At 48.9% G+C, this 230,686-nt stretch carries 213 protein-coding genes and 1 tRNA gene (1 of these 214 only partly in view); 140 read left to right on the plus strand and 74 right to left on the minus strand.

Annotation, left to right across the window (positions count from 1 at the left end):
• Nucleotides 1–52: 52 nt before the first annotated feature.
• The gene (locus B160_RS0119750) at nucleotides 53–655 is read left to right on the plus strand and encodes a superoxide dismutase (RefSeq protein WP_018629661.1); all 603 of its coding nucleotides are present in this window, start codon (nucleotides 53–55) and stop codon (nucleotides 653–655) included.
• 301 nt (nucleotides 656–956) lie between these two features.
• On the opposite strand, the gene B160_RS0119760 is transcribed toward B160_RS0119750, so the two are convergent.
• Nucleotides 957–2,267, minus strand: a complete 1,311-nt coding sequence (locus B160_RS0119760) for a Gfo/Idh/MocA family protein (protein ID WP_018629663.1) — start codon at nucleotides 2,265–2,267, stop codon at nucleotides 957–959.
• A 24-nt stretch (nucleotides 2,268–2,291) separates the two neighbouring features.
• Nucleotides 2,292–3,239, minus strand: a complete 948-nt coding sequence (locus tag B160_RS0119765) for a formylglycine-generating enzyme family protein (protein ID WP_018629664.1) — start codon at nucleotides 3,237–3,239, stop codon at nucleotides 2,292–2,294.
• Nucleotides 3,240–3,371: 132 nt separating this feature from the next.
• On the opposite strand from B160_RS0119765, the gene B160_RS0119770 reads away from it, so the two are divergent.
• Complete coding sequence (locus tag B160_RS0119770; RefSeq protein WP_018629665.1) at nucleotides 3,372–4,286, plus strand: hydroxypyruvate isomerase family protein; 915 nt, start codon at nucleotides 3,372–3,374, stop codon at nucleotides 4,284–4,286.
• A 51-nt stretch (nucleotides 4,287–4,337) separates the two neighbouring features.
• The gene (locus tag B160_RS0119775; protein WP_018629666.1) at nucleotides 4,338–5,165 is read left to right on the plus strand and encodes an alpha/beta hydrolase; all 828 of its coding nucleotides are present in this window, start codon (nucleotides 4,338–4,340) and stop codon (nucleotides 5,163–5,165) included.
• 6 nt (nucleotides 5,166–5,171) lie between these two features.
• Here B160_RS0119775 and B160_RS0119780 read toward each other — a convergent pair whose 3' ends face one another.
• The 4 genes from B160_RS0119780 to B160_RS0119795 all read right to left on the minus strand — a co-directional run bounded on the left by B160_RS0119780 (nucleotide 5,172) and on the right by B160_RS0119795 (nucleotide 11,692).
• Nucleotides 5,172–5,795 carry a GyrI-like domain-containing protein gene (locus B160_RS0119780; RefSeq protein WP_018629667.1) on the minus strand — a complete coding sequence of 208 codons (624 nt, stop codon included), beginning with the start codon at nucleotides 5,793–5,795 and terminating at the stop codon, nucleotides 5,172–5,174.
• Between the two features lie 270 nt (nucleotides 5,796–6,065).
• Nucleotides 6,066–8,111: an OPT family oligopeptide transporter gene (locus tag B160_RS0119785; protein ID WP_018629668.1), complete on the minus strand. Its 2,046-nt coding sequence runs from the start codon at nucleotides 8,109–8,111 to the stop codon at nucleotides 6,066–6,068.
• Nucleotides 8,112–8,220: 109 nt separating this feature from the next.
• The gene (locus B160_RS0119790; protein WP_018629669.1) at nucleotides 8,221–9,864 is read right to left on the minus strand and encodes a peptide MFS transporter; all 1,644 of its coding nucleotides are present in this window, start codon (nucleotides 9,862–9,864) and stop codon (nucleotides 8,221–8,223) included.
• Between the two features lie 106 nt (nucleotides 9,865–9,970).
• The gene (locus B160_RS0119795; protein ID WP_018629670.1) at nucleotides 9,971–11,692 is read right to left on the minus strand and encodes a peptide MFS transporter; all 1,722 of its coding nucleotides are present in this window, start codon (nucleotides 11,690–11,692) and stop codon (nucleotides 9,971–9,973) included.
• A 109-nt stretch (nucleotides 11,693–11,801) separates the two neighbouring features.
• Here B160_RS0119795 and purD point away from each other — a divergent pair, with 109 nt between their 5' ends.
• On the plus strand, nucleotides 11,802–13,076 hold the full coding sequence (gene purD / locus B160_RS0119800; RefSeq protein WP_026309886.1) for a phosphoribosylamine--glycine ligase: 1,275 nt from the start codon (nucleotides 11,802–11,804) through the stop codon (nucleotides 13,074–13,076).
• A 162-nt stretch (nucleotides 13,077–13,238) separates the two neighbouring features.
• Here purD and B160_RS0119805 read toward each other — a convergent pair whose 3' ends face one another.
• The 8 genes from B160_RS0119805 to dusB all read right to left on the minus strand — a co-directional run bounded on the left by B160_RS0119805 (nucleotide 13,239) and on the right by dusB (nucleotide 22,065).
• Nucleotides 13,239–14,021: a GLPGLI family protein gene (locus tag B160_RS0119805; protein WP_026309887.1), complete on the minus strand. Its 783-nt coding sequence runs from the start codon at nucleotides 14,019–14,021 to the stop codon at nucleotides 13,239–13,241.
• A 6-nt stretch (nucleotides 14,022–14,027) separates the two neighbouring features.
• A complete protein-coding gene (locus tag B160_RS0119810; RefSeq protein WP_018629673.1) occupies nucleotides 14,028–16,763 on the minus strand; it encodes a TonB-dependent receptor in 2,736 nt (911 codons plus the stop codon).
• An 86-nt stretch (nucleotides 16,764–16,849) separates the two neighbouring features.
• Nucleotides 16,850–17,062: a helix-turn-helix domain-containing protein gene (locus tag B160_RS0119815; protein WP_026309888.1), complete on the minus strand. Its 213-nt coding sequence runs from the start codon at nucleotides 17,060–17,062 to the stop codon at nucleotides 16,850–16,852.
• 2 nt (nucleotides 17,063–17,064) lie between these two features.
• Nucleotides 17,065–17,607, minus strand: coding sequence for a hypothetical protein (locus tag B160_RS0119820; RefSeq protein WP_018629675.1), 543 nt, complete (start codon nucleotides 17,605–17,607; stop codon nucleotides 17,065–17,067).
• A gap of 28 nt (nucleotides 17,608–17,635) precedes the next feature.
• On the minus strand, nucleotides 17,636–18,250 hold the full coding sequence (locus B160_RS0119825; protein ID WP_018629676.1) for a DUF2975 domain-containing protein: 615 nt from the start codon (nucleotides 18,248–18,250) through the stop codon (nucleotides 17,636–17,638).
• 26 nt (nucleotides 18,251–18,276) lie between these two features.
• On the minus strand, nucleotides 18,277–18,840 hold the full coding sequence (locus tag B160_RS0119830; protein WP_026309889.1) for a hypothetical protein: 564 nt from the start codon (nucleotides 18,838–18,840) through the stop codon (nucleotides 18,277–18,279).
• Between the two features lie 320 nt (nucleotides 18,841–19,160).
• Nucleotides 19,161–20,948 carry a MutS-related protein gene (locus tag B160_RS0119840; protein WP_018629679.1) on the minus strand — a complete coding sequence of 596 codons (1,788 nt, stop codon included), beginning with the start codon at nucleotides 20,946–20,948 and terminating at the stop codon, nucleotides 19,161–19,163.
• Nucleotides 20,949–21,024: 76 nt separating this feature from the next.
• Entirely contained in the window at nucleotides 21,025–22,065 is a 1,041-nt protein-coding gene (gene dusB, locus B160_RS0119845) for a tRNA dihydrouridine synthase DusB (RefSeq protein WP_018629680.1), read from the minus strand.
• A 114-nt stretch (nucleotides 22,066–22,179) separates the two neighbouring features.
• Here dusB and B160_RS0119850 point away from each other — a divergent pair, with 114 nt between their 5' ends.
• Nucleotides 22,180–23,094, plus strand: a complete 915-nt coding sequence (locus tag B160_RS0119850) for a CPBP family intramembrane glutamic endopeptidase (RefSeq protein WP_157558146.1) — start codon at nucleotides 22,180–22,182, stop codon at nucleotides 23,092–23,094.
• Complete coding sequence (locus tag B160_RS0119855; protein ID WP_018629682.1) at nucleotides 23,084–23,947, plus strand: phosphatidate cytidylyltransferase; 864 nt, start codon at nucleotides 23,084–23,086, stop codon at nucleotides 23,945–23,947. Before B160_RS0119850 ends, B160_RS0119855 begins: the two co-directional genes overlap by 11 nt.
• A gap of 28 nt (nucleotides 23,948–23,975) precedes the next feature.
• Here B160_RS0119855 and B160_RS0119860 read toward each other — a convergent pair whose 3' ends face one another.
• From B160_RS0119860 to B160_RS0119880, 5 genes are read right to left on the minus strand one after another with little or no spacing between them, the layout of a single operon-like run.
• Entirely contained in the window at nucleotides 23,976–25,298 is a 1,323-nt protein-coding gene (locus tag B160_RS0119860; protein WP_018629683.1) for a DUF58 domain-containing protein, read from the minus strand.
• A 59-nt stretch (nucleotides 25,299–25,357) separates the two neighbouring features.
• Nucleotides 25,358–26,335, minus strand: coding sequence for an AAA family ATPase (locus tag B160_RS0119865; protein WP_018629684.1), 978 nt, complete (start codon nucleotides 26,333–26,335; stop codon nucleotides 25,358–25,360).
• Between the two features lie 11 nt (nucleotides 26,336–26,346).
• A complete protein-coding gene (locus B160_RS0119870) occupies nucleotides 26,347–27,570 on the minus strand; it encodes a DUF4350 domain-containing protein (protein ID WP_018629685.1) in 1,224 nt (407 codons plus the stop codon).
• Between the two features lie 14 nt (nucleotides 27,571–27,584).
• Nucleotides 27,585–28,346: a hypothetical protein gene (locus B160_RS30805; RefSeq protein WP_018629686.1), complete on the minus strand. Its 762-nt coding sequence runs from the start codon at nucleotides 28,344–28,346 to the stop codon at nucleotides 27,585–27,587.
• Nucleotides 28,339–29,316 carry a stage II sporulation protein M gene (locus B160_RS0119880; protein WP_018629687.1) on the minus strand — a complete coding sequence of 326 codons (978 nt, stop codon included), beginning with the start codon at nucleotides 29,314–29,316 and terminating at the stop codon, nucleotides 28,339–28,341. The genes B160_RS30805 and B160_RS0119880 overlap by 8 nt, the downstream gene beginning before the upstream one ends.
• A 218-nt stretch (nucleotides 29,317–29,534) precedes the next feature.
• On the opposite strand from B160_RS0119880, the gene B160_RS0119885 reads away from it, so the two are divergent.
• Complete coding sequence (locus B160_RS0119885; RefSeq protein ID WP_018629688.1) at nucleotides 29,535–30,359, plus strand: RDD family protein; 825 nt, start codon at nucleotides 29,535–29,537, stop codon at nucleotides 30,357–30,359.
• A 55-nt stretch (nucleotides 30,360–30,414) separates the two neighbouring features.
• Here B160_RS0119885 and B160_RS0119890 read toward each other — a convergent pair whose 3' ends face one another.
• From B160_RS0119890 to B160_RS0119915, 6 genes are all read right to left on the minus strand, one after another.
• On the minus strand, nucleotides 30,415–31,839 hold the full coding sequence (locus B160_RS0119890; RefSeq protein WP_018629689.1) for an efflux transporter outer membrane subunit: 1,425 nt from the start codon (nucleotides 31,837–31,839) through the stop codon (nucleotides 30,415–30,417).
• A gap of 16 nt (nucleotides 31,840–31,855) precedes the next feature.
• The gene (locus B160_RS0119895; RefSeq protein ID WP_018629690.1) at nucleotides 31,856–35,005 is read right to left on the minus strand and encodes an efflux RND transporter permease subunit; all 3,150 of its coding nucleotides are present in this window, start codon (nucleotides 35,003–35,005) and stop codon (nucleotides 31,856–31,858) included.
• A gap of 3 nt (nucleotides 35,006–35,008) precedes the next feature.
• Nucleotides 35,009–36,205, minus strand: coding sequence for an efflux RND transporter periplasmic adaptor subunit (locus B160_RS0119900; protein WP_018629691.1), 1,197 nt, complete (start codon nucleotides 36,203–36,205; stop codon nucleotides 35,009–35,011).
• A gap of 18 nt (nucleotides 36,206–36,223) precedes the next feature.
• Nucleotides 36,224–36,685, minus strand: a complete 462-nt coding sequence (locus B160_RS29750; RefSeq protein WP_018629692.1) for a GbsR/MarR family transcriptional regulator — start codon at nucleotides 36,683–36,685, stop codon at nucleotides 36,224–36,226.
• A 137-nt stretch (nucleotides 36,686–36,822) separates the two neighbouring features.
• Nucleotides 36,823–37,746 carry a tRNA (adenosine(37)-N6)-dimethylallyltransferase MiaA gene (miaA, locus tag B160_RS0119910; RefSeq protein WP_018629693.1) on the minus strand — a complete coding sequence of 308 codons (924 nt, stop codon included), beginning with the start codon at nucleotides 37,744–37,746 and terminating at the stop codon, nucleotides 36,823–36,825.
• Nucleotides 37,747–37,830: 84 nt separating this feature from the next.
• A complete protein-coding gene (locus B160_RS0119915) occupies nucleotides 37,831–38,400 on the minus strand; it encodes an IS1096 element passenger TnpR family protein (RefSeq protein WP_018629694.1) in 570 nt (189 codons plus the stop codon).
• A gap of 755 nt (nucleotides 38,401–39,155) precedes the next feature.
• Here B160_RS0119915 and B160_RS0119925 point away from each other — a divergent pair.
• The gene (locus B160_RS0119925; protein ID WP_018629695.1) at nucleotides 39,156–40,001 is read left to right on the plus strand and encodes a sugar phosphate isomerase/epimerase family protein; all 846 of its coding nucleotides are present in this window, start codon (nucleotides 39,156–39,158) and stop codon (nucleotides 39,999–40,001) included.
• Nucleotides 40,002–40,164: 163 nt separating this feature from the next.
• Here the strand turns inward: B160_RS0119925 and B160_RS0119930 are convergent, their stop codons facing one another.
• Entirely contained in the window at nucleotides 40,165–40,605 is a 441-nt protein-coding gene (locus B160_RS0119930) for a hypothetical protein (RefSeq protein WP_018629696.1), read from the minus strand.
• A gap of 392 nt (nucleotides 40,606–40,997) precedes the next feature.
• Here B160_RS0119930 and B160_RS0119940 point away from each other — a divergent pair, with 392 nt between their 5' ends.
• From B160_RS0119940 to trmD, 3 genes are all read left to right on the plus strand, one after another.
• Entirely contained in the window at nucleotides 40,998–42,362 is a 1,365-nt protein-coding gene (locus B160_RS0119940) for a dipeptidase (RefSeq protein WP_018629698.1), read from the plus strand.
• Between the two features lie 238 nt (nucleotides 42,363–42,600).
• Nucleotides 42,601–42,990, plus strand: a complete 390-nt coding sequence (locus tag B160_RS0119945; RefSeq protein ID WP_018629699.1) for an RNA-binding S4 domain-containing protein — start codon at nucleotides 42,601–42,603, stop codon at nucleotides 42,988–42,990.
• A 78-nt stretch (nucleotides 42,991–43,068) separates the two neighbouring features.
• Entirely contained in the window at nucleotides 43,069–43,746 is a 678-nt protein-coding gene (trmD, locus tag B160_RS0119950) for a tRNA (guanosine(37)-N1)-methyltransferase TrmD (protein WP_018629700.1), read from the plus strand.
• A gap of 42 nt (nucleotides 43,747–43,788) precedes the next feature.
• Here trmD and B160_RS0119955 read toward each other — a convergent pair whose 3' ends face one another.
• Both B160_RS0119955 and B160_RS0119960 read right to left on the minus strand, forming a co-directional pair.
• A complete protein-coding gene (locus B160_RS0119955) occupies nucleotides 43,789–44,061 on the minus strand; it encodes a DUF4242 domain-containing protein (protein ID WP_018629701.1) in 273 nt (90 codons plus the stop codon).
• A 115-nt stretch (nucleotides 44,062–44,176) separates the two neighbouring features.
• Entirely contained in the window at nucleotides 44,177–44,587 is a 411-nt protein-coding gene (locus B160_RS0119960; RefSeq protein ID WP_018629702.1) for a hypothetical protein, read from the minus strand.
• 64 nt (nucleotides 44,588–44,651) lie between these two features.
• Between B160_RS0119960 and B160_RS0119965 the strand changes: the two genes are divergently transcribed.
• The 8 genes from B160_RS0119965 to B160_RS0120010 all read left to right on the plus strand — a co-directional run bounded on the left by B160_RS0119965 (nucleotide 44,652) and on the right by B160_RS0120010 (nucleotide 53,271).
• Nucleotides 44,652–45,317: a hypothetical protein gene (locus B160_RS0119965; RefSeq protein WP_018629703.1), complete on the plus strand. Its 666-nt coding sequence runs from the start codon at nucleotides 44,652–44,654 to the stop codon at nucleotides 45,315–45,317.
• A gap of 105 nt (nucleotides 45,318–45,422) precedes the next feature.
• Nucleotides 45,423–46,424 (plus strand): HEPN domain-containing protein, encoded by a 1,002-nt coding sequence (locus B160_RS0119970; protein WP_018629704.1) that lies wholly within the window; start codon nucleotides 45,423–45,425, stop codon nucleotides 46,422–46,424.
• A 191-nt stretch (nucleotides 46,425–46,615) separates the two neighbouring features.
• On the plus strand, nucleotides 46,616–48,271 hold the full coding sequence (gene ade / locus B160_RS0119980) for an adenine deaminase (RefSeq protein ID WP_018629706.1): 1,656 nt from the start codon (nucleotides 46,616–46,618) through the stop codon (nucleotides 48,269–48,271).
• Nucleotides 48,272–48,418: 147 nt separating this feature from the next.
• Complete coding sequence (locus B160_RS0119985) at nucleotides 48,419–49,240, plus strand: LiaF transmembrane domain-containing protein (RefSeq protein WP_018629707.1); 822 nt, start codon at nucleotides 48,419–48,421, stop codon at nucleotides 49,238–49,240.
• A 189-nt stretch (nucleotides 49,241–49,429) separates the two neighbouring features.
• Nucleotides 49,430–50,473: a sensor histidine kinase gene (locus B160_RS0119995; protein WP_018629709.1), complete on the plus strand. Its 1,044-nt coding sequence runs from the start codon at nucleotides 49,430–49,432 to the stop codon at nucleotides 50,471–50,473.
• Nucleotides 50,470–51,204: a LytR/AlgR family response regulator transcription factor gene (locus B160_RS0120000; RefSeq protein WP_018629710.1), complete on the plus strand. Its 735-nt coding sequence runs from the start codon at nucleotides 50,470–50,472 to the stop codon at nucleotides 51,202–51,204. The genes B160_RS0119995 and B160_RS0120000 overlap by 4 nt, the downstream gene beginning before the upstream one ends.
• A gap of 67 nt (nucleotides 51,205–51,271) precedes the next feature.
• A complete protein-coding gene (locus tag B160_RS0120005; RefSeq protein WP_157558147.1) occupies nucleotides 51,272–52,801 on the plus strand; it encodes an ArnT family glycosyltransferase in 1,530 nt (509 codons plus the stop codon).
• Between the two features lie 137 nt (nucleotides 52,802–52,938).
• Nucleotides 52,939–53,271, plus strand: a complete 333-nt coding sequence (locus B160_RS0120010; protein WP_018629712.1) for a YegP family protein — start codon at nucleotides 52,939–52,941, stop codon at nucleotides 53,269–53,271.
• Nucleotides 53,272–53,298: 27 nt separating this feature from the next.
• Here the strand turns inward: B160_RS0120010 and B160_RS0120015 are convergent, their stop codons facing one another.
• Both B160_RS0120015 and B160_RS0120020 read right to left on the minus strand, forming a co-directional pair.
• Nucleotides 53,299–54,672, minus strand: a complete 1,374-nt coding sequence (locus B160_RS0120015; protein WP_018629713.1) for an aldehyde dehydrogenase family protein — start codon at nucleotides 54,670–54,672, stop codon at nucleotides 53,299–53,301.
• Between the two features lie 277 nt (nucleotides 54,673–54,949).
• Entirely contained in the window at nucleotides 54,950–55,666 is a 717-nt protein-coding gene (locus tag B160_RS0120020; RefSeq protein WP_018629714.1) for a class I SAM-dependent methyltransferase, read from the minus strand.
• Between the two features lie 87 nt (nucleotides 55,667–55,753).
• On the opposite strand from B160_RS0120020, the gene B160_RS0120025 reads away from it, so the two are divergent.
• From B160_RS0120025 to B160_RS0120055, 5 genes are all read left to right on the plus strand, one after another.
• A complete protein-coding gene (locus B160_RS0120025; RefSeq protein WP_018629715.1) occupies nucleotides 55,754–56,656 on the plus strand; it encodes a LysR family transcriptional regulator in 903 nt (300 codons plus the stop codon).
• 490 nt (nucleotides 56,657–57,146) lie between these two features.
• Nucleotides 57,147–57,995 carry an AraC family transcriptional regulator gene (locus B160_RS0120035; RefSeq protein WP_018629717.1) on the plus strand — a complete coding sequence of 283 codons (849 nt, stop codon included), beginning with the start codon at nucleotides 57,147–57,149 and terminating at the stop codon, nucleotides 57,993–57,995.
• A gap of 74 nt (nucleotides 57,996–58,069) precedes the next feature.
• Complete coding sequence (locus tag B160_RS0120040; RefSeq protein WP_018629718.1) at nucleotides 58,070–59,398, plus strand: amidohydrolase; 1,329 nt, start codon at nucleotides 58,070–58,072, stop codon at nucleotides 59,396–59,398.
• An 18-nt stretch (nucleotides 59,399–59,416) separates the two neighbouring features.
• Nucleotides 59,417–60,100 (plus strand): ankyrin repeat domain-containing protein, encoded by a 684-nt coding sequence (locus B160_RS0120045; RefSeq protein WP_026309891.1) that lies wholly within the window; start codon nucleotides 59,417–59,419, stop codon nucleotides 60,098–60,100.
• A 155-nt stretch (nucleotides 60,101–60,255) separates the two neighbouring features.
• Nucleotides 60,256–61,521, plus strand: a complete 1,266-nt coding sequence (locus B160_RS0120055; RefSeq protein WP_018629721.1) for an MFS transporter — start codon at nucleotides 60,256–60,258, stop codon at nucleotides 61,519–61,521.
• Between the two features lie 21 nt (nucleotides 61,522–61,542).
• Here the strand turns inward: B160_RS0120055 and B160_RS0120060 are convergent, their stop codons facing one another.
• Nucleotides 61,543–62,955 (minus strand): aminotransferase-like domain-containing protein, encoded by a 1,413-nt coding sequence (locus B160_RS0120060; RefSeq protein ID WP_018629722.1) that lies wholly within the window; start codon nucleotides 62,953–62,955, stop codon nucleotides 61,543–61,545.
• A gap of 91 nt (nucleotides 62,956–63,046) precedes the next feature.
• Here B160_RS0120060 and B160_RS29755 point away from each other — a divergent pair, with 91 nt between their 5' ends.
• On the plus strand, nucleotides 63,047–63,523 hold the full coding sequence (locus B160_RS29755) for a GNAT family N-acetyltransferase (protein ID WP_018629723.1): 477 nt from the start codon (nucleotides 63,047–63,049) through the stop codon (nucleotides 63,521–63,523).
• Nucleotides 63,524–63,601: 78 nt separating this feature from the next.
• Nucleotides 63,602–64,699, plus strand: coding sequence for a DNA-processing protein DprA (dprA, locus tag B160_RS0120070; protein WP_018629724.1), 1,098 nt, complete (start codon nucleotides 63,602–63,604; stop codon nucleotides 64,697–64,699).
• Nucleotides 64,700–64,703: 4 nt separating this feature from the next.
• Here the strand turns inward: dprA and B160_RS31800 are convergent, their stop codons facing one another.
• The 3 genes from B160_RS31800 to zwf all read right to left on the minus strand — a co-directional run bounded on the left by B160_RS31800 (nucleotide 64,704) and on the right by zwf (nucleotide 69,170).
• A complete protein-coding gene (locus B160_RS31800) occupies nucleotides 64,704–64,844 on the minus strand; it encodes a hypothetical protein (protein WP_157558148.1) in 141 nt (46 codons plus the stop codon).
• 128 nt (nucleotides 64,845–64,972) lie between these two features.
• The gene (locus tag B160_RS0120080; protein ID WP_018629726.1) at nucleotides 64,973–67,465 is read right to left on the minus strand and encodes a DUF5686 and carboxypeptidase regulatory-like domain-containing protein; all 2,493 of its coding nucleotides are present in this window, start codon (nucleotides 67,463–67,465) and stop codon (nucleotides 64,973–64,975) included.
• Nucleotides 67,466–67,637: 172 nt separating this feature from the next.
• A complete protein-coding gene (gene zwf / locus B160_RS0120085; RefSeq protein WP_018629727.1) occupies nucleotides 67,638–69,170 on the minus strand; it encodes a glucose-6-phosphate dehydrogenase in 1,533 nt (510 codons plus the stop codon).
• Between the two features lie 307 nt (nucleotides 69,171–69,477).
• Here zwf and guaB point away from each other — a divergent pair, with 307 nt between their 5' ends.
• The 3 genes from guaB (at nucleotide 69,478) to def (ending at nucleotide 72,478) form a co-directional block, all read left to right on the plus strand.
• Complete coding sequence (gene guaB, locus B160_RS0120095; protein ID WP_026309892.1) at nucleotides 69,478–70,974, plus strand: IMP dehydrogenase; 1,497 nt, start codon at nucleotides 69,478–69,480, stop codon at nucleotides 70,972–70,974.
• Between the two features lie 294 nt (nucleotides 70,975–71,268).
• Nucleotides 71,269–71,835 carry a Crp/Fnr family transcriptional regulator gene (locus B160_RS0120100; RefSeq protein WP_018629731.1) on the plus strand — a complete coding sequence of 189 codons (567 nt, stop codon included), beginning with the start codon at nucleotides 71,269–71,271 and terminating at the stop codon, nucleotides 71,833–71,835.
• 58 nt (nucleotides 71,836–71,893) lie between these two features.
• A complete protein-coding gene (def, locus tag B160_RS0120105; protein WP_018629732.1) occupies nucleotides 71,894–72,478 on the plus strand; it encodes a peptide deformylase in 585 nt (194 codons plus the stop codon).
• Between the two features lie 178 nt (nucleotides 72,479–72,656).
• On the opposite strand, the gene B160_RS0120110 is transcribed toward def, so the two are convergent.
• A complete protein-coding gene (locus B160_RS0120110; protein WP_018629733.1) occupies nucleotides 72,657–73,379 on the minus strand; it encodes a head GIN domain-containing protein in 723 nt (240 codons plus the stop codon).
• A gap of 183 nt (nucleotides 73,380–73,562) precedes the next feature.
• On the opposite strand from B160_RS0120110, the gene guaA reads away from it, so the two are divergent.
• A complete protein-coding gene (gene guaA / locus B160_RS0120120; protein WP_018629735.1) occupies nucleotides 73,563–75,098 on the plus strand; it encodes a glutamine-hydrolyzing GMP synthase in 1,536 nt (511 codons plus the stop codon).
• An 85-nt stretch (nucleotides 75,099–75,183) separates the two neighbouring features.
• On the plus strand, nucleotides 75,184–76,347 hold the full coding sequence (locus tag B160_RS0120125) for an ABC transporter substrate-binding protein (protein WP_018629736.1): 1,164 nt from the start codon (nucleotides 75,184–75,186) through the stop codon (nucleotides 76,345–76,347).
• Between the two features lie 5 nt (nucleotides 76,348–76,352).
• On the opposite strand, the gene B160_RS0120130 is transcribed toward B160_RS0120125, so the two are convergent.
• Nucleotides 76,353–76,958: a hypothetical protein gene (locus B160_RS0120130; protein WP_018629737.1), complete on the minus strand. Its 606-nt coding sequence runs from the start codon at nucleotides 76,956–76,958 to the stop codon at nucleotides 76,353–76,355.
• Nucleotides 76,959–77,084: 126 nt separating this feature from the next.
• Here B160_RS0120130 and B160_RS0120135 point away from each other — a divergent pair, with 126 nt between their 5' ends.
• The 4 genes from B160_RS0120135 to B160_RS0120160 all read left to right on the plus strand — a co-directional run bounded on the left by B160_RS0120135 (nucleotide 77,085) and on the right by B160_RS0120160 (nucleotide 83,601).
• On the plus strand, nucleotides 77,085–78,593 hold the full coding sequence (locus B160_RS0120135; RefSeq protein ID WP_026309893.1) for a lipopolysaccharide biosynthesis protein: 1,509 nt from the start codon (nucleotides 77,085–77,087) through the stop codon (nucleotides 78,591–78,593).
• Nucleotides 78,594–79,149: 556 nt separating this feature from the next.
• Nucleotides 79,150–81,240, plus strand: a complete 2,091-nt coding sequence (recG, locus tag B160_RS0120150) for an ATP-dependent DNA helicase RecG (protein ID WP_018629741.1) — start codon at nucleotides 79,150–79,152, stop codon at nucleotides 81,238–81,240.
• Between the two features lie 256 nt (nucleotides 81,241–81,496).
• Nucleotides 81,497–82,918, plus strand: a complete 1,422-nt coding sequence (locus B160_RS0120155) for an FAD-binding oxidoreductase (RefSeq protein ID WP_018629742.1) — start codon at nucleotides 81,497–81,499, stop codon at nucleotides 82,916–82,918.
• Nucleotides 82,919–82,929: 11 nt separating this feature from the next.
• Complete coding sequence (locus tag B160_RS0120160; protein ID WP_018629743.1) at nucleotides 82,930–83,601, plus strand: hypothetical protein; 672 nt, start codon at nucleotides 82,930–82,932, stop codon at nucleotides 83,599–83,601.
• A gap of 211 nt (nucleotides 83,602–83,812) precedes the next feature.
• Here B160_RS0120160 and B160_RS0120165 read toward each other — a convergent pair whose 3' ends face one another.
• The 3 genes from B160_RS0120165 to dtd are packed head-to-tail and all read right to left on the minus strand — an operon-like array spanning nucleotide 83,813 to nucleotide 85,633.
• Complete coding sequence (locus tag B160_RS0120165; protein ID WP_018629744.1) at nucleotides 83,813–84,835, minus strand: YihY/virulence factor BrkB family protein; 1,023 nt, start codon at nucleotides 84,833–84,835, stop codon at nucleotides 83,813–83,815.
• 3 nt (nucleotides 84,836–84,838) lie between these two features.
• Nucleotides 84,839–85,174, minus strand: a complete 336-nt coding sequence (locus B160_RS0120170; RefSeq protein ID WP_018629746.1) for a nucleotide pyrophosphohydrolase — start codon at nucleotides 85,172–85,174, stop codon at nucleotides 84,839–84,841.
• A 6-nt stretch (nucleotides 85,175–85,180) separates the two neighbouring features.
• Nucleotides 85,181–85,633 carry a D-aminoacyl-tRNA deacylase gene (gene dtd / locus B160_RS0120175; RefSeq protein WP_026309894.1) on the minus strand — a complete coding sequence of 151 codons (453 nt, stop codon included), beginning with the start codon at nucleotides 85,631–85,633 and terminating at the stop codon, nucleotides 85,181–85,183.
• Between the two features lie 162 nt (nucleotides 85,634–85,795).
• On the opposite strand from dtd, the gene arfB reads away from it, so the two are divergent.
• The gene (arfB, locus tag B160_RS0120185) at nucleotides 85,796–86,209 is read left to right on the plus strand and encodes an alternative ribosome rescue aminoacyl-tRNA hydrolase ArfB (protein WP_040680179.1); all 414 of its coding nucleotides are present in this window, start codon (nucleotides 85,796–85,798) and stop codon (nucleotides 86,207–86,209) included.
• Between the two features lie 142 nt (nucleotides 86,210–86,351).
• Here the strand turns inward: arfB and B160_RS0120190 are convergent, their stop codons facing one another.
• The gene (locus B160_RS0120190; protein ID WP_018629750.1) at nucleotides 86,352–87,101 is read right to left on the minus strand and encodes an XRE family transcriptional regulator; all 750 of its coding nucleotides are present in this window, start codon (nucleotides 87,099–87,101) and stop codon (nucleotides 86,352–86,354) included.
• A 594-nt stretch (nucleotides 87,102–87,695) separates the two neighbouring features.
• Here B160_RS0120190 and B160_RS0120195 point away from each other — a divergent pair.
• From B160_RS0120195 to tssO, 8 genes are all read left to right on the plus strand, one after another.
• Nucleotides 87,696–88,103, plus strand: a complete 408-nt coding sequence (locus B160_RS0120195; protein ID WP_018629751.1) for a hypothetical protein — start codon at nucleotides 87,696–87,698, stop codon at nucleotides 88,101–88,103.
• A gap of 1 nt (nucleotide 88,104) precedes the next feature.
• On the plus strand, nucleotides 88,105–88,947 hold the full coding sequence (locus tag B160_RS30810) for a J domain-containing protein (RefSeq protein WP_026309895.1): 843 nt from the start codon (nucleotides 88,105–88,107) through the stop codon (nucleotides 88,945–88,947).
• Between the two features lie 214 nt (nucleotides 88,948–89,161).
• The gene (locus B160_RS0120205; RefSeq protein WP_245562250.1) at nucleotides 89,162–89,596 is read left to right on the plus strand and encodes a GPW/gp25 family protein; all 435 of its coding nucleotides are present in this window, start codon (nucleotides 89,162–89,164) and stop codon (nucleotides 89,594–89,596) included.
• Between the two features lie 9 nt (nucleotides 89,597–89,605).
• The gene (locus B160_RS0120210; protein ID WP_018629753.1) at nucleotides 89,606–91,483 is read left to right on the plus strand and encodes a type VI secretion system baseplate subunit TssF; all 1,878 of its coding nucleotides are present in this window, start codon (nucleotides 89,606–89,608) and stop codon (nucleotides 91,481–91,483) included.
• Between the two features lie 3 nt (nucleotides 91,484–91,486).
• Complete coding sequence (locus tag B160_RS0120215; protein ID WP_018629754.1) at nucleotides 91,487–92,446, plus strand: type VI secretion system baseplate subunit TssG; 960 nt, start codon at nucleotides 91,487–91,489, stop codon at nucleotides 92,444–92,446.
• A gap of 36 nt (nucleotides 92,447–92,482) precedes the next feature.
• Complete coding sequence (locus B160_RS0120220; RefSeq protein WP_018629755.1) at nucleotides 92,483–93,352, plus strand: TssN family type VI secretion system protein; 870 nt, start codon at nucleotides 92,483–92,485, stop codon at nucleotides 93,350–93,352.
• Nucleotides 93,353–93,365: 13 nt separating this feature from the next.
• Nucleotides 93,366–94,541, plus strand: a complete 1,176-nt coding sequence (locus B160_RS0120225) for a hypothetical protein (protein ID WP_018629756.1) — start codon at nucleotides 93,366–93,368, stop codon at nucleotides 94,539–94,541.
• 37 nt (nucleotides 94,542–94,578) lie between these two features.
• Nucleotides 94,579–95,091 (plus strand): type VI secretion system TssO, encoded by a 513-nt coding sequence (gene tssO / locus B160_RS0120230; protein WP_018629757.1) that lies wholly within the window; start codon nucleotides 94,579–94,581, stop codon nucleotides 95,089–95,091.
• Nucleotides 95,092–95,112: 21 nt separating this feature from the next.
• On the opposite strand, the gene B160_RS29765 is transcribed toward tssO, so the two are convergent.
• Nucleotides 95,113–95,772 (minus strand): C40 family peptidase, encoded by a 660-nt coding sequence (locus tag B160_RS29765; RefSeq protein ID WP_018629758.1) that lies wholly within the window; start codon nucleotides 95,770–95,772, stop codon nucleotides 95,113–95,115.
• Between the two features lie 66 nt (nucleotides 95,773–95,838).
• Between B160_RS29765 and B160_RS0120240 the strand changes: the two genes are divergently transcribed.
• The 6 genes from B160_RS0120240 (at nucleotide 95,839) to tssD (B160_RS0120270) (ending at nucleotide 102,573) form a co-directional block, all read left to right on the plus strand.
• Nucleotides 95,839–96,912 carry a PKD domain-containing protein gene (locus B160_RS0120240; protein ID WP_018629759.1) on the plus strand — a complete coding sequence of 358 codons (1,074 nt, stop codon included), beginning with the start codon at nucleotides 95,839–95,841 and terminating at the stop codon, nucleotides 96,910–96,912.
• 27 nt (nucleotides 96,913–96,939) lie between these two features.
• Entirely contained in the window at nucleotides 96,940–99,417 is a 2,478-nt protein-coding gene (locus tag B160_RS0120245; RefSeq protein WP_018629760.1) for an ATP-dependent Clp protease ATP-binding subunit, read from the plus strand.
• 245 nt (nucleotides 99,418–99,662) lie between these two features.
• On the plus strand, nucleotides 99,663–100,115 hold the full coding sequence (locus B160_RS0120255; protein ID WP_018629762.1) for a type VI secretion system contractile sheath small subunit: 453 nt from the start codon (nucleotides 99,663–99,665) through the stop codon (nucleotides 100,113–100,115).
• A gap of 30 nt (nucleotides 100,116–100,145) precedes the next feature.
• A complete protein-coding gene (locus B160_RS0120260) occupies nucleotides 100,146–101,540 on the plus strand; it encodes a DUF5458 family protein (protein ID WP_026309896.1) in 1,395 nt (464 codons plus the stop codon).
• A 154-nt stretch (nucleotides 101,541–101,694) separates the two neighbouring features.
• Nucleotides 101,695–102,084 (plus strand): type VI secretion system tube protein TssD, encoded by a 390-nt coding sequence (tssD, locus tag B160_RS0120265; protein WP_018629764.1) that lies wholly within the window; start codon nucleotides 101,695–101,697, stop codon nucleotides 102,082–102,084.
• 93 nt (nucleotides 102,085–102,177) lie between these two features.
• On the plus strand, nucleotides 102,178–102,573 hold the full coding sequence (gene tssD / locus B160_RS0120270; RefSeq protein ID WP_018629765.1) for a type VI secretion system tube protein TssD: 396 nt from the start codon (nucleotides 102,178–102,180) through the stop codon (nucleotides 102,571–102,573).
• Between the two features lie 252 nt (nucleotides 102,574–102,825).
• On the opposite strand, the gene B160_RS0120280 is transcribed toward tssD (B160_RS0120270), so the two are convergent.
• From B160_RS0120280 to B160_RS0120295, 4 genes are all read right to left on the minus strand, one after another.
• Nucleotides 102,826–103,614: a sulfite exporter TauE/SafE family protein gene (locus B160_RS0120280; RefSeq protein ID WP_018629767.1), complete on the minus strand. Its 789-nt coding sequence runs from the start codon at nucleotides 103,612–103,614 to the stop codon at nucleotides 102,826–102,828.
• A 204-nt stretch (nucleotides 103,615–103,818) separates the two neighbouring features.
• Nucleotides 103,819–103,905, minus strand: a tRNA-Ser gene (locus tag B160_RS0120285).
• Nucleotides 103,906–103,953: 48 nt separating this feature from the next.
• Nucleotides 103,954–104,718, minus strand: coding sequence for a TatD family hydrolase (locus B160_RS0120290; protein WP_157558150.1), 765 nt, complete (start codon nucleotides 104,716–104,718; stop codon nucleotides 103,954–103,956).
• A gap of 123 nt (nucleotides 104,719–104,841) precedes the next feature.
• Nucleotides 104,842–105,498, minus strand: coding sequence for a polysaccharide deacetylase family protein (locus B160_RS0120295; RefSeq protein WP_018629769.1), 657 nt, complete (start codon nucleotides 105,496–105,498; stop codon nucleotides 104,842–104,844).
• 144 nt (nucleotides 105,499–105,642) lie between these two features.
• Here B160_RS0120295 and B160_RS0120300 point away from each other — a divergent pair, with 144 nt between their 5' ends.
• From B160_RS0120300 to B160_RS0120440, 26 genes are all read left to right on the plus strand, one after another.
• Nucleotides 105,643–105,897, plus strand: coding sequence for a hypothetical protein (locus B160_RS0120300; protein ID WP_245562251.1), 255 nt, complete (start codon nucleotides 105,643–105,645; stop codon nucleotides 105,895–105,897).
• Nucleotides 105,898–105,901: 4 nt separating this feature from the next.
• Entirely contained in the window at nucleotides 105,902–106,822 is a 921-nt protein-coding gene (locus B160_RS0120305) for a PstS family phosphate ABC transporter substrate-binding protein (RefSeq protein WP_018629771.1), read from the plus strand.
• 59 nt (nucleotides 106,823–106,881) lie between these two features.
• A complete protein-coding gene (locus B160_RS0120310) occupies nucleotides 106,882–108,654 on the plus strand; it encodes a tetratricopeptide repeat protein (RefSeq protein ID WP_018629772.1) in 1,773 nt (590 codons plus the stop codon).
• A 118-nt stretch (nucleotides 108,655–108,772) separates the two neighbouring features.
• A complete protein-coding gene (locus tag B160_RS0120315; protein ID WP_040680217.1) occupies nucleotides 108,773–109,165 on the plus strand; it encodes an NADH-quinone oxidoreductase subunit A in 393 nt (130 codons plus the stop codon).
• A gap of 57 nt (nucleotides 109,166–109,222) precedes the next feature.
• Nucleotides 109,223–109,804, plus strand: a complete 582-nt coding sequence (locus tag B160_RS0120320) for an NADH-quinone oxidoreductase subunit B (protein ID WP_018629774.1) — start codon at nucleotides 109,223–109,225, stop codon at nucleotides 109,802–109,804.
• Between the two features lie 98 nt (nucleotides 109,805–109,902).
• Nucleotides 109,903–110,406: an NADH-quinone oxidoreductase subunit C gene (locus B160_RS0120325; RefSeq protein WP_018629775.1), complete on the plus strand. Its 504-nt coding sequence runs from the start codon at nucleotides 109,903–109,905 to the stop codon at nucleotides 110,404–110,406.
• Nucleotides 110,407–110,485: 79 nt separating this feature from the next.
• Nucleotides 110,486–111,706, plus strand: coding sequence for an NADH-quinone oxidoreductase subunit D (locus B160_RS0120330; protein WP_026309899.1), 1,221 nt, complete (start codon nucleotides 110,486–110,488; stop codon nucleotides 111,704–111,706).
• Nucleotides 111,707–111,734: 28 nt separating this feature from the next.
• The gene (locus tag B160_RS0120335; RefSeq protein ID WP_026309900.1) at nucleotides 111,735–112,232 is read left to right on the plus strand and encodes an NADH-quinone oxidoreductase subunit NuoE family protein; all 498 of its coding nucleotides are present in this window, start codon (nucleotides 111,735–111,737) and stop codon (nucleotides 112,230–112,232) included.
• Nucleotides 112,233–112,244: 12 nt separating this feature from the next.
• Nucleotides 112,245–112,667, plus strand: a complete 423-nt coding sequence (locus tag B160_RS0120340) for a VOC family protein (RefSeq protein ID WP_018629778.1) — start codon at nucleotides 112,245–112,247, stop codon at nucleotides 112,665–112,667.
• 37 nt (nucleotides 112,668–112,704) lie between these two features.
• Nucleotides 112,705–114,069 carry an NADH-quinone oxidoreductase subunit NuoF gene (nuoF, locus tag B160_RS0120345; protein ID WP_018629779.1) on the plus strand — a complete coding sequence of 455 codons (1,365 nt, stop codon included), beginning with the start codon at nucleotides 112,705–112,707 and terminating at the stop codon, nucleotides 114,067–114,069.
• 46 nt (nucleotides 114,070–114,115) lie between these two features.
• Nucleotides 114,116–114,493, plus strand: a complete 378-nt coding sequence (locus B160_RS0120350) for a GxxExxY protein (RefSeq protein ID WP_018629780.1) — start codon at nucleotides 114,116–114,118, stop codon at nucleotides 114,491–114,493.
• Between the two features lie 47 nt (nucleotides 114,494–114,540).
• A complete protein-coding gene (locus B160_RS29770; RefSeq protein WP_018629781.1) occupies nucleotides 114,541–115,686 on the plus strand; it encodes an NADH-quinone oxidoreductase subunit G in 1,146 nt (381 codons plus the stop codon).
• Between the two features lie 21 nt (nucleotides 115,687–115,707).
• On the plus strand, nucleotides 115,708–116,763 hold the full coding sequence (gene nuoH / locus B160_RS0120360) for an NADH-quinone oxidoreductase subunit NuoH (protein WP_018629782.1): 1,056 nt from the start codon (nucleotides 115,708–115,710) through the stop codon (nucleotides 116,761–116,763).
• 136 nt (nucleotides 116,764–116,899) lie between these two features.
• A complete protein-coding gene (gene nuoI, locus B160_RS0120370; protein ID WP_026309901.1) occupies nucleotides 116,900–117,457 on the plus strand; it encodes an NADH-quinone oxidoreductase subunit NuoI in 558 nt (185 codons plus the stop codon).
• A 19-nt stretch (nucleotides 117,458–117,476) separates the two neighbouring features.
• Entirely contained in the window at nucleotides 117,477–117,977 is a 501-nt protein-coding gene (locus B160_RS0120375; RefSeq protein ID WP_018629785.1) for an NADH-quinone oxidoreductase subunit J family protein, read from the plus strand.
• A 31-nt stretch (nucleotides 117,978–118,008) separates the two neighbouring features.
• On the plus strand, nucleotides 118,009–118,335 hold the full coding sequence (gene nuoK / locus B160_RS0120380; RefSeq protein WP_040680180.1) for an NADH-quinone oxidoreductase subunit NuoK: 327 nt from the start codon (nucleotides 118,009–118,011) through the stop codon (nucleotides 118,333–118,335).
• A gap of 22 nt (nucleotides 118,336–118,357) precedes the next feature.
• Nucleotides 118,358–120,265: an NADH-quinone oxidoreductase subunit L gene (nuoL, locus tag B160_RS0120385; protein WP_018629787.1), complete on the plus strand. Its 1,908-nt coding sequence runs from the start codon at nucleotides 118,358–118,360 to the stop codon at nucleotides 120,263–120,265.
• A 72-nt stretch (nucleotides 120,266–120,337) separates the two neighbouring features.
• Nucleotides 120,338–121,822, plus strand: a complete 1,485-nt coding sequence (locus tag B160_RS0120390; protein WP_018629788.1) for a complex I subunit 4 family protein — start codon at nucleotides 120,338–120,340, stop codon at nucleotides 121,820–121,822.
• Between the two features lie 10 nt (nucleotides 121,823–121,832).
• Complete coding sequence (locus B160_RS0120395; RefSeq protein ID WP_026309904.1) at nucleotides 121,833–123,206, plus strand: NADH-quinone oxidoreductase subunit N; 1,374 nt, start codon at nucleotides 121,833–121,835, stop codon at nucleotides 123,204–123,206.
• 232 nt (nucleotides 123,207–123,438) lie between these two features.
• Entirely contained in the window at nucleotides 123,439–124,716 is a 1,278-nt protein-coding gene (locus B160_RS0120400; protein WP_018629790.1) for an ABC transporter permease, read from the plus strand.
• A 228-nt stretch (nucleotides 124,717–124,944) separates the two neighbouring features.
• Complete coding sequence (locus B160_RS0120410; RefSeq protein ID WP_018629792.1) at nucleotides 124,945–125,799, plus strand: MotA/TolQ/ExbB proton channel family protein; 855 nt, start codon at nucleotides 124,945–124,947, stop codon at nucleotides 125,797–125,799.
• A gap of 65 nt (nucleotides 125,800–125,864) precedes the next feature.
• Entirely contained in the window at nucleotides 125,865–126,518 is a 654-nt protein-coding gene (locus tag B160_RS0120415; protein WP_018629793.1) for an ExbD/TolR family protein, read from the plus strand.
• A gap of 39 nt (nucleotides 126,519–126,557) precedes the next feature.
• Entirely contained in the window at nucleotides 126,558–127,190 is a 633-nt protein-coding gene (locus tag B160_RS0120420) for an ExbD/TolR family protein (protein WP_018629794.1), read from the plus strand.
• A gap of 56 nt (nucleotides 127,191–127,246) precedes the next feature.
• A complete protein-coding gene (locus B160_RS0120425) occupies nucleotides 127,247–128,077 on the plus strand; it encodes an energy transducer TonB (protein WP_018629795.1) in 831 nt (276 codons plus the stop codon).
• A 132-nt stretch (nucleotides 128,078–128,209) separates the two neighbouring features.
• Nucleotides 128,210–129,034, plus strand: a complete 825-nt coding sequence (locus tag B160_RS31805) for a hypothetical protein (protein ID WP_018629797.1) — start codon at nucleotides 128,210–128,212, stop codon at nucleotides 129,032–129,034.
• A gap of 345 nt (nucleotides 129,035–129,379) precedes the next feature.
• Nucleotides 129,380–130,306 carry a TIGR01777 family oxidoreductase gene (locus B160_RS0120440; protein ID WP_018629798.1) on the plus strand — a complete coding sequence of 309 codons (927 nt, stop codon included), beginning with the start codon at nucleotides 129,380–129,382 and terminating at the stop codon, nucleotides 130,304–130,306.
• Here the strand turns inward: B160_RS0120440 and B160_RS0120445 are convergent, their stop codons facing one another.
• Together B160_RS0120445 and B160_RS0120450 are read right to left on the minus strand one after the other, a co-directional pair.
• The gene (locus B160_RS0120445; protein ID WP_018629799.1) at nucleotides 130,307–131,125 is read right to left on the minus strand and encodes an ABC transporter permease; all 819 of its coding nucleotides are present in this window, start codon (nucleotides 131,123–131,125) and stop codon (nucleotides 130,307–130,309) included.
• Between the two features lie 51 nt (nucleotides 131,126–131,176).
• The gene (locus B160_RS0120450) at nucleotides 131,177–132,091 is read right to left on the minus strand and encodes an ABC transporter ATP-binding protein (RefSeq protein ID WP_026309905.1); all 915 of its coding nucleotides are present in this window, start codon (nucleotides 132,089–132,091) and stop codon (nucleotides 131,177–131,179) included.
• Nucleotides 132,092–132,461: 370 nt separating this feature from the next.
• Between B160_RS0120450 and B160_RS0120460 the strand changes: the two genes are divergently transcribed.
• The 17 genes from B160_RS0120460 to B160_RS0120545 all read left to right on the plus strand — a co-directional run bounded on the left by B160_RS0120460 (nucleotide 132,462) and on the right by B160_RS0120545 (nucleotide 153,338).
• On the plus strand, nucleotides 132,462–134,819 hold the full coding sequence (locus B160_RS0120460) for a 3-hydroxyacyl-CoA dehydrogenase/enoyl-CoA hydratase family protein (RefSeq protein ID WP_026309906.1): 2,358 nt from the start codon (nucleotides 132,462–132,464) through the stop codon (nucleotides 134,817–134,819).
• Between the two features lie 193 nt (nucleotides 134,820–135,012).
• Nucleotides 135,013–135,438, plus strand: coding sequence for a hypothetical protein (locus B160_RS29780; RefSeq protein ID WP_026309907.1), 426 nt, complete (start codon nucleotides 135,013–135,015; stop codon nucleotides 135,436–135,438).
• Between the two features lie 89 nt (nucleotides 135,439–135,527).
• The gene (locus tag B160_RS29785; RefSeq protein WP_018629804.1) at nucleotides 135,528–136,625 is read left to right on the plus strand and encodes an adenylate/guanylate cyclase domain-containing protein; all 1,098 of its coding nucleotides are present in this window, start codon (nucleotides 135,528–135,530) and stop codon (nucleotides 136,623–136,625) included.
• A gap of 34 nt (nucleotides 136,626–136,659) precedes the next feature.
• Nucleotides 136,660–137,409: an MBL fold metallo-hydrolase gene (locus B160_RS0120475; RefSeq protein WP_018629805.1), complete on the plus strand. Its 750-nt coding sequence runs from the start codon at nucleotides 136,660–136,662 to the stop codon at nucleotides 137,407–137,409.
• Between the two features lie 132 nt (nucleotides 137,410–137,541).
• On the plus strand, nucleotides 137,542–138,393 hold the full coding sequence (locus tag B160_RS0120480) for a phosphatase PAP2 family protein (RefSeq protein ID WP_245562253.1): 852 nt from the start codon (nucleotides 137,542–137,544) through the stop codon (nucleotides 138,391–138,393).
• 339 nt (nucleotides 138,394–138,732) lie between these two features.
• A complete protein-coding gene (locus B160_RS0120485; protein ID WP_040680223.1) occupies nucleotides 138,733–141,063 on the plus strand; it encodes an NADP-dependent malic enzyme in 2,331 nt (776 codons plus the stop codon).
• Between the two features lie 21 nt (nucleotides 141,064–141,084).
• Nucleotides 141,085–141,822, plus strand: coding sequence for an MlaE family ABC transporter permease (locus B160_RS0120490; RefSeq protein WP_026309908.1), 738 nt, complete (start codon nucleotides 141,085–141,087; stop codon nucleotides 141,820–141,822).
• 18 nt (nucleotides 141,823–141,840) lie between these two features.
• A complete protein-coding gene (locus tag B160_RS0120495) occupies nucleotides 141,841–142,734 on the plus strand; it encodes an ABC transporter ATP-binding protein (RefSeq protein WP_018629809.1) in 894 nt (297 codons plus the stop codon).
• A gap of 63 nt (nucleotides 142,735–142,797) precedes the next feature.
• Nucleotides 142,798–143,673, plus strand: a complete 876-nt coding sequence (sucD, locus tag B160_RS0120500; RefSeq protein ID WP_018629810.1) for a succinate--CoA ligase subunit alpha — start codon at nucleotides 142,798–142,800, stop codon at nucleotides 143,671–143,673.
• Nucleotides 143,674–143,905: 232 nt separating this feature from the next.
• Nucleotides 143,906–144,292 carry a response regulator gene (locus B160_RS0120505; RefSeq protein ID WP_018629811.1) on the plus strand — a complete coding sequence of 129 codons (387 nt, stop codon included), beginning with the start codon at nucleotides 143,906–143,908 and terminating at the stop codon, nucleotides 144,290–144,292.
• Nucleotides 144,293–144,443: 151 nt separating this feature from the next.
• Complete coding sequence (locus B160_RS0120510) at nucleotides 144,444–147,359, plus strand: FAD-binding and (Fe-S)-binding domain-containing protein (protein WP_018629812.1); 2,916 nt, start codon at nucleotides 144,444–144,446, stop codon at nucleotides 147,357–147,359.
• 176 nt (nucleotides 147,360–147,535) lie between these two features.
• Nucleotides 147,536–148,324 (plus strand): prolipoprotein diacylglyceryl transferase, encoded by a 789-nt coding sequence (locus B160_RS0120515; RefSeq protein ID WP_040680227.1) that lies wholly within the window; start codon nucleotides 147,536–147,538, stop codon nucleotides 148,322–148,324.
• Nucleotides 148,296–149,699, plus strand: a complete 1,404-nt coding sequence (locus B160_RS0120520) for a radical SAM protein (protein WP_018629814.1) — start codon at nucleotides 148,296–148,298, stop codon at nucleotides 149,697–149,699. The genes B160_RS0120515 and B160_RS0120520 overlap by 29 nt, the downstream gene beginning before the upstream one ends.
• 88 nt (nucleotides 149,700–149,787) lie before the next feature.
• Nucleotides 149,788–149,976 (plus strand): hypothetical protein, encoded by a 189-nt coding sequence (locus tag B160_RS0120525; protein WP_018629815.1) that lies wholly within the window; start codon nucleotides 149,788–149,790, stop codon nucleotides 149,974–149,976.
• Nucleotides 149,977–150,003: 27 nt separating this feature from the next.
• Nucleotides 150,004–150,204 (plus strand): hypothetical protein, encoded by a 201-nt coding sequence (locus B160_RS0120530; protein WP_157558152.1) that lies wholly within the window; start codon nucleotides 150,004–150,006, stop codon nucleotides 150,202–150,204.
• A gap of 154 nt (nucleotides 150,205–150,358) precedes the next feature.
• Nucleotides 150,359–151,717: a sulfatase-like hydrolase/transferase gene (locus B160_RS29790; RefSeq protein ID WP_157558153.1), complete on the plus strand. Its 1,359-nt coding sequence runs from the start codon at nucleotides 150,359–150,361 to the stop codon at nucleotides 151,715–151,717.
• Between the two features lie 13 nt (nucleotides 151,718–151,730).
• Nucleotides 151,731–153,338, plus strand: coding sequence for a sulfatase family protein (locus B160_RS0120545; protein WP_018629819.1), 1,608 nt, complete (start codon nucleotides 151,731–151,733; stop codon nucleotides 153,336–153,338).
• Nucleotides 153,339–153,377: 39 nt separating this feature from the next.
• Here B160_RS0120545 and B160_RS0120550 read toward each other — a convergent pair whose 3' ends face one another.
• Both B160_RS0120550 and B160_RS0120555 read right to left on the minus strand, forming a co-directional pair.
• Nucleotides 153,378–154,283: a ribonuclease Z gene (locus tag B160_RS0120550; RefSeq protein ID WP_018629820.1), complete on the minus strand. Its 906-nt coding sequence runs from the start codon at nucleotides 154,281–154,283 to the stop codon at nucleotides 153,378–153,380.
• 29 nt (nucleotides 154,284–154,312) lie between these two features.
• Nucleotides 154,313–154,717 (minus strand): STAS domain-containing protein, encoded by a 405-nt coding sequence (locus tag B160_RS0120555; RefSeq protein WP_018629821.1) that lies wholly within the window; start codon nucleotides 154,715–154,717, stop codon nucleotides 154,313–154,315.
• Between the two features lie 93 nt (nucleotides 154,718–154,810).
• Here B160_RS0120555 and B160_RS0120560 point away from each other — a divergent pair, with 93 nt between their 5' ends.
• Together B160_RS0120560 and B160_RS32015 are read left to right on the plus strand one after the other, a co-directional pair.
• Nucleotides 154,811–157,339, plus strand: coding sequence for an ATP-dependent Clp protease ATP-binding subunit (locus B160_RS0120560; RefSeq protein WP_018629822.1), 2,529 nt, complete (start codon nucleotides 154,811–154,813; stop codon nucleotides 157,337–157,339).
• A gap of 18 nt (nucleotides 157,340–157,357) precedes the next feature.
• Nucleotides 157,358–157,513, plus strand: coding sequence for a hypothetical protein (locus B160_RS32015; RefSeq protein WP_018629823.1), 156 nt, complete (start codon nucleotides 157,358–157,360; stop codon nucleotides 157,511–157,513).
• 299 nt (nucleotides 157,514–157,812) lie between these two features.
• Here the strand turns inward: B160_RS32015 and B160_RS0120570 are convergent, their stop codons facing one another.
• On the minus strand, nucleotides 157,813–158,577 hold the full coding sequence (locus B160_RS0120570; RefSeq protein WP_018629824.1) for an oxygenase MpaB family protein: 765 nt from the start codon (nucleotides 158,575–158,577) through the stop codon (nucleotides 157,813–157,815).
• Nucleotides 158,578–158,664: 87 nt separating this feature from the next.
• Nucleotides 158,665–158,982 carry a DUF3817 domain-containing protein gene (locus B160_RS0120575; protein ID WP_018629825.1) on the minus strand — a complete coding sequence of 106 codons (318 nt, stop codon included), beginning with the start codon at nucleotides 158,980–158,982 and terminating at the stop codon, nucleotides 158,665–158,667.
• A gap of 103 nt (nucleotides 158,983–159,085) precedes the next feature.
• Here B160_RS0120575 and B160_RS0120580 point away from each other — a divergent pair, with 103 nt between their 5' ends.
• From B160_RS0120580 to B160_RS0120595, 4 genes are all read left to right on the plus strand, one after another.
• Nucleotides 159,086–159,382, plus strand: coding sequence for a chorismate mutase (locus B160_RS0120580; protein WP_026309909.1), 297 nt, complete (start codon nucleotides 159,086–159,088; stop codon nucleotides 159,380–159,382).
• A 26-nt stretch (nucleotides 159,383–159,408) separates the two neighbouring features.
• Nucleotides 159,409–159,909, plus strand: a complete 501-nt coding sequence (locus B160_RS30820; protein ID WP_245562252.1) for a GNAT family N-acetyltransferase — start codon at nucleotides 159,409–159,411, stop codon at nucleotides 159,907–159,909.
• A 194-nt stretch (nucleotides 159,910–160,103) separates the two neighbouring features.
• Nucleotides 160,104–160,478, plus strand: coding sequence for a VOC family protein (locus tag B160_RS0120590; protein ID WP_018629828.1), 375 nt, complete (start codon nucleotides 160,104–160,106; stop codon nucleotides 160,476–160,478).
• Nucleotides 160,479–160,488: 10 nt separating this feature from the next.
• Nucleotides 160,489–160,962 carry an OsmC family protein gene (locus tag B160_RS0120595; RefSeq protein ID WP_018629829.1) on the plus strand — a complete coding sequence of 158 codons (474 nt, stop codon included), beginning with the start codon at nucleotides 160,489–160,491 and terminating at the stop codon, nucleotides 160,960–160,962.
• Nucleotides 160,963–161,405: 443 nt separating this feature from the next.
• Here B160_RS0120595 and B160_RS0120605 read toward each other — a convergent pair whose 3' ends face one another.
• The 4 genes from B160_RS0120605 to B160_RS30830 form a co-directional block, all read right to left on the minus strand.
• On the minus strand, nucleotides 161,406–162,779 hold the full coding sequence (locus tag B160_RS0120605) for a DUF4153 domain-containing protein (RefSeq protein WP_018629830.1): 1,374 nt from the start codon (nucleotides 162,777–162,779) through the stop codon (nucleotides 161,406–161,408).
• A gap of 49 nt (nucleotides 162,780–162,828) precedes the next feature.
• The gene (locus tag B160_RS0120610; RefSeq protein ID WP_018629831.1) at nucleotides 162,829–163,116 is read right to left on the minus strand and encodes a winged helix-turn-helix domain-containing protein; all 288 of its coding nucleotides are present in this window, start codon (nucleotides 163,114–163,116) and stop codon (nucleotides 162,829–162,831) included.
• Nucleotides 163,117–163,139: 23 nt separating this feature from the next.
• Nucleotides 163,140–163,751 (minus strand): hypothetical protein, encoded by a 612-nt coding sequence (locus B160_RS0120615; RefSeq protein WP_018629832.1) that lies wholly within the window; start codon nucleotides 163,749–163,751, stop codon nucleotides 163,140–163,142.
• Nucleotides 163,752–164,249: 498 nt separating this feature from the next.
• Complete coding sequence (locus B160_RS30830; protein ID WP_026309910.1) at nucleotides 164,250–164,549, minus strand: hypothetical protein; 300 nt, start codon at nucleotides 164,547–164,549, stop codon at nucleotides 164,250–164,252.
• A 348-nt stretch (nucleotides 164,550–164,897) separates the two neighbouring features.
• Between B160_RS30830 and surE the strand changes: the two genes are divergently transcribed.
• Together surE and lpxB are read left to right on the plus strand one after the other, a co-directional pair.
• Nucleotides 164,898–165,698 carry a 5'/3'-nucleotidase SurE gene (gene surE, locus B160_RS0120630; protein WP_040680181.1) on the plus strand — a complete coding sequence of 267 codons (801 nt, stop codon included), beginning with the start codon at nucleotides 164,898–164,900 and terminating at the stop codon, nucleotides 165,696–165,698.
• Nucleotides 165,695–166,849 carry a lipid-A-disaccharide synthase gene (lpxB, locus tag B160_RS0120635; RefSeq protein WP_018629835.1) on the plus strand — a complete coding sequence of 385 codons (1,155 nt, stop codon included), beginning with the start codon at nucleotides 165,695–165,697 and terminating at the stop codon, nucleotides 166,847–166,849. Before surE ends, lpxB begins: the two co-directional genes overlap by 4 nt.
• Here the strand turns inward: lpxB and B160_RS32020 are convergent.
• Complete coding sequence (locus tag B160_RS32020) at nucleotides 166,827–166,991, minus strand: DUF6728 family protein (RefSeq protein ID WP_018629836.1); 165 nt, start codon at nucleotides 166,989–166,991, stop codon at nucleotides 166,827–166,829. The genes lpxB and B160_RS32020 overlap by 23 nt on opposite strands.
• Before the next feature lie 244 nt (nucleotides 166,992–167,235).
• Here B160_RS32020 and B160_RS0120645 point away from each other — a divergent pair, with 244 nt between their 5' ends.
• Nucleotides 167,236–168,705 carry a glycine--tRNA ligase gene (locus tag B160_RS0120645; protein ID WP_018629837.1) on the plus strand — a complete coding sequence of 490 codons (1,470 nt, stop codon included), beginning with the start codon at nucleotides 167,236–167,238 and terminating at the stop codon, nucleotides 168,703–168,705.
• A gap of 250 nt (nucleotides 168,706–168,955) precedes the next feature.
• Entirely contained in the window at nucleotides 168,956–169,717 is a 762-nt protein-coding gene (locus B160_RS0120655; RefSeq protein WP_018629839.1) for a HEAT repeat domain-containing protein, read from the plus strand.
• Nucleotides 169,718–169,734: 17 nt separating this feature from the next.
• Here the strand turns inward: B160_RS0120655 and cobA are convergent, their stop codons facing one another.
• Nucleotides 169,735–170,508 carry a uroporphyrinogen-III C-methyltransferase gene (cobA, locus tag B160_RS0120660; RefSeq protein ID WP_018629840.1) on the minus strand — a complete coding sequence of 258 codons (774 nt, stop codon included), beginning with the start codon at nucleotides 170,506–170,508 and terminating at the stop codon, nucleotides 169,735–169,737.
• A gap of 196 nt (nucleotides 170,509–170,704) precedes the next feature.
• On the opposite strand from cobA, the gene nirB reads away from it, so the two are divergent.
• From nirB to B160_RS0120680, 4 genes are read left to right on the plus strand one after another with little or no spacing between them, the layout of a single operon-like run.
• A complete protein-coding gene (gene nirB / locus B160_RS0120665; protein WP_018629841.1) occupies nucleotides 170,705–173,194 on the plus strand; it encodes a nitrite reductase large subunit NirB in 2,490 nt (829 codons plus the stop codon).
• Nucleotides 173,195–173,216: 22 nt separating this feature from the next.
• Nucleotides 173,217–173,600: a nitrite reductase small subunit NirD gene (gene nirD, locus B160_RS0120670; protein ID WP_018629842.1), complete on the plus strand. Its 384-nt coding sequence runs from the start codon at nucleotides 173,217–173,219 to the stop codon at nucleotides 173,598–173,600.
• Nucleotides 173,590–173,997, plus strand: a complete 408-nt coding sequence (locus tag B160_RS0120675) for a hypothetical protein (protein ID WP_018629843.1) — start codon at nucleotides 173,590–173,592, stop codon at nucleotides 173,995–173,997. Before nirD ends, B160_RS0120675 begins: the two co-directional genes overlap by 11 nt.
• Before the next feature lie 50 nt (nucleotides 173,998–174,047).
• The gene (locus tag B160_RS0120680) at nucleotides 174,048–174,908 is read left to right on the plus strand and encodes a formate/nitrite transporter family protein (RefSeq protein ID WP_018629844.1); all 861 of its coding nucleotides are present in this window, start codon (nucleotides 174,048–174,050) and stop codon (nucleotides 174,906–174,908) included.
• Between the two features lie 247 nt (nucleotides 174,909–175,155).
• On the opposite strand, the gene B160_RS0120685 is transcribed toward B160_RS0120680, so the two are convergent.
• From B160_RS0120685 to B160_RS0120710, 6 genes are all read right to left on the minus strand, one after another.
• Nucleotides 175,156–175,674 carry a PH domain-containing protein gene (locus tag B160_RS0120685; protein WP_018629845.1) on the minus strand — a complete coding sequence of 173 codons (519 nt, stop codon included), beginning with the start codon at nucleotides 175,672–175,674 and terminating at the stop codon, nucleotides 175,156–175,158.
• A 24-nt stretch (nucleotides 175,675–175,698) separates the two neighbouring features.
• On the minus strand, nucleotides 175,699–177,639 hold the full coding sequence (locus B160_RS0120690; RefSeq protein WP_018629846.1) for an alpha/beta hydrolase family protein: 1,941 nt from the start codon (nucleotides 177,637–177,639) through the stop codon (nucleotides 175,699–175,701).
• Nucleotides 177,636–177,911 carry a DUF2089 family protein gene (locus B160_RS0120695; RefSeq protein WP_018629847.1) on the minus strand — a complete coding sequence of 92 codons (276 nt, stop codon included), beginning with the start codon at nucleotides 177,909–177,911 and terminating at the stop codon, nucleotides 177,636–177,638. Before B160_RS0120695 ends, B160_RS0120690 begins: the two co-directional genes overlap by 4 nt.
• Before the next feature lie 163 nt (nucleotides 177,912–178,074).
• The gene (locus B160_RS0120700; protein ID WP_018629848.1) at nucleotides 178,075–178,854 is read right to left on the minus strand and encodes an MBL fold metallo-hydrolase; all 780 of its coding nucleotides are present in this window, start codon (nucleotides 178,852–178,854) and stop codon (nucleotides 178,075–178,077) included.
• 75 nt (nucleotides 178,855–178,929) lie between these two features.
• Nucleotides 178,930–179,247, minus strand: a complete 318-nt coding sequence (locus tag B160_RS0120705; RefSeq protein WP_018629849.1) for a four helix bundle protein — start codon at nucleotides 179,245–179,247, stop codon at nucleotides 178,930–178,932.
• 88 nt (nucleotides 179,248–179,335) lie between these two features.
• The gene (locus B160_RS0120710) at nucleotides 179,336–179,617 is read right to left on the minus strand and encodes a hypothetical protein (protein WP_018629850.1); all 282 of its coding nucleotides are present in this window, start codon (nucleotides 179,615–179,617) and stop codon (nucleotides 179,336–179,338) included.
• A gap of 108 nt (nucleotides 179,618–179,725) precedes the next feature.
• Here B160_RS0120710 and B160_RS0120715 point away from each other — a divergent pair, with 108 nt between their 5' ends.
• The 8 genes from B160_RS0120715 to gyrB all read left to right on the plus strand — a co-directional run bounded on the left by B160_RS0120715 (nucleotide 179,726) and on the right by gyrB (nucleotide 187,715).
• Entirely contained in the window at nucleotides 179,726–180,949 is a 1,224-nt protein-coding gene (locus B160_RS0120715) for an HD domain-containing protein (RefSeq protein ID WP_026309914.1), read from the plus strand.
• 18 nt (nucleotides 180,950–180,967) lie between these two features.
• Nucleotides 180,968–182,008 carry a UDP-3-O-(3-hydroxymyristoyl)glucosamine N-acyltransferase gene (lpxD, locus tag B160_RS0120720; RefSeq protein ID WP_018629852.1) on the plus strand — a complete coding sequence of 347 codons (1,041 nt, stop codon included), beginning with the start codon at nucleotides 180,968–180,970 and terminating at the stop codon, nucleotides 182,006–182,008.
• A gap of 92 nt (nucleotides 182,009–182,100) precedes the next feature.
• Complete coding sequence (locus B160_RS0120725; protein ID WP_018629853.1) at nucleotides 182,101–183,504, plus strand: bifunctional UDP-3-O-[3-hydroxymyristoyl] N-acetylglucosamine deacetylase/3-hydroxyacyl-ACP dehydratase; 1,404 nt, start codon at nucleotides 182,101–182,103, stop codon at nucleotides 183,502–183,504.
• Nucleotides 183,505–183,687: 183 nt separating this feature from the next.
• Nucleotides 183,688–183,903, plus strand: coding sequence for a hypothetical protein (locus B160_RS0120730; protein ID WP_018629854.1), 216 nt, complete (start codon nucleotides 183,688–183,690; stop codon nucleotides 183,901–183,903).
• A complete protein-coding gene (locus B160_RS0120735) occupies nucleotides 183,884–184,261 on the plus strand; it encodes a hypothetical protein (RefSeq protein WP_018629855.1) in 378 nt (125 codons plus the stop codon). The genes B160_RS0120730 and B160_RS0120735 overlap by 20 nt, the downstream gene beginning before the upstream one ends.
• Before the next feature lie 161 nt (nucleotides 184,262–184,422).
• The gene (locus B160_RS0120740) at nucleotides 184,423–184,833 is read left to right on the plus strand and encodes a DoxX family protein (protein ID WP_018629856.1); all 411 of its coding nucleotides are present in this window, start codon (nucleotides 184,423–184,425) and stop codon (nucleotides 184,831–184,833) included.
• Between the two features lie 56 nt (nucleotides 184,834–184,889).
• Nucleotides 184,890–185,306 carry an SRPBCC family protein gene (locus B160_RS0120745; protein ID WP_018629857.1) on the plus strand — a complete coding sequence of 139 codons (417 nt, stop codon included), beginning with the start codon at nucleotides 184,890–184,892 and terminating at the stop codon, nucleotides 185,304–185,306.
• A 429-nt stretch (nucleotides 185,307–185,735) separates the two neighbouring features.
• Nucleotides 185,736–187,715, plus strand: a complete 1,980-nt coding sequence (gyrB, locus tag B160_RS0120760) for a DNA topoisomerase (ATP-hydrolyzing) subunit B (RefSeq protein ID WP_018629860.1) — start codon at nucleotides 185,736–185,738, stop codon at nucleotides 187,713–187,715.
• 176 nt (nucleotides 187,716–187,891) lie between these two features.
• On the opposite strand, the gene B160_RS0120770 is transcribed toward gyrB, so the two are convergent.
• From B160_RS0120770 to B160_RS0120800, 6 genes are all read right to left on the minus strand, one after another.
• Nucleotides 187,892–188,155, minus strand: a complete 264-nt coding sequence (locus tag B160_RS0120770; protein WP_018629862.1) for a hypothetical protein — start codon at nucleotides 188,153–188,155, stop codon at nucleotides 187,892–187,894.
• The gene (locus B160_RS31810) at nucleotides 188,155–188,295 is read right to left on the minus strand and encodes a hypothetical protein (RefSeq protein WP_018629863.1); all 141 of its coding nucleotides are present in this window, start codon (nucleotides 188,293–188,295) and stop codon (nucleotides 188,155–188,157) included. The genes B160_RS0120770 and B160_RS31810 overlap by 1 nt, the downstream gene beginning before the upstream one ends.
• Nucleotides 188,296–188,342: 47 nt before the next feature.
• Nucleotides 188,343–190,955 (minus strand): carboxypeptidase-like regulatory domain-containing protein, encoded by a 2,613-nt coding sequence (locus tag B160_RS0120780; protein WP_018629864.1) that lies wholly within the window; start codon nucleotides 190,953–190,955, stop codon nucleotides 188,343–188,345.
• An 18-nt stretch (nucleotides 190,956–190,973) separates the two neighbouring features.
• On the minus strand, nucleotides 190,974–191,912 hold the full coding sequence (locus B160_RS0120785) for a GLPGLI family protein (RefSeq protein ID WP_018629865.1): 939 nt from the start codon (nucleotides 191,910–191,912) through the stop codon (nucleotides 190,974–190,976).
• Between the two features lie 318 nt (nucleotides 191,913–192,230).
• Complete coding sequence (locus tag B160_RS0120795) at nucleotides 192,231–192,719, minus strand: LIC11966 family surface protein (RefSeq protein WP_018629867.1); 489 nt, start codon at nucleotides 192,717–192,719, stop codon at nucleotides 192,231–192,233.
• 41 nt (nucleotides 192,720–192,760) lie between these two features.
• Entirely contained in the window at nucleotides 192,761–193,915 is a 1,155-nt protein-coding gene (locus tag B160_RS0120800) for a tetratricopeptide repeat protein (RefSeq protein ID WP_018629868.1), read from the minus strand.
• A gap of 139 nt (nucleotides 193,916–194,054) precedes the next feature.
• Here B160_RS0120800 and B160_RS0120805 point away from each other — a divergent pair, with 139 nt between their 5' ends.
• From B160_RS0120805 to B160_RS0120915, 22 genes are all read left to right on the plus strand, one after another.
• A complete protein-coding gene (locus B160_RS0120805; RefSeq protein ID WP_018629869.1) occupies nucleotides 194,055–194,258 on the plus strand; it encodes a hypothetical protein in 204 nt (67 codons plus the stop codon).
• A gap of 502 nt (nucleotides 194,259–194,760) precedes the next feature.
• Nucleotides 194,761–198,000, plus strand: a complete 3,240-nt coding sequence (locus B160_RS0120815; protein ID WP_018629871.1) for a SusC/RagA family TonB-linked outer membrane protein — start codon at nucleotides 194,761–194,763, stop codon at nucleotides 197,998–198,000.
• A gap of 34 nt (nucleotides 198,001–198,034) precedes the next feature.
• Nucleotides 198,035–199,861: a RagB/SusD family nutrient uptake outer membrane protein gene (locus B160_RS0120820; protein WP_018629872.1), complete on the plus strand. Its 1,827-nt coding sequence runs from the start codon at nucleotides 198,035–198,037 to the stop codon at nucleotides 199,859–199,861.
• A 59-nt stretch (nucleotides 199,862–199,920) separates the two neighbouring features.
• Complete coding sequence (locus tag B160_RS0120825; protein ID WP_018629873.1) at nucleotides 199,921–201,591, plus strand: DUF4957 domain-containing protein; 1,671 nt, start codon at nucleotides 199,921–199,923, stop codon at nucleotides 201,589–201,591.
• Nucleotides 201,592–201,717: 126 nt separating this feature from the next.
• Nucleotides 201,718–203,490: a fibronectin type III domain-containing protein gene (locus B160_RS29805; protein WP_157558154.1), complete on the plus strand. Its 1,773-nt coding sequence runs from the start codon at nucleotides 201,718–201,720 to the stop codon at nucleotides 203,488–203,490.
• 29 nt (nucleotides 203,491–203,519) lie between these two features.
• Nucleotides 203,520–203,666: a hypothetical protein gene (locus tag B160_RS31815; protein WP_018629875.1), complete on the plus strand. Its 147-nt coding sequence runs from the start codon at nucleotides 203,520–203,522 to the stop codon at nucleotides 203,664–203,666.
• A 49-nt stretch (nucleotides 203,667–203,715) separates the two neighbouring features.
• Entirely contained in the window at nucleotides 203,716–205,182 is a 1,467-nt protein-coding gene (locus B160_RS0120840) for a pectate lyase family protein (protein WP_018629876.1), read from the plus strand.
• A 146-nt stretch (nucleotides 205,183–205,328) separates the two neighbouring features.
• On the plus strand, nucleotides 205,329–206,414 hold the full coding sequence (locus B160_RS0120845; protein ID WP_051107223.1) for a pectinesterase family protein: 1,086 nt from the start codon (nucleotides 205,329–205,331) through the stop codon (nucleotides 206,412–206,414).
• Between the two features lie 28 nt (nucleotides 206,415–206,442).
• The gene (locus B160_RS0120850; protein WP_018629878.1) at nucleotides 206,443–207,405 is read left to right on the plus strand and encodes a pectinesterase family protein; all 963 of its coding nucleotides are present in this window, start codon (nucleotides 206,443–206,445) and stop codon (nucleotides 207,403–207,405) included.
• A gap of 42 nt (nucleotides 207,406–207,447) precedes the next feature.
• Complete coding sequence (locus B160_RS0120855; RefSeq protein WP_018629879.1) at nucleotides 207,448–209,076, plus strand: glycoside hydrolase family 43 protein; 1,629 nt, start codon at nucleotides 207,448–207,450, stop codon at nucleotides 209,074–209,076.
• A 114-nt stretch (nucleotides 209,077–209,190) separates the two neighbouring features.
• Nucleotides 209,191–210,831 carry a glycoside hydrolase family 28 protein gene (locus B160_RS0120860; RefSeq protein ID WP_018629880.1) on the plus strand — a complete coding sequence of 547 codons (1,641 nt, stop codon included), beginning with the start codon at nucleotides 209,191–209,193 and terminating at the stop codon, nucleotides 210,829–210,831.
• A 25-nt stretch (nucleotides 210,832–210,856) separates the two neighbouring features.
• Entirely contained in the window at nucleotides 210,857–212,770 is a 1,914-nt protein-coding gene (locus B160_RS0120865; protein ID WP_157558156.1) for a glycoside hydrolase family 88 protein, read from the plus strand.
• 9 nt (nucleotides 212,771–212,779) lie between these two features.
• On the plus strand, nucleotides 212,780–214,297 hold the full coding sequence (locus B160_RS0120870) for a tagaturonate reductase (RefSeq protein WP_018629882.1): 1,518 nt from the start codon (nucleotides 212,780–212,782) through the stop codon (nucleotides 214,295–214,297).
• Between the two features lie 3 nt (nucleotides 214,298–214,300).
• Nucleotides 214,301–215,947 (plus strand): UxaA family hydrolase, encoded by a 1,647-nt coding sequence (locus B160_RS0120875; protein WP_018629883.1) that lies wholly within the window; start codon nucleotides 214,301–214,303, stop codon nucleotides 215,945–215,947.
• Between the two features lie 71 nt (nucleotides 215,948–216,018).
• Nucleotides 216,019–217,428 (plus strand): glucuronate isomerase, encoded by a 1,410-nt coding sequence (gene uxaC, locus B160_RS0120880; RefSeq protein WP_018629884.1) that lies wholly within the window; start codon nucleotides 216,019–216,021, stop codon nucleotides 217,426–217,428.
• Between the two features lie 94 nt (nucleotides 217,429–217,522).
• Complete coding sequence (locus tag B160_RS0120885) at nucleotides 217,523–218,275, plus strand: SDR family oxidoreductase (RefSeq protein WP_018629885.1); 753 nt, start codon at nucleotides 217,523–217,525, stop codon at nucleotides 218,273–218,275.
• A gap of 37 nt (nucleotides 218,276–218,312) precedes the next feature.
• On the plus strand, nucleotides 218,313–219,143 hold the full coding sequence (gene kduI / locus B160_RS0120890; RefSeq protein ID WP_018629886.1) for a 5-dehydro-4-deoxy-D-glucuronate isomerase: 831 nt from the start codon (nucleotides 218,313–218,315) through the stop codon (nucleotides 219,141–219,143).
• A 108-nt stretch (nucleotides 219,144–219,251) separates the two neighbouring features.
• Nucleotides 219,252–220,277 carry a sugar kinase gene (locus B160_RS0120895; protein ID WP_018629887.1) on the plus strand — a complete coding sequence of 342 codons (1,026 nt, stop codon included), beginning with the start codon at nucleotides 219,252–219,254 and terminating at the stop codon, nucleotides 220,275–220,277.
• Nucleotides 220,278–220,301: 24 nt separating this feature from the next.
• A complete protein-coding gene (locus B160_RS29810) occupies nucleotides 220,302–221,468 on the plus strand; it encodes a Gfo/Idh/MocA family protein (RefSeq protein WP_211218095.1) in 1,167 nt (388 codons plus the stop codon).
• Nucleotides 221,458–221,910 (plus strand): NanQ anomerase/TabA/YiaL family protein, encoded by a 453-nt coding sequence (locus B160_RS0120905; protein WP_018629889.1) that lies wholly within the window; start codon nucleotides 221,458–221,460, stop codon nucleotides 221,908–221,910. Before B160_RS29810 ends, B160_RS0120905 begins: the two co-directional genes overlap by 11 nt.
• 2 nt (nucleotides 221,911–221,912) lie before the next feature.
• Nucleotides 221,913–222,575 carry a bifunctional 4-hydroxy-2-oxoglutarate aldolase/2-dehydro-3-deoxy-phosphogluconate aldolase gene (locus B160_RS0120910; protein WP_018629890.1) on the plus strand — a complete coding sequence of 221 codons (663 nt, stop codon included), beginning with the start codon at nucleotides 221,913–221,915 and terminating at the stop codon, nucleotides 222,573–222,575.
• Nucleotides 222,575–223,945 (plus strand): MFS transporter, encoded by a 1,371-nt coding sequence (locus B160_RS0120915; RefSeq protein ID WP_018629891.1) that lies wholly within the window; start codon nucleotides 222,575–222,577, stop codon nucleotides 223,943–223,945. The genes B160_RS0120910 and B160_RS0120915 overlap by 1 nt, the downstream gene beginning before the upstream one ends.
• A 172-nt stretch (nucleotides 223,946–224,117) precedes the next feature.
• On the opposite strand, the gene B160_RS0120925 is transcribed toward B160_RS0120915, so the two are convergent.
• The 4 genes from B160_RS0120925 to B160_RS0120940 form a co-directional block, all read right to left on the minus strand.
• A complete protein-coding gene (locus B160_RS0120925) occupies nucleotides 224,118–225,902 on the minus strand; it encodes an AMP-dependent synthetase/ligase (protein WP_018629893.1) in 1,785 nt (594 codons plus the stop codon).
• A 99-nt stretch (nucleotides 225,903–226,001) separates the two neighbouring features.
• Complete coding sequence (locus tag B160_RS0120930; protein ID WP_018629894.1) at nucleotides 226,002–227,018, minus strand: tetratricopeptide repeat protein; 1,017 nt, start codon at nucleotides 227,016–227,018, stop codon at nucleotides 226,002–226,004.
• 351 nt (nucleotides 227,019–227,369) lie between these two features.
• A complete protein-coding gene (locus tag B160_RS0120935; RefSeq protein WP_018629895.1) occupies nucleotides 227,370–228,590 on the minus strand; it encodes a DUF1015 domain-containing protein in 1,221 nt (406 codons plus the stop codon).
• 43 nt (nucleotides 228,591–228,633) lie between these two features.
• Nucleotides 228,634–229,260, minus strand: a complete 627-nt coding sequence (locus tag B160_RS0120940; RefSeq protein WP_018629896.1) for a DUF502 domain-containing protein — start codon at nucleotides 229,258–229,260, stop codon at nucleotides 228,634–228,636.
• 80 nt (nucleotides 229,261–229,340) lie between these two features.
• On the opposite strand from B160_RS0120940, the gene B160_RS0120945 reads away from it, so the two are divergent.
• Entirely contained in the window at nucleotides 229,341–229,601 is a 261-nt protein-coding gene (locus tag B160_RS0120945) for a hypothetical protein (RefSeq protein WP_157558157.1), read from the plus strand.
• A gap of 27 nt (nucleotides 229,602–229,628) precedes the next feature.
• Here the strand turns inward: B160_RS0120945 and B160_RS0120950 are convergent, their stop codons facing one another.
• A complete protein-coding gene (locus B160_RS0120950; protein WP_157558158.1) occupies nucleotides 229,629–229,859 on the minus strand; it encodes a hypothetical protein in 231 nt (76 codons plus the stop codon).
• A gap of 72 nt (nucleotides 229,860–229,931) precedes the next feature.
• Between B160_RS0120950 and B160_RS0120955 the strand changes: the two genes are divergently transcribed.
• Entirely contained in the window at nucleotides 229,932–230,636 is a 705-nt protein-coding gene (locus tag B160_RS0120955) for a TetR/AcrR family transcriptional regulator (RefSeq protein WP_018629899.1), read from the plus strand.
• A protein-coding gene (locus B160_RS0120960; RefSeq protein WP_018629900.1) for a TolC family protein crosses the window boundary here: on the plus strand, nucleotides 230,623–230,686 show its beginning. Its footprint extends 1,277 nt past the window's final position; the window shows 64 of its 1,341 coding nt (coding positions 1–64); it begins with the start codon at nucleotides 230,623–230,625; its stop codon lies off the right edge, out of view. The genes B160_RS0120955 and B160_RS0120960 overlap by 14 nt, the downstream gene beginning before the upstream one ends.

Consider the following 230,686-nt stretch of genomic DNA (forward strand, 5'->3'; position numbering starts at 1 on the left):
GCCATTACCATTATCTGGTATTATTATTTACTAATTAAAAAAATAAAGAATCATGGCATTTACACTACCGGCCCTTCCTTATGCGCCCGATGCACTGGAACCGAACATTGACAAGCAAACAATGGAAATTCATCACGGAAAGCATCACCAGGCTTACGTGGACAATTTAAATAAAGCTATTGACGGAACAGAACACGCGAACAAGTCGCTTGAAGAATTGGTAAAAAATGCCGGTACCATTTCACCGGCAGTGCGCAACAATGGCGGCGGCCATTGGAACCATTCCTTTTTTTGGGAGATCCTGGGCCCGGATGGCGGAGCTCCATCCGGAAAACTGGCAGATGCGATCAATGAAACTTTCGGCTCGCTGGACGGACTGAAGGAAAAGCTGAATACAGCCGGTGCCACACGTTTTGGAAGCGGATGGGCATGGCTGATCGTAAAAGACGGTAAACTGGAAGTGACTTCTACTCCCAACCAGGATAATCCGCTGATGGATGTAGCAGAAGTAAAAGGCACACCGGTCCTGGGTGTGGATGTTTGGGAACACGCTTACTACCTGAAATACCAGAACAAGCGGCCCGACTATTTAAAAGCTTTCTGGAATGCGATCAACTGGAAGAAAGTAGAGGAGCATTATAATGCTGCAGTATAGCAGCTGCCGATAAGAAGATTAAGGCCGCTTCCCCCGGGAAGCGGTTTTTTTTGTTCTGAAACAATAACAAAAGACAGCAACAACATACCCGGGTCAACGTTGTTCCTTCCATAGCTGCCGGAGGCGGATGGAGGCCGCGCTAAGGGCTGGTCGCAATCTGCGGTCATCCGGAAGCGGATCCCGGATCTTTTGCTGCTCAGAGTTCTCTAAATGCCGAACCGCCTGCCAGCCGGCGGGCGGTTCGTATGACGGTAAAGAATGTTACAATAACATTGTTTATCCCATTGCTTTTAAGCAAGGATTAAAAGTATTTGGTTTTTCCCGGTGTGGCAATCGGATAAAATCCGTCTGCGTCCGGAACCACAGGAGGTGTGGCGTCAAAGCTGTACTCTTTGGGCATGATATCAATACCGGAATTTAAGGCCTTATCCCACTCAATCACCTGGCCGCTATAGGTTGCCAAACGCCCGATGATGGCCGTAAGCGTGCTTTTAGCTCCGTATTCCGCGTTGTTAAATTTATGCTGCCCGCTGGCGATAGCAGCAAAAAGCTCGTCGTGCTCCGTCTGGTATGGGTTCCGTTCGTTCTTCTTATCAAAAGCGTACAGCACTTTACCCGCACGGTCTTTGATCACCGCCTGGTCGCAGTAAATGGAGCCCTTGGTGCCTACCAGCAGTTCGTCTACCTTACTCATGGTTCCGGGAATATGGCGGCACTGGCTATTCAGGATAGAACCATCTGCATAGTGGAACTCTACATAGTGGTGATCGTAGATCTCTCCGTATTGCTTGCCGGTGCGGACCTGGCGGCCGCCCATACCCTGCGCTTTAACCGGGTAAGCGTTCTTGAACCAGTTCATTACATCGATATTGTGGATATGCTGCTCATTGATATGATCTCCACAGAGCCAGTTGAAATAATACCAATTGCGCATCTGGTATTCCATTTCTGTTTGCTGGGGCTGCCTTTGTTTTACCCAAACCCCCGCATTGTTCCACCAAACCTGTCCGGAAATGATCTCACCGATCAGGTCCTTCCGCTCAAACAGGGCACGGTAAGAATCCTGATAGCGGCGCTGCAATCCAACGACGACGTTCAGTTTTTTTTGTTTGGCGATCTCCGCAGCATCCAGTACTTTTTTAATGCCGGCCGGGTCGGTTGCCATAGGTTTTTCAGTAAAAATATGTTTGTTCTGTTTTACCGCTTCTTCAAAATGGATGGGGCGGAATCCCGGAGGGGTGGTCAGGATCACTACATCTGCAAGGGCCATGGCCTTTTTATAGGCATCAAAGCCGGTGAACTTATTGCTTTCGGGCACATCAATTTTGCCTTTCAGTGCGGCCATCTCTTCGGAAGTAATGGTTTTATAGCATCCATCCAGGCGATCCTTAAAGGCGTCTGCCATGGCAACCAGCTTTACATTCTGTTTTGTAGACAAGGCTTGTGTTACGGCGCCGGTTCCCCGGCCTCCGCATCCGATCAGGGCTATTTTGATCTCTCCTTTAGCACCGGAGAAAAAGTTTACATTGCCTATTGCGGGAGCTGCAAGCAGCCCTCCGGCAATGAGAGAACCGTTTTTTACAAAATCTCTTCTTGTTGTTTTGTGATTCATGATATGGTATTTAATCGCCAGAAATTATAAGATATATGTTGAAAAAAATTTTTCAATTTCTTCAGGGCTGGGCTGCTTGGCCGGACGTACGATCCGGAATCCCACAAAGGGTGCATCGGCATTCCACCACTTGCTTTTGGGGATCTGCGGGTCGCGCCGGTTCCAAACCAGGTCGGATTCGGTCCGGTTAGAACTACGCAGGGATGCGGCATCATCTTTATAATTGCCACCTCTTACAATGCGCGGGTTCCGCGATTTAGGCAGGCGTACCGGATTGGCGGCCTGTTTTCCCAAGGTTTTATAGTAATCGGCCTGGTACTGGTCCAGCACCCACTCAGCCACGTTCCCGTAGATATCGTAAAGGCCCCAGGGATTTGGTTTTTTCAGCCCTACCTTTTGATACCGGTCTTCGCTGTTTTTTGCATACCAGGCATACTGGTCCAATTGCTTTGCATCGGAGCCAAAGAAGTAAGGACCGGCTGAGCCGGCGCGGGCGGCATATTCCCATTCGGCTTCTGTAGGCAAACGGTAAAATACCCCGGTTTTTGTATAAAGCCATTTACAATACATAACAGCGGCGCGCTGCTGCATGCTGTTGGCGGGGAACCCGCCTTCTTTTCCCATTCCCAATGTAAGATCAATATAAGGAGGTGTGGGTCTCGTAACGGCATCGGCGTCTACATTTTGCCCAAGACTTTCATCATTTTGAAAAAGCGCATATTCGTCAAATGTTACCTCGTGTGTACCCATATAAAAGGCATCGAGTTTGACCGTAACCTGGGGTTTTTCATCGGCGTCTCCGGAACTGCTTCCCATTTTAAAGGATCCGGCGGGAATGGGGACCATCGTGAATTTTACAGATGATCCGGGAATGTCTTGTTCATATTTTTGAAAATCGTTGTCTTTTTTTTCCTGGGCTCCGAGAATGCCAACCGGAGAGCAAAGCAATACTGCTGCGATCAATTTTTTCATCGTTCCGAAGTTAAGTAAATTTTCAGTTTAATAATGAATCGGGGTCAAAATATCATAAATTGAAAATAATTTCCAAATCTTTTTTATAACTACTAAAGTTTCCTATTTTTAGTTCGAAAAAAAATTGCCACAATGAATCGAAGAAATTTCGTAAAAAACAACCTGTTAACGGTGAGCGCACTGGGTTTGGGAACGGGTTTATGGGCCCGGCCCAACAAGGCTGTAAAGGCCGACAAGACCTTTAATATGGACTATGCGCCTCATGATGGTATGTTCAGCAACAGCGCCGGTAAGGATTTTATCGACCAGATAAAGTATATGTATGACAAGGGGTTCCGTTCCATTGAAGACAATGGTATGGCAGGAAGAACGCCTGAAATGCAGTCGAAGATCGGGGAAACGCTGGCCAAATTAAACATGCGGATGGGGGTTTTTGTGGTGCCGAAGGGTGGAAATGGCGCCAATACACTGGCCGCAAATAAAAAGGAGCACCTGGATATCTTTCTGGACGGTTGTAAAAAATCAGTGGAAGTGGCAAAGCGTTGCAATGCCAAATGGGTAACGGTGGTGCCAGGCGATTTTCAGCGCAACCTGCCCGTTGAGGTACAGACCGCCAACGTGATCGATGCCTTGCGAAAAGGGGCGGAGATCTTTGAACCGAATGGGATTGTGATGGTGCTGGAGCCGTTAAGCGACACACCGGACCTGTTCCTGCGCACTTCTGCCCAAACCTACGAGATATGCCGGGGGGTGAACAGTCCCTCCTGTAAGATCCTGTACGACATCTACCACATGCAGAAAAATGAGGGCAATCTTATCAAAAATATGGACCTTACCTGGAGCGAGATCGCCTATATCCAGATAGGGGACAATCCCGGCAGAAAGGAACCGACAACCGGGGAGATCAATTATAAGAATGTATTTAAGTGGCTTCATGAGAAAGGGTATAAGGGTGTTCTAGGAATGGAGCACGGCATTTCACAACCCGGCAAAGCAGGTGAAGACCGGCTGATTGCGGCATACCGGGAGAGCGATGCTTTTATGTAGCGGTGGAACATCCCGGATTGCGACGGAAGTGGCCACTCTAAAATGAATAAAATGCGCAAACCTGTTTTCCTGCTATTGCTTTTTTTGAATGTTGCCTGCCTGAACGCCGCTACTGTTGATACGGTGAGTATTTACAGTAAGGCAATGAAAAAAAGCTCAGATTGTGTGGTCATCCTGCCACGGAACTATTCAAAGGGAGAACGTTTTCCGGTGGTGTACCTGTTGCATGGTTATGATGGCTGGTATGCTAACTGGATCATCCGTGTGCCGGAACTGAAAGCACATGCTGATCGCTACAAGCTGTTGATTGTATGTCCGGATGGCAGTAAGGATAGCTGGTACTTTAATAGCAGGCTGAACCCGGCCGTGCAGTACGAAACCTATATTGGCACAGAAGTACCTGCTTATATCGACATGCATTATAAAACACGCAAAAGCCGCTTTGGAAGGGCCATAACCGGCCTGAGCATGGGTGGCCATGGAGGTATGTTCCTGGGGCTGCGCCATGCAGAAACTTTTGGTGCCTGCGGCAGTATGAGCGGTGGGGTGGATATAAAGCCGTTCGCGAAAAAATGGGGTATTAAAACATGGATCGGTGACCCGGATGCCACCGGATTTGACTGGAAAGAGATTACCGTGGCGGATGCCATTGAAAAATATCCGCGTGATTCGGTAGCCATCATTTTTGATTGCGGAGCGGATGATTTTTTTTACGAAACAAACAGCGCGCTTCATGAAAAAATGGTGCGATTGAAAATCCCGCACACCTATATAGCGCGTCCGGGTGGACATGACTGGAGCTATTGGAAGAATGCCATCAAATACCAGCTGCTGTTCTTCAGCGATTTTTTCAATAAAATGAATGTGCCCGGCAATTGAGAGCGGCTATTTTACGGGCTCTCTTAAGATCGTTTTCAGTTTCTCCGGAGCTGTTTTATTAAAGTCTGATAAATAGATCTCGTGGTGCTTTCCATTCCGTATAAGGCTCCGATCGTTCATGAATACACTGATCTTTTCCAATGACTCCGGTTCTGTGGCAAAGGGCCCCTGGTGCAGCAATTGCACACAAAGACCTTCTTTCATTTTGAACAATTCGAGGTACTGAACTTCGATGATCCGCTTTTTCAGGAGGATTGTTTCCTGGGCCGACTGTACTTTCGTCTTTGTGATAAAATCGGGCATCCGTATCAGGAGGCGGTATTCCCATTCGCTCCGGGGAATCTTCTGTGGTGCTTCGGCAGCGGAATCCGCAAGGAACCGGCTTTCATCAAACCACCACAATCCCTCCAGCTTCGATACCACAAAGTCGTTGCCATTGTTTTTTGATGCAAACTTGAGTGTATATGCTGTGCTATACAGGGCCTCAATATTTTTTTTGAAGGATTCGCCTGAAGGATCGCCCTTGCCGGTGATGGACAGGAAATGGGCGGCTTCGATGGTTACCAGCGCCGGTTCCGGCTTTGCCGTGAAATAGTGCCGGTATTTCTTTGTAAGATCCAGTTTTTCCATAATTCCATGTTTTAATGCTACAAAGAAAATGCGGGGTAGTGACAGCTATATGTCAGCGGGCGCATAATATTTTTATTTTTCGTACCCAATACGCGGGTAGGCACAGATCTGTTTTCTGATCCCTGGGTTTTTTTTCTGTGTCGTTCAATGGCCTTTGTAAAAAGGACGGTCTTAAAAGTATGATCCATCCTGTCAGCGGGAAATGCCGGACATAAAAAAGGTCGCCCACATTTTAAAACGGGGTGACCTTTTGAAATGTACAGATCTGTTTTATTCTTTGTTTTTGGAAAGGCCCACCCGGTAAAGGACAAAGGCCATTGTTGCGAAAGCCAGCGTTCCCAATATGTAATAGCCGCCTTCACCCAATGCAGTGGTTAACCCGTGTTCGGCGTTGACTGTTTTTAATGCTGCTGCCGGCCCGTCGAATCCGGACAAAATAGCGATGATGACACCGGCAACCGCACCGCCGGCAACCAGACCTGTGGCAAAGAGGTTGCCACGGCCCAATTCCTCTTCTTCGGGATTTGCGGCTTTGCCCGCTTTTTTATCAACGGCTCCGCGGATCAGCCCTCCAATAAAAATGGGAAGCGTGGTGGAGAGCGGCAGATAAGCGCCCACCGCAAAACTTAATGATTTCACCCCGCAAAGCTCCAGTACAATGGCAATAAACACACCTACCAGTACAAACTGCCAGTCGAGGTTGAAGGATAGGATCCCCCTTGCCAGTGTTGCCATGAGGGTGCCCTGGGGCGCCGGATAGAATTCTGATCCGATCGCATGCTGGGTAACGCCTTTAGCTACCATATCTGCTGTGGGCTTGTCGAGGAAATTCACCGTAAGGCCGATCACAATAGAAGAAACGATTACCCCTACAAATAACGCCAGCTGCTGGTATTTGGGGGTAGCGCCTACAATATAGCCGGTTTTCAGATCCTGGGAAGTGGCCCCGGCATTGGCGGCCGCAATACAGATCAACCCGCCTACTACCAGCGCCATGGGCTCATACGCTTTTCCGCTCCAGCCCACCGCAATGAAAATCAGACAGGTGCCCATTAATGTGGCGATGGTCATCCCGCTGATGGGGTTGTTAGAGGAGCCGATAAGCCCAACGATACGGGAAGATACCGTTACAAAGAAGGCGCCGAAGATCACCACCAGGATGCCGATCAGCAATTTTTGTAAAACGGTTTGCCCCGGGATCTGCGGCAACAGGGCGATCAACACTACCAGTCCCAGGCTGCCCAGCGCCACCACTTTCATGCTCAGGTCGCGCTCGGTTCTTTTTACCGAAGATGGATCGGTCTTGGCACCGCCTTTTATGGAGCCCAAACTTCCCTTAAAAGAAGCGATGATCGTTGGTATGGTCTTGACCAGCGTAATAAAGCCGCCTGCGGCCACTGCACCCGCGCCGATCTGCCGGATGTACGCATAGTACACGGCCGAAGAAAAGTCTTCAAAGGTCTTAGCAACCGGATCCCAGCCCCCTTTGCCACCGGCTGTCCCGAGATCTGCCAGGTAACCCAATTTCACCAACTGGGCGGCGATGAGCTCGGGCGCTACTACCGAGGACAGGAGCGGGATCAATACCAGCCAGGCCAGTACACCCCCTGCTACCAGCACGCCCGCAATCCTGGGCCCGATGATATAACCGACGCCCAGGTATTCGGGGGTGATCTCTCCGCTTACTTTTGCAGAAGGGAAAAACTTATTGGTTTGTTTGGTAACAAATGTGGGCGTTTCCGCAATCACATGAATGATCTTTTGCAATACGGCATAAACAAAAGCAAAGCCCAGGCCCCAGAAAGCGGTCTTGGCAAAGTTCCCCCCTTTTTCCCCGGCTTTCAATACATCGGCACAGGCCGTACCTTCCGGATATGGTAAGGTTTTGTGCTCGTTTACGATCAACGATTTCCGGAGCGGGATCATCATCAGGGTACCGAGGATGCCCCCAATGATCGCCAGAGTAAGGATGGTCATATAATTAAAAAAGTGCTCCCCGCTGCCGTCGCTCAAAAACAAGAATCCCGGCAGGGTAAACACGACACCTGCTGCGATACTTTCCCCCGCGGAACCGGTGGTTTGTATGATGTTATTTTCAAGGATCGTGGTCTTTAAAAATTTCCGGCCCAGGGTAATGGCGATTACGGCAATTGGTATAGAGGCCGATACGGTAAGCCCTGCCTTTAATGCCAGGTACACGGTGGCGGCACCAAAAATGATCCCGAAGGCTGCGCCGGTAAGTACTGATTTTAACGTGAACTCGGCCATGCGTGCCTCGTCCGGAACGAAAGGTTTTAATGAAGTTTTTTCAGACATACGAAATTTTATAATTTATTATTTATTGTTCCCGGTAGGTTATAGATCCGGATTTTGGCGGATGGTACTTGTTGCGCCGCGCCTGTAAAACCGGTTTTCTGATTATTTTTTATGCCACTCCTTTTTCTTTCATCACCCGGTTCAGCCATTTCAGAATCGCAAAAAAGAACAGCGCCGCACCAAAAAGGAGCACAAAATTCAGCCAAAAGTAGTTCGCTTTATTGGTGTATGCATCCCATTTACTGGAAAGGATGCCACTGAGTTTATTTCCTATGGAGATGGCCAGGAACCAGCCGCCCATCATTAAGGACGTGATGCGCAACGGGCTTAACTTGGACACCAGCGATAACCCCATCGGGCTTAAAAAAAGCTCGCCAATGGTAATGATCCCGTAGCTGGCTACGAGCCACCAGATGCTTACTTTATCCGAACCGTTGCTGCCGGCTTTTACAGCAAAGACCATTACCAGCACCGATAACGCCGATATGAGCAGACCCATAGCGATCTTGGTGGGTGTGGAGGGCTCCTTTCTCCTTTTGCGAAGCCATGTAAAAAGAGCCAGCAGCAGGGGAGTGAGGACAATGACCCAGAAGGGATTGATGGATTGGGACAGGGAAGGCACCCAGGCCTGCACCTGGTCACCTTCGTTCAGCGGCGTTTCCCGGAGGTTCATGTTTTTAAAATAAGAGGGATAATCCAGCCCCTTTACTTCGGCGCCGTTTTCTTTTATCTTCCGGAACTGGTTGTCGAGCAAGGTAACGGAATCTTTTTGGTACGAAATGCTTTCGGTGAGCTTCAATGAGCTCAGGATCTTTCCCTGCGTGCCCGTTACATGGCGCTCGGTGTACCGGCTGGCCCAGGTGTTAAGGGCGGAGCCGTTTTGTTTAAAAATAGCCCAGAACAGGATAACCACGGCAAAAATGGATAGTAATGCTGCCATTGGGCGGCGTTCGTCTTTTGGGCTTCTGAGCAGAAGGGCCACAAAAAATACGCCTACGGGAAAGCAGGCGAAAATAAAAGCATCGGTACTGCTGCTGTCAAAAAGCGCGCCGTCTACTCCTTTTATAAAGTAGCCAATGCCTCCAAAAACAATGGCAGGCAGCACCACCATGCTGAGTATCTTTGCCATCGACATATCGCCCTCTTTCAGCGGCTTGCGGGTATCAAAAGACCGGAAGTGCCGGCGGCCAATAATAAAGATGAGCACCCCAAGGAACATGCCTACGCCAGCGGCTATAAAGGCGGCGCCCCAGCCGATGGTGGTGAACAGAACTGCTCCGAAAAAATTACAAATGAAGGCCCCCAGGTTGATGCCCATGTAAAATATATTGTAGCCCTCATCTTTTTTGTCCACGTGCTCCGGGGTGGAATATACATTGCCCAGCAGTGTGGAGATATTGGGTTTAAAAAGTCCGTTCCCCACAATGACCAGGGCCATGGCCAGGTACAGCATGGGGATGGAGCGCACGCTCATGAGGCAGTAGCCCACGCCCATCAGCAGCCCGCCTGCAATAATGGAATTGTAATACCCCGTTTTGCGGTCGGCCAGCAGCCCCCCGAGGAACGGGGTAAAGTAGATCAGCGCAATGAAGGTTCCGTACAGGGAGGCCGATTCTTTTTCGTCCATACCAAATCCCCCTGCCGTGTCTTTAAGATAAAAAGTAAAAATACCCAGCAGCAGATAGAAGCCAAACCGCTCCCACATCTCACTAAAAAATAAAAAAGGCAGGGCCCGGGGATGTCTTTTCCACATGACAGATTTGTTTCAGGGGCGAAAGATAACAAATGATCGTTTATGAAAAGAAAAAATCACGCAACAAAATCCGATGCGTGATTTTTTAATATGGGTTGCTTAAAAATTATGCAGAGCCGGTCCGGTCCTTTACAATGGCATTCAGTGATTTTATCCGGGCAAAGATCCAGATGCCGCCGATAAATCCGGCAATGGCGATGATCAGGAAGAAGATCTTCTTGTCGGTAAAGTGATCCCACTGGCTGGCCATTACCCCGGCCACTTTACCACCCAGTGAGGTGGAGAGGAACCAGCCTCCCATCATCAATGCCGTAAGCCGCGGCGGAGAAAGCTTGGATACGAACGACAAGCCGATGGGGCTTAACAATATTTCGCTGATCGTAAAGACAAAATAGGTGATGAACAGCCAATAACCCGCAGTTTTATTGGTATAAACGGAAGGCACGGACATCACAGCGAATACCATGGCCAGGGCAGAGAGACCGGAGATGAACAGGGCCAGCCCGAATTTTGCAGAAGTGGTGGGTTCCCGTCGTCGCTTGCGCAGCCATATCAGCAGCCCCACCAGTATGGGTGTCAGCACTACAATAAAGAAAGGATTGATGGACTGGAACAGCTCGGTGTTGGCCAGCCGTTCTGTTTTCCCGTTGGGCCACTCGGAACGGGGCACATTATTATAATAAGGATCGGGTCCCTGTACCTGCACCACTCTTGTTGCCGAATCGACCAGATTGCCGTTTGCCAGCAACCAGTCTTTTCCTTTTACTGCATGGATGGCGGTGCTGGTATCGGTTACCGAAACCAGGCGGGCGTCTACCTTATCTGTTTGCCGCAGCGAGTCGGTCACTTTTTCGAGAAAACCCAGTTTGCCGGCGATCTGCTCTGTGGTGCCGCTTACCTTACGGTCCGTGTACGTTTGGGCCCAAATGGTGAGCCCGGTAGAGTTTTGATTATAAATCGTCCAGAAAATGATCGATATCGCAAAGATGAACAGGAGGGCGCCGATCGAACGCTTGTCGGAGCCCGTTGCCTTACGCCAGATATTTACATAGAAGACCACTACCGGTACGCAGGCGAACATGAAGGCGTCGTTAGAGTCTGAACCAAACAGGTTACCGGGGATCACCCACCCGATCACTGCCGCAATAACAGCCGGGAGAAATACATAGAGCAGGATTTTGGACATCGGCATGTCTTCTTTTTCCAGGGGCTTTTTGATATCACCTTCTTTTACGTGCTTTAGCTGGGTTGCCAGCCAGATCAGGCCCAGGATCAGCCCTACACCTGCTGCAGCAAAAGCATAGCCCCATCCGTAGGTATTACGCAGATAGGCTGCGGCAAAATTGCAGAACAGCGCTCCGATGTTCACGCCCATGTAAAAAATATTGTAGGCATTGTCCTTTAATGGCTTCAGCTCTTCGCGGTTATATATATTGCCCAGGATGGTCGAGATATTGGGTTTAAAAAAGCCATTTCCCACACAGATCAGGCCCAGTGAAACAAACATGGCGGTATCACCGGGAATGGCCAGCCCGATGTACCCGGCCGCCAGCAGAATGCCTCCTATAAAGATTGATTTGATATAGCCCAGGTACCGGTCGGCCAGCAGGCCTCCGATGAAGGGAGTCAGGTAAACCAGGGCGATGAAGGTACCCACAATATCGGCGCCTGTTTTGTTGTCAAACCCCTTCCCGCCGGTCTTATTGTCCGTAAGATAAAGAAAAAGGATCCCAACCATTAAATAGTATCCGAAACGTTCCCACATTTCGGTAATGAATAACACAAACAGTGAGCGATGATGTTTCGCTTTCGCGGGTATCTGATCCATAGTTTCTATTTAAAAATTACCGGGTCAAAGTACAGAAAAAATGCGAATTGCATTATTTTTTCATTTTATAGCTATCTTTCCGCCCTTAATATTGATCAAAAGCAAAAAAATGAAAATACTGGTCTTAGGAAGCGGCGGACGGGAGCATGCTTTGGCCTGGAACATGCAGCAGCGCGGACATCATGAACTGTTTATAGCACCGGGAAATCCGGGAACGGCAGGCCTGGGAACCAATGTGCCCATTGGGGTCAATGATTTTGAAGCGATTGGTGGTTTTTGCCGGGAAAAGCAGATCGAAATGGTGGTGGTGGGGCCTGAAGAGCCGCTGGTTAAAGGGATCTGGGACTTTTTTCAGGCGGAGCCCGCTTTGAAAGAGATCCTGTTTATCGGACCTTCCCGGTTTGGCGCCCAGCTGGAAGGCAGCAAGGCATTTGCCAAAGCATTTATGGAGCGCCAAAGCATTCCAACAGCCGGCTACCGTGAGTTTACCGAGGCTAATTTTACGGAAGGGATCCGGTACCTGGAAAGCCATCCGCTGCCGGTTGTATTAAAAGCCGATGGACTGGCTGCCGGAAAGGGGGTGGTGATCTGTCAGACGAACGAACAGGCGGTGGCCGAGTTTGAGGCCATGATCCAGGAGGCTAAATTTGGTGAAGCCAGCCGGAAGGTGGTGGTTGAGGAGTTTTTGTCGGGGATCGAAATGAGCGTGTTCCTGGTAACAGATGGAAAAGAATATGTAGTGTTGCCCCAGGCAAAGGATTATAAACGCATCGGAGAGAAGGATTCCGGTCTCAATACCGGCGGAATGGGAGCGGTAAGCCCTGTGCCATTTGCAGATGCGGCTTTTATGCAAAAAGTGACCGACCGGATCATCAGGCCTACGGTTGACGGATTTTATAAAGAAAAGATCCACTATACGGGGTTTGTTTTTATTGGATTGATCAAAGTGGACGACGATCCATATGTGATCGAATACAATTGCCGTATGGGCGATCCCGAAACCGAAGTGGTAATGCCCCGGCTGAAAAATGATATTGCAGCTATTTGCAGGGCCGCTGCCGAGCACCGGCTTTCTGAAATCCGCGTGGAGGAAGATCCGCGCACTGCCGTAACAGTGATGGCAGTGAGCGGCGGATACCCGGGCGATTATGAGAAGGGATTTAAGATAATGGGGCTCGACCAGCCGCTGGACGATGCGATCCTTTTTCAGGCCGGTACCAAAGTGAGCGATGGCCACATCGTTACCAGCGGCGGGCGGGTACTTTGTGCAACAGCCTACGGCAATACGGTTTCAGAAGCAGTGAGCCGGTCAAAAGCGATCCTGGAGCAGGTACATTTTGATGATATGTACTACCGGAGAGATATCGGGTATGAGTTTTCCTGAAAGCGCTGAAATAAAAGAGGGAATGAATGTATAAGATTTGTGATAATTGTGTAACCATAAAATTTTAAAATTTGATTTTAAGATTTCATGGTTAGGATATCAGGGGTCATTATCGTCAGCGGGAGCATTTGGCGATACCGACCTGTGTGGCTCGTATAAATGCTATAGATCCATAAAGAACTGCACCCAGGCAGAAGTAAGCCCAAACTGTTTCAGCAACTTGGCTGTGGTAGCATTGAATTCTTTGTTATTCACCAGGGTACTTTTTCCCTGCTCCGGTAGTTTCCATTGGGCAGGCGCCGTATCCATTCCCGTAACCGTTTTGGCAAAGATGGTAATATGCTGGTGTGGAATGGCAATACCCAGGATCATACCGGGTAAACCGTTAAAGGACTCGGGTCCGCCTTTGGTCAGGATCTCATCGGTGTAAAAAGCCACTACGTAGATCGAATCAAAGAACAGCGCGTTGGCCCGGTGGCACTGATAACCGGCGATCTCGCGGGTTTCATCGGTGAGCTTCCACCGGATATTTTTAATAGAGTCTTTAATGAAGAAGGATTTTTCAAATGCCTGCTTTACGGTTTGTACCTCTTTTGTTTCAAAGTTGCTAAATACCTTGTTTTTGTAAGCAACGGGGATGGCAAATGTTTTTGAAAATTCTATATCAGGGTTCCCTGGCTGATACAAACTATGGGTCTTATCGAAATACAACTCGAAGCTGTCTGTCCAGAACTGTGGGGCCGTGCTGCGGTACCGCTGTATGGCGGTGGCCAACTGGTCTTCCGGTACCTGTTTGGTCTCTTTCAGAAAGATCTGCATGGCCGCAAAGGTATTTACCTTTCGTTCAAAAGTGATCTTGCCGCTATTAACGAATGCAGCGTACTGTGCCTGTACCGCTCCTGACACCATTATCGTCCATACTAAAACTAAATAGATCCGTTTCATGAAGGGTTATTGCTTAAGGTTATTAAATTTTGTAAAGCTCCAGGTGGCACCCAGCATAAAAAAGCGCCGGATGGTCGTGTAACGGTTTTCTGAAAAAAGAGTGTTGCTGGCGGTACGCGTATAACCGTTGTTCTCATTCAGGATATCGTTACAGGATATTTTGATGGTCAGTTGATCATTTTTTAGGAAGTGGCGGCCGATCCAGGCATTCCAGATAGCCCTGTTGAAGTTATCACTGAAGGCCCTGGTTTTTTGCTGCCAGAAATAATTGAGATCGGTATGCAGCTGAAACTTTTTAAGGAAGTAGATGTCCGCAGCAGGGTTAAGGGTGTAGAAGAAATAGTTGTTGGTTTGCTCCGGCTGCAGGGAAGAGGTATTGCGGGTATAACCACCGGTCGCATTGAGATAGAACGAATGTTTCTCGGGCTTTTCTTTTCCTGCCCCGAGGCTCAGCGTATAAGTGTTGTAATTGAGCTCGTTGATTGTTTGATCGATCTGGCTGAATGATTTCCCGCCGTTGATCCCTCCATATAGCCCGGCCCGCACCTCCCATTTTTTTATCATCCGGCCATAGTACATATAGCCGTTATAATTGAGGTTGTTATAACCGGCCATATTATCATAGCGGTAGGTATAGGCGCCGGTTGTTTTGTCCACAGCGGAAGAAATGGTAATGGGGTCGGAGGTGATGTTAAAGCTGCCATTGGCGCCCCAGTATACCATTGCCAATCCTTTTGAAGCATAGTAGTTGCCGGAGAATTTGTTGCTGAAACTGTTTTTAAGATCCGGATTGGAGAGCCAGGTAACCAGCTGGCTGTTATTATAATTGTAGGGCATAAGCTGGGTACGTTCCGGATTGTCGCTGTTACCGGTATAGCTGATGCGCAGGCTTTTAAACTGGGTTATATTGTACTGAAGGCTGGCATTGGGGTTCCAGTTTAAATAGTTTTTTGTTAATTCCCGCTGCGTAAACAGATCGTTAATATTGAAGTTTACTTTTTTTAACTTGTTCCCGATATTAAGCGTTATTTTTTTGAAATGATAATTGAGCGCCGCACCACCTTCGTTTGTCCAGATGCTGGTGTTGATTACGGAGCTGAATGCTGTATCCGCTGTTCTGGCTTCCGGGTTTTTAGCAAGGTTATAAGACCGCTTATCATCCGTTACCTCATTGTTGTATAAAGTATAGTTAAGGATTAATGACCATTTCTTTGAAAGCGGCTCCGTGTAAATGCTCCGGAAATTCGAACTGCGGCTTTTATCATTCATTTCCCGTTTGAGGTGCAGCAGGGCGCTGCTGTCCGGTGTTTGCGCATCGCTGTAAAACCTGCTTTCGGAACTGTTCTCGCCGGTGGAGGCATCATCAAAAATATTGTTGTCTAAATAAAAGGAAATCGTTCTGCCGTATTTTTTTAGCTTTTTCTCCCAGGATAAATTAAGGTTATAACTGTTATAATCGTATTTGCCGGATGAGGAGGAGCGGTTATCATTTAATAGACTGCCGTCTCCTTTGCTGCTTTTTGAAGTGCTTTGGCGGTTATTTTCACTGTTGTAAAGAGTGCCATCTGAATAGATGGTCACTGTGGAGGTCGTGTCAAATTTATGAATGTATTTTGCATTAGCCTTATGATTACTGCTGCTGTTTTCAAAGTGATTGTCCGCATTGCTCAGGATCAAACCGGTAGGCAGGTTGTTCTGGGAGACGGTGTTCTCGTTTCCCGCTACATTGGTGATATTAAAGGTATAATTGCCGTTGATACTATTTTTGTCCTCCTGCCATTTTTTATCGTAGTGTGCTCCTCCGGAGGTTACTTTGGGCAGGCCTTTTCCGGAATAAGTACCGTTACCCTCCTCATCACTGCCGATCTTTTGCTTGTCTGCTGAACCCAGTCCTGTCCGGCCGATATTGCTGGTGGTACCATAGACCGCCATTTTCCTTTTGCCTTTAAAGGCGTTCAGCATTCCCTGCGCGTTATAGTGCTGGTCCGTACCCGCACCGGCTTCCGCCTTGCCAAAAACACCATGGTTTTTATCTTCCTTGATTTTCAGGTTGATCGTTTTATCTTTTATCCCGTCCTCGATACCGGTAAATGCCGCGGCATCGGATTTTTTATCATATACCTGTACTTTATCGATCATATCGGCCCTCAGGTTCCGGGTAACCAACGTGGGGTCATCACCAAAAAACTCTTCACCGTCCACCAGCACCTTTTTTACTTTTTGCCCCTGAGCGGTAATGTTGCCGTATTGGTCTACCTGGAGCCCCGGAAGTTGTCTGAGTAATTCTTCTACAGTAGCATTGGGCTGCACCCGGAAGCTGTCTGCCGTATATTCGGTCGTATCTCCTTTTATTTTTATAGCGCCTACCTGGGATTTAACAAGCACTTCTTCTAAAAGCTTTTCTTTAAGGATCATCGATACCCTGTTCATGTTGAACAGGTGGTCCTTTGCCTCCTGCATGGAAACCCGGTGGGCATAATCGGCGTATTTCGGATAGCTGAAAAACAGGATATAGGAAGCCGTATCGCTGATGTTTTGAAAACGGAACCGGCCTTCTTTGTCAGCCCGGGTATCGGCCACAATAAAGGAGTCCCTGGCCTGAAGCAGTACCACGGAAGCGTTGGCCAGCCGGGTATCGGCACTGCTGTCGATGACAATACCGGTAACGGTGGTCTTTTGGCCATAGGTTTGGATGTAAAGGAAAAGGGAAAGCAGCACAAATCCCAGGTATCTTTTTATCATTGAAGGTCAATTTTATTTAAGCTCATGTGTTAGTCGTCTGTAGCCGGAAAAAGTTACAAATATTTTTAAAGAAAGGATCATTTTTTTTAATCCTGCTCTCTTTGATACTCCAGGATATCGCCAGGCTGGCAGTCCAGCGCGTTGCAGATGGCTTCCAGCGTTTCAATGCGAATGGCCCTGGCTTTTCCGTTTTTTAAGATGGAAAGGTTGGAGAGGGTGATGCCTACTTTTTCACTCAATTCATTGAGCGACATTTTGCGTCGTGCCATCATGACATCTAAATTGATAATTATGGGCATTCTTATACGGTTAATTCGTTTTCGGTTTGGATGTCAATTCCTTTTTTTACGATCTGCGCAATTACAAAAAGGATTACGCTCATAAAAAGCCATACATCGGCACCGCCCAGGTGTAAGGCCTGTATATCGGGCATTTTGATGCCTTTTTGCGTCAGCCATTGACTGTATTCGCCGCCGGAGCTGGAAAAGAGGCCGATCAGCAGGGCGATGCATGCGCTGCTCAGGATAAAACGCCGCACAACATTATCAAAAGGCCTGGACAGGGTCAGCTTTTTATTGTGCAGCACTTTTATGATCCCATAAAATAACCATGCTTTCAATACAGATACAATGCCCATGATCAGGCTGATGACAAAAAAGTCCCTGTGGTTATTCGTTACAAAAAGTTCCCGCAGATCGACCTGCTGCCAAAGATACGGTACAACCCCCGGCTTGAACAGTACAAAGAAGGAATTGACGATGAAACCGCCGGCTTCAATACACAGCCCTACAAATATGATCCATGAAATAATGATCAGGATCCACAATACGATATTCTTTTTCATTTTTAAGAAGTTTTATAATAAATCGCTATTAAATGGTCAATTGCTGTTCATTCTGTAACTGCACTCCCCGTGCATATACAAAGGTGATCACGAAAATGATCAGACCGGTAATGAGGTCATTGCCGAAATTTATTTCAAGCCGGAAATGCATCGTAGGAAATGCCTGATCCAGGATAGCGCGCGTTACAAAGTAATCGAGGATGCCCACCAGTTCATTGGCAATAAATACCAATGCCAGGAGCCGGAGATACCGGATGATCTTTGTATGAAAAGGGCTGGCCTTACCGATCGTTTTCAGGATGCGCAGCAACAATCCTAGTATGGCCAGGCTTATAAACAGGTACATGCCCCGGATGAAAATGAGATAGTAACCGGCCGGCGTATTGGGATAGGGCTTAAAAAGATAACTGTTGATCTGTCGATAAAAGCCGGTATGCTTTTCATTGATGATGGTTGTGTTTGTAGTTTTATCGCTGAAAGAACGCACAGACATGGCATTTACAGGATTGATATCTTTATCAATCTTAAAGCCGGATAACTCCATGGCAGATAGTACAAAGAACAAAACAATGAGCAGCAGCAGCAGATAAAAGCCAATGCGGACAATGATTCTTAGAATCTTAACGGTTGTCTGTATTTTCATCTTTTTGAAATTTTAGTTGTTGATAATTACTGTGACCCGCTAACGAGGATCAGTATCTGTTTGTATGTCGGGTCATATTTGAAGAATACCTCTTTGCTTTTTCGGGTTCCCGGTTTATGCTGCGTGTAATCAAAAGCATTGATATAGGCTTGTTTATTTTTGACATAATACTTTACAATACCATGCTTGTCATCCGTGCCGGCCAGGTCCCAATATGGCAACGCAAAAAAATAATCCGGATTTTTGCCATTATTTTCATATCCCCTGGAGCTGCTGATCTCTGCGTCGGTGTAAAGAAATCCACGGACTGCCTGACCAAAAGGACCACCCATATCTCTCCGGAACTTGCCGTTTCTTAATGCATGCGCTCTGTCAAGACTGTCTTGTTGCTTCCGGCAAATGTCACAGCTTGTTTTTTCCGCCTGAACGGGGGTCATATTAGGAATTCGGGATACCGTATCTGACATTACAATTTTGTCAACAGTATGACTTCTGGTCAACCCAAGGGGAATGAACATATACAGGGCCATGAAACTGATGATGGCCATCATCAGAATATTGACTATAGTATCCGCTTTTAATTTTTTCATCAGCAAAAGTTTTTGCAATACTAAATTGTATTTATCATATTACAAAATAAATTTATTGTAAATCGATAAATTTATTTTGTAAATCGAGTTGTTTCAACGCCGGTGTAAGACCGGCTGCGCTTTTGAAGGCAGCTATCAATAACGGTTCGGGAGTGGGAACGGCAGTCTGATCCGGGGCCACGATATATTTTGAGCCCGTCCCGTAATCATATAACGGTGGAATGTCATCCGCCGGAGATCGGGTGGCAATGCGCATCACAGGGTCTGCGATGAACAAAGGGGCTTGTAAAGAAAATGTTGGGAGGGGAGCGAACCTTCTATTACTGATCGATCACCCCCAGTTTTTTCATGAGGTAAGACGCACTGAGCTTGGTGCAGACCCCGTCTTTCAATTTGTAATCGAAGAGCAGCTCATCATTGACGATCTCCGATTCAAAGGCTTTATTGGAAATATAACCGGGGTAATCCCGTATCAGGTCGGCCACTACTACATCGTGCGTGGCAATGATGCCGAAGGTGTCAAAACCCGCCATTTTCCGGATCAGGCCGATGGTACCGTTCCGCTTATCGTTGCTATTGGTGCCGCGCAGGATCTCGTCCAGGATCACAAATGTGTTGTTCCCCTTTTCGAGATGCTGTACAATGGTTTGCAGCCGTTTTAATTCGGCATAGAAGAAGGATTCGCTTTCCTGCAGCGAATCGGTGATACGCATACTCACGTATACGTCAAAAGGGTAGAACAAAAAATGGGAGGCAGTTACGGCGGCCCCGCTCCGGGCCAGCACCAGGTTCATTCCTACAGTGCGTAAAAAGGTGCTTTTGCCACTCATATTGGAACCGGTAAGGATGATGAATTTTTGCTGATGAAACGATACGTTATTGCAGACCCTTTTTTCAGCGCGGATCAGCGGGTGTCCCAGTGCTGTTGCCTGGAGATCGGGTGTGGCGCTGATCTCCGGAAAACAGTTCTCCGGGTTGTTGAATGAAAAATTTCCCAGGCTGCTCAGCGCTTCAAACCGGCCGATGACCTCGAGCCAGCTGGCAATATGATCACCATGCTTTTTTTTCCATATGCCCAACCGGTACAGGATGTGAACGTGGAACAGCAGGAGCCCGTTCAGCAGAATGCTGACCACCAGGTTCACGATCGATTCAAGGTATTCAAAAAGGGAGGCAAGCTGATGCAGTTGCCGGGATGCAGCCGGCGCATCCTGCTTTAATTGCTGCTGGTAAGTCTGCAGCAGCGGTGTGTGGAATTGCTGCTCTTCGATCCGCCGCAGCTGATCCTTGTAAGCCGCCAGTATTTTATTTACAGAGGTAGAAACCGTTAGCTGGGCCGCAATTTTTTTTCCGAATGAAAAGGCGATGAACAGATTCACTACAAAACTGATATAAATGATCCGGAACACTTCATTGCTGTCGGATACAAACAGGTAATATAATAAACTGCAGATAGTGACCAGTGGAAACAGCATCAGTAAGACATACAGTGGCTTGCTGATGGCGGTTTTGGCAGAACCTACCCAGTCCATCAGCTGCTTCAGTTCCTTCTCCCTGTTTTCCTGCAGGCTGCCACTGGCGTATAGTTGCTGACGGAAATCGTTCATCGCGACCAGCTCCTTTATTGCTTCCTGCCGTTGAAGAATGGTTGCCGTATCCGGATCCAGCAGCAGGCGTGCCAGCTCCTCCCTTCCAAAGGAAGTGCTGCAGCGGTTCAGGTGCGCATAGAGGCCGCCTTCGCCGAACAGGTCCAGGTCATAAGAATAAGGATGATGGGGGTCCTCATATGCTTTGCCGTTGGGGTAGGGCGACCGGTTTGTTTCCAGGAAGGCGATCTCTTCTGCATTGTATTTGGCCAATGCCTTGTAGTAGGCTGTTTTTTGCTGCAGGCGGTCATACCATTTTACTACTACCAGGAAGGCAATAAAAAAAACAACGGCGGTTACAATGGTCAGGGCGCTTCCCGTTTGAGTGGAACGGTAAGCGAGGTAAATAAAGAATACAAATAATGCCAGGCGTGCCAGGCTCAGGGAGTTGGACTGCCCGGATAGGCGGGCGGCTTTAGCAGTATATTGAGCAAGTAGTTGTTTGTAGAGCTGTTGTTGCATTTTTGTTCATAGTTAATGGCCCATTGTTTATGGTTCATGGATGGCTATGAACCATGTCCCATTTACCATGAACGCTTTAATTTACCGGGCATTTTTCATGATAATTGACCAGCTCGATGGGGGTGGCTTCCATTTCAAGGCCGGAATATTTTTCAATGATCTCGTCCAGTACTTCACGAACGGCGGACTCTTCAACAAGCCGCACCAGTTTACTCCGGTATTCTTTTATATTGGGTAATCCTTTCAGGTAGTTGGCGTAGTGGCGGCGCATTTCATTGATGCCAACAATGGGGCCCTTCCATTCCACGCTTTTTTGCAGGTGTTTGCGCACTACGTTTACCCGCTCTTCCACTGTAGGGGGGGGCAGCAAAGCACCGGTCTGAACAAAATGCTTTATTTCCCGGAAGATCCAGGGGTAGCCGATGGCGGCCCGGCCGATCATGATCCCGTCCACGCCATAGCGGTTCTTATATTCCAGCGCTTTTTGCGGGCTGTCGATATCGCCGTTACCAAAAATGGGAATATGGATGCGGGGGTTGTTCTTTACTTTACCGATCAGCGTCCAGTCGGCCTCGCCCTTGTACATCTGGCAGCGGGTACGGCCGTGGATGGCCAGCGCTTTGATCCCTACGTCCTGCAGGCGTTCGGCTACCTCTTCTATGTTCAGCATGCTGTCATCCCAGCCTAACCTGGTTTTTACGGTTACCGGCAGGGAAGTGGATTTTACCACCGCGTCGGTGAGGCGCACCATCAGGTCAATATCTTTCAGCACACCTGCCCCTGCCCCTTTCAGCGCTACTTTTTTTACCGGGCATCCAAAGTTAATGTCCAGCAGGTCGGGTTGGGTCACTTCCACGATCTTTGCTGCAAGGGCAAGGCTGTCTTCATCGCCGCCAAAGATCTGGATACCGACGGGGCGTTCATAATCAAAAATATCCAGTTTCCTGCGGCTTTTGATCGCATCACGGATCAATCCCTCGCTACTGATGAACTCTGTGTACATGAGGTCGGCCCCGTTGTCCTTGCATACGGCACGGAAGGGCGGATCGCTTACATCCTCCATGGGAGCAAGCAAAAGCGGAAAATCCGGCAGTGATATATTTCCTATGTTTACCATTTTTTGAGTTATCAGCATTCAGCTGTCAGCGAATAGCTAAGAGCTGAATGCGTTCAGCTTGCGGAAATCAACTATTTTTGAGCCCGCAAAGGTACGATTTATTTTTTTGATGTTATGATGACCGATCCTTATAAGAAAGATATATCCTATACAGCCGGTTTTTTTATGCTGATCGCTTTTGGAGTGGGAGGGATGTTCCTGGTGGCCGCCATCGGGGGGGTGGCCTGGAAACTGATGACGGGACAAGACCTGGCAGAACTGGCCAATGCTGTTGGAAACCCCGCTTATCTAAAGGAAATGCAGCTGCTGCAAACTGTGCAGGCGTTATTTGGTTTTTTGGTGCCTACGATCGTAACAGCCTCGTTTTTAAGCCAGAAACCGTTTCGACTGGTCGGTTTTAGTCAAAAACCGCCAGGCAGACAGGTAGTGCTTAGTATTGCGATCATTCTTTGCGGTTTGGGGGTAAGCGCCGGGCTGGGCTATCTCAGCTACCAGTTGCCGCTGCCACAGACACTGAAGGCGATCTTTGATAAATGGGAAAAAGTATATGCGGCACAGGCTGCAGGCCTGGTCAGTTTTAAAAGCATACCGGACCTGCTGCTTTCCATTATGGTGCTGGCGCTGGTGCCGGCAGTTTGTGAGGAAGCGTTTTTCCGGGGTGGGCTGCAGAATTTTATGTACCGGAGCAACGGGAAATTATGGTTGTCAGTAGGGGTAGTAAGCCTGATCTTCAGCCTGGTGCATATGTCGGGATACGGTTTTCTTTCCCGGTTTGCCCTTGGCGTGATCCTGGGGCTGATCTACCAGTTGTCGGGGAATCTCTGGCTGAGCATCGGGGCGCATTTTATCAATAATGCCCTGGCCGTGGTGGTCATGTACACCCAGGTGCAGGCCGGAAAAACGATTACAGAAGCAATGAATGACAAGAGTGGCAGTTATATCGGTCTTATTGCTGTTCCGGTGGTAGCAGTGCTTTTTGTATTAATGAACAAGCGGATACAACAAACAAAACCGGCTGATGGCGTTTAACTGGAAAACATTCTGGACAAGGGCTTTTACCGCGCTGATCTTCGTGGCGGTAATGATGGCCGGATTGCTGTATAATGAATGGAGCTTTTTGATCTTGATCAGCCTGATCCATTTTGGCTGCTGGCGGGAGTATCTGAAGCTGATCGAAAAGATTTTCGGGGCCTCCTTCCACCCCTATACGAAACTCGGTTTCTGTCTGACCGGTTATCATTTGCTGTTGCTTTGTTGCGGATCCCTGCAATGGTCGGGTTACACGCTTGCATCCAGTTTTTCGTTGCCGTTCCTGCTGGCAGGGCTCGTATTGCTGGTCATTGGCATATTTCAGCAACGGATCCATTTAAAGGCGCTGGGAGCGGGGGCACTGGGCCTTGTGTATATTTCACTAAGCTGGGCCCTGTTGTTATTGCTGCGGTATTCAACCGGGATCGATATTATGAAGGAGGCCACCCGAAGCGCATTGTCCGGGTTCTTTATTCCTGTTTTGCTGATCGTGGCCATATGGATCAATGATACCTGTGCCTATCTTGTAGGGTCCATGATCGGGATAACACCTTTTTCGAAGATTTCTCCCAAAAAAACAATTGAGGGCACCATCGGTGGGGCGCTGCTTTGTATAGCGGCCATTACGCTTGTGCTGCAATACTGGTTCCAATGGCCGGTATTGTTGGGTATTTCCCTGATTGCTGCTGTTGCCGGTACGGCCGGTGACCTGCTGGAGTCAAAGCTGAAGCGGGTGGCGGGCGTAAAAGACAGCGGCAGCATTATGCCGGGGCATGGCGGTTTTATGGATCGTTTTGATTCCCTGCTGGTGGCCATTCCGTTCGCCTGGCTGTTTTTGATATTTTTTAAATAAGTAAGACCGGCGGTAACAAAGCCGTGACTTAGATCCGCGCGCGGTTCTTGAGCTCCAGGTATTTGTTAATGGTGTTAACCGTCAGTTGCTGAGGTGTGGTAAGGATACCCAGGATCCCGTTCTGCTGCAGCTCTTTGACCATCTGCCGCTTTTCGAATGCAAATTTTTCGGCAATGGTCTTGACATACACTTCTTCCAGATTGGTTGCCCGGGATTCGATCAATCCTTTTATAGCGGTGTTCTCAAAGATCACGACCAGCAATAAATGGTAGTGGGCCATCTTTTTCAATGCAGGCATCTCGCGCTGCAGGCTTTCCATCGATTCAAAATTGGTGAACAAGACCAGCAGGCTGCGGCCATTGATCTTATTGCGGGTTACGGTGTACAGCTTTTCATAATCGGCCTCCAGGAACCGTGTTTCCTGCTTATACAGTGTTTCCAGGATCAGGTTCATCTGGCCGGGACGTTTGTCTGCCGGAATAAAACTGTCCTGGTTTTCGGCAAAGGTGATCAGGCCGGCTTTATCCTGCTTTACCAGGGAAATATTGGAGAGCACCAACGAGGTATTAATGGCGTAATCCAGCAGGGTCATGCCTTCAAAGGGCATTTTCATCACGCGTCCTTTATTGACGATGCAGAATACCTGTTGGCTTCTTTCATCCGTATAGTTATTGACCATGATACTGCCTTTGCGACCGGTGGCCTTCCAGTTGATCGTACGGTAGTCGTCGCCACGTACATATTCTTTTATGTGCTCAAATTCCATACTGTGCCCCAACCGGGGTGAACGCTTTACTCCCGCTTCCCGTAACCGGTTGCTGATGGCCAGTAACTGAAAACGGCGCATCTGTACATAGGAGGGATACACTTTGGTGGTTTTTTGCGCAGCAATGCTAAACTTCCGGGTTACCAGCCGCAAGGGAGCTGTAACGAATACATGGATGTTGTGAAAAACATATTCTCCGCGGGTGAGGGGTTTTACAGAATAATAAAGGTCTGTGCCCTGGTTGCCGGCGAGCGCTGCTTTCCGGACCCAGTTCCGCTCCTGGAACTGGACCGGCAGTTCATCAATAACGGAAAGGTTGACGGGGTAGGAGTAATTGTTGAACAGGTGCAGGGTGATCCTGTTTTCATCGCCGATGCTCAGGCGATCCGGGGTAGTGCGCGTGGCGATGATCCCCTTGCTCTTCCCATAGACGAGTAAGGCATCGGCGAGCACTGCAATGGATAGCAGCGCCAGAAGCAGGGCCGCTATGGTATAGAGCGCCGGATGAAAATAACTGGCAATGAACAGCAGGGCGATGGCGCCGCCGGTGTAATAAACGATCTTATTGAGGTAAAAGGATTGCAAGGATCAGTGTTAAGATCTGGGAATTGGAATTTGAGATTTAGAATTTAAGATTTAGCATGTTACCTCGGTATTTCCAGCCCGTTGATCATTTGTTTAATGACCTCGTTCTCTGTAACGCCCTCCATTTCTTTTTCGGGCGAGAGGATGATCCGGTGCCTCAGAACCGGAGCAGCTACGGTGATCACGTCATCCGGCGTTACAAAATCCCTGCCGCAGATGGCCGCCATTGCTTTGGCAGCGTTCATGATCGAAAGCGATGCCCGGGGCGATGCGCCCAGGTACACAGCTTTGTTATTCCGGGTTTGGTGCGTGAGCTTTGCAATAAACCCCAAAAGTTTTTCTTCGATGATGATGGCTTTTACCTGCTGCCGCAGCTGATTGATCTGTGCGCCGGTCAATGCCTGCCGGACATGATCCAGTACATGCTGGTTTCCGAGCTGATGGAACCGGCGGAGGATCAGGAACTCTTCTTCTTCAGTGGGGTAGGGTACCTCAATTTTAAAAAGAAAACGGTCCAGCTGTGCCTCGGGCAAACGGTATGTGCCTTCCTGCTCAATAGGGTTTTGCGTAGCAATGACCATGAATGGCGTATCCATGACATGGGTTTTCCCGTCAACAGAAACCTGCCGCTCTTCCATTACTTCCAGCAGCGCTGCCTGCGTTTTGGCGGGGGCGCGGTTGATCTCATCCACCAGGATGATATTGCCGAACACCGGTCCTTTCTTAAATTCAAAACGTGCATCGGCCGGGTTGAAGACCGGGGTGCCAATAACATCGGATGGCATAAGGTCCGGAGTGAACTGGATGCGTGAAAAAACAGCATTTACCGAACGTGCCACCAGCTTTGCCGTAAGCGTTTTGGCTACACCGGGCACGCCCTGTATGAGCACATGACCATCTGCCAGCAACGCTGCAATAATGAGCCGGACCATTTCATCCTGGCCGATGATGATCTTTTTGATCTCGTTGGTGATCTCTGTTACGGCCTGGTTCAGGTCATTGAGATTGACGCGGTTCTCAAAAATTGGTTCTTCCATGTATCTTGTTTTTAGATGCTGTTATAAAATTTTTCGATATTCGTTTGTAAAATGATAAGATCCGCATCGGAGATGGCCCTCTCGGTGCTAACCTGTTTTATCTGGTAAACGATGGCTGTGACAAGGGGAATGTTTACCCCGCTTTTATGGCTTACCTCCCGTATAAAGTCTTCATTCAGTTCCTTTGAAAAGATATGATATTTATTCCGCAGATGCTCCAAAAAATAAGCGCTCATTTTCTGGGCCAGGTTTCCGTTGTCTCTTTTTTCATAATAGAGCAGCCCCATTGTTTTTACAAAATCCAACGTATCATTTTTAGGGCGCTCCATTTGCGGGATGAAACGCTGCCGCCGCCGCATTTCGAGCAAGGCAAAGATCAGCAACAACAGCAAGGCCAGCAAAATACCGCTGCGGAAGGCTTTTTGCTTCATAATGGAAGCGAACCAGCTCTTGCCGCCGCTATCGTCATATTTTCTTTTGCGGTAGTATTCATCCCAGATGATGGTTTGGGTTTCGCCGGGGATCATGGAGAAGACCTGGCTGAAGTATTGGATGTTGTTTTGATACAGCAGGAAATAGTTGCTGAAGGCCATAGGAGAGAGATGGAGGAAAAGGGACCCTTTTCCTTTTTTTAATTGAATAAAATTAGCCCGGCCGTCATGGCCCCGCCCCAGGATCCGGGTGGTATTCCTGTCGGTTCTTACAAAATACCCTTCCAGCGCCACGCCAGGGTAGCTTGTGGCATAGGCTTTCTGCAACGGGATGGAATCCAGTTCCAGGTGCAGGGTGTCGGGCCCGTAATCGGCAAACGGGTAGGAATACAGTACCCCGGTGCTGACACGGGCATCGATCTGTTGTTCCAGCTCATCGCCGGGCTGGAAACAGCTGATGAATACATTGTTGCCTTCTTCAATAAAGTTCATCAGTTCATCCAGCTCATAAGACGAAAGCGCCATCCGGGGGCCAATGCTTACAAAAAGCCGTCCGGTTCTGCCATGGCTAAAGAGGGTGTCGTTCAGGATGTTCTTTGTATTTTCAATAATGCCTGCCCGGGGAAAGAACCGTTTCAGGCTATGGTAGGCAACATAAGTGCCATAGGGGTTTTTGTCTTCCTTTTTGAAGGAGACAAATGTGCTGGGCTTTTTCTCCGAGTTTTTTTGCGCTCCCTTTGCAAACAGGAAGAGCAGCACAATGATCAGCAAAAGCCCCAGGAGGTATGGAAGGTATTTTTTCAAATGACCGGTGATTGTTACAGTTTTTGTTTGAGGTGCTGGAAGGTGTTGTTTATTTTCTGATACATGATTTCGGAGATGTCAAACAGCCCATACCAGCTGTACTCGTAGTTACGCGTTGCCGTAAAAAAATCATCGTAGTAACCACTGGAACGCATCTGCGTGAGGTACTCAAAATTTGTTTTGTCCGGCAAAAAATGGATCAGTTCCCTATCGGAAAGTTTTTTTAACAGCTCGAGGTATTGCAGGCGGATGGCGAGCCGGTAGTCCTTTTGTTGCAGCGCCATGCGGATGGAGGTTGCGTAGTCTATAGAGAAAATATCCTGGTGGTCTTCCTGAATGGCTGCCACTGCCAGCGTGGTGCTTTTTTTTCTGAATAGGATAAAATTATTGGCTGTAAGGTACCATACCAGCAATAGCACAAAGATGGCGATATAAGGAAGCACCGTAAAAAATGCCGGTGTGCCCCGCGGGCTTGTTTGCGATGATTTCGTTTTGGGTTGCTTTAAACCGGTCTTCACATAGCCAAAGGCGGCATCTTTCTGAAGGCGGTTGATAAAGCTGTCAGGAACGGTCCGGGCGGAAGTCCGTTCGTTCTCAAAATCTTCAACAGGGATGAATTCCGTGGACGTTGCATCAGTAACAAGCTCTTCGGTATAAACGCCCGATGTCTCCTGGAGCGCTGTTTCCCCGGCTTCCTGCGCAAGTGCGGTGCCCTCCGTCAACAGCAGGCAGCAACAGCAGAACAGCTGAAGTATTTTTTTCAGATGCTTAGGCATACCCTCTTGCGCCCTCCCCGGCAATGGTTCTGCGCCCGCGGGCCAACTGTATGGGATAGATGATAAAATACCAGATGACAAACAACACGGATGCGGTGGTCAGGAATGTTGTCAGCCAGGATAGGTTGTTGTACAATCTTGTAAAAAGTCCTTCAAAGAAAGCTGCTATAATGAAGGCAGGCATGATACCGACCATGATCTTTACACCGTCCCTGGCCCCTTCCCGGAATGCTTCGATGCGTCTTTTTGTTCCGGGAAACAGGAAGCTTTTGCCCAATACAAAGCCGGATGCTCCTGCCAGGATAATGGCCGTGATCTCAAGGGTGCCGTGCACAAATACCACCAGCCAGAACTGGATGCCCAGGCCCTTTGCGGCAAACAACTGATCAAAGATGCCGATCATGGCGCCAGTTTCCGCCAGCTTGTACATTGTAGGGACGCCACAGAAGATCCCGGAGACAAACATCAGGAATGCCACCCGGATATTGTTGATCATAATGCCCAGCCAGCTGAGCACGGGGTTGCCGGTTTCGTAAATGCCGAAAGGGTTACCGTCGGCGATATTGTCCAGCGTCTTCTGCACGTAGTTGTCTCCGAAAAAGTTATTGGCGATCTCCGGATCCCGGGCTGCCACGAAGAAAGCAAGGAGAAAAAAGGTAGTGAACAGTACAAATGCAAATAAGATGGTGTTGCGGTGTTTGTAAATGACCAGCGGCAATTCATATTTCCAGAAATATCCGAGGCGGCTCGACGCTTCCTTGCGGTTCTGATAAATGCTCAGGTACATATCAGAGGCCTGTTTATTCAGGTACCGGGTCGTTTTACCACTGGGGTAAAAAGTTTTGGCATAGGCCAGGTCGTCCACTAATTGCGTAAATGATTGGGCCAGCTCATCCGGAGATTCTGGTGGTTCCTGTTGGTTTTTCAGCCAGCGGTCTTTGTTTTTTTTAATAAACAGTGCTTCTCTCAAGCAAATTGATTTTTGGCCAAAATACAATTTTTATTTAAGAACGTCAATTCTGCCGGTCAAATAACCCGGTAGGTGTATTAACGGTACGGGGATGCGCTGATCGTTGCTCGGGTATCTAAAAACAGGCATCAATCAATCGTTATATGTACGGTCCTGTTAAACGATGATGCTTCATATTGCGATTTTAAACGTATTTTGCCGGGCAAAACACGTTGCCGATGCCGGTAATCAGTATCCCTACATCATTTAATATTGATGTGGCTTTTGAAGTACCCAGCTTTGGAAGACGCATTGCTTCCCTGCTGATCGATATGGCGGTGGAGATCTGTTATCTTATTACGGCTTTCTGGCTATTGGGTAAGCTGGTCGAAAATATGGATCCCTGGGATGAGGACGGCCGTCATAATTTATGGGCCATCCAGTTGTTGGCAATAGCCCCCGTTTTTTTATATCACATTATTATGGAGATCACCACCAATGGCCAGAGTGTGGGCAAAAAGATCATGCATCTCCGTGTAGTAAACAACAATGGAGGTAAGGCCAGTGTCAGCCAGTTCCTGATCCGGTGGCTACTACGGGTTTCGGATCTTTGGATCGTGATCATATTGATCCTGCTGCTGAGCCTGGGAGGCGGGGGCAATATGCAAACGTTTTTTATTTTTATCCTGGGGTTTGGCTTCCTGGTTACCGATATTGTACTGGTTGCATCTTCAAAGCGGGCGCAGCGGATCGGCGACCTGCTGGCACATACGATCCTGATCCGGACCAATAAGCATGAAGACCTGTCGAACACCATTTTCCGCGAAGTGAGAGAGGATTATATACCTGTTTTTCCGCAAGTGATGCATATATCCGACCGGGATCTGAATATTATTAAGAACCTGCTGGACAATGCACATAAGACGCACCGCTATGATCAGCTAAGAACGGCAGCAGACCGTGTAAAGACCTATCTGAAAATAGAAACGGATATGGAGCCTTACCAGTTTCTGGACAAACTGCTTGAGGACTATAATTATCTTTCTACCAGCCAGCATCGTTAAAATAAAAACGGGCAGCCTTGATGCCACCCGTTTTATTATATGGTTGTTTGCCGGTTTATTTCCAGCCGCCGCCCAATGCCTTGTACAACTGAATGATGGCGTTTAGCTTGCCATACTTGGCATCTACATAATTCAACTCCGCCTGTAATTTATTGGTCATGGCCGTGATCACGTCGAGGTAATTTCCCATGCCGTTATTGACCAGTTCCTGGGAGTACCGGGTTGCAGAATCGTATTCCTGGTATTCCTGCTTTTTGAAGTTGATCAGCTTCAGCTGGGCGTCGTAGCTGAACAGCGCGTCGGAAACCTCCTTAGCCGCATTCAGAATGGTTTTTTTATAGCTGTTGTAAGCGATCTGTTGGTTGGCCTGCGATGCTTCGTACTGCGTACGGATCTGGCGTTTGTTCAATATTGGTTGCAATAAGGAACCAGTTGCGGTTGCGAAAAGGGAACTGACGCTGAACAAACGGTCAAAGTCCACGCTTTGCAGCCCGCCGCTGGCACTGAGCGTTAATGATGGATAGAATGCTGCCTTAGCCGCATTGGTCAGGTGGTAAGCATTCATGTACCCGAATTCGGCTGCATGTACATCCGGCCGGTTGGTTAAGAGCTGAACCGGTACTCCGATTGCCAGGGGCGTATTGATCTGTTGCTGATCCAGCGTGTTCCGTTCAATGGGTTGCGGAGGAATGCTCAGCAGCATACAAAAGTAATTTTCCATCAGCTTGATGCTGTTTTCCAGATTTACCAGAATTCCTCTGGAGTTGAGCAACAAAGCTTCGCTTTGTTTTACGGCTACCTGCGTTAACGTACCGGAATTTTTGAGCGCCTTTGTGGTCTCCAGGTTCTCCGCGCGGTAGCGGATGGTTTCTTCGGTGATCTTCTTTTGCTCATCCAGGGACATCAGCTGATAATAGGTATCTGCAATGGCGGCGATCAGATCCGATTTTACCGCCTGGTGCGCAGCCTGCGATTTCAAAAAGTTCGCAACGGCAGCTTCTTTATTGCTTTTTATTTTGCCCCAGATGTCGGCCTCCCAGGACATATTGCCACTAATGCCATACTGTACAAGGTGGAGACGGTTCCCACCGGAAAGCTGCCCCAGTTGTGTATTCAAGGAGTTGGTCTGGTACATAGCGGAAGGACCCGCTGAAAGGGTAGGGAAGAAATTGGCCCTGCCCTGTTTCATGTATGCTTCTGCCGCAGCAATTTGCTGGATGGCGGTACGTATGTCCAGGTTCTCTTCAAGTGCCTTATTGATATATCCCACCAGCTTTTCATCTGTGAACAGCTCCTTCCAGGAGATATCTGCCATCGTGGTGGTATCTTCCGGAAGCTGATCGGTACGGTAGGAGCGGTTGTCCACCAGGTTTTTGGGGCGCTGGTAAGGTTTTGCCACAAAACATCCCGTTAACAGGATCATTGCCAGCAATGACCCCGGTAAGATGGTATATATTGTTTTATTGATTCTTGATTTCATATCTGTTTTTAGACGGTTATTCGGATAGTTTTTCGGCTTTATTGATCTTTATAGGACGTATTTTTTCCTGTAACCACTGGAAGATCACAAACAATACGGGGATCACCAGCAATCCCAAAATCGTACCGATCAACAGCCCGGAGGCCGCACCGGTAGCAATGGAGCGGTTACCAATGGCCCCGATGCCGGTTGCATATACCAGGGGCATCATGCCCGCGATGAAGGCAAAGGAGGTCATCAGGATCGGCCGCAGGCGGGCCTTGGCCGCATTGATGGCCGCCATCGGGATGCTTTCTCCTTTGTGGCGCCGTTGTACTCCAAATTCCACGATCAGGATCGCATTTTTGGCGAGGAGGCCCACCAGCATGATCAGGGCGATCTGGAAATAGATATTGTTTTCCAGTCCAAACAGCCATTGGCCCAGGTAGGCACCCATCACACCCATGGGAAGTGAGATGATCACGGAAAGGGGAATGATATAGCTTTCATACTGGGCGCTGAGAATAAAATAGACAAATACAAGGCTCAGTGCGAAGATGATCAATGTTTGCGAACCGGCATTGATCTCTTCCCTTGTTAAGCCGGAGTAGTCGATGCCGTAGCTGGTGGATAGTGTTGTTTGTGCTACTTCTTGTACCGCTTTGATGGCATCTCCCGTACTGTACCCAGGGTTGGTAGCCCCGGTGAGATCCGCAGAAGAGAACAGGTTAAACCGGGTAACGGATTGCGGACCGTAAACACGTTCCAGGGTCACAAACTGGGAAACCGGCGCCATCTCGCCGCTGCCGGTCTTTATGAAAAAGGAATTCAGACTGTTGGCATCCGTTCTTGATTCGGGCAGGGCCTGTACCATTACGCGGTACTGTTTGCCGTATTTGGTAAAATCAGCGGCATAAATTCCGCCGATATATCCCTGCATGGTGGACAACAGGCTGCTTACCGATACCCCCGCTTCGCTGGCCTTGGGCACATTGATCACCATTTCATACTGGGGGTATTTGGTATTGAAAGAAGTTTGTGCAAACTGGATCTCGGGACGTTTCATCAGTTCTCCAATGAAGCGTTGGGCTGTTCCGTCGAGCTCGCTGATCGACTGCCCTCCTTTGTTGAGCAGGGAAAGCTGGAAGCCGGCGCTGTTCCCGAATCCGGGCACGCTGGGCGGGCTAAAGAAGATCATTCTTGAATCCGGTATCGTGGCGCCCACACCAAACAACTTTTTGGTAATGTCGTCCACACTCTGTCCATCGGTGGAGTTCCGGTCCTTAAACGGTGCCAGTTTAACAAAAGCCAGGCCATAGTTACTACCGGCTCCGGAGATCAGGCTCCGGCCCGTACTAAAGGTAACCCCCTGTATGCCGGGGATCTTCGATGCCTTTGCCGTGAGCTCTTTCATTGCCTGATATGTACGGTCCATGGTGGCACTGGGAGGCAGTTCCACATTGGCAAAGATGATCCCCCGGTCTTCCGCGGGTACGAAGCCGGTGGGTGTATTTTTGCTGATGAAAAAGATGAGCCCGATGGATGCTGCCAGGATGATCAGGGTTACCCATTTATGCCGGATCAGGAAAATGAAGGCTTTCCCATAACGGTTGGTCAGTGTGTTAAAAGCCACGTTAAATCCTGCAAAAAAGCGCTGGAGAAAGTTTTGTTTCCGGTGCTCATGGTCTCCGGTATGCGGACGCAGGATGAGGGCGCAGAGCGCCGGGCTGAGTGAGAGTGCGTTTACTGCGGAGATCAGGATCGCTACGATCAAGGTAATACCGAACTGCTTATAGAACACACCCGTGGGACCACTGATAAAGGTTACCGGAACAAATACCGCCGCCATTACCAGCGTGATGGAGACGATGGCACCGGTAATTTCATGCATGGCGTCCATCGTGGCCTTTTTGGGGTCTTTTTCTCCGTGATCCATTTTGGCGTGGACCGCCTCAACGACGACAATGGCGTCATCTACCACGATCCCGATGGCCAGCACAAGGGCAAAAAGGGTGAGCAGGTTGAGCGAGAAGCCCATCAGGTTGAGGAAGAAGAAGGTTCCTATAATGGATACCGGAACCGCGATCGCCGGAATCAGCGTGGAACGGAAATCCTGCAGGAAGATGTAGACGACGATGAATACCAGGATGAATGCTTCTATCAGTGTATGGATCACTTTTTGGATCGATGCTTCCAGGAATTCATTGGTGTCGTAGTTAATAACATAATGGATGCCCTGTGGTAATGTTTTTTCTGTTTGCGTCAGGTATTTCTTAATGTCTACGATGATCTGCTGGGCATTGGATCCGGGCGTCTGGAAGATCCCCATACTGATACCGGGATGGCCGGAGCTTTCACCCACACCGGCATATGATAAGGCGTCCAGCTGTACAGTGGCCACATCTTTCAGGCGCAGGAAGGCGCCCTGTCCTAATGATTTAATGATGATGTCGTCGTATTGTTCCTTTTCATTGAATTTGCCTTTGTATTTGATCACATATTCGAAGGCGCTTCCGCTGTTCTGGCCTACAGATCCGGCAGCAGCTTCCATACTCTGGCTATTGATGGCGGCCGTTACATCATTGGGCTGTATTCCGTAGGCAGCCAGTTTTTGGGGATCCAGCCAGATGCGCATGGAATAAGATTTTCCGCCAAAAACCGTGGCATCACCTACCCCGTAGATCCGCTTGATGCCCGGAATTACGTTAATGTCCAGGTAGTTCTGAAGAAATACGTCGTTGAGCTCTTTATTGGTGGTATAAAAGGTAACGAACATCAGTGCGCTCGTCTGCTGCTTTTGCGTCACCACCCCGGCGCGGGTCACTTCGGCTGGGAGCAGGGGAGTGGCCCGTGCTACGCGGTTCTGCACGTTTACAGCAGCGATGTCCGGGTCAATGCCTTGTTTGAAAAAGACGTTGATGGTGGCGCTTCCGTCGTTTCCGGCCGTGGAGGTGATGTAATCCATCCCTTCCACACCATTTACCTGTTCTTCAATGGGAATAATCACGCTTTTTTGAACGGTTTCGGCGTTGGCGCCGGTATAGGTTGCCCGTATGTTCACCGTGGGAGGGGCAATATCAGGATACTGTGTTACGGGCAGGGAGATGACCCCCAGGATTCCGAGTAATACAAGTATTACGGAAATAACCGTGGACAGGATCGGTCGGTTGATGAATGTTTTAATCATGTGTTAAAAAACAGGTTTAATGGCTTTAGTAATGCTGTCAAAGTCTGCAGGGCGCGGAATTACCGCTGCTCCATTCCGTAGTCCGCCCACGCCGGCGGCAATAATCGTATCGCCTTTGTTAATGCCGCCCCCCAGCAGGGCCATATTATCGATGCGGTCCAGAACACCCACTACAACGGAGTTTACGGTGTCCCTGCCCACTTTATAAACATAAGTGATGCCCTGCTGCTCAAACGTGGCCGCTTCGGGTACTGCCAGTACATCGGTATAGGTCTTTGGGATTTTTATGGTTCCGCTGTTCCCATTGGCCAGTAATCTTCCCTGGTTGGGAAATGAGACGCGGAACAGGATCGTGCCCGTACCGGGGTCAATCTGTCCGGTAACGGCTTTTACTTTTCCTTTTTGTCCGTAAAGGGATCCGTTTGCCAGCTCCAGGGAAACGGGCGGAATGTTATTGAGTTTTGCGGCCACCGTGAGGCCGGGCGTTTGTTCCAGGAAGTTCAGGTATTCTTTTTCATTCATTGAAAAATAAGCATAGATCTCGCTTACATCCGATACCGTGGTGAGCGGAGTAGGGTCGGTAGGGCCTACGAGGCTACCCACGCGCAAGGGAAGTTTACCAACAACGCCATCGATCGGGCTGCGGATAACGGAATATTCCACGTTGGCTGCTGCGCTGCGGTAGTTGGCCTGCGCCTGGCTGCGGCTGGCTTTTGCCTGCGACAGCTGACTCTGGGCGGAGCGCAGATTGGCTTTTGCCGTTTCCAGCTGCACATTGCTGATGATGTTCTTTTCCACCAGCGGCGTTAATTTATTTACTTCTACCTGGGCCGCATTTACATTAGCTTCGGCGGCGCTGATGCCCGCCTCGGCTGCACCCACGCCGCTTTTGGCGGCGTCCGCGGTTTGCGAAAGGGTATTGGTTTCCAAACGGAACAGTATCTGTCCTTTCCGAACGATCTGCCCTTCGTCTACCAGTACCTGTTTTACGTATCCTGATATTTTTGCACGCACATCATTGTTATTGCGCCCCTGGATGCTTGCCGGGTACGAACTGTAGCCGGTAAGGGTCTTTACCGGAACGGCGATCACGGGATAAGGTCGCGCAGCATTTGGGTTAGGGGCCTGTTTTTTTCCTCCGCAGGCAGCCAAAAGTATGAGGATGATGCTGCTGGTTACAATACTGATCTTTGTATTCATATATGTCCTGATTTCGGGTTATTGGTGTAAACTTTTTACGGTGCTTTCCACTGTTTTTATATGCTTGTCTAAAATGCCGATGTATTGATGGATCCCTTTTATAACCTGCTCATTGGGCGTTTTTGCTTCGCTATTGCACTGGATCATGCGCTGCATTAGTTCTTTTTCCCGTACGAGCTTGTCGAGTATGTTCCCAAAGCGGATCCCCATGAACTTGGGATTGATGCGGTAGTAGCGTTTGCGTGAATCTATGGGAGTAATGTATTCCACGTATTTGTTCTGTATCAGCATCTGCAGGCTGTTGGACAATGAACTCTTGCTGACATTGAACTTTTCCAGCAGTTCATCAAACGTATATCCGTCCGTCTTCGGATCGATCATCATATAAACGTAGATCTTGGCGTTCAACGGTGGAAGCCCGTAAAGATTGCCATAGAAGGCCACCATGTCCTGGTATAATTCTTTTTTTGTTGCTACCATAATTTTGAAAACGAACTGCAAACTTACGGTTAGTTCGGTAAAATACGAACTAACAGGGATTAAAAAATCTTTAAATTCCCTTTTCCCGTAGAAGGGGTACTAACAATAAGCCCTCCTAAAAGTTTGAAAATGAGATGCTATTTTTCTTTTTCCTCCAGCCGGGATTTTATAAGCGGTAAAATAGTCGGGTAAGCGGCGGGTTGTATCCAATGGAACCCCGGCTGTTTTTTAAACCAGGTAAGCTGTCTTTTGGCATAATGCCGTGTGTGTTGCCGGATGAGGGCTACCGCATCCTCTTTCGTAAGGGTCCCGTCAAAATACGAGAATAATTCCTGGTAGCCTACCGTTTGTAAGGCATTGTGATGACGCAGGGGCAGCAGGCTTCTTACTTCCGCTTCCAGCCCGGCGGTCATCATGGCCTCCACCCGTTGGTTGATGCGCTCATAAAGCAGGGGCCTGGGCAGCTCCAGCCCGATGCAAATGGTACCGAAAAGCCGTTGAGCTTTTTTTTGTGATTGAAACCGGAGAATGGACGTTCCGGTAGCTTTTGCTACTTCCAGGGCACGCATCATCCGCTGCGGGTTCTTCATTTCTCCTTTGGCGGCAAAAAGAGGGTCTGCTTTTTCAAGGGTTTCCCGCAGCCAGTCAAGACCTTTTGCCTGATAAGCGGCAATGATCTCTTCCCGGATCTTTTCCGGCACTTGCGGTACCGGATCCAGTCCTTCCAGAAGCGCTTTTATATAGAGGCCTGTGCCACCGGTGAGAATAACAACCGGATGTTGCCGGAACAGCTCTTCCAGTAACTGCAATGCATATGTTTCATAGATCGCCGCATTCATCTCTTCCTGAATGCTATGAGAAGCAATAAAATAATGGGGAACGGTGGTCAACTCTGCTCCCGTGGGCCGGGCCACACCAATTGACAGTTCTTTAAAACACTGGCGGCTGTCTGCCGACAGGATCACAGTATCCAGCTGCCGGGCAACTTCGATGGCTACTGCGGTTTTGCCGACCGCGGTGGGGCCAGCAATGACAATGAGTGTGTTTTTTTGAAAGGACATTGTATGAACAGCAAGAGTCGGGAATGAATGACCGGAGAGGGGCCGGAGACATGCATCCGGATCCGGCGGGCAGCGCTGCAACGGTTAATCGTCCAGCCCGTCGTTATAATCTTCAACGTTTTCGTCTACACCAACATCCTCCCCATCTGCTCCTTTTTCCCCAAAGCCTTCTGCAGACCGGGTGAGGTCATATTTTTCCTCGATGTCAGCAAATTTTTCACCCAGCAGCCCTTTAGTGCCATATTGTTTTGGGCTGATCCCTTCTGTGCGGGTTATTTTAGGATAATCCGCCGGCGTGCTCCCTTCTTTTGAAACATTGATCAGCTCGATTAAAAAATCCCAGTGTTTTTGAAAATCGTAGCTGTATGTAAAGCGTTGGTTTGTATTTTTTATTTCTGAACCGATGGTAGTGGTGCGCATCAGCAGGGGTGCTACTTTATAATTCCTGTCCGGATACTGATCAAGGGTGATCTCCCTTCCTTTCTGCCATTGGTCATTGCTTCTGAAAAAAGTAGCCTGATGTTTATTATCAAATTCAAACGCTTTCAGGATCGTTTCATGCAGGTCAAAAAAGTACTGGGTATGCAGCACTGCAATATCTCTGTAGATACTGTCATCTTCTTCAAAATATACCCTGAATTTTAAAATAGCCATGGTTCGAAGGTACAAAGAATCTGGCAATAGTAGTCAGAACTTATCCTGAGGACGAACCCGGGAAAGCCGGAACCTGTGCGGTGATAGCATTGGTTTGCATGCGCTGTATGGCGGATCCTCCAGGCTGGTTAAAAGCAGGCCAGATGTATTACAACACCTGCCCTAAACCCAGATGACCGGGAATCGGGAATATCATAAAAATGTTAAAGAGAAGAAGGGGTGCTTCCATTTAAAAAGGACCCGGATCAGTGGGTCTGCTTAAGAAGGGGTGTTTTGCTGAAAACCACTTGATTTATTTCTTAAATCTGATCGCAGCAAATACGCCAATGCTGTACAGGAACAAAAAAGCTCCGAATATGGTTAACAAATTGATCATAGTTTATAGTTTGTAATAGTACATTTTCAAGAACCGGGCCAAACCCCTTTTACCTGACTTGATCAGGATCATGCTTCGCTAAAGCCTGGAAATAATCCCTTAAAAGGCCGGAAACTGCAGACCGGCAGCCCGTTCACATTATGGAAATTACAGTGGGAAAGCTTGCTGCCTACGGGAGACCTGCTTTGTGAGGCAGGGCCCATTCGGTTTTTTATTTTTTAAGAAAAAATAGAAGCTGCCAGACGTGATTTCTGCCGTTTGAAGCCGGGCGACGAAAACGTTGTCTTAAAAAAGACGCCAGATCCCGATCCAAAGCGGTAAACATTTAATATTTTTAGGGCATCGTGTACAGATCATTAATATAAACTGAATCAGAAATATGAAACGGATTTGCTTGCTTTTATTATTAGCAATTGACTTAAGTGTGGGCGCACTGGCCCAAGGAACTGCCGGAAAGCGCCCGGATCCCCGGCCACCCGCAGATACCCGCGAGCAATTTAAACTGGGCATGGCCGGTTATACATTTGCAAAGTTTGGGCTGGATACTGCTTTGCAGACCCTGCAGCGTGCCGATGTGCACTATTTATGTATCAAAGATTTTCATCTTCCGTTGAATAGTACCGACGAACAAATTGCAGCATTTCATCAGAAGCTGAAAGAGAAAGGCGTTACCGGGTATGGCGTGGGACCTATTTATATGAAAACAGAGGCAGAGATAGACCGCGCTTTTGCATATGCCCGGAGGGTTGGCGTGAAATTGATCGTGGGTGTTCCCAATTATGAATTGCTCCCTTACGTGGATAAAAAAGTAAAAGAATACGACATGAAATATGCCATCCACCTGCACGGACCGGATATGCCCCTGTATCCGGATGCAGATGATATATGGAAGCATATTAAAGATCTGGATCCCCGGATCGGGATGTGCCTGGATATTGGCCATGATACCCGTGCCGGAAAGGATCCGGTTGCGGATCTTAAAAAGTACCATACCCGGGTGTTCGATATTCACCTGAAAGATGTTACCGGCCCTTCCAAACAGGGTTACTCTGTAGAAGTAGGCAGGGGGATTATTGATTTCCCTGCGTTTGTAAAGATGCTGCGGAAGGTGAAATACACCGGTGTGGTGAGCCTTGAGCACGAGCGCAACATGAACAATCCGTTCATGGGTATTGCCGAATCGGTTGGCTATTTCCGGGCAATAATCGTTGCTACGAAGAAATAACCGGTTAACTTCTAGCAATCAGCGCTGAGCATTTGACTGATGCTATGCGTAACCTGCTGCGCAGATCCTGCAAAGGAGCAGCCGATCCCTGCATTTATAATGGATATGCCAATATTCGGACAGTAGATCCGGTACATCTTGTGGAGTGCATGCACAATGCTCGCTATTGTACAGAAAGGATCAGGTAATCAGCTTCACCCAAATGAATTTCATCGCCCTTTTTCTTGCCTTCCAGGTTGGCATAGGCAGGAGCATCCAGGGGAATACCGATCACCTTTTTATCATTGATGTCCAGCGGCGGAAGCACCACACCCACAAGGAAAAAATGTTCGGTGGTTTCTATCAGCGCGCCGGGGCCGATGTCATTCCTGGATATATTCTGGTATTTTTTTACAATGGCCACTGTATTTTCCGCTGTTTCCTTTGATTGCCGGAGCAGGTTGTATATATCCGTGGCCTGATCCCGCTGGGAAAGCGCATCCAGGTCGGCGGTGGCTTCTGTATCAATGTCGGCATTGCTTTCCTGGGTGTCGATCTCCTGCATAATGCCGGTTGTATCTTTTTCGAGCGCCTTAAGAATGGCGTCCATAATTTCTTTTTTCATTGTTCGCCCGTTTCTTTAAAGTTAAGCATATTTATGCCTCTTTTGGGAGTTGGTAAAAATGGGTGGAAATCGGGCAGGGGTGCCCCGGGGTGGGCCGGTGGTCTTAATTTTAGATCATTGCCAGGCGCTTCCAAGCCTCAATTGCGCATTAACGGCCTCAGTATAAGCGTTTATACATTTCAGCAGACGGGTACCGGTATGCGGGAGATCTCATAAGAATGACGGCAGATATGTTTGATTTTTATCCTCCGCATCTAAATCATTGCAGGCATGTGTTTGCGCTGTTCATCTGTGTATAAGCGGCAGCCAGCATCCGTAAGGCATCTCAGATATGTTCATATTTTCCGGCCAATCACTCAATTCCTTACCTTCGCAAGACAAAAAATTATACTATGTCTGAAGTATGGAAAAAATACCAGGAGGAGCATAAAGAGCGCTTTCTCAATGAGATGATGGATCTCTTACGCATTCCCTCCATCAGTGCCAAGAGCGAGAACAAAGCAGATATGAAGCAATGCGCGGAGGCCGTAAAGGCAGCATTGCTGGCATCCGGCTGTGATAAAGCGGAAGTAATGGAAACCGGTGGCCATCCGGCTGTGTATGGTGAAAAGATCGTTGACCCATCCAAACCGACGGTATTAGTGTATGGCCACTACGATGTACAGCCTGTAGAACCGCTGGAACTGTGGAATACGCCTCCCTTTGAACCAACCATTAAAGATGATAAGGTATTTGCACGTGGCAGTGCTGATGACAAAGGACAATTCTACATGCATGTGAAGGCGCTGGAAACAATGGTGAAAACGGATACCATGGCGACGAATATCAAATTCATCATTGAGGGCGAAGAAGAAGTAGGCTCTCCCAACCTGGCGGCATTTGTGGCCGCCAACAAAGAGTTGCTGAAAGCCGATGTGATCCTGATCAGCGACAGCTCGCTGCTGAGCATGGAAAACCCATCGCTGGATACCGGTGTGCGCGGGCTCAGCTATATAGAAATAGAATTAACAGCCGCCGCCAGGGACCTGCACAGTGGTACCTACGGTGGTGCGGTGGCCAACCCCATTGTGATCCTGTCGAAGATGATCGCCAGTTGTCATGATGAGAACAACCATATTACGATCCCCGGTTTTTACGATGATGTGCTGGAGATCCCGGCTGAAGAGCGGGCGCTGATCAATAAAGCTCCGTTTAATGAACAGGAATATAAAAGTGAGATCGGCATTAAGGAACTGTACGGAGAGAGGGGATTCACTACCTACGAACGTACCGGTATCCGGCCAACCCTGGAGCTGAACGGGATCTGGGGCGGTTATACCGGGGAAGGCGCTAAAACGGTACTGCCGGCGAAGGCCACTGCCAAGATCTCGGCAAGGCTGGTACCCAACCAGTCCAGCGAAAAGATTACCAAATTGCTGTTGGAGCATTTCCGTAAGATCGCTCCTTCCTGTGTGGGTGTGCATGCTTTTGAGCATCATGGAGGCGAGCCTTATGGCACACCTATTGATGGTAAGGGGTATCAGGCGGCTTCCAAAGCGCTGGAGACCACATTTGGGAAAACACCCATCCCGGTAAAGGGAGGCGGCAGTATTCCTATTTGTTCCGTGCTGGAGAACGAACTGGGCATCAAGATCATCTTCATGGGCTTTGGCCTGGATAATGACGGCCTGCACAGCCCGAATGAAAAATACAATATCGAAAACTATTATAAGGGTATTGAAACGATCCCTTATTTTCATAAGTTTTTCGGGGAATAAGATCATTTGGGATTTTGATATTTCCTGTTTGTGGCTAAACGTTGCCGGTCTTGTATTTTTTCCGGGGATAAACCGGGTTACAATAAGGCTTTTATGGACCTGGCTGTAGTACTACTATGAAGCCAGGTTGCGTCGCACACCTCTGTTGCAGTAATGCTGTTCATCAGTAATCTTACCCGGGGAAGCAGTGTTGTGAAAAATCTGGTGAGCGCATAATCAGCTATTTCAAATCGTTTTCATGGAAAAAGAAAAATTACGTTTAGACAAATACCTCTGGTCCATCCGGCTTTTTAAAACAAGACGGCTGGCTACGGATGCCTGTAACAGCGGGAAGGTGAAGTACCAGGAGGAATCTGCAAAACCAGGAAAGAACGTGCATTTGGGCGATGTATATGATGTGCGGACAGAAGGCCGTAAATGGGTGATCCGGGTTACAGGATTGCTGCATACCCGTGTTAAATACGAGGAAGCCGTAAAGCACTACACCGACCTGACGCCGCCTGAAGAACTGGAAAAAGCAAAGGTACAGGCAACTTCCTTTTTTAGTGGCAAGCGATTGAGCAAGATCGGGCGTCCTACCAAAAAGGAACGCAGAGAGCTGGATGATTTTATGGACGGTGAGGATTGAGACGAAAAATCAAAAATCTAAATCCCAAATCCCAGATTTCAATTCTCGAATCTGAATTTTCAAATCTTAAATAGTATCATGCATATTGATATCATTTCCGTTCTGCCTGAATTATTAACGAGCCCTTTTGAACACAGCATCATGAAACGTGCCCAGGATAAAGGCCTGCTAACGGTGGCAGTGCACCCATTGCGGAAATGGGCGGTGAATGAATATGGCCAGGTGGATGACTATCAATATGGCGGGGGCGCCGGTATGGTAATGATGTGTGAGCCGCTGGTCAACGCCATTACTGAGCTTTCGGCGATCCGGAAATTTGATGAAATCATCTATGTAACACCTGATGGAAAAACACTGAACCAGCGCATGGCCAATACGCTTTCTTTGAGAGAAAACCTGCTGATCATTTGCGGCCATTATAAAGGCATCGATGAACGTATCCGGGAAAAATATGTGACCCTCGAAATTTCCATTGGCGATTATGTGCTCAGCGGAGGGGAACTGGCTGCGGCCGTTCTGGTAGATTCGATCGGCCGGTTGCTGCCGGGGGTACTGAATGACGAAACGTCGGCCCTCACCGACTCCTTTCAGGACAACCTGCTGGCACCTCCCGTATATACCCGCCCGGTTGTGTTTGAAGGCATGGAAGTTCCGGATGTACTCATGAGCGGAAACCACGCTAAAATTGAAGAATGGCGCTATGAACAGGCCGTACAGCGCACAAAAGACCGCCGCCCGGACCTGCTGGAAGATTGAGGTGCCAGATTGCCGAAGGTGTTGTTTTCGGAGATCACCGCTTTATTCCGCGGTGGTGGGATCGATGATGGCGGAGATCTCATTAACAGCATTGGCGGGAAACCCACCCCGCTTTGCGTGTTCCCTGATTTGTTCCTCGTTTGGAGCAATATACACGCAATAGATCTTGTCGCCGGTTACATAGCTCTGTACCCACTGGATTTCAGATCCCAGTTCGCGCAACACATTGCAGGAGGTTTGGGAAACATTTTTTAGCTGATCGGAAGTAAGACTTCCTGCGCCGGGAATTTCCCGCTCGATTACATATTTAGGCATATAATAAAAATTTTAAGCCGGTATTTGCCAACGTATAAATTTAGAAAATATGACGGGGTAAGGCAATCGCCAAAAAAGGTGAACGCAGAAAAACGCGGGACTGATGAAAGGAATTTTACGGATTTTTACGGATAGTCTTCCGGCTTATGATCTCCATACTTAGCTGTAATGCATCGGCTTGCCCCTGTAAGGCTTTTATGGCCTGCTCCTGCGAGGTTATGATCTTATCCCGCAATTGGCATTCTTTACAGGGCCTGGGCCCGGGCTCCTGCATCACATGGTCAACTCCATCGAGGTATTTTTCTCCTTTATTCGCAATCAGCCAGTTCAGGTTCGCATTTGCAAACTTGTTTTTAATGTCTTCAATGATCTCAAGGGAAGGCTTGTTTTTGCCATCCCGGAGCCGGTTTAACTTTTGCGAAGATCTGTATTTCAATCCGTTAATGGCAAAATCATTGATCGACTTAAACCCTTCCAGAGTACTAAACTCCTCCAGTCGCTCAAAAAAAGTTGAAAATTTATTCATTTTTGTTTGATTTCACCAAATATGTTTGTATATTTGGGGTGCTAACAATAAAAACAGCCAAGCTATGATCAACAAAAATAATGAGATTCTTTCGATCGTTTACGATCCGGCCCCGATAAATGAATTTGATTGGGAAAAGCCGCTCGAAGGGCCGTCCATTTTCGATGAGGACGAATTTAAGCCTTCCTACCATTTTTTGCATCTTGTTAAGTCGCATCCGTTTCAATGCCTGATGTATGTGCTGGATAACAACACGCTGGAAGACCTGCATACTCAATGGAGTGAATGGGTACATTGTACTGTTTGTGCGGAATACAGCGCTTTTAGCGATGATATGGACCGGAAATTTTTATTGCGATTTGCCGTGTATTTCCATTTACTGATGGACGCGGTCCATTTTACTCTGAGTGAGTGGTTTAAAATGAAGAAAAAAAAAGTGTTTGTTTCCGACAAAAATGCCGTTTATAAATACCTGCAGGAAACCAGCAATGCATACCGCCAGATACTGGATATTACGTCTAAATATGCCGAGCGCAAAGCCCGTATCTACCTATGGTCGGTCCTGGATTGTGTGTTGGGATATGGCGGGCATTTTAATATCGACCGTAAAAATATCCTTTTTGAATACGAGTCGTTGTTGTGTATGCTGCGGGCACCCTACCATATGATCCGGCTGTATCCCGCGCTGTTCGATCTTGAAGAAGAAGCGCGAGGGGATGCTTCGAACTAAGCCGCAGAAAGTAGATACCCTCTTTTTGATTGAAGAACTTTCCGCGTTTCACTGCGATTAATTTTTTGCCTGTAATTGATTTTCTGACCTATAAAAAGCTAACAAATGAAAAATGATACTGAGCCTGGCGCCCAACCTCTGAATTACAGCGGCAAGGCACGCTTTCCCGGCTGGGGTGCTGCTGAAAAGCGATATCTGTTGAAGCAGCTGATTGTAAAAGAGGCGGAGCGGGGATTTGCACATTATTTATTTGACCTGTTGCCTGATGTGGAACGGATGTTCTGCCCGCAGCAGCTCCCCGGCAATGAAAGTCAGCATGTGCCGCTGATACCTTCAAAAGAGCAGATCATTTCCTGGATATCCTGCCTGTGTAGTCCGGAGTTTGTTTTTGAACTGAAATGTGACCCTGAACAACACTTCCTGGATTTGCTGATCGTGCTGAAGCCGCAGGAAACACGTGGTTTCAGAGAGCTGGGGGCTTATATCCATACTGCAACGTATAGCGACTGGGACATACAGTTTACGTTGTGTCCCTGTGCGCAGCTTCGGCAGCAAAGAAAACAGGGAAACCTTTTTTATGTAATGAACTGTATCAAGGATAAACTGGTTTATAGCCGGGAGGGAGCTGTTTTTGACCTGTCGGATGGCGGAAACATGCAAGACCGGCTTTTAAGGGCAAAAAAGGTTTTCGAGATCGGGTACCAACGAGGACAAGGGATCTTTGAGAATTTTTACTGGTTGCAGAAAAAAGGTGCCAATGAGCTGGCCTGTTTTATGTTGCACCAGGCGGCCGAACTTACATTGCGCGGATTTGCAGCAGCCTTTTCGGGTATCCAGCTGCGTCAGCATTCGATCAAACAACTGCTTTGTCACTGTGCCCGTATCCATAAAAGACTGGACACCGTTTTTCAAACACCGACTGAATTTGAAATGCTGGATATACTGGAAGCTTCTTATACCGGAGCTCGCTACAGTAATGACTTTGCCGTACCGGATCATGCGCTCACTGCGCTGGGCGAAAAAGTGCGGATTATTTTAGTGGCCGCCGAGGAGATCGCCCGTCAGCTTTTGAACGACTATCTCTCCCGTGTAAGCACAGGACTTTGATCCCTATACCGGAATTTTACCCCTTTAATAGAACAATTGTCTTCCTGGTTTTTTCCGGTTCCGGGGAACGCTGGCGGTGATATTTGATATTGTTGTACGCCGGAAGGAAAATCCGGTGGTATTGCAGCTCCATTCGACAGAACCGTTATTTTTTTAATACATTTTTTTACATTTACCCAAAGTATAAAAGAATGAAGCAGGTAAAAGGGAATCTTGTAGATATTAAACAGCGGAAGATCTGTTTTGCGATGCTTGAATTTGATGAAGGGCATATTAACCGGATAACAGTGCTGGATGATCGTGAAATATCCGGTGAACCATATATCATACCGGGCTTCATTGATAGCCATGTGCATATTGAAAGCAGCATGCTGGTGCCTGCAGAATTTGCGCGACTGGCAGTAGTGCATGGTACGGTGGGCACCGTAAGTGATCCGCATGAGATCGCGAACGTATGCGGCATGGAGGGTGTGCAATACATGATCGATAACGGAAAGACCGTCCCATTTAAATTTAATTTCGGAGCACCCAGCTGTGTGCCGGCTACCGACTTTGAAACGGCGGGAGCCCGGCTTGGTGTACAGGAAGTGGATGCTCTGCTGCAACATCCCGAGATCCGGTACCTGAGTGAAATGATGAACTTCCCCGGCGTGTTGGCAGGCGATGCGGACGTACTGGAAAAAATAAAAGCTGCCCACTGGGCCGGGAAGCCGGTCGACGGGCATGCCCCGGGTTTACGGGGGGAGGAGGCCCGGCGGTATGCAGCGGCGATCGCTGATGAAGTTGCCGGGCTTCCGGGCACCGATCATGAGTGTTTTACGAAGGAGGAGGCGCTGGATAAACTAAAAGCCGGAATGAAAATTCTTATCCGGGAGGGCAGCGCCGCAAAGAATTTTGAAGCGTTGATCGATCTTTTGAAAGATTATCCGGATGCCATCATGTTTTGCAGTGATGATAAACACCCCGACAGCCTGGAAGCTGGTCACATCAACCAGTTGTGCGCCCGGGCAGTGGCAAAGGGGATGGATGTCTTTCATGTATTGCAGGCAGCCTGCGTCAATCCGGTTTTGCATTATAAGCTGGATGTGGGACTGCTGAAGGCCGGCGATCCGGCGGATCTTGTACTGGTAAAGGACCTGCTGTATTTTAAACCGCTTAAAACTTTTATCAACGGATTGCTGGTAGCTACCGAAGGAAAAACGCTTATCCGGGCCTCCCCGGCCCCCGTTATCAATCATTTTAATTGTCCATTATCTACTTCGTTGGATTTCAGGATGCCGGTTACCGGTTCACCGGGAGTGCCGGTCATCGAAGCGCTGGATGGTCAATTGATAACCAATCACTTAATTATGCAACCCCGTTTGGAAGAAGGGTATTATATAAGCGATCCGGACCAGGACCTTCTGAAAATTACGGTTGTGAACCGGTATTATAAAGCCGCGCCGGCCCTGACCTTTGTCAAAAATTTTGGTCTGAAAAGGGGAGCCATGGCCTCATCGGTAGCCCATGATAGTCATAATATTATCGCCGTTGGGGTCGATGATGAAAGCCTGTGCAGGGCGGTAAATCTTGTTATTGCGGAAAAAGGTGGAGTGGCTGCCGTGGATGGCGGGCAGGAAGCCATAGTGCCGTTGCCGGTGGCCGGTTTAATGAGTAATGCCGATGGATACCAGGTTGCCGCAGCCTATACGGCTATAGATCAGATGGTAAAGGACATGGGGGCTACACTTTCTGCTCCTTTCATGACCCTTTCTTTTATGGCACTGCTGGTGATACCGGCCCTGAAACTAAGCGACAAAGGGCTGTTTGACGGCCAAAAATTTGAGTTTGTGGCCTCAGAAGGGTGATTTTGACCGGTAAACCGGCGCGTCCAAAAAAACGGGCTTGTCATTCGCCGTGCCAATCTGTCCATTTACCGATATCTGGCGTTTACATGCGAAAAATCTATTGTAAGGCCTATCTTAGGGGGGTATTTTTACAAAAAATAGTGAACGATGAGTGAAAATAATCCGTACAATACCGAATACTATAATAAATCAGAAAAAACCGGACCTGCTGAGCAAAAAACATCCAGCCCCCAGCAGCCCTATTTTAAGGAGCGCAATGCGCAGGGCCATATATGGGTAGGACTGTTTTTAGTGCTGATCGGTATTGTGTACCTGCTTAAAAAAATGGGTTTTATTTTTCCCGATTTTATGCTTTCCTGGCAGATGTTCCTGATCGTACTGGGTGTATTTATCGGGTTTCGCAAAAACTTCCAGGGGCCGGCATGGCTGATCTTGATCCTGGTTGGATCGCTGCTCCTCGTAAATGAATTTTTTCTTTTTAATAGATTGCGCAAATTTATTTTTCCCATCGCATTGATCGGGGCGGGCCTGTTTTTTATCCTGCGCCCCAAAAAAACATATGAATTTATTACCCAGGACCCTAATACCGGTGACCCTGCTGGAAAAAAGACCTATCGCGGCAGCATCAGCAATGAGGACATGATCGATGCCACTTCCATTTTTGGAGGTACCAAGAAAAAAGTGCTATCGAAGAACTTCCGCGGAGGGGACATGGTGAATGTATTTGGAGGGAGCGAGATCGATCTGCTGCAGGCGGATATCAGCGGAACGGCCGTATTGGAGGTGACTGCCATATTCGGCGGTGCTACTTTGCTGATCCCTTCTCACTGGAATGTGATCTCTGAAGCAGTGGCCATCCTGGGAGAGGTAAAGGATAAGCGGGTGTCTATGGGAAATGTGGATACTTCAAAAACGCTGGTATTAAAAGGTACCGTAATTTTAGGCGGGATCGATATTAAGAGTTTTTAGTGGTGAATGGTGAATTGGGAATGGTGAAAAATGAATAGTGAAAAGTTTATGGTGAGTGAATCGTCTATAATGAAGAAGCGAATAGTTAATGGTAAAAATGAACAGGCTGTGGGGTATAGATGGGCCGTGGCCGTTCTGACTAAAATATAAATCTCTCGAATCTCAAACCTGAAATCCCGAATAACCCAAGTGTCTGCATCTCCGTTAACAGCAAAAAGATTCCTGATCTCCCTCATCATTGGCTGGGTAGTGCTGGTGAATGTGCAGGCATTTTTTTTGCGGAATTATTTTGAATTGCCGCTTTATATTGTGATCACCGACAGCCTGGTGAGCAATTTCCTGTTGCTGCTGGCGGGGTTGTTAATGCTCAATGTTACAAAATACTACCTTCCTTCCAGCTATCAGTACAGCAGCGTTATTGCTTCCTGTTTGATCATGACCGGTCTGTGGCTGTTTATTTCAAATACCTTTCTTAAAATATTCCTGGATGATTCCGAAGCCTATCTTTCGTTCCTGAACCGGTCATTGGTGATCCGGGCCGTGGTTGCCTTCCTCGTACTCACCATTTTAACGATCGCCGCTATTTTGTGGTACAACTGGGTAGAGCGGCAGAAGGTAGAGCAGCGGCGTACAGATGCAGACCGCCTGTCCCGCGAAGCGGAGCTGTTTAAACTGCGCCAGCAATTGCAACCCCATTTTTTGTTTAACAGCCTCAATTCCATTAACGCCCTCATCGGGTTAAATCCCCAGCAGGCACGTAAAATGGTGCAGCAGTTATCCGATTTTCTCCGGGGAACATTAAAAAAAGAAGAATCGCAAATGATCTCGCTCACTGAAGAGATCAATTATTTGAACCTATATTTGGAGATCGAAAAAGTGCGCTTTGGAAACCGGTTGATGACCTCTATTGTGATCGCCGAAGAAACAAAGGACCTGCTGTTGCCTACCTTATTGCTGCAGCCGGTTGTTGAAAATGCGATCAAATTCGGTCTTTATGACACTATTGGGGAAACGCTGATCACCATTGAGAGTACCCGGGAGCAAAACGAATTGTGCATTATGGTCACCAATCCCTTTGACCCGGAAACCTCCCTGCCAAAGACCGGTACGGGTTTTGGGTTGAGCTCAATAAAAAGAAGGTTGTATCTTTTATATGGACGAAATGACCTGCTGTCTACAAAAACGAAAGACAATATTTATTATACAATTGTTAAAATACCGCAACACGCATGAGCAAAGTAATCATTATCGACGACGAATTTCTGGCAAGAAGCATGGTAAAGGAATATCTTCAAAAATATCCTCAACTGGAGCTGGTAGCGGAGTGCGGCGATGGATTTGAGGGAATGAAAGCCATACAGGAACATAAACCAGACCTGATCTTCCTGGATATCCAAATGCCAAAGATCAGCGGTTTTGAGATGCTGGAGCTGATCGAGGAACCACCCGCCGTTATTTTTGCTACCGCTTTTGATGAGTATGCAATCAAAGCATTTGAAGCGCATGCAGTGGACTACCTGTTGAAGCCGTTTGACCAGGAACGTTTTGATAAGGCGGTGAATAAGTTTTTGGCCCAGCATAAAGTAAGTCAAACCAACACACAGGAGCTGCTCAACGATATTCAATTACCCAATTCCAATAACCGTATCGTTGTAAAAAACGGAAGTAAGATCAAGATCATCCCTGTTCAGGAGGTTCTGTATCTGGAAGCGGCAGACGATTTTGTAAAGATCTTTACCAGGGAGGGCTACTTTCTTAAAAATAAGACCATGTCTTTTTTTGAAGCTTTTTTGCCGGCGGACCTGTTTGTACGCAGCCACCGGTCCTATATTGTCAACGTGCAGGAAATTACCCGTATTGACCCTTATGAAAAAGACGGACATGTGGCTATTCTTAAGAACGGCGTGAAGATCAATGTAAGCCGCAACGGGTACGGCAAGCTAAAGGCGGTATTGGGTCTGTAATGTGCTCCATCTTGCTAAAGTACGAGCACCTTATTGCCGTTTTTAAAATACCCCAAACCAACGATTGGTGAACAGACAAGTCAGGATCATAACGGCTTTTTTTTGCATCACAAAACTGCTGTTGCATTTGATCGCAGACAGTCATTCGGGATTTCAGGGAGATGAGTTGCTGCATATTGAAGCAGGGCGCCATCTGGCCGCCGGTTACATGGAATTCCCTCCGTTTATTGCGGCAGTCGCCTTTGTTCAGAACCTTTTTGGATCTGATGCGGTTTTTGTACATCATTTGTTTTCCCATATCGCCGGTGTGCTGATAATGGTGTATCTGGCAAAGATCACCGTCCATACAGGCGGCGGCAAACAGGCGGTCATTTTAGTATTGCTGGGTTTTCTGATCGCACCTGCTTTTGGCCGTAGCAATCAGCTTTTTCAACCGGTTGTATTCAGCCAGTTATTTTGGATCATGGGGTTCTATTATCTGGTCGGGTTTGTAAAAGACCATCGCAGCGGTGATCTATGGCGTTTAACGGGCTGTTGTATCCTGGGCTTTCTTACAAAATATGACAGCGTTTTTTTTCTGGCGGGGCTTTTATCCCTGCTGATGTTTGCGCGGACAAGAAGGGCGCTGGTAGCATGTAAATGCTGGTTGCCGTTATTGTTGTTTGCCGTTGTCATATTACCAAATGTGATCTGGCAGATCCGGAATGATTTTCCGGCGCTGCAGATGTTTGACCGGTTATATAAAACGCAATTGTCCGGATTGCAAAGGACTACCACCGTTGCAAAACTGCTAATGTCCATTAACCCGTTTACTGCCTTTCTCCTTCTTATACCGGGTGTGTGTTTTTTGGCCTTTTTTAAAAGAGGCCGCGTTTTCCTGCCGCTGGCAGGTGCTATTGCCATTTCATTCTTTTTGCTGCTGTATAAAAACGGTAAACCGTATTATTTTTTCCCGGTCATATTAACCATATTGCCGTTTGGTGCCTTATTTTGGGAGCAGGAGGTGTTGATGAAAAGGAAATGGATCATGTATCCTGTAACGGGATTGCTCCTGTTGGGCGGGCTAATGATCCCTTTTGGGATGCCTGTTTATAATTTACCAACCTATTTGAAACGGATTTTTCCTTACGAAGGTGAAATGGCATCCGACGGCCACTACCGTGTTAAATTTGATGAATATTATACGCGCAGCAAATGGAAGGAAACCCTGCATGAGCTGAAGACCGTTTATGACAGCCTCCCTGCTAATGAGCGGGCGCATTGCCTTATATGGGGGAAGCATTATTCGCAGGCAGGTATTGTAAGTCTGTACCGGAATGTGGCGGGCAAACAACAACTGCCGCCCGTATTTTCATATCATGGAAGTTTTTATACCTGGGCGCCTGGCGGAGCGATGCCGCATACCATCATCGCATTGAGTTACCAGGCAGGCAATTTTTTTGATCCTTATTTTGACTTTGTTGTTCCGGTACGGAAAATAGAAAACCCGTTTGCGGAAAAGGAGGAAGAACGCTTCCAGTATATTTATATTTGTAAACAACCGAAACAGAGTCTTGATCAAATGAAATTATTGTTCCGTTACCGGATTTTTGAGTGACGGTGGCGATTTCCGGGGAGGGGGAAGCCATACTGCGGCATAAAGGACTTTTGTACCTCCCTGATGACTGATTTCTAAATCCGTTTTCTTAATTTTAATCCGGTAATCTATTTCCTTACCTTTAAAGAAAATCAATTATGGGAAAATTTGTAATTTCCAAAAGAACCAATGGCGAATTCCAGTTTAACCTGAAAGCTGGTAATGGGCAGATCATCCTGACGAGCGAAGGCTACACTACCAGGGCCGCTTGCGATAACGGTATCGAATCAGTAAAGAAAAATGCCTCCGACGATGCACAGTATGACCGGAAAACATCATCCAACGGCAAACCCTTTTTTAACTTAAAAGCCGGTAATGGCCAGGTCATCGGCAAAAGTGAGCTTTACGAATCAGAAGCGGCCCGGGAAAACGGCATCGAATCCGTGAAAAAGAATGCCCCGGATGCGGAAGTTGTTGAGCCGGAAAGTTAAATCTGTGGTTTTTAAAACCTCACAGGTTTATATCACCTTTTTTAACGTCTTTAATTTGCCCTTTAGCGTAGGGTAAGCCAGAGGAATATCGGGCCAGGTACGGGCTTTTAAAATGCCTTTGATGTGGCTGAAGGTTTCAAATGAAAACCGGCCATGGTACCGCCCGATGCCGCTGTTTCCCCTTCCGCCGAAGGGCAGATTTTTGTTGAGGTAATGCATGGCTGCCGTATTTATACAGCCACCACCAAAAGGAACCTGTTGCAGCCATTGATCGGCCTCTTTTTTATCGTTGGTGAAAATGTAAAGGGCCAGAGGGTTCTCGTTTTTCCGGATCCATGCCAGGGCTTCCGCATCGTTTTGATATCCGATAACAGGCAACAGGGGACCAAAAATCTCCTCCTTCATGATCGCGGCTTCAACAGAAGGGGCATTTATCAGCGTGGGGGCTATATAAAGCTGTTCTTCATTGTGTTCCCCTCCGTGAAGGATTGTTTGCCCCTCCATTAAATTCCGCAGACGGTGAAAATGTTTGTTATTTACAATACGCCCGTAATCGTAGCTTGTAATAGGGTGTGGTCCGTAAAATTTAAGGATGATTGCTTTTAGTTGCTGTATCAAGGCTTCTTTAACGGAATGATGCACCAGCAGATAATCCGGGGTAATGCACATTTGCCCCGCGTTGGAAAATTTAATATTGATGATCCGTTTTGCAGCAACCTTCAGCGAGGCATTTGCTGTTACAACACAGGGGCTTTTGCCGCCCAGTTCAAGAGTTACGGGCGTAAGCTGTGCCGCGGCTTTTTGATAAATGATCTTTCCCACGGCGGTACTGCCGGTATAAAAGACATGATCGTAACGGAAATGATCCATTAAGTCCGGGATCAGTGCCGCGCCTTCCCCAGGTGCGTATAATACATAATTAGGGGCGAGGGCTTCTGTAATGATCTGCCCCATTATTTTTTCGGTAGCCGTCGTAAGCTCGCTCGGTTTTAATACAGCACAGTTGCCGGCAGCAATGGCACCCACCAGAGGCATAAACAGGAGCTGGAACGGGTAGTTCCAGGGTGCAATGATGAGTACTACTCCCAATGGCTCGGGCAGCAGGTAGCTTTTCCCGGGTATATTTACAAAATTGGTTGGTACCGGCTGTGGTGCCATCCATTCATCCAGTGATTGGATACAGGTGTTGATCTCCGAAAGCACCATACCCGTTTCGGTGATCCAGACTTCTTCCGGGCTCTTATGCAGGTCATTGAATAATGCGGTGCTTAAAGCGTCTTCATGTTTCAGAATGCTTTCCTTTAACAGTTGTAGTTGCTTTTTCCGGAAATCGACGGAACGGGTTGCCCCGGTATTGAAGAAACTGCGTATCGCATTCAGATGATGGGTCAGGCCTGCCATTATTTCTTTTGTTTACGATGGGTTTCTTGCAGTGCCCTGGTGTTGTGTTAAGTCCGGTGTCATGTTAACTCCTTTCAGAAATGGCTCCCGGTATCGGCATCATGGAGCTGCGTTCTAATGATCCTTTTTCAGGTCCGGCGCGATAACTATTCCATCAATTGATTGTAGACATGGCACTGATTCCTATAAGCATCTGCAAAACAGGAGTCTGCCTCCTGCCTGGCAAATTTCGACAAGATTTTTAAGATGGCCAACTGTTCTTTACCTGTTGCACCTCTTATTTAAACGCCGCAAAAGAAGCAAAGCAAAGATTTTTATGGAGGAGCTCCACGGTTTTAAAACCGACCTTGCGCAGCAGGTTGGTCTGGTAGATAACGCTTCGGGGGGTATCTTCCTTTTCGATATAGGCAAATACATGATCCCGGTAGGCAGCGTCTTTCAGATCGCTGAGGTAGCGCCCGTAATGCTGTGTAAAAAGTAACTGCTGCATTGCCGGGTGATCCTGGGCCACCAGGTCAAAGATCCAGATGCTGCCTCCCGGTTTCAGCAGACTGAAGAATTTTGCAAATGCAGCCTCCCAGTCGGCATCATCCCGCAAATGATGAAGCACCGCGGTAGCAATAATGGCACAATAGGTATTTTCTTCGAGGGCTGCGGTCCGGAAATCGCCCCAGATGGTGGTCACCTGCCCGGTTGTAAGCGGCTGTACCCGTTCGGCTGCCTTGTCCAGCATGGGCTGGCTGAGGTCTACCAGCGTTACATCGGGGTTGGTCGTTGTCTTTGATAATAATTTAACCGGGTAATTGCCGGCACCACAACCGATGTCCAGTATTTTTTTCAGGCGGGGTGCGGCGGCGGCAATCCCATCGGTGATCAGTTCCATATTAAAGGTAGCATCCAGTGTGGTCTGCTGCCCGGTTTCCAGGTTCGAAAAACGGGCTACGTCCTTGTCGAAGCGCTCCTCAATTTCTTTTAGTGTTGACTTTTGTTCCATTATCCTGTTTTTAGGCCCCAAAAATAAACCAGCCATTGATACCTTAAAAATACTATTTTTATCATTTAACAATACTTTACAGGTATCATGGAAATCCGGCATCTTCTTTACTTCCATACCCTTGCGCGGGAACTGCATTTTGGAAGGGCTGCGGAAAAACTGTTCATCTCCCAACCGCCGCTGAGCCGGCAGATACGCGAGCTGGAAACGGAGCTGGGCGTATTGCTTTTTGAGCGGAACAATAAGCGGGTTTATCTTACGGAGGCCGGGCGCTACTTCCTTTCGGAAAGTGCTGCTTTATTACAGCAGCTGGAGAAGGCCAAAATAAAAGCAAAGCAGATCCACGATTCGGTGGCGGGCACGTTCCGGCTGGGATATATCAGCTCTACACCCAGGACGGTGCTGGCAAAGGTCTTAAAGACCGTAAAGGAGCGCTACCCGTTCCTGCGTGTGAATCTTTATGAAGCGGCCACACAACGGCAAATAGCGGCACTGGAAAACGGAACGCTTGACCTGGGTATTGTCCGGGCGCCGGTCTTATCGCCGTTACTGGAAAAGCGCACGTTGCTTACGGAGTCTTTTTGTCTGGCAAAATCCAAACAGGAAAAGATCCCGCTTAACCGGCTGGCCGCTCAATCCTTTGTATCTTTTAATAAAGAGTATGCGCCGGATTACTACCAGCAATTCATTCACTGCTGTCATCAGCTGGGCTTTGAGCCAAAAGTGATCCACGAGTGCAACAACATGCCCTCTATCCTGGAGCTGGTATCCAGCGGTATCGGGGTGGCCATTGTTCCCGAATCGGCCCGGCGATTATTCCGTTCGCCGGAACTGGATTTTGTACCCCTGCTGCAATTGCCGGTAACCACTGAAACAGTACTGGGCTTTGATCCGGGAAACCGGCAGCCGGCGTTGCCGGTTTTTATGGCGTTGCTGGAAACCGCGTACCGGAAATTTAACAACAAAAAAGAGCGCGTCAGGAATGTATAGATCCGGTTGTTACAGCGGCATTGATTTTTGATTGCATTTTTAAACAAAAAACGATCTGTAAAATGCTTGTCAAAACTATATCGTCATAAGTTGTAGATACAACAACCTTCTGCAGTTTATATGGATTTATGTATAATATGCTTCTGTGATCTGCGCTTTTCTGGGTGATCGGTATCATCGAAAATCTGTTTTAAACAGCTTTTAAGTCGGGCGCATCCGAATGTGAACCAGCGTCGTCAGCGGGAAAAGCTCTTGCTGTAAACGGTTGGGCGTGCAATGAAAATACGCTTATCAGGACACCCCGGGTAAAGGCATCTTAATCATAGAGCCTAAAGGACTGGTATTCCTATAAAACCGCATATTTGCTTTTAAAGAAGCATCTCCAAGTCCCCTGGCCGGCAGATTTTTATGAGGACAGCTTTGGATGTGCTTGCCCGGGGAGGCGCGCGTTGCACGCTATCTTTCTCAGGAAATTTTGTAACTTTCTGCCGTGAGCATAAAAGACCCGTTCCCGATCTTTGGTATCAGTGCCTTTAATGACAAGCAACAGTCTGAAGATAGTTTGCTGTATCATGAACTGCATGGAGAACGGTTTATTGAGAAGCCGCACAAGCACGACTTTTTCTTCTTTCTTTTGTTTGAAAAAGGCAGCGGAACGCACTCCATCGATTTTGTGGAGCACAAGGTGGGGAATCGCCAGTTGCATCTGCTGTTCCCGGAACAAGTGCATAGCTGGCGCCTGGGAAAAAACACGTCGGGGTATCAGCTCATGATCAGCCGGCCGGTTTTTGAAACCTTTTCCGACTCGCTGCGGTTTTCGTTTATACTGTATCAGAATCACCCGGTCATTGATCTGCCGGAAAAGGTCTTTCAAAAATTATTATACGAGTTCCGGTCAATCGAAGAGGAATTGAGCCAGAAGCCCGTTCATTGGGAAACCATCCATCTTCGTGCGCGGCTGATTGCACAGCTGGCAAGCCGGGAGGCGGAGCGAACGTTCGATGACCTGGAAGTGTACCGCAGCAAGCCGGTATTGTTTCAATATCATTCGCTGATAGATGCTCATTTTAAAGACGAGAAGTCGGTAACCTATTACGCAGGCCGGCTCCATATATCGCCCAATTACCTCAATATCCTTTGCAAGCGGTATTTTCATGTGCCGGCTACATTCCTGATCCAGAGCCGGGTAATACTGGAAGCCAAAAGACTGATGCAGGCTTCAGAAAAGTCGGTCAAGGAAATTGCCTTTGAACTGGGATTTAGCGATCTTGCTTATTTTTCTAATTTTTTCAAGGATAAAACGGGACTTGCCCCGCGGGAATTCAGGAGCCGGTTATAAATTTTACAAGTTATGGGATAAATCCTCCATCAGGAGGAGGAAAGCGGATGCTAATTTTGTAAAAAATAAAGCATATGGTGCCCAGATCCATTTCCCGGAAAAGTTTTATTAAAAACTCGTCTATTCTTTTTGCCGCAGGCAGCGGCTTGCTGGCTTCCGGCCAGGCAGGATCTGTCGGCAGTTTTCCCGCTCCTGCGGCGGGTAAAGCACTTACGTTAAAGAATGTACGGCTGGAAACCGGTTTTGAATATGAGGAAGGTCAGGTGAGCGGTACAAAAACAGAACTATTCACCATCGAAATCAGTAATGGAAAGATAAAATCGGTACTGCCCAATAATCCCGCGGCAAAAGGTATGGATGCCAAAGGGCTGCTGCTGTTGCCGGCGTTCAGGGAGATGCACATCCATCTGGATAAGACCTATTATGGAGAAAAATGGAAGGCGACGAACCGGAAGGGAGGGGGCGTAAAGGGTATGATTGCGCTGGAACAGCAGATCATCCCGGGGCTGCTTCAAAACTCCACCTATAAAGCCGAAAAGCTTATCGAATTACTGCAGTCGAAGGGCAGTAACTTTGCAAGAAGCCATGTAAATATCGAACCTACTTCAAAACTGGATTCTTTAAAACATCTGCAGAAAGCACTGGAGCATAAAAAGGATTCCTTTGAAGCAGAGCTGGTGGCTTTTCCGCAACATGGTCTTTATTATACCGACTCTACGGGGCTGATGAAGGATGCTGCCCAGATGGGGGTGGCTTTTATTGGCGGCCTGGATCCCGCTTCTATTGACGGCAGTATCGAAAAAAGCATGGATTTTGTGGTGCAGCTGGCCCTTGATTATCATAAGGGGATCGACATTCACCTTCATGAAGGCGGAGCGTCTGGTGTTCAGACAATTGAATACCTGATCAAAAAAGTTAATGAGAACCCGGTATTAAAAGGGAAAACATTTATCAGCCATTGTTTTGTGCTGGCGCACCTGGAACAGAACCGCTTGGAGGAAGTGGCGGAAAAAATGGGCAATGCGCAAATAGGGGTGATATCGACCATCCCGTTCGGAAGAACGATCATGCCCATTCCTACCCTGTACAAATACGGGGTGGATGTGCGTGCGGGCAACGACTGTATCATTGACCACTGGAGCACGTTTGGTTCCGGCAGCGTTTTGCAAAAGGCCAACCTTGCGGCTCAATTGTATGGCTACAATACGGAACTGGGATTGTCAAGAATATTGAAACTGGCTACACATAATGTGCTGCCGCTGGATGATAAAGGAAACCAGCAATGGCCGAAGACCGGCGATAAGGCAGACCTGGTACTGGTGGAAGCCAGCTGCTCTGCGGAGGCTGTCTCCCGTATTTCACCGGTGCGGTCCCTTATCCACAGAGGAAATGTAGTTTTTTAATTATTGAATCTATTTCTTATGTATCGTCTACTGCTGATATGCTCGGTGTTCTTTCTGAACTCCTGTCAGGCAAAAACAAATCATACGGATATGAATGCTTCTTCTGTTGATCTTATCAAAGCGGTTGAGAAGAATCAACTGTCTGTTGTGGCTGCCGAATTAAAAAAGGGGGCCAACGTGAACACTTCTGATAAAAGACAGCGGTCCCTGCTGCTTATCGCTGCACATGACAATAACCTGGAAATGGCAAAGCTCCTGGTAGCGCATGGTGCGGATGTTAACCGGCAAGACCAGATAAAAGACAGCCCGTTTTTGTATGCCGGAGCTTCGGGGTTCACCGAACTGGTGAAGCTGTTCCTGGAAAATGGCGCCCGGTTTGATGTGTTCAACCGGTATTATGGGTCGGCATTGATCCCGGCCTGTGAGCGGGGACATATAGAAGTGGTAAAGCTTCTGGCGCGCACAAAGGGCTATCCGATAGATCATGTTAACCGGCTGGGCTGGACGGCATTGATGGAGGCGGTCCTGCTGGGGAACGGTACAGAAAAGTATGTTACTGTGGTTCAGACGCTGGTAGATGCGGGATGCAATATTTCCATACCGGATAATGACGGTATTACTGCATTGCAGCATGCGCGGTCAAGAGGCTATACAGGTATTGCTTCCGTGCTGGAGCAGGCAGCCAGGGCAAAGCAATCGTAAGGCCGGCGATCCGGACATGTATTTTACACTGTTCAACATAGGATGAAGCCCTCCGGGGCTTTTCCTTTTGCGGGCAACCGGAATAATAAAAAAAATGACAGGCCGGATGAGCCGGAATTGGGGGCCGGTTGTTCCGTGAACCGATAATGAGTATAATGATGCACACGACGAATTTTGAAACGCAGGCAAAACCTGCGGAGATATCCGTATTAAAGATACAGGCAGAGCCGCCGCCAATGCAACGTCCGGCCCGGCCACCTTTGAACCGTGGAACGCTCTGGCTGATGACGATTGCCACAGGAGTAGTAGTGGGGAACAATTATTACAACCAGCCATTGCTGGGGCTGATGGCGCGCGATTTTGGTGTTAGTGAGGGGCAGATCAGCAATATTGCGATGCTGACCCAGGTTGGCTTTGCTTTGGGCCTGTTGCTGATCGTACCCCTCGGAGATATGTTAAAACGCAAACGTTTGATCCTGGCCGATTTCGGATTGATCATACTTTCACTGGTCGGGATGACGATTGCGCCTACTGTGGAGTGGCTGCTCCTGGCCAGTTTTATGGTGGGTTTCACCTCCGTTCTGCCACAGCTTTTTGTTCCTATGGCTGCCGAGCTGGCAACAAAGGAGAAGCAGGGAGCTGCCATTGGCATGGTAATGAGCGGGCTGCTGCTGGGGATATTGTTATCGAGAGTTGTAAGCGGCTTTGTAGGTGATCTTTGGGGCTGGAAGGTGATGTATTATATTGCTACCGGCTGCATGGCGCTGCTGGCGGGGTTGATCGCATGGAAATTGCCGGACGTACATCCGTCATTTAAAGGAAGCTACGGGTCGCTGATGAAGTCCCTGCTGCATCTTACGCGGACCCAGCCGGTGCTGCGTTTGGCCGCCTTCCGGGGGGCGATGGGATTTGCTGCGTTTAGTGCCTTTTGGACCACGCTGGTTTTTCACCTGGAAGACGCTCCGTTTCATGCCGGTGCGGCGGTTGCCGGTTCTTTTGGTATCATCGGCGCTGTTGGCGCGCTGGCGGCTGCACTGGTGGGCAGGGTGGCAAAAAAAACGGCACCTTTTACCATCATTTTATGGGCCATTGTAATGCTGTGCCTGAGCTGGTGTGTTTTTTATATCGGGGGATACACGTATGCAGGAATGATCATCGGGGTGATCCTGCTAGACCTGGGACTGCAATCGATGCATATTATGAACCAGTCTTCCTTTTTTGCCTTAAACCTCGGCGCCAATAACCGGCTCAATACGGTTTATATGTTCAGCTACTTTATCGGGGGGTCAGCGGGTACCTGGCTGGCAGCACAGGCCTGGAAGCACGGGCAGTGGAACGGATCGGTGGCCATCGGTTTTTCTTTTACCCTGCTGGCGCTGGCTGCGCACCTGGTGTGCGGCCGGAAAACGAGCAGGCCTTAATTGCCCGGCAGCGCTGTTTTCTTACAGGGCTGCAGTTATTTTTCCCAGTTGTGTCAGCTTCCGGCTCAGGTCATCCGTCCATGGAAGGCCAATGCACAGCCGCATGCAGTTATTGTATTGGTTCTGCAGGGTAAACATCCTTCCGGGGGCAATGCTTATTTTTTGTCGCACGGCCCTTTCATAGAGTTCGGCTGTATCGATCCGTTCCGGAAGTACCACCCACAATGCCAGCCCTCCCTGTGGCCGGCTTATTTTTGTTCCGGGCGGAAAACCTGCTGCGATGGTATCTGTAAACCGGTCGCGGTTTAACTGAAGCTGGTGGCGCAATTGGTGCAGGTGCAGGTCGTAGCGGTCGTTTTCAAGAAAGCGGGCCGTTACTTCCTGGGTGATGGCTGTGGGGGAAATAGAATGGATGTATTTCAGGTTCAGGATGGCATTACGGTACCTTCCCGGAGCAACCCAACCCACTCGGTAGCCCGGGGCCAGCGTTTTGGAAACGGAGCTGCACCACAATACCATCCCGTCTTTGTCGTAGGCCTTACAGCATTTTGGCCGGCTTTTACCAAAGTACAGGTCGCCATAGATATCGTCTTCAATAAGGGGAACCTCGTATGCGGCTAATAACTGTACCAGTTCTTTTTTATGAGCATCGGGCATCAGGCAGCCCAGCGGCGTGCTGAAATTGGTAACCAGCAGGCACAAGTGGATCTTGTGGATCACTTTTTTTAGCGCATCGATCTCAATGCCGGTAACGGGATGCGTAGGCAGCTCCAGTACCCGGAGCCCGAGACCTCTTGCCAGCTGCAGGATGCCGGGATAAACAGGACTTTCCACCGCTATGGTGTTGCCCTGCTTGCTTACGGCCATCATACAAAAGGAGAGTGCATTCATACCTCCGGTTGTGGTAATGATATCTTCTTCGGCAAGGTCTGCTCCCCAGAAAAAGGATCTTCGTGCAAGGGTCCTTCTTAATTTCAGGTTGCCCTGCAATTCTTCATAGGCGGTGCCACTGCCGGAGAGCTGCTGCAAGGCCTTGGTCATTTCGCGGTTGAGTTTTGAAACCGGCAATAGTTCCGCGGATGGCGCGCCGATGGAAAATAAAGTAAGCCCTTTTTTTCCCATGTTCCCATATACTTTGCTGATGAGGCGGTTGGGTGTTTCCACGCTTTTAATGGGTGATGGTCTGCTGGTTTCCGGAACGGGCAGTATGCGCCGTTTCCGGTCGCTTACAAAGTAGCCGGATTGTGGCTTTGCTTCGATCAGCGATTGTTTCTCCAGTTCCAGGTACACCCTTTTTGCCGTATTGATGCTGACACCCTGCTCCCGGCACAAGGTTCTTACCGAAGGCAGACGGTCGCCCGTCTTCAGCACCCCTGTCCGGATCTGCCGCGCAATGCTCCGGGAAAGGCCTGCATACAGGAATTCTTTTTTCATAGGGCAAATTTAAATTGTGTCCATTTAATTTTTAAAAATTGTATCTGTATCCATTTTAATATTTTATTTTCTTTTGTAAAAAATAGTAAAAATGAGTCTATTTATTATCCGGACCGGGAGCGCGCAGATGGATGTACCGGTGATCCATCGTTTTTTGAGTAACGAATCTTATTGGGCGCGGGGCATTGGCTTGGAAATGGTAGAAAATTCTGTAAAGCATTCGTTTTGCATCGGTGCCTTTATCGACGATCGCCAGGTGGCTTTTGGACGGGTGATCACGGATTATACCACGTTTGGCTGGCTGGCGGATTTCTTTGTGCTGCCGCCGCACCGGGGCAAAGGCATTTCAAAAGCCATGCTGTCTGTGTTACAGGAACAGCCCTGGACAAAGCGGTTGCGGCGGCTGATGCTGAACACTATGGATGCGCACGGCCTTTACCGGCAATACGGGTTTGAACAGCCGGAAAATACGTCCACGCTGATGGAAGTGTACCGGCCACAGGTGCATCTGGAAGTGGTGATGCCTGGCCATGGCAGCGGGCCACAAAGTCACAAAAGCATGGAGTAATCTTAAGCGTCTATCTTTCCTTCCTGCTGCCTTGTGGCAATACAATAATCTTTGTATCTTTAGTACAAAGATGACCTCATGGAACACCCGCTCATGTATCGCATTGCGCTGACCCTTGTGCCCAATATCGGCCCTGTTGTGGCGCGGCTGTTGTTGCAGCATTTGTCGCCGGAAGAAATTTTTACAGAAAAGAAAACGGCCCTGGAACGTATTGAAGGGGTTGGCAAGCTTCGTATCGACAGTATCCGGAGGTTTAAAGATTTTGCTTCGGTGGAAGCGGAGATCGCCTTTATTGAAAAACACCAGGTACGTCCGCTCTTTCTTACCGATAAGGATTATCCCCAGCGGCTGCTGCATTGTTATGATGCACCGGTGCTGCTGTATTATAAGGGCAACGCGGATCTGAACCAGCCGCGGATCGTTGCGGTCGTAGGATCCCGCTCGCATACGTCGTACGGGAAGCAGGTTTGTGAAAAGCTGATCGAAGACCTGCAGGATAGTGGTGTGCTGGTGATCAGCGGACTGGCTTATGGGATCGACTCGCTGGTCCATAAGCGATCCTTGAAAGCAGAGCTGCAAACAGTAGGAGTGTTGGCGCACGGCCTGGATAAGATCTATCCGGCAGATCATTTTTTCATGGCAAAAGAGATGCTTGGGCAGGGAGGGTTGCTGACCGAGTTTGTAACGGGCACGCAACCAGACCGACATCATTTTCCCAGCCGCAACCGGATCGTGGCTGGTATGAGCGATGCGACCGTGGTAGTGGAAACGGAGGTAAAGGGAGGCAGCATGATCACCGCCGAACTGGCCAATGGCTATCACAGGGATGTTTTTGCTTTCCCGGGAAGAACCTCCGACAAAAAAAGCAGCGGCTGCAACCACCTGATCCGGACTAACCGGGCACAGTTGCTGACCAATGGAAGCCAGCTGTTGGAAACGATGGGCTGGATGCCGCCCCCGAAAACCTTGAAGAAGCAAACGAGAGAGCTTTTTATTGAACTGTCTCCCGAGGAAAAAGTAGTCGTGGAGCTGCTGCAAAGCCGGGGGCAGGCAGATATTGATGAGCTCCATCTGCGTTCCGGACTCAGCAGCAGCCGGGTTGCCGTGGCCGTGCTGAACCTTGAAATGCAGCAGGTGATCCAGGCCTTGCCGGGAAAAATGTATCAGCTGCTTTAGGTCTTTACTGTGTAACGATCTTCAGCGCTTTATCAAGAAATTTGTCCCTGCCTTCTTTAATACCCTTAATGGTCCGTTCTACGAATACGTCGGGTACAATTCCTTTGAGAGGACGCTTGCTGCCGTCGCGGTTCTTCACTAACATACCGATCCAGGAAACAGGGTACCTGCCGGGCAATTTAAAGGGATTGATATTGCCGTTGGTACCGGCTGTGGGCTGTCCCGGGTTTTCCGGTTTTCGTGTTAAGCCTTTTGTAATGTTCTCCGGTTCTCTTATTTCTCAAACCGGAAGGCGCTGCCCAGCAGCCCGCCCAGCCCCACCCGTACACCATAGGTGGTTTTCAGCAACGGCTGGTAGCCGGCGATCACGTCTACCCTGAATAGTTTGAGGATATTTTCGATACCGGTAAAGACCTCCGCGTAGTACTGGTCCTTATTGACGTAAAAGGCATTGCTGCCGGCTACCAGGTTCCATTTGAGCTTATTGAACAAGGGAATCTTGTTGGTCAGCAAGCCATTGAAATGATGTTCAATATTCCCTTCGGCGTAAAAGCGCGCTGTATTGCTGTAGGCGTAATAGGGAGCGAGCTGGAAGCTATTCAGGTATTTGATGTTGTAAAAGGTCTGGTTGCCGTTGAAATGCTTCATATCCGGGATGGAGTATTCTTTGGCGCTGAAGAAGCCACCGGCTTCTAAACGGTATTTAAACAAGCCGGCCAGTTTGAAATTTTTATCGTGCTGCATTGTCACCATCCATTTGTGATAGTGCACATCACTGCCCAATAGCTTTGGAATGCCAGCCGTGTAGTTAAGGGTGAATACCGGTTTGCTGGAACCAATGGACACTTTGTAATGGGGATACTGGATGTATTTCTGCCCGGGCTGGTAGCGGAGCGTAAGGCTGCCGGTCAGTGCCTGGTGCGGGCTGAACGGGATCTGCTGCAACGCTTCGGGATGATTGGGCGTAAATGGTTTTTCCCGGTTAAAAAAAGAGTAGTCTGCTGTGTTCTGCAGCGGGATGCGGTCCTCGTACAAAAGGCCTGCGTTGATGGCAAAGCCGTTCTCAAAACGGTTATTGTAACGGATGCTTCCAAACCGGTTCTCGTACAGTTTCATAAAATTGCTTCGGAGGAACAGGGTATAAAAGGTATTGGTGAGTGCATCAATGGGCTCTTGCCGGTTGAATTGGGATACCCGCTTACCGCCCGCGAAACTTAAATACCGGTTGCGGTAGGGCTGCTGCCGTGACTTTATGGTAATGACACCGTAGCTGTTGAGGTGGTGGTTCTCAAAACCATAGCGAAGATGCCATAGCAGGTCATAGGTGTACCGGCCTTTTGCCGGAATGTAACTGAGGGTCTGGTCTGCCTTTATTGCAACGCCTTCCACGGTATTGTACTCCAGTCCTTTTAATAGACCCTTTAGCTTATAGGAGAAGGTATGGTTTTCTGAATACCACCGGTATTGCTGACTGTGCCATAGAATATTAAAGAGTGTGATCTTCTGATGGCGCCTGAGCGAATCATAGTAAGAGCGGGGACGGTTCTTATTAAGCGTGCTGATGCTGTCGCGGAAAGCGTAGTATTTTTTTTCATCGTCTTCCAGGGTAACCGGCCGGGCGTATTTCCAGAAATTGGAATCCCGTTTGTAATAGCCGGTATCGTATTTCATAACAATATTGTTGAAATAACCGGCAGTATAATCCGGATGCAGGTTGTAGTTGCTGTAAACGTTTACAAAGCTGCCGATGCCTCTGAAGCCAAACTGGTTAAAAGAGATGGAAATGATCTGGTTTTTGGTTTTCCATACATCGGCGGTAACCGGGCTATGCAGCTGTTTAATACGGAGCGTATCGATGAGCTCCAGCTGATAATCCTTGGTCAGTAAAAGATCCAGGCTGTAAATACGCCAGCTGGAGTCCGCTATTTCAATAGTGCCGGAAAACAGAGGCTCATGCTTTCTTTTGGGAATGACCCGGATGGTTTTTACGATGACCCCATTCCGGGTATAGGTGTTCAGGAGCTTATACCGGTAAAAGTTCAGGGCTGCGTCGGCGATGGGGGAGATATATCCCCGGGAGTTGCTGGTGATGTCGAATATGGCTACGTTGTTGGTGTAGAAAGAGGTTACTTTTGAAAAATTCAACCCCATATTATTGCCCCGCTGATAGCTGGAAAGAACGGTTACTTTTGACCGGTCCGGTTCTGCTTCATCCAGCTGTACGGTAGATTCCGACAGCAGCAATACGCCTTTACCTGCTGTGTCCAGCCCATCGTTGGCGTCCCGTTCCACCTTTTGGCCCAGGATCTTTTTGGGGATATTCAGTGTGCGGATAATGCCCTTCAGATAAATGTTCACGGACAGAGCATCGGTCTGGTGTTCGTAGTAGGACTTCTTTTTGATGGCCTGCCGGATGATCCGGTAAGCCGGGTCTTCTCCTTTGCTTTGGACCACCACCTCCTGCAAAAGATGTGCATTGGCATAAAGTACAACATCCAGTTCAAGGTTCTTTTCCGTCAGGGAGATCTTTTTTTCAAACGGGATGTAGCCTACGTACTCAACCACGAGGGTATAGGTGCCGGGAGGAAGGTCGATGGCATAAAATCCCTTACTGTTGGCGGTGGTACCATTGGGATTGTCTTTAAGAGTGACGGTGGCATAAGGCAGGGGCGCACCATGCTCATCTTTAATGGTGCCTTTTATTGTTGCCGCCCGTGCGGCAAGCATGCACAGCGCAGCGATGGCAGTCAGGGTAAATGCTTTCATTGTTATGTTTTGTATGTACTGGTTAAATGGTTACGCCACTCCAATGTACATGCAAACCTGCAATGAATCTGTTAAAAGGAAATGTTAAATACTTGAAAAGGCTGTTGCCTGCATCAAAAAAACGGGCCCCGGCGTTTTGCTTCCGGGGCCCGGTCTGGTGCGTTATGATGGCTCATGAATTGCTTTCTTTTCGTTTGGGCGGCAGGGTGATCCAGTTCCGGCCTTCGCGTGCGATCAGTGCCTCCGCATCTTCAGGCCCCCAGGTGCCCGGGGCATAATTGGGAAAGTCAACGGGAGGACGGTTTTCCCAGGTTTCGAGGATGGGTTCAATGACTTCCCAGGCGATCTCTACCTGGTCGCCCCGCATAAACTGGGTGGGGTTACCCATCATGGCATCCAGCAACAGGGTCTCATAGGCCTCCGGCTGGGGCGCGTCGTAATTATCACTATAGCTGAACACCATGTTTACGGGGTTCAATGACATCGTCTGGCCCGGGCGTTTTGCCTGGAACCGGAGGCGGATATCCATTTCCGGCTGAATGCTGATGGAAAGCCGGTTGGAGCGCCAGGTTTCGGAAGCTTCCGGCGGAAACGCATATTTGGGCGCTTCTTTAAATTGTACAGTGATCAGGGTGGTTTTTTCCTTCAGGAATTTTCCGGTCCGTACATAAAAGGGAACGTCCTGCCAGCGCCAGTTATCAATGTAAAATTTTACTGCTGCAAATGTTTCTACCGACGAGTTGGGGACAACGCCTTTTTCTTCGCGATATGCTTTTTCTTCCTGTCCCTGTACCCATCCCTGGGAATATTGGCCGCGTACTGCATATTGCTGTACCTCTTCTTTTTTGATCTTCCGGATGGCGTTCAGCACATCCGATTTTTTATTCCGGATCTCGTCTGCTTCAAACGATACCGGCGCTTCCATGGCCACCATGCACACCAGTTGCAGGATGTGGTTCTGTACCATATCGCGTAGGGCACCGGAACGCTCGTAATAGCCTCCACGATCCTCCACACCAACGGTTTCTGCTGCGGTGATCTGCACATGATCGATATAATTCCGGTTCCAGATGGGCTCAAACAGGGCATTGGCAAAACGCAGGGCCAGGATGTTCTGAACCGTTTCCTTTCCAAGGTAATGATCAATACGGTAGATCTGGCTTTCGTCGAACATTTCGGTCAGCAACCGGTTCAGTGCCTGCGCACTCTTCAGGTCATGACCAAAGGGCTTTTCAATAACAATGCGGGCCCTGTTTTTATCTTTTGCTTTCTCCAGCTTATTCAGGTTGGTAGTGATCTCCGGCACCAGCTGGGGTGCTACTGCAAGGTAAAAGAGCACATGCGCTTCTACGCCCCATGCTGCTTCCAGGTCGCTGATGATGGTGGCCATTGCCGCATAATCCTTTGGCTGGTCCACATCCATCCGCAGGTAGGACACGTGTTGTGAAAATTTTTCCCAGCTTCCGTTTCCATCACTTTTCCTCCGGGAAAATTCGTTGATACCTTCCAGCAGGTGGTTCCGGAATTTTTCGTTGGAGTAATCCGTACGCCCCGTACCAATGATGGAAAATTGCTCAGGCATCAGTCCGTCCAGCCAAAGATTATACAAGGCAGGGGTCAGTTTCCGCTGATTCAGGTCCCCGCTTCCGCCAAAGATAAAAAGGATGGTAGGTCCGGGCTTCTTTGTATGATTGATTTTAAGCATGATTCAGTACTGAGTTAAAATTTGTTTGCAAAAGTAGGGCTAAAAAGAAGAACCGGGGTATTGTTTGTCTGTTCTGCTGGTTTTCAATGCCGGTATGATTACGCAAACGATTGCATATGCCGGGCAATATAAAGGCCGCGGCAAGCAGGGGAAAAGTGGGTGTACCGGCTCTTTTTGATACCGGAAAGAATCTTTAAAGGCCGGAAATTTACTTCTAACGCGGATTTCCGCGTCATAGAATTGCAAGTTTGGGATGATCAGATTGTGAAACGGTACATCGTATTTCTATTTTCCCTTACCTTTGCACATGGCAACAAGAAAATCTTCTGCAGCTTCTGCAAATAATTCCAAAATCGCCTTTGAAGGCTTAACATTTGATGATGTATTACTGGTACCTGCATTCAGCCAGGTATTGCCGCGTGAGGTGGACATCCGCACCAAACTCACGAAAGATATTTCTTTAAACATACCGATTTTGTCCGCAGCCATGGATACGGTTACGGAAGCGGCGCTGGCCACGGCCATTGCCCGGGAGGGCGGTTTGGGCATCCTGCACAAGAACATGAGTATTGAGAAGCAGGCTGAGCAGGTACGCAAAGTTAAAAGGAGCGAAAGCGGACTGATCCTTGATCCCATTACCCTGCTGGAAGATGCAACCATCGGGGATGCCCTGCAGCTGATGGCGGAAAACAAGATTGGGGGGATCCCGGTAATTGATAAAAACAAAAAACTGAAAGGGATCCTTACCAACCGGGATCTTCGTTTTGAAGATAACCCGCATCGTAAAGTAAGCGAGGTAATGACCAGTACCAACCTGATCACAGCACCGGAAGGAACAGACCTGAAAAAGGCAAAGACCATTCTGCGTCAGTACAAGGTGGAGAAGCTGCCGGTGGTAGACAAACAGGGGAAGCTGATCGGGCTGATCACTTACCGGGATATCCTCCAGGTAACTTCCTTCCCCAATGCTATTAAAGATTCCTTTGGGCGTTTGCTGGTAGGCGCCGGTGTGGGTATTACCGGGGATGTGGCTGAACGGATCGACGCCCTGCAGCAGGTAGGGGTGGACATTGTGGTGCTGGACAGCGCACATGGACACACCAAAGGGGTGCTGGATGCGTTAAAGAGGGTGAAAAAGAATTTTAAAAAACTAAATATTATTGCGGGCAATGTAGGTACAGCACAAGGTGCCCTGGCGATGGCGGAAGCGGGGGCCGATGCGGTAAAAGTAGGTATCGGCCCGGGTTCTATCTGTACCACTCGTATTGTGGCGGGCGCCGGTATGCCGCAGCTGACGGCGATCATGGAAGCGGCATCCGGTTTGAAAAAGAAAGGCATTCCCATTATTGCCGATGGCGGTATCCGCTACACCGGCGACCTGGTGAAGGCACTTGCTGCCGGAGCAGATTGCGCCATGATGGGCAGCATCTTTGCCGGTACGGAAGAAAGCCCGGGTGAGACCATCATTTTTGAAGGACGTAAATTCAAGGCTTACCGGGGAATGGGCTCGCTGGGTGCCATGGCCAAAGGCAGCAGCGACCGGTATTTCCAGGATCCCGAAGACGATGTAAAGAAATTCGTGCCGGAGGGCATTGAAGGCCGGGTAGCGTATAAAGGAACCTTAAAGGAAGTGATCTATCAATATACCGGGGGACTGCGTGCCGGCATGGGCTATTGTGGAGCAAAGAGCATTCAGGATCTTCAAAACGCACAGTTTGTAAAGATCACCAATGCGGGTATGAACGAAAGCCATCCGCATGATGTGGATGTGACCAAGGAAGCTCCGAACTACAGCCGGAAATAATTATTGCTTATTATCAATGGGGTATGGTTCATAGATCATGGATCATGCCCCATTCTTTATCAGGGAAAGTTCGGTTTAACGTTTCAGGCGCTCCCGAACGGGGCTGGTTGTCGTTTGATGCGGGGTATTGGATTTGGGACGCCGGATGATCGATGCCGAAAGCCCAATGCTCAGGTCTCCACGCAATGACACAAAGAAAGAGCGCAGCGTTATAGCTAATGGCTGACTGCAGATCGCTCAAGACCGCCTGTTCAAATCCCGGATCTCAGACTCTGATTTCTTAACTTTGATCTCATGGGGCATCTTCGCGCTTACTATGAACGCTTCCGGAAGCTGGACGAAACGGAATGGCATTTTATTGCGGCTCATTTTCAACGACGGGTATTCCGGAAGAATGAGCGGGTAGTGCAGCTGGGACAAACTGAAAACTTCCTGTCTTTTATTGAGTCCGGACTGGTACGCTGTTATGTTCCGGGTGATGAAAACGATCATACCTTCCATTTTAATTTTGAAAAGGATTTTGTCTGCGCCTATGATTCGTTTTTGACAAGAACCCCGTCCGAATACGAAATACAGGCCCTGTCCGACACGGTTGCGTGGCAGATCTCTTATGACGATCTGCAGCGGGTATATGCGAAAACAACGGCCGGTAATTACCTGGGACGGTTTGTTGCCGAAAAATTGCTGCTGGCCAAAACAAAACATGAAATTGCATTGGTAAAGTACAATGCTACAGAACGCTATCTGAAGCTTCTGAATGAAGAACCGGAGGTGATCCGGCAGGTGCCGCTTAAGTACATCGCTTCCTATATTGGCATTACACCACAGGCGCTGAGCCGGATCCGGCGCCAGATTTCTTAACAATTGTTCATTGCACGGACCGGTTGTCTGATGCATTTTTGCAATAAATTTTTTGTAGATGATTTATCGGGTACAGGCCTATGGGCATCCGCTGCTGAGAACGAAAAGTGTACCTGTAGATGCCGGTGAAAAAGGCCTGGATCTGCTCGTCAGTGACCTGTGGCAGACCATGCGCCGTGCGAACGGCTGCGGGCTGGCGGCGAACCAGGTAGGAAAGGCCCTGCAATTATTTATTGTTGATAGCCGGAGCACCTACCTGCAACAGGATACGGCAGCACGGAAGGCAGATTTTGAAGTTGAGGATACGGGTATTGAAGAAACGTTTATCAATGCCCGGATATGCAGCAGATCGGAGCGGGTTTGGGTGGCCAATGAAGGCTGTCTGAGCATTCCCGGATTTTATCAGCCCGTAGTGCGGCCCTGGTCGGTGGAGATCACCTATATGGATAAAGACCTAAAGACACAGCATAGAACGTTTAGTGGTATTACGGCCCGCATGATCCAGCATGAGTATGACCACACGCAGGGTATTTTGTATCTGGATCATCTTTCACCGCTGAGCCGGAAACTGCTTGCTGCCAAACTGAAGCGGATCCGGGAAGGAAAGGTACACACAACCTATCCTTTAGAATTTTACAGGTGATGCCGGATGGGAGCATGTGGAAATTTGAAAATAAAGGTCCGTTACAACTCCATGATCTTTTCTCCGATTGATAGCCACATCAGGTATCAAACTCGTCCACTGCCATCAGCTTTCGGCTTATCAGATCAGCGACTGAGTGCCGCAGCAGTCAATAGTCATACGAATATGAAACCGGTTTTTAATCCGCTTTGCTTACACTGCCTGCGCCGTTGGCGGAAGAGCTTACTTTGGGATTGCCCATGTATTTGATGCTGGAGGCGCCGCTGGCATTTGCGGTTAACTGAACGCTGGCAAAAATATTAGCGGTACTGGCGCCGCTGGCCTCCATATTGGTGGTCTCTGCCTTCAGGTCAAATCCGTGGATCGTGCTGGCGCCACTGGCTTCGCCCCGGATCTCGCGGGTTTCACCGGAAATATTCAGGGTGGAGGCACCACTTACGTCCATTTGGACCATCGGCGCTTTTAGCTGCAGCGTGGCGTTGGAAGCGCCGCTGATATCCAGTGCAAATGGTTCATCCTGTGTGATCTTGTTGTCGGCCTTTAATGTGGAAGCACCGGAAAGGGCCGCTTTTTTCACTACCGGCATGGAGATATAGATTTTTATCTCATTGCTGGGCCTGAGGTCAAAATCGTTCTTTTCATCAATATCCAGCTCCCCTTCTTCAACAGCGGCAGTGATGTATTGGAAAAGATTTTCATCTGTTTCGATCTTTACACTGAATACGGAATCCTGCTTTAGAAAAACGGCAGAAGCATTACCGATATCGATGCTGCTGAAATCCTTCAGGTCGTAAGTTTTGCTCACGGTCTTTCCGTCTCCTTTAATGCGTTGCTGATCAATGATATTGCAGGATCCTGTCAGGAAAGCGGCAACAATTGCTGTAAAAAATAACTGTTTCATCCGTATAGTTTTTAAGTTTTGCGATTACAGGCCGGCCGGTATGAAATTACGCCGGGACTGGCCTGCAATGTTCCATTCTTTAGATTAAATCTTCAATAAATATAAAAAGGTTCCGGTAATTTAACCAAAGGTTCTCCGGATTCTCCGTTTATGTGATTTGCAATTTTATTACCTTCGCGCATCATGACCGAAAAAATCTTAATACTTGATTTTGGCTCCCAATATACCCAGCTGATCGCGCGCAGCGTACGGGAAGCCAATGTTTATTGCGAAATCATTCCTTATTCCAAATCATTTGAATTCGAAGGCAATTTAAAAGGAATCATCCTTTCCGGGTCGCCCTTTTCGGTAAATGATGAAAATGCGCCGGTTATCAGCGTAAAAAGCCTCCTGGGCAAAGTGCCAGTTTTGGGTATTTGCTATGGTGCACAGCTTTCCACCAAACTTTTTGGCGGCCGGGTAGAAAAAAGCAGCAAACGGGAATACGGGCGGGCGCAAATGCAGGCCCGGCAGACCGCTGACCCGTTGTTGAAGGCCGTGGAGCCCAGAAGCCAGGTATGGATGAGCCATGGGGACAGTATCCTGGAGCTGCCCGCCGGGTTTGAGGTGCTGGCCACCACAGAAAGCATTCCGGTAGCGGCCTTTAAATACAGCGGGGCACAACATCCTCTGTACGGGCTGCAGTTTCACCCGGAAGTGTATCACAGTATTGAAGGAAAAAAGATATTAAAGAATTTTTTAACCGGGATCTGCGGTTGCAGCCAGGACTGGACCCCCGCTCATTTTATAACCGATACGGTAAATGAGCTCCGGGAAAAGATCGGCGACCGTAAGGTGATCATGGCTTTGAGCGGCGGTGTAGACAGTACCGTTGCGGCCACCCTGATCCACAAGGCGATCGGCAGCCGGCTGTATGGTATTTTTGTAGACAACGGGGTACTGCGGAAAGGCGAATTTGAGCAAGTGCTGGAAACTTATAAACAGCTGGGTCTGAATATAAAAGGTGTAGATGTAAAGGATCTTTTTTACAAAGAGCTAAAAGATAATCCGGATCCGGAGACCAAGCGGAAGATCATTGGCCGCCTTTTTATTGATGTATTCCAGGATGAAGCAAAACAGCTGACCGATATTGATTTTCTGGGACAGGGGACGATTTACCCGGATGTGATCGAAAGTGTGTCTGTGCACGGGCCTTCCGTAACCATCAAATCGCACCACAATGTGGGCGGACTTCCGGAAAAAATGCATCTGTCGCTGGTGGAACCGCTGCGCTTTCTTTTTAAAGATGAAGTGCGGAAAGTGGGCCGTGAATTGGGAATTCCTTCCGAATTGATCGACCGGCACCCGTTTCCGGGACCCGGCCTGGCCATCCGCATCCTGGGTGAAGTGACCGAGGAGAAAGTAAAATTATTGCAGGAGGCAGATGCCATCTACATAAACGCGTTGAAAGAAAACGGACTCTATGCAACGGTTTGGCAGGCTGGAACAATCTTGTTACCAGTGAAGAGTGTTGGCGTAATGGGCGATGAACGTACATATGAGTATACGGTGGCCCTGCGCGCTGTAACCAGTGTGGACGGTATGACCGCCGACTGGGCCCATCTCCCTTACGATTTCCTGGCAAATGTTTCCAACGAGATCTGTAACAATGTAAGGGGTATTAACCGGGTGGTTTATGATATCAGCAGTAAACCGCCCGCTACCATAGAATGGGAATAATATTTGCTAAGGATATAGCGGTTCCGCGGAGAGACCTGTTTTGTATGGGACGGCCGGGGATAGCTGACTAAATATTCTTGTAACTATGAAGAAATTATCATTATTTGTATTCCTGGCGGTTTGCAGTATTGCAACAGTAGCGGCACAGGTAACAACGGGTCTGCGTCACAAAATGGCCATTTTTACGCCTTTGTACCTGGACAATGCCTTTAGTGCGGACGGCACTTATAACTACAACAGCAACACATTCCCGAAATTATCCATCGCGGGGCTGGAATTTTATCATGGGGCTGAGCTGGCCATCGATTCCCTCGAGAAGCTCAACCTTCCTCTTGACATCTATGTTTATGATTCGCGGTCTGCAAAACAAACCCTGGAAAGCCAGATCAACAAGGCCGCTTCCGATGGTGTGGAGCTGATCATTGCAAATTGTGCCGTTACCGAACTGGACCGCCTGTCAAAGCTGGCCGCTTCAAAAAAGATCCCGGTCATCAATGCCCTGGTGCCTAATGACGGAAACGTGCGTAACAATCCGTATTTTATTGTCATGAACCCGACGCTGCCCACGCAGGGAGAGCGGATCTATGCTTATCTGAAAAAGAACTACCCCAATCAGCAGGTCATCTATCTTACCCGTAAAGGCAGCTCTGAAAATTACCTGCGCTCTGTTTTTGAAACCCTGAACAAGGTAGATAAAAACACCGCCATGCACATTAAATTCACGGATGTAAAAGACTCGCTGTCTCCGGCGCAGATCGCGGCAAATTTTGCCAAAGGCAGGTCTTCCCTGTTTGTGATCGGATCGCTGGACAATAGTTTTGCAGAAAAGCTCCTGGCCCAGTTGTCGCGGCTCAGCAAAACCTACCCCCAGATCACCGTAATGGGAATGCCCACCTGGGACAATCTGGACTTTTCAAAATATAAGGGGCTGGATCTGGTTTACAGTACGCCGTTTTACAGCTCTCAACTGGATGCAACCAGCAGGAATATCATCAGCTACTACAACGCAAAAATGTATGCCCGGCCGTCTGATCTGGTTTTTCGCGCCTTTGATCTTACCCTCCGGTTCGGACGCTTGCTGAACCAGTATGGCAGCAACACTGCGAGCGCGCTCAGCAGCAAAGAGTACCGGGTATTTTATGATTATGATATCCAGCCGGTAAGCAGAACCAGTAAGATCGATTATTACGAAAACAAAAAACTGTATTTCCTGGAATATTCCAACGGAAGTTTTAAGCGGGTGCGGTAGCGGGATCAATTGCCTTTAAGATCATCCAGGATGCTTTTTTGAGAAGTAATGATCCGGGTTTGTTTTTGCTGCGCTTCCAGGTTTTGCTGCATTTTCCGGTCGAGCGCCTCATAGTCGTCCTTCAGGGATCTCAGTTTTTGCTCTTCGGTAACGAGCAGGTCTTCCTGCTTTTTTATCTGAAAGATGGTATTGCTCTTTTTTACATTGGATGTGAGACCTTCCAAAAAGGATTTTCCTTTGGCCGCCAGCACCACGGCATCTTCGGCTATATTGTTTCCTCCTTCCATGATCAAATACAGCGTTGTTTTTTCTTTTCCGTTTTTACCCGATTGTTCTGTTTTAAAGGTATAGTCCAGGGCGGAACGGGTGATGGAAGGTACGATGCAGTTGTTGTAGGAGATGAATCCTTTGCTGGTGCTGTATTTTAAACGAAGGTCCGCCATTTTGGCCTTTAATGCATTCTCTACCACGTTCACCGGGTAGTTGTATTCCACAACAAGGGCCGGCTGATCGATCTTTTTGTACCGGATCCTTCCCTCATAAGCCTTTTGTGCAAAAGAAGCAGCGCCGGTCAGGGTAAGCAAAGCCAAAATCAACGAAAACTTTTTCATGTTAATTTGTATTTTTATAGAATAAAGTATTGCGAAGGTAAAAAGATGTCGTTCCAACCCCAAATTTTACCCGGTAATATCATTTATCAGAAGAACAGTACATTTGTTAAATAATACGAAGATCCATTGAGCGGCATTAAACAACTGGCAGGACAAACACTTTGGTACGGCTTAAGCAATGTAATGGCGAGGTTATTGAACTTCCTTTTGACGCCGATATTGACGTATTTAATGGTGGATTCAAAGGGGGTTAAGGAGTATGGAGATTTTAGTCTTTTGTACGCATGGATCGGCGTTGCCAATATCGTTTATACTTATGGCCTGGAAACGGGGTTCTTTCGGTTCAGCAACCACACCGACATAACGCAAAAAAGCCTGTTCAATACAACTTTTGCGTCTCATATTGTTTCTACCTGCATTCTAAGTGGCGTTATCATATTTTACAGCCAGCCCATTAGCACCTTCCTCGAAATCGGAAAATTTCCGGAGATTATTGTCATTACGGCGGTGCTCATAGCATTTGATACACTGGCTACCATTCCTTTTGCCAAGCTGCGGCAGGATAACCGGCCGCGGCGCTATGCTTTTATCAAGGTTTTTGGTATCCTGGTGAATATTTTTTTGGTCATTCTGCTCGTTTACCTGATCCCGAAATATTACAGCCATACAGACAATGCCTTCCTGAAATGGATCTTACGCCAGAACAGGGTGACGCTGCTGGTAGTAGCAAACATGGTGCAGTCGTTTCTGGTTTTTTTGTTCCTGTTCCCTGAATGGAAGCGTTTCCGGTTCCGGGTAAACCGCAGCCTTTGGAAGCAGATCCTGCGGTACAGCACGCCCATGATCATCATCGGGCTGGCCGGCATGGTGAACGAGGTAATGGACCGGCAGCTGCTGAAGAGCTTTTTGCCCTATTCTTCCGACGAAAATATGCGGATCGTTGGTATTTACTCCGCAAACTATAAGATCTCTATTTTCATTACCATGTTCATTCAGGCCTTCCGTATGGCCGGTGAACCTTTTTTCTTTAAACAAAAAGGAGCAGAGAATGCCCGGTTCACCTATGCCAAGGTAATGAAGTGGTTTGTTATTACGCTGTGCATTGCTTATTTATTCACCGGGCTGTACCTGCATATCTGGCAATACATGATTGGCAGGGAGTACCGGGAAGGGCTGTATATTGTCCCGATCCTCTTAATGGCCAATGTCTTTCTTGGCATCTACTATAACCTTTCGGCCTGGTACAAGCTTACAGATAAAATGTATTGGGGCATTATCATAACGGTCATTGGTGCCCTGATCACTTTTATAGGCAACTACCTGTTCATTCCCAAATATGAAATGTATGCGGGTGCAACAGTAACCATGATCTGCTACGGGGCAATGGTGGTGATGGCCTATCTGACCGGGCAAAAATATTATCCGATTCCGTACGCGTGGAAAAAACTTGTGGCCTATCTGGTGATCACGGTGCTGTTATTTTTGATAAACAGGATGGTTGCATCATTTATTTCCAATTTTTGGTTCAAAACATGCAGTGCAACATTGTTTATGGGAGTATTCCTGTTCCTTGTAGTGCGAATTGAGCAGAACGAACTAAAGCGGCTGCCTTTGATCGGGAAATTTCTCCGGTAATAACGCATCAATACCAGCGTCGATTTGAAGACGTTTTATTTTAAAGAGCGTAAGCGCCTCTTTGCAAAGGCTTCAGTAACGCCGGCAAAACCGGCAATTTCAGCAATAGAGAATTTTTTCGTTGCCAGCAGATTGTTCACCATCTGCTCTTTGCCTTTTTCAATATAGATATCTGGTGTGTTCCTGATCGGACCTGGATGGACGCCGCTAAAAATTTATTATTCAGCTGTTTTACTGCAGCATCGTAAGTATCCGGCAATTGTGCCAGCCTGGAAAAAATCAACTGGTTACTGATAAAAGGGGGAAGTGATTTTTAAAATATTCCGTCGCAATGCTCTTGTTGGATAAAATACTGCGGATAAAGTTGTCGTAGGGTAAGTAGTGTTCTTCATAGGGTGAAAGTAGTTTTTTATTCCGTTGTTGGTGAAAAGGGCCACAGGGGCCGCCCGCTTTTTTGAGTAAGTGCATCCTGCCTGCAACGCAGCTCCCGTTTTGCAGTTAACAAAAGCGCCTTATTTTTGTCAAAAGCAGTTTTATTTCCGGTAATAACAACATATTGTCCAGCCCCATTGGCTATCTCAAAGGTGTGGGGCCGCAGCGGGCGGAGCTGCTGCAAAAGGAGTTGGGCATCTTTACGTTTAATGACCTGCTGCAGCATTATCCGTTCCGGCATGTGGATAAAACAAAAATAACCTTCATTGCCGCCCTCGCCCCGGGGGAGGAGTATGTACAGGTGGCCGGATTGCTTTCTCCCCTTGAACAGATCGGGGAACGGAGGGTACGCCGGCTTACTGCCCAGGTACGCGACCGGACGGGGGTATTGGAGCTGGTATGGTTCCAGAGCATCAGTCTTATTCAGAAAATGATCCAGCCGGGACAGGCTTACCTTGTTTACGGAAAGGTTTCTTTTTTTATGGGAAAACCCCAGATCGTGCACCCGGAAATGGAACTCTGGGACCCTGAAAAATTAAAGGGGAAAGATTACCTGGAACCGGTTTACCCATCAACAGAAAAACTAAAAGCAAAAAACCTGGGCGGCCGGCAGATCGGGAAGCTTGCAGGGGTGCTGATGCAGCATCTTTCGGAAAGGGACCTGCCGGAGAACCTGCCCCCGGGAATGCGGGAAGCACTGCGGCTGATGCCCCGTTTTGAAGCTTTCCGCAACATTCATTTTCCCCGAACCAATGCCTTGTATGAAGCCGCGGTACGCCGGCTGAAATTTGAAGAGATCTTTTTTGCGCAGCTGCGGATGAATTTATTGCGCTGGGAACGACACCGGTTCTCCAAAGGCGTGGTCTTTGAAAAAGTGGGTGATCTTTTCAACCGTTTTTATAAAGAGTGCCTGCCTTTTGAGCTGACCAGTGCACAAAAACGGGTACTAAAAGAGATTCGCATCGATACCGGCCGGGGTAAGCAAATGAACCGGCTGTTGCAGGGAGATGTGGGCAGTGGCAAAACCATCGTGGCGCTGCTCAATATGCTGCTGGCGGCAGATAATGGATTCCAGGCCGTATTGATGGCCCCCACGGAGATCCTGGCACGCCAGCATTTTCAGGGGATCAAAGAGCTGTTGGAGCCGTTGCCGGTGGAAGTGGCCATTTTAACCGGCACCACCAAGGGAAAAGAGCGCCGGTTGCTGCTGGAACGGCTTGCAGCAGGCGGGGTCCATATTTTGATCGGCACACATGCGGTGATCGAGGACCCGGTTCGGTTCAGCAACCTGGGCCTGGTGATCATCGATGAGCAGCACCGGTTTGGCGTGGCACAACGCGCGAGGCTCTGGGACAAGGCGCCCATCCCGCCCCATGTGCTGGTCATGACGGCTACGCCTATTCCCCGCACACTGGCCATGACGGCCTATGGAGACCTGGATTACAGTGTAATTGACGAATTGCCACCGGGGCGGAAGCCCATCCAGACCGTGCACCGGTACGAAAACGACCGCAGCCTGGTAATGGATTTTCTGAAAGCCGAGATCGCGCTGGGACGGCAGGTGTATATAATCTTTCCCCTGATCGAAGAAAGCGAGAAGCTGGATTATGAGAACCTGATGCAGGGGTATGATGTGATAAAAACCTATTTCCCCGAACCTCAGTATTGGATCAGTATGGTACATGGGAAAATGCCGGCCTTTCAGAAAGAAGAGAACATGCGGAGGTTTGTAACGCATGATACCCAGATCATGGTTTCCACCACGGTGATCGAAGTGGGGGTAAATGTGCCCAACGCATCGGTCATGCTGATCGAGAGCTCCGAAAAATTCGGGCTATCGCAGCTTCACCAGTTGCGGGGCCGGGTAGGAAGAGGGGCCGAAAAAAGTTACTGTATCCTGCTTACCGGAAAAAAGCTGGGCAATGAAGCCCGGGAGCGTATGAAGATCATGACCTCCACCAACAATGGCTTCGTAATTGCAGAAAAAGACCTGGAATTAAGGGGGCCGGGCGATATAGAAGGCACCCGGCAAAGCGGTATGCTGAGCTTCAGGCTCGTGGATATTGTGAATGACCGTGCGATGGTAGAAGTGGCCAAACAGCAGTGTGAACAGATCCTGAAAGACGACCCCGACCTTTCAAAACCGGAACATGCGGTGCTGAAAGATTTTCTGCGTTCCCAAAATGGGAAAACCGCATGGAGCAAGATTTCTTAGAGCAGTCGGTGGTCAGTTTTGAGAATTGAGTATTGAGACTGCTTCCGGCGGTGCTCTGTTTTGAATGCCGGGTAACTGATTTGGAAACAAATTACAAACGTCTGTTAAGAGGCTCCTGTGTCCGGGATCGGGTTTTCAATTTTTAATGTCTCATTGCTCAGGTCTCGATTCTGATTTCTGAATCATTTTTTCCTTTCCCAAATTTCCCCGAATTTTACGCCTCCTAAAATTTATAGACTGTTTGTAAAAAAGAATAATGGCAGACAAAAAGATTACAGCGCAGCATATTGAGGAATTTAAACAGATTGTTGGCGCTGCAAATGTTGTTGTAGACGCGGAATCACTGGAAATTTATGCGCACGATGAAACAGAAACCCTCTATTTTGTACCGGAGGTAGTGGTAAAACCCGGAACCGCCGAAGAAGTTTCGGCATTGTTTAAGATCTGTAACCGGGACCTGATTCCCGTTACGCCGCGGGGAGGCGGTACGGGGCTGAGTGGGGGAGCGCTGGCGCATTTGGGCGGTGTGGTGCTTTCTACGGAGCGTTTGAATAAGATCCTTGATATTGACGAAAGAAACCTTCAGGTGACCACAGAACCGGGCGTGATCACCGAAGTGCTGCAAAATACCGTAAAAGAAAAAGGGCTGTTTTACCCGCCGGATCCCAGCAGCCGCGGAACCTGTTTTATTGGCGGCAATATTGCCGAGAACAGTGGCGGACCTAAAGCTGTGAAATACGGGGTGGTGAAAGACTATGTGCTGAATCTGGAAGCGGTATTGCCTACCGGCGAAATCATCTGGACCGGTGCCAATGTATTGAAAAATGTAACCGGCTATAACCTCACACAGCTGCTGGTGGGCAGCGAGGGAACCCTGGCCGTGGTTACAAAGATCGTTTTAAAACTGATCCCCCTGCCCAAATATGACCTGCTGATGCTGGCGCCCTTTGCTTCGCTGGAAAAAGCAAGTGAAGCTGTAAGCGCTATTTTCAGGGCCGGATTTAATCCCAGTGCGCTGGAGCTGGTGGAGATCGACGCATTGAAGATCGTAAGCCAGATGGTAGATAGCTATGTGGTGCCCGTAAACGACGAAATTGCCGCACACCTTATTGTAGAGGTGGATGGAAATAACCTGGACGTGCTGATGCAGGAAATGGAACAGATCGCCCTGTTGCTGGAACAATACGAAGCAGGGGAAGTTTTCTTTGCAGATGATGCCCAGCAGAAAGATGAATTATGGAAACTGCGCCGGAGAACGGCCGAAGCGGTAAAATCTTCCGGCTATACCATTGAGGAAGATACGGTAGTACCAAGGGCAGAACTGCCAAAACTGATCAAAGGTGTAAAGGATTTGGGACAAAAGCATAATTTTCATGCGGTTTGTTACGGACATGCGGGCGATGGGAACTTACACGTGCGCATCAAAAAAGAGGGGAATAAAAACAGCCTCAACGATCCGGAAATGAACGCCGTACTGCGGGAATTGTTTAAATTAGTAAAAAGTTTGGGCGGTACCATCAGCGGTGAGCACGGCATCGGGCTGATCCAGAAAACCTACATGGATATCGTGTTTGAACAGCGGCAGATCCGGCTGATGCAGGATATTAAAAAGGCATTTGACCCCAATAATATTTTGAACGCGGGAAAGATATTTGATGCGGTGGCCCCGGAACATTAAAACCTTTGAATATGAAAAAAATATGCTGTATGCTGGGAGCGGTCTTGTTGCTCGTTACCTCATCCCGGGCGCAGGACGATCCTGTTGAAGTGCGCAATGCCAATAAGGATCAGCCATTTGAGGAAAAAGGCTTTAAAAAGGAAAACCTGTTTACAGGAGGCGGAGTTACGGCCTCCTTCTATTCCGGCGGAAGCGTACTGGGCGTCAGTCCGGTACTTGGATACAAGATCAACGATTATTTAGACGGAGGGATTGTACTGAATTATGTATTCAATGGTGCCCGTGATGTATGGGGCACAAACGACCGGTTAAAGCAGCATGTATGGGGGCCGGGTGCTTTTTTGAGGGCATATCCCATCAGCTTTTTATTTGTTCAGGCACAATTTGAAGAAAATTTTACCAATGAACGGTACACAACCTCAACAAGCAGCCCGGTGCCTTCCTATAAGGTAAATGCCCGGGCGCCATCCTTACTGCTCGGAGGCGGATACTCTACCGGCCGCATAAAAGGTGGGACCACGTTCTTCTACATTTCCATACTAGCCGATGTATTGAAGAACTGGAACAGCCCGTATGTGGACAAAAGATATGATGATTATGGAAATAAAAAGCCGGTGATCATTCCGGTAATCCGCGCCGGTGTCAATGTAGGCTTGTTCCAGGGCAGGTATGGGCGGTATTAGGTGATAACAAAAGTGGCGATGTCGGGAGCTTTTAGGTTTTTATGCCGGTTTATTCATTTGCGTTACCTGCCCCGTCTGTAATATTTCGGGCGGCCCAAAGCCCACCAGAGCTTTTGGTTGATCGGCTATAAATCCGCAGATGGATCATCAGCCCATGAGCGGCCTGTTTATATACAAGGCTACGCGGCTGTATAAGAATGGGCTATGTCTCTTATTTCGCGTTTTCTCCGGCTGCGCTGTTTTCGATCCGGTGCTCTTCGGCCGATTTTGCCACCACAGGATCCTGTTGCAGGTTTTGTATGGAGTCTTTATTTTCTACTTCCACATGCTCTACCCAAACGGCATATTGACTGGGATAGATATTCATTTCATTATGGATGGCGTATACCCGGGTAAAGACTGCACCAATATAAAGGATGATCGCAGAATAGTACACCCACAAAAGAATAATGATAACGGAGCCGGCAGCACCATAGGCAGATGACATCTTATTACGCCCGAGGTAATAGCTGATCAGGAACTTGCCGCCCATAAAGAGCAGGGCGGTAACAAATGCGCCGGCCCTTACGGCACGCCACTTTATTTTTGCATCCGGAAGTACTTTAAAGATCATTCCGAATAGAACAGAAGTAATGATGAGCGTAATGACAAGGTTCGAAACATAGGCAAGTACCCGCTGCGAATCGGGAATGATCCGTGTCAGCTGGGTGGTAAGCAATTCCATCAGTCCATTGATCATTAAAGAAACCAGCAGCAAAAAGCCCAATGTGACCACTACTGAAAAGGACATCAGCCGGTCCAGAAGCAGTTTCAGCCAGCCCTTTCCTTTTTTGGGACGGGCCTTTAAGCGCCAGATCATATTGATGGAATCCTGTATTTCTGCAAAGACACCCGTAGCTCCAAAAACCAGGGTAAGGACGCCGATGATTTTGGCCACCGCTTTATTGGGAAAATGGGCCGCATTATTAATGGTTTGCCAGATCTGATCGGCATAGGTAGTTCCGATAAATCCTTCTATTTGCTGATACAGGCTGTTCTTTACGTCGGCATGTGTGCTGTGACTGAGAAGGGCGTCCGCAAAAAAGCTGTCACCGATCCAAATGATCACAATAAGCAGGCCGGGCAATGAAAAAATGGTATAATAGGCCAGTGCCGCGCTCAGCTTGAACACGCGGTTAGTAAACGTTTCTTCAATGGTTTGCTTTGCAATGTTTACTGCATTTTTTAATGCCATTTGCTACAATTTTTTGTTGTTCAAATGTCTTACCGCATCCCGGATGTTCTTTTTTTCAAAGTTTTTTCTGAGTGCGGCTGTCAGATCTGTTCCGGTTTGGTTGGCCAGGCAGATCAGCACCCACAGCACGTCTGCCATTTCATCGGCCATCAGGGTCCGGGCCTGCTCCGCATCTTCGGGTTTCCGGTACGACTGATCGCCAAAAATACGGGCCATATGCCGCGACAGTTCGCCGACCTCTTCGGTAAGAATGGCCATATTGGTCAGTTCGCTGAAATAGCGGACACCTACTGTTTTTATCCATTGATCTACGGTTTGTTGTGCTTCGCTGATGGTCATATCCGTTTATTCTTTATTTTTTGAGTCAATAATGATGGTAACCGGCCCGTCGTTGATGAGTTGTACCTTCATGTCGGCGCCAAAAACACCGGTTTTGATCTTTTTGCCCAGATCACTTTCCAGGCGGCGGATCATTTTTTCATACATGGGGATCGCCATACCCGGCTTGCTGGCCTTGATATAAGACGGACGGTTGCCTTTTTTGGTAGAGGCGTGTAAGGTAAACTGGCTCACCAGCAACAGGGCGCCGTTTACATCCTGTATGCTGAGGTTCATGACCCCGTTTTCATCATCAAAGATCCTTAACTGCGTGATTTTCTGGCTCAGCCAGCCGATGTCTTCTTCTGTATCCGCATCCTCGATCCCCAGCAGCACCATCATTCCTTTTTCAATCGATGAAAAAATAGTGCCATCAATGCGCACACTGGCTTCCAATACCCTTTGTATAACAACTTTCATACCCTGGTTCTTCCTTCAAAAATAGGGATACAAAGATGAATCGGGGAAAATGAGGCGCAGAACATTTTCTTTTAAGCACTGTTGCGGCAGACCGGTGCTGCATATCTGTGCCTCCATGGTCATACGGCTCATTTGCAATTATGGCGTAATTTTATGCCGTATATGAATCAGGAGATGGACGTTTCAAAAGAATTGTTATTCCAGACAACGAGAAGTAGCGGAAAAGGCGGGCAAAATGTAAATAAGGTGGAAACGGCCGTGATCGCCTTATTCCGGATACCGGATTCTGCGCTTCTTTCTGATGCGCAGAAAAGCATCTTAATGGTCAAACTGGCAAACCGCATTCAGTCCGGAGGGTCTTTGCAGGTAAGATCCCAGGAATACAGGACCCAGCTGGAAAATAAGGCGGCAGCTGTCCGGAAGATCAACATTCTAATTTCGGCGGCATTGCAGAAAAAGAAAGCCCGCATTGCCACCCGGGTACCAAAGGCTGTCGTGGCCCAGCGGATACAGAACAAAAAGCGGAAAAGCGAGATCAAATCTGGTCGTAAAAAGGTACGAAGGGATGAGTATTAGCGGTGTTCCCGGTTTGGGTTGCCAAAGAAGCGCAGAAACGCGGAAGTTTTTGGATTGCGGATATCCTGCCCGGCGTGGTATGGAGCTTGTCAGGAGTCAGGAACGCCGGATCTTGTAGAAAAGCATCCTGTTTTCAGGGGCATCAGTTCATTTTCTTTTTCATACCGGCCACTTCCTGCTGCAGGTCGGCAACAATATTGACCAGCTGTCCTACATTCCAGCTTTGCATGGTGTTTGTTTTTGAAATGATGAACTGGGCCTCCCACATTTCCACCACGTCCTCCGAGCTGATAGAATAAGGCTGAAACGTAGGATTATCGCTTAACAACATGAGCTTGCTTTTTGTTTTCCCGTTCTTCTGGACGCGTTTGTACACGATCCCGTCGTTTTTCGACACCACGATGCAGGCTGTATTGTTTTTTACATATTCCAGCGCTTCTACTTTTTCTCCTACGATGATGGAACCGCTTGGGGTAGGCAGCATGGAATCACCCGAAATTTCAAAGGCCCGGTAATTACCGCCCGATACCATCGGCAGGGTAAACGTATTCAGTTCATCAATAAATTCGTGATCCGCATAGCCGTTCAGGTAGCCTGCAGCCGCTTTTACCGGAACAAAAGGGATCCTGGCCGAGGTATCCGATAATTTCAGCGCACGCCTCCGGGCCAGGTAATTGTCCGTATGCTCACTCAGGTCTTTTCTTAAGATCTCGTCGAGCGTTAATTTAAAGATATTGCAAACCGTCTCCAGCACTTCCAGCCGCGGCTCCGCCCGCCCTTCTTCATAAGCACCCAGTAACGATCGTTTGATGTTGAGCTTACCGGCAAACTCATCCTGTGTCAAGCCTCTAAGCTTTCTTAAATACTTCAGGTTTTTATTGGCAACTGACATGGCTAATTATTTTAGTGCAAATTACTAAATATTTTGACAAATTGAAAATATTTTTTTATGGAACCCCGAAATGACTTTTACCGGGGTTAGGTAACCGGCCTGTGTAACAGGGCGTTCCCGGAAACGCCCGTGAACTTGTCGCCGCCGATCCGCAGATGCTCAACCCGGGAACAACCTAAAAGCAGGTGGACACCAGGTACGAGGTTGTCCGGCGATATCCAATAGTAAATATGATACCCGCAGGTTGGGGGCCCTACCGGAGGGCAGGGCAGACGCACTCAATCACCAAAGTAGCCTGGTAAGCGGCGCAGCGCCGAAGCGTATAAGAAAAAGACCCGCCTCAAAAGCAGTGGATCAATCATTAGCAGGGAAACGGGAACGCGAAGAGGGTTTATATCTCCGTCCTTATCGCCTTGCCGGTCCCAAAAAATACTTTTCGGTACGCTTCTTTTACAATGGAACCGGCTGATCGCTGTTTGTATCCATTCTAATGCGTTGCCCTGGCCGGAAGCGGAAACTATTTTTTTTTTCCCGCATTGCCATTATCTTTGGATGCATACAAGTGTTAATCTGTTATCATCATCAAAAAGCCCTATGCTTCTTCTGCCTATCAGTATCATCGCCATTGCTGCCGGTCTTCTTGTTTTTTTGCTGTTGAACAGACCTGCGCCTGCGGATCCCGGTGATGGGGCAAAAAAGGCGGGTGCGGAGTTGGCCCGTGCCAAAGCGGTATATGAAGAACTGGAAACGCGCCTGTTTGCCATCATTGAAAAAGGAATCAACAAAAAATATACCCGGGAGATCCGGGATGGAGAAGTGACCATTGGTATGCCATCGGAGCTTTTGCTGATGGCCTGGGGACATCCTTCTGAAATCAAAGAAGAGGGTGACGAAACCGAAGAGACCTGGATCTACCCCGCCGGAAGAAGTACCGTGGAAAGCGGAGGCGGCACGGAAGTGCGGATCTCCGGTAAAAAGGTTCAGGGCTGGAAAGACAATTAATATGGCAGGAGCATTAAAAAATTTTTATGAAACCCTGGGGGTACCGCGCTCAGCAACCGATGAGCAGATCAAGACGGCATACAGGAAGCTGATCCTGAAATTTCATCCCGACAAAAATGTAGGGGATGTCTATTTTGAGGACTGGTCCAAAAAGATCATCGAAGCATTTGAGGTGTTGAGCGACCCGCAGCTGCGCGCGGAATACGACCAGGTTTATGATGAGCACCGGAGCGCGGCAAAGAGGAATTTCCAGAAACAGGCGCACCGTCCGGAACCAGATCCCCGACCTGCTGCTGAGCCGGAACCTGCCGCTCAGACGCCGCCGGACGCGGATCCGCAAATGGACGCATCCGATGCGGGGCCGGTTCCGGAAGAAGATCCCCATGCCGCGGCAATGGCCCTGATCCGGGAGGAGTTGCCGGCCTATCTTACTGCAAAGCAGGATTATCTGAAAGCGGTAAAGGCATGGAAGGAACACGGGGAAGGAAGGCACCTGGCAAAAAAGAATTACAGGCTTCCGTTAATCCTTCTTTGCTTATTCATGATAGCCGCATCCGTAGTCTGGCTCGTGCGGCCCCCCGCAAAAGAACCGGTGGCAGCCGTTCCCGAAGGCACCGTGAGCGATATTGCCGGAAAATTCATTGTGGCTGCAGACAAGGCCTATTTTTATAAAGATCCGCAAAACCAGGTACGGACGAACGAGTACCTGACAAAAGGCAACAAGATCCTGGTCTCAAAGCGGTATGGGAATTTTTATTATGCTGTTTTTCAAAGTATTGCAAACCCGGACTATAAGCTTACCGGCTGGATAAAAGAGGAAGACCTTCAGCCATATGGCGAGTAGCCCTTACAGATCCGGGCAACAGGGGACCTGCTACCAAAAAACAAGTAATTTTTTCAAAAACCTTGGGCAAAACTGGGAAAATCTGGAAAAAAAAATCATATTTGCTTCAGGAGAGGAGACCTCTACCGCGTGTTTACCTATCAAGAAAATATCTTTTGAGCCTGGCAAATCGCAATATCTGAATCACGTTACTACGATCCATTTGACGTCGGGCATGTTACATCCGTATTACAAACTACCGCTGGAGCTGGAAAAGATAGTGGGCAAAAAGGAACTAAAAAAGTGCTCGCTGAAGGAATCTATTGCCCACCATTTACACCTGATGCTGACCACGGCCTTTGGCGAATTGCTGAGCGATGATCAGTTTGGGAACAAATTGTGGGAGGAAGATTTTGACAACGTTTCTTACCGGAACAGGCAAAAAGAAAAGATACTGCTTTCGCTGGGCAAAACCATTGCCCGTTTTGAAAAGAGGATCGAAAAGGTCAAGATCGAAATGCAGGTACGGCAGGAGGAAGCACCTTCAGGAATAGCCGATCCGGGTATTAAAAGAAAACTGGAATTTACCATTACCGCGGTAATTACGGCGACCAATGAGCCCATCCTGTACCGGGACGGGTTCTTTATCAGCCCGCTGGCCTATAATTAAACCAAAAAGATGAACGAGAGCAGGGAACATATAAGGAACAGGATGCTGCAAAATGCAGCGAGGATCTGGGGATACCCCGAAACAGAGGAAGCGTCGAATTTTGACCCGCTGGTGAGTTTGCTCTTATCGGTAAATGCTGCGGAGCTGGAACGGCTTTCAAATGAGATCTATCATTCCCGTAACCGCGTAATGGACCGGATCGTGCAGCTGCTGGCGCCGGATGTGCTTACCGGTCCCCGGCTGGCCTCTGCCGTTCTGAATGCAAACAGCCTGGAGGATAGGGCAACCCTGTCTGTAAAAGAACAGTTCTTTATTACCCAAACCATCCGGGGCAATGCCGGGGAAGCTGCCAAAAGCACCGATATCTTTTTTACCCCTACGGACCATTTTGTGATCAATAAGGCACGCGTGCGCTACGCTGCCACCGGTAACAAGCTATACCGCTACCCGGGTGGCGTTACTAAAGAGCTGACCGGGCTTGCAGAAGAACAGCAATGGTTGCCGGCCTCCACGCTCTGGATCGCAATGGACCATAAAGAGCTGGACCTGAACCATACTCAATTTTATTTTCAATACCGGAGCGAGGTCAGTAAGGCTGTGTTCTACAACCAGCTGAAAAGCGCCGGATGGAGCATCAACGGACACCCGGTGCATACCCATAGGGGCTACAACGTGGCCACAAATACCAACCCGGACTGGTATGCAGCGCAGCTGATCCAGCAGGAGGCAAGCGCCACCTCCCGGTACATCAAACTGATAAACGAATTGTACGAGGAAGCGTTTATCAGCATCAAAGACCCGGGAATGCAGCAATATGCCGCTGCAGAAAAGGACATTCCGGCGGCGTTAAAGGCGGTATTCGGAAACGATGTGCTCCGGAACATCACCGAACCGCTTTGCTGGATCAAGATCACTTTTCCGGAAAACATTACCAGCGCCATGCTGGAGGATGTAAGCGTATTTGCAAATTGCTTCCCCGTAGTGAACCGCAGGCTGCATGAGATCACTTACCGCATTCAGGAAATGATCAATGTGATCCCGTTGCTTACCGATGCCGACCAGTTTTATGACCTGGCCGAGATCACCGATGAAACCGGCCGCTTTTTACACATCCGCGAAAACACGGAAGAGGAACATCATAAGATCAATATCCTTTTACGTAATGGCGGGGCGGGCCGTTTTGACGAACGGGACGCAACGGTTGTCGTGGAAAATCTTGTACAGCTCCTAAGGGATGAAAGTGCCGCCTTTTCAAAGCTGGGCAAGGATCTGATTGCCCAGGAGATCAAAAGCCTGCAGCAGTCCATCGCAAAAATTGAGCAGCTGGTGGGGGAAACGACCTCCAACCAGTCGGCCTACACGCCTTACCTGATGGTCCGGAACCCCAGGCAAACCAGTTCCAAATTTTTGTATGTTCAATATTGGAGCACCAACGGGTATGCTGCAAACGGGTTGCGGCCGGGTACGCGCCTGCAGCCTTATAAGACCGGATCGGTAAATCATTCTTCGGTTTTTTTACTGACCAATACACAAAGCGGCCGGAACCGGCTGAGCCAGGCGGATGCCGTGGTGGCCTATAAATATGCCCTCCTGTCAAAAGACCGCATCATGAGCCGCAATGATATTGCCCTGTACTGCCGGTTGTTCCTGGGTGCAGCGGTAGAAGAGGTGAATGTGGATAAAGGATTTATGGTTTCTGCGGAAACCACAAAAGGGTTTATGAAAACAATTGATGTAACCATTACCATGAAGCGAAAGGCATTTATTGAAGCCCAGGAAAAGGGCGAGACCGTCCAGTGGGAAAAGGAGCTGACATTGCAGCTGGCGGAGCGTTCCATGGCATTCATTCCATACCGGGTATTCATCAAAGAAGCATCAGGTATTTAATAAATGAAAAAAGAAGAGCAAATAAAATATCTGACCGGGTGGCTGCAGGAGCGCAACGCCGATGTAAAGGCGGAAGTGTTGCTGAACCATGCGCTGGAGAATGGTTTTCCGGAGCAGGGATTTGTAACCCACAACAACGGCTATTTTTACCGGGATTTTGTAAAAGATATTTACCAGACAAATGTTATTGAAGATAACTGGTACCGGATCTTTATAGAGGTAGGGCTGTCGCGTGCGGGTTTTTACGATATGCTGCCGGAGGCGCTGTTCCACCAGCCCGAAACCAGTGAATTCAGACAGCGTGCCGGCGTTGCGGAAATGATCGACCGGTATAAGAAAAATCTTGTAAAAGAGAACGAGACGCGTAAGTTCTTTCAGCCGTTTGAGAACGAATTTTTCTACCAGCAGATGATGCTGGAAAAGGAGGAAGTCAACCTTCTGGATGTTCTGAAAAGCCGGATACTGACAAAATATTTCCTGGACTTTTGGGGGTTGCCTCCCTCATTTAAGGTACATGAAGCAGCTTCTTTTTTGCTGCTGCTGCCTCATGCGCACCGGATCAGTGGTAACCTGCCGGTTATGGAGTCCTGCCTGAAGGCCCTGTTACACGAGCCGGTGCAGATCCTCCGCAAGGAGCCGCAGGTGATCCGGGTGGAAGCAGCTGCCGGGCTGGGCAGTGGGGCCGGGCTCGGAGAGCAGCCGCTGGGCGATTATATGGTTTGCGGAACAGAGTTTGTGGAAGATTATCCGGTACTGCAATACAAGATCGGCCCGCTGAAGAACGGGAAGATCAGCGATTTTATCAACAATAAAGAGAAAGAGGTCCTGATCCGGACCTTCAATGATTATTTTGCGCCGGTGGAAGCAGATATTGAAATAGAGATCCTGATCGAACCGGCAGCGGAGGGGATGTCTTTTGATGCCGGCAGTGAGGTGATCCTGGGATATTCGTCCGTTATGTAAACGTTTTTTTAATCAAGGAACAACAGACAGCAATAAATGGAAAACTGGTTTTCGCCATCTTTAAGATCTGCGCTGCCCTACCTGGGGATCAGCTTCATCAGCATGTCCGTGATCATGGGGCTGATTGTTTCGAAAATAAGAGGAAGCTTTAAGCCTTTTACCAAACCCACTGTTTATTATATTTTACTGTACGCCGCCGGGTTTGCGGTGATCGGGCTGCTGTCCTGGTTCCGCTTCCTGGAAAGCAATACGCAACAATTCCTTTTCTTTCAGTTCTTCTTCCTGTGTCTGGGCATCCTGCATGTATATACCCTCACCACGCGGCTGAAATGGGTAAATGAAAAAACTTACTGGGCCGAGGTCTTTCTTACGCTCGCCATCCTGTTCCTCGGAGGCCTTTGTTTTATGATGACCTACCGTTTGTTCCGGAAAGATCATATGGATCTTACCATGCTTACAGCGGGCGTCATTTTCTTTATTCCGCTGATCGTTTACTATACCTACAGGCAGGCGGTTGCCATCCCTTTTAAGATCCTCAAGCAATGGCAATACCCGGCTCACATGGAAATAGCCGAGGTGGATGAAAAGAAACTGAGAAATCTTTTGGTCATTAGTTTTGAGTTCTATAAAAAAGGGACCGATCAGCATTTTACCAACTTCCGGGCCAAAGCGCCCGCAGATATGGAGTTTGGGGAGCTGTTCTATTATTTTATCAACGATTATAATGAGCGGCATCCCAGTGCCAGCATTTCTTATATCAACGAAAAAGGTGAATCTTCCGGTTGGATCTTTTTCAAAAAACCGAAATGGTACACCTTATTCACAAAATACATCGATCCGGAACGGACCATCTTTATGAATAAAGTAAAAGAAAACGATATTATTATTTGTTCCAGGGTTTCCTGAAAAATAGAAAAATATGAATCGCATACAAGAATACAAACCGGTGAATTGGGTAAACGGGATGAAGATTAACAAAAGCCATTTCATTGCCCAGCAGAATGCTACGGTATTTCAGCAGGCGCTGAGCAACACCGTGTTCTTAAACGACCATAATTACGGTCTGTTGCCCATCAGCACCGCCATTGAGCCGCCGAGAATATGGGTGAGCGTAGACAATATGCAGCATGTGAGCCTGCGCATTATGTCCTGCACCGCTATTACCCGGGGGGGCTATGTGATCCGGCTGAACTCCGACTCCGCGGGCAATACCAACCAGCTGGGCGCAAAGATTCCCGGTTTAAGCGTACCGTTTAAGGAGCTTCAGGGGAAGTCCGAAGCATTCTATGTCATTCTTTCGCTGGACCCTTATAACCCGGTGCCTTCCGGGGCGGCCAACCCGGAGGAGCAGCCCATCCGGCTGCCTTTTACAGAACCGGCCTTTAGCGTATCGTTGCTTCCGGTAGCCGATACCTCGCTGAACACGCTTGGGGAGTTTCAGCTGCCGGTCGGCAAAGTGCTCATTCATGACCAGTCTGTATCGCTGGAGGAAGACTACCTGCCGCCCTGTACCTCGGTAAACAGCCATGAAAGCCTGATCCAGCACCATGCGGAAACAGAACAGTTCTTTGGAAGAATGGAGCTGAATGCGTTGCAGATCCTGCAAAAGATCCTGCAAAAGAATCAGCAAAATGATCTGATCGATCCGGTACGCAAATTAAGCGAGCAGGTATTGTTCTATATTTCCCAGGCTTATGGAAGTTACCGGCACGATGTGTTGTACGGTCCGCCCGTAAACCTGGTTTCCTCCATCTCCGGCCTGGCGCGGACCATTAAAAATGCCATGGACATTTATGTAGGATCTGCAAAGGAAGAAATGATCAATTATTTTACGGAATGGTGTAATGTAAACCAGGGAGAGCTGGAAGAGGAGATCACCGGCATTACCAATTACCGGTATGATCACCTGAACATCCGCCAGGGGATCGATAAGAACGTAAAATTCTGTGCGCTCATTCTGCAGTTGTTTACCAACCTTGCCGGGCTGGATTATATCGGCAAGAAAAAGGAGACCGGCATTTTCGTAAAAGAAAAGCTGATCGTTCCCGAAGAAGAAGTGCAGGCAAGGAAACGCGGATTTTTCCTGGCGGATTGATCCCTCATCATTAACCGGAATTTAAAACAAAAGAAAAATGTCGCAGATCGTCATCAATGCAAAAGAGCGCCGGCAGGCCTTCTGGAAGTTTTTATTGTTGTTCATACTGGCTGTAGGGCTGGTATTGCTGGCCTTTTATTTTGACACCCGGGTGCCCACCAAAGATAACCGGGTGATGCGGCAGCAATTAAACAATTTCAAACTGCAGGAAGCTGCCCAGGACCGGTTTGTGCAAACCATGGATGAAACCAAGGTCCTGATCGATTCACTGAGGAAACCGGGATCGCAGAAAGCGTATCTCAACTCGCTGATTATGGAAAAGATCCGGACCCTGAATAACCTGCAGTATAAGGACAGCAGCATGTACTCCCGGCTCAATACAAATGTGATCGATGTGTTTCAGCGTTATCTGGAAGCCACAAACAAGATCACGGATATCGGCGATATGCCGGCCGAGCTGGAGAAACTGAAGGGAGATAACGCACAGCTTAGCCGGGATCTTACAGAGTGCCGGACCCAGATGAACAATCTGTTGACCACACCGCGCTAAACGCGGAAGCAGTTCTTTGACTTAATTTTTTGCTACTTTCCGGGATTTGTTCACGATCAGTCTGCCGGATGCCACATACCGTGCGGCCCAATAGGGCTTTTGCAGACTTTCGATGGTAACGCCCCGGGATGCGGCGTTCACAAAGCGGCCATTACCCAGGTATAGGCCTACGTGTGTAATGGGATTCCCGGGTATCGTCTTAAAAAAGATCAGGTCGCCTTCAGCCAGTGATTCCCAGCGGGCAAACCGTTCTACATTATCGGTAAAGTATTGCTGGTAAGAGGTCCGGGGAATATAAATATCATATACTTCCGCCAGCAGCCGCTGCATCAGCGCCGAGCAGTCGATGCCTCGTTTTGTGGTTCCGCCCCATTGATACGGTGTATGCAGCCATTCATCAATAAAGCGATAGAGCTTCAGGTTGACGATGCTGTCTGCAGGAACCTGTAAATATCCGGCATATTTTACCCGGAGCAGTGAGTCGGATCTTGACAGGGTGCTTCCTCCGGAAGCGCTTTCATTGCCGGTCAGGGCAGCCGTATGCAGGAGCGAATCTTTGGGGCGCGTGTTGTTGATGTACAGAGAAGTACTGTAATCCGGAGCAACCGGTTTTTTAAAAAGAGAACAGCCGGAGAGGATCAGGGTGATTAACAAGGTGCCGAATATTTTTCGTGGTAACATGTAGCAAAATTAAGTTTTAAACTAAAAAAATTTTATAAAAACTATTGGAAATCGTAAAACCGTTTTATGCAAAAAAAACAATTTATGGTTTTTCGGCTGGATGATAACGTGATCATCACACTGCTCGCTGTGTGCATTCTGGCCTCACTGGCATTTGTGGTGCGTTTTAAAAACTATAAACCCTGTGCAGATTTTACCATCAAAACAGTGGGCTCCACGCTTCAGGTAGGTACCATTGTGCGGCTTGAAACGGATGTACGCGATTTTAAAAGGCTGCATTGGGATTTTGGCGATAACCAGCAGAGCGTTACCGAGGTGGGCTCTGTGATGCACTCCTATGATGCTCCCGGCGACTATACGATTATGCTGATTGCGGATGGAAAATGCACGGAGTACAAGACCATTACCATCATCGAGGCTCCGGAAATCGTTGATTCTACGTTGATTGCAAAATTAGTAATGCCGGCCACCGCCGAAGTGGACGTGCCAGTGCTGTTTACCGACACATCTTCAAGAGCAAGCAGCTGGGAGTGGCGTTTTGGAGAAACCGCTACTGTGGACGGAACCCTGAGAAACCAGTATTATACCTATAAAACACCCGGATGGAAAACGATCTCCGTGGTGATCAACGGGAACATGAAAACCCCGCTGGTAAGAAAAATCTTTGTGAACCCCAAAGCGGCCGCAGAATTGCCGCGGGCAAACGCCGGAGCCTCCGGGCCGGTGATCCGCCCCCGGGTGAACGAAGAGCCGCAAACGGCACCCCTGCCGGAGCAGCTGAACCCCAGGCCCCAGCCACAGAATCCCAAGCCGCAGGCGCCGGAGCCGGTGGTCATGTACCCGGATGTGGCTGCTGCAGACTTTAACCAGATGCTCCGCAATTCTGCGGGAGGAAAACGGCCGATTTCCACTTTTAGTAAATACTTTTGTGAGGGGAATATGAATACGACGGTTATCCTCAACGGAAAAGCAACCACCTTTCAGCAGTTTTTTGCGAAAGTGGCTGCCGTAAAAAAAGGCGATAAATTGTCGTTGACTACCACCTTGTATAAAAACAAACAGAACAATTGCATCAATAAAATTGATGTGATCGGGAAAGTAAAAACGGGAATGCTGGGAATGTCCTGGAGGGATCTTTAAACAATCTTTAAAAATTAACCAACCAAAATGCAATTCTCAAAAGCGCTCGAAAAAGCAATGCATATTGCCAAAGCTATTGCTAAAGAAAACATGCACAACAGCTATTCGGCTGCTCATTTGCTAAAGGCCCTGCTGCATAAGGACGTAGCGCTGGATCCGGTGCTGGTACAGACAGATGTGGATGTGTATTACCTGGCGGACTGGGCGGATGTGCGCATAGAAGCCTGTCCGAAATCGACAGCTTTGAAAGATGATATTCCTGCTGCGGCAGATATTGCTGCGGTGCTGGATGATGCCGACCATATCCGGCTGCAAACCGGTGATGATGCCATTGAGCCCATCCATGTGCTGGCGTCCATCAGCACACCGGGGATCGCGTTTTCCTTCGACCAGCTGAAAACGTTTTCCGTGCAGCGGCAGCAACTGATCGACCTGGCCTCCGTTTCTGCGGAAGGAGCGCAATTGCTCCAAGAAGTAAAGAATGCAACGGCAGGAGGTGCAACCGTCAACACCGGCAGGAACCAGCAGGCCTTGCAGAAATATTGTATCGACAAAACCCTGATGGCCGGCGAGGGCAAGCTGGACCCGATCATTGGCCGGGAGCAGGAAGTACGTATGATGGCCGAGATCCTGAGCCGGCGCACAAAACCGAATGTATTGCTGATCGGGGAGCCCGGGGTGGGAAAGACCGCCCTGGTGGATGGCTTTGCCATTGCGATCGGGGAAGGGCATGTGCCCGCATTTTTAAAGAATGCCCGGGTCTTTGAGCTGAACAATGGCGCTATGGCCGCGGGGGCCTCCTACAAGGGAGAAACAGAAGAACGCCTGAAATCCGTTCTCAATGAGATCAAACAATTTGAAAAGGGTATTTTGTTCATTGATGAAATACACGTGCTGCTGGACAAGAACGGTCCTTTTTCCGGAGCAGCCAACCTGCTGAAACCGGAGTTGGCTAAAGGCACCATCACCATAATCGGGGCAACAACGATCGATGAATACCGTAAGAATTTTGAGCGCGACGAGGCCTTTGCGCGGCGGTTTGAGACTCTTATGGTTGAGGAGCCGGACCCCGTTGCCGCCTTCCGTATGATGAAGATCGTAATGCCGCTTTATGAAGCCCATCATAAAATAAACGCACCGGATGAAACCCTGCATGAGGCCATCCGGCTGGCCCGGCGCTATATCAAGGACCGCCGCCTCCCGGACGCCGCCATTGACCTGGCAGACCGTTCCATGGCCGCCCTGCGCCTGGTAAAAGATACCGGTGCGCCGTTGCTCGAACGCCGGAAGACCGCATATGAAGCCTTAAAGGCCGAAACCGCAGCTCCGGCGGATCTGTCGGAGTATCAATGGCATTACCAGCAGCTAAAGAGCAGCATGAGCCCCGTGATCTGGAGTGCAGTATCCACCTCGGAAAATCCGATGGAAATGAAAACGGCCGAAGCGGTCACGACTTACCTGGACGGCGTTTATGAAACGCTGAAACCATTGGTGGAGCAGGATCGTACAGAACTGGACAAACATGATGTGATCTCTATTGTTGCAGATAAGACCGGTATCCCGCTGGGAAAGATACAGGCGCAGGAAAAGGAACGCCTGCTCAATATAGAAGAAATTTTACAGCAGCGGGTAGTGGGCCAGGATCATGCGATCAAGATCATCAGCGAATCCATCCTCGAATCACGTTCGGGTTTGGGCAAGCCCGGACAGCCCATTGGATCTTTTTTCTTTTTAGGGCCAACAGGAACGGGTAAAACAGAGCTGGCCAAATCACTGGCCGATTTCCTGTTCCAGGATGAGACTAACATCATCCGGTTTGACATGTCGGAGTTTAAAGAAGAACATTCGGCGGCACTGCTGTATGGAGCACCTCCGGGCTATGTAGGGTATGAGGAGGGCGGCCTGCTGGTGAACAAGATCCGGCAGCAGCCCTATTCGGTGGTATTGTTTGATGAGATCGAGAAAGCGCACCAATCGGTTTTCGATATTTTCCTTCAACTCATGGATGAAGGAAAGATCCACGATAAGCTGGGAAAAGAGGGCGATTTTTCCAACTCCCTCGTCATCTTTACCTCCAATATCGGCAGCAAGCACGTGGTTGACTCGTTCAACAACACCCAGGCTCCGCCGGACCCGGTAAGCCTGCTGAACATCATGAGCAACCATTTCCGGCCGGAATTCCTGGGCCGACTCACTGAGATCGTTCCGTTTGCGCCGATGAAAGAGCAGATGGTGGAGCGCATCCTCGACATCAATCTCAAATCATTGTACGCTGCCCTGGAAAAACAGCAGATCCGCATCGAGATCGCCCCGGAGGCCAAAAAGAAACTGGCCGCAATGGGGTTCACGCCCGAGTACGGCGCCCGGCCGCTTCATGGGGTTATCCGCTCACAGATCCGGCGGCCGCTGTCGAAAAAGATCATCTCCGGCGATCTGCTGCCCGGCGCAGCTGCGAAATTAAAGCTGGAGGGTGAGGCCCTGGTTTGGGAAAACATGCCGGAATGACCCGCAAACGGAGCGCCCGGCCGGATATCCGGCCGGGCGTGCATCGCTATTTCCGGGTATATTTAATAATTATTTATTACCGGATTGCATTTATTTTTTAGATTTGTTTTGAAATTTATCATTATTTTTGAAAGAAGCTGACTCAGAAAAATACGTCGAACGGGGTCTCATAACCGACTTAGAATATTTTGAGCAATGCTTGAAAGAAAAAGAATAAGATTTTTGGACCTGTAAAATTAATAGCTATGCCTTTAGAACCTTATGGTATTGGCGGTACGGAAGTAAAAACGGATGCGTTTGAGGCTTTTGCAGATATACCCCAGAACCGTGTTTTATTAGCCGAAAAACTGACCGATCTTCCTCCCGTTAAGCCTGAAATTGTACAGGGGCTGACCAATATCGATGCCGTTTTCAATCATTTTGCACCTACTGTTTCCATGGATTTTGAAACCGAGGAAGGCGCTACCCGGAGGGAAGACCTGCATTTTAAGGCATTGAGCGATTTCGGAGCCAATGGCATTACCAACCAAAGCGCCTATTTGAGTGAGCTGGATATGAAACGTCAGCAATATCAGAAGATCGTGAAGCAGTTAAAGACCAATAAATTGTTGAAACAGGCGCTGGCTGACAAGGAGACCAAAGAGAACCTGCTGGCCGCATTGCAGGTATTGATACAGGAACTGGACGGTTCGAAATAATGATTTCTAATGACCCTTTGATTAATTTATATGGCAACTGCTCAAAATAATTTGACCCCGGAAGAACAAAGTGTTCAAAAAGAATATAAACAGCCGGAGGCCCGCCAGCTTAGATCTCTGGATGCGCATTTGCAGGCGCTGACAAGACTGGGTGGTTTTGACCTGCTGGAATCTGCGATCGATAATGTGCAAAACCTGAATCCCGAGCGCAAGGCCAGGAAAAAGATCTTCCTGGAAGAATCTTCAAAAAAAGCCGATCGTGCGGAATTAAAAAAGACGCTTGAATGGTGGGTGGAGGTACTGGGAAAAACAGACGACCTGAGCGAGATGGTGAACGATTGCGAGCAGAAGGCAGAGACCGCTGAAAACACGCTGAAAGCAAACCTCCGGAAGGCGCTGGAACGCAGCCAGGACCTGGAGCGGTCCTATCGCTCGGTAGCGCTGTTCTACAAGAATACCGAAAGTCAGAAAGTAAAAAATATTTCCATCATGAACGCGGAGCTGGACCAGCTGAAAGACCTGGACAATACCCGCTTCGTTGATTATGTACAGGCAGAGCTGGTCAATAACTACGACCGGCTGGATCTGCGCAACAATTACGGCATCCTGGTGTTGCCTGGTTACCTGGGTTCCAATAAGGTGGTGGAAAAATGGGCGAAGATCGCTCATGACAATAAAGTGATGCTGGTCACCGATTTTGAGAACCTGGATTCCCCGGATGACGTGATGGAGCTGTTTGAGGCCGCCAACCTGACGGGAGGAGACCCATACCGCTCAAACGTGATCATGGCCTGTAACTGGCTGGTAGGGCGCGGGAAAGTAGATGCGGTTGGAGAAGAGGACCATCTGTATGTACCGCCATCAAGCTCCCTCGCCGGTAAGATTTATTATACCCTGATGTCGCAGGTGACCGCCGGGAAGAAATACGGAAGCATGAACGAGGTGGACGGTGTGAAGTTTGATCTGAAGAAGAGTGAGATCGCGTCGCTGGAAAAACTGGGACTGATCCCCATGGCGAAGGAATATGGAAAGGTAATGGCTTTTTCTGCCAAGACCCTGTTCAATGGTGATAATATCGGCCTGCAGACCTATTCGGTAGTCCGGGTATTTGACTATGTGGCCAAAGTAATGATGGATTTCCTGAACCGCCGGGCCTTTGAAAACTTCAATGCCAATACCCGTAAGGAGCTGAACTCACAGATTGTGAAGTTCCTGGACGGTATTACAGGTCCCAGCAAACTCATCGAAAACTTTACCATCAAAAGATTTGAACAGGACCCGGTTCAGAAAGATCGGATCCATTTAGACATACACTTAAAGCCCTATTTTCCGGCTAAAACGTTCCTTATCAAGCTGGAAGGCCAGAAGGGAGAAGACCCGGATGGTGTAGAATGGATGTCGAAATACGAACAGGAAGGGAAATAGATGTTGCAAAAGATTTTGAGGAGCTACCCATAAGGAACAAAACCGGCATACAATAAGCAATGCGACGGATGGATGGCTTTGTTGTATGCCCTGAACACGTTTTTTTTATTTATAGTTTTTATACTTTTTATTTTTTAACCTAAAATGTACAGTTATGTCATTTAAAGCACAATTGGAAGTAGCTGGTAAAAAGGTAAACGTTCTTGACATGAACTATGCCCTTAACCAGGAAACAGACGCAACAGGGCGTCCGTCTTCCATCACCCGTGGCGGAAAAATTACGCTGACCGTTGAATCGACCGGAGAAACCAATTTCTTCGAGTGGATGTGTAACAATTTCGAAAGAAAGGATGGAAAGATCGTTTTTACGAAGAGAGACTCGGATGCGACCATGAAAGAATTAAACTTCAAGGAAGGGTATCTTGTCCAGTATCGGGAAAACTTTAATTCCACCAGCGATAACCCCATTACAGAAACGTTCACCATTTCTGCGAAAGAAATTGCAATGGGCAATGCTTCTCATGTAAACCAATGGGCGGTTTAATACCGGCCCAGAATTCCTCAGGCTGATTCAGCCTTGATCTTAATTGAATCATAACCCGGCTCACTATGGGTCGGGTTATTTAAACTGTTATCTATGTCATTTCTAGCAAAATTTACGGCCGATGGTGAGGAGTTAACAGTGCTCAGCTGCCGTTTCCGGTTCTCGCAGGAAACGGACCGCACCAACCGCCCTACCTCCATTCCTATGGGAGGGGTCATTGATATTACTATTGAAAGCAATGGCAATACCAATTTGTTCGACTGGATGATCAGCTCTACACAAACAAAAAGCGGAGAAGTGGTCTTCTACAGACGGGACAGCATGAGCAAACTTAAAACACTGAAGTTCAACGACGCGCATTGTATCGACTACCAGGAAGAGTACAATCACAACGGCGAGTACCCCATGCAGATATCCATGCAATTGAGTGCCAAAGAGATTAAGTTGAACGATTCAATGTACAAAAACAATTGGCCGGATGAAGCTTAGCAAATAGCCATCCGGGCCAGCCCCCTCCCCATAAAAGTGCCGGACTGAAATCGTGTCAGCAGGTACTTTTATTTTTTTATACAAACAGGTTTTTATCGTTTCCCGGCTTCAGGTGACTGGAGAAAACACCAGCCGGAGTATTGGCAGCGTACCGTCCGGGGTGGCCCTTTCGCAGACGGTTCCGGTACATTTTTTTGGAAATTAAAGAGCAGCGCGTCTGCAGCCTCCCGCAGTAAAAATTGCAGGTGCCCGTCAGCGGCTAAAGAATAGCTCCTTGGCCAGTATAAAAATTCCCATCAGGAAAATGAAATAGCCGAACACAGGCTTTAGCTTGCGGGCATCGATCCTGCCCGACAGGTAAAGCCCCGCAAACATACCCCCGATAGCGGTGGCCGACACTGTGATCAGGATCCGTTTGTCAAAAACCACCTGGTTCACCAGGTCGCCGATAAACCCGCTAAGCGAGTTGATTGTAATGATCAGCAGCGAAGTGGCGATGGCGTACCGCATGCGCATACCGGCATGAAAGATCAGGACCGGTACGATCAAAAAGCCGCCCCCTGCACCCAAAAAGCCGGTAATGATCCCGATCACGATGCCCAGCAGCATCAGCCGGCCTACCGAGGCTTTTCCCGATTTTACCCGGTTTTGGGTTCTCCGGATCATCGAAAAAGAAGCGGCCATCATAAGAACGGAGAAAAGCACCATCATCAACATATGCTTGGTGATGGTAACGCCGCGGTCGAAAACGACCTCGGGCAGCGCCGGCAACAGGTACTTGCGGGAAAGCACCAGGCTGATGATGGACGGAACGGCAAAATAAAGTGCTTCCCGGATTCTGAGGTTCCCGAACCGGTAATGTTTCCTGACAGCTATGGCCGAGGTTATGCCTACAATAAATAAGGAGTGGGTAGTGGCATGCTCCGGTGTTAGCCCGAAAAAATAAACCAGTATGGGAATGGCCAAAATGGATCCCCCGCTGCCGATAAGCCCCAGGGAAACACCGATTAACAGTGAGCAGATATAGCCAATGATTTCCAATTGAACAGAGAAATTTTTGCAATATCGGAAGAATCGTCCGTTTGGAAAAGCAGCCTACCGGGAGAGTAGGATGGTTTTGCGTTTGAGGTCAGGTCGCGGTTCCACAGGTTGCCCATTGTCCAAAGGCTGCAGGACAGTGTAAGATTGTAGATAAAAACAAACGTTGCAAGATAAAAAAAGCGCATTGATCATCAATGCGCTTTGCGGAGACGGCGAGATTCGAACTCGCGATACAGTTTCCCGTATACACACTTTCCAGGCGTGCTCCTTCAACCACTCGGACACGTCTCCGGATCCCTGATAGACATCAGAAGGGCTGCAAAAATACGGGATCCGATGCTATAAAGCGAATAATTTTTTTGCATTTCCGGTGGTGATCCGGGCAATTTCTTCAGGGGCCGTTCCGGTGGCCTCGGCCAGCTTTTGTGCGATCAGCGGCAGATAGGCCGGTTCATTCCGTTTTCCACGGTTGGGAACGGGGGCAAGATAGGGCGCATCCGTTTCCAAAACAATATGCTCCAGCGGGATCTCTTTTAAAACCTGGTCCAGCCCCGCTTTTTTAAAGGTCAGCACCCCCCCGACGCCCAGGTAAAACCCTTCTTCAGTGATGGCCCTTGCCTGGGAAAGACTGCCTCCAAAGCAATGGAAAACGCCACGCAATCCCCGGGGAGTATGCTTTTTTATGATCTCCAGGCAGGCATCCGTAGATTCCCTGCTGTGGATCACAATGGGAAGCCGGTATTCAAGGGCCCATTCGATCTGCCGCTCAAATGCTGCTTCCTGTTGCGCCTTAAAGCTCAGGTCCCAGTAAAAATCGAGCCCCGTTTCTCCGATAGCAATGAAGGAACGCTGTTTTAAAAGCGCTTCGACCTGGTCCAGCTCTGTCTGAAAACCATCTTTTACCGAGCAGGGATGCAGCCCGATCATGCTAAGGCACCGGCCCGGGTAATCGGCCTCCAGTTGCAGCATGGTGGGGTGGGTTTCGCTGTCGATCGCCGGCATCAGGATAGCGGAAATCCCGGCATCCAGTGCCCTCCGGATCATAGCGGCCCTGTCCGGATCAAATTCCTTACTGTAAATATGGGAATGCGTATCAATCAGCATGATGGGGGTATGTGTTGTTAATTTGGCAATATTAATCAATATTTTTTTGACAAAGTGTTGAAAACAATCTACCTTCACCCCTAAGTTTTCATAGGGTACGGATTAAAAATCGGGCTTGGGTATTCACCCGGGCCCTGTTTGTGTATCTGGTCCGGCGGGCAACGCCTCGAATGTAAATCCCCGGGCAGAAAAATATTCCAGCACCCCCGGCAGTGCAAATGACATATTCTTGAACGCCTTTTCGCTGTCGTGAAAAACAACAATGGACCCGCTTCTGGTATGTTTCAGTACCTGTTCCAGGCATTCTTCAGGAGCCCGGTTTCGGTCAAAATCTCCGCTTAATACGTCCCACATAATGATCCGGAACGCCCTGCCTGTAACACCCTGCCGCAAAAGCCGCCCCTGTTTTTTCCCGATACGCCCGTATGGCGGGCGAAAAAGACAGGAATCAATATGGGATGCCGCCTGAAGCACATTGTTCAGGTAGGTCCGGGTATCAGTTTTCCACCCGTTAAGATGGTTATGTGTATGATTACCAATACTATGTCCTTCATCCTGCAGCGCCTGATAAAGGCTCTTTTCAGCGACGGCATTTTTTCCTACACAAAAAAAAGTGGCCCGGGCGTTCCAGGCTTTTAGCTGCTTCAATACAAATGGCGTCGCCGTGGGGTGCGGCCCGTCGTCAAATGTTAAGAAAATCTTTTTTTTAGAGACCGGCAGGTCCCATATGTAATGCGGATAAATCCTTTTTAACCACCAGGGGGTCTTTACAAAATACATACAATCAATAAAAATAACATTTAATTCAGACAGTGCCGGATTTTAACAGGGGTTTAGCCCTTTGCTGCAGCCCTGGTATTATGGAATTTTAAAATTTTGTATCTAATTAGAAAAATCAATAAATTGCCGCTCCTCATCAACGATATGACTGTAAAATCAAACGAAGAATATGAAAGGCAACGGAACAAACAGGTTGCCGGGATGCGATCGGTATTGGATTATGCAATGGGGGTGGTGATCATTTTTTTGGGGGTATTTTTAATTGTGCGGCAACAATTTGATCTGGCATTGAACAAACGGTTTCCTCCGGACACAATAGATATACTGCTGGGAGCGTTGTTTGTAATTTATGGTAGCTGGAGGATCTACCGGGGGTACAAAAAAAAATATTTTAAATAAAGAAATGAAAATGTTGCGCTTCGTGCTATGGGGCAGTGTGTTGGGGATCCTGTTCGGTTCGTGTACATCCGGGAATGAGCAGGTGCGTACATTTACGGATACACCCAAAAAAGGAGAGATCACGATCAGCGCCGATGAATCGTTCCGGCCGATCGTGGACGCATTGATCCAGGTATATGAGTCCAATAATGACAGCACGAAGATCCATGCGCAATACAAACCGGAATCGGAGTGCATGACCGACTTATTTAATGACAGCATCCGGATGGTGATCGCAACAATAAAGCTGTCGGAAGAGCAGGTGCGGTCGGTTGTAGACTCGCTGCATGTGGTGGTGAAACAACTGCCGGTAGCCCGGGATGCGGTTGCGGTGATCGTAAACCCGGCTTCGAGAGATACGCTGTTGACGATGGCGGAGATAAAAATGATCCTTACCGGAACTTATACCAAGCCGCTGGTTCCTGTTTTTGATGGGTTGTCCGCCACCAGCACGGTCCGCTTTCTGCTGGATAGTGTGTTAAAAGGGCAAAAGATCACGCCAAAGGCCATGGGAGCCAATACCAGTGACTCGGTGATCCATTATGTGGCCAATAATCCCCAGGCGGTGGGCTTTATTGGGGTAAGCTGGATCGGGAACAGGGACGACGCGGAACAGTTAAGCTTTTTAAAAAAGGTTAAAATTGTGCAAATAGAAAGCAGCGACAAACCCGGAAAATATGTCTTACCGGTGCAGGCAAACATCTATACCAAGCGTTATCCGATGACCCGGGACCTGGTTTATATTTTGAAGGAAGGGCATCGGGGATTGGGCACAGGGTTTGCAGATTTTATAGGAGGGGAGATCGGCCAGCTGATCTTTAAGCGGGCCTATTTGATGCCGGGCCGTAAGAACTTTATCATCCGGCCGGCGCAAACAAAAGAATAAAATTTAAAAAGGATTATATTTGAAAATCTATTATTTACTGGTAAAATAAAATTAGAAAAATGATCAACAAGAAAATCCGTCTTTTAGCACTTACAGTAATCCTGGGGGTAGCAGTCAATGCGCAGTCCATACAGGATGGTGTAAAAGCATTGTACTCGGGAAAAGTGCTGGGGGCAAAATCAATTTTTGAAAAGCAGGGTGATAAGCCAGAAGCTATCTACTGGCTGGTTCGTGCAGATATCGAAAATCAGGATAAAGCGGGAGCACAGCAGGTGCTGGACAAGGCGCTGGCTGCAAATCCCAATGACGAGTGGCTGCTGGTAGCAAAGGGTCAGTTGCAACTGATCAACGGAAAAGCGAACGAAGCAAAGCAAAGCTTTGAGGCTGCCCTGACCGCCAGCAAACGCCGGAAAGGAAACGATCCGGAGATCCTGAATGCCGTTGGTGCCGCCATCGCCAAAGAGTACAATAATATTGACAAGATCGGCGATATCAATTATGCCGTGCAGAAGCTGGAAGAGGCAAAGGCCGAAACCGAAAAGGCCAAGGATCATTGGTTCCGGGCCGATATCCTGACCAACCTGGGCGATGCCTATCGTAAGGCAAAACCCGGTGATGGTACGGCTGCGTTCAGCTCGTACAGGGACGCGGTAGATATAGAACCCAGTTTTGCAAAAGCCTACTTAAGAAACGCTTTGATCTTTAAGTCTCAACGGAACTATGAACTTTATCAGCAGAACATTGATAAAGCCATTGCAGCCAACCCGGCTTTTGTACCCGCCTACGAAAACCTGTATTGGTATAAAATGGGTACCGGGGATTTTAACGGAGCGAATGCGATCGCAGATAAGATCATCGCCAATTCAGATCCCAGCCCGTGGAATGACTATTACAAGGCGCAAACGTTTTATTTGAACAAGCAGTACGATCAGGCCATTGCTTCGGCAACCGGCATCCAGCAGAAAATGGGCGACCTGGCAAAGCCCAACCTTTATAAGCTGCTGGCCTGGGCCTATGTAGATAAAGGAGATGCTAAAGCGGCTTTACCATATATGGAAAAGTATTTTGCGAAAGTAGATAAGGAGGACATGGATCCGATGGACTACAACCTGAAGGCAACCGTTTATGCGGCTACCCCGGGTAAAGAAAATGAAGTGATGCAGGCCTACGAGGAAGGGCTGAAAGCAGATACCACCACTGCCGGCAGGATAAAAATGCTGCAGGAAGGTGCAAAGTTCTTTGCCGACAAGAAACAATATGCTTTACAGGGCGATCTGCTGAGCAAAATACTCGAGATCAAACCCAACCCTACCATCAACGACTTTTTTGACGCCGGTTACCGTGCCTACTACCAGGGGAAAGAATATGAAAAGTCCTGGAAGGTATTTGACGCTATGCGGACCAAATTCCCGGATGTGAACTATGGCTACCTCTGGGCCTTTAATAACAGCCGGATTTTCGATTCTGCAAATGCAAAGAACATCATGATACCGGATGCGGAAAAACTCGTTGCATTTTCCCTGAAGGATACGGCAAGAGATGCAAAGAGCAACGCATTTAGCGCTGCTGCTGTTCTGTTCCCTTATTTTGTAAATGAAAAAGGCGACAAGGAAACCGGGTTGAAATACCTGAATGTTGCTTTGCAAAATGCACCCAACGACGATGTGAAACAGCAGGTCCAGGGGCTGATTGAGCAGGTGAGCAAAATGGCGGCCAAACCGGCAGGTACCGAGGAATCAAATAACCAGGCCGGCGGAGCGGCAACCGGGGCCAAAGACACTACGAGCACGGCTCCCAAAAAGGACACTGCCAGCGGTGGGTCCCAGAAATAAGAACGAATCTTTTATCCATAAAAACAGCTCCGGAATTTTTCGGGGCTGTTTGCTTTTTAACCCTTAAAAAAAGGATTTGTTAAATGGTTACCTTATTTTTGCTTATTGCATAATCGAGATGGTAAATTTAGCTATACAGACGAATTTAGATACTTCAGGCTCCTACCTGCCCATTGGTTTACAACTCTTATTTGCGGCAGGAATGATCGTTACCCTGATGGGGGTTACCCATCTGCTGGGGCCCAAACGGAGAACCGCGGATAAACTGCAAAACTTTGCCAGCGGTATCGAATCGCACGGGGAGGCCCGGCAGCCGATCGCGATCAAATATTTCCTCACGGCCATTCTTTTTGTGTTATTTGATGTGGAGGTGATCTTTTTTTATCCCTATGCCGTGAATTTCAGGGAACTGGGTTGGAGCGGGTTTTATGCGGTGCTGTTGTTCGTAGCGTTTTTCCTGTGCGGGTTTATCTATATCATCCGGCGCGGCGCGTTGAAGTGGGAGGACTAAAAAATTTATAATTTCTGATTTGAGCCTCGATCTCAAATCTCAAATCTCAAATCTCAAATGAGACCAGTATCATATAATATTAAGAAAAAACCGCTGGAGGCAGATATCAGCATGGCAGAAATGCCGGAAGGGCACCAGGGGCAGGGTTTTTTTGCAACAACGCTGGACAATGTGATCGGGTTGGCGCGGAAGAACTCCTTATGGCCGCTTCCCTTTGCTACCTCCTGCTGTGGAATTGAATTTATGGCTACCATGGCCGCCACTTATGATATTGCCCGTTTTGGCAGCGAGCGGGTGGGGTTTTCTCCCCGCCAGTGCGACCTGCTGATGGTTATGGGCACCATTGCAAAAAAAATGGGACCGGTGGTAAAACAAGTGTACCTGCAAATGGCTGAACCCCGCTGGGTGATTGCCGTGGGCGCCTGCGCTAGCAGCGGTGGAATCTTTGATACATACAGTGTGCTGCAGGGAATAGACCAGGTAGTGCCGGTGGACGTTTATGTTCCCGGCTGCCCTCCCCGGCCGGAAGCCATTCTCGACGGATTGATGCGCATCCAGGACCTGGTGGGCAAAGAAAGCCTCAGAAGAAGGAATAGTGAGCAGTATAAAGCATTATTGGAAAGTTACGGGATACAATAGTATAATATATGGAGATCTTTAGTATGAAGTATTTAGACACACATATGCATCCGTCTGAATACTGAATACTGAATACTGAATACTGAAAGTCTTTTACAATGGCATTGAGCAACGAACAGATAAAAGAGAAGCTGGTTGAGAAATTTGGTGACCAGGTTATCGGTTTTGAAGAGCAGTACGGAATGCTGAGCTTCCAGTCCGCCAAAGAGCTCAATCTGAAGGTGCTGAATTTCCTGGTGGAGGAAGCAACGCTGCAATTCCGTTTCCTTACGGATCTCTGCGGAGTGCATTACCCCGACAACAAGGGACAGGAAATTGCAGTGGTGTATCACCTGCACAATATGAGGGAAAATGTGCGGATCCGGTATAAGGTATTTACGGATAGCGCACAGCCCGATGTATATACGGCAACCGGCCTTTTTGCCGGTGCCAACTGGATGGAACGGGAAACCTACGACTTTTACGGGGTAAACTTCGTTGGTCACCCCAACCTGAAGCGGATATTGAATGTAGAAGAAATGGACTATTTCCCGATGCGGAAAGAATATCCGCTGGAAGACCAGAGCCGTATCGACAAAGATGACGAGATGTTCGGAAGATAAATAAGTTTAATGGCTGACGTTTAAAGTTTGAGGACCCTGTTGACCGATCACTTTAAACGATCGTATTGCATATTTGATTATGAGCGACAATGTATTATTGCCGAGTGGCAGTATAGAGAAACAAACGACTACATTGAACCTGGGTCCCACGCATCCGGCTACCCACGGAGTTTTCCAGAATATTATCGAGCTGGATGGTGAAAAAATTGTTGCCGCTGACTCTACGGTAGGCTATATTCACAGGGCCTTTGAAAAGATCGCCGAACGGCGCCCCTTATACCAGATAACGCCACTGACCGATCGCCTGAACTACTGCTCGGCTCCGATCAATAATATAGGCTGGCATCTTACCTGCGAAAAATTGCTGAAGGTACAGGTGCCCAAGCGGGTAGATTACCTGCGGGTAATCATTATGGAGCTGGCGCGGATCACGGACCACCTCATCTGTAATTCCATCATGGGGGTCGACAGCGGAGCCTATACCGGTTTTTTATATGTGATGCAATACCGCGAGCTGGTGTACGAGATCTACGAAGAGATCTGCGGCTCCCGGCTCACCACGAATATCGGGCGCATTGGCGGCTTTGAGCGCGATTTTACAAATGCGGCCTTTGAAAAGACTGAACGCTTTTTGAAGGAATACCCGGCGGTATTAAAAGAATTTGAAGACCTGTTTACCCGCAACCGGATCTTTATGGAGCGAACAATAGGTGCAGGCCCTATCAGTGCCGAACGGGCATTGAATTACGGGTTTACCGGTCCCAACCTCCGGGCTGCGGGAGTGGACTATGACGTACGTGTGGTGGCTCCGTACAGCAGTTACGAGGAGTTCGATTTTGAGGTACCCATCGGTTCCACCGGGGATTCCTATGACCGCTTCCTGGTACGCAACGGTGAGATGTGGCAGAGTCTGCGGATTATTGAGCAGGCCATGCAAAAACTGAATGACCTGAAGGGAGAAGACGCCACCGTATATCACGCGGATGTACCGGAATATTACCTGCCGCCCAAAAAGGACGTATATACAAAAATGGAAGCGCTGATCTGGCATTTTAAGATCATTATGGGGGAGATCAATATGCCTCCGGGCGAAGTGTACCAGGCGGTGGAAGGTGCCAACGGCGAACTGGGCTTTTATTTCATCAGCGACGGGGGGCGGACTCCTTACCGCCTGCATTTCAGAAGGCCCTGTTTTATATACTACCAGGCGTATGCCGAAATGGTGAAGGGTGCGATGCTGAGTGATGCGATCGTGGTCATGTCGTCCATGAACCTGATCGCAGGGGAAATGGATGCGTAAACGGAATTTAATAATGGAGCAAAAGATAATGATACAGTTTTCTCAGGAACAATTAGATAAAGTGAACCAGATCATCGCCCGCTATCCGGAAGGAAAGCAAAAAAGTGCTTTGCTGCCGGTACTGCACCTGGCCCAGGAGGTCTTTGGCTGGCTGAGCACAGAAACGATGGACTATGTGGCCACACTTTTAAAAATAGAGCCGATAGAAGTGTATGAGGTTGCCACATTTTACACGATGTACAACCTGAGACCGGTCGGGAAATACGTATTTGAAGTATGCCAGACCGGTCCCTGCATGATCCAGGGAAGCGATGATATCATTGCATATATTGGTGAACAATTGAATATAAAACCCGGGGAAACCACGGAAGATGGTTTGTTTACGCTGAAAACCGCCGAGTGTCTCGGGGCCTGCGGGTATGCACCGATGATGCAGATGGGTAAATTTTACAAAGAGCATCTTACAAAAGAGAAAGTAGATGCCATTATTGCAGCATGCAGGAATGACGCATCCGTTAACAATTAAAAAGAAATAGCTATGCAGGCAATTACTCCTTACCTGAATTTTAACGGTGATGCTGCGGAGGCGCTGGATTTTTATGCAAAGGCCCTGGGCGGACAAATTGTGCACCAGCAAACCTTCGGTGACACACAGGCCGAATTTCCAAGCCCGGATTCACATAAGGATAAGATCATGCACGCCCTGTTCAACGCAGGCGAGCTGAATTTCATGGTGAGCGATTGCGCACCGGGAGCCGAGCCTGTAACCGCCGGATCCAATATAAGCCTGGCACTGAATTTTACCGATGAAGCATCCATTACCGGGGCATTTGAGGCCATAGCGGCAGGAGGAACCATAACTATGCCGCTCCAGGATACGTTTTGGGGGGCAAAATTCGGAATGGTAACGGATCGGTTCGGTATCAGCTGGATGTTCAACTACGATAAGCCCAAAAGTTAGTTGTTCCGCAGCTGATTTTTGGAAAAGGATAAAAACAATGAGCAGTAAAAAATTACTTTTAGAGAACGCACATATTGAAGGCATCCGCTATTACGATGTTTACCGTAAGAACGGAGGCTACCGTAGCGTGGAGAAGGCTTTGAAAATGTCGCCGGATGAGGTAGTGGAGGAAGTAAAGAAAAGCGGCCTCAGAGGCCGGGGCGGAGCGGGGTTTCCTGCAGGTATGAAATGGAGCTTTATTGCCAAACCCGAAGGCGTTCCCCGTCACCTGGTATGCAATGCGGATGAAAGTGAACCGGGTACGTTTAAGGATCGCTACCTCATGGAGTTCATTCCGCATCTGCTCATCGAGGGGCTGATCGTTTCCAGCTATGCACTGGGGTCAAACGTTACCTATATCTACATCCGGGGCGAATACGCCTGGATACCGGATATTCTGGAGCAGGCGATTGAGGAAGCAAAAGCAAACGGTTTTCTGGGAAAGAATATATTAAACTCCGGGTTCGATTGTGAGATCTATGTACAGCGGGGTGCGGGAGCTTATATCTGCGGAGAAGAAACCGCTTTGATCGAATCGCTGGAGGGCAAACGGGGCAACCCGCGCATCAAGCCGCCCTTCCCTGCGGTAAAAGGTGCCTGGGACCGCCCGACCGTGGTAAACAACGTAGAAACCCTGGCCGCTGTGGCGCCCATCATCAACATCGGTGGTGAGGAGTATGCAAAAATAGGCGTGGGACGGTCTACCGGAACAAAGCTGATCTCGGCCTGCGGCAATATCAACAAGCCCGGGGTTTATGAAATCGACATGACCATCTCCGTTGAGGAGTTTATTTACAGTGATGAGTGGTGTGGCGGTATCAAAAACGGCAAACGGTTGAAAGCCTGTATTCCGGGCGGATCTTCTGTTCCCATTTTACCGGCCAACCTGCTGCTGAAAACGGCGAAGGGTGAACCGCGGATGATGAACTATGAGAGCCTCGCTGATGGCGGTTTTGCAACCGGTACCATGATGGGTAGCGGTGGATTTATTGTGCTGGATGAAGATCAGTGCGTGGTGAAGCATACCTATACGCTGGCGCGCTTTTACCGTCATGAAAGCTGTGGACAGTGTTCACCCTGCCGGGAAGGTACCGGATGGATGGAAAAGCTGCTGCTGCGCCTGGACCAGGGGCAGGGCAAGATGAGCGATATAGACCTGTTGTGGGATATTCAGAGCAAGATCGAAGGAAATACGATCTGTCCTTTGGGTGATGCCGCCGCGTGGCCGGTTGCCGCGGCGATCCGGCATTTCCGCGATGAATTTGAATGGCATATCACCAATGCGGCAGAGGCGCAAACCCGTAATTTCGGATTGGCGCATTATGCCGATCCGTTGCCGGTATCGGAGCCTGTGGCGGTGTAAGGTCGTTTCTCGCAAAGCCGCAAAGTCAACGCAAAGAATAAAAGGTATGACGGAAAATGAATTAGCGAAGATTGCGGTTGATTGCTGTTTCAAAATTCACAGTCAATATGGACCGGGATTATTTGAAAGCGTTTACGAGGAGATCTTTTGCTATGAGTGGCAAAAAACGGGGATAGGGTTTAAAAGGCAGCAGGGAGTGCGATTGATACACAAGGGAATAGATATGGGAATTGGTTTTATCCCTGATGTAGTAATTGGGAATAAAGTAATTCTGGAATTTAAATCGATCGAGGCATTGGCAGATGTACATTATAAGCAGGTGCTAACATATCTAAAGTTAACAGATTTGAAGCTGGGGCTGCTAATCAACTTTAATGTACCGCTGATTAAAAATGGTATGCATCGTATTGTAAATAATTTATAAAATATTGGCGTCTTGGCGAGGTCCTGGCGTCTTTGCGAGAAATAAATATGGCAGACGAAATAAAACAAGAACCACCTGCAAATTTTAAGGTAACCATCGACAATGTTACCCTGGAAGTGCCGCCCGGTACTACCATTCTGCAGGCTGCAAGGATGGTAGGCGGTGATGTGGCGCCCCCGGCTATGTGTTTTTATACACCGCTGAAAGGCAGTGGTGGTAAATGCCGTACCTGCCTGGTAGAGGTTAGCAAAGGATCGGAAAAAGACCCGCGGCCCATGCCTAAGCTGGTAGCCAGCTGCCGCACTACGGTAATGGATGGCATGGAAGTAAAAAACATCACCAGCGAACGGGTGATCAATGCACGAAACAGCGTGGTAGAATTCCTGTTGATTAACCACCCGCTGGATTGCCCGATCTGTGACCAGGCGGGAGAGTGCCATCTGCAGGATCTGAGCTATGAACATGGTAAGGAAGGTACGCGCTACGAATTCAAACGCCGTACCTTCAAAAAACACAACCTGGGTAAATACATCCAGCTGCATATGACGCGTTGTATCCTTTGCTACCGTTGTGTATTTACCGCTGATCAGCTGACCAATAAACGGCAGCATGGAATACTGGACAGGGGCGATCATGCAGAGATTGCTACATATATCGAAAAATCGCTGGATAATGAGTTTATCGGTAATGTGATCGATGTATGCCCGGTGGGAGCCCTGACCGATAGAACCTTCCGTTTTAAGAACCGGGTATGGTTCACCAAACCGGTGGATGCGCACCGCGATTGTCCGAATTGCTGTGGAAAAGTAACACTGTGGGAGCGGGGCAACGAAGTATTGCGGGTAACAGCACGCAAGGATCCCTGGGGCGAAATACTGCCGGCAGAAGATGGCAAAACGGGGTGGATCTGTAATGAATGCCGTTTTGAAAAGAAAGATATCAAAGACTGGGTGATTGAGGGGCCCATGAAGGTAGCCCGGCACTCCGTTATCGGGGCCAACCACTATGAAGTGCTGGACCTTCCCAGGGAAACGATCCCCGAAGTGATGGGCGGGCGGGCACCCAAGCTGCTGATGAATATTCACAGCATCAGCGATGTGAACGATCCGGCCATCGACCTGAGCAAGATCCCCGGGCCGGCAACAGGAGAAGTGTTTGACCGGAAAAAATTAACAGAGGAAAAGAAAGATTAACAAGCTATATTATTTTATAACATGTACTTACTGGCTATTGATTGGATTTTTATTATTGAAAAACTGGTGCTGATCGCCGCCATTGTTACCTTGTCAATGGTGGTGGCCATGTATGCTACATATGGCGAAAGAAAGGTAGCGGCATTCATCCAGGACCGGATCGGGCCAAACAGGGCAGGTCCTTTTGGCTTGCTGCAGCCATTGGCCGATGGAGGGAAGCTCTTTTTTAAAGAAGAGATCATTCCGCTGGCATCTTCAAAATTCCTGTTCATACTGGGCCCGCTGCTGGCAATGGTAACCGCATTGCTGACCAGCGCCGTGATTCCCTGGGGAGCTTCTATGAATATCGGCAACCGCACGGTGCCCCTGCAGGTTGCGGATGTGAACATCGGGATCCTTTATGTTTTTGGCGTGGTAAGCCTCGGCGTGTACGGCATCATGCTGGGCGGTTGGGCCTCCAACAATAAATTTTCACTGCTGGCAGCTATCCGTGGTGCGTCGCAGATGGTATCGTATGAGCTGGCCATGGGGTTGTCGCTGATTGCGGTACTGATGCTCACCGGTTCATTGCAGATGAGCGTAATCGTAGGGGAGCAGTACAACGCCGTATGGAACATCGCTTACCAGCCTATCGGCTTCATCATCTTTTTTATCTGTGCGCTGGCGGAAACGAACCGCACACCGTTTGATTTACCCGAGGCGGAAAATGAACTGAACTTCGGATACCACCAGGAATACTCCAGTATGAAGCTGGGTTTTTACTTGTTTGCAGAATACATTAATATGTTCATAAGCGGTGTTATCATGGCTACCCTGTATTTTGGAGGTTACGATATTCCGTTTGTTAACGAAGCCAGCCTGGCGCAGCATATTGGAGAGAACTGGGTAGCCTTGCTTACATTCCTTACGCTGATGGTGAAGGCCCTGTTCTTTGTATTTGTATTTATGTGGATCCGCTGGACCATTCCCCGGTTCCGTTTTGACCAGCTGATGCATCTTGGATGGAAACGGCTGATCCCGCTGGCATTGCTGAATATGGTGATCACCGCGGTGGTGATCCTTTGGCTGAAGAAGTAGAATGGGAATGTGGAAATGTGAGAATTGAAAAAGATGAAAACAGTACCGGTGTACAAGTGAGTGACACAAGAATGTGGAGCCTTGCACAGGCGTTGATAAACAAAAAATTAAAAAGTAAAGCGCTGTATAAAGAAATATGAGTGAACCATTAACAAACAGGAGTAAACCCGTTGATCGGAGGCCGATGAACTGGGTAGAGCGTTTATACCTGGTAAATATTTTTAAAGGGATGGCCATTACATTGAGACATTTCTTTAAAAAGAAGGCCACCATTAAATATCCTGAAGAAACAAGGCCGTTTAGCAAGGTCTTCAGAGGTCTGCACATCCTTAACCGGGATGAGGAAGGGCGTGAAAGATGTACGGCCTGTGGTCTTTGTGCCGTAGCCTGTCCGGCAGAAGCCATTACCATGGAGGCTGCGGAACGCCAGGAAGGCGAAGAAAAACTGTATCGTGAGGAAAAATATGCCGCAAAATATGAGATCAATATGCTGCGCTGTATCTTCTGCGGATATTGTGAGGAGGCTTGCCCCAAAGATGCCATTTACCTGTCGCAGACATTTACACCTGCCAACTACCAGCGTAAGGGATTTATTTATAAAAAAGAAGACCTGCTGATCCCCGATCCGGTTACAGATCCGGAAGGCTATCAAAAAGCGTTGGGAACCATCAACAGGGAAAAAGAAGGTGTTTAAGGGTTAATAAGAAAATGAAATGAATATTACGCAACTATTATTCTGGTTACTAACGGTAATTGCTATAGGCAGCGCGCTGATGATTGTGACCAGTAAAAATCCTGTGTACAGTGTGCTGGGATTGATTGTTACTTTCTTTGCCATCTCCGGCCATTATATTTTAATGAATGCGCAATTCCTGGCCATTGTAAATATCATCGTTTATGCCGGGGCCATTATGGTATTGTTCCTTTTTGTGATCATGCTCATGAACCTGAGCAGGGCAACGGAAACCCTGAAGAACAAATGGCTGCAGATTGTGGGGGCCATTGCCGGAAGCTGCTTATTCCTCGTACTGATCGCAGCTTTAAAAAATACGGAAATAAAAAAGAACCTGGTGGAAATGGGAACCGGTGATATCGGGCTGGTGAAAAGCCTCGGAAGGGAGTTGTTCACCACCTTTGTTGTTCCGTTTGAAATCAGCAGCGTGCTGTTCCTGAGCGCCATGATCGGGGCCGTGGTAATCGGTAAGAAAGAATAAGATCTCAAATCTCAAATCTCAAATTCAAAAAATGCCAATAAATTATTACATAACCCTTGCTCTTTGTTTGTTTGCCATAGGTGTGGTAGGGGTATTGACACGCAGGAACGCCATTATTGTTTTCATGTGCATCGAGCTGATGCTGAACTCGGTTAACCTGTTGCTGGTAGCTTTCTCAAAAATGCATCACCTGGCAAAAGGGGCGGCAGCCACAGCAGGTACCGACGGACAGTTGTTTGTATTTTTCATCATGGTAGTAGCGGCAGCGGAAGTAAGCGTTGGTCTGGCGATCATTGTGATGATGTACCGGAATGTGCATTCGATAAATATTAATTTCTTAAACAGGCTGAAACATTAATTGCGCCGGCATTCTTTTTATTATGAATAATGTGTTAGATATCGTTTATTGGATCCCGCTGTTGCCGTTGCTGGGCTGTATCATAAACGGATTGGGAAGAAAAAATTTATCAAAAGGAGCCATCGGTTTTATCGGAAGCGGTGTCATTCTTGCCTCTTTTGTATTAAGCCTCTGGGTGTTTTTCCAGGTCCGTGGAGGAAATGTACATACCGCGGAATATTTCCCGTTCATCAATGTGGGCAATCTGAAGATCCCCTTTGCCTTCCAGATCGATCAGTTGTCGGCCATCTGGCTGCTGATCATTACCGGTATCGGCTTTTTGATCCATGTTTATTCTGTTTCTTATATGCATGAAGAAAAACCAGTGCATTTCGGGAGGTATTTTGCCTATCTGAACCTGTTTGTGTTCTCCATGCTGTTGCTGGTGATGGGGGCCAATTTTGTGATCATGTTCATTGGGTGGGAAGGCGTTGGCCTATGCTCGTACCTGCTGATCGGTTTCTGGTTTAAGAAAAAAGAATACAGCAAGGCCGCCAACAAGGCGTTCATCATGAACCGTGTGGGCGACCTGGCCTTTTTGATCGCCTTGTTCATGCTGATCCATAAGCTGGGCACAACCACTTTTAGTGAGATCTTTACCAGTGCCTCCCTGGCAAAATTATCGGGTAAGGAAATGACCACCATTACATTACTGCTGTTTGTAGGCGCCACCGGTAAAAGTGCCCAGATCCCGTTGTACACCTGGCTGCCCGATGCGATGGCGGGTCCTACGCCAGTGTCGGCGCTCATCCACGCCGCTACCATGGTTACCGCGGGGGTCTATATGATCGCCCGGGCCAACCTGATGTTTGCCATGGCCCCGGCCACATTAAATGTGATCGCTATCATTGGCATTGCTACGGCCCTGCTGGCCGCTACCATTGCCCTCAAACAGAACGACATTAAAAAAGTGCTGGCGTATTCGACAGTAAGCCAGCTGGGATATATGTTCCTGGCATTGGGAAGTGGTGCTTATGTGGCGGCTGTTTTTCATGTAATGACCCATGCCTTCTTCAAGGCATTGTTGTTCCTGGGCAGCGGCAGCGTTATTCATGCAATGGGGGGCGAGCAGGATATGCGCAAAATGGGCGGTTTGTCCCGGTACATGAAGATAACCAATATTACCTTCCTGCTGGGCTGCCTGGCCATTGCCGGCATTCCGGGTTTTTCCGGCTTTTTCTCCAAGGACGAAATTCTCGCAGGCGCATTTGCGAAGTCGCCGGTATTGTATGCGCTGGGCTTGTTTGGGGCACTATTGACCGCGTTTTATATGTTCCGGCTATATGTTACTACGTTTAAAGGAACATTCCGTGGCACGGACGAGCAGAAACATCATTTACATGAAAGCCCTGCAGCCATCACCATACCGCTGGTCATCCTGGCTGTTCTTTCCGTAATCGGCGGATTTGTCGGAGTGCCGGAGTTTATCGCGCATGGGGCACATGCATTGTCCGGCTTCCTGCAGCCCGTTTTTAAAGAAGCATACGCCGTTCTGCCGAAGCACGAAGTGGAGCATAGCACAGAGTGGGGGCTTGCAGGGCTGTCCTCCGTATTGGTGATCCTTACCGTAATCATTGCCTGGGCCCGGTTCTCTAAAAAACCCGACCTGCAGGCCGCAACCGGTTTCGGAAAAATATTGGAAAATAAATGGTATATAGACGAGCTGTACCAGGGTGTTATTGTAAAGCCGCTCAATATGCTGGGCTCATTTTTGAGCAATGTAGTAGATAAAAAAGTGGTAGACGGACTGGTGAACGGAGTGGGCCGGCTGGTGCGTTATGGCGGCCGTCAGCTGCGCTGGTTGCAAAGCGGGCAAACCGGCTCTTATATATTAATGATGGTGCTGGGAATGGTGCTGATCTTTATTGTGCAGTTCTTTTTGAGAAAATGACCCGGAAACCGAAACTTGGAACTTTACCCCGATCGCTATCGGGATTGGAATTTGGAATTTGAAATTTGAAATATGATCGCATTGTTGTTGATACTGGTGCCTTTAGTGAGCGGGTTGGCTGCTTTTTTAATGAAAAAAGAGGAACAGGTGAGAACCTGGTCGTTATTGGCAGCCATCATCACGTTTATCATTTCCATTCTTGGTGTGGCGGTTTATACGGCACCCGGATGCTGGACGTTCAGGGCCGGCTGGATGGGATCGCTGAACAGTAGCTTTTCGTTGAAAGGGGATGGCATGGGGATCATGCTATGCCTGCTCACAGCGCTGTCTTACCCCGTGATCTTTCTTTCGACCTGGACCACTGCCTACAAAAAGGTGCATAACTTCTTTGGGTTGATGCTCTTAACACAGGCCGGCCTCATGGGCGTATTCCTGGCAATGGATGCCCTGCTTTTTTACTTCTTCTGGGAACTGGCGCTCATACCGATTTATTTTATCTGTTCGCAATGGGGCGGCGAAAAGCGCATTGCGGTAACTTTTAAATTCTTTATCTATACTTTCATCGGCTCATTGTTAATGCTGGTGGGCATACTGTATGTTTATTCCCGTACTCCGGGCCATTCCTTTGATATTACCGCCTTTTACCAGGCTGGTCTTTCCCTGAAGGAACAATCCTGGCTGTTCTGGTTATTCTTTGTGGCTTTTGCGGTAAAAATGCCGGTATTCCCGTTTCACACCTGGCAGCCGGATACGTACCAGCAATCGCCAACTGCGGCAACAATGGTGCTCAGTGCGCTGATGGTAAAAATGGGCTTGCTGGGGGTACTGCGCTGGCTGTTGCCGGTGTTCCCTTTTGCTTCCTACCTGAACGGGGATACCATATCCCTGCTGGCGGTAACGGGCATTGTTTATGCATCCCTGATCGCAATGCGGCAGGATGATATGAAGCGGCTGGTTGCCTATTCTTCCATCGCCCATATCGGGCTGATGTGTGCGGCTGTTTTTGCCGAAGACAAAAGTGCTCTGCAGGGAACCATGATACAGATGTTCTCCCATGGGATCAATATTCTGGGGATGTGGATCGTGGTGGAGATCATCGAGCGGAAATTCGGCACCGTTAAGATTTCCGCTTTGGGCGGCATTGCCCAAAAAGCACCGGTGCTTACCTTCTTCTTTGTGATCATTGCTTTTGCCAATATAGCCCTGCCTTTAACCAATGCCTTCATCGGCGAGTTCCTGATGTTCAGAGGCATCCTGGCTTCCCGGGTTTCAGAGCATGGTGTCCTGATCATGGCCACAGCGGGTCTTGGGATCATCCTGGGCGCGGTATATACCCTGCGTCTGGGGCGCAAAGTGTTTTTTGGGGAAACAAACGCACTCACGGAAAAGGGGAGCGATATCGTTTTTCATGAGCGGGCGATCCTTGCAATCATTGTTGGCGCCATTCTGATCCTGGGTATCTATCCCCAGCCATTCTTAAACGCATTAGATCATATCAGTCAATCCATTTTAAAAAATTCAGACGTGCTTCCGATGTTGATGAAGCAGAAGCATTAAGAGAAATAATATGAACGCAGTACTATTATCAGGTTTGTTAGGTGTGGTGATGATGTTCGCCAGCTTTTTGTTCAGGACAAAGGCCCCGGTGCGGATACTGGCTATTTTGGGCATGGCCGTATTGCTGGTTGCGAATGTCCTCGACACAAAAGGGATCCATTTTTTTCATGTGAATACAACCGGCTTCCTTTCATTTACCGGCTATGCGCTGTTTTTTAATACGATCGTCATTGCCTGCACGCTGATCTTTTTCCTTATTTCCTCAAAAGACATGCAAAAGGTGGGGAATCACTATGCCGAATATTTTGCCCTGATCTTCTTCATCCTGACCGGCATCTTCCTGGTAACCGCATTTACCAACCTGCTGATACTTTTTATCGGAATTGAGATCATCTCCATTCCACTATACATCCTGACCGGCTCTGCAAAAAAGGATTTAAAAAGCAATGAGGCGGCGCTGAAATATTTTTTGATGGGGGCTTTTTCAACCGGCGTAATGCTGATGGGTATTGCGTTGATCTACGGGGCCACCGGCACTTTTGATATTACAAAGATGAATATTGCCGGGCTGTTGAAATCAAACCTGCTGACGGCGGGGATGCTGATGCTGTTGTTCTCCATGTGCTTTAAGGTATCCATCGCTCCCTTTCACTTCTGGACGCCGGATGTATATGACGGTGCTCCGAATGTATTTACCTCTTTTATGGCCACGATTGTAAAAGTGGGCATTTTTGTCGGGTTCCTCCACCTGTTCTACACTGCTTTTGATGCGATCGCGCTCCAATGGAAAATATGGATGGCCGTGCTGGCGGCGCTTACGCTGCTGGTAGGGAACATCACTGCGGTCTTTCAGCAAAGCGTAAAACGGATGCTGGCCTATTCCAGTATTTCCCAGGCCGGTTTTATGCTGTTTGCCCTGGTGGCCATGAATGAAACGGCGCATGAGGGCCTGCTGCTTTACGCAATAGCCTACTGCCTGGCAACGATCGGGGTATTTGGGATCATCAGCAAAATGACGGATTACTCCTTTGACGGGTTCAATGGTCTGGCAGGGCATCAGCCTTTAGTGGCGCTATGCGTTGCCATTTTCATGTTGTCTTTGGCCGGCATACCGCTTTCTGCAGGATTCCTGGCCAAGTTCTATATGCTAAAGGCAGTTATACAGGCCGGTGGCTATATGTGGCTGGTGATCTTTGGCGTGCTGATGGCTGCGGTAAGCGCTTATTATTACTTCCGGGTGATACAGGCGATGTACTTTAAAGAAGGGCCCAATCACTTTTCCGGGATCAGCGCATTTGAAAAGTGTGTGCTGGTGGGCATCTGTGTGCTCATCGTGTTTACCGGACTTTTTCCCAACATAATATTCGGCTGGATGTATTTTTAATCATCCGGTTCAGTATTTGAAAATTTGTGAATGTGGAAATGTGGGAATGAGCATTCGGCCTCAAACCGGGACCGGATTTGGGATTTTCGATCCTCAGCGTTAAATGCCCCCTGGTCTTTCCGTCACCCGGAACAAGCTTAGAACTATCAGATTTGAGGATTTGAAAATGTGCAAATGAGCATCCGTATCATTAAACTTCAAACCTTAAACCGATAACCTGTAACTTAGCAAGGTGAAATTTAAAGACACTTTACTGCTTGCATTCCGCACCGTAAAAAGCAATAAGTTGCGCACCGGGCTTACGGTTACCATCATTGCTTTTGGCATTATGGCGCTGGTAGGGATCATTACAGCCATCAAGGCAATGAACCAAAAATTCTCCGAAAGCTTTTCTTCGATGGGCGCCAATGGCTTTACCATACGATTCAAGGAGCGCAATATGAATATGGGCGGCCGGGGAGGCGATCTGGCCGTTTCCAAGAAGGGGAAAAAAGAAAAACAGTCCAATCTGAACAAGGTCATTACCCGGGAGCAGGCCGAGTATTTTATCAATCATTATCATTTTCCCGGGGTCGTGTCGGGCATTTCCGTATTTGGCGGAAGAAGCAATATCCTGTCTTTTAGTGATAAGAAAACCAGCCCCAATGTGGTGCTCCTCGGGGGTGACGAAAATTACCTGAGCCTGAATTCCTACAAGATTTTATACGGCCGGAACTTTACAGCCGGAGAGATCCGGGGCGGTCAGAACCTGTGCATCCTGGGACTGGATGTTGCCCGGAGCTTTTTTGGCGAGGCGATGGACGGCGGGATAAATACGACCATACGTATCAACAACCTGCCTTACCGGGTATTGGGGATCCTGGAGGGGAAAGGCGCCACATTCGGTTTCAGCCGGGATAATATGGTCATAACCGGGTACCAGAACTGGGCCCGGAATTTTGGCAGCCCCAATGTTTCTTACGTGATTGCGGTAAAAGTGGCCGATCTGAAGCAACTGGACGCAGCAATGGGCGAAGCTGAAAGTTTTTTCCGATCGGTCAGAAGAAACGGCATTACCGAAGCCAGCAATTTTGCGTTGGACCGGAGCGACAGCGCCGTGCAAACGGCAATGAATGTGCTGCGCTATATCCGGTGGGCCGCTATCGTTATTGGCGTCATCACGCTGCTGGGGGCCGCCATCGGGCTGATGAATATTATGCTGGTTTCTGTATCGGAACGCACCAAGGAAGTGGGGCTGGTAAAGGCATTGGGAGGAAAGCGACGGTCGGTCAAGATCCAGTTTTTACTGGAAGCGATCATTATCAGCATCCTCGGTGCCCTGTTGGGGATCCTCCTGGGAGTCATCGTCGGAAACCTGTTCTCGCTGGTGCTGCATACCGGGTTTGTGGTTCCCTGGGATTGGGTGGTATATGGAATTGTCATTTGCACAATTGTTGGTCTCGGAGCAGGCATTTACCCGGCGGTAAAAGCGGGAAGATTGAATCCTATAGAAGCATTGCGCTATGAATAAAAAACGCAATGCTGGAGCTGTTTTATTGAATACAATAAAATCAAAAACGATTTTAAATAAAATTATCGTAACATTTTTTTGTTTTTTTTGATTAATTATAAAAAAAGATTAACTTCAATCGGTTAAAAAAAAATAATGACGAAAAATTTTGTTGTTTGATTTTTTTTGTTAGAATTGTAGACTCAAATAAACTTGTTCAATATTTAAAAAACTAAAAAAACTAAGATCATGGCTGAGACAAATCAAGCGAAGCCCGTAACGGCTACTACTTCTGTTCAACCTAAAAAAAGCAGTAATTTGATTTCGTGGGTGGCGCCCATTTTGTGTATTGTTGCTGGGTATTGTATATGGCGCTTTGTGATTGGCGCGGATTCTGGGTTTGACCAGCCTGACAAAGCAGGAGGCTTCTGGCCGGAGCACAAAGGTCCCCACGGTGCCTTCCACCGGATTTATGAAGGAGGGATCATCGTACCGTTGCTGATCGGTATGCTGTTAATGGTAGTTGTGTTTGCAATTGAAAGGTTCCTGACCATTGCCAAAGCACTGGGTAAAGGAAACATCAGCAATTTTATCCGTAAAGTACAGTACCACCTGGCTAATAAAAATGTAGATGCTGCATTGGCTGAGTGCGACAAGCAAAAAGGTTCTGTTGGTAATGTTATGAAAGCAGGTCTGCGTCGTTACAAAGAAATGATCGGCGAAACCGGTTTGGAAACCGAGCAAAAAATTGCGGCTATTCAGAAAGAAGTTGAAGAAGCAACTGCTTTGGAATTGCCCATGTTGCAAAAGAACCTGGTATTCTTATCCACCATTGTATCCACCGGTACGTTGATCGCGTTATTGGGTACGGTAATGGGTATGATCAAATCATTCTCGGCTTTAGGTGACAGCGGTGGCGGTAATGCTGCTGAACTGGCGGTAGGTATCTCTGAGGCCTTGTATAATACCGCATTAGGTATCGGTACTTCAGCCCTGGCCCTGATCATTTATAACATGCTTACAACTCGTATTGACAGCATTACATATGGTATTGACGAATCTGGTTTTACCCTGACCCAATCCTTTGCTTCTTTATATAAATAGTATAAGAAGCAAGATTTTTATGGAATAAAACAGATTTTTCGTCTTATATCAAAATCAAGTCAATAATGGCAAAAGCAAAAATACAAAAGAAGCCGACGGATACGGATATGACGCCCTTTGTGGATGTGGCGTTCCTGATCCTCTCCTTCTTTATCATGGCTACAAAATTCAAACCGTCTGAGCCGGTACCCATCGATACGCCGAATTCTGTTTCGTCTCAGATAATGCCTGATAACAATGCGGTTATGATGAGTATTGATAAGGATAACAAGGTCTATTTTTCTGTGATGTCCAAGTCTGATGTCCAAAAAGGCAAGGAGATCATCAAGGAGGCAGCCAAAAGGTCCGGGATCACGCTTACGGATGCTGACCTGAGCCAGTACCAGGATGGAGAAATGATCGGGATGCCTTTTAATAAAATAAAAGGATTCATGGCGCTCTCCCCGGCCGAGCGGGCAAAAGTGGCACAGGATGGTATTCCGGTAAAAGATTCAGCTACCAGTGAGCTGGTAAACTGGATCGGCGCTGCTAAATATGTTTTCGCCGGCGAGCAGCTGAAGTACCTGGTTAAAGGGGATAACACCTCAAAATATCCAACCTTCGGTGCTGTTATCGATGCCATGAAACGTAATGATGAGCAGAAGTACAACCTGGTAACCATGCCTCAGGACGCACCCGCAGGAACCGATCTGTACAAGGAGCGGCTGCAGGCAAAATAAAATTCAATCACTTACTATAACCAGTAAAAAGAAAAAAATATGGCAAGTTTAGATACTGGCGGCGATGACGGGCATAAGAAAGGCCCCGGGGTCAAGAAGGCCAAGAAACTGAACACCCGGGTGGATATGACGCCAATGGTGGACCTGGGATTCCTGCTGATCACCTTCTTTATTTTTACGGCAACAATGAGCAATCCAACCACAATGGATCTGAACATGCCGAAAGATACCGATAAGAAGGATGAAGAAACGAAGATCAAAGAATCCGGTTCTTTGTCGGTGATCCTGGCTAAGGACGACAAGGTGTTCTATTATGAAGGTGATCTGGATCCTACCGGATCAAATTTTAAGAGCGCAACATATAAGGACATCCGGGCAGAGATCATCCGTAAAAAAAGAGAGGTGGTTTCCCGCTATGTGACCGACCCGGCTTGTGAAAATGAAGCCCGGGCAAAAGGAAAATCCATTGATGATTGTAAGCAGAAAGACTTTTTTGTGGTGATCAAACCCACGGAAGATGCTACCTATAAAAACGTAGTGGACATGCTGGATGAAATGACCATCAATAAAGTTTCACGCTATGCATTGGTAAAGCCTTTTGATTCGGAGTTGGACGCGGTTCGTTTGTCTGGTGGCGCTGCTGCTGCCCCGGCAGAAACCCCGGCCAAATAAAAGTTCTGTATGGAATTTTTAGAAAAATGCATCACATTAAAAAACGTAATTAGATAATGGAAGCCAATAAAATTTTATCCTCTGATCTCCTGGATATCGTGTTTGAAGGGCGGAACAAAGAGTACGGAGCCTATGAGCTTCGCCGCACTTATAACAAACGGGTCTGGAAAGCACTGGGTATCACGGTAATAGCCGCTGTGGTTATTGCTGGCCTGGTGGTTCTGAAAAGCCAGATGAAATCCACGGTTCAGGAGAAAGTAAAAATGGAGGAAGTTACCATTCAGGAAATTAAACCGGAGGAGAAAAAGGACGAGCCACCACCGCCACCGCCGCCGCCTCCTCCCAAACAGGAACCACCTCCCAAAATTGAAACCAAAGCGTTTACACCTCCCAAGATCGTAAAAGATGAGGAAGTAAAAGAACCACCTCCCGTACAGGAAGAGTTAAAGGAAACCAAGATCGGTACCATTAACCAGGAGGGTGTTAAAGACGTTGGAATCGTTGTGCCGCCGGCTGGTGTTGATGGTGGTAAAGGGATTGTGGAAACAAAGCCCGTAGAAAAAGAGCCGGAGATCTTTACCAAAGTAGAACAGGATGCCAAATACCCGGGCGACTGGGCGCGGTACCTGACCACCAACCTCAGAGGTGAAGTACCGGTTGAGAACGGCGCATCACCCGGTAACTACCAGGTAGTTGTTCAGTTTGTGGTAGACGTACAGGGAAATGTGAGCGACGTGAAAGTGATCAAAGACCCCGGGTTTGGAATGGGTTCAGAGGCAATACGTGTAATCAAAAGATCCGGTAAGTGGAAGCCTGCTATCCAGAACGGACGGGAAGTAAAAGCCTACCGGAAGCAGCCGATCACCTTCCAGGTTACAGACGGTTGATAGGTTATCCGAATATATTCAGTTTAGATCCCCATTTGAAAAAATGGGGATTTTTTAATGGTATAATTGTTGAGGTATTTTTTTAATATTTTTTCTAACAGTTCTTCATTGTTCATTTTAAAAACAAACAGGATGGCAAAAGGAAAAAAAGCAGCCGCAAAAAAGGCAGACTCTAAAAAGAAGGGCAATGCATCTCCAAAGAAAGCGGATAAAAAAGCAAAAAAAGAGGCTGCCCGCGAACTGAAGCAGCAGAGCAAAGCACAAAAAAAGATCCTGAAAAAGGAAAAAAAGGCCGCAAGAAAAGTAGTGGGATCCGTGCCATTGCCCACCGTAAAAAAAGCAGCTGCCGGTTCTAAAGCCCCCGGCAAAACGGCGGCACCTAAAAAAAATGCCATTTCGAAAATTGCCACACAAAAAACAGCTGCTAAAAAAGTAATTGCCAAAAAACCGGCGGTGAAGAAAGCGGCTACCAAAAGGGCGGTTACGGTAAAGAAAACGGCTGTAAAAAAATCAGTGGCAGCAAAGACGGCCGCTCCTGTGAAACAAACTATAAAAAAACCAACAAAAACAACGACAGTTAAGTCGGCTAAAAAGACCCTGGCGAAAAAGCAGCCCAAACAGCCGGCGGTTTCCGTACCGGCAGTAGTGGAAAATAGCGGGAAGGACATTACGGATGTAAAAATGCCCGGTTTGAATGAACCGATCATTGCAGCGCCTGTTATGGAACCCTCAGAATTGAGCGAAGTGGCAAACATCGATAGCGGTGTTGATCAGAACCCTTCCGGAGACGGAGCACCGGTGGCGGATCGTGCAGAAGAACTGCGTCATGATCCCGTTCCGGATGTATTTAAGGAAAAACCACACGACCCGCTTCACGACCCGCACGACCCCATTCCGGGAAAAGGTGTGAATACGCCCTTGCCGAAGAAACCATTAGGAGGTGCCCGGAAAAAATAAGTAAACATGAGTGCATCAAAGCGGCTTTATCAAATGCCGGTTTATTGTATATTGTCGTTCTGAACTTTCGATCGGACAGGTGTTTCAGAATCTATTGATAACCAATCGTGCCTTTATAATGGGCCAGTATTCATTTTATTGAAGTGTGTATCATCTTAAATGATTTGTGAAGACATAAACCATGGCCCCGCGCCACGGTCAGCGTCCTCACTGACCGGAGAATAAGTTTATAAAGATAATTTTGATACCGGTTCATTATTTGATGCTGAAACAGTCCCGGTTGCTATCGGGACAGCAAGGCAGTATAGGCTTTTGCTATAACCCCTTTACATTTAAGAACAGACAATGATAGCAATTGTGACCGGGGGAACCGGGATGATCGGGAAAGCAGTTGTGAGCAGATTGCTGGAAAGCGGCTACCAGGTAGTGATCTTTACCCGCAAAAAGCAATTGCATGGCCGCGTTCAGGGAGCGTTGTCCTATCGCTACTGGAACGTGGAGACCGGGGAAATTGACCGGAACGCTGTGCTTACGGCCGATTATATCATTCACCTGGCCGGTGCCGGTGTAATGGAACGCCCGTGGTCTGCCACCTACAAAAAAGTGATCGTCGACAGCCGGGTACAAAGCGGGTTACTGCTTTCTGACACGTTGCTGAGCGGCGTTAACCGGTTGAAGGCCCTGGTCAGTGCCTCGGCTATTGGTTGGTATGGCCCCGATCCTGAGATCCCAAACCCGGCTCCCTTTACAGAAGACCGGCCCGCAGCACCGGGTTTCCTGGGACATTGCTGTATGCAATGGGAGCAGAGCACCGCATCATTAGAGCGCCGGGGGATAAGGGTTGCTTATCTGAGAACGGGCGTTGTACTGGCTCCCGGAGGAGGGGCTCTGTCAATGATCCTGCAACCGCTAAAATGGCGGATCGCAGCAGTGCCCGGTAATGGCCGGCAGGTGATCAGCTGGATCCATATACACGACCTGGTCAGCCTGTATCTGGCTGCATTGGAAGAAGAAAGCTACCGGGGTGCCTGCAATGCGGCAGCGCCCGCTCCGGTTTCGAATGCCACGCTGGTACGGTCATTGGCGGAGCATCGGTATGGCAATGCCTTTATCTCCATCCCCATTCCCGCCGCGCTGCTCCGGTTGGTATTGGGCGAACGGGCAGCCGAAGTGTTGGGAAGCACTACCGTCAGTGCCCGGAAAGTGCAGGTTAAGGGGTTTGTGTTTCAATATCCTGATATCGGTTCGGCAATCCGGCAGCTTCTGAAGTGATCAGGTCCTCAGGTCAGTGCGCTGGTAATAGCGGACCATCCAATACATCATCAATGCGCCGTAGATCGCTGCTGTTATCAGCAGGGTGCCGTCTGAAACCGTTCGGGTTTCAACCATACCAGGTTTAAAGGGATTGGGGACCAGTGAGTCCGTACTTTCCAAAGGCAGAAAATAGCCCGCCTGGCTTTTCCGGAAGGTCAGCGCCAGCCACAGCAGGTTGTCAATAATAAAAACATATCCGAAATAAAGGATGATCGCCAGGCCGGTACGCTTAATCAGCAGGGCGATCAAAAAAGCGATCACAAGGTACAGGGTTGCCATCACCGCATAGTAGCCTACATAGTGCATATTTTCAAAAATTGAAACGGAAGAGCGGTTCGGTGTGTACAACAGGCCGCAAACCAATCCGCAGAAAAAGACCATAAGGGTAGAGGTTGCTACGAAAAAGAGCAGCAGGGTTATCTTGGCTTTGATATAGTCCATCCGGCTCCAGCCATCAATAATGTTCTGCCGGTGTGTTTTGTATTGTACTTCGTTGGTGATCAGCATGATGAACAACATCCCAATGATGATAAAGAACATTCCTCCAAACCAGGCAGCACCATGCCATACATTGGGAAAAATGAACGGGGAGCTGAACAGGCGCTTTAGCATCGCGGCTTCGATGCTCTTGTCTTCAAACTGGCTAAACTGACGCATGAACCGGCTTGCGGTCATCAGGAAGGTAAATGGCAGAAACGTAAAAAAGGAACCGAACAGGATCCAGAAAGTGCGGTAGTTTTTTATTTTCAGCCATTCGGTTTTAAAAAGTTGTAGCATATGGAAAAGAGTTATTGAGGAGATGCGGGTTATTGATAAAATCAGGTCGGGTCAATGGTCGCTGCCGGCGCCGGTGATTTCCAGGAACCGGGCCTCCAGGCTTTTCTTTTTAAGCACCAGGTAGGTAAGCGCAATGCCTTTTTCAAAACAGTACCGGTTTACCAGTTGCGGAGTAAGGTCTGCTGTGCCGGTAAGCTGAAGCATCCCCGGTTTTACAATGAGCGCTGTTACATTTTGCAAACCGGCAACCACCTCCTGCAGCAGCGGCAGATCCGATGCAGCTATTTCGATCACCGTTTCCGGTGCCGGTCCGTTTGCATGCAATACTTCATGAACGGTACCGCCTGCTTTTACATGCCCTTTCTGGATAATGGTCACATGCGTGCACACTTTTTCCACCTCATCCAGTATATGGCTGGCCATAATAATCGTTTTTCCCGCGGCATGCAGCTGTTGGATCAGTTGCCGGATCTCCGCGATCCCGGCGGGGTCCAGACCATTGGTAGGTTCGTCAAAGACCAGCACTTCCGGATCGCCAAGCAGGGAGGACGCGATCGCCAAACGTTGTTTCATGCCCAGCGAATAGGTACTGAAGGCAGAGTGCCGGCGGTCAAAGAGCCGGACGGCCTTCAGCGCCCGGGGAATATCGGCTGTGTCCTGACCTTTAATGGCCGCCGCAATCCTGAGGTTCCGTTCCGCGCTCAGGTAGGGATAAAAATTAGGCGTTTCCAGCAAGGTCCCGATACGCTTTCGTTGCGCTTTATGGCCCGTTTGCCCGTTCCACAAATAGCTGCCGGAACTGGCTTTTAATACATTCATGACGATGCCCAGCAGTGTGGTCTTACCGCTGCCGTTGGGGCCCAGAATGCCGTACACCGCGCCCCGGGGTACTTCAAAGCTTACCTGGTTCAATGCCTGTACCATACCGTAGTTTTTAGAAAGGCCGTTGGTTGATAATACATTCATGCCGACTTGGTTTAACAGAACCAAATGTATCATTAATTGATCCGGCGCAAGAAATAAAATCGGCAAAAACACATTTTAAAAAGGTAAACGTCCGGAACGGCGGAACCGGGTAGCGGATCTTAGCGCCTGTAACCGGTTGGCCACGGGCGCTGGCTTGCCAACGGCCCGGATCTCCGACGTCAGAGCGCCGCAACCGGAGCAGCGCCGGCCGGGGTTCATGTTTTTGCATTTGCTTTTTTTCTCCTTACCTTCACAGTAGATAGTTGTTTATCTAACTAATTGTTGTTTGTATATGATTTCAGTGATAAAATTTGTTGATATATGGATCACAAAAGCAAAGGCCGTACAACCGCTAAACATATAGTCGTGTATGAAAAGAATCATTAAAAAAGTAGCAGTTCTCGGAAGTGGTGTGATGGGATCGCGCATCGCCTGTCATTTTGCAGGCATCGGTATTCCGGTATTGTTGCTGGACATTGCTGCCGAAGGGGCGGATAAGAACAGGATCGTAAAAGATGCGCTGGCAGCTGCTGTAAAAAGCAGTCCCTCGCCCGTATACACCAAAGAGGTGGTGAAGAGGATCACCACCGGTAATTTTGATGAGGATCTACAGCACATCGGGGGGTGCGACTGGGTGATAGAGGTGATCGTGGAGCGGCTGGATATTAAACAGCAGTTATTTGAAAAAGTGGAGCAGTACCGGCGCCCCGGAACACTCATCACTTCCAATACATCGGGCATTCCGATCCACCTGATGACCCGTGACCGGAGCGAGGACTTTAAAAAACATTTTTGCGGAACCCATTTCTTTAACCCTCCCCGTTATTTGCGGTTATTGGAGATCATTCCTGCGCGGGAAACCAGCGGGGAGATGGTCGATTTCCTGATGGAATTCGGCGATCGCATTCTTGGAAAAACAACTGTGCTTTGTAAGGATACACCGGCCTTTATTGCTAACCGTGTGGGTGTGTTCAGCATCATGGCTATATTTTCCCTGATGGACCAGCTGGGGCTGGGTATCGATGAAATTGAGGCGCTGACCGGCCCGGTGATCGGCCGGCCAAAGTCGGCCACATTCCGCACTGCGGATGTTGTAGGCATCGACACCCTGGCAAAAGTGGCCGCCGGCGTTTTTGAGAACTGTCCGGACGATGAAGCGAAACAGTTATTTGTGGTCCCGGCCTGGCTGGAAAAAATGGTGGCCAATAAATGGCTGGGTGATAAAACAGGGCAGGGCTTTTTTAAAAAGATAAAAAATGAGAAAGGGGCTTCAGAGATCCTGGTGCTGGATCTGAAAAGCTTTGAGTACGCCCCCCGCGTAAAACCAAAATTTGCCGGTCTGGAAGCGGCAAAGCTGTTAGAGGAGCTGCCCGCAAAACTAAAGGTGCTGATGGCTGGCCAGGACAAGGCGGGCGAGTTTTACCGGAAGTTTCATTACCTCTTGTTCTCCTATGTAAGCCACCGGATACCGGAGATCAGCGATGAGCTGTACCGCATAGATGATGCCATGAAGGCCGGCTTTGGATGGGAGATCGGCCCTTTCGAAAGCTGGGATGTGGTTGGGGTGGCTAAAACGGTGGCAGCGATGAAGAGCGCCGGCATTACCATAGCCGCCTGGGTGGAAGAAATGCTGGCAGCAGGCCATCAAACATTTTATACGGTTGAGAACGGGAAGCGTAAGGCTTACGATCCGGTCAGCAGGAACTACAAGGTCCTGCCTGGAGCAGATGCTTTTATTATTTTAAGCAACTACTCCGATAAGATCGTGTGGAAGAACAATAGCTGCCGGCTCTGCGATATAGGAGACGAAGTGCTGGCCCTGCAATGGAATACCAAGATGGGAACCATTGGAGGCGATGTGCTTAGTGGTATTCAGACGGCGATTGAAAAGGCTGAAAAGGATTTTAAAGGGCTGGTGATCGCCAATGAAGGCGCCAATTTTTCTGCCGGGGCAAATGTGGGCATGATCTTTATGCTGGCTGTGGAGCAGGAGTATGATGAGCTGGATATGGCCATACGTCTTTTTCAGAATACCACTATGCGTGCCCGGTACGCATCGATACCGGTCGTAGTAGCGCCGCACGGCCTTGCGCTGGGAGGCGGATGCGAGCTGAGCCTGCACGCCGATAAGGTATGTGCTGCTGCCGAAACCTATACAGGGTTGGTAGAACTGGGCGTGGGACTGATCCCCGGAGGCGGGGGCACCAAAGAGTTTGCTTTGCGCGCGGCCGATGAAGTGCAGCAGGGCGAGCCGGAAAACATTCCACTGCAGAACCGGTTTTTAACCATTGCTACGGCAAAGGTGAGTACTTCGGCTGCAGAGGCATTTGAACTGGGTATTTACCGCAGGGGCCATGATGAAGTGATCGCCAACCAGGACCGTCGCGTTGCAGAAGCAAAACGCAGTGTGCTTGAATTGTATGACAGCGGCTATGTGGCACCTGTGCCCAGGACAGATATAAAAGTGCAGGGACGCAGTGTACTGGGCTCCTTACTGGCAGGGATCAATGCCATGCAGAAGGGCAGCTATGCCACCGGGCATGATGCGCTGGTTGCAAAAAAACTGGCTTATGTCATGTGTGGCGGAGATCTGAGCGAGCCCGCGCTGGTATCGGAGCAATACCTGCTGGACCTGGAGCGGCAAAACTTTTTGTCCCTCTGCGGGGAACGCAAAACACTGGAACGGCTGCAAAGCGTGATTAAAACCGGGAAGCCCGTGAGGAATTAAATCGTATTCCGGTTTTCGTTTATCAAATCCACGTCAAACAGCAGTAATGCTGTTTTATATCATTTAACGTATGTCCAACCTCAGGGTTCTTCCATTAAGGCAGAAAATACTGATTGCGCTGACCATAATTGTTGGGCTGTTCTTATTTATTTCATCGGTTGCCGGGTTGTTATCACAGGGTACATTAAATCAAATGATCTGGTTTTATGGGGTCGGAGTTCCCTTATGTCTGCTCGTTTTTGACACGGTAATTGACCTTAATGACGGCGCAATTTTTGGCATCTGGATGATCATTTCCATAATAATGTATATCGTCAGTTTGACAACCTATAGCAATGATGCATTCGTTATGCACCGTACGGGCTTTGATACCGGTTCTCCGGTCAATAGCCTGATCGCCGGGTACTCGACGTCGTCGCTGAAAACGCTTTTGATTTTCCTCATCGTGTATTGGCTGTTCAATAAGCTGCTCAATAAAAAAGGCTTGTTTGTGATCAATACATTCCGGCAAACCGGGTGGTATCATGATACCGTTCAAAGAAGGATTACAGGATTTGATGTTTTGACAAACGTTGTTTTATGCGTTGCCATCATTGCAGCTGCTTTATTTGGGCATTAGGCAAAAACATGATGCCGCATTCTTCATTTTGTAAATAAATATGTATTGCCCTGTCCATAACGACCATTGCATAGCATTTCGTCTTAATTTTGTACCGGCTTGCTGAAGATGCAGCCATAACGATGATGCTATCCAAACGCGTGCTATACTTCCGGCTGAAAATGCTGCTGATCCTTTCAGTGATCTGGATCCTGTTCGGATTCCTTTTTTTGTTCAATATCCTGGAAATAGAAAAGCAGCTGCTCAGTAACCGTTCCCTCATCATCTTCTGTCTTACGTTTGCCATTATCGGCCTGGTGATTTCCTCCGCCCTGATCTTTTACCTGAAAACGGCGTTCCGGCGATACCCGTTGTGGATTTCCTTTCTGCTGAAGCTGGCACTGGCTTTCGGATTATTTGTACTGGTGGCCTTTTGTATGCTGGCGGCTTATTTTGTATTCAGCTACCATGGCAGCCTGTCGCAGTTTACCACCCGCTTTTTTGAAGATGTTTTTTTTACCAGGGGATTTTTGATTCTGATGGCCGACCTGGCATTGCTGACCCTTATTTCGCTTATTTTGTTGGAGGTGACGGATAAATACGGTCCCGGGGGGTTCTGGAGCATGATGCGGGGTGAGTATCACCGGCCGCAGAAAGAAAGCCGCATCTTTATTTTTCTGGATATCAATAATGCTACCACCATTGCAGAGAAGATCGGGCACGAACAATACTTTTTATTGCTGAAAGATTTTTTTGCGGATATCACGAACCCGGTGCTGGCCAACGGCGGAGAGATCTATCAGTATGTGGGGGATGAAGTGGTGCTTTCCTGGAAGGCATCGCTGGAGAATAAGATCTACGCATTGCGGTTTATCCGCCAGGCATTCTATATTTTAAGACGAAGGGAAAGATATTATACCCGCCAGTATTCGGTGGCACCTACTTTTAAGGCCGGTATTCACAGTGGGGAAGTCACATCGGGTTTTGTAGGCATTATTAAAAAGGACCTGGTGTACAGCGGCGATACGCTGAATACTGCTGCGCGCCTGCGGGGAAAATGCCATGAGCTGCAGCAATCCTTTATTTTATCAGGCGAATTTATGAATGATTTCCACCAGCCCTTTGCCTATAAAATTACCGGTATCGGGGAGATGGAATTAAAAGGCCGGATGGAGAAGGAGCGGCTTTTTTCGCTGGAATTCGAATGATGGATGACCGGGTCTCATATTTTAAAATGATCTGATGAAAGTAATTGTAAAAGAGCTTCAACCGGATATTTTCTGGGTATATACACCGTCGTATTATAACTGCACCTATATCTTAAAAAAGGGAACGGATGTTGTTTTGATAGATGCCGGAATGCGATCGGATGCGTCTGACATCAAAGGCGCACTGGAGCGGATCGGGATTCCCGTAAAACGCATTACCGCCGTCATTTTAACGCACTGGCATAATGATCATTCCGCAGGTACCGCGGTGCTAAAAGAGCTTTCGGGCTGTAAAACGTTTTGTCATATAGACGAAGCAGACTATTTTCAGAAAAAGCCGGGCTCCAGGCTGAGACGGCTTGCAGATTTTATACCGGAACGGGGGATCCTGGTTTTGTTCAAAGGTTTGATCGGTGATGTGGTGCCAAGGCGCGTAACGATCGATCACCTGGTATCCGATGGCGATGTGATATTGCAGGACCTGGAGGTCATAAAAACACCCGGACATACAAACGGGCATATCGCGATCTACGATCGCAGCACAGCATTCCTTTTCGCCGGCGATGCGCTGGCGGTCATTCACCAAAGATTGCGTCTAATGGCGGGTCCTGTAACGCCCGATAAAGAAAACGCGCGGGCATCCATTATGAAACTCTTATCCGGCAGAATGATCAGCAGTATTTGCCCGGGACACCGGGAGCCACTGGTCACCAATGTTGAAGCGGAAATTGCAAGGTTTAGAAATGAGATCCTGCATTTAAAACGCTGGCCGCTTTTGGGATAAAAGGCCCGGCCGGGGGTCTTGATGGCGACCGGAAGGCCTTTATGGTCCTCCATAAGATCACAAACGGTATTCCCCTATTTTTGTAAGAAACAAGTTCACCTGTACCCTGTAAGATATATCTTGTGGCTTTTGATGGTGTTGCCCCATTTATGCAGGGCACAAACACCATTGAACGTTTCCTGCCAGGATACCGCAGGCGGCATTGCTGCGGGTGCCGGGGGCGCGGACCTCTTTACCGGACCAGCGCTCATAAAAGAGGAGGCAACGGAAGACAGTCTGATCCGGTACCGTCTGAACGGCGCTTTTTTTAAAAGCATATTTTCCGATGCGGAGTACGTGGTTACCAGGCCCGCTCGCTGGCAGGGGCGCGATGTCAGGAACCTGGGAATTGTGCTGGGAACAACGGGTGCGCTGCTGCTGGCAGATAAAGAGATCAAACAGGTCGCTCAACGGAACCATAATCCGGTTGCGAACAGTGTGGCCAATATTGTTGAACCTTTTGGCAACCGCTATTCGCCCTATATTATGGCGGGGATGTATGTGGTGGGCGCCGCGGTTAAGGATCCTGAATTAAAAAGTACGGCCCTGCTTACCTTCAAGTCCTATGCCATTGCCACTTCCCTTTACCTGGTTTCCAAATCGGTCATCCGGCGGAACCGGCCGGCTTATACGGATCATCATCTGGATTTTCATACCCCTTTTTCAGGAGACCGGTATCATACTTCGTTTCCTTCGGGGCATACCCTAACGGTGATGACACTGGCCACCGCTGTTTCGGAAGCCTATGGCAAAAAGCACCGCTGGGTACCCTGGGTGGCTTATAGCATAGCCGGGCTCACCGGCATTTCCAGGATCTACCACAACCGGCATTGGTCCAGCGATGTATGGATCGGCGCTTCACTTGGCTATTTCGTAACCCGCTCCGTATTTCAAAATAACCGGGTAAAGCGGAAACGGACGGGGCTTTCAGTCGTATGGCGGTAGCATATTGAGTGCCCGGCCGGGCAGGCCCATTCGGTATAGGGAACTAAAGATCCGCCCGTTGGCGGATGAAATGATTAAAAAAGCAGCTTCCGAGTTAAGGAAAAGCCTCTGAGAGGGATGATCCCTGCGCAACCCGGTCAGGCGGTCCTTGGGGATTCATCTGAATATGCCGTTTTTTAATAACGCCAGCCCTCCGGTTGTATCATTCAGATGCATTTGCCCCGGGATAAACGTTGCAACCGGGGCTACTCAAAATATCTTTTGTATAATTTTGCACATTTGGCAGATTGGTTTACTTTTCGGGCGTCTAAAACCGGCTTATACCAAGAAAGAATTTATATGGCAAAGAATGATCTACGAAAAGAGCAGGCCTTGGCCTATCACGCAAAGGGAAGACCGGGAAAAATAGAAGTCATTCCAACCAAAAAGGCAAAAACACAGCGGGATCTGGCGCTGGCCTATTCACCGGGGGTAGCCGAGCCCTGCCTGGAAATCGCAAAGAATATAGAGCATGTTTATAAATACACCGCAAAGGGGAACCTGGTGGCGGTTATCAGCAATGGTACGGCGGTATTGGGATTGGGCGATATAGGACCGGAAGCCGGAAAACCGGTAATGGAAGGCAAAGGGGTCCTGTTCAAGATCTTTGCCGACATTGATGTATTTGATATTGAGGTCAATGAAAAGGATCCGGAAAAATTTGTTGAGATCGTAAAAGCGCTGGAACCAACATTTGGCGGCATCAACCTGGAAGATATAAAAGCCCCGGAATGTTTCTACATCGAAAAAGAATTGCGGAGGCAGATGAATATTCCGGTGATGCACGATGATCAGCATGGAACGGCCATCATCAGTGCAGCCGCGCTCATCAACGCACTGGAAATCCAAAAGAAAAAAATAGACCGGGTAAAGTTTGTGGTGAACGGTGCGGGCGCAGCGGCCATGGCTTGCGTATTGCTTTACCAGGAGCTGGGCGCAAAACCCGCCAATTTCCTGATGTTTGACCGTTTGGGGGTATTGAGCAGGTCCCGCGCGGATATTGATGAAATGAAGTACGCTTTTGCAAACGCCACCCGGGAGCTTTCGCTGGCCGAGGCGATGAAGGGGGCGGATGTTTTTATCGGGCTGAGTGCCGGAAATACCGTTACTGCGGAGATGGTGAAAAGCATGGCCCGCAATCCCATTGTATTTGCGATGGCCAACCCCGACCCGGAGATCTCCTGGGAAGCCGCCACCGGCGCCCGGAAGGACCTGATCATGGCAACGGGGCGCAGTGATTATCCCAACCAGGTGAATAATGTGCTGGGCTTTCCCTATATCTTCAGGGGCGCGCTGGACGTAAGGGCCCGCGTCATCAATACGGAAATGAAGCTGGCGGCGGTGAAAGCACTGGCTCAACTGGCCAAAATGCCCGTTCCGGAAATGGTGAACCTGGCCTATAACCAGGAAAAGATGGTTTTTGGCTCTGATTATATTATTCCCAAACCCCTGGATCCGCGCCTGCTGACGGCTGTAGCGCCTGCTGTAGCCCGCGCAGCTATGGATTCGGGTGTGGCACAGCGCCGGATCGAAGACTGGGAGCAGTACAGCCGGGAGCTGGACAAGCGGCTGGGAGTAGACAACCAGGTACTGCGGGCCATGGGCACAAAAGCCCGGTCGGCACCCAAACGGATCGTATTTGCAGAAGGTGAAAATCTCAAGATCCTAAAAGCAGCACAGATCGTTCTGGATGAAGGCATCGGGTTTCCGCAACTGATCGGCGATAAGAAAGAGATCGAGACCATCGCTGCCGAAAACAGCATCGACATTTCGGGTATGGTCATTTTTGATCCGCGCAGCGAGGAAATGATCGAAAAAAGACAAGAATACGGGGCGCTCTTTTTTAAGAAAAGGGCAAGGAAAGGATACACCAAGGAAGAAGCCCACAAGCTTATGAAAGAGCGGAACCACTTCGGATGCATGATGGTGGAGCAGGGCGATGCGGATTGCATGCTGGCGGGGCTTACCAAGAAGTATGATGAAGCCATCCGCCCCGCATTGCAGATCATCGGCACCGAGCCCGGTGTGAACCGAGTGGCGGGTATGTACCTGGTGATGACCAAGAAAGGACCGCTGTTCCTTGCAGATACGACGGTGAACTTCAACCCGACCGTGGAAGAGCTGGCCGAAATCGTGTTGCTGACGGCAAAGGAAGTGAAGGCCTTCAACCTTACCCCCCGGATCGCTATGCTCAGCTATTCCAATTTCGGCAGCAGCAAATCGCCCGAAGCCACGCTGGTGTCGCGGGCAAGAGCGCTGGTAAAGGAAAAAATGCCGGACCTGATCGTAGACGGGGAGCTGCAGGCCAATATCGCATTGAACAACGGGCTGCTGCAGGAGATCTATCCGTTCAGCGATTTGGTAGGACAACAGGTAAACACACTGATCTTCCCTAACTTAGCATCGGGAAACATTGCTTATAATATCCTGCTGGAGATCGGCTCCACGGACGCGGTAGGACCCATTGTGATGGGGTTGAAGAAACCGGTGCACCTGTTGCAATTGGGCAGCACCGTAAGCAATATTGTAAACATGGCAATGATCGCGGTTATTGATGCCCAGTCGAAAACGAGGCCAACAGTTGAAAATGACCGGAAAACGAAAAGGTTGTTAAAAAGAAAAACTGATTGATCCATTTATAAAAACGATCCTTTGAGAATATTAAGAGAATTTGGACAGTTTATTAAAATGGCGGGTGGCATGTTCCACAAACCGGAAAACCCAAAGATGTACTGGAAACAGTTCATGCTCCAGTGCAATGATATCGGGATCGGGTCTTTGGGCATTATTTGCATCATCTCGGTTTTCATTGGTGCAGTATCCACCCTGCAAACCGCATACCAGCTGGTATCGCCGATCATTCCGAAGTCAACCATTGCCCAGATCGTAAGGGATACCGTGATCCTTGAGTTTGCGCCTACGCTGAGTTGCATTGTGCTTTGCGGTGTGGTAGGGAGCAAGATCGCCAGCGAGCTGGGAAATATGCGGGTAAGCGAGCAGATCGACGCGCTGGAAATAATGGGGATCAATACAAAAGGATACCTCGTGCTGCCCAAGATCCTGGCGGGCCTGGTAACCATTCCGCTCCTGATCATGCTGGCCATGGTCCTGGGCATTTGGGGCGGGCGTCTTGCAGGTACGGCCGCAGGCATCATTGATCCCACCATTTTCGATACCGGGCTGGCCATGCAGTTCAAGGCCTATAATGTGTACTTCGCCCTGATCAAGTCTGTTGTTTTTTCCTTTATCATTACCGCCGTTCCTGCATTTTACGGGTACAATGTAAAAGGCGGAGCATTGGAGATCGGGCATAGCAGCACCCGGGCCGTAGTCGTTTCCTGTGTGCTGTTATTATTGGCCGACTATATCCTGTCCGCTTTACTTTTGTGAAACAGTAACCTCAAACGCATGATTGAAATAAAGAACCTGAAGAAAAGTTTTGAAGATAAGGCGGTGCTGAAAGGGGTGGACGTTGTTTTTGATGACGGCAAATGTAACCTGATCATCGGCAGCAGCGGCAGTGGTAAGACCGTGCTGATGAAATGTATGGTAGGGCTGATAAAACCCACATCCGGAAATGTATTGTATGATGGCGAGGATTTTATCAACCTGAATGAAAAGGAGCAAAAAGCCATCCGTGAAAAATTGGGAATGCTGTTCCAGGGGGGAGCGTTGTTCGACAGCCAGACTGTGGAGCAGAATGTTATGTTTCCCCTGGATATGTTTACCACTGATAAATATGCGAAAAAGAAAGAGCGGGTAAAGCAGGTGCTGGACCGCGTTCAGCTGAAGGAGGAGGCGTACCGGAAATTTCCGTCCGAGATCAGCGGGGGTATGCAAAAACGAGTAGCTCTCGCACGGGCCATTGTATTAAATCCCAAATACCTGTTTTGCGATGAGCCCAACTCCGGACTGGATCCTCAAACCTCGCTGGTAATCGATAAACTGATACAGGAGATCACAAAGGAATACGATATTACCACCATCATCAATACCCATGATATGAACAGCGTAATGGAGATCGGTGATCACATTACGTATATGCACCAGGGCGAAAAGGAATGGGAGGGAAACAATAAAGAGATCATCCTGAGCGAAAATCAGAAATTGAACGATTTTATTTTTGCGTCGGAATTCCTGAAAGATGCCAAACGCATGCGTACCATACAGGAAACCGGTGAGATCCCGAAGGATATGCCCACGGGTGTAAAGGATGCGATCGAAGAAAAACTGAACCTGGACCTGGATGGCGACGGGCACATCGGACAGCCACCGGGGAACGATCCGCCCTCAAAAGAATAACAGGGGGTAAAGGGCAAACCCTTAATTTTGCACTTGCTTTTTTAAATAATAATAATATAAGATATGGCAGTACTGGTTAATAAGGATTCAAAGATATTGGTTCAGGGCTTTACAGGTACAGAAGGCACCTTCCATGCCACGCAAATGATCGAATATGGTACCAATGTAGTAGGAGGCGTTACCCCGGGAAAAGGAGGTGCCACACACCTGGAGCGCCCTGTATTCAATACCGTTGCGGATTGTGTAAAACAGACCGGTGCCAACGTGAGCATCATTTTTGTTCCTCCTGCTTTTGCGGCAGACGCTATTATGGAGGCCGCAGACGCCGGTATTGAGCTGGTGGTGTGCATTACAGAAGGCATTCCCGTACAGGATATGGTAGCCGTAAAAAATTTCCTGCAGGGCACAAATACCCGGTTAATTGGCCCCAACTGCCCGGGCGTCATCACTGCAGACGCATGCAAAGTAGGCATTATGCCCGGTTTTGTGTTTAAAAAAGGACGTGTAGGCATCGTTTCCAAATCCGGAACATTGACCTACGAGGCCGCGGATCAGGTGGCAAAGGCAGGACTGGGCATCAGTACTGCTATCGGCATCGGTGGAGACCCCATCATCGGGACCACCACAAAAGAAGCCGTGGAACTGTTTATGCAGGATGATGAAACCGATGCCATTGTAATGATCGGGGAGATCGGCGGTGGTATGGAAGCGGAAGCGGCCCGGTGGATCAAAGAGCAGGGCAATAAAAAACCGGTTGTCGGATTCATCGCAGGTCAGACAGCTCCTCCCGGGCGCAGAATGGGACATGCCGGAGCGATCGTGGGCGGAGCGGATGATACGGCGGAAGCAAAAATGAAGATCATGAGCGAGTGTGGTATTTCAGTAGTAAGCAGTCCGGCGGACATTGGCAAAACAATGGCGGAAATAATCGGAAAATAACAGAAATAAACTCTTTTTAAAAAAGCTCCGGGTCACCGGGGCTTTTTTATTTGGATAATTTGAAAAAAAATGTCATAAATTTGGCTGCCCCCTGATACCGGATAATTGCTTTGACCGCAGCTGAATAGTGAGGATATTCCTGTATTGTTGAGCAACAACCGTATGATTGCTATTTTATTTGAACACCAAAATAAGAAAATGGTGTAAACAGATCAAATAATTCCACTTGTATATGTCTGAAGGCAGAGAGATATTTATTGTAGATGACGATCCGATTCATCGGCTCCTGATGGACAAATTGTTTGCCAAACAACCCAAAGCCTGTAGGCTGCATTTTTTTGAGAATGGTCAGAAAGCATTGGATGTGCTCAAAGATCCCGGTGCGCAGCAACGGCCGGAGCTGATATTACTGGATATAGAAATGCCGGTGATGAACGGCTGGCAGTTTATGGACGCATTCAGTACGTTGGACCCGGCATTGACCGGGATGATCACCATCTATATGGTGTCCTCTTCTTTTTCGGATGAGGACCAGGAACGCGTGAAGCAGTATCCGCTCATAAAGGGATACATCGTAAAGCCCATCCGTATCGAAAAGATCATCGAGCTGCTTGAATGATTCCCTTTATCGTGTGCGTAAACGGTATTGCAGGAATGGACCGGCAATCGGATTGCCGCTGATCATGTTTAACAGGAAACTCCTGTTATTATGCGATCTTGCCGTTGTTTTTGCAGAGATCAGTTATCTTTAGCTCATAGAACAAAGGATCATGGATTTTAAGCAATTGAAAGCGGTCTTGTCCGGAGAGCTGTTTTATGATGACAGCAGCCTGCATCAGGCACAGAAAATGATCTACGCAACGGACGCGTCGGTTTATCAGGAACAGCCGCTGGCAGTAGCCCTGCCCAGGAACAAGGAAGACGTAAAAGCGTTGATCCGCTTTGCAAACCAAAACAACCTGTCACTGATCCCGCGTGCGGCGGGCACTTCACTGGCCGGCCAGGTGGTAGGCAACGGCATCGTGGTGGATATTTCGAAATACTTTAAGCGGATCATTGAGGTCAATGCGGAAGAAAGATGGGTGCGGCTGGAGCCGGGGATCATCCGGGATGACCTGAACGCCTTTTTAAAACCTTATGGCCTGCTGTTTGCCCCGGAAACCTCCACGGCCAGCAGGGCCATGATCGGTGGAATGATCGGGAACAATTCCTGCGGATTGCATTCGATCGTGTGGGGCGATACACGTCAGCATTTGCTGGAGGCGACCGTTCTTTTGAGCAATGGCGAAGAGGTGGTGCTCCGGCATTGTACCGCTGCAGATAACAAAGAAAAGACGGCGGCGGATACGCTGGAAGGTCGAATTTACCGGGAGCTTTCGGCGTTGCTGGATGATCGGGCAAATGCATCGGTAATCCGGGAAAACTATCCCAAAAGATCCCTTAAGCGGCGCAATACCGGCTATGCACTGGATGTGCTGCAGGATCAGAGGGAAGCGGGGAACTATAATCTGTGCCACCTGATCGCCGGATCGGAAGGCACGCTGGCCTTTGTAACAGAAGCCCGGCTCAACCTGCTTCCATTGCCGCCGGCAAAGGACGCTCTTGTCTGCATTCATTGTGCTTCACTGGCAGAAGCGCTTCATGCCAACAACATCGTGCTCCGGCACGGCCCCATGGCCTCTGAACTGGTGGATAAGTATATCATGGACTTTACCAAAGGACATCCGGTTTACCAACGGAACCGTTTTTTTATTGAAGGCGCGCCCGAAGCATTGCTGATGGTAGAATTTATGGAGGATGATGAGGATGCCCTGGATGAAAAGACAGCTGCGCTGATCGAAGACCTCAAAAAGAACGGCCTGGGGTATGCTTACCCGGTGGTCAAAGGCCCGCAAACAAAGTTGGTATGGGACATCCGGAAGGCCGGGCTGGGATTGATCCGCAACATGCCGGGAGATGAGCAGCCGGTTAATCTGATTGAAGACTGTGCGGTTTCGCCGGAAGACCTGCCCGCTTATATTGAGGAACTGCAGCAGTTGCTCAGCAGTTATGGTCTTGCGGCATCCTACTATGCGCATGCCGGCGCCGGGGAGCTGCATGTTGAACCCATGATCAACCTGAAGACAGAAGCGGGAAAGGAGACCTTTCGCCGCCTGCTGGAAGATACGGTCAAGCTGGTAAAAAAATACAATGGCTCTTTAAGCGGCGAACATGGAGACGGGAGGTTGCGGGGCGAATTTATCGCCAGCGCCATGGGTGAGGAAGTGTACCAGCTGTTACAACAGGTAAAGAATATTTTTGATCCCGGAAATATTTTTAACGCGCGCAAGATCGTCGATACTCCCAAAATGAACGAGCAGCTGCGCTATGATCCGGCAAAAAAGCAAAAGCCGGTAAACACGGTATTTGATTATACGCGGCAGGAAAATATCCTGCGGCTCACGGAAAAATGTTCCGGATCTGGCGATTGCCGGAAGTCGCACGTTACCGGCGGCACCATGTGCCCTTCCTATATGGCCACCTTACAGGAAAAAGATACCACAAGGGCCCGTGCAAATATCCTGCGCCAGTTTTTGACCGACCCGGGTAAACAGAATCCTTTTGACCATCCGGAGATCAAAGAGGTCATGGACCTTTGCCTGAGCTGTAAGGCCTGCAAATCAGAGTGTCCTTCCAGCGTGGATATTGCCAAGCTGAAAGCGGAGTTCCTGCAGCATTACTATGACGCCAATGGAGTTCCTTTTCGTGCTAAGCTGATCGCGGGCTTTACAAAGTCGCAGCAGCTGGGCATAAAAATGCCCCTCCTGTATAATGCGGTAACGGGTAACCGGTTTATTTCCGGGATCATAAAAAAGATCGCCGGATTTGCGCCGGATCGTTCGTTGCCGGCAGTGGGGAGAACGACCCTGCGCTCCTGGTTTGAAAAGTATAGAAAAACAGCTTCGCAGCAGTACGGCCGGAATGTATATTTGTTTTGTGATGAGTTTACCAACTATAACGATGTGGAGATCGGTAAAACCACCATAAAACTGTTGAACGCCCTGGGCTATGGGGTGGAGATCCCGGAGCACCGGGAAAGCGGCCGTACATACCTTTCCAAGGGATTGGTGCGGAAGGCGCAGGAGATCATTGTATCCAATGTAAGGACACTCTCCCAAAAGGTGACGGCGGGTCAGCCGCTGATCGGCATTGAGCCCAGCGCCCTGCTTACCTTCCGGGATGAAGCGCTGGATCTTGTTCCGCCGGATCTCCGGGAGGCGGCCGGGTTGCTATCCGGCCGAAGTTTTCTGATCGAAGAGTTTCTGGCAAATGAATATGAAGCAGGATATATCGATGCCGCGCACTTTACAGATGCAAAACGGGTAGTGAAACTGCACGGTCACTGTTACCAGAAATCTTTTGGGATCATGCCTTCGGTGCAGAAAGTACTGGGCATCCCTTCAAATTACTATGTGGAACTCATTCCCTCGGGGTGCTGCGGTATGGCCGGATCTTTTGGCTATGAAAAGGAACACTATGCCGTTTCCATGAAAGTAGGAGAGCTGGTTTTGTTGCCGGCGGTCCGTTCTGCCGCTGCAGATACCATTATTGCGGCATCGGGCACCAGCTGCCGCCACCAGATAAAAGATGGTGCAAAGCGTTACAGCCTGCACCCGGTGGAAGTATTGTGGGAGGCGCTGAAATGACAGATTGTTTTAAGAGCGCAGGCCATCAATAATGCCCTGCTGTTGTCGGGTGGCAGGGCGACTCTTTGCCGTTCGTGCAGGTCTCCCCGGTCCCCATGTACCCCGGGTTGGCCGCCTGTTATTGCTGCATCCCCCCGGCGCCACACCAACAAAGGAAAAATCCTATCTTGCTGCAGATGATTACCGCTTTGGAATTTCCGGTTTACCTGCACTTTGGAACACACAGGATCCTGTTACATATGGTAACGGAGATCGCCAGCTTTTTTATTGCCTTCCGGTTCTTTTTATATTTAAAGAGGAAACAGGGCGACACCATTTCAGGGATGAACCGGTTGTACATCTTGCTCGGCGCTACCCTTGGCGCATTGCTGGGCTCCCGGCTCCTCGGCGGGCTGGAAGATCCTATAGCGCTGCAACGGAGCGCCTCCCGGCTACACTATTTTTATCTCAACAAAACCGTTGTGGGCGGCTTCCTGGGCGGACTGGCCGGAGTGGAAGTGATCAAGAAGATCATCGGGGAACGGCAAAGCAGCGGTGACCTATATACCTATCCGATGATCTTAGGGCTGATCATTGGCCGTATCGGTTGCTTCAGCATGGGTGTGCATGAAGAGACCTATGGACTGCCTACTTCTCTTTTTACGGGGATGGACCTGGGCGACGGCTTGGAGCGGCACCCGGTAGCGCTGTATGAAATTGTTTTTCTCGGATGCCTGGCCCTTGGAATCCGGCACATCTCCCGGCGGTTTGCGCTGGGCAGCGGAGCCCTGTTTAAGTTGTTCATGATCGGGTATCTTCTGTTCCGGTTCCTGCTCGATTTTATCAAGCCCCATTATACCTGGGCGGTTGGATTGTCTTCTATTCAAATTGCTTGTTTACTGGGATTATTATATTATTTTAGATATATCATTCATCCTAAAAGATTATTGATCCATCATGCCGGTTCGCCCCTACACATACTATGATTTCACCGTCAGCCTTTGCAGCACCTGCCTGAAAAGAGTGGATGCCAAAATTGTTTTTGAAGATAGCAGGGTATACATGCTCAAGAATTGCGCGGAGCATGGATTCGAAAAAGTATTGATCGCAACAGATGTGAACTATTACAAAAATATCCGTAATTACAATAAGCCTTCGGAAACGCCGCTGCAGTTCAACACCAAAACGCATTATGGTTGTCCTTATGATTGTGGCCTGTGTGAAGACCACGAGCAGCACAGTTGCCTGACGGTAGTAGAAATCACAGATCGTTGTAATCTTACCTGCCCGACCTGTTATGCCATGAGCAGCCCGCATTATGGCCGGCACCGTACGGTTGAAGAAGTAGAGCGTATGCTGGACATTATTGTTGCCAATGAGGGGGAGCCGGATGTGGTACAGATCAGCGGTGGGGAGCCCACGCTTCATCCCGGTTTTTTTGAGATCCTGGATATTGCTAAGACCAAACCGATTAAGCATTTAATGGTAAACACCAATGGCATCCGGATTGCGAAGGATAAGACATTTGCAGAAAAGCTGGCCACCTATATGCCCGATTTTGAGATCTACCTGCAGTTTGACTCGTTCAAACCGGAAGCGCTGGTTAACCTGCGGGGAAAGGACCTGCTGGAGGTGAGGATGAAAGCACTGGAGCATTTAAACGAACTCAACCTGTCTACCACCCTGGTGGTAACCCTGCAACAAGGCGTGAATGATGATGAGGTTGGCGCGATCATCGGCTATGCGCTGAAGCAGCCCTGCGTAAGGGGGGTGACCTTTCAGCCGGTTCAGGTAGCCGGCCGGACGGAAAACTTTGATCCGGCCGTGAACCGCATTACCATGACCGGGGTACGCCAGAAGATCCTGGATCAGACCAATGTTTTCAATGCGAACGACCTGATCCCCGTACCCTGCAATCCGGATGCTTTGGTGATGGGCTACGCGCTGAAGCTGAACAATCAGGTATTTCCCCTTACCCGGTATATTGACCCCGTGCAGCTTTTAGATAATACACGCAACACCATCGTGTACGAGCAGGATGATGCATTAAAAGCGCAGATGATCGATATCTTCAGCACGGGGATCTCCGTTGATCGTGTTGAAGAGAACATGAAGCAGCTGCTGTGCTGCCTGCCACAGATACAGGCGCCGGGCCTTACGTATAACAACCTGTTCCGGATCATCATTATGCGGTTTATGGATGCGTATGACTTTGATGTGCGCGCCATCAAGAAAAGCTGTGTGCATATTGTACATAAGGATGGCCGTCTGATTCCGTTTGAGACCATGAATCTGTTTTACCGGGATGAGAAGGAAGCCTATGTGCAGCAATTGCAGAAAAAGACTGAAACAACAATTTGATCCACAGAAGGGCGGAAAGCCCGTCGCGCCGGGCCGGTATATTGGCTGCGATCCGGGAAATTAAACGGCTTCAATTAAAAAGAATGTCATGGAAGAACTGGGGTTATTTTTGCTGATCGGCGGCCCGATTGTAGGGTTGATCATGATACTTGTAGGGATCATCCGGCTTTTTGGAACGGGTGAGCGTGCTATTCGGGGACGCAAAACGGTCCTGATCGGGTTTATTGTTCTTGTTTCGTCGGCGCTCATCGGTTTTTCGATCTGCAGCGGGCTTTAAATACCGGCACCGTATATAATGAACAACATGCGATGGATCAGCCAGGCAGGCCCTTCGCTCGTTATCTGCGGACTGGTTGTGGGCGTTTTATTATTGCTGACCGGAGGTCTGATTGAATTGCTGGCAAAAGGCAAATTAAAAAGAACCGGTCATAAGATCGGCTTATGGGGTGTGATTCTTATGGCGATCTCTTTTTTGATCGGATGCTCCATTTGCTCCCTCAGCTAAACGGGCCGGCCGGAAAAAAAATACTGCTTGCAAAGCGGCGGCCCTTGGTCAGCAACAGGAGGAGCGCTGGCCGGTTTCTCCGGATCAAGACCAGAATAAATCCTAATTTAGAATAAAATCCCGGTTGAAGGCAACCGGAACCGGATCAAATAGTATGACAATAAAGAATTTCCTGTTATGTGCAGGGTGCAGTTTGCTTATGAGCGCGGCGTGGGGTCAATCAACGAAACAGCGCCCCAATGTGATCCTCATTTACGCAGACGACCAGGGCTGGGCAGACCTCCATTCCTATGGATCAAAGGATCTGTATACGCCGGTCCTGGACAGCCTGGGTGCCAGTGGTGTACGGTTCACGCAGTTCTACGCAGCCTCTCCCATCTGCTCTCCGTCAAGAGCGTCCATGCTGACCGGACGGTACCCGCAGCGGGCAGGATTGCCCGAAATGGCCTCCTCGCTGAAGGGGGTTGAAGGCATGCCGGGTACGCAATATACGCTGGGTGAACTGTTCCGCGATGCGGGTTACCAGACCGCCCATATTGGCAAATGGCATGTAGGCTATACCCCTGAAACCATGCCCAATGCACAGGGCTTTGATTATTCGTTCGGTTTTATGGGAGGCTGCATTGACAACTATTCTCATTTTTTTTACTGGAACGGGCCAAACCGTCATGATCTGTGGCGCAACGGGAAAGAGATCCATGAGGATGGCGTTTACTTTCCGGACCTGATGGTTCGTGAAGCAGGAGCGTTTATGGAAAAGAACCGGAACAATCCCTTCTTTATCTATTTTGCCATCAACGTACCGCATTACCCCCTGCAGGGCGAAAAGAAATGGCTGGACTATTACAGGGAAAAAGGGTTGGCTTCACCCCGCGATCAATATGCAGCATTTGTTTCTACCATGGATGAAAAGATCGGGTTGCTGCTGAACCGGCTAAAGGCATTGGGGCTGGCAAACAATACCATTGTTATCTTTCAGCCGGACCAGGGGTTTTCTAAAGAAGAACGTGGTTTTGGCGGTGGCGGGTCTGCCGGCATGCTCCGCGGTTCCAAGTTCAGCCTCTTTGAAGGAGGCACCCGGGTTCCGGCGATCATTAGCTGGCCGGGGCAGATCCGGCCCAACCAGGTAAGGAACCAGCTGGCGGCTAATATAGACTGGTTCCCTACGCTGTCGGAGTATTGTAAGATCCCCCTGCCTGACCGCCGGCTCGATGGAAAAAGCCTGGCCGGGATCATCCGGGACAACAGCACCCCTTCGCAGCACGGGGTCTTCTTCTGGAAACAGGGCGGCACAAAGGAAAACCCGCAATGGGCCGTTCGTCGCGGTAATTGGAAATTGCTGCACAATCCTGCACAGGCAAAAAAACAGGAGCTCGATGAAGACGGGTTCTTTCTTGTCAATATTCAAACAGACCCGGCGGAGCAGACCAATCTTTCAAAACAGCACCCCGGGATCGTAAAAGAGTTAAAGGCTCTTTATGCCCAATGGGTAGTTGAAGTGAAGCAGCAATAATAAAAAGTAAAAGATGAAGCGGACAAAAATAACAGGATGGATACTGGTAGTGTTGTTGCCATTGATCGCAACAGCCCAGCAGGGAACCGGTACAAAGCAACGCCCGAACATTGTGTACATTATGAGCGATGACCACGGCTACCAGGCGGTAAGTGCCTACGGGTACGGCCTGAATCATACGCCCAACATCGACCGGCTGGCAAAGGAAGGAGTATTGTTTACCCGGGCAACCGTTACCAATTCACTCTGTGCGCCCAGTCGCGCGGTACTGCTTACCGGTAAGCACAGCTTTATAAACGGAAAGATAGACAACGAGGCGCGGTTTAACTGGGACCAGGATAATTTTGCCAAACAACTTCAAAAGCACGGCTATCAGACCGCGTTGATCGGTAAGATACATATGGACGGTTTACCTCAGGGGTTTGATTATTCTGCCGTATTGATTGACCAGGGCGAATATTATAACCCAAATTTTGTCATCAATGGGAACAAGCAGCGGCTGCAGGGCTATGTGACCGATCTTACAACAGACATGACCCTTGACTGGATCGCAAAGCGGGATACCACCAAACCCTTTTGTGTGCTTTTTCATCAGAAGGCGCCGCATCGCGAATGGCTGCCTGCCTTACGTCATATTGGTGCATATACCCGTATGCACATAAAAGAACCGCCCACGCTGTTTGATGATTATAGAGGACGCGGCACTGCAGCCCGTACAGCCGAGATGAACATCCTTAAGGATATGAACTGGGCGGGCGACAGCAAGATACCACCGGCGATGATGGACGAGCTGGGCCTGAAGCAAACCCTCACCTGGGATAAGGCTGCTTATAACAACAACCTGGGCCGCATGACCCCTGAGGAGCGCAAGGCCTGGGATGCAGTATATGACCCCATTATGGCAGACTTCAAAAAAAGATACCCAAAGATGTCTAAAACGGACCTCATGCGCTGGCGCTATCAGCGGTACATGCAGGATTACCTCGGAACGGTGGCCGCAGTGGATGACGGTGTGGGACGGCTGATGGACTTTTTAAAAACCAATGGGCTGGACAGGAATACGATCGTGATCTATACATCAGACCAGGGATTCTACATGGGTGAGCACGGCTGGTTTGATAAACGGTTTATGTACGAAGAGTCTCTGCGTACCCCGTTGCTGGTCCGGTACCCGGCGGAAATCCCCGGAGGGAAGCGTTCGGATGCGCTGGTACAGAACCTCGATTTTGCGCCTACGCTGCTGGACTATGCAGGAGTACCGGTTCCTGAGGCAATGCAGGGCCGCTCTTTCAGGAAGCTGCTGAATGGCATGGATACTTCCTGGCGGGATGCGATCTATTATACTTACTATGAATACCCGTCCATCCATATGGTGAAACGGCATTACGGCGTTCGTACGGATCGCTATAAGCTGATCCACTTTTATTATGATGTGGACGAATGGGAGCTCTATGATCTTAAAAAGGATCCGCATGAAATGAAAAATGTGTACGATGATCCGGCCTACGCCGGTGTGCAGAGCACGATGCACAAAAGACTGGAACAGCTGCGGAAACAATACGGGGATTCAGATGCGAATGATCAGCGGTTTTTAAAGACGGTACGGAACAAAGGAAAGTGATCTGGTATTTGGCTCTTCGTATTTGGAATTTCCCGTCAGCTAAGGCATCCGGTAGCAAACGCCTTCCAGCGCCAGGTCTGTATTGGGAAATACTTCCCGGGTTTCCTGCTCAAAGGCATCCAGCGCATCATAGCGGCTGCTGAAATGTCCTACCAGTAATTTTTTTACACCGGCTTTCCGCGCGATGAGAGCGGCCTCCCTGGATGTGGAGTGGAATCTTGCCCGGGCCTGCTCAGCGAAGCTTTGCAGGTAAGTAGCTTCATGATAGATCATGTCGGCGTTCCGGATCACGGGGATGAATGATTCGTCGTATTTGGTATCGGCACAAAATGCATAGGTCTTTCCCCTGGGCGCTTCCTGGGTCAGTAGTTCGTTTTTGATCAACTGGCCATCAGGCCCTTCATAATCTTTCCCCTGCTGAAGGCTTTCGAACCAGCTGTAATCGATATCGTATGCTTTCACGGCTTCAGGATCGATGCGCCGGGGTTTCTTTTTTTCTTTAAACACGAAGCCAAAACATTCAATACGGTGATCCGTTTTAAAACAGCTGATCGCGATATCATCCACTGTCATTAAATAGCCCGGCTGCCCGATGGCATGAAAGTGCAGGGGATAGGGCATGCGGGTATCTGCCAGCCGGAATTGCAGCTCCAGCACCTCCTGCAGGGCCGATGGGGCAATCACATGCAGCTCCTGCCGGCGTCCCAGTAAGGCAAAAGAGTTCAACAGTCCAACAAGGCCAAAATAATGATCACCATGCAGGTGTGAAATAAAAATATGCGAGATCCGGCTGCGCCGTATCTTATACCGGATCAGCTGTATCTGGGTGCCCTCGCCGCAATCGATCAGGAATTTACGGTTAGCCATCGTAAGTACCTGGCTGGTAGGGTGCCGGTCAAAAGCAGGAACGGCCGAATTATTGCCCAGTATGGTGACCCCTAACATTCCGTTAAACTTTTTTTAAACTTATTTGTTCATGTAATATCCGTGTCTGGAAATTCGATGTCTTCTGTGTCCAGCAATTCCCGTTCTATTTCTTCCATTTGCACAATATCCCAGGCTTCGCTTTCTGTGGGAGTAATATTCAACAGGTCATCCAGTTCATTTTCTGCCAAAAATGCGTTTACCGTTTTTTGTACATGGCAGGTGACAAAGGAGGCGTTGTTTTCATAAAAGATTTGTTGTATTTGCAGGAGTTTCGCCGCTGCAGCGGCATCCATCTCCTCAACCTCCTGCAAGTCCAGGATCACATTCTTCACGTCCTTTTGTAAAAAAGGGAGCAACGCCGCATCCATTTTATCTGTCATTGTAGCAGAAAGAACAGGCGCATTTGGCGTGATGACGTGAAATTTCTCTTTGGTATCTATTTTGACTTGCATATAGAGTGAATTTGGAATAAATATGCTTAAATTACAAGTAAATTTAGTACCAAATATATTTGTTAATATTGTAAATAAACATTTTATCTAAATATGGATAATAATTTTTCATCCCAGGTAAAAGAGATCATTTCCTATAGCAGGGAAGAAGCCTTGCGCCTGGGAAATGACTTCATCGGCACAGAGCACCTGCTGCTGGGCCTGATCCGGGAGGGGGATAATACCGCTATCCGGATCCTGAAAAGCTTTAACGTGGATATTTTTGAACTGCGGAAGGAAATAGAACTGGCAATAAAAGATAAAACAGGAAAAAATATTGCAAACATTAACAGTCTTCCGTTAACAAAACAAGCAGAAAAAGTGATCCGGGTAACCGTGCTGGAAGCCAAGGCGCTGAAGAGCAACCTGGTGGAAACGGAGCACCTGATGCTTTCTATTTTAAAGAACAAGGAAAACATTGCAACACAAATCTTAAATCAGTTTGATGTGGACTATGATCTGTTTCGCCAGGAATTGGGCATCGTAAAATCGGGAGAACCCCGTGCTGAATTCAGTGAGGAAGGAGAAGATGAGTTTGAAGAAGAAAAAAAATACTCCCAGTCAAGAGCCGGCAGCTCCAAAGCAGCTACCAAAAGTAAAACGCCGGTGCTCGATAATTTTGGACGGGATGTTACCAAGCTTGCGGAAAGCGGGAACCTGGACCCGATCGTTGGACGTGAAAAAGAAATTGAGCGCGTTTCCCAGATCCTGAGCCGCCGTAAAAAGAACAACCCCATTCTTATTGGAGAGCCCGGTGTGGGTAAGACCGCCATCGTAGAAGGGTTGGCATTGCGTATCGTACAGCGTAAGGTGAGCCGTGTACTGTTCGACAAGCGGGTCATCTCCCTGGATCTTGCCTCGCTGGTAGCGGGAACCAAATACCGTGGCCAGTTTGAAGAGCGCATGAAGGCCATTATGAATGAGCTGGAAAAGAACCGGGATGTCATCCTGTTCATTGATGAAATGCATACCATTGTAGGTGCCGGCGGAGCCAGCGGCTCGCTGGATGCCAGCAACATCTTTAAGCCCGCACTGGCCCGTGGTGAGCTTCAGTGCATTGGTGCCTCTACATTGGATGAGTACCGGATGTATATTGAAAAAGATGGTGCGCTGGACCGGCGTTTTCAAAAAGTAATGGTAGATCCTCCCAGTGTAGAGGAAACCATCCAGATACTTAACAATATCAAATCGAAATACGAGGACTTCCACAGCGTTACCTATAGCGACGAGGCGATTGATGCCTGCGTGAAGCTGAGCGACCGCTATATTACCGATCGCCTGCTGCCGGATAAAGCCATCGACGTAATGGACGAGGTGGGCGCCCGGGTGCATTTAAAGAACATCAACGTGCCGCCGAACATCGTAGAACTGGAGAAGAAGATCGAGGATGTAAAGGAAGAAAAAAATAAAGTGGTAAAGAGCCAGAAGTTCGAAGAAGCCGCATCCCTGCGGGATACCGAGAAGAAGCTGGCAGAGGACCTCGAACGCGCGAAGGCAGCATGGGAGGAGGAAAGTAAGCACAAGCGCTACCCGATCGATGAAGAGGCTATTGCCGAAGTGATCAATATCATGACCGGCATACCGGTCCGGAAAATGGTGGAAGCAGAAACGGAGAAGCTGCGCAAGATGTCGGAGGATGTGAGGGGTATGGTGATCGGGCAGGATGAAGCGATCTCAAAAGTGGTAAAAGCCATCCAGCGGAACCGCGTGGGATTGAAAGATCCAAAGAAGCCCATCGGAACCTTTATCTTTCTTGGACCCACCGGGGTAGGTAAAACAGAACTGGCCCGTTCCCTGGCGCGGTACCTGTTCGATTCAGAAGATTCGCTGATCCGGATCGATATGAGCGAATACATGGAAAAATTTACCGTAAGCCGTCTGATCGGTGCACCTCCGGGATATGTGGGCTATGAAGAAGGTGGACAGTTAACCGAAAAAGTACGCCGCAAGCCTTACAGTGTGATCCTGCTGGACGAAATTGAGAAGGCGCACCCGGACATTTACAATATCCTGTTGCAGGTGCTGGATGATGGGGTACTGACCGATGGGCTGGGCCGCAAGGTAGACTTTAAGAATACGATCATCATAATGACCTCTAATATCGGTGCACGCCAGCTGAAGGACTTTGGTGCGGGTGTTGGTTTTGCTACTTCTGCGCGGATGGAAAATGAAGATGAGGAAAACAAAGCCGTGATTGAAAAAGCGCTGAAGCGGACCTTCTCTCCGGAGTTCCTGAACCGGATCGATGATGTGATCATCTTCAACAGCCTGACCAAAGAAAATATCTTCAGCATTATCGATATTTCTATGAAGGGGGTATTGAAACGGGTACAGAACCTGGGCTATGGACTGGAGCTGAGTGAGGAAGCGAAGACCTTCCTGGCCGACAAGGGATATGATCAGCAGTTTGGAGCCCGGCCGCTGCACCGGGCCATCCAGAAATACCTGGAAGATCCGCTGGCAGAAGAGATCCTGAATATGCATGTGAAACCAGGCGATGTGCTGCTGGTAGACTTTGATAAAGAGAAAGAGAAGTTGTTCTTTACTGTGAAGGATCCCAAGGAGAACCCCCAGGAAGCATAAAAAGAATTTTACTACTTAATGATTAATAAAAACACCCTGCAGATGCGGGGTGTCTTTATTGATGGCGATGGTGCTGGCAGAAGCTACCGGTCTTCGGTAAAATTTATAATGAACCGGTATCGAAATGACCGCTATCGCGCAGCCATAAGGTTAAAAACAGGTCTGGCACTATAAAATGTAGCAGGAATAAGCCTTTGGGCCAAAAAGACCTGATCTTTTGATAGCGGACAAGGCGCAGCACGTCGCAAATCATTGTAGCAAGAACTCCCGGTGACCTGCTCTTAGCCGCAGCCCGGAGGGAATCTTTTTGGAGAATGCGTATATTACCGGCGCGACGCGGATCACGGGCGGACCCGGATTATAAGTTGGTAGTAGCTATGTGAGGGCACCGCCCCTGGTGTAGGCCATGGTTTTTGGAGACAAAAATCATTTAAGATGATACACATTGTAATAAAAAGAATGCCGCACTGTTATTACTCATGCGGTCCATCCAGTCTGCGGATCTGATCACGATAACCGGGCGGTAATAACAGGTTTTTCAGGAGTCGGTCTATCTTCATCAACCGGCTTACTTTATATACGGGAACAATGAGGGTTAAAAATGAAAAACCGGTAAAGTGCAGCAATTCTTTTACCCTGTCAGGGACCACCAATTTCTGGCCCTCTACCAATATCCTGAAACGCAGCGCTCCGAGTTGTTTTTTGTATTGCGCAAACAAATCGGTGGTATAATTGCTCTTTTGCAGGTCATTTAGTAAATGCCGGTTTCTGATGGGGAGCCATTCGGTATAGGTGGGAGGCAGTGCCTGCAATCTCATTCCTGTTCCTACTCTGAAAAAGACATTGTATACCTCTTCTTTTTCTTCAGGAGTAAGTTTTTTTTCCAACAGTTCATAGGAAGAAATCGAATAATAGATCAGCATGAATAAAACATCACGGTAGGCCCAGTCTGGTATGGGATAGCCCCTGCTTTGCTCCACTGCCTGGTGTATTTTCTGCATGCGGTTGATGGCTTCCTTCGCCTGGTTAAATGGTGCAAAAACAATCGTTCTGGCATATTGTACTGTGGAAAACAATCGGCCTATCGGGTCGGCAGGTAATTTGCCGGTAAAGTAAAGCCAGTCTACTGCCTTATTGAGCGCAAACTCAGCTGCGGCACCTGCAAAAATAAAAAGCACGGTGTCGCTTTTTCCCCAGATTTTCCGTACAATGGATTGTTTTTCTACAAAAAATTGCATAGCACGCATTACCGTATGCTAAGTTACACTTCCTTCTGCACGCTGCGCTGTTTTGAAGCTCAAATTAAACGGGGGAAGGGCATTTGTTTATGAGACGGTATGGATCTCCGGATATTCCTTCTTTAGCCTGGCATCCAGCACGAAAGTGCCAAAAGGCAACAGCGAAGCAATAAAGGCAACAGTGGCTTTCCCGAAGCTCCATTTTAGTCCTACCCATACTTTTAACAGATAAATGCAGAAAAGCACAAAAAGCACTCCATGCGCCCAACCCACATATTTTACACCTTCGGGGATATCAGCAGCGTATTTCAGCGGCATGGCCACCAGCAGTAAAACAAGATAAGAGATCCCTTCTAAAAAGGCGATCCGCATAAATACCCGTAGGTCCTTAAGAGAACGGTTCATCTGTGGTCGTGGTTTTCCAAGGAGAACAGCGGTACTATTAAAAAGTTTAACAGGTCGCCAATAAATTATGGAGTATCTTTATTTTTACCGTAAAAACAGGAAGATGACCCCTGAACACTGCAGGAATATTGATGAAATAAGAGCCGGTATCGACACGATCGATGAAGAAATAGTCCGCCTGATCAGCCAGCGGGCGCGCTTTGTAAAAGCCGCTGCAAGGTTTAAAAGATCGGAAACCGCTGTTAAGGACGAAAAGCGGGTGGCGGCGGTGATCGGGTCGAAAAGGAAACTGGCTGTTGCCTACGATGTTGCTCCCGGGCTCATTGAAGCCGTTTATCGTACAATGATCGGGCATTTTATTAATGAGGAGCTGGAGCACTGGAAGACACTTGATAGCTGAATGCCATTTTTTCGATGACAAAAAGTTTGGAAATACATTACCGGAAAGGAGCGGCCGGGGATCTGCAGCAGCTGCGGGAGCTGGGTATGGCAGGGTGGCGAAGATTTGAGAAAGCGATGACGGCGGAAAGCTGGCAACGGCTTTCCGGATCGATCGGTAACGAGCAAACCTACCGGGAGCTGCTTTTCATAAGCGAGTGCCTGGTTTACGAAACCGCTGAAGGGCGGATCGTGGGGATGATCTTCCTGGTGCCGCATGGAAACCCGACGGAACTTTATCTTCCCGAATGGTCTTATATCCGCTTTTTAACCGTAGCTCCTGATTTTAGTGGCAGGGGCATTGGCAGAAGACTTACGGAAGATTGTATAGCGCTGGCAAGACATAACGGAGAAACGGTCATCGCACTGCATACATCGGAAATGATGGGCGATGCCCGCCAACTGTATGAGCACCTGGGATTCAACATCGTCCGGGAAATAGGGCAGCGTTTCGGAAAGCGCTATTGGTTGTATAAACTGGAACTATAATGTAACAATACGGTAAATTTTCCGTTATCATATCTGAAGCGATAAACGTGGCAAAGCGGAGAATGCGGGTGTGATCATACACTCCATGCAACGATCTGCCGCCCGGCCTCGTTTTAAAGGAGTATCTTTGGGTGAAGCAATGGTTGCGGAATGGACCCATTGCTTCAGGTCCCTGAACCAACAAATGAAACAGCATGAAAGAGGATATTTTTATAAACCGGATCGTTCCCAATATTTATTCGGATGACCTGGAACAAAGCAAGGCTTTTTATCGCGGGTTCCTGAATATGGATATGATTATGGACCGGGGCTGGGTATTGACTTTTGCTTCCCGGACCAACCCGACAGCACAGATCAACGTGCTGGAAAATCAGAAGAAGGAGGTATTGCACAATGAGCGTATTTTTCTGTCCATCGAGGTGTCGGATGTAAATGGGATGCATAAAAAAGCAAAAGAGCTGAAGCTGGATGTGGTATATCCGATCACCAATGAACCCTGGGGTGTACGGCGTTTCTTTGTAAAAGACCCCAATGGGGCTACGATCAATTTATTGTCGCATAACAGCTGATCGTTTCGGAATGAGCGCACAAAAACATCAATACCACATCAAAACCACCTGGACCGGCAATCAGGGTGAAGGTACGGCGTCTTATCAGGCGTATAGCCGGAACTATACGATACAGGCCAGGGACAAACCGGATTTATACGGGTCTTCCGACCCTGCTTTCCGCGGAGATCGACAACGGTATAACCCCGAGGAGCTGCTGGTCGCCGCTCTTTCTTCCTGTCATATGCTCTGGTACCTGCATCTTTGTGCAGAAGCCGGTATCGTGGTAACGGACTATACCGATGCGGCAAGAGGGCAGATGAAAATGGAGGAGGATGGTGGTGGTTGTTTTGAGCTGGTGGTGCTCTGCCCGGTAGTTACCATTACAGATGCATCCCGGCAAACGGTGGCGCTGGAGCTGCACCAGCGGGCACACGGTCTTTGCTTTATCGCCCGGTCGGTGCATTTTCCGGTATTATATGAGCCACAGGTGATCATACAATAAGCTGCACAATTGCTTAAACGGTTACCTGTTCTTTATTTTTTAAACGATCGCATATGATGAAAGGAATCATTTTTGGACTGTTTCTTGTTGACTATTAAAGGGCTGGTATTCGTTTTCGTTCACCCCGGTAAGCATTCCGGGCGTTCGTAATGTACACCTGGATGATGACAAGATCTGGCTCGTCATCGAGATTCAGGGTTTCTACATGCTGGTCCTGCAGGTCTATTTCATCGTCCGGAGAGAGGTAGGAGGCCAGTGTGGCGAGCCCCAGGGGTGGGAACAGGGCATATTTATAGGACGCCGGAACGGACTTTCGGCTTCTGCCAGCGCCGGCAGGATCATTTTTACATGCATCGGGAATTATTTTTTTAACACCAGTACGGTCAGGATCACGATGGTGGTCAGCAGGGTGATCAGGATGAGCAGATCGTATTTTTTCATGACTATAAGTTTAGAAATTGATAGTATAGGCGTCTGGATAGCAACGGCCGTTTTTTTTCTGTTTCGATCTGTTGCAGGAACGGAGCTTTTTTATCAGGTGTTTCCTGGTTGATCTTTGTATCATATAGTAACCGACGATTATAGGGCAGACTAAGCGCATATTCCGTATCAAAAGTTGTTTGGTACTCCAGGTTATACCGGGTAACGATCCAGCTCCAATTGATCACCACTCCTGTAACCAGTGTTGCATAGCCAACCCAGATCATGCGGGCGATCAGGTAAGTATTGGTCCGCTTGTTTTTAATTTTCAGGGTGGTCAAAAGAAGCCCGGCGGCGCTCAGTAAAAGAAAGAGGTACACACCTAAGCGTTTGAACGTAAGGCCGTATGCGGTAACATACTGGTTGTTCTTCAGCACCACGACAAACACCAGCGCAGCATTCAGCAGGATCCAGGTAAACGCGCTTTTCTTTAACAGCTCCGCTTTTGCGGTAAAGTTCAGCGCGCCCCGGAAAAAAAGCATGATCACAAAAATGGCCATGACGATGGAAAAGATGAGCACGTATACCCGTTCATGCAACTCGCTGCTCAGACTGCTGTCCGTATTTTTACTGCCGAATTGCTCAATGCAATAGGTAACAATAAAAAACAGTACGATGGTGTTCAGTATGATCAGCGAAATTTCGGCGCTTCTGCGATAGAAATCTGTGTCGGTGCTTTGCTGCTCCTGCAGGCGCCGGCGGTATTCCTCTGAAAAGTGATCGTTTAGTTTATTGTTGATCATTGACAACTGTGAAGGAGACCAGTAATGTACAAAACAGAACAGGAGAAAGAACCCCAGGGCCGATAAGAATCCGATCTGCAAAAAGTCGGCATCCCAGTTAATATGAAAAAAGGATCCGAACAGCTCGCTGCCGGAACTGTAAATAATAAGGAAGCCGGCGGCCAGCCCACCGGGAATCAGGACATAATAGATGGCCTTTTTATAAAAATTTGCCGTGAGCAGGTTGTTTACCGGCAGCCAGTTGGTTAGGATGGGCGCCCGGAAGATGAAGCTGGCAAAATTCAGGAAGCCCGCAAAGGGCGTCAGCAGTATGCTCAATGATGGTTGATGGGCCTTGCATACAACAAGAACCAGCGTTGCAAAAACGGCCAGGAACGAAACCGGGTCGCCATACCAGGCGAAGGCGCCCGCGGCAGCGCCCAATGCTGCTGTCAGCCACCAGAATGTTGCGGTATGGTGCTCCTTTGGAGTGGTCAGGAATACCGAAAGCCATAAAAGGAGGGCGAAGAGACTGAAATTAAGCCCCATTTCCTGGCCATAGAACAATGCCACAAAGGCGGCAACACCGGTAAGCAGCACAAGATTTTTTTTCATTTTGTTTATTTTAAAAGTGCTTTGAATTTCAAAGTTAATAGCAAAAAAATTATTTTAGCAACCGTTCCAGTGCGTTGATATGCTGTACGAAAGCTTCTTTTCCGGGTTTGGTTATTTTATAGGAGGTTTTTGTTTTTTTACCTACAAATTCCTTTTTTACCTCGATGTATTTTTTATTTTCCAGTGCGGCAATATGGCTGGCCAGATTGCCGTCTGTAACTCCAAGGTGTTCTTTCATCTCCAGGAAGTCTACCCAGCCATTCACCACCAGCACCGACATAATGCCCAGCCGGACCCGGCTTTCAAAATCTTTATTTAACTTTTCAATAATGCTCATGTCCTTTCTCCGGAAAAACGGTTCTATTTATACTTTTTATACATCAGCAGTCCGTATAAGATATGCAGCATGCCGAATCCCAGCGCCCAGAAAACCAGCCCATAGCCGGGAATAAAGGAAGCGATGACTCCGAGGAACACTTCGCAATAGCCCAGGTACTGGATATCGGAAAAAGTATATTTAGCAGCATTGATCAACGCCAGCCCGTAAAAAAGCAGGGTTGCCGGGGCAACGAGCCCGAACAGCCCGTGATAAAACAGCGCCAGGCAGAACAGCCCGCCCGCGATCAGCGGAACCAGCAGGTGACCCAGCAGCAGCCGGGTGGTGCTGTTCCATATTTTTAACCCATTCTTTTTACTTTTCTGAATGGTGAAAAAGATGCCGGCTCCCACGGCGCAAACCAGGATCGCAATGGCCAGCCAGAAGAGCTTCCACTCGAGTTCATAATTGTATATGTATCTTTCACCGGAAAAATAGTCGATACCGTGTTGCTGAAACAGCCCGTATGCAATGGCTGCGCCCAATAAGGCAATAACACCGGCGGCCACCCCCGATAACCCGTTAAGGGAAATAAACCGCGAAGAGCGCTCCATCATCTGGCGGATATGCTGCAGGTCATCTTTTGGATCGTTCATTTTTAAAGCACTTTGAATTACAAAGTAATTATATCGGTTTTAAACAGCCAAATTTATTTTTGGTTTAAGCTCCGGGTTTCATGCTTTATATTTCAGTTAGCTCTGTCTTATGCCTGATGTCCCTTCTTCATTGACTATTGACGCTGGTTAAAACCGTTTTATACCTGGCGAAGCCGGTCGCTGGTCGTTTCAGCCCCTTAAAGTCATCGGCGTTCACTGATGCTTTAGGCTTTATTTCGATGCCATAGAGTTGTTTTTTCCGGTCTTCCAGCCAAGATCTACTTCTGCGCTGCTGTGCATGCTGAAGTGACAGGCTTGTAATGAAAGGGTATTCCAGCTTAACGGCTTCAGTATTTCGAGGATGACAAAATTTTCAAAAAACAGACAGGCCGTAGTTCTGTTGCGGAGCAGGCTTTCTGCACTTTCTCCCATCAGTGGCGGAGCAGCTCCGTCTCGTTCAGCAGTACCTTTGGTGATTTTACAAACCGCCCCTCAGCATTAGGCGTCCAGGCAGAGAGCTTTACCAGCGGGAATACGTGTTCTAATAAAGCCATATAGCGTTGAAAAGTGGTGTTTTGATGCCGCCAGCCGTGCGATATCCGAAAAATTGATCGCGCTGCCGGCCCTTGTGGCGATCAGGTGCAAAATATTCGGTAATTGTCCCTTAATATTGGAAAGGTCGCGTATATTCTTTTCCAAAACGCCGGTCAGGTAAGACTCAAACCACCGGTCGCGCCGGGCTTCAATAGTTCGCAGGACGGCCTCGGGGTAGCCCCCGGTTTTAATAGCCTGTACCATATCTTCCCACTTTGTTTCGCGGTTCTGGTAACGGCCACCGGGCTGTACCAGGGTTTGTAGAAAACTGGGCTTGCTTTCCAGCGATTGATCAGGATAACAGGTGTGTCTGTTAATGCTTCCGTTACCGCTTCTGTAATATACCGCAAGGTACCATTACATGGGTGGATTTTGACTATTTAGTTTCATTACAACCCTGGGCTTAGCGCAACGGTTTACGAATCAACCAGGAATATCGGCGAACTCCTATCGTTGAGCCTGGCGCAAACATCAGAACCTTATGCCGGGTCTCCTCATTTTCCGCAGGGCTGGTCCTGCCCGTCTGCTCCTTTTCGGTTATTTTTGCAGTCTATGGCAACAAAAAAACGAGCAGGGAAAAAAGAGGAGCCCATTATCCTCGTAACCAATGACGATGGGGTTTCTTCCGCCGGTATCCGCAACCTGGTGGAAGCTGTAAGAGGATTGGGTAAAATTGTGGTAGTGGCACCGGACAAGCCTCAGTCGGGCATGGGACATGCCATTACTATCGGTCATCCGCTGCGTTTGTATGAAGTGGAGCTTTTTGAAGGGATCAGGGCCTTTTCCTGCTCCGGAACACCTGTAGACTGTGTGAAGCTGGCGGTAGACAAAATTTTACACCGCAAACCAGATATCTGCATCAGCGGCATCAATCACGGGGCCAACCATAGCATCAATGTGATCTATTCCGGAACCATGTCTGCTGCTATGGAAGCGGCTATCGAAAGCATCCCGGCAGTAGGGTTCTCTTTGCTCGATTATGGGGCTGAACCGGATTTTGAAGCCTCGCGCCATTATGCGCGGCTGATCGTGGAAAAGATGTTGCGCAAAAAGCAACCCCGGCATTTTCTACTCAATGTGAATATTCCCAAAGCCCCGCTGGAACAGCTCAGAGGGTATAAGATCTGTAAACAGGCATATGCCAAATATCAGGAAAAATTTATAGAACGGAAAGATCCGCACGGGCGGAAATATTACTGGCTGACCGGTGAGTTTGTCAATTTCGACAAATCGAAGGATACCGATGTATGGGCCCTGGCCAATGATTATGTGAGTGTGGTGCCGGTAGAGTTTGATCTTACCGATTATGCCCTGAAACAACGACTTGAAAAAGACTGGGGGGAATCAAAATGAGGCACCGGGATCCCAGATATTATGTGATTGCAGGGGAAGCCTCGGGCGATCTGCATGGCGGCAACCTGGTGGCGGCGCTCAAACAAGAGCAACCCGGCGCGCAGATTCGCGGCTGGGGAGGGGATAAGATGCAGGCTGCTGGGATGGAGCTGGTAAAGCATTACCGCGATCTTGCGTTTATGGGGTTTGCGGAGGTGGTCATGAACCTGAAGACCATCTTAAACAATCTTCGTTCCTGCAAAGAGGATATCCTCGCTTTTAAACCGGATGTATTGATATTAGTGGATTATCCGGGCTTTAACCTGCGCATTGCAAAATGGGCCAGGGAGCAGGGGATCAAAGTGGTATATTACATCTCGCCGCAGGTATGGGCATGGAAGGAAGGGCGGGTAAAGATGATGAAGCGCTGTATCGATAAGATGCTGGTGATTCTGCCCTTTGAACAAGCGTATTACCGGGATCGATGGAATTGGACGGTTGACTATGTGGGTCATCCGTTGATTGAAGAGATCGACCGGAAAAAGAAAGCCGGCTCCGACCTGGTGATCCGGGACGCAGCGGGGCAGCCCGTTGAAAAGCCCGTCATAGCCCTGCTGCCCGGCAGCCGCAAACAGGAGATCGAGAAGAAGCTGCCGGTAATGCTGGCAGTAAGCCGGGAATTTCCCGGTTTTCAGTTTGTAGTGGCGCAGGCACCTGCTGTTGACAGTAGCTTCTATCTTCAATTTACCCGGCAATATCCCAATGTAAGCATTGTGAATAACCGCACGTACGATGTACTGCTGCAGGCAACGGCAGCGTTGGTAACCTCCGGTACGGCAACGCTGGAGACCGCCCTCTTTGGCATACCCGAAGTGGTTTGTTACAAAGGCTCTGAGGTCAGCTACCAGATCGCCAAACGCGTGATCAGTATCAAATACATCTCACTGGTGAACCTGATCATGGACAAACCGGTGGTAAAAGAATTGATCCAGGGAGCGATGACCGCTGCCAATATTATTACTGAGCTAAAGTCCCTGTTGTTTGATGACCAGCGAAAAGCAGTATTGAAAAAGGATTATGATGTGCTGCACCGGATCCTTGCTGCGGAAGGGGATGCTTCCCGAAAGGCGGCGGCCATTATCACGGAGTTCAGCGCATCAGTAGCCGGATAACAATAATGATGATCGCGATCAGGAATAATAAAATACTCAGCCGGTTAATACCGTGCATATAGCCTACCCACTTGCTTTTTGGCGTATTCGGATCTTTTTTCTTTAAGAATAAATATTGTGCTATTTGGTCCCAGATGCCCATTTTACGAACGGTTTAAAACGCAAAGGTACAATTATCAGCGATCAGTCGTCAGCGATCAGCATCGTTGAATCTGAAAGTATGAAAATGTGAAAATTGAGCACCAGGCATGCACAAGGCACAAGGATCCAACCCTGAACTTTAAACGCAAAACAAGAGGCGTGCTAACGCCTGGTAGCTGAAAACCGGCAGTAATTCCCCCGTTAACTGATCAACCTGTCAACTTTTCAACCTAAATTTGCGGCCTATGGCAACGGATAGCAATAAATTTCAGGCGATTATAGCGCATTGTAAAGAATACGGGTTTATTTTCCCCAGCAGCGAGATCTACGACGGATTGCAGGCTGTTTATGATTATGGTCAGTGGGGAGCGGAATTGAAAAAAAATATCAAGGATTACTGGTGGAAGTCCATGACGCAGCTGCAGGATAATATTGTAGGTATCGACGCTGCGATCTTTATGCATCCTACGACCTGGAAGGCCAGCGGGCACGTGGACGGGTTCAATGACCCGATGATTGACAACAAGGACAGCAAAAAACGCTACCGGGTCGATCACCTGATCGAATCGCATACCGATCAGTTAAAAGCAGATGGTAAGGATGCCGAAGCCGCGGCCATCATCAGCGAAATGGAAAAAGCAGATGCTGCCGGCGACCTGGCGGCGCTCAAAAGGATCATCGACGACAACAAGATCAAATGTCCCATCAGCGGTACGGCAAACTGGACGGATATCCGCCAGTTTAACCTGATGTTCTCTACGGAATTCGGATCTACTGTTTCTTCGGAAGATGAGAACAATAAAGTATATCTGCGCCCGGAAACGGCCCAGGGGATCTTTGTAAACTTTTTGAATGTGCAAAAGACCGGACGGATGAAAATTCCCTTTGGTATTGCGCAGATCGGTAAGGCATTCCGGAATGAGATCGTAGCACGTCAGTTCATCTTCCGTATGCGGGAGTTTGAGCAGATGGAAATGCAGTTCTTTATTAAACCCGGTACGCAAAAGGAATGGTACGAGTACTGGAAGCAGGCGCGCTTAAAATGGCACCTGGAGCTGGGTGTTCCGCAAACGGAATACCGCTTTCATGACCACGTAAAACTGGCGCACTACGCGGATGCGGCCTGCGATATCGAATATAATTTCCCGATGGGTTTTAAGGAGCTGGAGGGGATCCACAGCCGTACGGATTTTGACCTGCGGAACCACCAGGAGTACAGCAAAAAGAAAATGCAGTATTTCGATAATGATATTGATCCCGAAACCGGAAAGCCGACCGGGAACTATATCCCTTATGTGATCGAAACTTCCATCGGTCTGGACCGGATGTTCCTTTCCATGATCTGCGCAGCATATACAGAAGAAGACCTGAGCACGGCAGAAAAACAGGACAGCCGCGTGGTGTTGAAATTACCGGCTAAATTAGCACCGATCAAATTGGCGGTATTCCCGCTCACAAAAAAGGACGGGTTGCCGGAGATTGCGCAGAACATCATGGAGACGCACCGGGCGGACTTCAAATGTTTTTACGAGGAAAAAGACACCATCGGTAAACGCTACCGCCGCATGGATGCGCTGGGAGTGCCTTTCTGTATAACGGTGGATCACCAGACAAAAGAAGATCAGACGGTTACGATCCGCCACCGGGATAGCATGGAACAGGAGCGGATCCACATCGATCAGATCGCATCGATTGTTGACAAAGCAATAAAATAACAAAAAAGGTTATATAAGAAAATGCGGAGTGTACACTCCGCATTTTCTTAATGCACAGGAACTGTAGTGCTGTAATGGTCCGCATTGGGTGGCTAAAAGTTGCTTTTGGCCGGCAGGGCGGTGAGACGGCAAGTCTTAAACGATTGGCGGGCGATGTCTTTCCGGCTAATCTTTAACTCGCGGCCGGAGACTTTTTCCTTGTATAACTTAACGTTCCGGTGCTCTTGTGGCATCAATCAAATTAACTTCTATGGCCTTTTACGATCTTTTAAAAGCAGACCGGGAACAGCTGGTTGCAAAAATAAACGCACAACTGGAAAAAGCCGTTGTTGCCGGCGTACATAAAGCCTGCCTGTCTTATTTTGATGACCCCGATACCTATATCCGCAAAGCGGCCTACCAGGCCCTGGGGCGCCTCTATATTACAAAGCCGGAATTGCAGACAGCCGTTTTGAAAATACTGGGACAACTGGCAACGCATAAAAGTTTTTATGTGCGGCAAACGGTGGTCAATGCTGCGGGAGAGATCGGGAGAAAAGATTTCAAGATCGTACAGCCGTTTTTCGACAAAGGGTTGTTTGACGAACACCATTCCGTGAGAAACGCGGTGATCGGTTCTGTAAAAAAAATGGGAGAAGTGAACCCCGTGCCCGTGCTTCAATGGGCAAGGCATTATCTGCATCACGAGGATAAAGAGATCCGTCGGGAGATCTGTCATGGCATTGAGCTGCGCGGCCGCAAGTTTCCGCAGGATATCTTACCATTATTAAAAGAGCTGGAGTTTGACAAAACGGCACGGGTCCGCAATACCCTGGTGCATGTGCTGGGGCAGATCGCTTATAAGAAAGGGTGCCTGCCCGCTGTACTGGCTGATCTGAAAACCTGGAAGCATACGGAATTAGTGGCCGCTGCCTTGGAAGAGATCATTGATGTACATGAGCGGTATAAAAATTTTGCTCACCTGACGCAGGAAGATGCAAGGATGATGGTCGCGGAATATTTTGACCTGTAAGTTTGCGGTCCTGGTTTCTATGTAAACCGGCTTGTCGTTGCTGTTATCCGGGTCTGGTCCGCAAGCCGCCGGGCCGGTGTACGGTTCAGGGTCACCACTTCGCCAATAATAATGACCGCCGGATTGCCCAGTCCGCCATGCTGCGCGCGAAAGGCGATATCTTTTACTTTTCCGACAACCATTTTTGCATCGGGCCGGGTACCGTGCTGGATGATGGCCGCGGCGGTTTCACCCTTTCCCGCTTCGGTAAAGATATCCACGATGGCTTCCAGTTTGCTCATGGCCATTAAGATCACTACAGTGGCGGAGCTCCGGGCCGCCAGGTGGATGTCTTTTGACAGCTCACCGGACCGGGTAGTGCCGGTGACCACCCAAAAGCTTTCGTTTACACCCCGGCAGGTAAGGGGTATCATTGCTGATGCCGGCACTGCCAGGGCACTGGAAATGCCGGGCACCATTTCCACCTGCATTCCCGCCGCAACGGCGGCTTCCATTTCCTCCTGGGCCCGGCCAAAAACAAACGGATCGCCGCCTTTTAACCGCACAATGGTCCGGTACCGGCTGCCATAGGCAATAATAAGATCGTTGATCTCCTGCTGGCTCAATGCATGACAGCCAAAACGCTTACCCACAAACTGAGTTATAGCGGCAGGCTGTATATGTTGCAGGATAGCCTTGTTAGCCAGTGCATCATAGAGCACCACATCGGCCTGCTGAAGGGCTTTTACCGCTTTAATGGTAAGGAGCTCCGGGTCTCCCGGACCGGCGCCAATCAAAATCAATTTAGACATATATTTATATTATAAATAATAATATATAATTTTTTTAGACCAAAAATACATTTTTATAGCATTATTTAATTTTTTATTTGATTTATTTTGTACATTTGGTCATAGTTTATAAAAGAATACATTGAAATATACAATATATATGTATTTATAATATATTTATTTTGCCTGCCAGACGTATTTTAAAAAATAAAACAATATGAAAGTTGTAGTTATTGGTAACGGTATGGTTGGGCAAAAATTCTGTGAAAAATTAATAGGGCGCAATCTTCCCAACCTGGAACTGACTGTTTTTGGCGAGGAGCCCCTGGCCGCCTACGACCGGGTGCACCTGAGCGCTTATTTTGCCGGCAAAACGGTACAGGATCTGAGTATGAAACCCATGAGCTGGTATGCGGATAACCAGATAGCCCTCCATCTGGGCGACATGGTGCAGGAAATTGACCGGAAAAACAAAACGGTGTCTTCTTTTGAAGGCAGGACGGTTGGCTACGATGTGTTGGTGCTGGCAACCGGCTCTGCTGCTTTTGTACCGCCCATTTCGGGTGTGGATAAGCACGGCGTTTTTGTGTACCGTACCATTGAGGACCTGAACCTGATCTGGCGGCATGCAAAAACAGCAAAGTCTGCCGTTGTCATCGGCGGTGGCCTGTTGGGGCTGGAGGCAGCCAAAGCGATGCTGGACCTGGGCATTGCCGATACGCATGTAGTCGAATTTGCCCCGCGTTTGATGCCCCGGCAGATCGATGAAGGAGGCTCCTTTGTTCTTACCCAAAAGTTAAACGAGCTGGGGGTGGCCGTACATACCGGCAAAAACACGGCGGTGATACTGGGCAATGAAACCATGCAGGGGCTGATGTTTACAGACGGCAGTATATTAAATGCAGATATGCTGGTCATTTCCGCGGGCATTCAGCCACGCGATGAGCTTGCCCGACATTTTGGGCTTGCCAGCGGTCCGAGAGGCGGTATTGTGGTGAATGAAAAAATGAAGACCAATGATGATCATATTTATGCCATTGGCGAATGTGCGTTGTTTGAAGGCGCTGTCTATGGCCTGGTAGCACCGGGCTATGAAATGGCCGAAACAGCGGTGGCTACCATTTGCGGGGAAGAAAAGCGCTTCAGTAAGTTTGATATGAGCACTAAGCTGAAGCTGATCGGTATTGATGTGGCCAGTTTCGGTGATCCTTTTATTGAAGGTACTGAAGCAAAATCCATCGTTTACCACGATAATCACAATGCCGTTTACAAACGCCTCAACATATCCAATGATGGAAAAGCGCTTTTGGGTGGAATATTGGTGGGGGATGCGGAGGATTATAACAAATTACAGCAGATCTGCAGTAACCGGCTGAACATACCGGCTGTACCGATGGACCTAATCATAAAGCCGGGAGACAGGGCCGGTGGATCCGACAACTTTGAGCTTCCGGATGATGCGCTGGTCTGCAGCTGTGAAGGAGTAAAAAAAATAACGATCGCTGAAGCGGTTGCGGAGGGCGGCTGTGAATCATTTGAGGCAGTAAAAAAGTGTACCGGTGCCGGTTCCGGCTGTGGCGGATGCGTGCCCATGGTAAAGGATATCGTGAACGCCACACTGAAGAAGCAGGGCAAAACGGTGCGCAATGTTCTTTGCGAGCATTTTAATTATAGCCGCCAGGAGCTCTATGATCTCGCCAGGATCCGGGACCTGCACAGTTTTGACGAGGTGCTGGACACCCTGGGCAACGGCGATGGTTGTGAAGTGTGCCGGCCGGCGGTCAGCTCTATCCTGGCCAGTCTCTGGAACGGTCTTATTATTCAGAATGAAAGTGCCACTTCACAGGATACCAACGACCGTTTTTTGGCCAATATTCAGAAAGGCGGCACCTATTCGGTAGTGCCGCGCATCCCCGGCGGGGAAATAACACCGGATAAGCTCATTGTTATCGGCCAGGTTGCAAAGAAGTTCAAGCTGTACACCAAAATTACCGGGGGGCAGCGCATTGATCTTTTCGGGGCGCACCTGAATGATCTGCCATTGATCTGGGAAGCGCTGATTGCCGCAGGCTTTGAAAGCGGTCATGCTTATGGGAAGGCCCTGCGTACTGTAAAAAGCTGCGTAGGATCTACCTGGTGCCGTTTTGGCCTGCATGATAGTGTAAGTTTTGCCATACGCGTGGAAAACCGGTATAAGGGCTTAAGGGCACCGCACAAAATAAAGTCGGCCGTTTCCGGCTGTATCCGCGAATGTGCCGAGGCGCAATCCAAAGACTTTGGGATCATTGCTACCGAAAAGGGGTGGAACCTTTATGTATGCGGCAACGGCGGCTCCAAGCCACAGCATGCGTTGTTGCTGGCCGCGGATATTGACTCCGAAACCTGCATCCGGTACATCGACCGGTTCCTGATGTTTTACATCAAAACAGCCGATCCGCTGACCCGCACCGCCACCTGGCTGAATAAAATGGAAGGCGGCATCGACTACCTGAGAAGTGTGGTCGTGCACGACCGCCTGGGCATTGCTGCTGAGCTGGAAGCGCAAATGCAAACACTCGTAGATCACTATGAGTGCGAATGGAAAAAGGCAGTGGAAACCCCCGAGCTGCGGAAGCGCTTTACGCATTTTATCAATGCCCCGGAAACCAGGGACCCCACAATAGTATTTGAAACCCTGCGCGGGCAGAAGAAAGCCGCAGAATGGTAACCTCTTTTCAAACCCTTTTTTTATGAATACAAACAACTGGATCTATGCCTGTAAGGCTACAGACATGCCACACAACGGAGGTGTGTGCGTGCAGTATGGAACGGAGCAGATCGCTCTTTATTATTTTACCCATCGCGATGAATGGTATGCCACTCAAAACCGGTGCCCGCACCGCCAGCAGATGGCGCTGAGCCGCGGTATGCTGGGCTCGCAGCAGGGCGAACCCAAAGTGGCATGTCCGTTTCACAAAAAAACATTTTCGCTTAAAAACGGCGAATGCCTCAATGATGACGCCTGCGCTGCCATCAAAATATATCCCGTAAAAGTACACGAGGGAAATATTTTCATTAATGTAGAAACCATCCTTACTCCTCATTCATCAACCCAATTAGTATATGAACCGTAACAGACAAAAACTACTGACACTGGCGGCCATGCTGCTGCTGACAAAAGCCTCCATGGCGCAAACAACAACTCCCAAAACAAGCGCCTCCCTGTGGGATGGGATGGTTGTAGCCGGTTATGCGGATAAGGGTGCCTTCATCAACTTTGGCGGACCTGCGGTCAAATGGACCCACAAACCCTTTTGCGTCAGCCTGGGCATGCTTCCTTCATTGCGCGTTAAGGAAGACAAAGCCCCTGCCAATGCTTCGAAAAATGCAGCGGTAACCCCCTCCCTGGGCTTCGGCCTTAGTGCTTCATACAAGCACCTGGCTATACAGGTACCCGTGTATTATAATGCTAAAACGGCCGCTGCGGATGGGAAATGGAATACGGGCATCGGTTTGGGCTATAAATTTTAAACAGGCAGATTGATCAATAACACACTTATTCATCGACGAAAACTTAAATTATGGATTACAAAAAACCCACAGAAGTAGTTGCCCTCATGATCCAGTCCGGAACCGACAAAGGCCGGTTAAACACCACTGATCTTTTTGTACGGGGTACCTTATCCGGCATGCTGCTGGGTATTGGTACCACGCTTGCCGTTACCGCCGGTATACAAACGGGCATTCCCTTGGCAGGCGCCCTGCTGTTTCCCATTTGTTTTGTGGTTGTTGTATTGATGGGACTGGAGCTGGTAACGGGGAGCTTTGCTTTGCTGCCGGCGGCTTACTTTCATAAAACACTGCCGATGCCGGTCATGTTGCGCAACCTGGCCATTGTTTATGGCGCCAATTTATTCGGGGCCCTGGTCTATGCGCTCCTGTTCTGGGCATCGGTGACCAGCTTTGGGCAAACCCATGCATCGCCGCTGATTCCCGCGCTTGTTAAAATTGCAACAGCAAAGACCGTTGGCTATGGCCAGCTGGGAGCGGCCGGTATTGCTACGGCATTTACCAAAGGTATTTTATGTAATTGGATGGTGACTATGGGCGTGGTGCTGGCATTGACCACATCCTCCGCCATCGGCAAGATCCTGGCGGCATGGATCCCGGTGTTTATGTTCTTTGCCCAGGGTTTTGAACATGCGGTGGTCAATATGTTTGTGATACCTGAAGGGATGTTGCTGGGCGCTCCTGTGGGCGTAAGCGATTGGTGGTTCTATAACCAGATCCCGGTAACATTGGGGAATATTGCCGGCGCCTTATTGTTTACAGCTGCGGCCCTGTATATTACCTATGGCAGAAGAAAACGGCAGGAACCACCGATGGCGCAGGAAGAACCTAAGCTGGCAGAAGCAATATTCCGGGAACCGCATGTGGCTTAACAGGCCTGAGACCTTGTTGTACGGGGCAGGAGCCATTACCGGGACCTGCAATGCAGGGGCGCTGCCGGCCTAACGGCGACCCCGCTACATTCCAAAAAATGGCTGCGCCATCAATGTTAAGTGTGCAGGTCTGATGCGTCACCGGCTATGGCTTCATGGCTTAGAGCACGGGGATATTCCGGGTGCAGCCACGACGGTTGCCCTGATAAAAAGCATACATCATTTGTGCGGTCTGCAGCTATCGTTATCAGAGCTTTTGGTTGGCTGTATTTCCCGTAAATTGTTCATATGCGTTTATAAATCCTTCCACATCGTCCGGGCTCAGCACCAGTTTTTTGTTTTTGTCGGTAGCAATCAGTACGGCACGGTCGCGCCGGGTGCGGTACCAGGTCATGGTGCCGAAATGCCTGTTGCCAAAAGTGCCGTACCAGCCAAAAAGGCCACCGCTTCCCCATATCCGCCAGGACCAGCGCAGCAGTTTAGGGTCGATGATGGCCGCGGAAGCAATGGATGAAAGCGGAAATCGCTTATCGCCAAAAGGCCGGCAGATGGTCAGTGCTTCGTGATCGATCCGGTATTTCTTTATAGAGAACCCGTAAGGCATGATCAATGATAAAAAGCTTACAGCGGCCATAAATAATAAGGGAAGCCAGGTGCCGGCTGCCTTCAGGCCGATCCACATAGAGGCCAGTACGGCCAGTATCAGCACTATGACAAGCGCCGTGATGGTCTTTGTGGTTTTGTCGTATGATACACTTAAGTCCATAGTGCCCGTTTTGTTTTCTGTGATTTAATGTTTTGTTCCCGCGTTTTTCAATATCCAGCGGGTCATCAGTTCCAATACAGCCGGCGCCATGGTTTGTTCTATCTGGGCATATTCGGATGGCGCACCTGTTCCTGCTTCCTGAAACAAATGATTGAGCCCCGGCAGTTCCTTTACTTCAAAATTTTTATTGCCGGCTTTTTCTAAACCCGCTTTTATGCCAGCCAGGTTCTCTTTGGCAGCAACCTGCACGTCGAGGCTTCCGTTTAGGGCCAGCACCGGGATTTTAATGCAGGTGAGATAGTCGTTGGGGTTGTATCTTGTAAGAAACACAAACCATGGAGCGGAAGCCCTGCTTAATTGCTGACGGATAAAGTCATTTTTTTCCCGGGCGTTTTGCTGCATACTGTCCGGCAGGAAGATCCTGCTGTAAATTTTTTCCAGCTCCGTTCCCAGTTCGGGCTGCCGGTACTTTAATATGGCGTTGACAACAACCTGTGTTTCTGCTGCCCGCTTTTCTGCCGTTGCGTCAGTGGCGCCCATTACCTTATTGAGCAGCCTGATCTGCTGTACGTTCAGCTCGGCGCCTGTTACGCCCAGGCCGGCCATTAGGATCATGAATTTTACGTTCGGGTTTTTTGTTGCCACAATCGGTGCTATGACCCCTCCTTCGCTATGACCTAAAAGCCCGGTGTTTTTGAACCCTCTTTGCACAAGGTATTCAACTGCACTATGAATGTCGGTTGCAAAATCGGCTGACGTCGGATCTGCTTTTCCTTTTTCAGATCCGCCTACGCCCCGGTCGTCCAGCCTCAGGCTTCCAATGCCATGGTTTGCAAAATAGTCTGCAATGACCAGGAATGGCTTATGTCCAAACAGTTCCTCATCCCGGTTCTGTGCACCGCTGCCGGTGATCATTACCACCACCGGAAAGTCTTGTCCGGCCGTTGGGGTGGTCAGTGTTCCGGCCAGCCGGTTTCCCTGCGTTGTGTTTTTAAAACCGACGGCTTCCGTATGATAGGAAAAAGGCGGCTGGGGCTCTTGCGGGCGGTGATAAAATGGCTTGTTCCCATTTTTATTTTTTCTCAAAACCAGGGGTAATGCATATCCTGCCTGCGTAAAAGTGCCGGCAATGCTGTCGCCTTGCAGGGCGCCAGCGTATTGTATTTTCAGCGCATGAAGCTCAAACCGCAACAGGTTGCTGTCAAAGGCTGTCCGGTCAACGGGGATTTCCTTTACGCCCTGGGCCGGGCTGTCCATAACTGCCTTCAGGCTATCGCCGGACTGTTCAATATGGATCACCAGTGGAATTGTCCTTCCTGCTGAAATATCCAGATTGCCCTGCCAGCTGCCGGCAATCGATTGACCAAAAAGTAGGGAGGTGGAAAGGCAGGGATATAAAAACGAGCGGTAAATGATCTCGGAAACAATGAGCGCTGCCGCGAACAGAAAATAATAGACCGGTTTTTTTATATGTGCGGCCGTTTTGAAACCATTGACAAGTAGTATAAGGGCATATATAAAAAGGGCCAGCATCAGTGTAGCCACGGTCAGCATGATCAGGAGATCCGATGCGCTTGGGATATGCAGCGTATTGTTGGTGTATGCCTGGCGTATATTTTCAAAAGCATTTTTGATAAAGGGGATCCGGATCAGCGGAATGCCCAATGTCAAAGGAATGCGATGGATGAGGGTGGCGTTCAGGATGTCAATTACCCGGGTTTTGGGATTGGCGATCCTGCCGGGAATGAATAGCAGGATACTGACCAGCAGCGTATAAGTGATGGCCTCCGCGATGGCCTGCCGGAACGACAGGTTGGGGTCCGGGCCGATATGATAGATCCCGTCATTGGTTTGCTGAAGCCACCAGAAAAGCACTACAGACAGCAGGAGGGTAAGGATTCCGGTCAATGCCAGTTCCTTTTCCGAATATCGTTCAAAAGGATTCAGGATGGTTTTCCAGTTCATGGCCGTTCATTTTTCAGTTTTCTGATCTTTTCAATCATATCATCCATTTTATTGCGCATGGTAGGATAGCTGATGCCTGCCTGTGCCGACATTTCCTTAATGCTGCCACTGGCCAGAAAGAAATCCATGATAAAGTCCTGTTCTTCGCGGCTCAGTTTGAGATAAAGCGGCAATTCATAGTTGCCGCTTACCTGCGTGAGGCAGGTTTCGCACCGGAGCTGGCTTACGTTCAGGGGGTGCGCACAGCTGGGGCAATAAACTGGGAGTTTCATTTTGTAAATGTAATGCTTAGTTTAATAAAATTAAGTAGTAGTTTAATAAAATTAAAAAAAATTTACGATTAAAAACAAAAATGCTTATTTACTCCCGGCCACGTTTCCCGGGAAGCACGGCCGGGCGTTTGCCATATATTTTTGACAAACGCCGTTGCCCGTCTTATAAGGAGATCTCTAACCCGTCAAAAGCGAGGTTCCGGCCCTGTGGCAAGGTAGTTTCCACCTCCCGGTGAAAACCCATCTGATGAGAGATATGGGTAAAATAGACCTGGGGGATTTCCAGCTCGTCGGCGAGCGCGACGGCTTCTTTGAGTGTAAAATGCGAGATATGCGGCTCATGGCGCAGGGCATTGAGTACCAGCACCTTTGAGCCCTGTATCTTTTCTTTGGATGCTTTATCGATCCGGTTGGCGTCTGTAATATAGGTAAAGCCGCCAAAGCGGAAGCCCAGCACGGGCATGCGCATATGCCAGACGGAGATCGGCTCCACCTGGAGTTCACCCACAGTAAAAGCAGTCCGCTCGTTGATGTACTGCAGGTTAATGGAAGGGATCCCCGGCACCCGGAAGTCGCTGAACGCATAATCGAATTCCATTTTAACCCGGTTCAGGGTGGCTTCTGTGGCGTACAGTTCCATGGGTTTTTTCTGGAAGTAATTGTAGGCCCGCACTTCATCCAGCCCCGCGATATGGTCTTTATGCGAATGGGTCAGGAGCACAGCATCAAGTTTTTTTACAGATTTTCGCAGCATCTGGGTACGGAAATCGGGGCCGGTATCCACTACCAGGGTTGTGCCGGGCGACTGTATCAGGATGCTGGACCGCAGGCGCTGGTCCTTTGTATCGGCCGAACGGCATACCGCACAGTCACAGGCCACCATGGGTACGCCGGAGCTGGTTCCGGTACCGAGAAAGGTGATATGAATGGGAGGATAGGACATGATGAATGCTGAATGTTTAACGCTGAGTGCGCAGCATCGTGCTTTATTGCTTGCGAATGGCTTTTATTAAGTTAATTAATTTGCTTTTACTTCATCGGTGATCAATCCCAGATGCTGATATTTTTCTCTACTGATATACTCCAGGTCGTGCGCGAACAGGCTCGCATACCTCAGTTGCTGTAGCGATCCGACCGGGTTATCCAAAAAATGTGCAAAGTCTTTGCCGGTATTTCTGCCACCATCTTCTACAAAATTCAGCGGAACGGAATATGCAGCCCGTTTCGTCTGCAACCTAAGGTTGTATTGCTCTCCAGGCGGAAAACAAACCAGAATTTCCCGGTATACAAATAGTACAAGTTTGTGTGCCAGAGTCCAGACATCGTAATTTCTCATAACTGCGTATTTTAAGCTTAACAATCCGGAAAATGGTCTTTAGCTCTCTGTATTCAGCGTTGAGCATCCGGCATTTTGCGTTAAGCGTTTAACTCTCTTCGCCCGGTGCGGCGTTTTCAATGACTTCTGCGTACAGTTTCTTTGATTGATCATCCAGCTGTATGGGGTCAATGTCCAGCTGCGGGATGATCTCCAGCAGGGTATTGATGCGGCCTTCCGTTTGCAGGAATTTGTTGAGCACCACTACTTTTTTATCGTCCAGGATGCAATACCCGCTTTGAAACGTGCCCCGTTCATAGCGCAGGAGGTAGCCGTTCTGCTCGGGAATGGATTCCAGTTTGTCCAGTGTATTTTGTGTGTACTTGATCATATCTGCTTGTCAATAAGGACAAAGATAACCTTTCTCAAATCCCAAATCTCAAATCTCAAATCTCGCTAAACGGGAAACCTTTTCCTAACTTTGACGGCAACAAAAAAAATGGCAAACGTTCGCAAAATTATCAACGACCCGGTTTATGGGTTTATTACGATTGATCACCCGCTGCTACTGGCCATCATCTCCCATCCTTATTACCAGCGCTTACGGAGCATTCACCAGATGGCATTTGCGCACCTGGTATATCCCGGCGCCGTACATACCCGCCTGTTGCATTCACTGGGAGCCTATCACCTGATGTGCACAGCCCTGCAGGAATTGAAGGGAAAGGGAGTCGTCATTACCGAAGAGGAGGAGCTGGGCGCCAAGATCGCCATCCTGCTGCACGACATCGGGCATGGACCGTTCTCCCATGCGCTGGAGCATGAGCTCATCCCCGGGGTGCACCATGAAAAGCTTTCCCTGGCCATTATGCAGGAGCTGAACCAGCAGTTTAACAATCAATTAGAAACTGCTTTGGCTATTTTTACGGGTGTGCATCCCAAGAAATTCCTGCATCAGCTGGTTTCCGGCCAGCTGGATGTGGACCGGATGGATTACCTGAACCGGGATAGTTTTTTTACCGGGGTGGCGGAAGGGGTGATCGGTTATGACCGCATTCTGAAAATGCTGGCAGTGCACCAGGGCAACCTGGTAGTGGAGGAAAAAGCAATTTATTCGATCGAGAAGTTCCTGTTGAGCAGGCGGCTGATGTACTGGCAGGTATATCTGCATAAAACAGTGGTTGCTGCGGAAAAAATGCTGGTAATGATCATCCGGAGGGCCAAAGAATTGATCGCGCAGGGAGTAAAGGTAGCCGCTGCCACTGAGGCGCTGGAGCATTTTTTGCATCACGGTGCTGCCAATGCGGAGGACCGCCACCGGTTGCTGCTCGATTTTTGCAGTATGGATGATCAGGATATGGCCGCTACGATCAAGAACTGGTGCCGCCATCCGGACAAGGTGCTGTCGCATCTTTGCCAGGCATTGGCAGAGCGGAGGATTATGCGGATCCGCTTGCAGGCGGAGCCCTTCAGGGAAACCTTTTTGCTGGAGCGCCGGCAGGAGATGGCTGTTCAGATGGGCGTCAGTGAAGAGGACGCTGCCTATTTTGTTTTTTGGGGGGAGGCCAGCAACAGCCTGTACAACCCCAAGAACGAGGCCATTACCATTTTGTACAAGGACGGACGGTTAAAGGATATTTCGGAGGTGGACCATGCGCTGATCAATGTAAAAACGACCATCCCTGTCAAAAAATATTACATTTGTTCCTTTAGGATCCATTAAAAATTATTTATTTGCAATATGACATTTACTGCATCGCAGATTGCTGCAATGATCAATGGCCGTATCGAAGGTGATGCCGAAGCTGCCGTTGGAAATTTTGGAAAAATTGAAGAGGCACAGGAAGGACAGCTCAGCTTCCTGGCCAACCCCAAATACGAAGAGTACCTGTATGCAACCAAAGCCAGTATCATCATTATCAATGAAGCGCTGGAGTTAAAAAAACCGGTGACGGCCACCCTGATCCGCGTTAAAGACGCCTACTCCGCATTTGCCGCATTGCTGGGAAAATACCAGGAGATCATGCAGCAGCAGTTAAAAGGGATCCAGGAGCCTTCCTATATTTCGAAGACTGCCCGGTATGGTACCGACGTCTTTATCGGGGCGTTTGCATACCTTGGTGAAAATGTAACGGTGGGCGATCATGCTAAGATCCATCCCAACGCCTATATCGGCAACAATGTTTCCATTGGAAATCATACCGTCATTCATGCCGGTGTAAAGATCCTGCATAACTGCGTCGTTGGCAACCATGTTACCATACATGCGGGAACGGTGATCGGCAGCGACGGTTTCGGGTTTGCCCCCCAGGCCGACGGCACTTTTGCCAAAGTACCCCAGATCGGCAACGTGGTCATCGAGGATCATGTGGAGATCGGGGCTAATGCTGCCATCGACCGGGCTACGATCGGCTCTACCATCATCCGCTCCGGCGCCAAGCTGGACAACCTCATACAGATCGCGCACAATGTAGAGATCGGGAACAGCACCGTGGTGGCGGCGCAGGCGGGTATCAGCGGCAGCACCAAAGTGGGCAAAGGCGTTATGATCGGCGGCCAGGTGGGTATTGTGGGCCACCTGCATATCGGCGACGGAGCCAAGATCAACGCGCAAAGCGGGGTAAGCAAGAATATTGAGCCGGGCAAGGCGGTTACCGGCTCACCGGCCTATGATTACACATCGGCGCTCAGAAGCCAGGCGCTGAACCGCAGACTTCCGGACCTTGAGAAAAGAATGAAGGAACTGGAAGAAGAACTGAACCGCTTAAAGAGTGAAAGGTAACCTATTGCCATAGAACTGTTTACAGGATTACTACCGTTCATTATTGCGGTCCATTAAATTTATAAATATATTTGCGCCCACAAAATACATACATGAATAGTCATTTCAACCCCGACAAACAACACACACTGAAACAATCTGTTGGCATTAGCGGAACCGGTCTGCACACAGGCGTGCTGGCGGATCTGACGCTAAAACCGGCAAATGCAGGTTTCGGTATCCAGTTTCAAAGGGTTGATCTGCCAAATAAACCGGTGATCAAAGCGGATTGTGACCTGGTAACCGACACCAGCCGGGGCACCACACTGGAATCGAACGGGGCTAAGGTGAGCACTGTGGAGCATCTGCTGGCAGCGCTGGTGGGTATGGGGGTGGATAATGTGCTGATCGAGATCAACGGACCGGAAATACCCATCAAAGATGGCAGTGCCATGGCCTTTATCGACCTCATCGAAGAAGTCGGGGTAGAGGAGCAGGACGCGGCCAAGTTATGGTACTCCATTGATGAAAATTTGTACCTCACCGATGAAGAAAAGCGCGTGGAGATGGTGATCATGCCCGCACGTGAATACCAGATCACTACCCTAATCGATTTTAATTCGCCCGTACTGGGCACCCAGCATGCCGAATTGAAGAGCATGCGGCACTTTAAGGAGAAGATCTCCCGCTCCCGTACCTTCTGTTTTTTACACGAGCTGGAAATGCTGCTGCAGCATAACCTGATCAAGGGCGGGGATGTGAACAATGCCATTGTGGTGGTAGATAAGCCCATTGGGGAGGAAGAGCTGAGCCGGCTGAAAAAGATCTTCAATAAGGATGATATTGAAGTAAAGAGCGAAGGCTATCTGAATAACCTGGAGCTGCGTTTTCCTAACGAGCCGGCACGGCATAAGCTGCTGGATATCGTAGGAGACCTGGCGCTGATCGGCTACCCGGTAAAAGGAAGGGTAATCGCCAACCGGCCGGGGCACAGCTCCAACGTGGAATTTGCCCGCCTGATCAAAAAGCACATCAAAGCCAACAAACACCTGAAGGGCGTGCCGCATTATGATCCGGCGGTTCCCCCGGTTTATGACCTGCAATACATCGAAAAGACCCTTCCGCATCGCTTTCCGTTCCTGCTGGTAGACAAGATCATCGAGCTGACGGATGAGCGCATTGTGGGTGTAAAGAATGTAACGTTTAACGAATGGTTCTTCCAGGGGCATTTTCCCCAGAACCCGGTGATGCCCGGCGTGCTGCAGATCGAAGCGCTGGCCCAGTGCGGCGGCATCCTGGCCATCAACCTTGCCGGCGAAGGCCAGTACGACACTTATTTTCTGAAAATTGATAACTGCAAGTTCAAGCAAATGGTGCGCCCCGGCGATACGATGATCCTGAAGATGGAGCTTACAGCACCCATCCGCCGTGGCATCTGCGAAATGCGCGGCACCGTATATGTAGGCGGCAAAGTAGCTACGGAAGCCGACCTCGTAGCGCAGATCGTGAAGCGGTAAGGCCTGCGGCGTTTAAGGTTCCAGGTTTAAAAGTTTCAGGTTTGCTCTTGATGCGGGTTAGGGCCTGATAACTAATGGGTGTTGATCATTTACTCCTAAAACGATATCTCATCATCACCTCGAACCAGATGGAGCGCCCTTACGGCCTTATTATAACAAGAAAAACCTTAGAACAAACTGCCAATGAAAAAGAAAATTGCTATAACCTTGCTGCTGCTCGGCTTTTTGTCTGCAACACTTTATGCACAAGTTCCTGTTGGCCTGAAATATGATGTGAATGGTATCCCGTTAAACGGATACTTCGATCCGTTGATCTATAACCCGGAAGAAAAGATAACGGGCATCTATTATTCTGATGCTTATGAAAAAGGATACTATTATGCTTACAAAACAATATGATGGTGCTCTGAGTGAAAATGCACAGGGAATATTGCTTGTTTCAGTACTTATTGACCACAATGGAGTTGTAAGATCCGGGAAAATTTTAAATTCTATTCACCCTGAAATCGATCGTCTTGCGAATGAATTTGTTAGCGAATATTTGTTTTCCGGATATAGGCTTATTACCAATATTAAAAACAAAAAACAGTCGGCCTTTTTTATTGAAACAATAATCTCCTTTGAATTCGGCATTAACCGTTTCTACAAAAAGCCTGTAAGGCACTATGACAACAATTTAAACTTCATGATGATGAATCATATGATGAATAATTTCAAAATACCGGTAGCGCAGCCCAGTTTCCCCCCGGGATTTTAATGCGAATAAGTCTGCATGTTGTTGTGCCTTTGCACCGTAGCGAAAGGCCCTGTCGCAAATCGCCTTTTTTAATGTCGTTTTTATACAGCAGATCCGTTCAAATGCGATGCTATGTTTGCATTGTGATTGCAACAGATCTTAAACAATTAAAAACGATAAAAATGAAAAAGACAAAAATCCTCTACTGGACATTCACCGGGCTGATCGTATTGCTGGATGGCGTAATGCCGGCGCTTACCTCTCATACCGAGCTGGCCAAACAGGGCATCAGCCACCTGGGTTATCCCGATTATTTCCGGATACTGCTGGCTATTTTTAAAGTATCCGGCGCCATTATACTGGCCCTGCCTTTTTTTAAAGGACGGATCAAAGAATGGGCATATGCCGGCTTTACCTTTAACTTTATCTGTGCGGCCGTTTCGCATGCCGCGGTAGACGGCTTTAACGGGCAAACCTTGTTCCCTTTGATCGTGCTGGTCCTACTGGGTGCCTCCTACCACTACTATCATAAACTGCGTAAGGCATCGGTATCCCAAACAGCAAACGAAACCCTGCAGTACAGCCTCGGTTAAACAAACGCTTTTATCCTTTATTAATAATTATCTTCATCACCATAAAAAAAAGAATGATGGCGTCAACAAAAATTACAGTAGCAGCAACGATCAATGCCCCGGTGGAAAAAGTATGGGAATACTGGACGGAACCGGAACACATCAAAAAATGGAACAGCGCATCGGACGACTGGCATACACCCAGCGCAGAAAATGACCTCCGGGTTGGCGGTAAATTTTCTTCAAGGATGGAAGCCCGGGACGGCAGTATGGGATTTGATTTCGGTGGTGTCTATGACGAAGTGGTCATCAACACCCAGATCGGCTATACTATGGGCGATGGCCGGCAGGTGCAGGTTCTTTTTGCTTCCGGCGAGGACGGCACGACCGTTACCGAGACCTTTGATGCCGAAACCCTGCACTCTGTGGAAATGCAGCAGGCCGGATGGCAATCGATCCTTGATAACTTTAAACGTTATACGGAAGAACATTAACCCTCCGGGACAAAGGGCTTTCCGGAAGATAACGGCCGGGGGCTGCTCAAAAGTTGCGACAGGTATCGGCTTTTGAGGCAGCCTCCGGTTTTTTGTATGGGCAGCCTCCCCGGAAAAAGAAAAACGGCACGCCGGCAGGTGAATCGGAAGCCCCTGTTTTTTAAAGCAGGATGCTCCGGAGGATAAAAATAAAAACCAGGTTCCGCTGCTTTTTAGCAGCTGGCAGCCGGTTATCGGGCAGTCTCCCGCTTCCGCCCTCGGAACCCGATTTAGAAGTATATTTATAACCGGCTGAAATCCAATAATAACGCTGCTTTTCCAGCAAACCGGAGTTATACACATTGGGTGTAAATAATGCGGAAAAACGCGTATTTTTTCGTAAATTTGTAGACTATACAACGGAACATACATTAAAATTTTTCATATTATATGAGCGAAGAAGTAAAGGATGTGGAAGCCGCTGCTTCCCCTGCCTACGGTGCGGATAGCATCCAGGTGCTGGAAGGGTTGGAAGCGGTGCGCAAACGCCCGGCTATGTATATTGGAGACATCGGTGTAAAAGGATTGCATCACCTGGTGTACGAAGTGGTGGATAACTCAATTGATGAAGCACTGGCGGGATATTGTAAAAACATCCTTGTAACCATTCATGAAGACAACTCCATTTCTGTGGAAGATGATGGCCGGGGTATCCCTACCGGTATCAACCAAAAAATGGGCGTTAGCGCCCTGCAGGTGGCCATGACGGTATTGCATGCCGGAGGTAAGTTTGATAAAAATACGTATAAGGTATCCGGCGGTCTGCACGGGGTAGGGGTAAGCTGCGTGAACGCACTGAGTACCCGGATGCGCTCCGTGGTGCACCGCGACGGAAAAATATTTGAGCAGGAATACCATATCGGCGTTCCTGATTATCCGGTACGCGAAATCGGTACAACGGATAAGCATGGCACCATTCAGCATTTCTGGCCCGACACGACCATTTTTACTTCCATCGAGTATAAACGTGATATCCTCGAAGGCCGTTTGCGGGAGCTGTCGTTCCTGAATAAAAAGATCAGCATTACCCTTACCGACAAACGGGAGAAAGACGAACAGGGCAATGATATTACCAAGGTGTTTTACAGCGAGGGCGGGATCACGGAATTTGTAGAGATGCTGGATAAGAACGGCGGAAGAACGCCGCTGATCCCCAAAGTACTGTACGTAGAGGGACATGACGAAAACACCCATGTGGCCGTGGACGTGGCACTGACCTATAATGATTCTTTCAGCGAGCATATCTTTTCGTATGTAAACAATATCAACACTATTGAAGGAGGAACCCATGTAACGGGGTTCCGGCAGGCGCTGACCCGTATCTTTAAAACCTACGGCGATAAGGAAGGGCTGTTTGAAAAAGCCAAGGTAACGATCGATGGGGATGACTTTCGCGAAGGGCTCAGCGCCATCATTTCGGTGAAGGTTCCGGAGCCGCAGTTTGAAGGCCAAACAAAGACCAAGCTGGGCAACAGTGAGGTAAGCGGAGTGGTACAGACCACTGTGGCACGCGTACTGCAAACCTACCTTGAAGAAAATCCCAAGGATGCCAAAAACATCATCAATAAAGTGATCCTGGCTGCCCAGGCCCGGATCGCAGCCCGGAAGGCCCGTGATCTCGTACAACGCAAAACCGTGCTGAGCGGGGGCGGACTGCCGGGTAAGCTGGCAGACTGTTCCGACCGCGACCCAGAGCGTTGTGAACTCTACCTGGTGGAGGGAGATTCTGCGGGTGGTACCGCCAAACAGGGACGCGACCGGAGTTTTCAGGCCATCCTGCCATTGAGGGGTAAGATCCTGAACGTGGAAAAAGCCATGGAGCACAAGATCTACGAAAATGAGGAGATCCGGAATATCTATACGGCGCTTGGAGTAACCGTAGGAACCCCGGAAGATCCCAAGGCATTGAACCTTGCAAAGCTCCGCTATCATAAGCTGATCATTATGACGGATGCCGATGTGGATGGAAGTCATATTGCCACATTGATCCTTACGTTTGTGTATCGTTATATGAAAGAGCTGGTGGAGCAGGGATATGTTTACCTTGCACAGCCACCGTTGTACCTGGTTAAGAAAGGGAAGGAATCGGCGTATGCCTATAACGAAGATCAGCGTAAAGCCCTTGTAGAGCGGCTGGGCGCTGGCCGGGAAGATTCTGTGAACATCCAGCGGTATAAAGGTTTGGGAGAGATGAATGCCGAGCAATTATGGGAAACCACTATGGACCCGGATCGCCGGACCCTGAAGCAGGTGACCATCGAAAGCGCCGCAGAAGCAGACCGCGTCTTTAGCATGCTGATGGGCGATGAAGTGGCTCCCCGCCGCGAGTTTATAGAAAGCAACGCAAAATACGCCAAGCTGGATATTTAATTGTTAAGCAACAGGAATGCGGCTTTTGGATGGCAGCGCTTGGGGCCGGCCAAAAAGCAGCAAAATACTGGAAGGGACGGCCCCTGCACCGCAGCGGCTTATACAGTGTGCTTAACACCTCATTCGACCGGGATCCTGTAGCATGCTGCAAATTTTAATTTCCGGGCGCGGACGCGTCAATCGATCTGTTTTGCCTTTTCCTGAGCTGCATGGTTAAAAGAATCCAGGAGTCGTACGCCCTCTGAAATGTCATTCATTGCCGCGGCGTTTACCCGCATACGGGGAATGGTGTCGGACAATAGCTGCTGTGCGGTAAGGGTATCTGCCAATCTGGCTTCTTTTAACCCGAAATCATTCCCGGAAAAAGAGAGGTTCCGTAACTGCTTTTCTATGTTCTTTAGATGGGTACTAGCGTTTTTATAATAGTTGGGATCATTCATTAAGGGGATGCCTTTTTTGCCTGTAATTTGATGACCGTCAGTGATGCCAGGTAGTTGATGGCTTCTTTATGCGGATCCCGGCAGGCTGTCGGGAGCAGCCATACAAAAGAAAGGACCAATAAGAGATACCGGAAATGCATCAGGCGAAAATAAAAAGTTCTTGTGAATACCTGTTTTAGCGCACCGGTTAGAAATCAAATGAAGTCAGCAAACACAACATGCGGGGGCGAAGCAGGTAGGAGGTGCTGCTGACCTGGTTGTCGTTTATACCGAGCGTTCTAAAATGGTTGACGTTCGCTATATTGCTGCAGCTTAAACGGAGCAGTAATTTTCTTTTATCAAATTTGTATTGAGCATAAGCATCCATAAAGAGGTTGGATGTGACCGGGTTCCCTTTTTGCACTGAGTAGTAATACTGGTTGCTGAAATGCATGCTCCATCCATTTGCCGGATATACCGTAATACCGGACTGCTGCTTCCATTGCCGCAGCTTTTGCATCCGGAATCCTGCCTGTGCAGATGTGGTACTGTATTGGGTGTAACCGGACGACAGATCCAATTTTAACCATTTTAACACGGTAGGCGCAACAGAGATGCCCACCGATTTTGTGCGGGAGAAAACGGAAAACAATTGCTCATTCTGCAGTTGTTGTGCGCCGGCCATACGCAACGATCCGTCGAGGACAATGGTGGTGTTTAAGGCAAAAATATATTTACCTGCCCGCGCAGATACGCTTCCTGACCGATACTGGTTGATGATGGGCAGGGCCTGTACAACCGTCCGGTCATTTTTAATGGTAGTGCTGTACATGAAAAAGCTCTTTGTGGCGGCATACTGCAGATCAACAGCCGCAAAGAGCATCCTGATGATCTTTTTGTAGCCAAAACCGGCATGGAGGGTATGGCTGCGGCTCATCAGAAAAGGCGTCTCGTAGGAAGCAAAATTCCGATAGCCCGAAATAATGGCTCCTCCATAAACCTGTTCGATGCCCGCTGTTTTGTAGTCAAGATGGTAGTCGAGGGCCAGGGTATGCTCTTTCCCCACCCGGTACTCCCAGCTGAGGGCAGGCTCGGAAGTGAGACGTGCTCCTGCGTCCTTATTATCAGCTACGGAATCATTGGAGTAATGATAGTGTTGCCATTTGAGCGGTGCATTCAGGATCAGCAAACTCCTGTTTCCGCTGTAAGTGAGTTGCGCCCCGGAGAACAATTCGCTTTTCTTCCAGTTGAGCGCATTTCCAAATCCGGCCGGAACACTCGACAAGCTGTCGCTTTGCAAAAGGGCAACACGGGACTGCAATTGTTGGCGCTGCCAGTTAAAACCGGTATTCAGCCCCAGGGTCCAGTTTGCAAAAACCCTGCTGTAGCTGAAGGTTGTCTGGTCTTGAAAGCGCTTTAGTCCCAGGTGCTGGATGGTTTGCAGGTAGGGGATGCTGTCGTTGATGACCTGCGGCAAGACGCCCGGATCGTATGCCGACTGTTTTGGGTCGCTGGAATAGCTGAAGGTGTTTCCATAATGCAGCAGGTGTTTTTTACCGATCAGCAGATACCCGCCGGCCGTATTGCTGATGCTGGTGCTGGTATGTTTGCCGTGCTGTTTGATCCGGTTGCCGGTGATGGTTGCCGTGGCTTGGAGATCGCGGTTATGGTCAAATGTACTTGCTGTTTTAAAATAGGTCTTCGGGCTGTTGATCGCAAACGTCAAGCCGAGGTGCAAAGCATTTGTTGCAAGCTGGTTCTGGTTGTCTTCGCTGTATGCCACACGATCCCCGTTGGGTAAGTAATACAGCGTGCGGAATTCATTGCCGGTCCGCTGCCGGTCCTTTATATAAAACCCGTTTAATGTGATGCCGGTAGCGGGATTCAGCTTATAAAGATCATTGATGTTGAACATGCGGCTGTTGTTAAAGAGTGCCCTGCCGGCTTCTATTCCGCGGGGTTCCTGTAAACCGGCAATGCCTGATTCACGGGTGTAGCTTGTTCCCATATCATTCAGCTTGATCTCATTAATGGCCTTGAATTTTTTCCGGAACGCCATGCTTTTGCCCTCAACGGCATAGGCTTTTGGCAGGCCTCCGGTTAGCTCCGCGTTGTGGATCATTTTCAATTTACTTTTAGGTTTCAATAGCACATTGACCCCTGCCCGGTTCGAGGGTACGATGCCGTTCAGCATTTTAACATCCTGGTTGTGTTCGATGATCTGCACCTTATCGATATCTGCCGCATTGATATTATCCGTTGCGATCGTATAACGCCCGCCCAACAGATCATCACCTTCAATATAAAACTTGTTGATCTCCTTTCCTTTGTATTTGATCACGCCGGCATCGTCTACTTCCACGCCCGGCAGTTTTTTAATGATATCACCCAGGTGCCGGTCCGATCTTTCGGTAAAATGAGCGGCATCATAGCTAAGGGTATCCCCTTTTTGCACAATGGGGCGCCTGTTGTTCGTTACTGTAACATTGGGAAGCAAGTGCGGTTCGGAAGGCCGCATGAAGAAATGAATCAGCCTCTTGTGCTCCACTATGGGCTGCTGCTGTTTTAAAAAACCGGCCAGGCTTACTTTTACTGCAAGTGCTGCCCCTGTTGGGGGAACGGCAAAGAAATAGCGCCCTGCGGTATCGGTTGTGGTAAAGAGCAGCCCTGCCTGGTCCGCCAGGCGTACCAGAATTACGGTGGCGCCCGGCAATGCATTCCCTGCAGTGTCTTTTACCGTTCCGGACAACTGAATATTGGTTTGCTGTCCGGCGGCGGCAAATGCAAATGACCACAACAATAAAACAAACGTCTTTCTCATAAAAGCGAACCGGCAGGATCATTCCGTTATGAGATCGATCGGATTATTGGCTTTGATATTTTTGGGCGCGGATGTGCTTTTCCGGACGTCGATGCTTTTAATTTTGGAGGCATCAAAGTCGCCCATGATCCCTGCAGTTCTCCCTACCGTAGATCTTTTTCCCCGGTTGGCATCAATAAATGCCTGCGGGTTGCGTTTGAATGCTTCTTCAGCCCGGGCAAAGGCCGGGTACGTAGTCGTTTCTGCGTTGGCAGGTAAGCCCACCGGTTCCAGGACGCTGTGCTGCTCCTCAACCCGGTTCAGACGATAAATAACTTCCATCCGGTCATCGTAAGCCTCCAGGATCAGACCCGGTAGCCCGTTCAGTCTTCTCGGCCCAAAGCGATGTGGCAGATCGGTGCAAAACCAGGCAGTGTACCATCTGCCGTAGCTGTGCCCCGTTGCCTTCTGACATAAAAAGCCACGGATGGTCTTTGTAGAATCGGTAATATTCCAGTCGATCGGGGGTTGCAGCGCCTGAATAATAAAGGAAACCCCGGCCAGTACTTTTATTTCGCAGACCATCGGTTTGGGGCTGCTTTCAATATAAAACCAGTCTGCCGAACTCGGTGCTCCTGCAAGGGTAATGGCTACATGGTTGGGATCCGGCGCGTTTTTAAAAGCTGCTGCAACCTGGTTTCTCATCAGCGTATCGTTTTGTTTTTTTGTATAGCTGGTAAAAGAGCTGCTGTTTTTAGTATAATCGAGTTCGAAGATCTCTTCATAGTAATAGTCGCGATGTGCGGTATCTTTCATATAGCTGAAGTTGTACAACACCCTTCCGATAACGGGTTGGGCGTTCTTCAGGGGAGATGCAACGGCCGTGGTACGGAGGGTTACCTGAGAGAAAGCGGTTGTTTGTGCCAGGATGAAAAACATCAGGCCTGGGTACTGCAGTAAATAGTTGCGCCGGGTCATAGTATTATTAATTTATCGCAATGATACGAAATTTTCGTAGATATTGATCAGTACGTCCGGATTCTTTTTCGTGCATGCTTTATATTGCCGTATGCCGGCAGGCAGGGGGCAGGGGAAAAGTTACCCGGAAATGAAGCGGCTTTTCCTGGCGTGCCGGACAAACACATTTGATGGGATAAGCGGCATGGCCGCAGTGCAGATTGTTAAAAACGGGCCTTAACTCATTTAAGAAGTGGCAATGTCCTGCAAAAGGTAAGTATCATAAGCCGTGCCGGTGGCATTGCATCACCAGCTGTATTGCCCCGCTGGCGGTATTCTTTATGGCCGCTGCAGTGTGATGTTGTATTTCTTCGCAAACTGCTTTTGCGCACGTACAAATTTTTTATCAACCATCGCTCCCTGTTGCTGTATAGTATGCACAATTTGCTGTACCTGCTGCCGGGCATCGGCGGGTGCAGGCCTGGCAAATCGCAGCCCGAGAAGTTTTTTAAAATCTTCTGCCAATACCTTTCTGAAGAAGTCGAACCCTTCCAGCAGTGCGGCCTTCATTCCAAAGTCGTCTCCGTCAAATTGCAGTACTGCTGCTTTTTTCTGTTCGTCGCCAATATACGTGGAAAGGTCTGCCAGCAGTTTGTACGCTTCGGCGCTATCCGCTGCTTGCAAAAGCTGGTTGAATTTGGGCGTTTCTGCTGCAACTTCCTGCTGGATCTTTACCAGGTTGTTATTGTAAACAACTGCCTGCTTCTGGTTATTACCACAGGAGGCCAGCACAAGGCTGCCCATCAGGATGAACAATATTTTCCTCATTGTGTCAAGTTTCAATAAAGATAACGGCTTTTGGGGGCCGGTCAGTTTTTTTGAAGGTTTAAAAAAGCCTTGATATATTGAGTGATATCTTCTTCGTTACTGGTTTTAGGTACCGGCCGGGCGCGCAGGAATCTTTTGTAATAGCCCGCAGCCCGTGCCCTGTTTTTCAGATGGCTGTCAAATACAGTTCCTGCCTGGAACAGGTCGATGGGGTCTTTAAAAATGTAGTAGGAGGTATCGTACAGGGCAACGGCCCGGGTATAATTGTTAGTAGCAAGCGCATTGCCGGCTTTCGCCCGCAGGTAGGTGGCCGCCATCTCCTGGATATTAAAAGCGATGCATTCGGTGAGCAACGAGTCGCTGACCACATAGTTTTTTTTCATGGAATGGGCCAGGGCGGCGCCATAGGCAGCGGACTCGCCGCCGATTCCCTGCAGCTCCAGCCAGCTGAAAATGCGCAGCACACTGTCCGGCTGTTTTAAGTTCAGGTAGCTGTACAGGAGATTGATGTAAACTCCCGGGCGGTCTACCGGTAACGGATCCTGCGCACGCAGCCGCTCTCCCCAGGCAATGGCTTCCTGGTAGCGCCCGGTACTGAAACAAAGATTGACCTTTTTCCCCATGACCGGCAGATAGCTGGTGTCCGATTGTAAAAAACGGTCAACAATCGCCTCCGCCTCCTTTTTCTGTTTGGCATTGTCCAGGTAGGTGGCGTAGTCATAGACCACCTGACCGGCCTGCGGCCTTAATGCATAACTTTTCCGGATATAGGCGATCGCAGAATCGGGTTGTCTCAGCCTTGACCATACCGTGGCTGCGGCATGCCAGTATTTATAGCGGTCCGGAAGCAAACGGATGAGGTTTTTGTAGTAAAACAGCGCATTTTGCTCGTCCCCCTTCATATTCGAAAGCCGGGCCAGGTACAGCTGGGGCGCCGGCAATTGCGGGTTCTTTTGGTAAAGTTTGGTAAATGCAGACAGGGCTTCTGTAAACTGGTCGTTCATATAATGCACGTAGCCCAGGTCAAACAGGTATTGCTCCTGTTCAGGGGCCGGAACGGTGGTTAAATAGTGCAATGCCTGTTCATAATCCTGATTTTTACAAAATGTTAGCACTTGCAGCGGGTCGTAACCCTCCTGTGCGCCGGCACCTATTGCGTGGAGGCTTAGCAGGGTGATAATGAGTTTTTTAAACATAATTCTGGTTTAAGATAACGGATATTTTTGTAAATATAACTAATTTGTTAGTTATAAAAGTTTATTGCGGTAACATATTTAGGAGCTGGTTTAGATAAAAACCCTTAATTTCAAGTTTTCAAATCAAAAATTATTCATTATGGCAGATGCAACTCTTACCGCTTACAATGTGAAAACAAAAGAAAAGAATGTACCGATCCAGGATGCTGTAATTTCCCGTACAGTAAAGGGCGGCTATATTGCAAAAGGACACGACGGAAAAGGAAACAAGCTCACTTCTCTTTTGGGAGAAGAAAAAGCTTTGGCTGCTATTAAGGCCGGTTTGGCAAAACAAGACTGGTAGTTTTTTTAATTTATTTCTGCATACGAGCCCCACATATTGTGGGGTTTTTTGTTGGGCGGCGGTGCCGGGCACACCATTATTTCCAGGTATACCGGGGGGAAAAGCACCGGAATAAGGACTTCGGGGGCTTTCCGGTAACGATTGCGTAAAAATTGTACGCCGGAATGGCGCATACAAGGAAAAAAAGTGATAAAATTGTAATCGATTGCATTTCGTGAAATTGCTTGTGTTGCTCAATGCTGCGGTGATTCGGTGATTATTAGGGAAGCGCGCCGGGTGCATCGCAAAAGAAGTTCCGCAATTCGAAGGCCCGTAAGGGGAACTTTCCGCTCCGTCTGACGGAGTACCGCCGCTCTGATTTTGCAGAGCCGCACGGGGCTGTGCGCCGGAAGGCTAAGGGTTCTAACAGCGCTGTTGCCGGAAAGGATACCTCAAAAAAGTGCAGTCGACCATAAGAAGGTGTAAACCAGCATAACTGGATCTAAATTCAAATTACTGCCGTATGAACAGAGTATTATTATTGTTATTGAGTATGGTGTTTGGTGCCCATCTGCATGCACAAACAAAAAAAATATCGGGTACCGTGCTTGACGATGCGGACGTTCCGCTTGCAGGGGTAACCGTTACGCTGCTCCAGAGCAGGGTGGCCACCCAAACCGACGGGAATGGCCGCTTTACCATTCAGGTGTCCGGTACCGGCGACCCGAAGCTTGTTTTTTCCTATACCGGCTACCTCAGCCAGACCATTGCCGCAGAAAACGGCATGAACGTGAAAATGGCCAGGGATGTTGTCTCCGAACAGGATGTGGTGGTGGTGGTGGATTACGGGTATGGCACCATAAAAAAATCGGATATGACCGGGTCGGTGGCCACGCTCTCGGGAAAAGACCTGGCAAAGATCCCTATGGCCAATGCTGCTTCGGCCATGACGGGGCGTTTGCCGGGTGTGCGGGTGCTTACCGCGGACGGTGCGCCGGATGCAGAAGTGAGCATTCGTGTACGCGGGGGGGGATCGATTACGCAGGATAATGCCCCGCTCTTTGTTGTAGACGGATTTATTGTAAGCAGCATAAGGGATATACCGCCGACAGATATTGAATCTATTAATGTTTTAAAAGATGCTTCTGCAACGGCTATTTACGGGGCACGGGCCGCAAATGGCGTAATTGTTGTAACAACCAAACGTCCCAAAGCCGGTAAAGTGTCTGTCTCTTACAACGGCTATTACCAGTTAAAGAAGCTTCCCGGGGATAGAAAATTAGAGGTATTGGACCCTTATGAATTCGTATTGGCGAATTATGAGTACTACCGGCTGCAATCCGACGCGGCTACCAGGGGGTTTGAACGTTTTTTTGGGGCGTATGACGACCTGGAGCTTTACAAAAGCAAACCTTATAAAGACTGGCAGCAGATCTTATTTGGAGCGCCGCGCCCCTCATGGTACCATAATCTTACCTTAACCGGCGGTACGGATATGACAAAATTGTTCCTGAGCCTTACCAATAATGATGACGCCGGTTTACTGATCAATAATGCGTTTAAACGCAATGCGCTTAATTTTAAGCTGGATCAGAAAATAACGGAGAAACTTTCGGTGGGACTTGGTGCCCGCATTACCAAAAGCGTGGTGGATGGAGCGGGCACCGCCGGCGCGCAATTATCCATAAAAGATGCCGTACAGACCCGGCCTACCAACGGTTTGGCCGATGAAATGGTGATCGACCCCGGAGCCATCGACCCCAATGATGATTATGCCCAGTTTATACAAAGCCTGGTAAGCCCCGATGAACTGGTAAAGCAGGACTGGCGGAAACGTACCACGCAAACCTATATTTTGAACCCAACGCTTGAATATAAGATCCTTTCCAACCTGACTTTTAAATCCAATTATAGCTACTCGAAAACCTTTGAAGAAAATCTTCGTTTTTACGGGCCGCTTACCGGAGAGTCGTTCAACAATGGCGGCAATATGCCGCTGGGCGAAAAGACCAATGAAGAGAACTATTCTTATCGCTGGACGAATATCCTGAATTATAAGCTGAGAAATCTTAAGAATCAAAGCCTCGATGTACTTTTGGGTCAGGAGATACAGTCCGGCGGTGGAAAGAGCTCATTCATTCGTTCAGAAGATTTCCGGCTTTCCATAACACCCGAAGAGCTTTTTGCCAATATGGCTTTTGGCCGTACGGATCGCCTGGCAACAGAAGAAGGCACCGCTGCCAATTTGCTTTCAGGCTTTGGGCGGATTGATTACCAGCTGCAGAATAAATACATGGCCACGTTTACTTTTCGTGGCGATGCGTCCAGCAGGTTTTCCAAAGAGAACCGGCTGGCCTTTTTCCCGGCCGCTGCTGTGGGCTGGAAATTGTCCAATGAAAAATTCCTTTCCGGTGTATCGTGGATAAAAGAGCTTAAGCTGAGAGCCAGCTATGGCGCCACCGGTAACGACCGTATTCCTACCACGGCGTCGCAGTTTCTTTTTTCCGCTGCCACCAACCGCGGCCCGGGTTTTGGCAATGTAGATAATGTGTACTATACGCCAGAGGGCTCTACCTTATTCAACCCTGCCCTAAAGTGGGAAACTACCATAAACAGGAATATTGGATTGGATTTTACGCTGTTTGGATCGGGCATTACCGGCTCTCTTGATTTTTATAAGAATACCGTTAAGGACCTGCTCTATCAAACCGCTATCCCAACCAATACAGGCTTCTCCGCCCAATGGGCCAATATCGGGAGTAACTCTAACCAGGGCGTGGAGCTGGGTTTAAACGCAGACATTATCAGGAAAAAGGACCTGCAGGTGAGTGCCAATTTTAATATAGGACGTAATGTGGGTAAAATTGTAGAGCTGGATGGTACCAACTCCCGCTTTCAGCAGTCTAACTGGGCCAGCACCGACTTAAAAGACCGGGATGATTTTTACTATGAAGTAGGCGGGCGCATAGGGGACGTATATGGATATGTAACAGACGGGTACTACCAGGTATCGGATTTTGAAAGTTATGATGAAACAACCAGGCGGTATGTGCTGAAAGAGGGCGTACCCAATGCAGGAGGAACGGTGGGGAATACAAATATACGCCCGGGGTTTTTGAAACTGAAGGATCTGAATGCTGATGGCGTTATCAACAGTGAAGACCGGCAGGTAATTGGTAATACATTGCCTAAAGCACAGGGTGGCTTTGGGTTTGATGTAAGCTATAAAGGTTTTGATCTTGCCATATTTTTCGACTGGACCTATGGAAACGATGTATATAATGCCGGTAAGATCCAATACAGCCAGTTCAGACGTGTTACTTATGGCAACCTTTTAGCCTCTATGAGCCTTGATAACCGCTTCTCTTACCTGGATGTTGACGGTACCTATACCGGAACGCCCGGAAGTATCGTGACCGATCTGGAGCAGCTGGCGCAAATGAACGCCAATAAAAATATCTGGTCTCATGCCAGCTACGGAGTGGCACAGGCCGTTATTCACTCATGGGCGATAGAAGACGGCTCTTTTATCCGCCTGAACAACCTGAATATAGGGTATTCATTGCCAAAAAGGCTGATCTCGAAAGCGGGGCTGAGCCTGTTCAGGATATATGTTACCGGCAATAATTTGAAACTCTGGACGAAGTACTCGGGTTATGATCCCGAAGTGACTACCAGGGGAAATGGGCTCACACCGGGTGTGGATTATTCGGGTTTTCCAAGAAGCCGCTCCTTTACTTTTGGTGTGAACGTAGCCTTTTAAACAGCAAAGTTCATTATTTTAAAATAATAAAATTATGATACAGATAAAACTCAAATATATACTCATACTGGCACTGCCCCTGCTTTTCGCTTCCTGCAAAAAGTTTTTGGAGCCCGATTCGTTATCGACCTTTGATATCAACTATATCTATTCGAATGTGGATGATACCCGAAAAGGTGTGAATGCCGCATATGAGTCCTTTGGTACAGACGGCTTTCGCTCCCGGCTTTCCAATAACATGACCGGTAATACAGATATAGAACACAGCAGTGGCTGGGGGAGTGCATCGGACCGCTACCAGATATGGGATCTGAATGCCTTGTCTACAAATGGAGACCTTCGCCAGTTTTGGAACGCGGCCTATACCGCTATCCGCAACGCAAACATAGCCATAGAAGGAATTGAAGCCAGTGCGGTCTTACAGTCGTCGGATGCGGCTACCCAAAACCTTATGTATAACATGTTGGGAGAAGCCTATACCATCAGGGCTTACTGGTACAGCATGCTGGTTTATTTTTTTGGAGATGTTCCGGATGTACGCGAGTATCCAAAAGCAGGCGCAAACTTTTTCCTGCCAAGAGAAGACCGGAATGTAATTCTTTCACAGGTAATAGAAGACCTCATCAAAATTGAGGACAAGATGATGTGGGCAGATGAGAGCCCCTATGGTACCGAACAGGTAAACCGGGAATATACCATGGGTATGATCGCGCGCCTTGCCTTACAGCGGGGCGGTTATTATCTGACCCCCGAGATGAACATGGAGCGTAAAAGCGACTATCCCGAATACTACCAGATTGCCAAAACCTACACCGAAAAGCTTATGTCTTTAAAAGACCGGGAGCTGCCCACAGATTACCGGCAGATATTTATGAACCAGAATAAATTTATCACGACGGTAAACAGTGAAGTGTTGTTTGAAGTGCCTTTTGCACTGGGAAACGGGGATGTGGCATGGAATATAGGCATTACAGTTGACGGCGGTGCTACTGCGACCCACCAATATGGATCAGGTAGCAACTATATGGCCATGCCGCCCAGTTATTATTTTTCGTTCGATACGCTGGATGTGCGGAGAGATGTTACCTGTGCGCTGTATAAAGTGAACACCGATTTTGAGGAAGTATTTGTAAACGGACCTACCAACATCGCCCAGGGTAAATGGAGCCGGTATTTCTTACCCAATCCTCCGGGACAGAACTCTGCAAAAGGTACCGGTATTAACTGGCCAATGATGCGTTATGCCGATGTGCTGCTGATGCACGCCGAAGCGGTGAATGAGCTGGAAGGTCCTACGGCTGCTGCGCAGGAATCCCTGGCCCGTGTAAGGCGGAGGGCATTTGCCGCGTCGCTGTGGCCGGCAAAAGTGGATGCCTACATTGCCGCTGCTTCCTCAAGCAAGGAAAATTTCTTTAAAGCAATTGTAGATGAGCGTGCCTGGGAATTTGGCGGCGAAATGATCCGGAAATATGAACTGATCCGCTGGAACCTGTATGCTCAGAAGATGGAGGAAACTGTTGAAACCCTGCAGGATATGGCCAACTCGGCCGTAACCGGTGCGGGAAAATATGCCAATTATCCCAATTACATGTATTGGAAACGCGATGCGTCCGGTCATTTTATAGTGCTCAACCCGAACCGGAAAGTAGCTGCGGCGCCGGATGAATCCTGGAGCAGGGTAAACTTCCTGCTCGATTTATGGGATGGCACCAGGAACACCTATAAAGAATGGGTAACCAAAGACTGGGCAAACTATTATAACGGTCCCAAGCCGGGTGTTGCAAGATATATCTTCCCTGTTCCGGAAGAAGCGGTGGCGGCAAGTAAAGGAAATATGACCAACGAAGGCTATATGTTTTAATCACTAATGAACAACAGGCTATATCAATAGTTCCTGCCATTAAATAAAAATTTATTCAGATGAAAAGGATCCATAAAATATTTTCAATACCGCATCTGCTCTTACCTGTTCTTATATTGGCAGTCTTATTTACCTCCTGTAAAAAGGATGATAACAATTATGAGCAAACCAGGCTCTTCAGGCCTGTATTGAACGGAGAGGGGCTCACGGTGGAGAACAATGTCATCATCATCAATATGGGAAAGTTGCGGGAAGCCGCTTCCTATACCATTGAGATAAGCCGCGATTCATTTAAAGTGGTGGATTATACCGTAACCGTTGATACCAATTACGTGGTGCTGAATGAGGCTTTACTGGGCGAAGGGTTATTGTATAATACCCTGTATCAGATGCGGGTAACTGCTAATGCCGCTGATCCTCAGTACAACAGCAGGCCGGCTGAATTGGGAGCGATACGTACCATGCGTTTCCCATCCATTCTGAATGACCCGTTGGGCTATCATGTTACCGATACCAAAGCAAAAGTTACCTGGACGGTATCGGGAGCCTCTGTAACCGGTATTAAAATATTTGGTACAGACGATGTGCGGCTGAGCGATCCGTTGGCGGAATACAATGTTCCTGCTCCGGACCAGGCAGCCGGTGCAACCATTATAGATGGCCTCACTCCCAGCACTTCCTACCAGGTAGCTATATATAGCGGAGAAATATTGAGAGGGTGGGTGGACTATACCACTCTTGAACCGGGAGTTGATGTGACCGATCCTAAAGTGATCGATCTGAGTGGGACTGAAGATCCAGCCGCCCTGACAGCCGCTTTGGCCGCTGTACCCGACGGCGGTATCATCCTGCTCAAAAAGGGATTCAGGTATAATATGCCTACGGCCGCATTCAATAAATCGATAACCTTTAAAGGAGCATACGGTTTTGATCCCAATCAGGCTGCGATAGTAAATACATCGGGTAACATGAATATTACCGCCGGGGCAAATATCGGGCACGTTATTTTTGACGACCTGGAAATTGATGGGGCCGATATTTCAGGGGCTTATGTATTCAATCCCAGTATGAGCGGCAGCCCTACACAGATCCAGGAACTTCGTTTTGAAAACTGCGATATCCACCACATGAGAGGAGTTATCCGCATACGCTCGGATGTGTTTATACGCAACTACATCATTTCGAACTCAACCGTGCACGATATCGGAGGATACAGTGTCTTTACAGCGGATACAGACGGCGATGGTAAGGCCGCCTTTGATAATGTGAAGTTCCTGAATTCTACTTTTTACCGGATTAACGCTCTGGTTCAAACACGCCAGAACTTGCAGAGCTTTGAAATTGACGGATGTACTTTCAGCGAATTTACTGCCGGAGGAGCACAGGTTTTTAGATTCAGAGGCGCTGCAGGGCGGAATGATGTTGTAAATGGCCTTATTATTAAGAACTCTATTTTCGGGCATGGCTGGGATCAGACCAATAATGAGAATACTACCGTTACCATGAAAAGCGGATTGCCGGCCACCCCATTTACGATTTCGAATACCTGGGGTACTTCAGATCTGAAAATTGCCGCCGGCTCTGAAATTCCCGGGTTGCCAAGTGCGAGCTACAACAATACCGTGGATAAATTATGGGGCGATCCATACAATGGCATCTTCAGCATACTGGATCCGGCATTTGCCGGCAAATACGATTCCGGAGATCCTAAATGGAGGACCAGGTTGTAAACAAATATTATCTGAAGGGCCCAAAAACGTTTTTGTTCGTCTTACTGCATTCCCGGCAGGCCGGGAATGCAGTAAGACGACGCGGTTGCGATTTTTTGGTCGCCTCTAAATACGAATCCGGTTAAAATGATGTGTAAACTGCGTTATAAATACGGCTTAACAGGGTTGTTTATTGTTATGGCTTTTTTAGCTGCTTCCTGTACCAGGAAGAAAACAACGTTCGCAGGCGGCGGAACAGAGCTTTCTTCCCCGGCCGGTTTTCAGATCACTACGCAATCGACTGCTGTTACGTTGAGTTGGTCGGCCGTTGAAGGAGCCTACGGATACCTGGTGGAATTGGCGAAAGGCACAAGCTTTATCAACCCCTTCTACAAAAGTGATACGCTTTCGGCTATCCGGCTTGAAATAACAGGCCTGGAGGCTGGAACGGACTATGCAGTCCGGATAAAAGCGGTGCATAAAGACGATCCTTCCCTCACTTCAAAAGGGCTGTATCAGAACTTTACAACTGCCGCCCCGGAAATACCGGAAGAGGCGCTGGCCTTTCCCGGCGCTGAAGGAGCCGGAAAATTTACTACGGGCGGCCGCGGTGGAAAAATAGTGAAAGTAACCAACCTGAACGACGCCGGCGCCGGCAGCTTGCGGGCGGCCATTGAGCAGTCCGGGAAACGGATCATTGTTTTTGAAGTGTCCGGGAATATCAGGCTCAAATCAAGACTGCAAATTAAAAACGGCGATATCACTGTTGCCGGGCAAACTGCGCCGGGTGATGGCATCTGTATCCAGGACCATGAAGTGAATATAGCCGCCAATAATGTGATCATACGATTTATGCGTTTCAGATTGGGCGACACCTACGTGGCGACCATCGAAAGCGATGCCTTCTGGGGAAGGGATGTTCAGAATGTTGTATTAGACCATTGTTCCATGAGCTGGTCGATAGACGAAACCGCATCATTCTATCATAATAAGAACTTTACAATGCAATGGTGTATGATCACCGAAAGTATGAATAACTCGGGCCACGCAAAAGGGGCGCATGGTTATGGCGGAATATGGGGCGGAGCTCCGGCCACGTTCCATCATAACCTGATCGCGCATCATACTAACCGGAACCCCCGTTTTGACGGAGGACTGCGTTACAGCAACGGCAGTGGTACCGGGGTAGGGATTTTTGGCCCGGACAAAGTAGATTACCGGAATAATGTTGTTTATAACTGGAGCGGAAACAGCGCCTATGGCGGAGAGAACGGCGAATACAATATTGTAAACAATTATTACAAACCAGGTCCCGCAACGCCCGCTAACAGAAATAAGCGCATCATGCAGGTATCGAAAGACAATCCGTCCGGTGCCCCGGATCCGGCGGTTTATGGTGCAGGTTACGGATCCTTTTACATCGCGGGCAACTATGTATCGGGCAATGCAACCGTAACCGCAAACAACTGGAACGGCGGTGTGGATTACGATGCGGGCATCACGGAAGCAATGGTTAAGAAAACAGTACCATTTCCCGGTATTGAAATTGCCCCGCATACGGCGGAACAGGCATATACATCCGTGTTGAATTACGCGGGGGCCTCTTATCGGAGAGATGCCGTAGACCTGAGGATCGCTCAGGAGGTCAGAACGGGCACGACCACCTACACGGGCTCCATATCCGGTTTGCCGGGCATTATTGATACGCAGAAAGACGTAGGCGGCTGGCCGGTGCTCAACGCGCAGACCGCGCCCAAAGATTCGGATGGGGATGGAATGCCGGATGCCTGGGAAACGGCGAATAAACTGAATCCCGCGGTTGCAAATGCAAATGGCAAAGAACTGAGTGATGTCTATGATAATATTGAAGTGTACATCAATACCCTCGTAGCGTCCATTACCGGGAACCAGGAAAAATAGAACACGTTTTTTTAGATACGGAATGATCTGTGGGACCGGGATCGGACCCGGCCGGCCGGGTCGGCTGGTCGCACCAGTTGACAGACGGAGAAGCGGCCCGGTACACATTTGAAAAGATGTTTGGCAACTGGGACCCCGGTTTCCTTGCGGAGGATGTGCGCATGGTTGTAAAATGAAATACCCGGACTGTCGTGTTCGTTTAAAAAATTAAAAAATGATGCAATAATGAAATCCTTGTTATTACTGATACTGGCGATGCATATTATGGCTTGTTCAAAAAGCAGCGAACCCGCTCCCGGCAATGAGCCTGAACCCACGGCTCCGGATCCGCCAACACCCCTGAACGAAACCGCCTATGCCTTTCCCGGTGCAGAGGGTTTTGGGAAATACACAACCGGTGGCCGTGGGGGTACCGTAAGGGAGGTGACCAACCTGAACGATGCCGGAACGGGCAGCCTGCGCGAGGCGGTTAAAGGGGCAACGGCTAAAATTGTGGTCTTTCGTGTTGCGGGTACCATCCGTCTGTTATCAAAATTGAATATCGGCGCCAATACGACCCTTGCGGGGCAAACAGCGCCCGGCGATGGCATTTGTCTGGCCGATCGTCCGGTTGTGATCAACGGCGATAATGTGATCCTGCGCTTTCTGCGTTTTCGTATGGGCGACCGCTATCAGAACAAGGGCAAGATCGACGGCAGTGGCGGCGATGACGCATTGGGCAACCTGGGCAATAAAAACATCATCATCGATCATTGCAGCATCAGCTGGAGCAGCGATGAAGCATTGACCATCTACAGGGGCGACAGTCTTACATTGCAATGGAATATTATATCGGAACCGCTCAACTATTCCTATCATTTTGAAACCGGGGATGCGGATTACGAGCAGCATGGTTATGGCGGTATATGGGGATCCAAACACGGCTCTTTTCATCACAATTTAATGGCCCATTGCAGGAACCGCATGCCGCGGTTTGCCGGGGTGAGTACCTACAACCCCGCAGTAGCCGGCATCGAGCGGGCAGATTTCAGAAATAATGTGATCTATAACTGGGGGATCAACAATGTTTACGGCGGTGAAGGCGGTTACTACAATATGGTGAACAATTACTTAAAACCAGGGCCCTCCACCACCAGCCGTAAAACACAGATCGTCGCAATCGATTCGTCCGACCAGTATCCCTACGCACAGTATTACCTCAGTGGAAATTATATAACGAGCTCCGCGGCAAATACGGCGAATAACTGGCTGGGTGTAAGCATGAAAAGCGGTAAACTGGCAGATACGGTGCGATCCAAAAAAGAAACGCCGTTTACGGTGGAAGCCATAACCACGCACACCGCGGAACAGGCCTATACACTGGTGCTTCAGAAAGCCGGCTGCATAAAGCCAAACCGGGATGTCCTGGATGCACGTATTGTAGCAGATGTACAAAACGGCACCGGCCGCATCATTGATGTGCAGGGCGGGTTTCCGCATGGAACAGCGTTTGAACAAACCCTTCAGGCATGGCCGGCTTTAAGAACCGGTACGCCTGCTGCGGATACCGATAAAGATGGCATGCCGGACAGCTGGGAGCAGACAAAAGGTCTTGATCCCGGTGATGCTTCCGATGGGAAGAAATATTCCCTGAGCACCGGCTATACCAATGTAGAAGTCTATCTCAATGGTCTGGCGGCAGGTTTGTACTAAAAAGAATAATTTGCACGGTGCAGGAATTTCGGGCGCAGATCCCGGCGCTCATGCACCGGCGGGACCCGGCCCTGACTGGAACGAAGCGTTTTTCAGAGACCGGCATTGTGAAACAGATAAACCGATTTGAAAAGATGGAACAAAAAATGAAAACCCGTTTTATACAGGGACGTCGTGACCCGGGTGTGTACGGCATTGCGGCCCGGGCAATAAAAAACGTGGGTATATTGCTGCTGTTGATGATCATCATACAGGGCGTGGAAGCGCAAACGGCCAATCCGAGGCAGTACCAATATACGTTTACGGTGGCCAAAGATGGCAGCGGCGATTTTAAATACATACAGGATGCGATCGATGCCATGCGGGTATATCCGCTGGCGCCCATCACCCTGTATATTAAGAATGGGGTCTATAATGAAAAGATCGAGCTGCCGGCCAATAACACCGATGTGAATTTTATAGGAGAAAGCGCAGACAGTACCATCATCACCTTCAACGATTATTCCGGAAGAGGAAGGCTAACGACCTTCACTTCCTTTACCGCAAAGATCTCGGGCAACCGTTTTTACGCGCAGAACATCACCTTTGCCAATACCGCAGGAAGGGTGGGGCAGGCTGTGGCGCTTTATGTGGATGCGGATAAAGCAGTATTCCGGAATTGCAGGTTCCTGGGAGACCAGGATACCATTTTCTCCGCAGGGGAAACCGCCCGCCAGCTGTTTATCGATTGTTATATTGAAGGCACGACAGATTTTATCTTTGGCCCGGCAACCGCTGTTTTTCAGAATTGCACGATACGGGAAAAATCCGCCTCTTACATTACCGCAGCCAGTACAACACCCGGTAAAAAATTCGGTTTTGTGTTTTTGGACTGTAAGATCCTGGTGGCAGCCGACGTGGCAAAGGTTTACCTGGGCCGGCCCTGGCGGGCGCATGCAAAAACCGCTTTTCTCCGTTGCGAGCTTCCCCGACAGATCGTTGCGGAGGCCTGGAATAACTGGGGAAATAAAGAGAATGAAAAAACCGTCCTGTATGCCGAATATAAAAATACGGGAGACGGCGCTCTGCCTGCGCAGCGGGCGGCCTGGAGCAAACAGTTAACAGACAAAGAAGCGGTCCTCTATACGCCGGAACACATTTTTTCCGGCGGAAATACCAACCTGCCGGGAGAAAAGGACTGGTTCCGGCAAGCGGCCTTAAAACCTTTTACATGGCCGGTAAAAAAACAATAATTTTTTTTATACCCGTTTTGTTCTGATCATGCGCACACTGTTTTTGACTCTGATTGCTTTGCTGCTGACAACCTCCGGAGCCTGGGGCCGTCAGCCGGATTTTGTGGTGGCCAAAGACGGCAGCGGCAACTTTAAAACCGTACAGGAAGCCATCAGCGCCGTGCCCGATTTCCGGAAAAAGGAAACGGTCATCTATATTAAGAAGGGCATTTACAAGGAAAAGCTGATCCTGCCTGCTACCAAAATCAATGTGCACTTTATAGGGGAGGATGCCGACAGCGTGGTGCTGACCTATGATGATTATGCGGCCCGGAAGAATATTTTTGGGGAGGAGATCGGCACCAGTGGCAGCGCCTCCTTTTTTATACACGGCGATGGTTTTACCGCGGAGCAGATCAGTTTTGCAAACAGCGCCGGTCCGGTGGGGCAGGCGGTTGCCGTACGGGTGGCTGCAGACCGTGTGCGCTTTTTCGGCTGCAAATTCCTGGGGTTTCAGGATACCCTGTACACATGGGCGCAGGGCGGCGCCGGCAGGCAGTACTATAAAGATTGCTATATAGAAGGAACGGTGGATTTTATTTTTGGTTCATCCACGGCCGTATTTGAAACCTGCCGCATTTTTGGAAAGGGACCGGGCTATTTGACCGCGGCCAGCACACCGGATACGGCCCGCTATGGCTATGTGTTTATTCATTGCCGTATTGAAGGGAATGCGCCGGATGCCACCATTTACCTGGGCCGGCCCTGGCGTCCTTATGCAAAAACGGTATGGATCGGATGCGAAATGGCTGCTGTTGTAAGACCGGAGGGCTGGCACAATTGGGGAAAGCCCGGAGCCGAGAAAACGACTTTTTATGCAGAGTACCGGTCCCGGGGCAAAGGTGCCGCCAAAACAAAACGGGTTGCCTGGGCGCATCCGTTAACCGGGCAGCAGGCCGCTGCCTACACCCCTGCCCGGATCTTCAGGGGTTGGGAAGAGTACCGGAAATAAAAAGCGTCCGTATTTTTTGTAAAAAGTCTTATAATTGTAAATATGACAAATAAAATAATAGTGCTGCTTACCTTTTGCATGGCTGCGGCCTGCGCCGGGGCGCAGCAGAAAACCTATGTGTCAGAAGTATGGCGCCCGGATAATGGCAATGGCACGTATACCAACCCGGTCATCAATGCCGATTACTCCGATCCGGATGCCATCCGTGTGGGAGATGATTTCTATATGGTCGCCTCCAGTTTTGATGCGGTCCCGGGCTTACCCATCCTGCATTCCAGAGACCTGGTGAGCTGGGGCATCGTGGGCCATGCGCTGCTGCGGCAGCCCCCTTATGACGTTTTTTCCAAAACACAGCATGGCAACGGAGTATGGGCTCCATCCATCCGTTATCATAATAACGCGTTCTATATTTATTATCCCGATCCTGATTTTGGGATCTATATGGTAAAGGCGCAGACCATCACCGGCCCCTGGAGCGACCCGGTGCTGGTGGAAGCCGGCAGCGGGCTTATTGATCCCTGCCCGCTTTGGGATGCGGACGGGAAAGCGTACCTCGTACATGCCTATGCCGGCAGCCGGGCAGGCATAAAAAGCATCCTGGTGGTAAAGGAAATGAACAGCGATGGCACCCGAACCACAACGGCCGGGCGGATCGTTTTTGACGGGCATGACCAGGATCCGACGCTGGAAGGTCCCAAGTTCTATAAACGGAACGGCTATTATTACATTTTTGCGCCGGCAGGGGGCGTTGCTACCGGCTGGCAGCTGGTGCTGCGCAGCAAGAACGTCTACGGCCCCTACGAACGACGTGTGGTGATGGCGCAGGGCCGGTCACCGGTGAATGGTCCGCACCAGGGTGCCTGGATAGACACAAAGAACGGCGAAGACTGGTTCCTGCACTTCCAGGATAAGGGGGCTATCGGCCGGGTGGTGCACCTGCAACCTATGAAGTGGCAGAACGACTGGCCGGTGATCGGCACAGACGAAGATCATGACGGCACAGGAACCCCGGTGCTGACCGCCAGGAAGCCGGATATTGCAAATGGCGGGCCGGTACAAACACCCGTTGAAACAGATGAGTTCAACACTCCGGATCTTGGACTGCAATGGCAATGGCAGGCCAATCCCGAAGCAAGCTGGAGCTTTATGCATCCGGCAAAAGGGGTGCTTCGGCTGTTTGCCCAGCCATTGTCTCCGGATGTAAAGAGTCTGTGGCAGGTTCCCAATGTCCTGTTGCAGAAATTCCCGGGGGATGCTTTTACGGCCACAACCAAAATACGTTTTTCTCCCAATGAAAAGGTTGTCGGGGAAAAGGCCGGGCTGACCACAATGGCTCTGGATTATGCCAGCATCGCTATTAAGAAAAAAAAGGAGGGGCTGTACCTGGTGGTATCGGCCTGCAGGGAAGCAGACAAAGGAAATGCAGAAACAGAAACAGAGATCGCCCGTCTGAACAGCGGGGAGGTCTATCTGCGCATGCAGTATCATACAGATGGAACCTACCGGTTCAGCTACAGCCCGGATGGGAAGGACTTCAAACCCGCAGGAAACAGCATGAAGGCGGTTCCGGGAAAATGGATCGGGATCAAGATGGGATTGTTCATTACCAGCCCGGTTAAGACAAACGACGCCGGCTTTGCAGATGTAGACTGGTTCCGGATTACACGGTAAGATCATGATAACGTTTGCGTAAATAAAAAGCCGGAAAGCCTTTTACGCGCCATGAATTCGGCTTAACTTGGCGCCCGGCGTAGCTTGTATTCAATTGAAAAATAGGTTTGCCCGATGTTAAAAAACAGTTTATATTTCTTTTTTGTATTGCTGGGAATGCAACTGAACGCCCAGTCGGAGTGGAAATTACCCAAGGTACAGGAACCACAGTTTGGTAAGGCCGTTTACCGGATCACCAGTTATGGAGCGGTTCCGGATGGTTATGTGCTCAATACCAAAAGTATTCAGGCGGCCATTGATGCCTGCGCCCAAAACGGGGGAGGAATGGTGCAGGTACCTGCGGGCCTTTGGCTTACAGGGCCCATCGTGCTGAAATCGAACGTCAACCTGAACCTGGCAAAAGGAGCCACCCTGCTCTTTACAAAAGACAAATCGCAGTATCCGCTGGTAAAGGCCAATTGGGAAGGATTTCCTCAAATGCGCAACCAGTCGCCCATATCTGCGGAGCATGCGTCCAACATTGCCATCACCGGTAAAGGCATCATTGACGGTAACGGCGATGCCTGGCGTGCCGTAAAAAAAGATAAATTAACAGAATCCCAATGGAAAAAGCTGGTAGCATCCGGTGGGGTACTGAAGGATGGCCGCATCTGGATGCCTTCCGAAAGTTATGCCCGCGGAGATGCCTTAAAGGATCCGGGACGCATTGCTGCAGGCAAGACCACTGCATTTTATGAATCGGTAAAAGATTTCTTCCGGCCCAACCTGCTGGTGCTTACTTCCTGCGACCGGGTTTTGCTGGAGGGAGTAACTTTTCAGAACTCGCCGGCCTGGTGCCTGCATCCGCTGATGAGCACAAACATCACATTACGGAATGTGTTTGTAAAAAATCCGTGGTATGCGCAAAACGGAGATGGTATTGACCTGGAAAGTTGCAGCAATGTGCTGATAGAAAACAGCGTGTTTGATGTGGGAGATGACGCGCTTTGTATGAAGAGCGGCCGCGATGCCGACGGGCGGCAGCGCGCCATGCCTACAAAGAATGTAGTGATCCGGGGCTGTACGGTCTACGCTTCCCACGGCGGTTTTGTAGTGGGCAGCGAAATGAGCGGCGGGGTCAACAATGTGTATGTCAGCAATTGTACATTTATCGGCTCCGATATCGGCCTGCGTTTCAAGACCACAAGAGGCCGTGGTGGCATCGTGGAGAATATTTTTATTAAAGATATTTACATGAAAGACATACCGGGAGATGCCATTTTGTTTGATATGTATTATATGGCCAAAGACCCGGTGCCGCTGGAAGGCGAAAAAAGGACCCTCCCGAAAGTAGAGCGGCTGCCGGTGGATGAGACCACGCCCCAGTTCCGGAATATTGAGATCAGCAATGTGTATGTGCACGGGGCACAAAAGGCCGTTTTTGTCAGAGGGTTGCCCGAAATGCCGGTGCGCAATATCCGTATCAGCAATGCCGTGTTCCAGGCAAAAAAGGGGATCGATATCCAGGAAGCTGCCGGCATCCGGTTTAAAAATGTAAAAGTATATACGGCCGGTACCGGTCCTGTAGTAGATCTGATCAATGCGCGGGATCTTCAGTTTGACCGGCTCGACTACAATATAAACACAGAGCTTTTATTGCGGGTGAGCGGAAAAAATAACCGCTCGCTTCAGTTCAGCAATACCAATTATGACAAAGCTGCAAAAAAGATCGAAGCCACGCTTGGGGCAACAGATGCAGCGGTGTCTTTTAAATAAATTTATGAAACCGGTTTTGAAAAATATGCAAAGGTTCTTCCTGGTGCTCGTCACCATCTTTTCGTTGTGGCTCCCTGCCGGAGCGCAGTCATATGCTCAGAAAATGGCGTCTGCGGTCATGCATCTGTGGCCCGATTCGTTCTCTGTAACGCCCGGCCGGCCCGCCCGCTGGAGTTATGACCAGGGGGTGATCCTGAAAGGGATTGAGGGGATCTGGCTGACCACCGGTGATCCCAAATGGTTCCGCTACATACAACACAGTATGGACTATTATGTGCGGGAAGACGGCAGCATCAAAGATTATGATCCGGATACCTATAACATCGATCATGTGAATAACGGAAAAGTATTATTGACACTTTTCAGGGTAACCGGGAAAGAAAAGTATAAAAAAGCGGTAGTTAAGTTAAGAGAACAATTGAATACCCATCCTCGTACGCACGAGGGTGGGTTTTGGCATAAAAAAGTGTACCCATGGCAGATGTGGCTGGATGGTTTGTACATGGGCCAGCCTTTTTATGCCGAGTATGCGCAGGTGTTTGGAGAGGACTCCGTATTTAATGATGTGACCCGCCAGTTTGTGTTGATGGAGAAAAATGCCCGTGATCCCCGGACAGGATTGTTATTTCATGGCTACGACGAATCGAGGAGCCAGCAATGGGCAGATAAAAAAACAGGCCGTTCCCCGCATTTCTGGGGCCGGGCACTGGGATGGTATGGAATGGCGCTTGTAGATGCGCTGGACTATTTTCCCGACGGTCATCCGGGCAAAAAACAGCTGGTCGCGATCCTGAACCGGCTGGCCGCAGCGGTAGTAAAGGTACAGGATGGTGCAACCGGCATGTGGTATGATGTTGTGGATCTTCCGGAGCGCAGGCCCAACTATACTGAATCTTCCTCAACAGCCATGCTGGCTTATACCCTGGCAAAGGGCGCCCGCAAAGGATATATAGCCGCCTCCTACCGGGCAAATGCAAAAAGAGCATTTGACGGGCTGGTAAAATACAAGCTGTCCCAGACAAATGGAATGCTGAACCTGGAGGGAACCGTATCGGTATCCGGGCTGGGGGGCAAACCATACAGGGACGGAAGCTTTGAATACTATATGCGGGAAAAGGTGGTGCAGAACGATCCCAAAGGCATGGGCGCATTCATACTGGCGGCAAATGAAATAGAAATGATGCCCGGCCTGGCAACCGGAAGCGGAAAGACGGTGCTGCTGGATCAATATTTTAACAACGAATGGCGAAAAGGTGCAGGAGGGCAGCAGGAACGCTGGCATTATACCTGGAACGATCGCTCCAATGGGGGATACGCATTTTTAGGCAGTTTGTTTGAGCAGCACGGCGCACGGTTGCGATCACTTGCAGAGGCGCCGGCAGCCGCCAATCTAAAGGATGCGGCGGTTTATATCATTGTAGATCCGGATACGGAAAAAGAAACAGCGGATCCGCATTACATGAACGGGCAGTACGCAACACAGATCGCGGACTGGGTAAAAAAGGGCGGGGTGCTGGTACTGATGGCAAACGATGCCGGCAACAGCGATATTCAGCATCTGAATATACTGGCCGGGCGCTTCGGCATCCGGTTTAATGAAGACAATTTACTCATGGTAAAAAATAATGATTACGAGATGGGACGGGTAAATATACCTACGGGTAATATAATTTTTAAAAATGCCAAAAATGTTTATCTAAAAGAAATAAGTTCTTTGAACCTTTACAAAAATGCTTCGTCGGTGTTAAAATCAAACGATGTAACTGTAATGGCGGTGGCCCGGTATGGGAAAGGTACTATTTTCGTCCTGGGAGACCCCTGGATCTACAATGAGTATGTGGACGGCCGGAAATTGCCGTTGCAGTATGAAAATTTTAAAGCGGCGAAGGACTGGGTGCATTGGCTGTTAAGCACATCCATTAAAAATCAGAAAAAATAAGAACGAAAGATGCAGTTATCAAAAGAAGTATTAACATCCATAAAACCGGATCCGCTGCTGTCTGTTCCGGCAGCAGCACAAATGGACCTCCCTGAAAAGGTCCTGCAATTCGGCACGGGGGTGTTATTGAGGGGGTTGCCCGATTATTTTATTGACAAAGCCAATAAACAACATATTTTCAACGGCCGGGTGGTAGTGGTAAAATCAACGGATACCGGAGGTGCGGATGCGTTTGAGACCCAGAACGGTCTGTATACGATCTGTGTGCGGGGGCTGGAGGATGGCAAACAGGTGAACGAATACATCATCAACAGCTCCATCAGCCGCGTATTGTCTGCCAAAGAGCAATGGCAGCAGATCCTTAAAGTAGCGCAAAGCCCGGAGCTGGAAGTGGTGATCTCCAATACCACTGAAGTAGGCATCGTCATGAGCGAGGACCGGGTCACCGATCAGCCGCCCGCATCGTTCCCCGGCAAGCTGCTTGCGGTATTGTACGAACGCTTTAAAACGTTCGGGGGCACTAAGGAAAGCGGATTGGTCATCGTGCCTACGGAACTGATCATCGACAACGGCCGGCAGCTGAAGGAGATCATTGTGCGGCTGGCAACACAGAACGGGCTGGAGCCGGCCTTTATGGCGTGGTTGCAGGCGGCCAATCATTTCTGCAATTCACTGGTCGACCGGATCGTTCCCGGTAAACTGGAGGGAGATGACCGGGTGCAAACGCAGCGGCAGCTGGGTTATACAGACGACCTCATGATCATGAGCGAAGTGTTCCGTCTTTGGGCCATTGAAGCAGCCGACCCCCGGGTACAGGAGGCATTGTCTTTTGCAAAGGCGGATGCGGGCGTTGTGATCGCACCCGATATTGAGAAGTTCAGGGAACTAAAGCTCCGGTTGCTCAATGGCACCCATACGCTTTCCTGTGGCCTGGCCTATCTGGCCGGGTTTGAGACCGTAAAAGAGGCGATGGCGGATGCCGGTTTTGCCGGTTTTGTTACCAAACTTTCAAAAACAGAACTGGCAGCAGCAGTGGCCGGCGATAAGATCTCTTATGAAGAGGCCTGTAAGTTTGCCGACGCTGTTATTGAGCGGTTTAAGAATCCTTTTTTAGATCATAAATGGCTAAGCATTAGCTTTGCGTACACTTCAAAAATGCTGATGCGGAACGTACCGCTGATAAAAACTTTTTATAGCAGCGGGGAAAGAGATGTTTCCGCGGCCATTGCCCTCGGTTTTGCGGCATATCTGCTTTTTATGAAGAGTGAGCCGGAAGGGACCCGGTATGTAGGGTCCGCCAACGGAAAGCAATACACGCTGAATGATGACAAGGCGGCGATCCTTGCACAAAAGTGGGCGGAAAACGCCGGCACAGCGGCAGTGGTGGAAAGTGTATTGTCCGATACCGGATTGTGGAATGAGGACCTAACCCGGATCCCCGGTTTTGCGGAGGCCGTAAAACAACAATTGCAATTTTTAACAGAAAGCGGGGCGAAAGCCGCTTTACAAAATAGTATAAAGGAATAAAAAATGGCGGAGATCGTTTTAAAAGTCCATCCCAAGGATAATGTTATAGTAGCCCTCCAGGATCTGAAAAAAGGACAGGTCGTTCATTACGGGGGGGCAGCATTTGTATTGCAGAACGATATCGGGGCAAAGCATAAATTTTTTATGCACGACATGCAGGCAGGTGACGAGATCATCATGTACGGCGTTTTAGTGGGTAAGGCACAGGAGTTCATTCCTCAGGGGGGACTGATGACCACGGCCAACACCAAGCACGCCGCCGATCCGTTTGAGTACCGCCCCTACCATTATCAGTGGACGGCCCCGGATGTTTCTAAATTTGCCGGGCGTACGTTTAACGGGTATCACCGCGGCGACGGGCGGGTAGGCACCGCCAATTACTGGTTGTTTATGCCTACGGTGTTTTGCGAAAACCGCAACCTCGACGTGATCCGGGAAGCGCTGCATAACGAACTGGGCTATGCGGTTACGGATAAATACAAACGGTACACCCATCACCTCGTAGAGGCATTCAGGAATAACGAAAACATAGCGGACATCGGCCTGTCTGCCCCGGCTTCTTCTGAGGGTACAGGAGAAAGACTGTTCAGGAATATTGACGGGATCAAGTTTTTAAATCACCAGGGAGGCTGTGGCGGCACACGCCAGGATGCAGGCATCTTAAGCAAGCTGCTGGCGGCCTATGCCGATCATCCCAATGTGGCGGGGATCACCATCCTGAGCCTCGGCTGCCAGAACCTGCAGACCCGGCAATTGCTGGAAGATATCAGGCTCCGGAATCCTTCCTTTGATAAGCCCGTTCTGGTATTTGAGCAGCAGCAGTCGCAAAGCGAAGAGCAGCTGGTGGCAGATGCCATTAAGAAAACATTTGAAGGGCTCATCGAAGCCAATAAAATAGAGCGCCAACCCGCCCCGCTGACGGCATTGACGGTTGGTGTTAAATGCGGTGGCAGCGACGGGTTCAGCGGCATCAGCGCCAACCCTGCTGTAGGATTTACCAGCGACCTGCTGGCGGCCCTGGGCGCTAAAATATTGCTGGCTGAGTTTCCCGAATTATGCGGTGCAGAGCAACAGCTGATCGACCGGACCATTGATGAAGCTGCTGCACGGAAATTCATTCACCTGATGACCACTTACAATGACCAGGCACTCAGCGTTGGCTCCGGCTTTTTCATGAACCCTTCACCGGGTAATATAAAGGACGGGCTGATCACCGATGCGATCAAAAGCACCGGTGCCGCAAAAAAAGGAGGCACTTCGCCTGTAGTGGATGTGCTGGATTATACCGAACCTGCTACGAAGCCCGGTCTGAGCCTGGTGTGCACGCCGGGCAATGATGTGGAGGCCACTACCGGCAAGGCGGCATCCGGAGCCACATTGATCCTGTTTACCACAGGACTGGGCACCCCCACCGGCAATCCCGTTTGTCCTACCATTAAAATAGCAACCAACACATCGCTGACAAAGCGGATGGGAGATATCATCGATATCAATGCGGGGGGCATTATTGATGGTGAAAAGACCATCGAGCAAATGGGAGAGGAGATCCTGGAGTATTGCATCAAAGCGGCAAGCGGGGAAGTGGTGCCCAAGGCGGTGCAGCTCAATCAGGATGATTTCATTCCCTGGAAACGGGGCGTTTCATTGTAACCATGTGTGGGTTGCGGACGCCGGCCATCAATAGCAAAACGAAATACGATTAACGAATAATTTCTTAACAAGTGAAACAGTTTTTAGACGATCATTTTCTACTGGAAACAAAAACGGCAGCACAGTTGTACCACGACTATGCAAAGCAGATGCCGATCATCGATTACCACTGTCATCTTCCGCCGCAGCAGATCGCTGAAGATGCGCAATTTCAGAATATAACACAGGCCTGGCTGTATGGCGATCATTATAAATGGCGCGCCATGCGTACCAACGGGGTAGATGAAGCTTTTGTAACAGGAACCGCTTCGGATGAAGAGAAGTTCCTGAGATGGGCGGAAACCGTTCCCTATACCATGCGCAATCCCCTGTACCACTGGACGCACCTCGAACTGCAGCGTTATTTTGATATCAGCGAAACACTGGATGCCGGTAGTGGGAAAAGGATCTATGATGCCGCTTCTGAAAAGATCAGCAGCAAGGAATACAGTGTCCGGAACCTGCTCCGTAAAATGAATGTAAAAGTGGTTTGCACCACGGATGATCCTGTGGACTCACTGGAATTTCATGCAAAAATAAAAGCAGATGGCTTTGAAATTCCCGTATATCCGGCTTTCCGGCCGGACAATGCCATGAATGTGTCAACGCCGGAGGTGTTTAATGCCTACGTAGCCAGGCTGGAAGCCGCTTCCAATAAGGAGATCCGGGACCTGGATACCTATCTCCAGGCGCTGAAAAGCCGGCATGATTTCTTTGCCGAAATGGGCTGTTCGGTATCGGATCACGGGTTGGAATACATTCATGCGGCAGATTTTACCCAGGCGGGTGTCAGCGCGCTGTTTGATAAGATCTTCGGCGGAAAGGCACTTTCTGCGGAAGAGCAGGAACAGTTCCGTTCTGCAATGCTGGTGTGGTTTGCGGAATGGGATCACGAAAAAGGCTGGGTACAGCAGTACCACGTAGGCGCCCTGCGGAACAACAATGCACGGCTGCTGGAAAAACTCGGACCGGATACCGGCTGGGATTCGATCGGCGATTTTTCACAGGGCAGGATGCTGTCCCGGTTCCTGAACGGGCTGGACAAAAATGACCGGCTGGCCAAAACCATCCTGTACAATCTCAACCCATCCGACAATGAACTGTTTGCCACGATGACCGGCAACTTCAATGACGGCACGGTGGCCGGAAAAGTACAATGGGGTTCCGGGTGGTGGTTCCTCGATCAAAAGGACGGGATGATCAGCCAGATGAATGCCCTTTCCAATATGGGACTGATCAGCCGGTTCATCGGGATGCTCACGGATTCGAGGAGCTTTCTCTCCTTCCCGCGGCACGAATACTTCAGGAGAATATTGTGCAATTTGTTTGGAAACGATATTGAAAATGGCGAACTTCCCGCCGATATCCCCTGGATCGGGAAAATGATCCAGGATATCTGCTTTAATAATGCAAATGCATATTTTGGATTTGGAGCAAAGTAGGTTGATAGTAAGTAGTGAATAGGTATCTGGTGTCTAAGATCTAAAATCTAAGATCTAACGTCTAATAACAAACAAATAAACGATAAATTACCGCATGTTTGATCTTTCTGGAAAAACAGCCTTAATAACAGGAGGAAATAAAGGCATTGGAAAAGGGATGGCTATTGGCCTGGCAAAAGCCGGCGCGGACATCATCGTAGCGTCCCGTACAGTGGAAGCAGGGTCTGAAGTGGAAGCAGCCGTAAAGCAGCTGGGCCGCAGCTTTAAGCACTACAAGCTGGACGCTGCAGACCGCAACAGCGTATATGCGTTGGTAAAGCAGGTGCTGGCGGAAAATGAACGCATTGATATCCTGGTGAACAATGCCGGAACCATTATGCGGAAACCGGCAGCAGAACATCCGGATGAGTACTGGGATAATGTAATCACCATTAACCTGGATACTCCCTTTGTACTGGCACGTGAACTGGGAAAGCATATGATTGAGAAAGGCTCCGGAAAGATCATCTTCACCTGCTCTTTGCTCAGCTTTCAGGGGGGCATCAATGTGCCGGGGTATGCAGCCAGCAAGGGAGCCCTGAGCAGCCTGGTAAAAGCCCTGGCCAATGAATGGGCCTCCAAAGGGATCAATGTAAACGGCATCGCCCCGGGATACATTGCAACCGACAATACACAGGCACTTCGGGAAGACGAAGACCGGAGTAAGTCCATCCTGGACCGGATCCCGGCCGGCCGCTGGGGGGTGCCGGAAGACTTTGCCGGGCCGGCGGTCTTTCTGGCTTCTGAGGCCGGAAGTTATGTGCACGGCACCATCCTTACCGTGGACGGTGGCTGGATGGGCCGGTGAAAAATAAAAATTTCAAATTTTAAATACCGAATAACAAATGGAGATCAGATACGAACACAGTCCGCAGGAAACAAAGGGAATGACCACAGAACAGCTGCGGGAGAGCTTTCTTGTAGAAGATCTGATGAAGACAGATAAGTTAACATTGGTCTACAGCTTCTATGACCGGTTGATCGTAGGTGGTATAAAACCGGTGGCAAAGACCGTACAGCTGAAAAATGAAAACGAGCTGAAATCGGACTTTTTCCTGCAACGCCGAGAAATGGGGGTCATTAATGTAGGCGGCAAGGGCGCCGTAACGGTGGACGGCCGGAAATTTCCCCTGGATAAGCTGGACTGCCTGTACATCGGGCGCGGGTCCAAAAAGGTGAGTTTCGGCAGCAATGGAAAAAAAGACCCGGCCGTATTCTACATTTTATCGGCACCCGCACATAAAGATTATCCGACCACCAAATATACCAGGGAGCAGGCAGCGCCGGTAACGCTGGGTGACATTACTACTTCCAATAAACGGACCATTTATAAATACATTCATGAAGAAGGCGTCCAGAGCTGCCAGCTGGTAATGGGGCTGACGGTGCTGGAAACCGGAAGCGTATGGAACTCTGTTCCGCCGCATACACATACCCGCCGGACGGAGATCTATTTTTATTTCGATCTTCCGGAAGAGCAGCGCCTGTTCCACATGATGGGCCAGCCGCAGCAGACCCGGCACATCATCATGCAAAACCATGACGCCGTTATTTCACCGCCCTGGAGCATGCACTTTGGCTGCGGTACTTCCAATTATGGCTTTATCTGGGGGATGGCCGGTGAAAACAAACAGTATACGGATATGGATCCGGCGCCGGTACCAACGTTGCTGTAGTCAATGGTCAATAGGGAATAACAGGATGGCCGGCGCGGGTAGTAAATGATCAGTACCGGGCCTGCCGGTTTTCAAATTTTCAAATCAACGAATTTTCAAATTAATAAAATGTCTAAGAAAATAGTTACACTGGGCGAGATCATGTTACGCTTGTCCACCCCCGGTTTTGAACGTTTTGTTCAGGCCGGTTCTTTTGATGTTACTTATGGTGGCGGCGAAGCCAACGTGGCCGTGGCTCTTTCCAATTATGGACTGAACGGGTATTTTGTTTCAAAAGTTCCGGACAATGCCATTGGTCAGTCGGCCATCAATCATCTGCGCCGTTATGGGGTAAATACGGACTTTGTAGCGCGGGGCGGCGACCGCCTGGGGATCTATTTTCTCGAAACCGGAGCCTCCATGCGGGCTTCGCAGGTGATCTACGACCGCGCCGGCGCCGCCATTGCCGATGCGGATGCAGGTGAATTTGATTTTGATAAGATACTGGAAGGCGCAGACTGGTTCCATACCACCGGCATTACCCCGGCGCTGAGCGATAAAGCAGCGGCGCTGACCGAAGCGGCGCTGAAAGCAGCAAAAGCAAAGGGGATCACTACCAGCATTGACCTGAACTACCGCAAAAAATTATGGAGCAAGGAAAAAGCCCGCGAAGTGATGAGTGAGCTCTGCAAATATGTGGATGTTTGCATTGGCAATGAAGAAGACGCGGAGACCACACTGGGCTTTAAAGCGGCTGATACCGATATTACAAAAGGAGAGCTGAACCTGGATGGTTACAAGGATGTGATCCGCCAGATGAAAGAGAAATTCAATTTTAAATATATAGCGTCTTCACTGCGGGAAAGCTACAGCGCCAGCGATAACGGCTGGAGCGCGCTGGTAAGCGATGGTACGGAATTTTACCATACACGCAAATACGATGTACGTATTGTGGACCGGGTGGGAAGCGGCGATAGCTTTGCCAGCGGTCTGATCTATGGCCTGGTAACCGGTATGAGCATGGCCGACGCGGCAGAGTTTGGTGTGGCTGCTTCTGCATTGAAGCATACCATCCCCGGCGATCTGAACCATGCCACCCTGGGCGATGTAAAAACGCTGATGAAAGGCGATGCCAGCGGCCGTGTGCAGCGGTAATAGCTGCTCCGGAGAGGCCGCAACATGATGCAGAAAATAAAAACGATACAACGGTTGCTGCTGATTTTTTTGCTGGGTGTCCTGGGGCCGTGTACGACCCGGGCACAACAGCCGGTACGGCTTGCAGTGGCCGGGATCACGCACGGGCATAGCGACTGGATCTACAACCGGAAATTGAAGGGCGATATCGAGATCGTTGGGATTTACGAAACAAATACGGACCGGATCCGTGAATTCCGGGAGCGGTATCATTTACCGCAAGCTCTTTTTTTCTCGGACCTCGGGAAAATGCTGGATCGGGTAAAACCGGCAGGCGTGATGGCTTTTGGACCCGTTAACGAGCATATTGCAGTGGTGCGGGCAGCTGCGCCGCGCAACATACACGTGATGGTGGAAAAGCCCCTGGCCACCAGCTATCGGGATGCCCTGGAAATAGAACGCCTGGCAAAACGCTATGGGATCAAAGTGCTGACGAACTTTGAAACCTCCTGGTATTCGAGCAACCAGTATGTGCGGAATTGCTACAAAGAGGGAAAGCTGGGCCAGCTGCGTAAAGTTTTGGTGAATGATGGTCATGAGGGGCCCTGGGCCATGAACCGGCATTTTGTTTCCTGGCTTACGGACCCGGTGAAGAACGGAGGTGGCGCATTGACGGATTTTGGCTGTTATGGTGCCAACCTGATGACCTGGCTGATGGACGGCCGGCGACCGGTTTCGGTAACGGCGGTAACACATCAGAACCGGCCGGACAGGTACCCGAAGGTGGAAGACGAAGCTACGATCATCCTGCAGTATCCACAGGTACAATGTGTGATCCAGGCATCGTGGAGCTGGACCTTCAGCCGTAAGGATATGGCAGTGTACGGCACCAAAGGATACGCCATCGCCGTGGACCGGACAATGGTAAAAACCCGTTTGGAGGGGAAGCTCCCGGAAACGACACAAACCCTGGAGCCGCGTCCGGCGCCTTTTGAGGATCCTTTTGCGGTGTTTGCCGGTGTGATACAGGGGGTATTGAAACAGGAGCCCAATGATCTGTATGAACTGCCGGTTAATGTAACGGTTGTTGAGATCCTGGATGCAGCCCGTGCATCCGCAAAGAGCGGGAAAACAATTTATTTAAAATCCCGGTTGGGCCTGCGTGAACCCGCAATGCCGGAACAACCGAATAAAAAATTATATGGTAATTGATACGGTAGAGAATGCATTGCGCTATGAGTTGTTGCATCCATTATTTAAAAAAGCATTTGACTATATACGCCAGACAGACCTGGCCGGTGCTGCTTCCGGCACCTATGTGGTAGCGGAAGATGCGGTTAAAGCAATCGTTTCCGAAGCGCCCGGAAAAAAGCAGGAGGCCTCGCTGGAAAAATTCGAATGTCACAACCGGTTTATCGATATCCAGTATGTGATCAGCGGCACGGAGCAGATGGGCTGGAAACCACGCCGGGACTGTGTTACACCCAATGGGGACTATAGCCCGGAAAAAGATGTGCAGTTCTACCGGGATGCGCCGGATACCTTTTTCACATTGACCCCGGGACAGTTTGTGATCTTCTTTCCGGAAGACGTGCATGCACCCATGATCAGTGATGGTGTGATTAAAAAATTAGTAATGAAAATAAAATTGTAGGAATGGCAGTACAACAAACCATTAAAACCATTATTGAGCAGGGGATGCTGCCGCTGTATTTTAACGCGGATGAGACCGTGAGCGTAGAAGTATTGCGCGCGCTGCACAAAGCAGGCGTGCGGGCAGTAGAATATACCAATCGTGGTGAAGCGGCATTTGATAATTTCAAAAAGCTGGTGGCGGTCCGCGACGAGGAAATGCAGGGGCTGCTGCTGGGCATTGGCACGGTCAAGAACCTGCAGGATGCAGAAAAATACCTGGAAGCGGGAGCCGATTTTTTTGTAAGCCCGGGTTTTGTTCCGGAAATAGCGGCTTTTGCGGCAGAAAAGGATGTTTTTTATGCCCCGGGCTGTATGACCCCTACGGAGATCATCGCTGCAGAAAATGCAGGCGTGCAATTCATTAAACTGTTCCCGGGCGATATGCTGGGGCCAAAATACCTGAGCACGATCAAAGATATTTTTCCGAAATTATTGTTCATGCCCACCGGCGGGGTAGATGCCACCGAGGAAAGCATCGGCGGCTGGTTTAAAGCCGGCGTTTGTGCCGTGGGCATGGGCAGTAAACTGGTAAGCAAACAATTAATGGCAGCCAAAGATTATACTGCCATTGAGCAGATGACGGCTGCGGTTCTAAACACGATACAATCAATAAAAAGTAAATAATGATGCAACAAGCCATAGGAAAATACAGATGGACGATTTGTGCCCTACTGTTTTTCGCAACCACCATTAACTACATCGACCGGCAGGTTTTAAGCTTGCTGCAACCTACACTCGCAGCAGAGTACGGCTGGTCGAACTCAGATTATGCCAATATTAATGTGGTGTTTACATTTATGTATGCCATTTCAATGTTATTTGCAGGACGTATTATTGATAAGTTGGGAACCAAACGGGGGTTCACCTGGGCCATTATCATTTGGTCGCTTGGCGCCATGTTGCACGCTTTTGCAATTCCCATCGGAGAAGTGTTCGGCTCCGCATTTTCTGCACTTGGAATAACGGTAGCAACCGCTTCGGTTCTGGGTTTTATGATATCCCGGGCGGTGCTCGCTTTTGGAGAATCGGGTAACTTCCCGGCGGCCATAAAGACCACTGCCGAATATTTCCCCAAAAAAGAACGGTCACTTGCCACAGGTATTTTTAACTCCGGGGCAAATATCGGAGCGGTGGTAGCGGCGCCGCTTGTATATTTTATTGTGGACAAATGGCATTGGCAGGGGGCTTTTATCGTAGTAGGGCTGCTTGGTTTCTTATGGCTGGTTTTATGGTTCTTTTTTTATGAAAGGCCGGAAAAGCAAAAACGTCTTTCTGCTGCCGAATTACAATACATTCAGCAGGATGATGAAGCAGAAGGGGGTGTTACTGCATCTGAAGCGGCACCGCAGAAAGTATCGTGGTGGAAATTGCTGGGATACAAACAAACCTGGTCTTTTGCAGTAGGCAAGTTTATGACGGATGGTGTTTGGTGGTTTTTCCTTTTTTGGCTGCCGGCCTATTTGAAAGCCCAATATGGCATGATCGATAGCGATATCAGCATGCCCATTATGGTGATCTACAGCCTTACAATGATCGGCAGTATCTCAGGCGGGTGGTTCCCCATGTATTTTATTAAGCGCGGATATCAGGCATATAACGGACGGATGATGGCTATGTTTATCATTGCGCTTTTCCCGTTGGTGGTATTGCTGGCGCAACCTTTGGGGCATATCAGCTACTGGATACCGGTGCTCCTCATTGGTATTGGTGCATCGGCGCACCAGGCCTGGAGCGCCAATATTTTTACAACGGTGTCTGATATGTTCCCTAAAAAGGCGGTGGCCTCTGTAGTGGGTATCGGGGGAATGGCCGGTGGTTTGGGCGGTGTTGTAGTAAATAAATTAGGCGGCTTCTTATTTGATAAATATGAGGCTTTGGGACATATCGAAACGGGCTACACCATCATGTTCGCCATTTGTGCTGTTGCCTACCTGGTGGCATGGTTCATTATGAAGTCGCTGGTGCCTAAATACAGGCCCATTACGGACCTGTAAACACCTAAAAAATAACATGATTCATAACAGACTCCCGGTTCACTTTCCGGGAGTTTTTTTGTTGCTCAGGATTCCGGGAAATCGTAGAAGACAAATGCAGCTGTATGCTGCGGCTCCCCGGTCGGCCCGTCGCCCGGAACTGTGCCGCAAAGACCGGCACAGCAAAGATTTTTTAATTATAGATCTCATCAATTTCGTTCCTGAACTTTTCCAGGATCACCTTCCGTTTCAGGCTGAGTTTGGGCGTCATTTCACCGGTGTCTACGCTCCATTCCTGTGGAAGTAAAGCAAATTTTTTGATCTGTTCAATATGGTTAAATTGAACATTGTGGTGATCGATCACAGAACGGAACAGGGCATGAACCTTTGGATCTTTGACGATCTCCTCGTTGCTCCCGATCTCTATTTTCTGTTCCTGCATCCAGTCCTTTACCGCGTGGAGAGACGGCACGATCAATGCGCTGACAAACTTCTTATCATTGCCCACCACCATGATCTGCTCAATGAACTTGCTTTCCTTCATTTTATTCTCGATCGGCTGCGGCGCCACGTATTTTCCCCCACTGGTCTTGAACAGCTCTTTTTTCCGGTCCGTGATCTTTAAAAACCGGTTCTCGATCCATTCCCCGATATCCCCGGTGTACAGCCATCCGTCCTTCACAACTTCTGCCGTCAGCTCCGGGTGTTTATAATAGCCCTGCATCACCGATTCGCTTTTGGCAAGTATTTCCCCGTCTTCCGCTATTTTTACCTGAATGCCTTCAATGGGCGGGCCCACGGTTCCGTAGTAGGTACCGCCCGCTTCTTCACGGTTCACGCAAATGACGGGGCTATGCTCAGTGGGGCCGTACCCTTCATAAACCGGAATGCCCGCAGCGTTAAAAATGCGTAACAGCTTTTCCGGGGCAGCCGCCCCCCCGGTTATGATGAAACGGATGCGCCCGCCCAAAGCTGCCCGCCATTTGCTGAAGACCAGTTTGCGGGCAATATTGAGCTTCCAGTTATAAAAGGCGCCCTTCTGAACGCGGTTGTCGTATTGCGTGCCCAGGTTTACACTCCAGTAAAACAGCGCTTTTTTGATACCGGTCAGCTCCTTGCCCTTGATCATGATCTTTTCATATACTTTCTCCAGCAGGCGGGGTACTGTGGTAAACCCGTCCGGTTCTATTTCCCTGAGGTTGTCCGCGATGGTTTCCATACTTTCTGCATAATAGATGCTGATGCCACTGAACAGATAGAGATAGGTGATCATCTTTTCAAAAATATGATTGAGCGGCAAAAAGCTCAGGGTGCGCGTTTGCGGCTGATCCGGAAACGGGAAACTGGCTTTGGAGTAATAGATATTGCTTACAATATTCTCGTGGCTCAGCATCACGCCTTTGGGTGTTCCGGTAGTACCGGAGGTATAAATGATGGTGGCGGTATGTTTGGGGCTGTACTGGCTCCGGATATCCGACAACTCTTTTGCAAGGACTTCCGTTTCAGGAGTGAACAGCGCTGAATAATGCGGGGTGTCCTCAATGACATCAAAGGTATAGATGCCCCGGAGAAAATCGCTTTTGATGGATCGCACTTTTTCGAGGAGCTCCCGGGTGCTGACAAAAATAAACCTGGCTTCGGACTCGTTCAGTATATATTCCAGCTCCTGCGGATTGGTGGTGGGGTAAATGGGCACCAGGATGGCGCCGGTCTGTTGTACGGCAAGATCAGTGAATACCCATTCCGGCCGGTTCTGGCTAATGATCGCGATCTTGTCGCTTTCCTCGGCAGACAGGTTCTTTCCGCGTACGCCCTTCCCGATCAGGCCAAGTGATAGCTGGTTAACAGTGCTGCTGACCTCTTCTGTTGAGAAGGATCTCCAGCTGCCATCTGTTTTGGCATTCAACATATCCGGTTTGGGAAAATGTTTCAACTGGTGGGCCACCGCATCAAACAATCTGTAGGCTGGAAAATTCATTAGCTGTTATTTAAAGTTCATCTACAATTTAAGAAAAATCCATTAAATAAAAAACCACTTCCGCAGGGAAGTGGTCCGGGAAAAGATCCGTTGAATAAATTATTTCCGGCTGGAATAGACCTGTCCGGCCGGCATTTTGAATACCCTTGATTTATGGAACTCAGTGAACTTGTCATAAGCCGCTTTATGAGCGCCGGCCCATGTTTCGAAGGCGGACTGGTTGTTTGCCGGGCCGAACATCCACTGGTTATAAGCGTCAAAAATACCGTCACGCATCAGCTGCTGATGATAATCGAACAGCCGGAAGGGAAATTTTTTACCGTAATTATTGTTCCAGTCCAGTACAAAACGTGTGCGGATCATGGCCAGGGTCTCGGGGGTCAGTCCCTGTGCAGTGATCCCGGATTGACGGGCAAAGGTTTCCAGGACGGCCTTGGCAAATTCATTTTTGGTGTTTGCCGCGGTTTGCGACAGGTTGCCGGAAAACAGGTCCTTATAGGCATCCAGCACCATTTTTTTAATATTGGCGGATTTGGGGTTCAGGCTCTCCATATTGGCATAGATCTCTCCGTAAAGAATGGCCCATATCTTTCCCTCAGGCTGCTTAAAATAATAAATGGACGCGTTATAGTAGTTCCCGCTGTAAGAAGGCGCCATTTCCATGCCTTTCTCCCACATGGCAATGGCGGCAGTTCCGTTCTTCAGCACTTCAAGCACTTCGCCGTATTCACTATACAGCGGCCCCTGCTTGGGAAATTTTTCAATGGCTGTTTTATAGATCTTTTCTGCTTCCTTGCCGTTATCGGTACCCCGGTAAAGGGTGCCCGCCAGCTGGTAGGTAGCCACGTCGGCCGTTTCGGAGGCCAGCAAAGGCTTTACCACTTCCAGTCCTTTGGCGTAATCCTTTTTATAATAGTAAGCCAGTGCCAGGTCTTTTTGAACATCGATATTGTTTTTATCCGTCTGTGCCGCTTTGTTCAACACCAACAGTGCATTGTCCATGTCGCCGGACATCATAAATTTCCGCGCATTTTCGCGCATAGTGGCAACCTGGTCCTGCCCGAATGCCATAACGGTTCCCATTAAAAAAAGGCCCGCGGTAAAGATCTGCTTCATTTTTGATATTTTAAGTAACTGATTCACAGTGTGTTTAATTGTTTTCTGCTTATTTAGCAAAAAATAAGCCGAATCATCCCTTATAGGACGTAAAAATAGGTTAAAGGGTGGTAGCCACACAATTTTAATTGTTTTTACAGGAGAAGTTTGAGGAAGTTATAATTTGAAAATGTGGAAACAGGTATTGAGTGCTTCGGGGAATGTTAATCATCAATGGTTAATGGTCAGCAGATGTTGTTTCCTTATGTAATATCACCGGGGCAGCTATTCACAGATCTGCAGACGTCCGCTGCATCCTGTGAATATCCGTGGAATCCGCGGGGCAATCTACAGACGTCCAACCTTAAGCAATTACAGCAAATGCGTCAGCAGCCCGTCCCGTAGTTTCGGTTCAAACCAGGTACTCTTGGGGGGCATTACTGCTCCGCTGTCTGCAATGGAAAATAACTGCTGAATGGTAACGGGATGCAAGCTGAAGGCCACCTTCATTTCACCACTGTTCACCCGCTTTTCCAGTTCACTCAGTCCCCGGATGCCACCCACGAAATCGATGCGCCTGTCGGTACGCTGGTCTTTAATGTCCAGCAGCTTGTCCAGTACATTTTCTGTTAGGATAGATACGTCGAGCACACCCACCGGGTCTTCGGTATACGTATCCGGCCGGCTTCTGAGCAGGTACCACCGGCCCTTCAGGTACATGCCGAATTCGTGCAGGTGCGCAGGCTTCACCGCTGTTTCGGAGGCGGTCAGTTCAAAGTCCTCGTGCAGGGCGGCAATGAAATCTTCGGTTGTATGGCCGTTGAGATCGGTCACCACCCGGTTATAATCCATTATGGCAAGTTCTGCAGCCGGAAAGATAACGGTCAGGAAATAAGCCGCCTCGCTGCTGGCGGGCAGGGCCTGGTGCACTTTTGCTGCCGAGGCCGCACGGTGATGCCCGTCCGCAATATAGGTTGCCGGTACTTTTTCTTCAAATAACCGGGTGATCTGCTCTATTACCGGGTCTTCCTGCACCACCCAAACCGTATGCCGGATGTCATCATCGGCGGTGAAATCGTATTCCGGCAGGTGGCTGTTCGTCCAATTATGGATGAGTGCATCCAGCTCCGGCACATTTTTATAGGCAAGGAACACTTTACCGGTCTGGGCTTCTGTGGCCATCATATGGTCGATCCGGTCCTGTTCTTTCTCGGGGCGGGTAAATTCATGCTTTTTGATCTTGTTGTGCTCGTAATCGGCAACTGCAGCAACCGCTGCCAGGCCGGTTTGGCTCCGGCCGTTCATGACGAGCCGGTAAATATAATAGCAGGGCTTCGGTTCCTGGAACAAAATCCCCTGCTGCTGAAAGCTCCGGAGATTTTCCCCGGCTTTTTCATAAACCGCACTGCTGTGCAGGTCTGCACCAGGCAAGAGATCCACTTCTGCTTTGGTTATATGCAGGAAGGAGTAAGGGTTGTGTTCCGCTTCGGCTCTGGCCTCCGCGCTGCTTAGCACGTCGTAGGGACGGGAGGCTACTTTGGAAGCAATGGCTTTCTGCGGCCTCAGTGCCGGAAAGGGTTTGATCACTGACATGATTCGGTTATTGATTTACTATTTTCAGGTTCAGGCAGCGGTGTTACGGGCGGGTTTCTGATCTTTGGGTCTCCATTTCCACCACACCCCCGGTTACCGTGTACTTCATCGCATCACCGGGAGGAATGTCATCGATCATCTGCACCCGGTTCCTCGGCAAAATATAAAGCTGCCCGGCAAAGTTATAAGCCTGGGGCACATAAACGCCCACCATATCGGCCCCCAGCCTGAATTTGGCCATTTCCTCATCAGTGATGAATCCCACGATCCAGATATCGCGGTCAAAGATGTTTGCCAGCACGGGTTTGGTAAATTTCTTTTTATCGCCGGCAAATGCACGAAAAAAATCTTTTATAGAAGTGTAAAGCAGTTTGATGCCCGGTGTACGTTCCAGCCAGTGATCAAAAAAGCTGATGACCGCTTCCATGATGAGCGAGCTGCTGACCCACCCGATAAAGATGACGAACAGGAGGATCGTTAAAAAACCCAGCCCGGGGATGATCATTACCGGCCGCAGCAGGTTGTCTACCCAGTTAAAAAGCTGGTACAGGATATAGATGGTAATGGTAATGGGTGCCAGGATGATCAGTCCCTGCAGAAAATAGCGGAACAGCTTCTTCAACAGGCGGTCTTCTTTTTTATAATGCGCGGTAGTCATGATAACCGGCAAAAATAAAAGTTTTTAGCAGTAACTCCGGTTGCGTTGATGTTTTATGTGGGTTACCGGCAAAAAAAATGCTGTTTGCCGGGATGGACCGCTTAGTACAAAAAGATCATTTAATCGTTCTTCCGGCTTCAGTTGCCGCTTGTAGGCCGATGAGCGCCACCGGGTTCAACCCGTTTTTATTTTTTTGGATTGGGATCAAAATAAAACCAGCGAATTTGCGGCTTACAATTTATGCATCGATTCTGAGAGGCTGTTTAAAAACGTATTTTGATGCTCCCTATAAGCGCCATTGGCGCGTTGTTGTCGTTAAAGCTGTGCTAAAGCGCGGTTTTAACGAAGCCTAATTTGATAAGTGCCATAGGCACGGATCATCATGCGCCGGGCCCATGGCGCTCCGTTGTTCTTTTGGACGTATAAACGGGTTGCAACCGGTTCTTGCCGGATCCTTCGGGGTCATGCTTTTTTGCTAAAATGATCGTTGCCTCCCGCTTTTTACAGATAGCCGCCCAAAGTAGGGGCGATAAAAAGCCGGTATCTTGCCGGAAGGGGAGGCCCTCGTGCCGGAGCTCAAAACGTTGTGCCCCCTGTTTTTGGCCGTTCACCGGTAAAAAAATGCTGTTTGCCGGGATAGACAGGGCAAAAATCACCCGCGATAATAACTTCGGTTAAGTTTTTTGAAAAAAACGCAGGAAACTTTAGTAGTTCAAAAAGTTTCCATAGTTTCGCGGGGCAAAATGGAAGACGAAAACGAAAATAGAACGCATATCCGGAACCAGGCGCTGCAGCTGTTTATGCAATATGGTGCGCGTAGCGTGAGTATGGATGATATTGCCTCAGCGGTGGGCAGCAGTAAAAAAACGATTTATCAGTATTATACCGATAAAGACCACCTGGTAGGGGATGCGATCGAAAAGGCCTTGCAGGACAATTGTATACAATGCAAGGAATATCACCAGATCTCGGACAATGCGGTGCATGAAGGGTTTCTGGCAATTGAGCAAACCTCTGAGCTGTTCCGGAATATGAACCCGGTATTGATGAATGATCTGAAGAAATATCACCCCAAGGCCTACCGGAAATTTTTAGATTATAAGAACGGGTTCATTTACGATGTCATCGTGGCAAATATAAAACGGGGGATCGGCGAAGGGCTGTACCGGGATGATTTCAATATCGACATCGTTGCGCAGTTCCGGGTAGGAAGCATTGATATTCTCTTTATGCCGGAATTCTACGGGAAGGTGAAGGAGGGCATGTCCCAGGTTCAGCAGGAAGTATTCTATTTTTTCCTCCACGGAATGGCTACCGCAAAAGGACAGCGGTTAATTGAAAAATATAAAAAACACAAACCAAAAAATAATTCAGATGCAAAAGATTAGGTTCATGGTGATGGTGATGGCAGGACTGATGGCCGCAGGCGGCGGCCGGG

Origin of the sequence: Niabella aurantiaca DSM 17617 (assembly GCF_000374125.1) — a bacterium.
Lineage (GTDB): Bacteria > Bacteroidota > Bacteroidia > Chitinophagales > Chitinophagaceae > Niabella > Niabella aurantiaca.

Coding starts and splice junctions, on each gene's coding strand:
- B160_RS0119750 (WP_018629661.1), top strand. CDS start 53: ATGGCATTTACACTACCGGCCCTTCCTTATGCGCCCGATGCACTGGAA.
- B160_RS0119760 (WP_018629663.1), bottom strand. CDS start 2,267: ATGAATCACAAAACAACAAGAAGAGATTTTGTAAAAAACGGTTCTCTC.
- B160_RS0119765 (WP_018629664.1), bottom strand. CDS start 3,239: ATGAAAAAATTGATCGCAGCAGTATTGCTTTGCTCTCCGGTTGGCATT.
- B160_RS0119770 (WP_018629665.1), top strand. CDS start 3,372: ATGAATCGAAGAAATTTCGTAAAAAACAACCTGTTAACGGTGAGCGCA.
- B160_RS0119775 (WP_018629666.1), top strand. CDS start 4,338: ATGCGCAAACCTGTTTTCCTGCTATTGCTTTTTTTGAATGTTGCCTGC.
- B160_RS0119780 (WP_018629667.1), bottom strand. CDS start 5,795: ATGGAAAAACTGGATCTTACAAAGAAATACCGGCACTATTTCACGGCA.
- B160_RS0119785 (WP_018629668.1), bottom strand. CDS start 8,111: ATGTCTGAAAAAACTTCATTAAAACCTTTCGTTCCGGACGAGGCACGC.
- B160_RS0119790 (WP_018629669.1), bottom strand. CDS start 9,864: ATGTGGAAAAGACATCCCCGGGCCCTGCCTTTTTTATTTTTTAGTGAG.
- B160_RS0119795 (WP_018629670.1), bottom strand. CDS start 11,692: ATGGATCAGATACCCGCGAAAGCGAAACATCATCGCTCACTGTTTGTG.
- purD (WP_026309886.1), top strand. CDS start 11,802: ATGAAAATACTGGTCTTAGGAAGCGGCGGACGGGAGCATGCTTTGGCC.
- B160_RS0119805 (WP_026309887.1), bottom strand. CDS start 14,021: ATGAAACGGATCTATTTAGTTTTAGTATGGACGATAATGGTGTCAGGA.
- B160_RS0119810 (WP_018629673.1), bottom strand. CDS start 16,763: ATGATAAAAAGATACCTGGGATTTGTGCTGCTTTCCCTTTTCCTTTAC.
- B160_RS0119815 (WP_026309888.1), bottom strand. CDS start 17,062: ATGCCCATAATTATCAATTTAGATGTCATGATGGCACGACGCAAAATG.
- B160_RS0119820 (WP_018629675.1), bottom strand. CDS start 17,607: ATGAAAAAGAATATCGTATTGTGGATCCTGATCATTATTTCATGGATC.
- B160_RS0119825 (WP_018629676.1), bottom strand. CDS start 18,250: ATGAAAATACAGACAACCGTTAAGATTCTAAGAATCATTGTCCGCATT.
- B160_RS0119830 (WP_026309889.1), bottom strand. CDS start 18,840: ATGAAAAAATTAAAAGCGGATACTATAGTCAATATTCTGATGATGGCC.
- B160_RS0119840 (WP_018629679.1), bottom strand. CDS start 20,948: ATGCAACAACAGCTCTACAAACAACTACTTGCTCAATATACTGCTAAA.
- dusB (WP_018629680.1), bottom strand. CDS start 22,065: ATGGTAAACATAGGAAATATATCACTGCCGGATTTTCCGCTTTTGCTT.
- B160_RS0119850 (WP_157558146.1), top strand. CDS start 22,180: ATGATGACCGATCCTTATAAGAAAGATATATCCTATACAGCCGGTTTT.
- B160_RS0119855 (WP_018629682.1), top strand. CDS start 23,084: ATGGCGTTTAACTGGAAAACATTCTGGACAAGGGCTTTTACCGCGCTG.
- B160_RS0119865 (WP_018629684.1), bottom strand. CDS start 26,335: ATGGAAGAACCAATTTTTGAGAACCGCGTCAATCTCAATGACCTGAAC.
- B160_RS30805 (WP_018629686.1), bottom strand. CDS start 28,346: ATGCCTAAGCATCTGAAAAAAATACTTCAGCTGTTCTGCTGTTGCTGC.
- B160_RS0119885 (WP_018629688.1), top strand. CDS start 29,535: ATGCCGGTAATCAGTATCCCTACATCATTTAATATTGATGTGGCTTTT.
- B160_RS0119890 (WP_018629689.1), bottom strand. CDS start 31,839: ATGAAATCAAGAATCAATAAAACAATATATACCATCTTACCGGGGTCA.
- B160_RS0119895 (WP_018629690.1), bottom strand. CDS start 35,005: ATGATTAAAACATTCATCAACCGACCGATCCTGTCCACGGTTATTTCC.
- B160_RS0119900 (WP_018629691.1), bottom strand. CDS start 36,205: ATGAATACAAAGATCAGTATTGTAACCAGCAGCATCATCCTCATACTT.
- B160_RS29750 (WP_018629692.1), bottom strand. CDS start 36,685: ATGGTAGCAACAAAAAAAGAATTATACCAGGACATGGTGGCCTTCTAT.
- miaA (WP_018629693.1), bottom strand. CDS start 37,746: ATGTCCTTTCAAAAAAACACACTCATTGTCATTGCTGGCCCCACCGCG.
- B160_RS0119915 (WP_018629694.1), bottom strand. CDS start 38,400: ATGGCTATTTTAAAATTCAGGGTATATTTTGAAGAAGATGACAGTATC.
- B160_RS0119925 (WP_018629695.1), top strand. CDS start 39,156: ATGAAACGGATTTGCTTGCTTTTATTATTAGCAATTGACTTAAGTGTG.
- B160_RS0119930 (WP_018629696.1), bottom strand. CDS start 40,605: ATGAAAAAAGAAATTATGGACGCCATTCTTAAGGCGCTCGAAAAAGAT.
- B160_RS0119940 (WP_018629698.1), top strand. CDS start 40,998: ATGTCTGAAGTATGGAAAAAATACCAGGAGGAGCATAAAGAGCGCTTT.
- B160_RS0119945 (WP_018629699.1), top strand. CDS start 42,601: ATGGAAAAAGAAAAATTACGTTTAGACAAATACCTCTGGTCCATCCGG.
- trmD (WP_018629700.1), top strand. CDS start 43,069: ATGCATATTGATATCATTTCCGTTCTGCCTGAATTATTAACGAGCCCT.
- B160_RS0119955 (WP_018629701.1), bottom strand. CDS start 44,061: ATGCCTAAATATGTAATCGAGCGGGAAATTCCCGGCGCAGGAAGTCTT.
- B160_RS0119960 (WP_018629702.1), bottom strand. CDS start 44,587: ATGAATAAATTTTCAACTTTTTTTGAGCGACTGGAGGAGTTTAGTACT.
- B160_RS0119965 (WP_018629703.1), top strand. CDS start 44,652: ATGATCAACAAAAATAATGAGATTCTTTCGATCGTTTACGATCCGGCC.
- B160_RS0119970 (WP_018629704.1), top strand. CDS start 45,423: ATGAAAAATGATACTGAGCCTGGCGCCCAACCTCTGAATTACAGCGGC.
- ade (WP_018629706.1), top strand. CDS start 46,616: ATGAAGCAGGTAAAAGGGAATCTTGTAGATATTAAACAGCGGAAGATC.
- B160_RS0119985 (WP_018629707.1), top strand. CDS start 48,419: ATGAGTGAAAATAATCCGTACAATACCGAATACTATAATAAATCAGAA.
- B160_RS0120000 (WP_018629710.1), top strand. CDS start 50,470: ATGAGCAAAGTAATCATTATCGACGACGAATTTCTGGCAAGAAGCATG.
- B160_RS0120010 (WP_018629712.1), top strand. CDS start 52,939: ATGGGAAAATTTGTAATTTCCAAAAGAACCAATGGCGAATTCCAGTTT.
- B160_RS0120015 (WP_018629713.1), bottom strand. CDS start 54,672: ATGGCAGGCCTGACCCATCATCTGAATGCGATACGCAGTTTCTTCAAT.
- B160_RS0120020 (WP_018629714.1), bottom strand. CDS start 55,666: ATGGAACAAAAGTCAACACTAAAAGAAATTGAGGAGCGCTTCGACAAG.
- B160_RS0120025 (WP_018629715.1), top strand. CDS start 55,754: ATGGAAATCCGGCATCTTCTTTACTTCCATACCCTTGCGCGGGAACTG.
- B160_RS0120040 (WP_018629718.1), top strand. CDS start 58,070: ATGGTGCCCAGATCCATTTCCCGGAAAAGTTTTATTAAAAACTCGTCT.
- B160_RS0120045 (WP_026309891.1), top strand. CDS start 59,417: ATGTATCGTCTACTGCTGATATGCTCGGTGTTCTTTCTGAACTCCTGT.
- B160_RS0120055 (WP_018629721.1), top strand. CDS start 60,256: ATGATGCACACGACGAATTTTGAAACGCAGGCAAAACCTGCGGAGATA.
- B160_RS0120060 (WP_018629722.1), bottom strand. CDS start 62,955: ATGAAAAAAGAATTCCTGTATGCAGGCCTTTCCCGGAGCATTGCGCGG.
- B160_RS29755 (WP_018629723.1), top strand. CDS start 63,047: ATGAGTCTATTTATTATCCGGACCGGGAGCGCGCAGATGGATGTACCG.
- dprA (WP_018629724.1), top strand. CDS start 63,602: ATGGAACACCCGCTCATGTATCGCATTGCGCTGACCCTTGTGCCCAAT.
- B160_RS31800 (WP_157558148.1), bottom strand. CDS start 64,844: ATGTTAGTGAAGAACCGCGACGGCAGCAAGCGTCCTCTCAAAGGAATT.
- B160_RS0120080 (WP_018629726.1), bottom strand. CDS start 67,465: ATGAAAGCATTTACCCTGACTGCCATCGCTGCGCTGTGCATGCTTGCC.
- zwf (WP_018629727.1), bottom strand. CDS start 69,170: ATGCTTAAAATCAATCATACAAAGAAGCCCGGACCTACCATCCTTTTT.
- guaB (WP_026309892.1), top strand. CDS start 69,478: ATGGCAACAAGAAAATCTTCTGCAGCTTCTGCAAATAATTCCAAAATC.
- B160_RS0120100 (WP_018629731.1), top strand. CDS start 71,269: ATGGGGCATCTTCGCGCTTACTATGAACGCTTCCGGAAGCTGGACGAA.
- def (WP_018629732.1), top strand. CDS start 71,894: ATGATTTATCGGGTACAGGCCTATGGGCATCCGCTGCTGAGAACGAAA.
- B160_RS0120110 (WP_018629733.1), bottom strand. CDS start 73,379: ATGAAACAGTTATTTTTTACAGCAATTGTTGCCGCTTTCCTGACAGGA.
- guaA (WP_018629735.1), top strand. CDS start 73,563: ATGACCGAAAAAATCTTAATACTTGATTTTGGCTCCCAATATACCCAG.
- B160_RS0120125 (WP_018629736.1), top strand. CDS start 75,184: ATGAAGAAATTATCATTATTTGTATTCCTGGCGGTTTGCAGTATTGCA.
- B160_RS0120130 (WP_018629737.1), bottom strand. CDS start 76,958: ATGAAAAAGTTTTCGTTGATTTTGGCTTTGCTTACCCTGACCGGCGCT.
- B160_RS0120155 (WP_018629742.1), top strand. CDS start 81,497: ATGGCAGACAAAAAGATTACAGCGCAGCATATTGAGGAATTTAAACAG.
- B160_RS0120160 (WP_018629743.1), top strand. CDS start 82,930: ATGAAAAAAATATGCTGTATGCTGGGAGCGGTCTTGTTGCTCGTTACC.
- B160_RS0120165 (WP_018629744.1), bottom strand. CDS start 84,835: ATGGCATTAAAAAATGCAGTAAACATTGCAAAGCAAACCATTGAAGAA.
- B160_RS0120170 (WP_018629746.1), bottom strand. CDS start 85,174: ATGACCATCAGCGAAGCACAACAAACCGTAGATCAATGGATAAAAACA.
- dtd (WP_026309894.1), bottom strand. CDS start 85,633: ATGAAAGTTGTTATACAAAGGGTATTGGAAGCCAGTGTGCGCATTGAT.
- arfB (WP_040680179.1), top strand. CDS start 85,796: ATGAATCAGGAGATGGACGTTTCAAAAGAATTGTTATTCCAGACAACG.
- B160_RS0120190 (WP_018629750.1), bottom strand. CDS start 87,101: ATGTCAGTTGCCAATAAAAACCTGAAGTATTTAAGAAAGCTTAGAGGC.
- B160_RS0120195 (WP_018629751.1), top strand. CDS start 87,696: ATGCTTCTTCTGCCTATCAGTATCATCGCCATTGCTGCCGGTCTTCTT.
- B160_RS30810 (WP_026309895.1), top strand. CDS start 88,105: ATGGCAGGAGCATTAAAAAATTTTTATGAAACCCTGGGGGTACCGCGC.
- B160_RS0120205 (WP_245562250.1), top strand. CDS start 89,162: ATGTTACATCCGTATTACAAACTACCGCTGGAGCTGGAAAAGATAGTG.
- B160_RS0120210 (WP_018629753.1), top strand. CDS start 89,606: ATGAACGAGAGCAGGGAACATATAAGGAACAGGATGCTGCAAAATGCA.
- B160_RS0120215 (WP_018629754.1), top strand. CDS start 91,487: ATGAAAAAAGAAGAGCAAATAAAATATCTGACCGGGTGGCTGCAGGAG.
- B160_RS0120220 (WP_018629755.1), top strand. CDS start 92,483: ATGGAAAACTGGTTTTCGCCATCTTTAAGATCTGCGCTGCCCTACCTG.
- B160_RS0120225 (WP_018629756.1), top strand. CDS start 93,366: ATGAATCGCATACAAGAATACAAACCGGTGAATTGGGTAAACGGGATG.
- tssO (WP_018629757.1), top strand. CDS start 94,579: ATGTCGCAGATCGTCATCAATGCAAAAGAGCGCCGGCAGGCCTTCTGG.
- B160_RS29765 (WP_018629758.1), bottom strand. CDS start 95,772: ATGTTACCACGAAAAATATTCGGCACCTTGTTAATCACCCTGATCCTC.
- B160_RS0120240 (WP_018629759.1), top strand. CDS start 95,839: ATGCAAAAAAAACAATTTATGGTTTTTCGGCTGGATGATAACGTGATC.
- B160_RS0120245 (WP_018629760.1), top strand. CDS start 96,940: ATGCAATTCTCAAAAGCGCTCGAAAAAGCAATGCATATTGCCAAAGCT.
- B160_RS0120255 (WP_018629762.1), top strand. CDS start 99,663: ATGCCTTTAGAACCTTATGGTATTGGCGGTACGGAAGTAAAAACGGAT.
- B160_RS0120260 (WP_026309896.1), top strand. CDS start 100,146: ATGGCAACTGCTCAAAATAATTTGACCCCGGAAGAACAAAGTGTTCAA.
- tssD (WP_018629764.1), top strand. CDS start 101,695: ATGTCATTTAAAGCACAATTGGAAGTAGCTGGTAAAAAGGTAAACGTT.
- tssD (WP_018629765.1), top strand. CDS start 102,178: ATGTCATTTCTAGCAAAATTTACGGCCGATGGTGAGGAGTTAACAGTG.
- B160_RS0120290 (WP_157558150.1), bottom strand. CDS start 104,718: ATGCTGATTGATACGCATTCCCATATTTACAGTAAGGAATTTGATCCG.
- B160_RS0120295 (WP_018629769.1), bottom strand. CDS start 105,498: ATGTATTTTGTAAAGACCCCCTGGTGGTTAAAAAGGATTTATCCGCAT.
- B160_RS0120300 (WP_245562251.1), top strand. CDS start 105,643: ATGACTGTAAAATCAAACGAAGAATATGAAAGGCAACGGAACAAACAG.
- B160_RS0120305 (WP_018629771.1), top strand. CDS start 105,902: ATGAAAATGTTGCGCTTCGTGCTATGGGGCAGTGTGTTGGGGATCCTG.
- B160_RS0120310 (WP_018629772.1), top strand. CDS start 106,882: ATGATCAACAAGAAAATCCGTCTTTTAGCACTTACAGTAATCCTGGGG.
- B160_RS0120315 (WP_040680217.1), top strand. CDS start 108,773: ATGGTAAATTTAGCTATACAGACGAATTTAGATACTTCAGGCTCCTAC.
- B160_RS0120320 (WP_018629774.1), top strand. CDS start 109,223: ATGAGACCAGTATCATATAATATTAAGAAAAAACCGCTGGAGGCAGAT.
- B160_RS0120325 (WP_018629775.1), top strand. CDS start 109,903: ATGGCATTGAGCAACGAACAGATAAAAGAGAAGCTGGTTGAGAAATTT.
- B160_RS0120330 (WP_026309899.1), top strand. CDS start 110,486: ATGAGCGACAATGTATTATTGCCGAGTGGCAGTATAGAGAAACAAACG.
- B160_RS0120335 (WP_026309900.1), top strand. CDS start 111,735: ATGATACAGTTTTCTCAGGAACAATTAGATAAAGTGAACCAGATCATC.
- B160_RS0120340 (WP_018629778.1), top strand. CDS start 112,245: ATGCAGGCAATTACTCCTTACCTGAATTTTAACGGTGATGCTGCGGAG.
- nuoF (WP_018629779.1), top strand. CDS start 112,705: ATGAGCAGTAAAAAATTACTTTTAGAGAACGCACATATTGAAGGCATC.
- B160_RS0120350 (WP_018629780.1), top strand. CDS start 114,116: ATGACGGAAAATGAATTAGCGAAGATTGCGGTTGATTGCTGTTTCAAA.
- B160_RS29770 (WP_018629781.1), top strand. CDS start 114,541: ATGGCAGACGAAATAAAACAAGAACCACCTGCAAATTTTAAGGTAACC.
- nuoH (WP_018629782.1), top strand. CDS start 115,708: ATGTACTTACTGGCTATTGATTGGATTTTTATTATTGAAAAACTGGTG.
- nuoI (WP_026309901.1), top strand. CDS start 116,900: ATGAGTGAACCATTAACAAACAGGAGTAAACCCGTTGATCGGAGGCCG.
- B160_RS0120375 (WP_018629785.1), top strand. CDS start 117,477: ATGAATATTACGCAACTATTATTCTGGTTACTAACGGTAATTGCTATA.
- nuoK (WP_040680180.1), top strand. CDS start 118,009: ATGCCAATAAATTATTACATAACCCTTGCTCTTTGTTTGTTTGCCATA.
- nuoL (WP_018629787.1), top strand. CDS start 118,358: ATGAATAATGTGTTAGATATCGTTTATTGGATCCCGCTGTTGCCGTTG.
- B160_RS0120390 (WP_018629788.1), top strand. CDS start 120,338: ATGATCGCATTGTTGTTGATACTGGTGCCTTTAGTGAGCGGGTTGGCT.
- B160_RS0120395 (WP_026309904.1), top strand. CDS start 121,833: ATGAACGCAGTACTATTATCAGGTTTGTTAGGTGTGGTGATGATGTTC.
- B160_RS0120410 (WP_018629792.1), top strand. CDS start 124,945: ATGGCTGAGACAAATCAAGCGAAGCCCGTAACGGCTACTACTTCTGTT.
- B160_RS0120415 (WP_018629793.1), top strand. CDS start 125,865: ATGGCAAAAGCAAAAATACAAAAGAAGCCGACGGATACGGATATGACG.
- B160_RS0120420 (WP_018629794.1), top strand. CDS start 126,558: ATGGCAAGTTTAGATACTGGCGGCGATGACGGGCATAAGAAAGGCCCC.
- B160_RS0120425 (WP_018629795.1), top strand. CDS start 127,247: ATGGAAGCCAATAAAATTTTATCCTCTGATCTCCTGGATATCGTGTTT.
- B160_RS31805 (WP_018629797.1), top strand. CDS start 128,210: ATGGCAAAAGGAAAAAAAGCAGCCGCAAAAAAGGCAGACTCTAAAAAG.
- B160_RS0120440 (WP_018629798.1), top strand. CDS start 129,380: ATGATAGCAATTGTGACCGGGGGAACCGGGATGATCGGGAAAGCAGTT.
- B160_RS0120445 (WP_018629799.1), bottom strand. CDS start 131,125: ATGCTACAACTTTTTAAAACCGAATGGCTGAAAATAAAAAACTACCGC.
- B160_RS0120450 (WP_026309905.1), bottom strand. CDS start 132,091: ATGAATGTATTATCAACCAACGGCCTTTCTAAAAACTACGGTATGGTA.
- B160_RS0120460 (WP_026309906.1), top strand. CDS start 132,462: ATGAAAAGAATCATTAAAAAAGTAGCAGTTCTCGGAAGTGGTGTGATG.
- B160_RS29780 (WP_026309907.1), top strand. CDS start 135,013: ATGATCTGGTTTTATGGGGTCGGAGTTCCCTTATGTCTGCTCGTTTTT.
- B160_RS0120475 (WP_018629805.1), top strand. CDS start 136,660: ATGAAAGTAATTGTAAAAGAGCTTCAACCGGATATTTTCTGGGTATAT.
- B160_RS0120480 (WP_245562253.1), top strand. CDS start 137,542: ATGGTGTTGCCCCATTTATGCAGGGCACAAACACCATTGAACGTTTCC.
- B160_RS0120485 (WP_040680223.1), top strand. CDS start 138,733: ATGGCAAAGAATGATCTACGAAAAGAGCAGGCCTTGGCCTATCACGCA.
- B160_RS0120495 (WP_018629809.1), top strand. CDS start 141,841: ATGATTGAAATAAAGAACCTGAAGAAAAGTTTTGAAGATAAGGCGGTG.
- sucD (WP_018629810.1), top strand. CDS start 142,798: ATGGCAGTACTGGTTAATAAGGATTCAAAGATATTGGTTCAGGGCTTT.
- B160_RS0120505 (WP_018629811.1), top strand. CDS start 143,906: ATGTCTGAAGGCAGAGAGATATTTATTGTAGATGACGATCCGATTCAT.
- B160_RS0120510 (WP_018629812.1), top strand. CDS start 144,444: ATGGATTTTAAGCAATTGAAAGCGGTCTTGTCCGGAGAGCTGTTTTAT.
- B160_RS0120515 (WP_040680227.1), top strand. CDS start 147,536: ATGATTACCGCTTTGGAATTTCCGGTTTACCTGCACTTTGGAACACAC.
- B160_RS0120520 (WP_018629814.1), top strand. CDS start 148,296: ATGCCGGTTCGCCCCTACACATACTATGATTTCACCGTCAGCCTTTGC.
- B160_RS0120525 (WP_018629815.1), top strand. CDS start 149,788: ATGGAAGAACTGGGGTTATTTTTGCTGATCGGCGGCCCGATTGTAGGG.
- B160_RS0120530 (WP_157558152.1), top strand. CDS start 150,004: ATGCGATGGATCAGCCAGGCAGGCCCTTCGCTCGTTATCTGCGGACTG.
- B160_RS29790 (WP_157558153.1), top strand. CDS start 150,359: ATGACAATAAAGAATTTCCTGTTATGTGCAGGGTGCAGTTTGCTTATG.
- B160_RS0120545 (WP_018629819.1), top strand. CDS start 151,731: ATGAAGCGGACAAAAATAACAGGATGGATACTGGTAGTGTTGTTGCCA.
- B160_RS0120550 (WP_018629820.1), bottom strand. CDS start 154,283: ATGTTAGGGGTCACCATACTGGGCAATAATTCGGCCGTTCCTGCTTTT.
- B160_RS0120555 (WP_018629821.1), bottom strand. CDS start 154,717: ATGCAAGTCAAAATAGATACCAAAGAGAAATTTCACGTCATCACGCCA.
- B160_RS0120560 (WP_018629822.1), top strand. CDS start 154,811: ATGGATAATAATTTTTCATCCCAGGTAAAAGAGATCATTTCCTATAGC.
- B160_RS32015 (WP_018629823.1), top strand. CDS start 157,358: ATGATTAATAAAAACACCCTGCAGATGCGGGGTGTCTTTATTGATGGC.
- B160_RS0120570 (WP_018629824.1), bottom strand. CDS start 158,577: ATGCAATTTTTTGTAGAAAAACAATCCATTGTACGGAAAATCTGGGGA.
- B160_RS0120575 (WP_018629825.1), bottom strand. CDS start 158,982: ATGAACCGTTCTCTTAAGGACCTACGGGTATTTATGCGGATCGCCTTT.
- B160_RS0120580 (WP_026309909.1), top strand. CDS start 159,086: ATGACCCCTGAACACTGCAGGAATATTGATGAAATAAGAGCCGGTATC.
- B160_RS0120590 (WP_018629828.1), top strand. CDS start 160,104: ATGAAAGAGGATATTTTTATAAACCGGATCGTTCCCAATATTTATTCG.
- B160_RS0120595 (WP_018629829.1), top strand. CDS start 160,489: ATGAGCGCACAAAAACATCAATACCACATCAAAACCACCTGGACCGGC.
- B160_RS0120605 (WP_018629830.1), bottom strand. CDS start 162,779: ATGAAAAAAAATCTTGTGCTGCTTACCGGTGTTGCCGCCTTTGTGGCA.
- B160_RS0120610 (WP_018629831.1), bottom strand. CDS start 163,116: ATGAGCATTATTGAAAAGTTAAATAAAGATTTTGAAAGCCGGGTCCGG.
- B160_RS0120615 (WP_018629832.1), bottom strand. CDS start 163,751: ATGAACGATCCAAAAGATGACCTGCAGCATATCCGCCAGATGATGGAG.
- B160_RS30830 (WP_026309910.1), bottom strand. CDS start 164,549: ATGGTACAGGCTATTAAAACCGGGGGCTACCCCGAGGCCGTCCTGCGA.
- surE (WP_040680181.1), top strand. CDS start 164,898: ATGGCAACAAAAAAACGAGCAGGGAAAAAAGAGGAGCCCATTATCCTC.
- lpxB (WP_018629835.1), top strand. CDS start 165,695: ATGAGGCACCGGGATCCCAGATATTATGTGATTGCAGGGGAAGCCTCG.
- B160_RS32020 (WP_018629836.1), bottom strand. CDS start 166,991: ATGGGCATCTGGGACCAAATAGCACAATATTTATTCTTAAAGAAAAAA.
- B160_RS0120645 (WP_018629837.1), top strand. CDS start 167,236: ATGGCAACGGATAGCAATAAATTTCAGGCGATTATAGCGCATTGTAAA.
- B160_RS0120655 (WP_018629839.1), top strand. CDS start 168,956: ATGGCCTTTTACGATCTTTTAAAAGCAGACCGGGAACAGCTGGTTGCA.
- cobA (WP_018629840.1), bottom strand. CDS start 170,508: ATGTCTAAATTGATTTTGATTGGCGCCGGTCCGGGAGACCCGGAGCTC.
- nirB (WP_018629841.1), top strand. CDS start 170,705: ATGAAAGTTGTAGTTATTGGTAACGGTATGGTTGGGCAAAAATTCTGT.
- nirD (WP_018629842.1), top strand. CDS start 173,217: ATGAATACAAACAACTGGATCTATGCCTGTAAGGCTACAGACATGCCA.
- B160_RS0120675 (WP_018629843.1), top strand. CDS start 173,590: ATGAACCGTAACAGACAAAAACTACTGACACTGGCGGCCATGCTGCTG.
- B160_RS0120680 (WP_018629844.1), top strand. CDS start 174,048: ATGGATTACAAAAAACCCACAGAAGTAGTTGCCCTCATGATCCAGTCC.
- B160_RS0120685 (WP_018629845.1), bottom strand. CDS start 175,674: ATGGACTTAAGTGTATCATACGACAAAACCACAAAGACCATCACGGCG.
- B160_RS0120690 (WP_018629846.1), bottom strand. CDS start 177,639: ATGAACTGGAAAACCATCCTGAATCCTTTTGAACGATATTCGGAAAAG.
- B160_RS0120695 (WP_018629847.1), bottom strand. CDS start 177,911: ATGAAACTCCCAGTTTATTGCCCCAGCTGTGCGCACCCCCTGAACGTA.
- B160_RS0120700 (WP_018629848.1), bottom strand. CDS start 178,854: ATGTCCTATCCTCCCATTCATATCACCTTTCTCGGTACCGGAACCAGC.
- B160_RS0120705 (WP_018629849.1), bottom strand. CDS start 179,247: ATGAGAAATTACGATGTCTGGACTCTGGCACACAAACTTGTACTATTT.
- B160_RS0120710 (WP_018629850.1), bottom strand. CDS start 179,617: ATGATCAAGTACACACAAAATACACTGGACAAACTGGAATCCATTCCC.
- B160_RS0120715 (WP_026309914.1), top strand. CDS start 179,726: ATGGCAAACGTTCGCAAAATTATCAACGACCCGGTTTATGGGTTTATT.
- lpxD (WP_018629852.1), top strand. CDS start 180,968: ATGACATTTACTGCATCGCAGATTGCTGCAATGATCAATGGCCGTATC.
- B160_RS0120725 (WP_018629853.1), top strand. CDS start 182,101: ATGAATAGTCATTTCAACCCCGACAAACAACACACACTGAAACAATCT.
- B160_RS0120730 (WP_018629854.1), top strand. CDS start 183,688: ATGAAAAAGAAAATTGCTATAACCTTGCTGCTGCTCGGCTTTTTGTCT.
- B160_RS0120735 (WP_018629855.1), top strand. CDS start 183,884: ATGCTTACAAAACAATATGATGGTGCTCTGAGTGAAAATGCACAGGGA.
- B160_RS0120740 (WP_018629856.1), top strand. CDS start 184,423: ATGAAAAAGACAAAAATCCTCTACTGGACATTCACCGGGCTGATCGTA.
- B160_RS0120745 (WP_018629857.1), top strand. CDS start 184,890: ATGGCGTCAACAAAAATTACAGTAGCAGCAACGATCAATGCCCCGGTG.
- gyrB (WP_018629860.1), top strand. CDS start 185,736: ATGAGCGAAGAAGTAAAGGATGTGGAAGCCGCTGCTTCCCCTGCCTAC.
- B160_RS0120770 (WP_018629862.1), bottom strand. CDS start 188,155: ATGAATGATCCCAACTATTATAAAAACGCTAGTACCCATCTAAAGAAC.
- B160_RS31810 (WP_018629863.1), bottom strand. CDS start 188,295: ATGCATTTCCGGTATCTCTTATTGGTCCTTTCTTTTGTATGGCTGCTC.
- B160_RS0120780 (WP_018629864.1), bottom strand. CDS start 190,955: ATGAGAAAGACGTTTGTTTTATTGTTGTGGTCATTTGCATTTGCCGCC.
- B160_RS0120785 (WP_018629865.1), bottom strand. CDS start 191,912: ATGACCCGGCGCAACTATTTACTGCAGTACCCAGGCCTGATGTTTTTC.
- B160_RS0120795 (WP_018629867.1), bottom strand. CDS start 192,719: ATGAGGAAAATATTGTTCATCCTGATGGGCAGCCTTGTGCTGGCCTCC.
- B160_RS0120800 (WP_018629868.1), bottom strand. CDS start 193,915: ATGTTTAAAAAACTCATTATCACCCTGCTAAGCCTCCACGCAATAGGT.
- B160_RS0120805 (WP_018629869.1), top strand. CDS start 194,055: ATGGCAGATGCAACTCTTACCGCTTACAATGTGAAAACAAAAGAAAAG.
- B160_RS0120815 (WP_018629871.1), top strand. CDS start 194,761: ATGAACAGAGTATTATTATTGTTATTGAGTATGGTGTTTGGTGCCCAT.
- B160_RS0120820 (WP_018629872.1), top strand. CDS start 198,035: ATGATACAGATAAAACTCAAATATATACTCATACTGGCACTGCCCCTG.
- B160_RS0120825 (WP_018629873.1), top strand. CDS start 199,921: ATGAAAAGGATCCATAAAATATTTTCAATACCGCATCTGCTCTTACCT.
- B160_RS29805 (WP_157558154.1), top strand. CDS start 201,718: ATGATGTGTAAACTGCGTTATAAATACGGCTTAACAGGGTTGTTTATT.
- B160_RS0120840 (WP_018629876.1), top strand. CDS start 203,716: ATGAAATCCTTGTTATTACTGATACTGGCGATGCATATTATGGCTTGT.
- B160_RS0120845 (WP_051107223.1), top strand. CDS start 205,329: ATGAAAACCCGTTTTATACAGGGACGTCGTGACCCGGGTGTGTACGGC.
- B160_RS0120850 (WP_018629878.1), top strand. CDS start 206,443: ATGCGCACACTGTTTTTGACTCTGATTGCTTTGCTGCTGACAACCTCC.
- B160_RS0120855 (WP_018629879.1), top strand. CDS start 207,448: ATGACAAATAAAATAATAGTGCTGCTTACCTTTTGCATGGCTGCGGCC.
- B160_RS0120860 (WP_018629880.1), top strand. CDS start 209,191: ATGTTAAAAAACAGTTTATATTTCTTTTTTGTATTGCTGGGAATGCAA.
- B160_RS0120865 (WP_157558156.1), top strand. CDS start 210,857: ATGCAAAGGTTCTTCCTGGTGCTCGTCACCATCTTTTCGTTGTGGCTC.
- B160_RS0120870 (WP_018629882.1), top strand. CDS start 212,780: ATGCAGTTATCAAAAGAAGTATTAACATCCATAAAACCGGATCCGCTG.
- B160_RS0120875 (WP_018629883.1), top strand. CDS start 214,301: ATGGCGGAGATCGTTTTAAAAGTCCATCCCAAGGATAATGTTATAGTA.
- B160_RS0120885 (WP_018629885.1), top strand. CDS start 217,523: ATGTTTGATCTTTCTGGAAAAACAGCCTTAATAACAGGAGGAAATAAA.
- kduI (WP_018629886.1), top strand. CDS start 218,313: ATGGAGATCAGATACGAACACAGTCCGCAGGAAACAAAGGGAATGACC.
- B160_RS0120895 (WP_018629887.1), top strand. CDS start 219,252: ATGTCTAAGAAAATAGTTACACTGGGCGAGATCATGTTACGCTTGTCC.
- B160_RS29810 (WP_211218095.1), top strand. CDS start 220,302: ATGATGCAGAAAATAAAAACGATACAACGGTTGCTGCTGATTTTTTTG.
- B160_RS0120905 (WP_018629889.1), top strand. CDS start 221,458: ATGGTAATTGATACGGTAGAGAATGCATTGCGCTATGAGTTGTTGCAT.
- B160_RS0120910 (WP_018629890.1), top strand. CDS start 221,913: ATGGCAGTACAACAAACCATTAAAACCATTATTGAGCAGGGGATGCTG.
- B160_RS0120915 (WP_018629891.1), top strand. CDS start 222,575: ATGATGCAACAAGCCATAGGAAAATACAGATGGACGATTTGTGCCCTA.
- B160_RS0120925 (WP_018629893.1), bottom strand. CDS start 225,902: ATGAATTTTCCAGCCTACAGATTGTTTGATGCGGTGGCCCACCAGTTG.
- B160_RS0120930 (WP_018629894.1), bottom strand. CDS start 227,018: ATGAAGCAGATCTTTACCGCGGGCCTTTTTTTAATGGGAACCGTTATG.
- B160_RS0120935 (WP_018629895.1), bottom strand. CDS start 228,590: ATGTCAGTGATCAAACCCTTTCCGGCACTGAGGCCGCAGAAAGCCATT.
- B160_RS0120945 (WP_157558157.1), top strand. CDS start 229,341: ATGGACCGCTTAGTACAAAAAGATCATTTAATCGTTCTTCCGGCTTCA.